216 protein-coding genes and 1 tRNA gene (2 of these 217 cut by a window edge) are annotated in these 228,883 nt (G+C 69.3%); 97 read left to right on the top strand and 120 right to left on the bottom strand.

The window, feature by feature from the left end; all coding sequences use genetic code 11:
* Positions 1-827: the 5' portion of a hypothetical protein gene (locus FKR81_RS06305; protein ID WP_146349969.1), read on the bottom strand. 319 nt of this gene lie to the left of the window's left edge; 827 of the gene's 1,146 nt are visible here — the first part of the coding sequence; it begins with the start codon at positions 825-827; its stop codon lies off the left edge, out of view.
* A gap of 36 nt (positions 828-863) precedes the next feature.
* Here FKR81_RS06305 and FKR81_RS06300 point away from each other — a divergent pair, with 36 nt between their 5' ends.
* The 3 genes from FKR81_RS06300 (at position 864) to FKR81_RS06290 (ending at position 3,007) form a co-directional block, all read left to right on the top strand.
* Positions 864-1,367 (top strand): DUF6584 family protein, encoded by a 504-nt coding sequence (locus FKR81_RS06300; protein WP_146349968.1) that lies wholly within the window; start codon positions 864-866, stop codon positions 1,365-1,367.
* Positions 1,364-2,227 (top strand): serine/threonine dehydratase, encoded by an 864-nt coding sequence (locus tag FKR81_RS06295; protein WP_146349967.1) that lies wholly within the window; start codon positions 1,364-1,366, stop codon positions 2,225-2,227. The genes FKR81_RS06300 and FKR81_RS06295 overlap by 4 nt, the downstream gene beginning before the upstream one ends.
* 75 nt (positions 2,228-2,302) lie before the next feature.
* Entirely contained in the window at positions 2,303-3,007 is a 705-nt protein-coding gene (locus FKR81_RS06290; RefSeq protein ID WP_146349966.1) for a hypothetical protein, read from the top strand.
* On the opposite strand, the gene FKR81_RS06285 is transcribed toward FKR81_RS06290, so the two are convergent.
* From FKR81_RS06285 to FKR81_RS06275, 3 genes are read right to left on the bottom strand one after another with little or no spacing between them, the layout of a single operon-like run.
* Complete coding sequence (locus FKR81_RS06285) at positions 2,994-3,284, bottom strand: hypothetical protein (protein ID WP_146349965.1); 291 nt, start codon at positions 3,282-3,284, stop codon at positions 2,994-2,996. The genes FKR81_RS06290 and FKR81_RS06285 overlap by 14 nt on opposite strands.
* Before the next feature lie 33 nt (positions 3,285-3,317).
* Positions 3,318-4,400, bottom strand: coding sequence for a tRNA 2-thiouridine(34) synthase MnmA (mnmA, locus tag FKR81_RS06280; RefSeq protein WP_146349964.1), 1,083 nt, complete (start codon positions 4,398-4,400; stop codon positions 3,318-3,320).
* Positions 4,397-5,566 carry a cysteine desulfurase family protein gene (locus FKR81_RS06275; RefSeq protein WP_146349963.1) on the bottom strand — a complete coding sequence of 390 codons (1,170 nt, stop codon included), beginning with the start codon at positions 5,564-5,566 and terminating at the stop codon, positions 4,397-4,399. The genes mnmA and FKR81_RS06275 overlap by 4 nt, the downstream gene beginning before the upstream one ends.
* A gap of 86 nt (positions 5,567-5,652) precedes the next feature.
* On the opposite strand from FKR81_RS06275, the gene FKR81_RS06270 reads away from it, so the two are divergent.
* Positions 5,653-6,150 (top strand): hypothetical protein, encoded by a 498-nt coding sequence (locus tag FKR81_RS06270; RefSeq protein ID WP_146349962.1) that lies wholly within the window; start codon positions 5,653-5,655, stop codon positions 6,148-6,150.
* 106 nt (positions 6,151-6,256) lie between these two features.
* Here the strand turns inward: FKR81_RS06270 and FKR81_RS06265 are convergent, their stop codons facing one another.
* From FKR81_RS06265 to FKR81_RS06255, 3 genes are read right to left on the bottom strand one after another with little or no spacing between them, the layout of a single operon-like run.
* Positions 6,257-7,609: an MFS transporter gene (locus FKR81_RS06265; RefSeq protein WP_146349961.1), complete on the bottom strand. Its 1,353-nt coding sequence runs from the start codon at positions 7,607-7,609 to the stop codon at positions 6,257-6,259.
* Positions 7,554-8,441: a lysophospholipid acyltransferase family protein gene (locus FKR81_RS06260; protein ID WP_235921329.1), complete on the bottom strand. Its 888-nt coding sequence runs from the start codon at positions 8,439-8,441 to the stop codon at positions 7,554-7,556. The genes FKR81_RS06265 and FKR81_RS06260 overlap by 56 nt, the downstream gene beginning before the upstream one ends.
* Positions 8,438-9,211, bottom strand: coding sequence for a GNAT family N-acetyltransferase (locus FKR81_RS06255; protein WP_146349960.1), 774 nt, complete (start codon positions 9,209-9,211; stop codon positions 8,438-8,440). Before FKR81_RS06255 ends, FKR81_RS06260 begins: the two co-directional genes overlap by 4 nt.
* A 258-nt stretch (positions 9,212-9,469) precedes the next feature.
* Here FKR81_RS06255 and FKR81_RS06250 point away from each other — a divergent pair, with 258 nt between their 5' ends.
* Positions 9,470-11,308, top strand: a complete 1,839-nt coding sequence (locus tag FKR81_RS06250) for an ABC transporter ATP-binding protein (RefSeq protein WP_235921326.1) — start codon at positions 9,470-9,472, stop codon at positions 11,306-11,308.
* A 63-nt stretch (positions 11,309-11,371) separates the two neighbouring features.
* Here FKR81_RS06250 and FKR81_RS06245 read toward each other — a convergent pair whose 3' ends face one another.
* Positions 11,372-12,325, bottom strand: a complete 954-nt coding sequence (locus tag FKR81_RS06245; protein WP_146349958.1) for an electron transfer flavoprotein subunit alpha/FixB family protein — start codon at positions 12,323-12,325, stop codon at positions 11,372-11,374.
* A 17-nt stretch (positions 12,326-12,342) separates the two neighbouring features.
* Positions 12,343-13,125: an electron transfer flavoprotein subunit beta/FixA family protein gene (locus tag FKR81_RS06240; protein ID WP_146349957.1), complete on the bottom strand. Its 783-nt coding sequence runs from the start codon at positions 13,123-13,125 to the stop codon at positions 12,343-12,345.
* Between the two features lie 217 nt (positions 13,126-13,342).
* Here FKR81_RS06240 and FKR81_RS06235 point away from each other — a divergent pair, with 217 nt between their 5' ends.
* Together FKR81_RS06235 and FKR81_RS43345 are read left to right on the top strand one after the other, a co-directional pair.
* A complete protein-coding gene (locus tag FKR81_RS06235) occupies positions 13,343-14,185 on the top strand; it encodes a DegV family protein (RefSeq protein ID WP_146349956.1) in 843 nt (280 codons plus the stop codon).
* A 69-nt stretch (positions 14,186-14,254) separates the two neighbouring features.
* On the top strand, positions 14,255-14,398 hold the full coding sequence (locus FKR81_RS43345) for a hypothetical protein (protein ID WP_186762800.1): 144 nt from the start codon (positions 14,255-14,257) through the stop codon (positions 14,396-14,398).
* A 1-nt stretch (position 14,399) separates the two neighbouring features.
* On the opposite strand, the gene FKR81_RS06230 is transcribed toward FKR81_RS43345, so the two are convergent.
* The 3 genes from FKR81_RS06230 to FKR81_RS06220 are packed head-to-tail and all read right to left on the bottom strand — an operon-like array spanning position 14,400 to position 16,500.
* On the bottom strand, positions 14,400-14,975 hold the full coding sequence (locus FKR81_RS06230) for a hypothetical protein (protein ID WP_146349955.1): 576 nt from the start codon (positions 14,973-14,975) through the stop codon (positions 14,400-14,402).
* An 8-nt stretch (positions 14,976-14,983) separates the two neighbouring features.
* On the bottom strand, positions 14,984-15,556 hold the full coding sequence (locus tag FKR81_RS06225) for an OmpA family protein (RefSeq protein WP_146349954.1): 573 nt from the start codon (positions 15,554-15,556) through the stop codon (positions 14,984-14,986).
* Complete coding sequence (locus tag FKR81_RS06220) at positions 15,553-16,500, bottom strand: coiled-coil domain-containing protein (protein WP_146349953.1); 948 nt, start codon at positions 16,498-16,500, stop codon at positions 15,553-15,555. Before FKR81_RS06220 ends, FKR81_RS06225 begins: the two co-directional genes overlap by 4 nt.
* A gap of 330 nt (positions 16,501-16,830) precedes the next feature.
* Between FKR81_RS06220 and FKR81_RS06215 the strand changes: the two genes are divergently transcribed.
* Complete coding sequence (locus FKR81_RS06215; protein ID WP_146349952.1) at positions 16,831-17,673, top strand: DegV family protein; 843 nt, start codon at positions 16,831-16,833, stop codon at positions 17,671-17,673.
* Positions 17,674-17,831: 158 nt separating this feature from the next.
* Here the strand turns inward: FKR81_RS06215 and FKR81_RS06210 are convergent, their stop codons facing one another.
* Positions 17,832-18,998, bottom strand: a complete 1,167-nt coding sequence (locus tag FKR81_RS06210) for an alginate lyase family protein (RefSeq protein ID WP_146349951.1) — start codon at positions 18,996-18,998, stop codon at positions 17,832-17,834.
* An 84-nt stretch (positions 18,999-19,082) separates the two neighbouring features.
* On the opposite strand from FKR81_RS06210, the gene FKR81_RS06205 reads away from it, so the two are divergent.
* Together FKR81_RS06205 and FKR81_RS06200 are read left to right on the top strand one after the other, a co-directional pair.
* Entirely contained in the window at positions 19,083-19,841 is a 759-nt protein-coding gene (locus tag FKR81_RS06205; protein ID WP_186762799.1) for a class I SAM-dependent methyltransferase, read from the top strand.
* Positions 19,838-21,298, top strand: a complete 1,461-nt coding sequence (locus FKR81_RS06200; RefSeq protein WP_146349950.1) for a 1,4-alpha-glucan branching protein domain-containing protein — start codon at positions 19,838-19,840, stop codon at positions 21,296-21,298. Before FKR81_RS06205 ends, FKR81_RS06200 begins: the two co-directional genes overlap by 4 nt.
* Here the strand turns inward: FKR81_RS06200 and FKR81_RS45600 are convergent.
* Entirely contained in the window at positions 21,284-21,412 is a 129-nt protein-coding gene (locus FKR81_RS45600) for a hypothetical protein (protein WP_268891531.1), read from the bottom strand. The genes FKR81_RS06200 and FKR81_RS45600 overlap by 15 nt on opposite strands.
* A 50-nt stretch (positions 21,413-21,462) precedes the next feature.
* Here FKR81_RS45600 and FKR81_RS06195 point away from each other — a divergent pair, with 50 nt between their 5' ends.
* The gene (locus FKR81_RS06195) at positions 21,463-22,707 is read left to right on the top strand and encodes a glycosyltransferase family 4 protein (RefSeq protein WP_146349949.1); all 1,245 of its coding nucleotides are present in this window, start codon (positions 21,463-21,465) and stop codon (positions 22,705-22,707) included.
* 48 nt (positions 22,708-22,755) lie between these two features.
* Positions 22,756-23,520, top strand: coding sequence for an SGNH/GDSL hydrolase family protein (locus FKR81_RS06190; RefSeq protein ID WP_146349948.1), 765 nt, complete (start codon positions 22,756-22,758; stop codon positions 23,518-23,520).
* On the opposite strand, the gene FKR81_RS06185 is transcribed toward FKR81_RS06190, so the two are convergent.
* Positions 23,503-24,249, bottom strand: coding sequence for an acyltransferase (locus FKR81_RS06185; RefSeq protein WP_146349947.1), 747 nt, complete (start codon positions 24,247-24,249; stop codon positions 23,503-23,505). The genes FKR81_RS06190 and FKR81_RS06185 overlap by 18 nt on opposite strands.
* A gap of 101 nt (positions 24,250-24,350) precedes the next feature.
* On the opposite strand from FKR81_RS06185, the gene FKR81_RS06180 reads away from it, so the two are divergent.
* From FKR81_RS06180 to FKR81_RS06165, 4 genes are read left to right on the top strand one after another with little or no spacing between them, the layout of a single operon-like run.
* Positions 24,351-24,806, top strand: coding sequence for a hypothetical protein (locus FKR81_RS06180; RefSeq protein ID WP_146349946.1), 456 nt, complete (start codon positions 24,351-24,353; stop codon positions 24,804-24,806).
* A gap of 42 nt (positions 24,807-24,848) precedes the next feature.
* Positions 24,849-25,739 (top strand): nucleoside hydrolase, encoded by an 891-nt coding sequence (locus FKR81_RS06175; protein ID WP_146349945.1) that lies wholly within the window; start codon positions 24,849-24,851, stop codon positions 25,737-25,739.
* Between the two features lie 3 nt (positions 25,740-25,742).
* A complete protein-coding gene (locus FKR81_RS06170; protein WP_146349944.1) occupies positions 25,743-26,042 on the top strand; it encodes a protease inhibitor I42 family protein in 300 nt (99 codons plus the stop codon).
* A gap of 58 nt (positions 26,043-26,100) precedes the next feature.
* The gene (locus FKR81_RS06165; RefSeq protein ID WP_146349943.1) at positions 26,101-29,355 is read left to right on the top strand and encodes a GH92 family glycosyl hydrolase; all 3,255 of its coding nucleotides are present in this window, start codon (positions 26,101-26,103) and stop codon (positions 29,353-29,355) included.
* A 62-nt stretch (positions 29,356-29,417) separates the two neighbouring features.
* Here FKR81_RS06165 and FKR81_RS06160 read toward each other — a convergent pair whose 3' ends face one another.
* From FKR81_RS06160 to FKR81_RS06135, 6 genes are all read right to left on the bottom strand, one after another.
* The gene (locus tag FKR81_RS06160; RefSeq protein ID WP_146349942.1) at positions 29,418-30,944 is read right to left on the bottom strand and encodes a peroxidase family protein; all 1,527 of its coding nucleotides are present in this window, start codon (positions 30,942-30,944) and stop codon (positions 29,418-29,420) included.
* 69 nt (positions 30,945-31,013) lie between these two features.
* The gene (locus FKR81_RS06155) at positions 31,014-31,802 is read right to left on the bottom strand and encodes a LuxR C-terminal-related transcriptional regulator (RefSeq protein WP_186762798.1); all 789 of its coding nucleotides are present in this window, start codon (positions 31,800-31,802) and stop codon (positions 31,014-31,016) included.
* 139 nt (positions 31,803-31,941) lie between these two features.
* The gene (locus FKR81_RS06150; RefSeq protein ID WP_146349940.1) at positions 31,942-33,105 is read right to left on the bottom strand and encodes a THUMP-like domain-containing protein; all 1,164 of its coding nucleotides are present in this window, start codon (positions 33,103-33,105) and stop codon (positions 31,942-31,944) included.
* A gap of 1 nt (position 33,106) precedes the next feature.
* Positions 33,107-34,063 carry a class I SAM-dependent methyltransferase gene (locus FKR81_RS06145; protein ID WP_146349939.1) on the bottom strand — a complete coding sequence of 319 codons (957 nt, stop codon included), beginning with the start codon at positions 34,061-34,063 and terminating at the stop codon, positions 33,107-33,109.
* Positions 34,053-34,832, bottom strand: coding sequence for an enoyl-CoA hydratase/isomerase family protein (locus FKR81_RS06140; RefSeq protein WP_146349938.1), 780 nt, complete (start codon positions 34,830-34,832; stop codon positions 34,053-34,055). The genes FKR81_RS06145 and FKR81_RS06140 overlap by 11 nt, the downstream gene beginning before the upstream one ends.
* 43 nt (positions 34,833-34,875) lie before the next feature.
* Positions 34,876-35,643, bottom strand: a complete 768-nt coding sequence (locus FKR81_RS06135; RefSeq protein WP_146350003.1) for an ABC transporter ATP-binding protein — start codon at positions 35,641-35,643, stop codon at positions 34,876-34,878.
* Positions 35,644-35,769: 126 nt separating this feature from the next.
* Here FKR81_RS06135 and glgX point away from each other — a divergent pair, with 126 nt between their 5' ends.
* The 4 genes from glgX to FKR81_RS06115 all read left to right on the top strand — a co-directional run bounded on the left by glgX (position 35,770) and on the right by FKR81_RS06115 (position 40,805).
* A complete protein-coding gene (gene glgX, locus FKR81_RS06130; protein ID WP_146349937.1) occupies positions 35,770-37,890 on the top strand; it encodes a glycogen debranching protein GlgX in 2,121 nt (706 codons plus the stop codon).
* 798 nt (positions 37,891-38,688) lie between these two features.
* Entirely contained in the window at positions 38,689-39,267 is a 579-nt protein-coding gene (locus tag FKR81_RS06125; RefSeq protein ID WP_146349936.1) for a cysteine dioxygenase, read from the top strand.
* Complete coding sequence (locus tag FKR81_RS06120) at positions 39,264-39,656, top strand: rhodanese-like domain-containing protein (RefSeq protein ID WP_146349935.1); 393 nt, start codon at positions 39,264-39,266, stop codon at positions 39,654-39,656. The genes FKR81_RS06125 and FKR81_RS06120 overlap by 4 nt, the downstream gene beginning before the upstream one ends.
* 33 nt (positions 39,657-39,689) lie before the next feature.
* Positions 39,690-40,805 (top strand): tetratricopeptide repeat protein, encoded by a 1,116-nt coding sequence (locus tag FKR81_RS06115; protein ID WP_146349934.1) that lies wholly within the window; start codon positions 39,690-39,692, stop codon positions 40,803-40,805.
* 215 nt (positions 40,806-41,020) lie between these two features.
* Here the strand turns inward: FKR81_RS06115 and FKR81_RS06110 are convergent, their stop codons facing one another.
* From FKR81_RS06110 to FKR81_RS44295, 3 genes are all read right to left on the bottom strand, one after another.
* On the bottom strand, positions 41,021-41,431 hold the full coding sequence (locus FKR81_RS06110) for a hypothetical protein (RefSeq protein WP_146349933.1): 411 nt from the start codon (positions 41,429-41,431) through the stop codon (positions 41,021-41,023).
* Positions 41,432-41,836: 405 nt separating this feature from the next.
* On the bottom strand, positions 41,837-44,422 hold the full coding sequence (gene glgP, locus FKR81_RS06105) for an alpha-glucan family phosphorylase (RefSeq protein WP_146349932.1): 2,586 nt from the start codon (positions 44,420-44,422) through the stop codon (positions 41,837-41,839).
* 140 nt (positions 44,423-44,562) lie between these two features.
* Complete coding sequence (locus FKR81_RS44295; RefSeq protein ID WP_407936502.1) at positions 44,563-45,891, bottom strand: serine/threonine-protein kinase; 1,329 nt, start codon at positions 45,889-45,891, stop codon at positions 44,563-44,565.
* A gap of 217 nt (positions 45,892-46,108) precedes the next feature.
* Here FKR81_RS44295 and FKR81_RS06095 point away from each other — a divergent pair, with 217 nt between their 5' ends.
* The 6 genes from FKR81_RS06095 to FKR81_RS06070 all read left to right on the top strand — a co-directional run bounded on the left by FKR81_RS06095 (position 46,109) and on the right by FKR81_RS06070 (position 56,008).
* Positions 46,109-48,085, top strand: coding sequence for an alpha-1,4-glucan--maltose-1-phosphate maltosyltransferase (locus FKR81_RS06095; protein ID WP_146349931.1), 1,977 nt, complete (start codon positions 46,109-46,111; stop codon positions 48,083-48,085).
* A gap of 37 nt (positions 48,086-48,122) precedes the next feature.
* On the top strand, positions 48,123-49,943 hold the full coding sequence (gene treS, locus FKR81_RS06090) for a maltose alpha-D-glucosyltransferase (protein WP_146349930.1): 1,821 nt from the start codon (positions 48,123-48,125) through the stop codon (positions 49,941-49,943).
* 5 nt (positions 49,944-49,948) lie between these two features.
* Positions 49,949-51,256 (top strand): maltokinase N-terminal cap-like domain-containing protein, encoded by a 1,308-nt coding sequence (locus FKR81_RS06085; RefSeq protein ID WP_146349929.1) that lies wholly within the window; start codon positions 49,949-49,951, stop codon positions 51,254-51,256.
* A gap of 3 nt (positions 51,257-51,259) precedes the next feature.
* A complete protein-coding gene (gene glgB, locus FKR81_RS06080) occupies positions 51,260-53,407 on the top strand; it encodes a 1,4-alpha-glucan branching protein GlgB (protein ID WP_146349928.1) in 2,148 nt (715 codons plus the stop codon).
* 7 nt (positions 53,408-53,414) lie between these two features.
* Positions 53,415-54,566 carry a hypothetical protein gene (locus tag FKR81_RS06075; RefSeq protein WP_146349927.1) on the top strand — a complete coding sequence of 384 codons (1,152 nt, stop codon included), beginning with the start codon at positions 53,415-53,417 and terminating at the stop codon, positions 54,564-54,566.
* Between the two features lie 71 nt (positions 54,567-54,637).
* Positions 54,638-56,008 (top strand): neutral zinc metallopeptidase, encoded by a 1,371-nt coding sequence (locus FKR81_RS06070; RefSeq protein ID WP_146349926.1) that lies wholly within the window; start codon positions 54,638-54,640, stop codon positions 56,006-56,008.
* A gap of 875 nt (positions 56,009-56,883) precedes the next feature.
* Here FKR81_RS06070 and FKR81_RS06065 read toward each other — a convergent pair.
* From FKR81_RS06065 to FKR81_RS06045, 5 genes are read right to left on the bottom strand one after another with little or no spacing between them, the layout of a single operon-like run.
* A complete protein-coding gene (locus FKR81_RS06065) occupies positions 56,884-58,320 on the bottom strand; it encodes a neutral zinc metallopeptidase (protein WP_146349925.1) in 1,437 nt (478 codons plus the stop codon).
* Between the two features lie 49 nt (positions 58,321-58,369).
* Positions 58,370-59,341 carry a tetratricopeptide repeat protein gene (locus FKR81_RS06060; RefSeq protein WP_407936501.1) on the bottom strand — a complete coding sequence of 324 codons (972 nt, stop codon included), beginning with the start codon at positions 59,339-59,341 and terminating at the stop codon, positions 58,370-58,372.
* Positions 59,338-60,138 carry an SCO6745 family protein gene (locus FKR81_RS06055; RefSeq protein WP_146349923.1) on the bottom strand — a complete coding sequence of 267 codons (801 nt, stop codon included), beginning with the start codon at positions 60,136-60,138 and terminating at the stop codon, positions 59,338-59,340. Before FKR81_RS06055 ends, FKR81_RS06060 begins: the two co-directional genes overlap by 4 nt.
* 27 nt (positions 60,139-60,165) lie before the next feature.
* Positions 60,166-61,968 carry a WD40/YVTN/BNR-like repeat-containing protein gene (locus FKR81_RS06050; protein ID WP_146349922.1) on the bottom strand — a complete coding sequence of 601 codons (1,803 nt, stop codon included), beginning with the start codon at positions 61,966-61,968 and terminating at the stop codon, positions 60,166-60,168.
* 42 nt (positions 61,969-62,010) lie between these two features.
* Positions 62,011-62,313 carry an MTH1187 family thiamine-binding protein gene (locus FKR81_RS06045; protein WP_146349921.1) on the bottom strand — a complete coding sequence of 101 codons (303 nt, stop codon included), beginning with the start codon at positions 62,311-62,313 and terminating at the stop codon, positions 62,011-62,013.
* Between the two features lie 38 nt (positions 62,314-62,351).
* Here FKR81_RS06045 and FKR81_RS06040 point away from each other — a divergent pair, with 38 nt between their 5' ends.
* Together FKR81_RS06040 and FKR81_RS06035 are read left to right on the top strand one after the other, a co-directional pair.
* Entirely contained in the window at positions 62,352-62,855 is a 504-nt protein-coding gene (locus FKR81_RS06040) for a MarR family winged helix-turn-helix transcriptional regulator (RefSeq protein ID WP_146349920.1), read from the top strand.
* 54 nt (positions 62,856-62,909) lie between these two features.
* The gene (locus tag FKR81_RS06035; protein WP_146349919.1) at positions 62,910-63,953 is read left to right on the top strand and encodes a phosphotransferase; all 1,044 of its coding nucleotides are present in this window, start codon (positions 62,910-62,912) and stop codon (positions 63,951-63,953) included.
* On the opposite strand, the gene FKR81_RS06030 is transcribed toward FKR81_RS06035, so the two are convergent.
* The 7 genes from FKR81_RS06030 to FKR81_RS06000 all read right to left on the bottom strand — a co-directional run bounded on the left by FKR81_RS06030 (position 63,924) and on the right by FKR81_RS06000 (position 72,501).
* Positions 63,924-64,229: a DUF3817 domain-containing protein gene (locus FKR81_RS06030; RefSeq protein ID WP_146349918.1), complete on the bottom strand. Its 306-nt coding sequence runs from the start codon at positions 64,227-64,229 to the stop codon at positions 63,924-63,926. The genes FKR81_RS06035 and FKR81_RS06030 overlap by 30 nt on opposite strands.
* A gap of 49 nt (positions 64,230-64,278) precedes the next feature.
* Positions 64,279-65,322, bottom strand: a complete 1,044-nt coding sequence (locus FKR81_RS06025; RefSeq protein WP_146349917.1) for an ABC transporter permease — start codon at positions 65,320-65,322, stop codon at positions 64,279-64,281.
* A gap of 34 nt (positions 65,323-65,356) precedes the next feature.
* Positions 65,357-66,268: an ABC transporter ATP-binding protein gene (locus FKR81_RS06020; protein WP_146349916.1), complete on the bottom strand. Its 912-nt coding sequence runs from the start codon at positions 66,266-66,268 to the stop codon at positions 65,357-65,359.
* An 84-nt stretch (positions 66,269-66,352) separates the two neighbouring features.
* Positions 66,353-67,192, bottom strand: a complete 840-nt coding sequence (locus FKR81_RS06015; RefSeq protein ID WP_146349915.1) for a hypothetical protein — start codon at positions 67,190-67,192, stop codon at positions 66,353-66,355.
* Between the two features lie 81 nt (positions 67,193-67,273).
* On the bottom strand, positions 67,274-69,598 hold the full coding sequence (locus FKR81_RS06010) for an ATP-binding protein (RefSeq protein ID WP_146349914.1): 2,325 nt from the start codon (positions 69,596-69,598) through the stop codon (positions 67,274-67,276).
* 58 nt (positions 69,599-69,656) lie between these two features.
* Entirely contained in the window at positions 69,657-71,870 is a 2,214-nt protein-coding gene (locus tag FKR81_RS06005) for a GH92 family glycosyl hydrolase (protein ID WP_146349913.1), read from the bottom strand.
* Positions 71,871-71,928: 58 nt separating this feature from the next.
* The gene (locus FKR81_RS06000; protein ID WP_146349912.1) at positions 71,929-72,501 is read right to left on the bottom strand and encodes an RICIN domain-containing protein; all 573 of its coding nucleotides are present in this window, start codon (positions 72,499-72,501) and stop codon (positions 71,929-71,931) included.
* 87 nt (positions 72,502-72,588) lie between these two features.
* On the opposite strand from FKR81_RS06000, the gene FKR81_RS05995 reads away from it, so the two are divergent.
* Entirely contained in the window at positions 72,589-73,284 is a 696-nt protein-coding gene (locus FKR81_RS05995; RefSeq protein WP_146349911.1) for an AfsR/SARP family transcriptional regulator, read from the top strand.
* 56 nt (positions 73,285-73,340) lie between these two features.
* Complete coding sequence (locus FKR81_RS05990) at positions 73,341-73,997, top strand: DUF11 domain-containing protein (RefSeq protein ID WP_146349910.1); 657 nt, start codon at positions 73,341-73,343, stop codon at positions 73,995-73,997.
* A gap of 110 nt (positions 73,998-74,107) precedes the next feature.
* On the opposite strand, the gene FKR81_RS05985 is transcribed toward FKR81_RS05990, so the two are convergent.
* A complete protein-coding gene (locus FKR81_RS05985) occupies positions 74,108-75,571 on the bottom strand; it encodes a glycoside hydrolase family 47 protein (RefSeq protein WP_146349909.1) in 1,464 nt (487 codons plus the stop codon).
* 237 nt (positions 75,572-75,808) lie between these two features.
* Between FKR81_RS05985 and FKR81_RS05980 the strand changes: the two genes are divergently transcribed.
* The 6 genes from FKR81_RS05980 to FKR81_RS05955 all read left to right on the top strand — a co-directional run bounded on the left by FKR81_RS05980 (position 75,809) and on the right by FKR81_RS05955 (position 82,342).
* Positions 75,809-76,792 (top strand): LacI family DNA-binding transcriptional regulator, encoded by a 984-nt coding sequence (locus tag FKR81_RS05980; protein WP_146350002.1) that lies wholly within the window; start codon positions 75,809-75,811, stop codon positions 76,790-76,792.
* Positions 76,789-77,823, top strand: coding sequence for a class I mannose-6-phosphate isomerase (locus FKR81_RS05975; protein WP_235921325.1), 1,035 nt, complete (start codon positions 76,789-76,791; stop codon positions 77,821-77,823). Before FKR81_RS05980 ends, FKR81_RS05975 begins: the two co-directional genes overlap by 4 nt.
* On the top strand, positions 77,824-78,588 hold the full coding sequence (locus FKR81_RS05970; protein ID WP_146349908.1) for an ATP-binding cassette domain-containing protein: 765 nt from the start codon (positions 77,824-77,826) through the stop codon (positions 78,586-78,588).
* Positions 78,585-79,637 (top strand): ABC transporter permease, encoded by a 1,053-nt coding sequence (locus tag FKR81_RS05965; RefSeq protein ID WP_146349907.1) that lies wholly within the window; start codon positions 78,585-78,587, stop codon positions 79,635-79,637. Before FKR81_RS05970 ends, FKR81_RS05965 begins: the two co-directional genes overlap by 4 nt.
* 13 nt (positions 79,638-79,650) lie before the next feature.
* Positions 79,651-80,622, top strand: coding sequence for an ABC transporter substrate-binding protein (locus FKR81_RS05960; protein ID WP_146349906.1), 972 nt, complete (start codon positions 79,651-79,653; stop codon positions 80,620-80,622).
* A gap of 184 nt (positions 80,623-80,806) precedes the next feature.
* The gene (locus tag FKR81_RS05955; protein WP_146349905.1) at positions 80,807-82,342 is read left to right on the top strand and encodes an alpha/beta hydrolase; all 1,536 of its coding nucleotides are present in this window, start codon (positions 80,807-80,809) and stop codon (positions 82,340-82,342) included.
* A 1-nt stretch (position 82,343) separates the two neighbouring features.
* Here FKR81_RS05955 and FKR81_RS05950 read toward each other — a convergent pair whose 3' ends face one another.
* Genes FKR81_RS05950 through wecB form a run of 3 tightly spaced genes read right to left on the bottom strand, consistent with a single transcriptional unit; the run spans position 82,344 to position 86,100 of the window.
* On the bottom strand, positions 82,344-83,063 hold the full coding sequence (locus FKR81_RS05950) for a hypothetical protein (RefSeq protein ID WP_146349904.1): 720 nt from the start codon (positions 83,061-83,063) through the stop codon (positions 82,344-82,346).
* 5 nt (positions 83,064-83,068) lie between these two features.
* Complete coding sequence (locus FKR81_RS05945) at positions 83,069-84,865, bottom strand: DUF2334 domain-containing protein (RefSeq protein ID WP_146349903.1); 1,797 nt, start codon at positions 84,863-84,865, stop codon at positions 83,069-83,071.
* Positions 84,862-86,100: a non-hydrolyzing UDP-N-acetylglucosamine 2-epimerase gene (wecB, locus tag FKR81_RS05940; protein ID WP_146349902.1), complete on the bottom strand. Its 1,239-nt coding sequence runs from the start codon at positions 86,098-86,100 to the stop codon at positions 84,862-84,864. Before wecB ends, FKR81_RS05945 begins: the two co-directional genes overlap by 4 nt.
* 383 nt (positions 86,101-86,483) lie before the next feature.
* On the opposite strand from wecB, the gene FKR81_RS05935 reads away from it, so the two are divergent.
* Positions 86,484-87,791 (top strand): glycosyltransferase family 2 protein, encoded by a 1,308-nt coding sequence (locus FKR81_RS05935; protein WP_146349901.1) that lies wholly within the window; start codon positions 86,484-86,486, stop codon positions 87,789-87,791.
* Here FKR81_RS05935 and FKR81_RS05930 read toward each other — a convergent pair.
* From FKR81_RS05930 to FKR81_RS05905, 6 genes are all read right to left on the bottom strand, one after another.
* On the bottom strand, positions 87,788-88,441 hold the full coding sequence (locus tag FKR81_RS05930; RefSeq protein WP_146349900.1) for a response regulator: 654 nt from the start codon (positions 88,439-88,441) through the stop codon (positions 87,788-87,790). The genes FKR81_RS05935 and FKR81_RS05930 overlap by 4 nt on opposite strands.
* On the bottom strand, positions 88,432-89,958 hold the full coding sequence (locus FKR81_RS05925; RefSeq protein ID WP_235921324.1) for a GAF domain-containing sensor histidine kinase: 1,527 nt from the start codon (positions 89,956-89,958) through the stop codon (positions 88,432-88,434). Before FKR81_RS05925 ends, FKR81_RS05930 begins: the two co-directional genes overlap by 10 nt.
* 104 nt (positions 89,959-90,062) lie before the next feature.
* A complete protein-coding gene (locus FKR81_RS05920; RefSeq protein ID WP_146349898.1) occupies positions 90,063-90,413 on the bottom strand; it encodes a pyridoxamine 5'-phosphate oxidase family protein in 351 nt (116 codons plus the stop codon).
* Between the two features lie 50 nt (positions 90,414-90,463).
* On the bottom strand, positions 90,464-91,048 hold the full coding sequence (locus tag FKR81_RS05915) for a hypothetical protein (RefSeq protein WP_146349897.1): 585 nt from the start codon (positions 91,046-91,048) through the stop codon (positions 90,464-90,466).
* Positions 91,045-91,995 (bottom strand): methylmalonyl Co-A mutase-associated GTPase MeaB, encoded by a 951-nt coding sequence (gene meaB, locus FKR81_RS05910; protein WP_146349896.1) that lies wholly within the window; start codon positions 91,993-91,995, stop codon positions 91,045-91,047. Before meaB ends, FKR81_RS05915 begins: the two co-directional genes overlap by 4 nt.
* A gap of 208 nt (positions 91,996-92,203) precedes the next feature.
* A complete protein-coding gene (locus FKR81_RS05905; RefSeq protein ID WP_146349895.1) occupies positions 92,204-93,391 on the bottom strand; it encodes an acetyl-CoA C-acetyltransferase in 1,188 nt (395 codons plus the stop codon).
* Between the two features lie 123 nt (positions 93,392-93,514).
* Between FKR81_RS05905 and mce the strand changes: the two genes are divergently transcribed.
* Positions 93,515-93,964, top strand: a complete 450-nt coding sequence (gene mce / locus FKR81_RS05900) for a methylmalonyl-CoA epimerase (RefSeq protein WP_146349894.1) — start codon at positions 93,515-93,517, stop codon at positions 93,962-93,964.
* Here mce and FKR81_RS05895 read toward each other — a convergent pair.
* Positions 93,927-94,502 carry a TetR/AcrR family transcriptional regulator gene (locus FKR81_RS05895; RefSeq protein ID WP_146349893.1) on the bottom strand — a complete coding sequence of 192 codons (576 nt, stop codon included), beginning with the start codon at positions 94,500-94,502 and terminating at the stop codon, positions 93,927-93,929. The two genes, mce and FKR81_RS05895, sit on opposite strands and share 38 nt — an antisense overlap.
* A gap of 56 nt (positions 94,503-94,558) precedes the next feature.
* The gene (locus FKR81_RS05890; protein WP_146349892.1) at positions 94,559-94,921 is read right to left on the bottom strand and encodes an SPW repeat protein; all 363 of its coding nucleotides are present in this window, start codon (positions 94,919-94,921) and stop codon (positions 94,559-94,561) included.
* Positions 94,922-95,080: 159 nt separating this feature from the next.
* Here FKR81_RS05890 and ccrA point away from each other — a divergent pair, with 159 nt between their 5' ends.
* Together ccrA and FKR81_RS05880 are read left to right on the top strand one after the other, a co-directional pair.
* Entirely contained in the window at positions 95,081-96,394 is a 1,314-nt protein-coding gene (gene ccrA, locus FKR81_RS05885; protein ID WP_146349891.1) for a crotonyl-CoA carboxylase/reductase, read from the top strand.
* A gap of 36 nt (positions 96,395-96,430) precedes the next feature.
* Positions 96,431-97,510, top strand: coding sequence for a coiled-coil domain-containing protein (locus FKR81_RS05880; protein WP_186762794.1), 1,080 nt, complete (start codon positions 96,431-96,433; stop codon positions 97,508-97,510).
* Here FKR81_RS05880 and FKR81_RS05875 read toward each other — a convergent pair.
* Complete coding sequence (locus tag FKR81_RS05875) at positions 97,488-98,171, bottom strand: alpha/beta fold hydrolase (RefSeq protein ID WP_146349890.1); 684 nt, start codon at positions 98,169-98,171, stop codon at positions 97,488-97,490. The two genes, FKR81_RS05880 and FKR81_RS05875, sit on opposite strands and share 23 nt — an antisense overlap.
* 51 nt (positions 98,172-98,222) lie before the next feature.
* On the opposite strand from FKR81_RS05875, the gene FKR81_RS05870 reads away from it, so the two are divergent.
* The gene (locus FKR81_RS05870; protein WP_146349889.1) at positions 98,223-98,738 is read left to right on the top strand and encodes a GNAT family N-acetyltransferase; all 516 of its coding nucleotides are present in this window, start codon (positions 98,223-98,225) and stop codon (positions 98,736-98,738) included.
* On the opposite strand, the gene FKR81_RS05865 is transcribed toward FKR81_RS05870, so the two are convergent.
* Positions 98,728-99,462, bottom strand: coding sequence for an alpha/beta hydrolase (locus tag FKR81_RS05865; protein WP_146349888.1), 735 nt, complete (start codon positions 99,460-99,462; stop codon positions 98,728-98,730). The genes FKR81_RS05870 and FKR81_RS05865 overlap by 11 nt on opposite strands.
* A gap of 1,554 nt (positions 99,463-101,016) precedes the next feature.
* Between FKR81_RS05865 and FKR81_RS05860 the strand changes: the two genes are divergently transcribed.
* Both FKR81_RS05860 and FKR81_RS05855 read left to right on the top strand, forming a co-directional pair.
* The gene (locus FKR81_RS05860) at positions 101,017-101,883 is read left to right on the top strand and encodes an AraC family transcriptional regulator (protein ID WP_146349887.1); all 867 of its coding nucleotides are present in this window, start codon (positions 101,017-101,019) and stop codon (positions 101,881-101,883) included.
* A gap of 17 nt (positions 101,884-101,900) precedes the next feature.
* A complete protein-coding gene (locus FKR81_RS05855) occupies positions 101,901-102,437 on the top strand; it encodes a histidine phosphatase family protein (RefSeq protein WP_146349886.1) in 537 nt (178 codons plus the stop codon).
* On the opposite strand, the gene FKR81_RS05850 is transcribed toward FKR81_RS05855, so the two are convergent.
* Positions 102,418-102,711, bottom strand: a complete 294-nt coding sequence (locus FKR81_RS05850; protein WP_146349885.1) for a hypothetical protein — start codon at positions 102,709-102,711, stop codon at positions 102,418-102,420. The genes FKR81_RS05855 and FKR81_RS05850 overlap by 20 nt on opposite strands.
* A gap of 42 nt (positions 102,712-102,753) precedes the next feature.
* On the opposite strand from FKR81_RS05850, the gene FKR81_RS05845 reads away from it, so the two are divergent.
* Positions 102,754-102,954, top strand: a complete 201-nt coding sequence (locus tag FKR81_RS05845) for an FmdB family zinc ribbon protein (RefSeq protein WP_146349884.1) — start codon at positions 102,754-102,756, stop codon at positions 102,952-102,954.
* On the opposite strand, the gene FKR81_RS05840 is transcribed toward FKR81_RS05845, so the two are convergent.
* The 5 genes from FKR81_RS05840 to dhaK form a co-directional block, all read right to left on the bottom strand.
* Positions 102,951-103,526, bottom strand: coding sequence for a DUF3558 family protein (locus tag FKR81_RS05840; RefSeq protein ID WP_146349883.1), 576 nt, complete (start codon positions 103,524-103,526; stop codon positions 102,951-102,953). The genes FKR81_RS05845 and FKR81_RS05840 overlap by 4 nt on opposite strands.
* A 50-nt stretch (positions 103,527-103,576) precedes the next feature.
* Entirely contained in the window at positions 103,577-105,352 is a 1,776-nt protein-coding gene (locus tag FKR81_RS05835) for a 3-hydroxyacyl-CoA dehydrogenase family protein (RefSeq protein ID WP_146349882.1), read from the bottom strand.
* Between the two features lie 273 nt (positions 105,353-105,625).
* A complete protein-coding gene (gene dhaM, locus FKR81_RS05830; RefSeq protein WP_268891530.1) occupies positions 105,626-106,315 on the bottom strand; it encodes a dihydroxyacetone kinase phosphoryl donor subunit DhaM in 690 nt (229 codons plus the stop codon).
* Between the two features lie 20 nt (positions 106,316-106,335).
* Positions 106,336-106,977 carry a dihydroxyacetone kinase subunit DhaL gene (gene dhaL / locus FKR81_RS05825; protein ID WP_146349881.1) on the bottom strand — a complete coding sequence of 214 codons (642 nt, stop codon included), beginning with the start codon at positions 106,975-106,977 and terminating at the stop codon, positions 106,336-106,338.
* 1 nt (position 106,978) lies between these two features.
* On the bottom strand, positions 106,979-107,980 hold the full coding sequence (gene dhaK / locus FKR81_RS05820; RefSeq protein WP_146349880.1) for a dihydroxyacetone kinase subunit DhaK: 1,002 nt from the start codon (positions 107,978-107,980) through the stop codon (positions 106,979-106,981).
* 141 nt (positions 107,981-108,121) lie between these two features.
* Here dhaK and FKR81_RS05815 point away from each other — a divergent pair, with 141 nt between their 5' ends.
* Positions 108,122-109,123, top strand: coding sequence for an ABC transporter substrate-binding protein (locus FKR81_RS05815; RefSeq protein ID WP_146349879.1), 1,002 nt, complete (start codon positions 108,122-108,124; stop codon positions 109,121-109,123).
* 190 nt (positions 109,124-109,313) lie between these two features.
* Here FKR81_RS05815 and cpt read toward each other — a convergent pair whose 3' ends face one another.
* From cpt to FKR81_RS05790, 5 genes are all read right to left on the bottom strand, one after another.
* Complete coding sequence (cpt, locus tag FKR81_RS05810; protein ID WP_146349999.1) at positions 109,314-109,847, bottom strand: chloramphenicol phosphotransferase CPT; 534 nt, start codon at positions 109,845-109,847, stop codon at positions 109,314-109,316.
* Positions 109,848-110,123: 276 nt separating this feature from the next.
* Complete coding sequence (locus FKR81_RS05805) at positions 110,124-111,635, bottom strand: aldehyde dehydrogenase family protein (protein ID WP_146349878.1); 1,512 nt, start codon at positions 111,633-111,635, stop codon at positions 110,124-110,126.
* Positions 111,636-111,700: 65 nt separating this feature from the next.
* A complete protein-coding gene (locus tag FKR81_RS05800) occupies positions 111,701-112,699 on the bottom strand; it encodes a DUF3558 domain-containing protein (protein WP_146349877.1) in 999 nt (332 codons plus the stop codon).
* A gap of 185 nt (positions 112,700-112,884) precedes the next feature.
* Positions 112,885-113,115 (bottom strand): hypothetical protein, encoded by a 231-nt coding sequence (locus tag FKR81_RS05795; protein WP_146349876.1) that lies wholly within the window; start codon positions 113,113-113,115, stop codon positions 112,885-112,887.
* Positions 113,116-113,126: 11 nt separating this feature from the next.
* On the bottom strand, positions 113,127-114,818 hold the full coding sequence (locus FKR81_RS05790; RefSeq protein ID WP_146349875.1) for a sodium:solute symporter family protein: 1,692 nt from the start codon (positions 114,816-114,818) through the stop codon (positions 113,127-113,129).
* Positions 114,819-114,989: 171 nt separating this feature from the next.
* On the opposite strand from FKR81_RS05790, the gene FKR81_RS05785 reads away from it, so the two are divergent.
* The gene (locus FKR81_RS05785; protein WP_146349874.1) at positions 114,990-115,427 is read left to right on the top strand and encodes a hypothetical protein; all 438 of its coding nucleotides are present in this window, start codon (positions 114,990-114,992) and stop codon (positions 115,425-115,427) included.
* Here the strand turns inward: FKR81_RS05785 and nucS are convergent.
* On the bottom strand, positions 115,424-116,083 hold the full coding sequence (nucS, locus tag FKR81_RS05780; protein ID WP_146349873.1) for an endonuclease NucS: 660 nt from the start codon (positions 116,081-116,083) through the stop codon (positions 115,424-115,426). The genes FKR81_RS05785 and nucS overlap by 4 nt on opposite strands.
* Before the next feature lie 54 nt (positions 116,084-116,137).
* Here nucS and FKR81_RS05775 point away from each other — a divergent pair, with 54 nt between their 5' ends.
* Positions 116,138-116,674, top strand: a complete 537-nt coding sequence (locus tag FKR81_RS05775) for an NUDIX domain-containing protein (RefSeq protein WP_222598182.1) — start codon at positions 116,138-116,140, stop codon at positions 116,672-116,674.
* Between the two features lie 3 nt (positions 116,675-116,677).
* Here FKR81_RS05775 and FKR81_RS05770 read toward each other — a convergent pair whose 3' ends face one another.
* Together FKR81_RS05770 and FKR81_RS05765 are read right to left on the bottom strand one after the other, a co-directional pair.
* Positions 116,678-117,658, bottom strand: coding sequence for a squalene cyclase (locus FKR81_RS05770; protein ID WP_146349872.1), 981 nt, complete (start codon positions 117,656-117,658; stop codon positions 116,678-116,680).
* A 28-nt stretch (positions 117,659-117,686) separates the two neighbouring features.
* Positions 117,687-118,625, bottom strand: coding sequence for a GlxA family transcriptional regulator (locus FKR81_RS05765; protein WP_146349871.1), 939 nt, complete (start codon positions 118,623-118,625; stop codon positions 117,687-117,689).
* Between the two features lie 108 nt (positions 118,626-118,733).
* Between FKR81_RS05765 and FKR81_RS05760 the strand changes: the two genes are divergently transcribed.
* Entirely contained in the window at positions 118,734-119,324 is a 591-nt protein-coding gene (locus tag FKR81_RS05760; RefSeq protein WP_146349870.1) for a DJ-1/PfpI family protein, read from the top strand.
* Positions 119,321-119,719 (top strand): hypothetical protein, encoded by a 399-nt coding sequence (locus tag FKR81_RS05755; protein ID WP_146349869.1) that lies wholly within the window; start codon positions 119,321-119,323, stop codon positions 119,717-119,719. Before FKR81_RS05760 ends, FKR81_RS05755 begins: the two co-directional genes overlap by 4 nt.
* Here FKR81_RS05755 and FKR81_RS05750 read toward each other — a convergent pair.
* Positions 119,716-120,474 carry an enoyl-CoA hydratase-related protein gene (locus FKR81_RS05750; protein ID WP_146349868.1) on the bottom strand — a complete coding sequence of 253 codons (759 nt, stop codon included), beginning with the start codon at positions 120,472-120,474 and terminating at the stop codon, positions 119,716-119,718. The genes FKR81_RS05755 and FKR81_RS05750 overlap by 4 nt on opposite strands.
* The gene (locus tag FKR81_RS05745; RefSeq protein ID WP_146349867.1) at positions 120,467-121,417 is read right to left on the bottom strand and encodes a GlxA family transcriptional regulator; all 951 of its coding nucleotides are present in this window, start codon (positions 121,415-121,417) and stop codon (positions 120,467-120,469) included. The genes FKR81_RS05750 and FKR81_RS05745 overlap by 8 nt, the downstream gene beginning before the upstream one ends.
* Positions 121,418-121,488: 71 nt before the next feature.
* Here FKR81_RS05745 and FKR81_RS05740 point away from each other — a divergent pair, with 71 nt between their 5' ends.
* On the top strand, positions 121,489-122,007 hold the full coding sequence (locus FKR81_RS05740; RefSeq protein WP_146349866.1) for a cysteine hydrolase family protein: 519 nt from the start codon (positions 121,489-121,491) through the stop codon (positions 122,005-122,007).
* A 232-nt stretch (positions 122,008-122,239) separates the two neighbouring features.
* On the opposite strand, the gene FKR81_RS05735 is transcribed toward FKR81_RS05740, so the two are convergent.
* A complete protein-coding gene (locus tag FKR81_RS05735; RefSeq protein WP_146349865.1) occupies positions 122,240-124,234 on the bottom strand; it encodes a protein meaA in 1,995 nt (664 codons plus the stop codon).
* Between the two features lie 101 nt (positions 124,235-124,335).
* On the opposite strand from FKR81_RS05735, the gene FKR81_RS05730 reads away from it, so the two are divergent.
* The gene (locus FKR81_RS05730; protein WP_235921323.1) at positions 124,336-124,629 is read left to right on the top strand and encodes a hypothetical protein; all 294 of its coding nucleotides are present in this window, start codon (positions 124,336-124,338) and stop codon (positions 124,627-124,629) included.
* A gap of 10 nt (positions 124,630-124,639) precedes the next feature.
* Positions 124,640-125,677, top strand: coding sequence for a molybdopterin-dependent oxidoreductase (locus FKR81_RS05725; protein ID WP_146349863.1), 1,038 nt, complete (start codon positions 124,640-124,642; stop codon positions 125,675-125,677).
* Here the strand turns inward: FKR81_RS05725 and murA are convergent.
* Positions 125,667-126,935: a UDP-N-acetylglucosamine 1-carboxyvinyltransferase gene (murA, locus tag FKR81_RS05720; RefSeq protein WP_146349862.1), complete on the bottom strand. Its 1,269-nt coding sequence runs from the start codon at positions 126,933-126,935 to the stop codon at positions 125,667-125,669. The genes FKR81_RS05725 and murA overlap by 11 nt on opposite strands.
* Before the next feature lie 62 nt (positions 126,936-126,997).
* On the opposite strand from murA, the gene FKR81_RS05715 reads away from it, so the two are divergent.
* The gene (locus tag FKR81_RS05715) at positions 126,998-127,576 is read left to right on the top strand and encodes a cob(I)yrinic acid a,c-diamide adenosyltransferase (protein ID WP_146349861.1); all 579 of its coding nucleotides are present in this window, start codon (positions 126,998-127,000) and stop codon (positions 127,574-127,576) included.
* Here FKR81_RS05715 and FKR81_RS05710 read toward each other — a convergent pair.
* The gene (locus FKR81_RS05710) at positions 127,573-128,004 is read right to left on the bottom strand and encodes a DUF2550 domain-containing protein (RefSeq protein ID WP_146349860.1); all 432 of its coding nucleotides are present in this window, start codon (positions 128,002-128,004) and stop codon (positions 127,573-127,575) included. The genes FKR81_RS05715 and FKR81_RS05710 overlap by 4 nt on opposite strands.
* A gap of 22 nt (positions 128,005-128,026) precedes the next feature.
* Positions 128,027-128,392: a F0F1 ATP synthase subunit epsilon gene (locus tag FKR81_RS05705; protein ID WP_146349859.1), complete on the bottom strand. Its 366-nt coding sequence runs from the start codon at positions 128,390-128,392 to the stop codon at positions 128,027-128,029.
* Positions 128,393-128,531: 139 nt separating this feature from the next.
* Here FKR81_RS05705 and FKR81_RS05700 point away from each other — a divergent pair, with 139 nt between their 5' ends.
* The 3 genes from FKR81_RS05700 to FKR81_RS05690 are packed head-to-tail and all read left to right on the top strand — an operon-like array spanning position 128,532 to position 130,890.
* Entirely contained in the window at positions 128,532-129,023 is a 492-nt protein-coding gene (locus FKR81_RS05700; RefSeq protein ID WP_146349858.1) for a SigE family RNA polymerase sigma factor, read from the top strand.
* Positions 129,014-130,237, top strand: a complete 1,224-nt coding sequence (locus tag FKR81_RS05695; RefSeq protein ID WP_146349857.1) for a hypothetical protein — start codon at positions 129,014-129,016, stop codon at positions 130,235-130,237. Before FKR81_RS05700 ends, FKR81_RS05695 begins: the two co-directional genes overlap by 10 nt.
* A 56-nt stretch (positions 130,238-130,293) precedes the next feature.
* The gene (locus FKR81_RS05690; protein WP_146349856.1) at positions 130,294-130,890 is read left to right on the top strand and encodes a PASTA domain-containing protein; all 597 of its coding nucleotides are present in this window, start codon (positions 130,294-130,296) and stop codon (positions 130,888-130,890) included.
* Positions 130,891-130,948: 58 nt separating this feature from the next.
* On the opposite strand, the gene atpD is transcribed toward FKR81_RS05690, so the two are convergent.
* From atpD to FKR81_RS05640, 10 genes are all read right to left on the bottom strand, one after another.
* Positions 130,949-132,385, bottom strand: a complete 1,437-nt coding sequence (gene atpD, locus FKR81_RS05685) for a F0F1 ATP synthase subunit beta (RefSeq protein WP_222598181.1) — start codon at positions 132,383-132,385, stop codon at positions 130,949-130,951.
* On the bottom strand, positions 132,378-133,292 hold the full coding sequence (locus FKR81_RS05680) for a F0F1 ATP synthase subunit gamma (RefSeq protein WP_146349854.1): 915 nt from the start codon (positions 133,290-133,292) through the stop codon (positions 132,378-132,380). Before FKR81_RS05680 ends, atpD begins: the two co-directional genes overlap by 8 nt.
* Before the next feature lie 8 nt (positions 133,293-133,300).
* Complete coding sequence (gene atpA, locus FKR81_RS05675) at positions 133,301-134,947, bottom strand: F0F1 ATP synthase subunit alpha (RefSeq protein ID WP_146349853.1); 1,647 nt, start codon at positions 134,945-134,947, stop codon at positions 133,301-133,303.
* 47 nt (positions 134,948-134,994) lie between these two features.
* Complete coding sequence (locus FKR81_RS05670; protein ID WP_146349852.1) at positions 134,995-135,822, bottom strand: F0F1 ATP synthase subunit delta; 828 nt, start codon at positions 135,820-135,822, stop codon at positions 134,995-134,997.
* A gap of 9 nt (positions 135,823-135,831) precedes the next feature.
* Positions 135,832-136,377 carry a F0F1 ATP synthase subunit B gene (locus tag FKR81_RS05665; protein ID WP_146349997.1) on the bottom strand — a complete coding sequence of 182 codons (546 nt, stop codon included), beginning with the start codon at positions 136,375-136,377 and terminating at the stop codon, positions 135,832-135,834.
* 32 nt (positions 136,378-136,409) lie between these two features.
* Positions 136,410-136,625: an ATP synthase subunit c family protein gene (locus FKR81_RS05660; protein WP_146349996.1), complete on the bottom strand. Its 216-nt coding sequence runs from the start codon at positions 136,623-136,625 to the stop codon at positions 136,410-136,412.
* Positions 136,626-136,728: 103 nt separating this feature from the next.
* The gene (gene atpB, locus FKR81_RS05655) at positions 136,729-137,505 is read right to left on the bottom strand and encodes a F0F1 ATP synthase subunit A (RefSeq protein WP_146349851.1); all 777 of its coding nucleotides are present in this window, start codon (positions 137,503-137,505) and stop codon (positions 136,729-136,731) included.
* 148 nt (positions 137,506-137,653) lie between these two features.
* The gene (locus FKR81_RS05650) at positions 137,654-138,109 is read right to left on the bottom strand and encodes a hypothetical protein (RefSeq protein ID WP_146349850.1); all 456 of its coding nucleotides are present in this window, start codon (positions 138,107-138,109) and stop codon (positions 137,654-137,656) included.
* 17 nt (positions 138,110-138,126) lie between these two features.
* A complete protein-coding gene (locus tag FKR81_RS05645) occupies positions 138,127-139,272 on the bottom strand; it encodes a glycosyltransferase family 4 protein (RefSeq protein WP_146349849.1) in 1,146 nt (381 codons plus the stop codon).
* Between the two features lie 67 nt (positions 139,273-139,339).
* On the bottom strand, positions 139,340-139,990 hold the full coding sequence (locus tag FKR81_RS05640) for an L-threonylcarbamoyladenylate synthase (RefSeq protein ID WP_146349995.1): 651 nt from the start codon (positions 139,988-139,990) through the stop codon (positions 139,340-139,342).
* 273 nt (positions 139,991-140,263) lie between these two features.
* Here FKR81_RS05640 and FKR81_RS45595 point away from each other — a divergent pair, with 273 nt between their 5' ends.
* The 11 genes from FKR81_RS45595 to FKR81_RS43340 all read left to right on the top strand — a co-directional run bounded on the left by FKR81_RS45595 (position 140,264) and on the right by FKR81_RS43340 (position 147,436).
* Complete coding sequence (locus FKR81_RS45595) at positions 140,264-140,392, top strand: hypothetical protein (RefSeq protein ID WP_268891529.1); 129 nt, start codon at positions 140,264-140,266, stop codon at positions 140,390-140,392.
* Positions 140,389-140,883 (top strand): hypothetical protein, encoded by a 495-nt coding sequence (locus FKR81_RS05635; protein WP_146349848.1) that lies wholly within the window; start codon positions 140,389-140,391, stop codon positions 140,881-140,883. The genes FKR81_RS45595 and FKR81_RS05635 overlap by 4 nt, the downstream gene beginning before the upstream one ends.
* Before the next feature lie 54 nt (positions 140,884-140,937).
* Positions 140,938-141,834 (top strand): helix-turn-helix domain-containing protein, encoded by an 897-nt coding sequence (locus FKR81_RS05630; RefSeq protein ID WP_146349847.1) that lies wholly within the window; start codon positions 140,938-140,940, stop codon positions 141,832-141,834.
* Positions 141,785-141,949 (top strand): DUF397 domain-containing protein, encoded by a 165-nt coding sequence (locus FKR81_RS05625; RefSeq protein ID WP_146349846.1) that lies wholly within the window; start codon positions 141,785-141,787, stop codon positions 141,947-141,949. Before FKR81_RS05630 ends, FKR81_RS05625 begins: the two co-directional genes overlap by 50 nt.
* Before the next feature lie 99 nt (positions 141,950-142,048).
* Positions 142,049-142,501: a hypothetical protein gene (locus tag FKR81_RS05620; protein WP_146349845.1), complete on the top strand. Its 453-nt coding sequence runs from the start codon at positions 142,049-142,051 to the stop codon at positions 142,499-142,501.
* Between the two features lie 9 nt (positions 142,502-142,510).
* Positions 142,511-143,047 (top strand): DUF3558 family protein, encoded by a 537-nt coding sequence (locus FKR81_RS05615; protein WP_146349844.1) that lies wholly within the window; start codon positions 142,511-142,513, stop codon positions 143,045-143,047.
* Positions 143,048-143,141: 94 nt separating this feature from the next.
* A complete protein-coding gene (locus tag FKR81_RS05610) occupies positions 143,142-144,308 on the top strand; it encodes a WXG100 family type VII secretion target (protein WP_186762792.1) in 1,167 nt (388 codons plus the stop codon).
* Entirely contained in the window at positions 144,305-145,060 is a 756-nt protein-coding gene (locus tag FKR81_RS05605) for an ESX secretion-associated protein EspG (RefSeq protein WP_146349842.1), read from the top strand. Before FKR81_RS05610 ends, FKR81_RS05605 begins: the two co-directional genes overlap by 4 nt.
* A gap of 65 nt (positions 145,061-145,125) precedes the next feature.
* On the top strand, positions 145,126-146,016 hold the full coding sequence (locus tag FKR81_RS05600; RefSeq protein ID WP_146349841.1) for a bestrophin-like domain: 891 nt from the start codon (positions 145,126-145,128) through the stop codon (positions 146,014-146,016).
* Positions 146,016-147,272, top strand: coding sequence for an urea ABC transporter substrate-binding protein (locus tag FKR81_RS05595; protein WP_146349840.1), 1,257 nt, complete (start codon positions 146,016-146,018; stop codon positions 147,270-147,272). The genes FKR81_RS05600 and FKR81_RS05595 overlap by 1 nt, the downstream gene beginning before the upstream one ends.
* Before the next feature lie 14 nt (positions 147,273-147,286).
* Positions 147,287-147,436 (top strand): hypothetical protein, encoded by a 150-nt coding sequence (locus FKR81_RS43340; protein ID WP_186762791.1) that lies wholly within the window; start codon positions 147,287-147,289, stop codon positions 147,434-147,436.
* Positions 147,437-147,442: 6 nt separating this feature from the next.
* Here the strand turns inward: FKR81_RS43340 and FKR81_RS05590 are convergent, their stop codons facing one another.
* The 8 genes from FKR81_RS05590 to rpmE form a co-directional block, all read right to left on the bottom strand.
* Complete coding sequence (locus FKR81_RS05590; protein ID WP_146349839.1) at positions 147,443-147,814, bottom strand: hypothetical protein; 372 nt, start codon at positions 147,812-147,814, stop codon at positions 147,443-147,445.
* Positions 147,801-148,163, bottom strand: coding sequence for a hypothetical protein (locus tag FKR81_RS05585; RefSeq protein ID WP_146349838.1), 363 nt, complete (start codon positions 148,161-148,163; stop codon positions 147,801-147,803). Before FKR81_RS05585 ends, FKR81_RS05590 begins: the two co-directional genes overlap by 14 nt.
* A gap of 56 nt (positions 148,164-148,219) precedes the next feature.
* Complete coding sequence (locus FKR81_RS05580; RefSeq protein ID WP_186762790.1) at positions 148,220-149,998, bottom strand: peptidase inhibitor family I36 protein; 1,779 nt, start codon at positions 149,996-149,998, stop codon at positions 148,220-148,222.
* 164 nt (positions 149,999-150,162) lie between these two features.
* Positions 150,163-151,026 (bottom strand): peptide chain release factor N(5)-glutamine methyltransferase, encoded by an 864-nt coding sequence (gene prmC, locus FKR81_RS05575; RefSeq protein ID WP_146349836.1) that lies wholly within the window; start codon positions 151,024-151,026, stop codon positions 150,163-150,165.
* A gap of 2 nt (positions 151,027-151,028) precedes the next feature.
* Entirely contained in the window at positions 151,029-152,414 is a 1,386-nt protein-coding gene (gene lpdA / locus FKR81_RS05570) for a dihydrolipoyl dehydrogenase (RefSeq protein WP_146349835.1), read from the bottom strand.
* 11 nt (positions 152,415-152,425) lie between these two features.
* On the bottom strand, positions 152,426-153,631 hold the full coding sequence (locus FKR81_RS05565) for an acyl-CoA thioester hydrolase/BAAT C-terminal domain-containing protein (protein ID WP_146349834.1): 1,206 nt from the start codon (positions 153,629-153,631) through the stop codon (positions 152,426-152,428).
* 17 nt (positions 153,632-153,648) lie between these two features.
* The gene (gene prfA, locus FKR81_RS05560) at positions 153,649-154,713 is read right to left on the bottom strand and encodes a peptide chain release factor 1 (protein WP_186762789.1); all 1,065 of its coding nucleotides are present in this window, start codon (positions 154,711-154,713) and stop codon (positions 153,649-153,651) included.
* Between the two features lie 77 nt (positions 154,714-154,790).
* Positions 154,791-155,006, bottom strand: coding sequence for a 50S ribosomal protein L31 (gene rpmE, locus FKR81_RS05555; protein ID WP_146349832.1), 216 nt, complete (start codon positions 155,004-155,006; stop codon positions 154,791-154,793).
* A 232-nt stretch (positions 155,007-155,238) separates the two neighbouring features.
* Here rpmE and FKR81_RS05550 point away from each other — a divergent pair, with 232 nt between their 5' ends.
* Positions 155,239-155,613 (top strand): hypothetical protein, encoded by a 375-nt coding sequence (locus FKR81_RS05550; protein ID WP_146349831.1) that lies wholly within the window; start codon positions 155,239-155,241, stop codon positions 155,611-155,613.
* Positions 155,614-155,670: 57 nt separating this feature from the next.
* Here the strand turns inward: FKR81_RS05550 and rho are convergent, their stop codons facing one another.
* The 6 genes from rho to argS form a co-directional block, all read right to left on the bottom strand.
* Positions 155,671-157,641, bottom strand: a complete 1,971-nt coding sequence (gene rho / locus FKR81_RS05545; protein WP_146349830.1) for a transcription termination factor Rho — start codon at positions 157,639-157,641, stop codon at positions 155,671-155,673.
* A 319-nt stretch (positions 157,642-157,960) separates the two neighbouring features.
* On the bottom strand, positions 157,961-158,806 hold the full coding sequence (gene thrB / locus FKR81_RS05540; protein ID WP_235921322.1) for a homoserine kinase: 846 nt from the start codon (positions 158,804-158,806) through the stop codon (positions 157,961-157,963).
* Positions 158,803-159,840, bottom strand: coding sequence for a threonine synthase (gene thrC / locus FKR81_RS05535; protein ID WP_146349828.1), 1,038 nt, complete (start codon positions 159,838-159,840; stop codon positions 158,803-158,805). The genes thrB and thrC overlap by 4 nt, the downstream gene beginning before the upstream one ends.
* A complete protein-coding gene (locus tag FKR81_RS05530; RefSeq protein WP_146349827.1) occupies positions 159,837-161,150 on the bottom strand; it encodes a homoserine dehydrogenase in 1,314 nt (437 codons plus the stop codon). The genes thrC and FKR81_RS05530 overlap by 4 nt, the downstream gene beginning before the upstream one ends.
* 1 nt (position 161,151) lies before the next feature.
* Positions 161,152-162,570, bottom strand: coding sequence for a diaminopimelate decarboxylase (gene lysA, locus FKR81_RS05525; protein ID WP_146349826.1), 1,419 nt, complete (start codon positions 162,568-162,570; stop codon positions 161,152-161,154).
* Positions 162,570-164,192, bottom strand: coding sequence for an arginine--tRNA ligase (gene argS, locus FKR81_RS05520; RefSeq protein ID WP_146349825.1), 1,623 nt, complete (start codon positions 164,190-164,192; stop codon positions 162,570-162,572). The genes lysA and argS overlap by 1 nt, the downstream gene beginning before the upstream one ends.
* Before the next feature lie 167 nt (positions 164,193-164,359).
* On the opposite strand from argS, the gene FKR81_RS05515 reads away from it, so the two are divergent.
* From FKR81_RS05515 to FKR81_RS05500, 4 genes are all read left to right on the top strand, one after another.
* Entirely contained in the window at positions 164,360-165,166 is an 807-nt protein-coding gene (locus tag FKR81_RS05515) for a DUF3105 domain-containing protein (protein ID WP_146349824.1), read from the top strand.
* Positions 165,166-165,843, top strand: a complete 678-nt coding sequence (locus FKR81_RS05510; protein WP_146349823.1) for a DUF305 domain-containing protein — start codon at positions 165,166-165,168, stop codon at positions 165,841-165,843. The genes FKR81_RS05515 and FKR81_RS05510 overlap by 1 nt, the downstream gene beginning before the upstream one ends.
* A 114-nt stretch (positions 165,844-165,957) precedes the next feature.
* Positions 165,958-166,356 (top strand): hypothetical protein, encoded by a 399-nt coding sequence (locus tag FKR81_RS05505; protein WP_146349822.1) that lies wholly within the window; start codon positions 165,958-165,960, stop codon positions 166,354-166,356.
* Positions 166,357-166,474: 118 nt separating this feature from the next.
* Positions 166,475-168,346: an acyl-CoA dehydrogenase family protein gene (locus tag FKR81_RS05500; protein WP_146349821.1), complete on the top strand. Its 1,872-nt coding sequence runs from the start codon at positions 166,475-166,477 to the stop codon at positions 168,344-168,346.
* 229 nt (positions 168,347-168,575) lie between these two features.
* Here the strand turns inward: FKR81_RS05500 and FKR81_RS05495 are convergent, their stop codons facing one another.
* Positions 168,576-169,709, bottom strand: coding sequence for an ROK family transcriptional regulator (locus FKR81_RS05495; protein ID WP_146349820.1), 1,134 nt, complete (start codon positions 169,707-169,709; stop codon positions 168,576-168,578).
* Between the two features lie 230 nt (positions 169,710-169,939).
* Here FKR81_RS05495 and FKR81_RS05490 point away from each other — a divergent pair, with 230 nt between their 5' ends.
* The 3 genes from FKR81_RS05490 to FKR81_RS05480 all read left to right on the top strand — a co-directional run bounded on the left by FKR81_RS05490 (position 169,940) and on the right by FKR81_RS05480 (position 177,237).
* Positions 169,940-174,133, top strand: a complete 4,194-nt coding sequence (locus FKR81_RS05490) for a GH92 family glycosyl hydrolase (RefSeq protein ID WP_146349819.1) — start codon at positions 169,940-169,942, stop codon at positions 174,131-174,133.
* Positions 174,134-174,211: 78 nt separating this feature from the next.
* Positions 174,212-176,026: a S8 family serine peptidase gene (locus tag FKR81_RS05485; protein WP_186762787.1), complete on the top strand. Its 1,815-nt coding sequence runs from the start codon at positions 174,212-174,214 to the stop codon at positions 176,024-176,026.
* Positions 175,927-177,237, top strand: coding sequence for a hypothetical protein (locus tag FKR81_RS05480; RefSeq protein ID WP_146349817.1), 1,311 nt, complete (start codon positions 175,927-175,929; stop codon positions 177,235-177,237). Before FKR81_RS05485 ends, FKR81_RS05480 begins: the two co-directional genes overlap by 100 nt.
* A 1-nt stretch (position 177,238) precedes the next feature.
* On the opposite strand, the gene FKR81_RS05475 is transcribed toward FKR81_RS05480, so the two are convergent.
* Together FKR81_RS05475 and FKR81_RS05470 are read right to left on the bottom strand one after the other, a co-directional pair.
* Positions 177,239-178,138 carry a cation diffusion facilitator family transporter gene (locus tag FKR81_RS05475; protein ID WP_146349816.1) on the bottom strand — a complete coding sequence of 300 codons (900 nt, stop codon included), beginning with the start codon at positions 178,136-178,138 and terminating at the stop codon, positions 177,239-177,241.
* Positions 178,139-178,174: 36 nt separating this feature from the next.
* Complete coding sequence (locus FKR81_RS05470; protein ID WP_146349815.1) at positions 178,175-179,743, bottom strand: SDR family oxidoreductase; 1,569 nt, start codon at positions 179,741-179,743, stop codon at positions 178,175-178,177.
* A gap of 63 nt (positions 179,744-179,806) precedes the next feature.
* Between FKR81_RS05470 and FKR81_RS05465 the strand changes: the two genes are divergently transcribed.
* The 4 genes from FKR81_RS05465 to FKR81_RS05450 all read left to right on the top strand — a co-directional run bounded on the left by FKR81_RS05465 (position 179,807) and on the right by FKR81_RS05450 (position 183,631).
* Positions 179,807-179,881 (top strand) — tRNA-Arg (locus FKR81_RS05465).
* A gap of 290 nt (positions 179,882-180,171) precedes the next feature.
* A complete protein-coding gene (locus tag FKR81_RS05460) occupies positions 180,172-180,726 on the top strand; it encodes an RNA polymerase sigma factor (protein ID WP_146349814.1) in 555 nt (184 codons plus the stop codon).
* Between the two features lie 29 nt (positions 180,727-180,755).
* Positions 180,756-181,766, top strand: coding sequence for a hypothetical protein (locus tag FKR81_RS05455; RefSeq protein WP_235921321.1), 1,011 nt, complete (start codon positions 180,756-180,758; stop codon positions 181,764-181,766).
* A 221-nt stretch (positions 181,767-181,987) separates the two neighbouring features.
* Positions 181,988-183,631: an ArnT family glycosyltransferase gene (locus tag FKR81_RS05450; protein WP_235921320.1), complete on the top strand. Its 1,644-nt coding sequence runs from the start codon at positions 181,988-181,990 to the stop codon at positions 183,629-183,631.
* 59 nt (positions 183,632-183,690) lie between these two features.
* Here FKR81_RS05450 and FKR81_RS05445 read toward each other — a convergent pair whose 3' ends face one another.
* The 3 genes from FKR81_RS05445 to FKR81_RS05435 all read right to left on the bottom strand — a co-directional run bounded on the left by FKR81_RS05445 (position 183,691) and on the right by FKR81_RS05435 (position 188,350).
* Positions 183,691-185,346, bottom strand: a complete 1,656-nt coding sequence (locus FKR81_RS05445; protein ID WP_222598180.1) for a methyltransferase — start codon at positions 185,344-185,346, stop codon at positions 183,691-183,693.
* 15 nt (positions 185,347-185,361) lie between these two features.
* The gene (locus FKR81_RS05440) at positions 185,362-186,531 is read right to left on the bottom strand and encodes a 4-hydroxybenzoate 3-monooxygenase (RefSeq protein WP_222598179.1); all 1,170 of its coding nucleotides are present in this window, start codon (positions 186,529-186,531) and stop codon (positions 185,362-185,364) included.
* A 379-nt stretch (positions 186,532-186,910) separates the two neighbouring features.
* Positions 186,911-188,350, bottom strand: a complete 1,440-nt coding sequence (locus FKR81_RS05435) for an alpha/beta hydrolase (protein ID WP_146349813.1) — start codon at positions 188,348-188,350, stop codon at positions 186,911-186,913.
* Positions 188,351-188,476: 126 nt separating this feature from the next.
* On the opposite strand from FKR81_RS05435, the gene FKR81_RS05430 reads away from it, so the two are divergent.
* The gene (locus FKR81_RS05430) at positions 188,477-189,244 is read left to right on the top strand and encodes a GNAT family N-acetyltransferase (RefSeq protein ID WP_146349812.1); all 768 of its coding nucleotides are present in this window, start codon (positions 188,477-188,479) and stop codon (positions 189,242-189,244) included.
* Here the strand turns inward: FKR81_RS05430 and FKR81_RS05425 are convergent.
* The 5 genes from FKR81_RS05425 to FKR81_RS43335 all read right to left on the bottom strand — a co-directional run bounded on the left by FKR81_RS05425 (position 189,241) and on the right by FKR81_RS43335 (position 200,276).
* Positions 189,241-189,723 carry a DUF4262 domain-containing protein gene (locus FKR81_RS05425; RefSeq protein WP_235921319.1) on the bottom strand — a complete coding sequence of 161 codons (483 nt, stop codon included), beginning with the start codon at positions 189,721-189,723 and terminating at the stop codon, positions 189,241-189,243. The genes FKR81_RS05430 and FKR81_RS05425 overlap by 4 nt on opposite strands.
* A gap of 78 nt (positions 189,724-189,801) precedes the next feature.
* Positions 189,802-196,146 carry an SdrD B-like domain-containing protein gene (locus FKR81_RS05420; protein ID WP_146349811.1) on the bottom strand — a complete coding sequence of 2,115 codons (6,345 nt, stop codon included), beginning with the start codon at positions 196,144-196,146 and terminating at the stop codon, positions 189,802-189,804.
* Positions 196,147-196,431: 285 nt separating this feature from the next.
* Positions 196,432-197,505, bottom strand: a complete 1,074-nt coding sequence (locus tag FKR81_RS05415) for a lytic transglycosylase domain-containing protein (protein WP_328593126.1) — start codon at positions 197,503-197,505, stop codon at positions 196,432-196,434.
* A gap of 74 nt (positions 197,506-197,579) precedes the next feature.
* Entirely contained in the window at positions 197,580-197,984 is a 405-nt protein-coding gene (locus tag FKR81_RS05410) for an MmcQ/YjbR family DNA-binding protein (protein ID WP_146349810.1), read from the bottom strand.
* Positions 197,985-198,020: 36 nt separating this feature from the next.
* Positions 198,021-200,276 (bottom strand): choice-of-anchor P family protein, encoded by a 2,256-nt coding sequence (locus FKR81_RS43335; protein ID WP_186762786.1) that lies wholly within the window; start codon positions 200,274-200,276, stop codon positions 198,021-198,023.
* A 570-nt stretch (positions 200,277-200,846) separates the two neighbouring features.
* Between FKR81_RS43335 and FKR81_RS05395 the strand changes: the two genes are divergently transcribed.
* From FKR81_RS05395 to FKR81_RS05385, 3 genes are read left to right on the top strand one after another with little or no spacing between them, the layout of a single operon-like run.
* The gene (locus FKR81_RS05395; RefSeq protein WP_235921318.1) at positions 200,847-201,362 is read left to right on the top strand and encodes an RNA polymerase sigma factor; all 516 of its coding nucleotides are present in this window, start codon (positions 200,847-200,849) and stop codon (positions 201,360-201,362) included.
* Positions 201,359-202,222, top strand: a complete 864-nt coding sequence (locus FKR81_RS05390) for a hypothetical protein (protein WP_146349807.1) — start codon at positions 201,359-201,361, stop codon at positions 202,220-202,222. The genes FKR81_RS05395 and FKR81_RS05390 overlap by 4 nt, the downstream gene beginning before the upstream one ends.
* Before the next feature lie 41 nt (positions 202,223-202,263).
* Complete coding sequence (locus FKR81_RS05385; protein ID WP_146349806.1) at positions 202,264-202,851, top strand: hypothetical protein; 588 nt, start codon at positions 202,264-202,266, stop codon at positions 202,849-202,851.
* On the opposite strand, the gene FKR81_RS05380 is transcribed toward FKR81_RS05385, so the two are convergent.
* Both FKR81_RS05380 and FKR81_RS05375 read right to left on the bottom strand, forming a co-directional pair.
* Positions 202,830-204,032: a cytochrome P450 gene (locus FKR81_RS05380; protein WP_146349805.1), complete on the bottom strand. Its 1,203-nt coding sequence runs from the start codon at positions 204,030-204,032 to the stop codon at positions 202,830-202,832. The two genes, FKR81_RS05385 and FKR81_RS05380, sit on opposite strands and share 22 nt — an antisense overlap.
* Positions 204,033-204,042: 10 nt before the next feature.
* Complete coding sequence (locus tag FKR81_RS05375; RefSeq protein ID WP_146349804.1) at positions 204,043-204,876, bottom strand: SAM-dependent methyltransferase; 834 nt, start codon at positions 204,874-204,876, stop codon at positions 204,043-204,045.
* A 229-nt stretch (positions 204,877-205,105) separates the two neighbouring features.
* Between FKR81_RS05375 and FKR81_RS05370 the strand changes: the two genes are divergently transcribed.
* Together FKR81_RS05370 and FKR81_RS05365 are read left to right on the top strand one after the other, a co-directional pair.
* Positions 205,106-206,014, top strand: coding sequence for an alpha/beta hydrolase (locus FKR81_RS05370; protein ID WP_146349803.1), 909 nt, complete (start codon positions 205,106-205,108; stop codon positions 206,012-206,014).
* Between the two features lie 42 nt (positions 206,015-206,056).
* On the top strand, positions 206,057-208,057 hold the full coding sequence (locus tag FKR81_RS05365; RefSeq protein WP_146349802.1) for a diguanylate cyclase domain-containing protein: 2,001 nt from the start codon (positions 206,057-206,059) through the stop codon (positions 208,055-208,057).
* Here FKR81_RS05365 and FKR81_RS05360 read toward each other — a convergent pair.
* Positions 208,054-209,058, bottom strand: a complete 1,005-nt coding sequence (locus FKR81_RS05360; protein ID WP_146349801.1) for an FAD-binding oxidoreductase — start codon at positions 209,056-209,058, stop codon at positions 208,054-208,056. The two genes, FKR81_RS05365 and FKR81_RS05360, sit on opposite strands and share 4 nt — an antisense overlap.
* A 70-nt stretch (positions 209,059-209,128) precedes the next feature.
* Between FKR81_RS05360 and FKR81_RS05355 the strand changes: the two genes are divergently transcribed.
* Positions 209,129-209,974 (top strand): LysR family transcriptional regulator, encoded by an 846-nt coding sequence (locus tag FKR81_RS05355; protein WP_146349800.1) that lies wholly within the window; start codon positions 209,129-209,131, stop codon positions 209,972-209,974.
* Here the strand turns inward: FKR81_RS05355 and FKR81_RS05350 are convergent.
* Positions 209,955-210,764, bottom strand: a complete 810-nt coding sequence (locus FKR81_RS05350) for a hypothetical protein (RefSeq protein WP_146349799.1) — start codon at positions 210,762-210,764, stop codon at positions 209,955-209,957. The two genes, FKR81_RS05355 and FKR81_RS05350, sit on opposite strands and share 20 nt — an antisense overlap.
* Positions 210,765-211,001: 237 nt before the next feature.
* On the opposite strand from FKR81_RS05350, the gene tuf reads away from it, so the two are divergent.
* Together tuf and FKR81_RS05340 are read left to right on the top strand one after the other, a co-directional pair.
* Complete coding sequence (gene tuf, locus FKR81_RS05345; protein WP_146349798.1) at positions 211,002-212,183, top strand: elongation factor Tu; 1,182 nt, start codon at positions 211,002-211,004, stop codon at positions 212,181-212,183.
* Between the two features lie 52 nt (positions 212,184-212,235).
* Entirely contained in the window at positions 212,236-212,778 is a 543-nt protein-coding gene (locus FKR81_RS05340) for a TetR/AcrR family transcriptional regulator (RefSeq protein WP_146349797.1), read from the top strand.
* Here the strand turns inward: FKR81_RS05340 and FKR81_RS05335 are convergent.
* The 5 genes from FKR81_RS05335 to FKR81_RS05315 all read right to left on the bottom strand — a co-directional run bounded on the left by FKR81_RS05335 (position 212,768) and on the right by FKR81_RS05315 (position 215,739).
* Positions 212,768-213,439, bottom strand: a complete 672-nt coding sequence (locus tag FKR81_RS05335; protein ID WP_146349796.1) for an alpha/beta fold hydrolase — start codon at positions 213,437-213,439, stop codon at positions 212,768-212,770. The two genes, FKR81_RS05340 and FKR81_RS05335, sit on opposite strands and share 11 nt — an antisense overlap.
* Before the next feature lie 84 nt (positions 213,440-213,523).
* Positions 213,524-214,198 carry a DUF6766 family protein gene (locus tag FKR81_RS05330; protein WP_146349795.1) on the bottom strand — a complete coding sequence of 225 codons (675 nt, stop codon included), beginning with the start codon at positions 214,196-214,198 and terminating at the stop codon, positions 213,524-213,526.
* A 10-nt stretch (positions 214,199-214,208) separates the two neighbouring features.
* The gene (locus FKR81_RS05325) at positions 214,209-214,937 is read right to left on the bottom strand and encodes a metallophosphoesterase family protein (protein ID WP_186762785.1); all 729 of its coding nucleotides are present in this window, start codon (positions 214,935-214,937) and stop codon (positions 214,209-214,211) included.
* Complete coding sequence (locus FKR81_RS05320) at positions 214,934-215,182, bottom strand: BON domain-containing protein (RefSeq protein WP_146349794.1); 249 nt, start codon at positions 215,180-215,182, stop codon at positions 214,934-214,936. The genes FKR81_RS05325 and FKR81_RS05320 overlap by 4 nt, the downstream gene beginning before the upstream one ends.
* The gene (locus FKR81_RS05315) at positions 215,179-215,739 is read right to left on the bottom strand and encodes a nucleotidyltransferase family protein (RefSeq protein ID WP_146349793.1); all 561 of its coding nucleotides are present in this window, start codon (positions 215,737-215,739) and stop codon (positions 215,179-215,181) included. The genes FKR81_RS05320 and FKR81_RS05315 overlap by 4 nt, the downstream gene beginning before the upstream one ends.
* Positions 215,740-215,789: 50 nt before the next feature.
* On the opposite strand from FKR81_RS05315, the gene FKR81_RS05310 reads away from it, so the two are divergent.
* A complete protein-coding gene (locus tag FKR81_RS05310; RefSeq protein ID WP_146349792.1) occupies positions 215,790-216,074 on the top strand; it encodes a zinc-ribbon domain-containing protein in 285 nt (94 codons plus the stop codon).
* On the opposite strand, the gene FKR81_RS45590 is transcribed toward FKR81_RS05310, so the two are convergent.
* Positions 216,071-216,202, bottom strand: coding sequence for a hypothetical protein (locus tag FKR81_RS45590; RefSeq protein ID WP_268891525.1), 132 nt, complete (start codon positions 216,200-216,202; stop codon positions 216,071-216,073). The genes FKR81_RS05310 and FKR81_RS45590 overlap by 4 nt on opposite strands.
* Before the next feature lie 28 nt (positions 216,203-216,230).
* Between FKR81_RS45590 and FKR81_RS05305 the strand changes: the two genes are divergently transcribed.
* Positions 216,231-216,638, top strand: a complete 408-nt coding sequence (locus FKR81_RS05305) for an SRPBCC family protein (RefSeq protein ID WP_222598177.1) — start codon at positions 216,231-216,233, stop codon at positions 216,636-216,638.
* On the opposite strand, the gene FKR81_RS05300 is transcribed toward FKR81_RS05305, so the two are convergent.
* Genes FKR81_RS05300 through FKR81_RS05290 form a run of 3 tightly spaced genes read right to left on the bottom strand, consistent with a single transcriptional unit; the run spans position 216,617 to position 218,545 of the window.
* Positions 216,617-217,195 (bottom strand): TetR/AcrR family transcriptional regulator, encoded by a 579-nt coding sequence (locus FKR81_RS05300; protein WP_146349791.1) that lies wholly within the window; start codon positions 217,193-217,195, stop codon positions 216,617-216,619. The genes FKR81_RS05305 and FKR81_RS05300 overlap by 22 nt on opposite strands.
* Complete coding sequence (locus FKR81_RS05295) at positions 217,137-217,955, bottom strand: alpha/beta fold hydrolase (RefSeq protein WP_146349790.1); 819 nt, start codon at positions 217,953-217,955, stop codon at positions 217,137-217,139. The genes FKR81_RS05300 and FKR81_RS05295 overlap by 59 nt, the downstream gene beginning before the upstream one ends.
* A 14-nt stretch (positions 217,956-217,969) precedes the next feature.
* Positions 217,970-218,545: a DUF998 domain-containing protein gene (locus FKR81_RS05290; RefSeq protein WP_146349789.1), complete on the bottom strand. Its 576-nt coding sequence runs from the start codon at positions 218,543-218,545 to the stop codon at positions 217,970-217,972.
* Between the two features lie 134 nt (positions 218,546-218,679).
* Here FKR81_RS05290 and FKR81_RS05285 point away from each other — a divergent pair, with 134 nt between their 5' ends.
* Genes FKR81_RS05285 through FKR81_RS05275 form a run of 3 tightly spaced genes read left to right on the top strand, consistent with a single transcriptional unit; the run spans position 218,680 to position 221,021 of the window.
* Positions 218,680-219,387: an SRPBCC family protein gene (locus FKR81_RS05285; protein WP_146349788.1), complete on the top strand. Its 708-nt coding sequence runs from the start codon at positions 218,680-218,682 to the stop codon at positions 219,385-219,387.
* Positions 219,384-220,181, top strand: coding sequence for an alpha/beta fold hydrolase (locus FKR81_RS05280; RefSeq protein WP_146349787.1), 798 nt, complete (start codon positions 219,384-219,386; stop codon positions 220,179-220,181). Before FKR81_RS05285 ends, FKR81_RS05280 begins: the two co-directional genes overlap by 4 nt.
* A gap of 15 nt (positions 220,182-220,196) precedes the next feature.
* Positions 220,197-221,021 (top strand): alpha/beta fold hydrolase, encoded by an 825-nt coding sequence (locus FKR81_RS05275; RefSeq protein ID WP_146349786.1) that lies wholly within the window; start codon positions 220,197-220,199, stop codon positions 221,019-221,021.
* On the opposite strand, the gene FKR81_RS05270 is transcribed toward FKR81_RS05275, so the two are convergent.
* Positions 220,931-222,148, bottom strand: coding sequence for an MFS transporter (locus tag FKR81_RS05270; RefSeq protein WP_146349785.1), 1,218 nt, complete (start codon positions 222,146-222,148; stop codon positions 220,931-220,933). The genes FKR81_RS05275 and FKR81_RS05270 overlap by 91 nt on opposite strands.
* A gap of 68 nt (positions 222,149-222,216) precedes the next feature.
* Between FKR81_RS05270 and pdxR the strand changes: the two genes are divergently transcribed.
* Positions 222,217-223,563 carry a MocR-like pyridoxine biosynthesis transcription factor PdxR gene (pdxR, locus tag FKR81_RS05265; protein WP_146349784.1) on the top strand — a complete coding sequence of 449 codons (1,347 nt, stop codon included), beginning with the start codon at positions 222,217-222,219 and terminating at the stop codon, positions 223,561-223,563.
* On the opposite strand, the gene FKR81_RS05260 is transcribed toward pdxR, so the two are convergent.
* A complete protein-coding gene (locus FKR81_RS05260; RefSeq protein ID WP_235921311.1) occupies positions 223,538-223,951 on the bottom strand; it encodes a DUF2000 domain-containing protein in 414 nt (137 codons plus the stop codon). The two genes, pdxR and FKR81_RS05260, sit on opposite strands and share 26 nt — an antisense overlap.
* Before the next feature lie 49 nt (positions 223,952-224,000).
* On the opposite strand from FKR81_RS05260, the gene FKR81_RS05255 reads away from it, so the two are divergent.
* The 3 genes from FKR81_RS05255 to FKR81_RS05245 all read left to right on the top strand — a co-directional run.
* Positions 224,001-224,777 carry a helix-turn-helix transcriptional regulator gene (locus tag FKR81_RS05255; protein WP_222598176.1) on the top strand — a complete coding sequence of 259 codons (777 nt, stop codon included), beginning with the start codon at positions 224,001-224,003 and terminating at the stop codon, positions 224,775-224,777.
* A 237-nt stretch (positions 224,778-225,014) separates the two neighbouring features.
* Entirely contained in the window at positions 225,015-227,126 is a 2,112-nt protein-coding gene (locus tag FKR81_RS05250; protein ID WP_146349782.1) for a bifunctional diguanylate cyclase/phosphohydrolase, read from the top strand.
* A 475-nt stretch (positions 227,127-227,601) separates the two neighbouring features.
* A protein-coding gene (locus FKR81_RS05245) for an APC family permease (RefSeq protein WP_146349781.1) crosses the window boundary here: on the top strand, positions 227,602-228,883 show its 5' portion. It continues 701 nt past the right edge of the window; the window shows 1,282 of its 1,983 coding nt (coding positions 1-1,282); the start codon lies at positions 227,602-227,604; its stop codon lies off the right edge, out of view.

Here is a 228,883-nt window from a genome sequence, read left to right as displayed (position 1 = left end):
ATCGCGGGCAACGCCGTGAGCGGGCTCGCCACGAGCTTGCCGAGGTCGCCGTAGTGCGCCAGCGCCCGCCGGGTCAGCTTCGCGAAGTCCGCACCCTCCAGGCGCGGGTCGAGCTTGGGCAGCGCGTCGGCGGCCTGCCGCAGCTCGGCCCGTTCGGCCGCGACCTTCGGGACGGTGAGCCGGTCGACCGCGGATGCCAGCGGGCTCGACAGCACCTGGACACCGATCGCCGCGGCGACCGTGCCGTAGAGCAGCGGTTCCATGCCGGGCTGGAGGAACAACGCGACCTGGCCGCCGAAGAGCGCAGCCGTGAGCGCGGAGACGACGAACGAGCGCACCATGTCCGCCTTGATCGCCTCGCCCTCCTCGACCGCGTCGGTCAGCGCGACCAGCACGCCGAGGATCACCAGGTCGACGCCGATGGTCGGGAGCACCCACTCGGGCGGCAGCAGCCGCAGCAGGAAAGCGCCTGCCCCGAGCGGGACGAGGATCGTGATCAGCGCCAGGAACAGCCGCCGGTACAGCGCGATCCCGAACGCGCCCACCAACGGCACCAGCACGATCCACGGCACGAACAGCGCCGCTACGTACACGGGCACGACCGCGTACGTCCACCACCGGACGTGGCCGGTGAACGTCAGCGTCACACCGGTCCAGGCGAGTGCGGGGATGACGACGAGCGCGGGCACGGGCAGCACGACGGCGACGGCGTACGCGACCAGACCACCGCCGGTCCACCAGAGCAAACGCTTACCGGGGTCACGCGCGAGCACGTACAGGCCGAGCCACCACGCCAGGCCGAACACCAGCACCGATAGGACGAGCACAAGCCGACGGTAGCGCCGTTTGCGACACTGTCCCCCATGCCGGTTGAGCTGACGCTCCACAAGGCCGCCGAAGAACTGCGGCGAGGTGACCTGGCGAACGTCCTGCGCGCCCGCCAGCGACTCGCCGGACTGGTCGGCACCTACCCGCACCGACTGGACCTCCGTTCCCGGCTCGCCGAGGTCTACCGGGTGCTCGGCGACCTCCCGCAAGCCGGCCGGTGGGACTACCTCGGGGAGTCACCCGATCCGGTGGAGATCGTCGCGTTCGAACGCGCCTACCGCACGCCCACGATGCGACTGGAGGCGCTGGGCTGGTCCGGCAACCTCGACGACGCCCCCACCGACACCGCCCGCGCGAAGCTCACCGAACTGCACCGCGAGGCGCGCGTCCAGCTCCAGCGCGAGCTGGACGCGACACCGCGCGAGGAGACGTCGTGGCTCGCCTGCCTGCTGGTCGTGCTCGGCGGGACCGTCGTCGTGGTGTGCTTCCTGCTGGGCCTGGTGACGGTGGCGACGTTCTTGTGGAAGCTGGTGACATGACACCCGCCGCCCGCATCGCCCCGTACGTCCGCCGCACGCCCGTCATGAGAGCCGAGGCCGACGGCCGCCCGCTCGTGTTCAAGCTGGAACACCTCCAGCTGACCGGCTCGTTCAAGGTGCGCGGCGCGGTGAACAAGCTCCTGTCGCTGGACCGGCCGTCCGAGGTCGTCACGGCGTCCGGCGGCAACCACGGGCTCGGAGTGGCCATGGCGGCCCAGCTGCTCGGGGTGCACGCGACGGTGTTCGTGCCGATCACGGCACCGGAGAGCAAGACGCGGCGGATCGAGGAGGCGGGCGCGAAGCTGATCCGCTACGGCGCCACCTACGCGCAGGCCGCGGCCGAGGCGCGCACGTTCGGTGTGACGTACCTGGAGGCGTACAACGACCCGGACGTGATCGCCGGGCAGAGCACGGTGGCGGCGGAGATCGTCGAGGACGCGCCGGACGTCGACTCGATCGTCGTCGCCGTCGGTGGTGGCGGGCTGGTCGCCGGGACGTGCCTGTCGGCCGGCGGACGGCTCGTGGTCGCGGTGGAACCTGATGGCTGCTGTGCCATGCACAACGCTCTGGAGGCCGGCACGCCGGTCGACTCGCCGGTGGACTCCGTCGCCGCTTCCGCCCTCGGTGCCACGCGGGCCGGTGAGGTGCCGCTGGAGATCCTGCAGCGGCACGACGTGCGGTCCGTGCTCGTCTCCGACGCCGAACTGCTGGCCGCTCGGGACCGGTTGTGGGAGGAGTTCCGGTTCGCCGTCGAGCCCGCCTCGGCCGTCGCGTTCGCGGCCTTCCTCAAGGGTGAGGTGCCGGGTGAGCTCCCCTGCGTGCTGCTCTGCGGCGCCAACAGCTCCTGGCTGCCTGAATGACGTACGTCAGGTTGCGTACGCCGGAGCCGTTCCGGCGCTGATGTTCCGGCGCGGCTTTCGGCCAACACTGCTCGCATGAGGAAAGTCGCGTACGGGATCAGCGTGGTGCTCCTGCTGAGCGGACTGTTCCACCTCGTCGTGTTCTTCGTGGACGGCGGGCCGTGGGAGGGCCCGGTGTCCTGGCGCAAGGCGGTCACGTTCGGGGTGTCGTTCGGACTCACCCTGGCGTCGGTGGCATGGGTGACGAAGCTGCTGCGCGTCGGGCCGGTCGTGCTGGGGATCTTCACGTTCGCGTCGGTGATGGAGGTCGGTCTCATCACCCTGCAGGCGTGGCGGAAGGTGCCTTCGCACTTCAACGACGAGACGGCGTTCGACGCGCTCGTGGCCCGCAGTCTCGCCGCGGGTGGTGGCCTGATCATCTTCACGGTGATCTGGCTCGTGGTGGCGGCGTGGAAGGCGCGGCACCTCGCCCCGAGCATGCTGCTCGCCGTGCGGGTCGGGGCGGTGACGTTCCTGTCCGCCATGCTGTTCGGCGCGCTGATGATCGCGCGCGGGGTGGTCCTCACGCTCACCGAGGGGCACCAGGTCGCCTACGCGACCGCGGGCACCTGGAAGCTCGCGCACGGCGTGGCGATGCACGGCGTGCTGCTGTTGCCGTTGCTGGCGTGGCTGCTGACGTTCACGCCGTGGAGCGAGCACCGTCGCACCCGGATCGTGGGGACGGCGTCCGCGCTCTACGTGCTGGCGATCGTCGCGGCCGCGGTGGTCAGCGCGTCTTGACGACGGTCCACACCGGAGTGATCTGGCGGGGGATGTGGATGTCCGGGTCCCTCGCCGGGTCCAGCAGCTCGATGCGCCTGATCAACGACAGCACCTGCTCGTGCGACTCGTCCGCGACACCTCGCGTCAGCCAGTAGAGCGTGCGGACCTCGAGCGTCATCCGCTCGTACTGCTCAGCCGTCAGGCACTGAGCGGACGGGTGGCCCAGCTTGATGGTCAGCGTCCTGACGCGACGTGCGACGACGTCAGCGTGACCTTCGGGGTTGTGATGCGGCACACATGCATCATCGTCTGATGGATCACATTCGTTTCAGCCGGTCTCGCTGATGGTCGCGCTGGCGAGCACGAGATCGCCCGCCGAATCGGGGCGGTAGACCGCCACCGCCTGGCCGGGAGCGACACCGCGGAGCGGCTCACGGAGATGAACGCGCAGCTCACCGTCCACCAGCTCGGCAACGGCAGGCGCGCAGCCGCCGTGCGCCCGCACCTGTGCGACGCACTCGACCGGACCGTCCAAATTCACCCGGCAGACTGGCGACGTCGCGACGATCTCGGTGACCGCCAGCTTCTCCGCCGCGCCGACCCGCACGGTGCCGGAGACGGGCTCCAGCGACAGCACGTAGCGGGGACGGCCGTCCGGCGCGGGTGCGTCGATGCCGAGCCCCTTGCGCTGGCCGACGGTGAACTCGTGCACGCCCGCGTGCCTGCCCAGCACGGCACCGGTCTCGTCGTCGACGAGCAGGCCCGGCTTGGCGTCCAGCTTGTTCGCGAGGAACTTCTGGGTGTCGCCGTCCGGGATGAAGCAGATGTCGTGGCTGTCCGGCTTCTTCGCGACGGACAGGCCGCGCTGGGCGGCCTCGACGCGCACGTCGTCCTTCGTGGTGTCCCCCAACGGGAACATGGCGTGCGACAGCTGCTCGTGCGTGAGCGAGGCGAGCACGTACGACTGGTCCTTGCCGTCGTCCGCGCTGCGGCGCAGCTCCAGCACGCCGTCCACAGTGGCCAGCCGGGCGTAGTGGCCGGTGCAGACCGCGTCGAAGCCGAGCGCGATCGCCTTGTCCAGCAACGCCTCGAACTTGATGCGCTCGTTGCAGCGCAGGCACGGGTTCGGCGTGCGGCCCGCGGCGTACTCGGCGACGAAGTCCTCGACGACGTCCTCGGTGAACCGCTCCGCGAAGTCCCACACGTAGAACGGGATGCCCATGAGGTCGGCCGCGCGGCGCGCGTCGTGCGCGTCCTCGATCGTGCAGCAGCCGCGCGCACCCGTGCGCAACGTGCCGGGCTTGGCCGACAGCGCGAGGTGCACGCCCGTGACGTCGTGCCCCGCGTCGACGGCGCGTGCCGCCGCGACGGCGCTGTCGACGCCGCCGCTCATCGCCGCGAGGACCCTCACGGTGACACCACCTTCCGTGATCGCCGCATCCCGGCGAGACCTGCTGTGCGCGCCCGCTCCACCACCGGCCCGATCGCGTCGGTCAGCTCGCGGACGTCCTGCTGGGTCGACGTGTGCCCGAGCGAGAACCGCAGCGAGCCGCGGGCCAGCGCGGGCTCGACGCCCATCGCGAGCAGCACGTGGCTCGGCTGCGCGACACCGGCCGTGCACGCGGACCCCGTCGAGCACTCGATGCCCTTGGCGTCCAGCAGCATCAGCAGGCTGTCGCCCTCGCAGCCGGGGAACGTCAGGTGCGCGTTGCCGGGCAGCCGGTCGACCGGGTCACCGTTGACGATGACGTCCGGGACCACGGCTCGGACGGACTCGATCAGCTCGTCGCGCAACGCCTTCAGCTCGGCCGCGCGCTGCTCCTGCTCGTCGACCGCGTGCCGGACGGCGGCCGCGAGCCCGACGATCGCCGGGACGTCCAGCGTGCCGGACCGCACGTCGCGCTCCTGGCCACCGCCGTGCAGCAGCGGCGTGCAGCGCACGTCGCGCGCCAGCAGCAGCACGCCGACCCCGTACGGCCCGCCGACCTTGTGCCCGGTCATCGTCAGCGCCGACGCACCGGACGACGCGAAGTCGACCGGCACCGCGCCCACGGCCTGCACCGCGTCCGTGTGGAACGGCACGCCGTGCTCCAGCGCGACCGCGGCCAGGTCGAACACCGGGTTGATCGTGCCGACCTCGTTGTTCGCCCACATCGCCGTGACCAGCGCGACGTCGTCGTCCATCGCGTCGGCGAGCACCTCCGGGTGCACGCGGCCGTACCGGTCGGTTTCCAGCCAGGTGATCTCGGCGCCCTGCGCGCCCAGCCACTCGACGGCGTCCAGCACGGCGTGGTGCTCGACGGCCGAGGCGAGCACGCGCTTGCGGTCGCGCGCCCAGTAGATGCCCTTGACGGCGAGGTTGTCGCTCTCCGTCCCACCCCCGGTGAAGATCACCTCGGACGGCCGCGCACCGAGCGCGTCGGCGATGTCCTCCCGCGCTTCTTCGACCGCGCGGCGCGCCCGCCTGCCTGAGGTGTGCAGCGACGAGGCGTTGCCCGTGGTGGACAACGCCTCGGTCATCGCCGCCACCGCCTGAGGCAGCATCGGCGTCGTTGCAGCGTGGTCGAGATAAGCCATTTGACCTCAGGATATCTGGTTCGCCGATGTGATCGTGCACGCGTGGTTAGAGTGACCGCTCCACGACGTCACCTGGGGGGGACGCCATGTTTCGCGTGCTGCTCGCGGCAGCCGTGCTCGTCGGCCTGGTCAGCGCCTGCGGCCAACCGGCGAAGCCCACCGCCGACCACGTCGCCATTCCCGGCACGAAGGTGTCGCTCCGGCCGCCGGAGGGCATGCAGGTCGATGCCAAGCTGCCGGGGCTGAGACGGCCGGACACCCAGAGCACCGTGACCGTCACCGTCATGCCCGAGTCCGCGCAGACCGCGCAGCAGCGCCTCGACGCGATGGCCGAGGTCCTCACCAGCGAGAAGGTCAACCAGCAGAGCATCAAGATGGCGCCGTTCCAGCGCGTGACGGTGGCGGGCATGTCCGCTATCACCAGCACCGGGACGCACGAGTTCAAGGGAAAGACGTTCGCGAGGGCAGCGGTCGTCATGGCGGGCGACGACGGCGCGGTGATGATGACCGCGGAGCTCGACGAGGACGACCCGCTGTCCGCCGAGGACGCGCTCGCCGTGCTGACCGACGCGAAGTGGAACTAGCCGGATGGCATGCGGGTCAACGCGCTGCCACCATCGCATGATCATCGGCAACTTCAAGCCCGCACCGCACTCCGACCAGCTACCCGCGTTCCGCGCGATGGCGCGCTCACTCGTGATCGACTAGGCACCGGGACCCGGTCAGGATCGCCCCGAGCAGGGCAACCCCGGCCATCAGCACCGCGAGCACGACGACGCCGACGGTGGGTGCGGTGGCCACGACGACCATCCCGCCCACCCCGGCGAACAGGGCCGCACCGAGCTGGTCGCTGATCTGCACGGCCGCCGAGTTGAAGCCGCGGTCGGTGTCGACCGACGACCTGAGCACGAGCACGCTGATGCTCGACATGCCGAGCCCCATCCCGGCACCGGTGACGGCCCAGATCAGCGCGGTCGCCCACGCCGGTCCCCAGGAGGGCGCGATGAGCGTCACGGCGGCCAGGCTCGCCGAGACGAGCAGGAAGCCCCAGCGCACGAGCGTCTGACGCGGGATGTCCGTCCGGCGGCCCTGCCACATGGCCGCGACGGACCAGCCGAGCGCGCCGAGCGTCAGCGGGATGCCCGCCTCGAACGGCGAGTAGCCGTGCACGACGGTCAGGGTCAGCGGGATGAACGCCTCGACGGCGAAGAACGTGCCGCCGAGCAGGCCGCGGGCGAGCACGGTCACCGGCAGGCCGCGGCGGGCGGTCAACGTCCCCTTGGGCAGCAGCACGCGCAGAGCCGCTCCCAGCACGACCACCGCCACGAGGCCCAGCCACCAGATGTGGTGCTGCATGGCCCAGCTGAGCCCGGCGACCCCCGCCGCCGCACCCAGCGCGGCCAGCGGCAGGAAGCGGCGCGCGGGCGGTGTTGCGGTGTGGACGGGCAGTCTGCGCAGCACCGGGACCAGCAGCACGAGGCCGATCACCACGAGCGGCACCAGCGCCAGGAACACCAGTCGCCAGGTGAAGTTCTCGGTCGCCCAGCCCGCGAACGTCGGGCCGACCAGCGACGGCACGACCCACGCCGCCGCCAGCGCGCCGAACGCGGCCGGGTGGTCGGAGTCGGGGTAGACGGCCGCGATCAGGACGTAGACCGCGACGACCTGGGTGCCCCCGCCGAGCCCCTGGAGCACGCGGCCGACCAGCAGCATCGTCATCGAGTCTGCGGTGCCCGCGACCAGCAGGCCGACGAGGAACAGGCCGACGCCGAGCAGCAGCGCGGGCTTCGGGCCGCGCAGGTCGGACAGCCTGCCGGAGAACACGGTCCCGACCAGTGACGACGCCATGAACGCGATGAACGGCCACGCGTACAGCGCCTCGCCGCGCAGTTCCGCGACCATGCGCGGCATCGCCGTGCCCACGCCCATGGCCTCGAAGGCCAGCAGCGTCACGAGCAGGACGAGCCCCGTGGTCGGCCAGCGCCGGTCAGGCGCCCAGAGAGCTGATCCGGGCCGGGACGTGGGTTCCGCGGTGAGTGTCACCAGGACATGGTTCAACCTCTACCTCGGTCGAGGTCAAGCGATTCGCCTGCGCCTCGGCCAGTGCCGCGAGCTCGCGCCGGTTCGCCGCGCGGCCCGGTGCGATCTCGTCCAGCACGTGCACCTCGACGATCAGGCCGCGCAGGCTGAGCACCCGGCGGATCGAGTCGACGAGCGTGTCGCTGCCCACGAACGCGGGGTGCGTGGTGGCGCGGTCGCCGACCCGGTACCGCAGGACGATCGGGCGCACCGGCACGCCCGCGTTCAGCGCGGACTGGAACAGCGCGGGCTTGTAGCGCCCGGACGCCAGTCCGCACCAGGTCGTGCCCTCGGCGTGGATGCCGACAGCGGCACCGTCGCGCAGCGCGGAGGCGAGCTCGTCCACCGCGGCGGGCAGCAGGCTCAGTCGCTCGCGGTCGAGGTACACCGTGCGCGCACCGGTGACGATGCGGCCGAGCACCGGCCAGTCCTTGATGTCGCGCTTGGCGACGAGGCGGATCGGCTGCACGGCGTCGATCGCGAGCTCGTCCAGCCAGGACACGTGGTTGCTCACCACGAGCACGCCGCGGCCGCGCGTCTCCTGGAACCGGCGCGGCCCGATCACCCGCAGCCGCGCGCCGAAACCGCGCAGCACGACGTGGAACCAGCCGCGCACCAACGACTCCCGTGCCGTGCCGCGCAGCACCGCGATGCCGAGCAGCAGCGGGATCCCGAGCAGGATCGCACTGGCGGCGAAGACCGCGCGGAACGCCATCCGCACCCGGCCGATCGTCGGCACCTGCCCGCCGAGGCAGCCGTCACCGCACGGCGAGGTCGGCATCCAGGGGTGGCTCACGGTGTCTCCCCGAGGAAGAACTTCAGGTACCGCTGGTCGATGCGGTCCATGCTGAGCAGGATGAACAGGTCGGCGACGCCGAAGTCGACGTCGAGCGCGGGCCGGCCGCAGACCCACGCGCCGAGCCGCAGGTAGCCCTTCAGCAGGGGCGGCAGCACCGTCTTCTCCGGGCGCTTCACGGTGTCGACGTCCCACGGCTTCAGCGGTCGGACCCGGTACTCCTCGGGCGCGTAGTGCTTGGCGTGGACCTGGTCCCACACGCCCGCCGCGAAGCTGCCGCCGTCGATCAGCGGCACGGACGCGCAGCCGACGAGGTGGTCGTGGCCGGACAACAGCATGTACCGCGCGATACCGGCCCAGACGAGGCTGACGACAGCGCCGTTGCGGTGGTCCGGGTGCACGCACGACCGGCCCGTCTCGACGAGCGCGGGGCGCAGCGCGTTGAGGTTCGTCAGGTCGAACTCGGTGTCGCAGTAGAGCTTCCCGGCCTCCTGCGCCCGCTCGGGCGGCAGCATCCGGTACGTGCCGACGATGTCACCGGTGCGGTCGTCGCGGACGACCAGGTGGTCGCAGTGCTCGTCGAAGGCGTCGACGTCGAGGCCGGGCACGCTCGTGTGCAGCGTCGCGCCCATCTCACCGGCGAACACCTCGTGGCGGAGTCTCTGCGCGGCAACGACCTCCGCGCTGTCACGGGCGACGAGGAGGGAATAGCGGGGTGCGTCGGTCCCCTGCTGGTGCGGGGTGCTGACTAGCAGTTCCGGCTGCGTCATGACTCGAAGATGACTCGAACCCGGCAAAGCCCAGCAGGTCAAACCGATGACACCTCAGTGGCAGTCGGGTTAAGGGCCGGTGCTCCCCTCACCCGATGAGGTGAGGTCGGCGTCCGCCCGGTGAACACGAGCCGCAGCGCACGTGAACAGCCAGAAAGCAGAAGTCCACAGTGGACGAAGCCTCGATATTCAGTCGCAGGTGACGGGCCCGCTGCGGGAGCATGGCCGTTCAACCGGCGCATGGAGAGGGGAACGACCGTGCCCGAATCACCCGGCGAAGCGGACACCGCGAGCCGTGATTCGTCCACCCGGAAGAAATCGGTGCTGCTGGCGCTGCGCTACAACGTCCGCGAGCTGGCGCGCCAGAAGGCGCTGGCGGCGCCTGCGCTGCTGATGCCCGCGCTGGGCAACACCTGCCTGCAGTACCTGGCGCCGCTGGTCGTCGCCTCGCTGATCGGACATCTCGCGGGCGGCGGGGACAGCGGCCTGGGTGCGGTGCTGCCGTACGTGCTCGGCTTCGCGGGGCTGCTGCTGGCCACGGAGATCCTGTGGCGGATCGGCATCCACTGCCTGAACCGCGTCGAGGGGCGCGGCATCGAACGGCTGGCCGTGGTCGGCATGGACGAGCTGCTGGCCAAGGACGCCGCGTTCTTCCACGACAACTTCGCGGGCTCGCTCACCAAACGGGTGCTGAGCTTCGCGTCGCGGTTCGAGGAGTTCGTCGACACGCTCGCGTTCTCGGTGCTGGCCAACCTGGTGCCGCTGGGGTTCGCGTCGGTGATCCTCTGGGGCTACTCGCCGTGGCTCGTGGTCGTGCTGGTGGGGCTCATCGCGGTCACCGGCCTGGTCGTCGCACCGCTGATCCGCCGCCGCCAGGAGCTGGTCGACCAGCGGGAGGCCGCCATCGCCAAGGTGTCCGGCCACGTCGCCGACACGCTGTCGAACATGGACACGGTCCGCGCGTTCGCCGCCGAGGAGCGCGAGGCTGCGGAACACCGGTCGCGCGTCGCCGAGCAGCGGCGGCTCGCGCTGCGGTCGTGGGACTACGCCAACCTGCGCATCGACACCGTGGTCGCACCGCTGTCCGTGCTCACCAACTCGCTCGGCCTGCTGCTGGCCGTGGGTCTCAGCGGTGGCCTGGGCGTCGAGGCGATCATGGTCGCGTTCGCGTACTACTCGAACGCCACCCGGATCATGTTCGAGTTCAACCAGATCTACCGGCGGATGGAGAGCTCGCTGACCGAGGCGGCGCAGTTCACCGAGCTGCTGCTGGACCCGCCGACCGTGGTCGACGCGCCCGCGCCGGAGCCGTTGCGCCCCACCGGCGCCGACGTCCGGTTCGACCGGGTCAGCTTCACCCACAGCGGCGGCAAGGAGCTGTTCGACCGGCTCGACCTGGACATCCCGAGCGGCACGAAGATCGGGCTGGTCGGGCGGTCCGGTGGTGGCAAGACCACGCTCACCAGGCTGCTGCTGCGCCTGATGGACATCAATGGCGGGCAGATCCTGGTCGGCGGGCAGGACATCTCGAAGCTGCGCCAGGCCGACCTGCGCGGGCTGATCGCGTACGTCCCGCAGGAGCCGGCCATGTTCCACCGGACGCTGCGCGACAACATCGCGTTCGCCCGGCCGGGCGCCAGTGACGCGGACGTGCTGAACGCCGCACGGGCAGCACACGTCACGGAGTTCGCCGAGAGCCTGCCGCAGGGCTTCGACACCCTGGTCGGCGAACGCGGCATCAAGCTGTCCGGCGGGCAGCGGCAACGGGTCGCGCTGGCCCGCGCCATCCTGCGGGACGCACCGATCCTGCTGCTGGACGAGGCGACCAGCGCGCTGGACTCGGAGAGCGAGATCCTGGTCCAGGAAGCGTTGTGGCGCCTGATGGACGGCCGCACCGCGATCGTCGTCGCCCACCGGCTCAGCACGGTCGTGCGGATGGACCGGCTGGTCGTGCTCGACCGCGGTGAGATCGTCGAGCAGGGCACGCACGACGAGCTGCTCAAGACCCAGGGCACCTACGCCCGGCTCTGGCACCACCAGTCCGGCGGGTTCCTGGAAGACGCGGACACCACGTCGCCGACCGGCGCCGTCGTCTGAACGCCGTCAGGGCCGCATCTGCAACGTGTGACGTTGCGAATGCGGCCCTGACGACAAACAGGCTCAGCCCTTGCGCTTGCCGACTTCCTCGGTGAGCTGCGGAGCGACGTTGAACAGGTCGCCCACCACACCGAAGTCCGCGATCTCGAAGATCGGCGCCTCGGGGTCCTTGTTGACCGCGACGATCGTCTTCGAGGTCTGCATGCCCGCGCGGTGCTGGATCGCACCGGAGATGCCCAGCGCGATGTACAGCTGCGGCGAGACCGTCTTACCGGTCTGACCCACCTGGAACTGGTGCGGGTAGTAGCCGGAGTCGACGGCGGCGCGCGAGGCACCGACCGCGGCACCCAGCGAGTCCGCCAGCTTCTCGACGACCGCGAACGACTCGGCGGAGCCGACGCCGCGACCACCGGAGACGACGACAGACGCCTCGGTGAGCTCGGGGCGGTCGCCACCGGTGACGGCCTCGCGACCGGTCACGCGGGCGGACTTGGCCGCGTCCACGGAGACGGACACGGACTCGTCGAGCACGGCGTCACCGGGAGCCTCGACGGCCTCGACGCCACCGGGGCGGACCGTGATGACCGGGGTGCCGGTGCCGACCTTCGACTTGACGACGAACGCGCCACCGAAGATGGACTGCACGCCGGTGCCGTCCTCCTCGATGTCCACGACGTCGACGAGCAGACCGGAGCCGATGCGGACGGCGAGCCGTCCGGCGACCTCCTTGCCCTCGACGGTCGCGGAGACGAGCACCGCGGCAGCGCCGGAGGCCAGCGCGGCCAGTGCGTCGACCTTCGGGGTGACGAGGTAGTTCACCGCGTCGTCCGACTCGACCGCGTACACCTTCGCGGCGCCGAAGCGGGCGAGGGATTCCCTCACCTTGGCCGCGGTGCCGGACTGACCGACCACCACCGCGGACGGCTCGCCGAGACGGCGCGCGGCGGATAGAAGCTCATAGGTGACCTTCTTGACGTCACCGTCGACGTGGTCGACGAGGACCAGGACCTCAGACATTTGTTCCCTCCTCGCCTTCAGATGAGCTTCTGGCCGACGAGGTACTCGGCGATCTTCTGACCGCCGTCACCCGCGTCCTCGACCCGCTGACCCGCGCTGCGCGGCGGCTTCGGGGCCGCCTCCAGCACGCTGGACCACGCGCCGGACAGACCGACCTCGCCCGCGTCGACACCGAGGTCGGCGACGGTGAGGGTGGTGACCGGCTTCTTCTTGGCCGCCATGATGCCCTTGAAGGACGGGTAGCGCGGCTCGTTGATCTTCTCGGTGACGCTGACGACCGCGGGGAGCGAGGCCTCGAGGAAGGCAACGCCCTCGTCGGTCTCGCGCTCGCCCTTGATGACGCCGTCGGCGACCTCGACCTTGCGGAGCTGGGTCACCTGCGGGAGACCGAGGAGCTCAGCGATGATCGCCGGGATGGCTCCCGCGCGACCGTCGGTGGCCTCGTTGCCCGCGATGACCAGGTCCACGCCCTCGACGGTGCCGATCGCCTTGGCGAGCACCTTCGCGGTGGACAGCACGTCGGAGCCGTGCAGCGCCTCGTCGTTGACGTGGATCGCCTTGTCGGCGCCCATCGACAGCGCCTTGCGAATGGCGTCGGTGGCGCGGTCCGGGCCCATGGCGATGACGGTTACCTCGCCACCGTGAGCTTCCTGGAGCTGCAGCGCCTCTTCGACAGCGCGCTCGTTGATCTCGTCGAGCACGGCGTCCGCGGACTCGCGGTCAAGGGTGTGGTCGGCGTCGGTGAGCTTGCGCTCGGACCAGGTGTCAGGCACCTGCTTGACCAGGACAACAATGTTCATAGGTCCTCTTCGACCTCCTGCGGACGGGCGGCGATGCGAACAAGAGGACTGTAGGTACCTGCATCGCCGAGTATTCACGACCCTGCCATCACCCGGATGTTACCCGCCAGTAGCACTGCCGCAAACACCAGCAAGCACACAGCTAGCGTGACGGTTCTCACCAAGCGGGCGAAGCCAATTAAGACTTACGCCAATCGGGGGACTACGCTGCGGGTCCATGTACCGGCGAGTAGCTGTGGTGACCGACTCGACTGCATGTCTCCCGGCGCAGCTGATTGATCAACTCGGCATCGAGGTCGTCCAGATCCAGGTGAAGATCGGCGACCACGTCGATGACGAGTCCCGCATCCCGGTCCCCGAGCTCGTCTCGGCCATGCGCGCGAACCTGCCCGTGGCCACGATCCCACCGGACCCCGGTGCGTTCTACTGGACGTACTCGGACCTGGTCGCCCAAGGAGTTCAGGCGATCGTCTCCGTGCACGTGTCCTCACGACTGTCGGAGACCTGCAGCGCGGCGCGCCACGCCGCCGCCCAGGTCGGCGTGCCGGTGCACGTCGTGGACACGCACACCTGCGGGATGAGCATCGGCTACGCGGTGATCGCGGCGGCGAAGGCCGCCGAGGCGGGCTTCGGCGTGGAGAAAGTGCTGGAAGCCGCGCACCACCGGTACGACAGATCCACCGAGCTGATCTACGTCGACACGCTCGAGTACCTGCGACGGGGCGGTCGCATCGGCGCCGCCGCGGCGCTGGTGGGCTCCGCGCTCTCGGTCAAGCCGCTGCTGACCATGGCAGACTCGCAGATCACACCGCTGGACAAGGCGTTCGGCACGGACCGGGCGTTGCGCAAGATGCTGGACATCGCGGTGAAGCGGGCGGGCAACAGCCCGGTCGACATCGCGGTCGAGCACTTCGACGCTTTGGAACCCGCGACGAAGCTGCTGCGCACGTTGCGACGCCAGGTCCCGCACGTCCGCCAGTTCATGTTGACGCAGGTCAGCTCGGCGATCGGCGCGCACGTCGGACCGGGTGCGCTCGGAATCACCGTTTCCCCGGTGTGATCTCGGGGAACTCCAGGTACCCGGCGACTCGTTGAAGAGACGGGACGAACCGGACACCTGGAGGAACCCATGGCCTCGTTGCTCGACAAGCTCAAGAGGTTCCTGCACAGCCCGCAGGGCCACCGCCTCACCCAGCAGGCCAAGCAGATGGCCCGTGACCCGCACAAGCGGGCACAGGCGCAGCAGATGCTGCGCAAGTTCCGCAAGCGCTGACCTAGTTGTTGCTGCCCGCCGCTCGTCGGCGGGCAGCTTCGAACGTTCTCAGATAGCGCTGGCGGAACTCGTCGCGCTCCGGCGGTGTGGCGTTCTCGTGCACCGACGGCTCCGCCTGCGGGGGCAGCACGGCCTCCGGCTGGCGCTGCTCGACCTCCGGCTCGGGCTCACTCACCGGCTCGGCCTCAGCAACCGGCTCAGGTTCCGGCTCACTCACCGGCTCGGCCTCGGCCACCAGCTCGCACTCGGGCTCGGGCTCGGCCTCAGCGACCGGCTCGGGTTCAACTTCAGCAACCGGCTCGAACAACCCCCTCACCGGCTCGGGTTCCTCGACCTCCTCGAACACCGGCGGCATGCCGACGACCGGGTTGCGGTGGATCGGCCGCACGTCGTACGCGGGCTCGTGCCACCGCAGTTCGAGCTGCTCGTCGGGTGGTGCGGGCGCGGCGTCCCCCACCGCCTGCGGCACTTCGGCTCCGTGTTCTTCTCGCCGGCGCACCACCACGTACATCAGGGCGGCTCCGGCGGTGAACGACAGCACGCACAACCCGAAGACGATCCCGACAGCCCCTGCCATTGCGGCTCCTACCTCACGACGACGTCGACCTGCGGTCCGCCGTCGGACGGTGGACCCCACACGGGGTCGACGATCACTCTTGTGCTGATGGCCCCAGCCGGCACGCCCTGGCTGAGCAGGTACTCCTTCACCAGGCCCGCGCGCTGCATCGCGAGCACGTCGCAGCGGTGCGACGCGGTCTCGCCGTTCCACGCGTGCGCGACGAGCGTGACCGCCGCGGTGCGCAGCGGGCGCAGCGCACCACCGACGGCGCGCTGCACGTCCGCGCCGCGCCCGACGAAGTCGGACGTGCCCGGCGCGAACGTGATGCCCTTGACGGCGTGCTCGGCGAAGACGCCGGAGACGTTGCGCTGCACCATTTCCGGGGTGGGCGGTTTGGGCGGCGGCGCCTTTTCCTCCAGCGCCGCCCAGTTGACCGGTTCGCCCGGCACGTCCATCACCGGCTTGGTGATCGTCTGCACGGCCGCGCTCGACGGCAGGCCTTCGGCGAGCTCCTCGCCGTAGACCGTGAAACCGAACGTCGTCAGCACCGCGGGAACCATCACGAACCCCGCGGCGAGCGGAATCCACGAACGCTTCACGACGCGGCGACCTGTTCCGGGATGATCGGCGACACGCGATCCGCCGCCATGGACAACGCGGCCCGCGCGGAAGCGAGCTGCGACTGCACCGTGCGGCGCAGGTCCTTCAGCTCCTCGGATTTCACCTGGATCTCCGCAATGCGCCGCTGCGCCTCGCGGCAGGCGAGCTTCACGACGAACTCGGCGCGCGCCTTCGCGAGCTTTTCCTGTTCCTGCAAGTGCTGCGCGATCTCATTGCGCCTGCGCGTCATCGTCAGCTCGAAGAAGTGTTCTTCCTTGTCGCGCTTCTTCTCGGATTGCGCTTCCAGGCGGTTGCACTGCTCGGCGGTCTCGCGCAACAGACGATCAGCGTCGGCCTGCGCCTGCGCCATCGCGGCTGCGCATTCCTCCTCGACCTGAACCGCGCGCTGGTGGTGCTGCGCCTCGAGGTCGGAACTGCGCCGTTCGAGGTCGACCTCGCGCTGGTCGAGCTGGGCGGCCCGGTTCGCGCAGGCCTTGTGCAGCCGCCGCGACTCGGTCTCCGCCTCTTCCCTGACCTGGTTCGCCTCGCGCAGCGCCAGCTCGCGCATCTCGGCGATCTCGGCCTCGGCGCGCTGCCGCAGGTCCGCGACCTCGCGTTCGGCCTCCAGCCGCAGCTCGGCCGCCTCGTCCTCGGCGAGCGTCAGCATCCGGTGCATGCGCTCGGTCGCACCCGCGTGCGTGACCGGGGAGACCTCGAGGCGCCCGATGCGCTGCCTCGACTCGTCCAGGTCCTGCCGCGTCATCTCGAGCAGCTTGCGCAAGTCCGCGGCCTGCGCGAGCGCCTCGCCGCGGTCCAGGCTCGTGAACCGGAGCTGCTCTTCGAGATTCTCGATGTGTTCGATGACCTGACGTCGGTGAAATCCTCGGTAGACAACGTCGAAACCTGCGTGCAGCGGAACTATCTCCTGCTCTTTTGCACCCATGGCCACCCACTCACTCAGCGCCCAGAAAGAACTTCTAGTTCAAGATTCGCCGAGGATACCGACGTGATCTAGCACCAACCAACGTCCGAATCGTTGCCGGACCAGGGGTGAAACGCCAGAGATGTGCATGCTTTCCTGCGCAAACAGCTGGCCGGAAGATCAACAGATCGCGACAGACGGTCACCCGATTGTGTCAAGCTTCGGATGAATCCCGATCGGCCACTCGGCGCGTTTGCTGTTCACTCATTGCAACCACTCGGCTGAACATCACACGAATTGCCATCCTTCGTTGGTGGCCCTGACGATCACGCGCCGTTAACCTTCTTCCTTGTGCCCTCACGCGTAGCCGTCGTCACCGACTCCACAGCGTCACTTCCGGCCCAGTTGGCCGAACGGTTCGAGATCATCACCGTCCCGATGCAGCTGCAGATCGGCAAGGACCTGATCGACGAGGCCTACGTGCCGACCGAACGGCTGCTCGCGGCGATGCGCGCCGAGGTGCCGATCACGACCCAGCCGCCCGCTCCGGACGCCTTCTTCTGGGCGTACCAGGACGCGTGGGCGAAGGGCGCGGACACGATCGTCTCGGTGCACGTGTCGCCGCGCCTGTCCCCCGCGGCCGACTCGGCGAAGGCCGCCGCGGTCAAGTCGCGCGTGCCGGTGCACATCGTCGACTCGCACTCGTCCGGCATGACGCTCGGCTTCGCCGCGCTCGCCGCGGCGCGCATCGCGCAGACCGGCGGCAACGCCCAGCACGCGCGCGGCGTCGCTGAGCAGCGCGGCCGCAACGCCAAGGTGCTGATCTACGTGGACACGCTCGAGTACCTGCGCCGCGGCGGCCGGATCAGCGGTGCCGCCGCGATGGTCGGCAACGTGCTGTCGGTGAAGCCGCTGCTGACCGTCAACGACGGCCAGGTCGAGCCGTTCGACAAGGTGCTCGGCGCCGACCGCGCGATCGCCAAGCTGATCGACCGGGCCGTCTCCATCGCCGACGGCAAGCAGATCGACATCGCGGTCGAGCACTTCGCGGCCGAGCCCAAGGGCCGCGAGCTGCTGACCGAGCTGCGCAAGCGCATCCCGCACGCCCGCGACTTCGTGCTCACCCAGGTGAGCGCGGCGATCGGGGCGAACGTGGGTCCGGGTGCGCTCGCCGTCACGGTGTCCCCGTTCTAGCGGCGTGGCCCGAAACGTTGGCGGTGAATTCACGCTCAGCAGGACGCCTCGCGGCACCGCCCCCGCGCCCACGGACAACCAGTACGAGGACGCGGGGGCGGTGCCGCGATGCGCCCGTCTGACCGCGAATTCGCACGGCAACGTTTCGGGCCACCCCACTAGACCGGCGAGCCGTAGGGGTTCTCGGCGTGGGTGAGCGTTTCCCAGCCGCGCCAGAAGTCGAACCCGGCCGGGCGCTGCGACTCCATGAGCTCGCGGGTGTTGGGCAGGTGCATCCAGCGCCGGTTGACGTAGTGGTTGTAGCCGACCTCGAGCGTCGCGTTGAGCCCCGGCTTGATCGTGCCGCCGCAGAGCCACTCGGGTGCCGGCGCGCCGAGGTCGAACTGCGCGTGGAACTCGTAGGCCTTGGTGATCCGGGTCCGCATCTCGCGGTAGAGGTCCATGCCCTGGATGCGCGCGGTCTCGGCGATGTGCGTCGCCGCGACGAGACCCCAGCCGGCGTGGCCGAAGTCGCGGCACGTCTCCTGGGTGAGGCCGTCGACGAACGTGGTCTGGCCGTGCCAGTGCTTGATGATCTGCTCGCGGGTCGCGTACGTGCTGCCGGGCGGCGGCTTGGGCAGCGGACCGTCGCTCGTCAGGTAGACGTAGGCGGGCATCCGGCCGCGCCAGATCGCGACGGCCCGGTCGAACAGCGGCCGGTCGTCGAGGAACACCGCGACACCGGACGTCGCGGCCATCATGATCAGTTCCCAGTTGCCGTTGCGCTGCGCGTCGCCGTTGATGAACTCCGGCAGGTAGACGAACCGCAGCATGGTGGTGAAGCGGGCCTGGCGCTCGGCGTCCCAGCCGTCGTGGGTGTACCGGATCAGCTCGCCGGTGCGCGCCCACGAGTTCGCGGCCCAGCTGCTCTGCAGCGGCGCGTTGCTGTTGGTGTGGTCGACGAGCGTGGTGGCGTAGGCGTCCATGATCTCGATCGCCTTGCCCGCGTGCGCGCGGTCGCCGGTGAGGTACCAGAGCAGCGCGTGGGTGTAGGCGGCCATCGCGTCGTCGCGTTCCTCGGTGCAGCCGAGGTTCGGCGTCGAGTACGGCCCGCACTCGACGACCGGTCGCGGCTTCGCCACGTACGCCAGGGACGCGAAGGAGCTGGCCTTCATCGCGGCGAACGCGGACGCCCACGGTTCGGCGTGCAGGGCGAGCTTGCGCTTGACCAGGTTCAGCTGCGGCTTGCTGACGAAGACACCGGGGTGCGCGAAACCGCGCGGCTCGGCATGTGCGACGGGCGTGAACAGGGAGGCGATCATGACGAGCACCAGGCCGATCTTCATGCCCGGATGTAATGGCCCAGGCCGTGACAGGTGCAAGACAGCGCGCTCAGGCTCTTCTTCTACCGAAGGTTACCGACGGGTAGGGTGCACCGGGTGACTCCAGAACGGACCGTCGAGCCGCTCCCGCTCACCGGCGAGCGCACGGTGCCCGGCATCGCCGAGGAGAACTACTGGTTCCGGCGTCACGAGGTGGCGTACCTGGACCTGCTCGGCCACTGCGAGGACGCCGTCGTGCTCGAAGCCGGCTGCGGCGAGGGCTACGGCGCCCAGCTGATCCGGCAACGCGCGCGCCGGGTCGTGGCGCTCGACTACGACGAGTTCACCGCCGCGCACGTCGGCCGCGCCTACCCGGAGCTGGACGTGCTGCGCGGCAACCTCGCGTCGCTGCCGCTGCGCGACGCCGGCGTGGACGTCGTGGCGAACCTCCAGGTCATCGAGCACCTGTGGGACCAGGAGGGCTTCCTCGCCGAGTGCTTCCGCGTGCTGCGGCCCGGCGGCAGGCTGATCGTCACCACGCCGAACCGGCTGACCTTCTCGCCGGGGCTGGACAAGCCGCTGAACCCGTTCCACACGCGCGAGCTGGCACCCTCCGAGCTCGATTCGCTCCTCGTCGAGGCGGGCTTCCGCGTCGAGCTGCTGGCCGGGCTGCGGCACGGGCCGCGGCTGGAGGCGTTGCTGGGCGGGCGGATCATCGAGGCTCAGGTGGAGGTCGCGGTGTCCGGTGCGCCGTGGCCGGACGAACTGCTGGAGGCGGTCGTGTCGGTGACGTGCGCGGACTTCGAGATCACGACGCGCGACCTCGACACGAGCCTCGACCTCGTCTCGGTGGCGGTGCGCCCGTGAAGCGCGAGGGCACGTTCTGCCTCGTCCTGCACAGCCACCTGCCCTGGCTCGCGCACCACGGCGCGTGGCCGGTCGGCGAGGAGTGGCTCTACCAGGCGTGGGCGCACTCGTACCTGCCGGTCGTCGACATGCTGCGGCGGTTCGCCGACGAGGGCCGCACCGACGTGCTGACGCTGGGCGTCACGCCCGTGCTCGCGGCGCAGCTGGACGACCCGTACTGCCTGCGCGGCGCGCACGACTGGCTCGGCAACTGGCACCTGCGCGCCCAGTACGCCGGCCCTCGGCTGCGCGAGCTGTCCGCGTACGAGCACCGCGCGGCCACGTGGTCGCTGGAGCAGTTCGAAACCCATTGGCGCCACGGGTTCTCGCCGCTCTTACGCGCTTTGACGGACTCCTCGACAATCGAGCTGCTCGGCGGGCCGGCGACGCACCCTTTCCAGCCGTTGCTCGACCCGCGGATCCGCGACTTCGCGCTGCGCACCGGGCTCGCCGACACGGCGTTGCGGCTCGGCTCGGCACCGGAGGGCATCTGGGCGCCGGAGTGCGGTTACTCGCCCGGCATGGAGCACGACTACGCCCGCGCGGGCGTGCGGCGCTTCATGGTCGACGGGCCCGCGATGCACGGCGACACGTCCAGTGCGCGCCCCGTCGGTGACTCCGACGTACTGGCGTTCGGGCGCGACCTCGAGGTGTCGTACCGCGTCTGGTCGCCCAAGGTCGGCTACCCCGGCGACCCGGCGTACCGCGACTTCCACACCTACGACCACCCGACGGGCCTCAAGCCCGCGCGGGTGACCGGCAAGAACGTGGCGCCGCACGAGAAGCGGCCCTACGAGCCCGCGCTGGCGTCGGTCGCGCTGGAACGGCACGTCGCGGACTTCGTCGAGACGGTCGTGCGGCGGTTGCGCGCCGTCGACGGCGGGCTCATCGTCGCGGCCTACGACACCGAGCTGTTCGGGCACTGGTGGCACGAGGGCCCGCAGTGGCTCGAAGCCGTGCTGCGCGCGTTGCCCGAAGCGGGCGTGCACGTGACGACGCTGCGCGGCGCCGTTGACGCCGGGCACGTCGGCACGCCGATCGAGCTGCCCGCCTCGTCGTGGGGCACCGGCAAGGACTGGCGCGTCTGGGACGGCGCGCAGGTCTCCGACATCGTGTCGCTCAACACCCAGGTGCAGCGCGAGCTGCTGGAGCTGGACTTCTCCGGCGAGGTGCGCGACCCGGTGCTCGACCAGGCCGTGCGCGAGGCGCTGCTGGCGCTCTCGAGCGACTGGGCGTTCATGGTCACGAAGGACTCGGCCGCCGACTACGCGCGCTACCGGGCGAAGATCCACAGCGACCGGTTCAGCGAGCTGGCGACGTTGTTCCGCTCAGGTCGCGGCCACGCCCGAGCCTCCGAGCTGCGTGCGGCGGACGGCCCGTTCGGGCACCTCGACGCGCGCTCGCTAAGGCCGAACTGACAGGCGCGAGCCCTGCATCGCGTGCTCGGCTGACTCGTCCTTCGGCTTGATGACCAGCGCCCCCAGCAGTACCAGCACCACAGGCAGAACCAAGATGACCAACGTGTAGATCACGACTACCCCTCCCCGTCCCCACGGTAGCGCGATCCAAGAGAGGATGCGGCATGCGCGTGCTGATGCTGTCCTGGGAGTACCCGCCGGTGGTCGTCGGCGGATTGGGCAGGCACGTGCACGCGCTCGCCACGCAGCTCGCGGCGCAGGGGCACGACGTGGTGGTGCTGTGCCGCCAGCCGTCCGGCAGCGACGCGATCACGCACCCGACGTCGGACGTCGTGTCCGAGGGCGTGCGGCTGGTGCGCGTCGCCGAGGACCCCGCGCACCTGGTGTTCGAGAAAGACCTGGTCGCGTGGACGCTGGCGATGGGGCACGCGATGGCCCGCGCTGGCCTCGCGCTGAACTGGAAGCCGGACGTGGTGCACGCGCACGACTGGCTCGTGACGCACCCGGCGGTGGCGCTGGCCGAGGCGTACGGGGTGCCGCTGGTGGCGACCGTGCACGCGACCGAGGCCGGCCGTCACAGCGGCTGGCTGTCGCACCCGCTCAACCAGCAAGTTCACTCGGTCGAGTGGTGGCTGGCGAACCGCGCCGACTCGCTGATCACCTGCTCGTCCGCGATGCGCGCCGAGGTGGCGCACCTGTTCGAGGTGGACACCGCGAGGATCACCGTGCTGCACAACGGGATCGAGCCGCACGGCTGGCGCGTGCGGCCGGCCGACGTGGCGGCGGCGCGGGCCGAGTACAGCCCGCACGGCGACCCGCTGCTGCTGTTCTTCGGCAGGCTGGAGTGGGAGAAGGGCGTGCAGGACCTGATCGCCGCGCTCCCCCGCGTGCGGCGGCACCACCGCGGCACGCGCGTCGTCGTCGCCGGTGGCGGTTCGCAGAAGCAGTGGCTGACCGAGCAGGCGCGCAAGCACAAGGTGCTGCGCGCGGTGCACTTCGCAGGCCACCTGCCGGACCGCTCGCTCGCCGCGCTGCTGTCCGCGGCGGACGCCGTTGTGCTGCCGTCGAAGTACGAGCCGTTCGGCATCGTCGCCCTGGAGGCCGCCGCGGCCGGGACGCCTCTGGTCGCGTCGACCGCGGGCGGGCTCGGCGAGGTCGTGCTCGACGGTGAGACCGGTCTCTCCTTCACCCCCGGCGACATCGACGGACTGGCCCGCGCGGTGCGCGACGTGCTGTCCGACCGCCCGGCTGCGGTACGCCGTGCGAAGGCCGCGAAAGCAAGGCTGGCAACGGACTTCGACTGGGCGAAGATCGCCTCCGACACCGCGGCCGTCTACGCGGCCGCCGTGGTGCGCGAGCACCCGCCGCTGGGTCGTCCCAAGATCGCGACGGGCAACGCGTTCATCTAGACCCGCTACAGTGCCCGGCTACGTGAACGCCGGGTTACTGGGACTTGAATGAGATACGAACGCTTCGTGGCCCTCGGGGACAGCTGCACCGAGGGTCTGGACGACTTGCAGCCTGATGGCGTGTACCGGGGATGGGCCGACTTCACCGCGTCGGTCCTCGCTCAAGGCAACCCCCGGTTCGGCTACGCCAACCTCGGCGTGCGCGGCCGCCGGCTCGACCAGATCACCGTCGAGCAGATCCCGTCGCTGGAGTCGCTGCGGCCTGATCTCGTCGCCTTGTTCGGCGGTGGCAACGACCTGATGTCCGGCGGGTACTCGGCTGCTGTTCTCGCGCGCCGGGTGGACGCCGCCGTGCGCGCGGCCACCTCTGCCGCACCGGTCGTCGCCGTGTTCACCTTGAGCGACATCTCGCGCCGGATGCCGTTCGGCTGGCGCATGGGTCCGCGCATCGAGGCGCTGAACGACGCGGTGCGCACCTCGGCTGCGCGCTACGGCGCCGTGCTGGTCGACGTGTGGGCGGACCAGGCCGTGCACGACTCGCGCTACTTCGGCCCCGACCGGCTGCACCTGTCCACGCTCGGCCACCTGCGTCTCGCGGGCCACCTGCTGTCGGCGCTGGACGAGCCGTTCCCGTCGTCGTGGCTCTCGCCGCTGCCCGGCCAGGCCGCTCCGGCGTCGCTCGCGGACCACGTGTCGTGGCTGCGCACCCAGGTCCTGCCCGTCGCCTACACCCGCGTGCGGAACCGCCTGATCGGCCGCTCCCCCGGCGACGGCTTCACCCCGAAGCGCCCGGAGCTACTGCCGCTCCAGTGAGCGGTTGAGCGCGTCCTCGGCCTTGCGGGCCATGTCCGCGATGTCCGCGCGCTTCTGCGCCTCGGCCTCGTAGTCGGCGCGCCGGTCCCGCACCACGCGGGCGGGCGCGCCCACGGCGATCTTGAAGTCCGGCACGTCGCCCCGGACGACGGCGTGCGCGCCCAGGACACAGCCCTTGCCGACGCGGGTGCCCTTGAGCACCGTGACCTTCGCGCCGAGCCAGCAGTCCGGCCCGATCCGCACCGGCGACTTGACGATGCCCTGGTCCTTGATCGGCAGGTTGATGTCCGCCGTCACGTGGTCGAAGTCGCAGATGTACACCCAGTCCGCGACGAGCGTGGCGCTGCCGATCTCGACGTCGAGGTAGCAGTTGACCGTGTTGTCCTTGCCGAACACGGCCTTGTCGCCGATCCGCATGCTGCCCTCGTGACACCGGAGCGCGTTGCCGTCGCCGATGTGCACCCAGCGGCCGATCTCCATGCGGCCGTAGCCGGGGCGGCACATGATGTCGACGTTCTTGCCGAAGAACACCATGCCCCTCAGCACCACGTGCGGGTTGAGCAGGCGGAACTTGAGCAGGCGGTAGTAGCGGACCAGGTACCACGGCGTGTACGCGCGGTGGCGCAGCATCCAGCGCAGGGAGGCGAGCGTCAGGAAGCGCGCCTGCATCGGGTCGCGGCGGTTCCTCCGCCACCTGGTCCACACCGGTGCACCCCACATGCTGGTCATGGCGGGCACCTTAGCTCCCGACCAGCACCGGACTCGCCGCTAGGGTTGCCAGGTCGGGGGCCTCGCGCCCCGAGACGGTTTCGGGGGAACGGGGGACGCACGTGCCGCAGGAAGAAGCCGAACGCCGAGTGGCCGGCCCCGGCGACGTGGACTGGGGCGGCAGCCGCGGGGGTGAGCCGACACAGGCCGAGCTCGACTTCGCGACGGCGTTGACCGCGCTGGTCCCGAGGCAGAACTGCTGGCTGGACTTCTGGCTGCACGCCGATGGCGACGGCACACCGTGGCTCCTGGTGTCGCACGACGTGATCGAGGACCGCGCGGTGCTCGCCACCCTCCGGCTGGACTTCGACGAGAACGGCATCCGCGGGGGCTGGAGCCCCGCCTGCCTCAACTGGGACGACGGGGTGAGAGCCGAGGCGGCGCAGATCGACGTGTCCGGCCCCGACGGGCTGGACCTGCGAGCGGCCGGACACACCGCTGAGGAGATGGCATTGCGCGCAGCCGAGTGGTTCACGACCCCCAAGAACCGTCGATTCGGGCCACCCTGCCGGACCTGAGCCGCCTGGCCGAACGGACGAGGTGCCAGGCAGGCTGATCGCATGGCGATCCCACTCATCATCGACACCGACCCCGGCGTGGACGACGCGTTCGCGCTGGCACTCGCGGCCCGCAGCCCCGAGGTCGACCTGATCGGCGTCACCACGGTGTTCGGCAACGTCGACCTCGACCACACCACCCGCAACGCCCGGCGCCTGCTGAAGTTCCTCGGCCACGACGCGCCGGTGGCCAGAGGCGAAGCGCATCCCAGGGGTGAGCGGAAGAAGCGCGACGCGGGCGACGTGCACGGGGACGACGGCCTGTCCGGGCTCGCCCACACGCTGCCGGAGCCCACGAGGCCGCTCGACGAACGAGACGCGGTCACGTTCCTCCGCGACACCATCGAGGGAACGGACGCCCGCGTCACGGTCGCGGCCATCGGACCGCTCACCAACATCGCGAAACTGATCGAGGACCACCCGGCGACCGCGAGCAGGATCGGCAGGCTCGTCGTGATGGGCGGCGGGCTCGACGAAGGCAACGTCACCAGCACCGCCGAGTTCAACCTCTGGAGCGATCCCGAAGCGGCGAAGACGGTGCTGGCCAAGGCGAACCCGACGCTCGTCACCATCGACCTGACCCGAAGGTGCGCGGTCTACGCGGACTGGCTCGACCTGGTCGGGGAGTCCGGCCTCGGCAAGATCCTCGTCGGCTTCGCGAAGCAGTACCGCGAGTACTTCAAAGGAAGGACGGGCAAGGACGGCATCGTCGTCCACGACGCGGTCGCGGTGGCCGAGGCGATCGTGCCGGGCATCCTCGAAACCAAGACCTACCACCTCACCACAGACGACGAGGGCGCACTGAAAGAAGGCCCCCACGAGATCGACGTCGCGACCGGCACCGATCTGGACGCGCTGAGGGAGTTCCTGAAGGACCGCCTCATGAGACCGTGAGACATGGCCGTCGAAATCACCGCGAGCGGCACCCGTGTGGAGGCGGCACCGGGTGAAGAGATCGTCATCCGCCTCACCGAGAACACCACGACCGGGTACCAGTGGACGATCATGGACCTGGGCAGGCACGTCGAACTGGTCGACGACGAGCTCACCGAGACGCGGTCGAACGGTGAGCGGGTGATCCGCTTGCGCGCCACCGATCCCGGGCTGTCGAAGGTGCGCCTCGAGCTGAAGCGGCCGTGGGAGCGAACCCAGATCGAACGCTTCGAGGTGCAGGTCGACGTGTCAGCTGTCCGGTAGGCGACAAGAATCGCTCACGGTCTGGGGTTGAAAGACGACTCTAAGTAGGGTCCGCGCCATGCAGCGAAGAAGCGTCCTGATCACATCCGTGACAGCCGCGCTGGCGTTCGGCGCGGCCCCTGCCATGGCGCAACCGCAGGCTCAGGTCGTCCCTGATCCAGCGGCGCACGTCAACCCGTTCATCGGCACGACCAACCTCGGCAACGTCTTCCCCGGCGCGGTGGTGCCGTTCGGCATGTTCTCCTTCAGCCCGGAGGGCTCCCGCGGCAACACCCTGCGTGCGGCGGCGCCCGGCGGCTACCGGTACGACGCCACGCGAGCGCGCGGCTTCAGCCTGACGCACATGTCCGGCACCGGCTGCGCGGGCGGCTCCGGGGACATCCCGATCTTCCCGCACGTCGGCACCGTCACGACGAGCCCGACGACCGACGCGAAGGACGAGGTCTACGCCAGCGACTTCGCCCACGCCGACGAGGTCGCCAAGCCCGGCCGGTACGACGTGAAGCTCAAGTCCGGCGCGCAGGTCGAGCTGTCCGCGACCGAACGCACCGGCGCGGGCCGGTTCACGTTCCCCGCGGACAAGCCGGCCACGATGCTCATCAACACGTCCAAATCGCAGGTCGGCAGCAGCGACGCGCAGACGACGATCGACCAGGCCAACAAGACCGTCACCGGCAGCGTCACCAGTGGCAACTTCTGCGGCTACATCAACCAGGTCGGCAGGCGCAGCTACTACACGCTGCACTTCGTGGCGGAGTTCGACCAGCCGTTCACGTCTGTCGGCACTTACCAGGACAACGTTGTCACCCCCGGCAGCACCGCCTCGCAGGGCGGCACCACGTACGGCACGAACGGCTGGCCGGTGCTGGGCAAGGGTTCTGGCGGCTATCTCGGCTTCGCGCCCGGCTCGACGGTCGGCGTGAAGATCGGCATCTCGTACGTCAGCCTGGAGAACGCGAAGGCGAACCTCAAGGCGGAGAACAAGAACCAGTCCATCGAGGACATGAGGGACAACGCGTACCGCGCGTGGCAGAAGCAGCTCAGGCGCATCGAGGTCGGCGGCGGCTCCGATGACGAGCGCACCAAGTTCTACACCGCGCTGTACCACTCCCTGTTGCACCCCAACCTCTTCAGCGATGTCAACGGCCAGTACGCGGGCTTCGACGGCAAGCCGAAGCAGGTCACCAGGCGGCAGAAGGCCCAGTACGGCACGTTCTCCGGCTGGGACGCCTACCGCTCGCAGGTGCAGCTGGTGACGCTGCTGGAGCCGGAGATCGGCTCGGACATGGCGCAGTCACTGCTGAACCAGGCCGAGCAGAACGGCGGCGTGTGGGACCGCTGGTCGCACAACAACGGCGGCACGCACGTCATGAACGGCGACCCGTCGGCGCAGGCGCTCGCGGGCATCCTGGCGTTCGGCGGTGACCGGTACGACGCGCGCACCGCGCTGAAGTCGTTGGTGCAGGCGGCGAAGGTGCCGACGAAGTTCGACCTGAGCAAGGACGGCTGGGCCGTCATGTCGGTCGGCCAGCGGCCGTCGCTCGACAAGTACCTGAAGCACCAGTACATGCCGTCCATCTCCAACGCGTGGGGCGGTGCGGCCGAGACGCTGGAGATGTCCGGCGCGGACTTCGCGCTCAGCCAGCTCGCCGCGCGCACCGGCGACCGCAGGACCGAGAAGGAGTTCGCCGCCCGGTCGCAGTGGTGGCAGAACAACTTCGACCCGGTCGCGCACGGCACCGGCGGCTACATCCGCAACCGCAACGCGGACGGCTCGTGGGTCCCGAACTTCACGCCGGGCACCGGAAACGGGTTCGTCGAGGGCAGCAGCGCCCAGTACACCTGGATGGTCCCGCACAACGTGGCGGGTCTCGTCGAGTCGCTGGGCGGCGTCGAGCGCACGAACAAGCGGCTCGACGACTTCTTCCACAACGCCGACGGCAGCTGGGCGCTGTCCAAGGCGGGCGACGAGAAGTCCGAGCTGGACAACGAACCGTCGCTGAACGTGCCGTGGATCTACAACTACACCGGCCAGCCGTACAAGGCGCAGGAGACCGTTCGCGAGGTCGTCAACACGCTGTGGACGACGCAGTCCGGCGGCATCCCCGGCAACGACGACCTCGGCGCCATGTCGTCCTGGTACGTGTTCGCCACGATGGGCTTCTACCCGCAGGTTCCGGCCCGCGCCGAGCTCGCCGTCGGCAGCCCGCTGTTCACGTCCGTCAAGATCAACCGCGGGCACGGCAAGGACATCACGATCACCGCGCCGCAGGCGAACGCGAAGACGAAGTTCGTGCAGTCGTTGAAGGTCAACGGTCGCGCCACGACCAAGACCTGGCTGCCGGAGTCCTTCGTGGAGCGCGGCGGGAGGCTCGACTTCACGCTCGGTGCCACGCCGAACAAGGCGTGGGGCTCGGCCGCGTCGGACGCGCCGCCGTCGTTCCGCGAGGGCGAGCAGCCGATCAAGCACGACCAGCCGTACTTCCTGGAGGTCGTGCCGGGCAGCCCGACCGTCACGCCGGGCGGCACGCTGAACGCCAAGGTGACCGCCAAGAAGCTGTACGACGGCGACCCGAAGGTGACGTACACGATCACCGGCCAGGAGGGGCTGACGTTCAGCCCGGCGTCCGGACCGGTGCCCGCGGACTTCACGATCACCGCGGCTCCCGCTGCGGCGCAAGGGTTCTACTCCGCGACGGTCACGGTGAACGTCGAGGGGGCGAAGCCGGTCGTGATCCCGCTGACGGTGAAGGTCGCGCCGGAGGGCAGCCTGCTCGCCGCGGTCAACAACGTCGGCGCGTCCGACGACGAGACCGGCGAGGGTGACTTCGACGGCGGCGGCTACAGCTACTCGCGGCAGGCACTGGCGGCCGCGGGGCTGAAGCCGGGCGGCACGAGCACGGTGGACGGCCTGACGTTCACCTGGCCCAGCTCGCCCCCTGGCAGGCCGGACAACGCCGAGGCCGCCGGTCAGCGGATCGACGTCACCGGCACGAAGCTGGCGTTCGTCGGTTCCGCCACGAACGGCGCGCGGGTGAAGACCGCCACCGTGACGTTCACCGACGGCACCACGGCGACGATCGAGCTCGGGTTCAGCGACTGGACGCTCGGCGGCGGCCAGCAGACCCCGTCGTACGGCAACGTGATCGTCGCGAACACGCCGTACCGCAACCAGTTGGGCGGCGGCAACGAGAAGGTGGCGACGCACATCCTCGCCACCAAGACGTACACCGTCCCCGAGGGCAAGCAGCTCAGGAGCGTCACGCTGCCCACCGACGAGGACCTGCACGTCTTCGCGGTGGCCACCGCGTAGGGAACAGCCGTGAGTGGTTGGGGTTGCCGCAACGACCCCAACCACTCACGACCCCTTTACCCCTACTGGCCGCGGCTCGACGGATCGACCTGTGCGAAGCGCAGCAGGTCGACCATCGCGAAGTCGCCGGCGCGGCGGCTTGGCAGGGTCGGCTTCCAGCCGGGGTTCACCGACAGGTACGAGTCCGGGTCCAGCTGCAGCATGGCGACGAAGACCTCGGCGACCAGCCGGGCGCCCGATCCCGCCAGCGAGATGCCGTCACCGAGGAACTCGGCCTCCTTCAGCGTGTAGTACCAGAGCGGTGTGCTGGCCTCGAGTCCCACGCCGAACTGCCGCAGCTCGGGGAAGACGTCCGCTCCCAGCACGGGAATCCCCATCGCCTTCGCGATCGCCTGACCGGACGGCAGCGACCACGTGAGGTGCCGCAACAGGTTGCGCTGCGGCAGCGACGTCGGCGGGTCGCCGGACGCGATCGCGCCCAGCGGCAACCGGAACAGCGGCGTCGAGATCTTCGTGTCGATCCGCTTGTTCGGCTTCACCTGACCGTCGCCGAAGTCGAAGAACGTCTGCCAGCCGATGAAACGCCTGCGCGCCCGCCGTCCTCCGCGCAGATCCACCGGGTCGGCCTGTCCCTCGCCCGCCGGGTCGAAGATGAAGGCGAAGAACGGTGTGCCGCCGACGTCGCCCTTGAGGTTCGCCCGGTACGACGGGCGGACCATGCTGTGCCCGAACCGGTAGCACGCGCCCTGGAACTCGACGGGCATGAAGTGCTGGCCGGGCCGCGGCCGGAAGTACCGCCTGCCGTGCGTCAGCACGTCCAGCGCGATGCCGTGACCGACGAGCTGCGGCAACAGCTCGTGCACCACGATCCACTGGTAGTGCCAGATGACCAGACGCTGAGCCTCCTCGAACACGCGATCGTTCGGCACGCCCTGCGAGCGCAGCCGGTCGACGACGTTGTTGTGGAACTTGAGGAACGCGGCCTGCAGACCGGAGATGATCAGGTTCTCGTCGTTGCGCGGGTCGGCGATGATCGCCACCCCGTCCGCGCGGCGCGGCACGTCCTCGAAGGCGCCGCCGCTCTCGACGCGCAGCTTGGCGCGGTCGGCCGTTTCGTACAGCTGCGGAGTGGCCGTCGGCCCGCCGCCGTACACGGAGTCCAGTGAGAGCGTGGGGTTCCTCGTGTTCGGCGACTGCTCCGGCACCGCGGGCACCGCCAGCCGCGAACCGAGGTCGAACGTGAAGTCGTGGTCGACGAACTGCCCGAGGAACGTCGTACCCGCGGTGTGGAACGGGTTGTCCCGGTTGTTCGGGCTCAGCTCGGGGTTGGTGATGAGTCGGATCGGTCCCTCGTGCAACGGGTCCTTCGCGTCCAGGATCCCGCCCGGAGCGCCGAACGCCCGCAACGCCTCCTGCACGCGCGGGGTGTTCTCGGCGAACGGGGGAAGCTGGAACATCCGGCCGAAGAACCTCGGCGACGTCGCTGGTGCCGTGACATCGGCGACGGCTGAAGAAGGTCTCATCGCGATGGCGCCTGCGGCGCCCGCGGTGAAGCCTCCCAGGAATCTCCGTCTGGTCAGATTGCCCATGGCTGGAGATTGTCCAGACCAATCGTCCACGTGACACGGACGAACAAACACTAGGAGGACGAGAAACTCCTAGGCCAGCCCGAGCCTCTGCGCCTCCGTCAGCGCCTGCGCGCGGTTGTGCACGCGCAGTTTCACGAACAGTTGATGTTGTTCGGCCTCCACGGTCTTGACGGCGATACCAAGCGCTTGCGCGGTCTGCCGGACGGACTCGCCGCGCGCGATGGACGCGAGGATGTCGTGGTCGCGATGGGTCAGCGCAGGTGCCGCTTCCGGGCGGACGCGCACGCCGGGCACGTGGCCGTTGGGCCGGATCAGGCCCAGCCGGGTCGCCTCGGCCGCGGCCTGCGCCCTGCTCTGCACGCCGAGCTTCCCGAAGATGCGGCGCTTGTGGTTGACCACGGTGTGCGGGCTGAGCCGCAGCTTGTCGCCCAGCTCCGCGGCCGTGAGCCCGATGCAGACCAGCGCGAGCACCTCGAGCTCGCGATCGGTCAGCGCACCCGGCGCGGACGCGGGAGCGCGACCAACCCACGCCCGGTCCAGCGCCGCGCGCAACGAGGCGAGCCCGCCGCGCACGCAGACCACCTGATGCACACCGGATGCCCGCAGCAGCATCTCGTCCTCGTCGCGGAACTCCGGGCAGATCCCGATCACGTGGAGGCCGGGCAGCGTGCGGCTGAGCAGCCGGGGCAGGCCCAGCTCCACCGGTTCGAGCTGGCACACGGCCACATCAGGCGGCCGCAACCGGCACAGCAGAACGAAGTCGTCGACCGCGACAGTCGTGCCCACCACCAACCAGCCGGGCAGTGCGTCCAGCCAGCTGGCGATGGCATCGCCGGTCAACCGGTCCCAACAGTGCACTGCGATCCTCGTTGATCGCATGCATTTCGGCATGGGTGCCTCTTGCTCGCAGCGGGCGGCGGCACTGGGGGCTGCCCTGCACATTACGCCTGGTGTCGCTGCGCATCCACTACGTAATATTCCGTTGGTGGGAGCGCTCTCACGTCCTGGTCGCGCGGCAGAGGACCGCGGTGGGGCGGGAGCCGATGCGGGTGAGCACGACCGTGGCCTCGTCCGGCCCGGCGAGCTTGAGCCGTTTGCGCAACGTGTTCGGGTCCACGTCGAGGCCGCGCACCAGGATCTCCAGCCTGCCGATGCCGTGTGCGCGCAGCGACGTGCGCAGCGCTTTCTCGGTGTAGTGGGCGTGTTCGAGCACCCGGAACGCGCGGATGCCCGGTGGCGGGGTGTCACCGCTGAGGTAGGCGATGCGTTCGTCGAGCTGCCACAACCCGTGGCGCGCGGCGTAGTGCCGCACCAGACCGGCCCGCACGACCGCGCCGTCCGGATCGATGATCCACTCCCCCGGCGCGCGCACCGGGCAGTCGTCCGGCTCGGCGTCGGTGATCGTCCACTCGCCTCGTCCGTGCAGGACGGAGGCTCGGCGCGTGACACCCGGTGTCGCCAAACCCCTTGTCCACAAACATGCTTCGCGCACCTGGCCGTCGAGCGACACGAGCTCGACCTCGTCGGCCCACGGCGCGACGGCGAAGTCGATGCCGGGTGCGCACTTCACGGCGAGGTCGCGGCCGGCGTAGGCGTCCGCCAGTTCGTCCAACGGCGGCACGAAGTCCGACGGGTGCCACTTGCGGCGGCCCGCCGAGTCGCGGCGCGCGGGGTCCGCGGTGACGGCCGTCGCCCTCGACGCGGGCTTCAGCGCGTCGGCTTTCAGGAGGAGCTGATCGGGTCCGCAGTTGTTGCGCGCCATGGCGAGGCGGACCGGGTCGAGGTCGGAACCGATGCACCTCGCGGCGACCTGCGAGAGCGCGACCAGGTCGGCGCCGACCGAGCACGTCACGTCGTGCACGTCGCGTCCGGCGAAGCGCCGCGCGCGGTGCCCGGCGACGGGCGAGGCGGTGGCCTGCTGGAGCGCGTCGTCGGTGAAGAGCCAGCCATCCGCACCGTCCAGTTTGGACTGGGCACGGCGGCGCAGCAGCACGGTCTCGACGAGCGCGGCGAAGCGGTCGGGAGACGTCTTCCGCGCGACACCGATGTCGTGCAGGTGCGACGCCGGGGTCAGCGGCAGCGCCGCGACCTCGGACAACGCGGCGCACCCGGCATCGGAGCGCAGGTACGCCACGTCGTCCAGCGAGAAGGTGTAGCCCACGTCAGAGCGGCTTCTTGCCCGTCACCGAGACGTTGTAGAAGACCTCGCGCGGCAGCACCTTGGCGAACACGTTCTGGTCCACCCAGGACAGGTTCTGCCACGTGCGGTAGGCGAACAGCGCCCAGCTGAAGCCGAGCTTCTCGCGCGGCACCGCGGACTCGAACGTGCGCACCGGCCAGCCGAAGAGCGCGGCGGTCAGCTCGTCCGTCACGGCCTTCACCTCGACCGCGCCCGCGCGCTTCGCCGTCCGCTCCAGGTCGGCGGGGTCGAACGTGTGCAGGTCGACGACGGCTTCCAGCGCGGCGGCGCGGGACGACTCGTCCAACTCCTCCTGCGGACGGCGCCAGTCGTTCAGCGCCGGGATCGCCTTGGTGACGTTGGTGGTCAGCCACCAGGTCGCCTGGCCGAGCTTGCGGGCGTAGAAGTTGCCGATGTTCGTCGGATCGCCCGCGAACACGAACTTGCCACCCGGCTTGAGCACGCGCAGCACCTCGCGCATCGCCGCCTGGACGTCCGGGATGTGGTGCAGCACCGCGTGCCCGACGACGAGGTCGAACGTGTCGTCGTCGTACGGGATCCGCTCGGCGTCCGCGACCCGGCCGTCGACCGGGAGGCCCAGGTGCTCGGCGTTGCGCAGCGCGACCTCGACCATGCCGGGTGAGAGGTCGGTGACCGACCCCTTCTCGATCACGTCGCCCTGCATGAGGTTCAGCAGGAAGAAACCCGTGCCGCAGCCCAGTTCCAGCGCGTGCTCGTACGGGCCGACGTCACCGGCGACGGCCTTGAAGCGGTCCACCGCGTAGGTGATGCAGCGGTCGTCGTACGAGATCGACCACTTCTCGTCGTACGTCCCGGCTTCCCAGTCGTGGTAGAGGACGTTGGCGAGCTTGGGGTCCTGCCACGCGGCCTCGATCTCCTCGGCCGTCGCGTGCGGGTTCGGTGCGGGGTCAGTTGCCACTGAACTTGGCCTTTCCAGGTCCGTTCGCGATGAACGACTCGACGCCGGTCTTCTTGTCCTCGGTGGCGAACAGCATCGCGAAGAGGTGGCTCTCCAGCTTGAGCCCGCTCTCGAGGTCGGTCTCGAGGCCACCGTCGATCGCGGCCTTCGCGGCAGCGAGCGCGAGCACCGGACCGTTGACGAACTGCTTCGCCCAGCGGACCGCGGCCGGGTAGACGTCGTCCGGCGCGACGACCTCGTCGACCATGCCGATCCGCAGTGCTTCCTCGGCCCCGACGAAGCGGCCGGTGTAGATCAGGTCCTTGGCCTTCGCGGGGCCGACCAGGCGGGCGAGCCGCTGCGTGCCGCCGCCGCCGGGGATGAGACCGAGCAGCATCTCGGGCTGGCCGAGCTTCGCGTTGTCACCGGCGATGCGACGGTCGCAGCCGAGCGCGACCTCGAAGCCGCCGCCCAGCGCGTAGCCGGTGATCGCGGCGACCGTCGGCTTCGGGACGCTCGCGAGCGCGCCGAGTCCGTCCGAGAGCGCCTTGGCCCGCAGCGTCATCTCGGCGTGCGAGATGGTGGCGAACTCCTTGACGTCCGCGCCAGCCGCGAAGACCTTCTCGCCGCCGTAGACGATCACGGCGTAGACGTCGGAGCGGTCGGTCGCCTCCTTGGCGGCGGCCGCGAGCTCGGACTGCAACTGCCGGTTCAGGGCGTTCATCGGGGGGCGATCCAGCCGGATCGTGCCGATCCCGTCCTCGACTTCCAGCCTGACGAACTCAGCCACGGTCTCCTCCTTGGTCTCGCCGCGCAGGTTACCTGGCGGTAACTCAAGCCTTCCTGCGGGCGAAGAAACGGTTGCCGGAGCGCGTCAGCTCCAGGTCCTGCGCGAAGGTCTTGGAGAGGTTCTCCTCCGTCAGCACGTCGTCCAGCAGGCCCTGCGCGACGACGCTGCCCTCGCGCAGCAGCAGGCAGTGCGTGAAGCCCGGCGGGATCTCCTCGACGTGGTGCGTCACCAGCACGGTGGCGGGCGCGTCCGGGTCCATCGCCAGCTCGGACAGCTTGGCGACGAGGTCCTCGCGGCCGCCGAGGTCGAGTCCGGCGGCGGGCTCGTCGAGCAGCAGCATCTCCGGGTCCGTCATGAGTGCGCGCGCGATGAGGGTGCGCTTGCGCTCCCCTTCGGACAGCGTGCCGTAGGTGCGGTCCGCGAGGTGCTCGATGCCGAGGGTGCCGAGCAGCTCGCGCGCCCGGCCGGTGTCGAGCTGGTCGTACTCCTCGCGCCAGCGGCCGAGCACGCCGTAGCCGGCGCTGACCACGACGTCGACGACCTTCTCCTCGGCCGGGACGCGGCCGTTCAGCGCAGCCGAGCACAGCCCGATGCGCGGCTTCAGCTCCGAGATGTCGGTCTTGCCGAGCCGCTCGCCGAGCAGGTGCACCTTGCCCTTGGTCGGGTGCACCTCGGCACTGGCCAGCCTGAGCAGCGTGGTCTTGCCCGCGCCGTTCGGCCCGAGCACCACCCACCGCTCGTCCAGCTCAACGGCCCAGTCGATGTTCCCGACCAGGATGTTCTTCCCCCGGCGGACCGACACGCCCGCCATGTGCACGACCAGATCTGTCACGTCGACGTCCGCCACGGGCCCATTGTTTCCGAACGCCCTCAGCCATCCGTCCAAGGGGGTTATGTAGGGCGTTTTTTGTCGGTGGATGATGACAAGATCGGAGGTATGGCCACGCGACCCGACTCAGCCTCCGATGTACTCGCCGGTCGCCCGTTCCCCTTAGGCGCGCACGCCGAGGCGGGAGGGGTGCGGTTCGCCGTGACGTCCGCGGTCGCCGACGCGGTCGAGGTGTGCCTGATCGGCGACGACGGGTCCGAGAAACGCATCGAGCTCACCGAGCGCACGTTCGGCGTGTGGCACGGGCTGGTGCCCGGTGTCACGCCCGGTCAGCGCTACGGCTACCGCGTGCACGGCCCGTACGACCCGCGCCGCGGCCTGCGCTGCAACCCGGCGAAGCTGCTCGTCGACCCGTACGCGCGGCAGATCAGCGGGTCGGTGACGGACGTCGAGGCGACGCTGGGTTACGTGGGCGACCCGATGCACGGGCCAGCGTCGGCTGTGGACTCGCTGGGGAGCGTGCCGCTGTCCGTTGTGTCCTCGCCGGGTGGCGCGGACACCGGGACGAAGCCGGACGTGCCGTTCGAGGAGGCGGTGTTCTACGAGCTGCACGTGCGCGGGTTCACGAAGCGGCACCCGGACGTGCCGGAGCGGTTGCGCGGCACGTACCTCGGGCTCGCGCACCCCGCGGTGATCGAGCACCTGGTGCGGCTGGGCGTGACGTCCGTCGAGCTGCTGCCGGTGCAGACGTTCCAGGACGAGCCGTCGCTGCTGCGCAGGCGCGCGCCGAACTACTGGGGCTACTCCCCGCTCGGCTACTTCGCGCCGCACGCGGCGTACGCGTCCGAGCCGGGCCGCGAGATCCAGGAGTTCCGCACGATGGTCGCGGCCATGCACGCCGCGGGCATCGAAGTGATCATCGACGTGGTCTACAACCACACGTGCGAGGGCGGCCCGGACGGCCCGACCCTGTGCTTCCGCGGCTTCGACGCCCCCGGCTACTACCTGCACGCGGGCGGCGGCTCGACCGTCGACATCACCGGCTGCGGCAACACCCTGGACGCCGGCTCGCCCCAGGTGGTGCGCCTGGTCACCGACTCGCTGCGCTACTGGGCGCTCGAGCTCGGCGTCGACGGTTTCCGCTTCGACCTGGCGTCCACGATGGGCAGGCCGCGCGGCGGCTTCTTCGACCGCGACTCGTCCCTGCTGACGGCCATCACGACAGACCCGGTGCTGTGCCGCTCGAAGCTCATCGCCGAACCGTGGGACGCCACCGGCGACGGCTACCGCGTCGGCGACTTCGGCGTCCAGTGGGCGGAGTGGAACGGCCGCTACCGCGACACCGTCCGCGACTTCTGGCGCGGCCACACCGGCGTCCGCGACCTGGCGTACCGCCTGTCCGGCTCGTCGGACCTCTACGCGGACGACCTCCGCCGCCCGTGGCAGTCGATCAACTTCATCACCGCGCACGACGGCTTCACCCTGCGCGACCTGGTCTCGTACAACACCAAGCACAACCTCGCGAACGGCGAGGACAACCGCGACGGCACGGACGACAACCGCTCGTGGAACTGCGGCGCCGAGGGCGAGACCGCCGACCTGTCCGTACTGACGCTGCGCGCCCGCCAGGCCCGCAACCTGCTGGCGACCCTGCTGCTGTCCACCGGCACCCCGATGATGGTCGCCGGTGACGAGATGTGGCGCACCCAGGGCGGCAACAACAACCCGTACTGCCTCGACAACGAGGTCTCGTGGATCCCGTGGGACTCCACAGCCGACTCCCGCTGGCTGCTCTCGTTCACCCGCCGCCTGATCGACATCCGCGCCACGTCCCCAGCCCTGCGCCAGCCGGAGTTCTTCGAGGGCCGCACCACCCCGTCCGGCAACCCGGACCTGGTGTGGTTCCGCCCGGACGGCGAGGAGATGGCAGAAACCGACTGGTTCGACGAGGGCCGCCGCACCCTGGGCATGTTCATCGACGGCTCGAGCTGCCTGTCCCGCACCCGCGACGGCGAACTGACCTCCGACAACTCGTGGCTCCTGCTCATGCACGCGGGCGACACCCGCGCCCACATCACCCTGCCCGCCGCGCAGTACGGCCCGACCTTCGAGCCTTTCCTGGACACCACGACACTCGACGGCACGCCCGCCGACCGCACACCGCTGGCGCCCGGCGCGAAGCTCACCCTCGAGTCCCGGTCTTTGCTGCTGCTTCGCGCACCCCGCTGACGCTCGCCCGACGTTGGCGCTCTTCGCCGGGCGCGGCCGAGTACGAGGTCGGGCGAGATTCAGGCGTGTCGACGTACCCGCGTTGTCGGGGCTGGGTTTTTGGGGTCTGAGGTGTACGGGACGCGGCGTTTTTTCGGCGTGTCGACGTGCCCGGTAGCTCGCTGCCAGGCCACGCTCACGCAGGCGTCCCCTGGCAGCGAGAACCCCCGAGTCGATGCTCTCAGCCAGCACCGACAATCCCCGGCCCTGCAGGCACGTAAGCCGAGAACGAGCGAGCGAAGCGACGCCAGCACACCCGGCGACCCACCACGATCCGGCAGAACCAAGAGAGCACCGACCAAACCGGCAGATACCAGAGGCGCACCGGCCCAACCGGCAGGCGCCAAAAGAGCCCGGCGAAACCGGCAGATACCAAGAGAGCCCCAGCGAAACCGGCAGGTACCAAAAGAAAAGAGCGCCCGCCGCACTAGCGACCCCCGCACTGCCAACCGGGCGCGGCCTCCGAGCACAAACCGGCAGCCGAATGATCCCAAGCATCCGAACGGCCGGGGGCGGGGAGGCCCACCACCAAAGCCCCGCCTGCAGAACTCCCCCGGACATCGCAACGTTCGTGTCCATTGCCTGGGAGCACTAGCCGAACACGAGGTACCCGTGCCAACATCGCCTCGTGGCTTTCCTGTGGTCCGACCGCACGATCGACCTCGTGCTGGTCGCCTCGTGTGCGTGTAGCTGCCCGCGGCGCTAGATCCGAGCGCCGCGCTGTCGGCATTCCGGAAGCAAGCCATCAGGAGCGCACGCGTGACCACGACCATTTCTGGAGCAGACCTGCACCCCGCGCTGGACGTCCAGTTCCTGCGCGACCTCATCCACCCGGACCGCGACCTGTGGACGCCGCGCGAGCTGCGCGAGCTGACGTCGACGGTCGCGAGTGAACTGACCACGCCTCTGCTCCAGGTGCTGCGGTACGTGCCTGAGCAGCGCTGGTGGACCAGGCTCGGCCTCACCGAGGGCGTCGAGCTGTGGTTGTTGAGCTGGTTGCCCGGCCAGGGCACCGAGCCGCACGACCACGGTGGCGCCGCGGGCAGCTTCACCGTGCTGACCGGCGAGCTGACCGAGGACTACCGGTACCCCTCCGGCCCGATCAGGACCACGGTCCGGCACACCGGCGAGGCCGTCGGGTTCGGGTCGGGGCGGGCGCACCAGGTGCGCAACGCCGGGGAGAAGCCGGCGGCGACGGTGCACGCGTACTCGCCGCCGCTGGTGCCGACGAGGGAGTACCCGAGTCTCGCGGACATCCCCGCCGAGATACCACCGCTGCCGGCGCAACGACTGCCGCTGGCCGAGCTGAAGCTCCGAGCCGACCTGGAGGGTCCGTGAGCGTCGACGCGTTCCTCGAAGACGCGCGCGCCGAGATCACGCGCGTGAGTCCTGAAGAAGCGGACGGTCTGCGGAGGCTGGGCGGGTTGATCGTCGACATCCGGCCGCACCACAACCGGCTCGCCGAGGGTGAGATCGAGGGGTCCGTGGTCGTGGAGCGGATCGTGCTGGAGTGGCGGCTCGACCCGAGCGGCGACTGGCGGTTGCCCGGCTTCACGAAGGACACGCCGGTGATCGTCGTGTGCAACGAGGGGTACTCGTCGAGCCTCGCGGCGCGCGACCTCAAGCGCATCGGGCTGCCCAAGGCGACCGACCTGATCGGCGGCTACCGGGCGTGGCGCGCGGCCGGGCTGCCGATTCGCGAAGGTGGATCGCAGGCGGTCTCCTGAGGAACCCGCGGCGGCCGGTAGCGTCTGCCTCCCGTGAGGTATGTGCGGTGGGGGTCTGCGGCGCTGGTCGTCGCAATCGCGGAACTGTGGGCGCCTGGCTTCGCGAGCCTGGCGGGAACACTGCTGGGGCTGCTGCTGGTGCAGGCGGCGTTCCAGCTCGGGCTGATGCTGGGCGCGGTCCTCTTCGGACTGCGGGTCACCCACGTGATCATCGGCATCGGCGGCGAGCTCCGCGAGTGGACGACGGCCAAGCGCCGCGTGGTGCTGCGCAACATCCCCGTGCTCTTCACGGTCGGCATCGCGGGCGAGCGGACACCGGTGCGCCGCAGGATGGTCGCGGCGGGCGCCGCCTCCGCGGTCACCGCCACCGCGACGGCCGCCGCCACCTGGCTGACCGTCGGCGCGGACCTGGGCAAGGGACTCGCGCTCGCCGCCGCGGCCGCGCTCGTCTACGAGCTCATCCCGGTGCGCAAGCCGGGCGGCACGAGCATCGGCTGGTTCGTGCTCGGACTCCCCCGCCTCGCCGGACGCGAGCTGGCCGAGATGGAGTCGACGCCGCGCATCACGGCGGCGAAGGACGCGTTCAACGTCGGCGATCTCGACACCGCCGAGCGGATCTCGGCCGAGCTCACCGGCGAGCACCCCGAGCTGCTGACGGTCATCGGGCTCCAGATCTCGACGCTCTGCGGCCGCAACCAGTACGGCCAGGCGCTCGGCCTGGTCACCGGGCTCGTCAGCAGGCAGGACCTGTCGCCGCGGGAGATGGCGTACGTGATGGCGACGACGGCCGGGCTCACCGCGCTGGCCGTCGACGCGGGCCAGCTGCCGGGCGAGATCGGGGTCCCGGCGGCCCGCCGCACCCTCGAAGGCGCCATCCAGGTCGGCTACCCCTCGTACCGCGCGACCGGAACGCTGGCGATCATCGCCCTGCTGGAAGGCGACACGAGCAGCGCGATCGACCTGGGCAACCGGGCCGCCGAGTCGAGCGAGCGAGCGGTCGACCGGGCGGACGGCCTGACGACGGTCGCGAAGGCGTACATGGCGGCCGGTGACAACAAGAAGGCCCGCGAGCTCATGGACGTCGCCCACGAGCTCGCGGGCTGGTTCCCGAGGGTCGCGGCGACCCGCGCCCGACTGTCGATCGGTTAGTCCCGCCACCCCGGACGGACATTAGCCCCGGTTCGCGCCGGAACAGGAATCTGTCGCACCATTGTGCGCATTCCCGGAATACCGCTTGACCCGGTTCTGAAGAGTGACCGGGCAGCTCACGGACTCTATTCCACAGCAAGCCGAATAACGCGGTGCGTCACAAGAGAAAGGGGCTGTCACCGGTGAGGGTGACAGCCCCTTTCCCTACCCCGCGGTCAGGTGGGCAGTCCTGGGAGTCCGGGCAGCGTCGGCAGGCCACCCGGAGGTGCGGGCAGGCCGCACTTCTGCAGCGCGTCGGTCAACGTCTTGAGCAGGTCCGTGACCAGCGACAACAACTTCGTCGGGTCCGGCAGACCCGCGCCCGGCAGCACCTTGCCGAGCAGGCCGAACACGTTCGAGAACAGGCTCATGACGACCGGCAGGCACTCCTCGGGGCCCTGCCACTGCAGGTCGACGGGCAGCGCGACGGGCGCGCTCACCGGTGGCGTCGGCAGGCACTTCGCGCCCTGCAACGCGGACAGCACGCCGAGGATGTCGCCGAGCGGGGCGGCGGCGTTGCCCGGATTCGGAGGCAGAGCCGTGAGCGATCCGATCACTTTCTTGAGGGTGTCGACGAGCTGCGTCACGAGCCCAGCGCAGGCGGCGGGTGGATCAGCGCGGTGGTCGGAGGCGGAGGCTGCGGGGACGATCGAGGCGGTAAACACAACTGCGACGAGCGAGATAACGGTAACTGTTTTCTTCACGGCTACCTGCTTTCCTCATGCGCATTTCCAGTAAACCAACCCGAGAATGTCCGTATTTGCGGGCACCGGGTCATTCCATGCGACAGAGCGTATGCCCGCATACCAGGCTCTACCAGCGGAGATGAGGAAATCACCCGAACGAAACGCCCTCATTCCAATGAGGGAAGGGCACAAATGAGCACGCAGGCGCGAAGCAGGTGACCAGCAGTCACCAGAGGGGCGTCAAGATAGACGCATCAGGGCATCCAGTCCGCTTCAAACCCGCGAACCGGATGCCCTGAGTTGATCTCACGAGGCCAGGACGACGCGACCGAGTTCGGCCGGGGAGGCCAGCAGGTTGTGCCGGGGCAGCACGCGGACGGTGTAGCCGAGGGTCCCGGCGTGCGGCAGCGGCACGTCGACCTCGTAGTTGCCGTTGCCCGCGTAGTGCATCGGCGCGCTCACGAGGTCGTACAGCTCGTCGCTGTCGCCGACCTTGCCGAGCACGACCTGGACGTCCACTTCGGACGGCTCCAGCCCGGCCAGCTCGACCCGCGCCCGCACGTGGACCGGCGCACCCAGCACGGGCACGGCCGGACCGCCGATGGACAGGTCGCTGTCGAGCACCCGCACCCGCGTCCACGACGCGCGCAGCCGGTGCCGGTAGGCGGACAGCTCCTTCGCGCCGCGGAAGCCCTCGCCGAGCACGTTGTGCGCGGACGCCGCGGCAGGCGCGTAGTAGGTCTCGACGTACTCGCGGACCATGCGCGACGCCTGCACGACCGGGCCGAGCGACGCGAGCGTGTGCCGCACCATCGACATCCAGCGGGTCGGCACGCCGTCCTCGCCTCGGTCGTAGAACAGCGGCGCGACCTGCGAGCCGAGCAGCTCGTAGAGCGCGTTGGCCTCCAGGTCGTCACGGCGGATCGGGTCCGCGACGCCGTCGGCGGTCGGGATGGCCCAGCCGTTGCTGCCGTCGTAGAGCTCGTCCCACCAGCCGTCGCGAATGGACAGGTTGAGCCCGCCGTTCAGCGCGGCCTTCATGCCGGACGTGCCGCACGCCTCGAGCGGGCGCATCGGGTTGTTCAGCCACACGTCGCAGCCCCAGTACAGGTACCGGGCCATGGACATGTCGTAGTCCGGCAGGAACACGATCCGGTGCCGCACGCCCGCCTCGTCGGCGTAGCGCACGATCTGCTGGATCAGCGCCTTGCCGCCGTCGTCGGCCGGGTGCGACTTGCCCGCGACGACGAGCTGCACGGGACGTTCCGGGTGCAGCAGCAGGTGCCGCAGCCGCTCCGGGTCGCGCAGCATCAGCGTGAGCCGCTTGTAGGTGGGCACGCGCCGGGCGAAGCCGACGGTGAGCACGCTCGGGTCGAACACGGAGTCGGTCCAGCCGAGCTCGAGCGCCGACGCGCCGCGCTGCAGCCACGACTCCCGCAGCCGCCGCCGGACCTCGCCGACGAGCCGCGCGCGCAGCTCGCAGCGCAGCTCCCACAGCAGCCCGTCGGTGACCGGCTCGAACGAGCCGAAGCCAGTGCTGGACGACGCGGTGTCCGCGTCCGAGCCGCCGAGCAGCTTGCTGATCTCGGTCGCCGCCCAGGTCGGGCCGTGCACGCCGTTGGTGACCGAGCCGATCGGCACCTCGGTGACGTCGAAGCCCGGCCACAGGCCGCGGAACATGTCCCGCGAGACCTCACCGTGCAGCTTGGACACGCCGTTCGCGCGCTGCGCGAGGCGCAGTCCCATGTGCGCCATGTTGAACATGCCGGGGTTGTCCTCGGCGCCGAGCGCGAGGATCCGCTGCGTGTTCACGCCGGGCACGAGCTGCTCGTCGCCGAAGTAGTGCTGGACGAGGTCGACCGGGAAGCGGTCGATGCCGGCGGGCACGGGCGTGTGCGTGGTGAAGACGGCACCGGCGCGGGTCGCGGCCAGCGCCTGGTCGAAGTCGAGGCCCTCGTTGGTGATGTACTCGCGGATCCGCTCCAGGCCGAGGAATCCGGCGTGGCCCTCGTTGGTGTGGAACACCTCGGGCTGCGGGTGGCCGGTGAGCTCGCAGAAGGTGCGCACGGCGCGCACGCCGCCGATGCCGGCGAGGATCTCCTGGCGGATGCGGTGCCCCTGGTCGCCGCCGTAGAGGCGGTCGGTGACGCCGCGCAGGTCGTCGTCGTTCTGCTCCACATCGGAGTCGAGCAGCAGCAGCGGGATCCGGCCGACCTGGGCCTTCCACACCTTGGCGCGCAGCACCCTGTTGCCAGGCATGGACACGTGCACGAGCAGCGGCAGCCCGGACGGCTCGGTCAGCAGCTCCAGCGGCAGGCCGCGCGGGTCGAGCACCGGGTAGTGCTCGATCTGCCAGCCGTCCAGCGACAGCGACTGGCGGAAGTACCCGGACCGGTAGAGCAGCCCGACCGCGATCAGCGGCACGCCGAGGTCCGACGCCGCCTTCAGGTGGTCACCGGCGAGGATGCCGAGACCTCCCGAGTAGTTGGGCAGCGCCTCGGTGACACCGAACTCCATCGAGAAGTACGCGACGGACGTGGGCAACGGCTTGTCGTCACCGACGCCGTGCTCTCTCCGCTGCGTGATCTCGTCCTGGCGCTTCTGGTACCACCGCGGACCGGTGACGTACCGGTCGAGGTCGTCGGCCAGTGCGCGGACGCGGAGGAGGAACTGCTCGTCGCGTGCCAGTGTCTCGAGCCGCCCCGCGTCGACAACGGACAGCAGGCGCAGCGGGTCGCCACCCACCTCGGACCAGACGGAGGCGTCGATCGAGGCGAACAGATCCTGCGTCGGCGGATGCCACGTCCAGCGCAGGTTGGTGGCGAGCGTGGCCAGCGCGGACAGAGGCTCCGGCAGGCTGGCTCGGACGGTGAACCGGCGAAGTGCTCGCATGGCGAGCGACCTTATCTCCCGCCCCCGATGCCTCGACAAGATTCCCGGCCAAGCCTGCAACGACTTGCAGAACCGATCAAGACGAACGAGCCCGCGACCTGCGCAAACAGCGCGACAGGAGAGTCAGCCCACAGGCGGGGTCAGTTGCCGGCCTCGATCGCGTGGGTGATGAGCAGCCTGCCGTCCCTGGCCATCACGTCGAGCTGGTGGGACTTGATCGACACGTCGTGCTCGGCGGCGTCCCGCCTGCGCAGCGTCAGGTCGACCTTGACGGCGAACCTCTCGTCCTGCGCGCTGCTGCTGATCACCGGTGCGCCGTAGATCGCCACCACCTCGTACGCGCTCCAGAACTGATCGTCGTTCCACTCGGCGGGCCGGAACTCCGGCGCCCAGTCCTGCCGCGCGCCCGCGGTGTCCTTCGGCAGCTTGGCGAAGTGCTGCTGAACGAAGGCGTCCACCTGCCGCGTGGTGAACGCCGTGTGCTGCGCAGACGCCGACTGGGATGTCGACTGGGACGTCTGCGGCGTCGAACTGCCGACCGACCCCGCGGTCCAGCCGCGGTCGACCAGGAACGACGCGGCCACGACCGTCGCGACGAGCACCACCGCAGCGGCGGCGACGACCACGCCCGTGCGCCGCTTCGGCACGGGCTGGACGGCGGTGGCCGGACCGGTGATGCCCGCCAGCAGCTCGGCGACCTGCGCGGCGGTCGGCCTGGCCGCGGGGTCGATCGCCAGCAGCCGGGAGAGCAGGGGCCCGAGCGCGCCGGACCGCGCGGGTGGCGTGATCTGTCCCATCGAGATCTTGTAGAGCAGGCCGAAGTCGTTGTCGGTGCGCCCGAACGGCGGCTGTCCCTCGGTCAGCGCGTAGAGGGTCGCCCCGAGCGAGAACACGTCCGACGCGGCGTCGGGGTCCGCGCCGCGGGCCAGCTCGGGCGCGAGGTAGGCGAGCGTGCCCGCCAGCATCCCGGTCCGGGTGACCGCCACGTCACCGGCCGCTCGGGAGATCCCGAAGTCCGTGATCTTGACGCTGCCGTTGGATCCGATGAGGACGTTGCCGGGTTTGACATCCCGGTGCACGATCCCCGCCTCGTGCGCGGCGGCGAGCGCCGCAGCGACGTGCACGCCGATCCGCGCGGCCTCGGCAGGCGGCAGCGGACCTCGTTCGGCGAGCACAGCGGACAGGCTGCGGGACGGCAGGTACTCCATGACCAGGCACGGCTTGCCGTCCTCGATCACGACGTCGAAGACCCCGATCGCGTTCGGGTGCTGCAGCCGGGCCGCGATCCGGCCCTCCCGCATCGCCCGTTGACAGGCCTCGTCCACCTGCCGGGGCGCCAGATCGGGCAGCAGCAGCTGCTTGATCGCGACCTCGCGGTGCAGCAGCTCGTCGCGCGCCCGCCACACCACGCCCATCGCACCGCTGCCCAGCTCGTCGAGCAGGAGGTATCGGTCACCAAGCTTGGTCACGGCGGCCGAGAGTACCGACCGACCACCGCCGACGTGCCGATAACAGCGTTATCTACCAGTACTGGCGGCCTCCTCTGGACACGCTCGGGACAAGGGTGTGCGATCGACAAGTACGGGGTACGGACTGGGTGGGACTCCCGCCGTGACCTGCCCGGTGATCGGCGGCTTGATCGAGCAAGGCAGGATTGGCACAAACACGGCGAGAGGGGCGCTGCGCATGAGCGGACGGCTCGGCATCGACGACGTCTCCCCGGCGGTGAGCGCGGGGCGGTACCCCGCGAAAGCCGTTGTGGGAGAACACGTCCCGATCCAGGCGACGGTCTGGCGGGAGGGACACGACGCGCTGGCCGCCACGGTCACGTGGCGCGGGCCGGACGACCGGGTGGCGAGACAGACCCGGATGGTCGAGGTCGGTGTCGGACTGGATCGCTGGGGCGCGGTGATCGTCCCCGACGCGGAAGGCCAGTGGACGTTCCGAGTGGACGCCTGGAGCGACCCGTGGCGGACGTGGCGGCACGCGGTGGAGGTGAAGATCGCCGCCGGGCAGGGTCCCGGTGACCTCGCCAACGACCTCGAGCTCGGCGCGCGGCTGCTCGACCGGGTCAGCCGCAGGCCGGACCGCAGGCGCGAACGCGCGTTGCTCGCGAACGCCGCGACGGCGCTGCGCGACGAGGACCGCCCGCTGAGCGAGCGGGTCGCCCCGTCGCTGGCGGACGAGGTCCACACGATCATGGTCGAGCACCCGGTGCGCGAGCTGATCACCAAGGGCAAGACGCACAAGATCTGGTGCGACCGAAAGCGAGCCGCGTTCGGCTCCTGGTACGAATTCTTCCCGCGCTCGACCGGCGGCGTCGACGAGTCCGGCCAGGCCATCCACGGCACGTTCACCACGGCCGCCAAGGAGCTGGACCGGGTCGCGTCGATGGGCTTCGACGTCGCGTACCTGCCGCCGATCCACCCGGTCGGCCGGGTGAACCGCAAGGGCCCCAACAACACGCTCGTCGCCGCCGAGAGCGACTGCGGCTCGCCGTGGGCGATCGGCGCGGACGAGGGCGGGCACGACGCCGTGCACCCCGACCTCGGCACGATGGACGACTTCGACGCGTTCGTGGCGCGGGCGACCGAGCTCGGCCTCGAGGTCGCGCTCGACTTCGCGCTGCAGTGCGCGCCGGACCACCCGTGGGTGCTCAAGCACCCGGAGTGGTTCACCACGCGCCCCGACGGCACGATCATGTACGCCGAGAACCCGCCGAAGAAGTACCAGGACATCTACCCGGTCAACTTCGACAACGACCCGCAGGGCATCTACAACGAGGTGCTGCGCGTCGTGCTGCACTGGGTCGAGCACGGGGTGCGGATCTTCCGGGTCGACAACCCGCACACCAAGCCGCCGGACTTCTGGCAGTGGCTCATCTGGACGGTCAAGGACGCCTACCCGGACGTGCTCTTCCTGTCCGAGGCGTTCACCCGTCCCGCGCGGCTCTACGGGCTCGCGAAGCTGGGCTTCACCCAGTCGTACACCTACTTCACCTGGCGGACGGCGAAGCACGAGCTGGTCGAGTTCGGCGAGGACATCCGGGACCACTGGAACGAGGGGCGGCCGAACCTCTTCGTCAACACGCCGGACATCCTGCACGAGTCGCTGCAGCACGGCGGGCCCGGCATGTTCGCGATCAGGGCCGCGCTCGCGGCGACGATGGCGCCGACGTGGGGCGTGTACTCGGGCTACGAGCTGTTCGAGCACGAGGCCGTGAAGCCGGGCAGCGAGGAGTACCTCAACTCGGAGAAGTACCAGCTGCGTCCCCGCGATTACGAACGCGCGCTGCACGACGGGCGCTCACTGGAGCCGTGGCTGCGCAAGCTGAACCACGCGCGGCGCGCGCACCCCGCGTTGCAGCAGATGCGCACGCTCCGGTTCCAGTCCATCGAGAACGAGTCGCTGATCGCGTACTCGAAACGCGATCCCGAGACCGGCGACACGGTCGTCGTGGTGGTCACCCTCGATCCGCACGGTCCACAGGAGGGCACCCTGTGGCTCGATCTCCCCGCACTCGGGTTCGACTGGCACGAGCGCCTCATCGCGCACGACGAGGTCACCGGCGAGACGTGGGACTGGGGTCAGGCCAACTTCGTCCGCCTCGAACCATGGCGTGCTGTCGCGCACATCGTCAGCCTGCAGCGCCGATTTTCCTAGGGGTCCCCCGCAACCCCCGATGACGTGGGAGCAGTACATGGTCGAAGAAACACGTCCCGACGCTGCCCTCGGGCTGGAGGGCGTCCCGCACACCGGTGAGGCCATCACCGCGGGTGGCCTGCTGACCGAACCGCAGGCCGAGGACTTCCAGTCCGCGAAGGCCGCGCCGCGCGACCCCGTTTGGTACAAGGGCGCGGTGTTCTACGAGGTGCTGGTGCGCGCGTTCAGCGACTCGAACGGCGACGGCACGGGCGACCTGCGCGGCCTCGCGTCGCGCCTGGACTACCTCGAGTGGCTCGGCGTCGACTGCCTGTGGCTGCCGCCGTTCTACGCCTCGCCGCTGCGCGACGGCGGGTACGACATCAGCGACTTCCGCGCCGTGCTGCCGGAGTTCGGCACCGTCGAGGACTTCGTGTACCTGCTGGAGGAGGCGCACCGGCGCGGGATCCGGGTGATCACCGACCTGGTGCTCAACCACACCTCCGACGCGCACCCCTGGTTCCAGGAGTCGCGGCAGAACCCGGACGGCCCGTACGGCGACTACTACGTGTGGAGCGACGACGACTCGCGCTACTCGGACGCGCGGATCATCTTCGTCGACACGGAGACCTCCAACTGGACCTACGACCCGGTGCGCGGGCAGTTCTTCTGGCACCGCTTCTTCGCGCACCAGCCGGACCTCAACTACGAGAACCCGGACGTGCAGGAAGCGATGCTGGACGTCCTGCGGTTCTGGCTGGACATCGGCATCGACGGCTTCCGGCTCGACGCGGTGCCCTACCTCTTCGAGGAGGAGGGCACGATCTGCGAGAACCTGCCGCGCACGCACGAGTTCCTGCGCCGGTGCCGCAAGGTCGTCGACGACGAGTACCCCGGCCGGGTGCTGCTGGCCGAGGCGAACCAGTGGCCGTCGGACGTCGTGGAGTACTTCGGTGAGGCGGAGGTCGGTGGCGACGAGTGCCACATGGCGTTCCACTTCCCGCTGATGCCGCGGATCTTCATGGCGGTGCGGCGCGAGTCGCGGTTCCCGATCTCGGAGATCCTGGCGCAGACGCCGCAGATCCCGGACGGCTGCCAGTGGGGCATCTTCCTGCGCAACCACGACGAGCTGACGCTCGAGATGGTGACCGACGAAGAGCGCGACTACATGTACGCGGAGTACGCCAAGGACCCGCGGATGAAGGCCAACATCGGCATCCGCCGCAGGCTGGCCCCGTTGCTGGAGAACGACCGCAACCAGCACGAGCTGTTCACCGCGCTGCTGCTGTCACTGCCCGGTTCGCCGGTGCTGTACTACGGCGACGAGATCGGCATGGGCGACAACATCTGGCTCGCGGACCGCGACGCGGTGCGCACGCCGATGCAGTGGACGCCGGACCGCAACGCGGGTTTCTCGAACTGCGACCCCGGCCGGATCTACCTGCCGGTGATCATGGACCCGGTGTACGGCTACCAGGGCCTGAACGTCGAGGCGCAGCTGAACAACACGTCGTCGCTGCTCAACTGGACGCGGCACATGATCGAGGTGCGCAAGCAGCACCACGCGTTCGCGGAGGGCGACTTCACCGAGCTCGGCGGCTCGAACCCGAGCGTGCTGGCGTACAAGCGGCGGTGGCGGCGGCCGGACGGCCACGAGGACATCGTGCTGTGCGTCAACAACCTCTCGCGGTTCCCGCAGCCGGTCGAGCTGGACCTGTCCGACCACCGCGGCAGCACGCCATTGGAGCTGACCGGCGGGGTGCGCTTCCCGATGGTCGGCGAGCTCCCCTACCTGCTCACGCTGCCCGGCCACGGGTTCTACTGGTTCCAGCTGGTCGAGGCAGGCGACGACTCAGTTCCCGGCGGCGAAACGAGGTGAACCGCGTGATCGACCCGCACGAACTCGTCGACAAGCTGGTGTCCGCGCTGCCGGACATGCTGCCGAACCTGCGCTGGTTCGGCGGCAAGGACCGGCCCGTCAGCGGCGTCCGTCCACTTCGGACGACACTGCTGGACGACGACCTGGTGCACGTGATCGTCGCGGTCGACCAGGACGGCCGGTCGAGCCCGTACCAGCTGCTGATCTCCGAACTGGCCGACTCCTACGAGTCGACGGCCGACCCCGAGCTGAACGGCGTGCTCCTCGACCTGATCGCCCGCGGCGAGCGGGTGGACGGCCTGGTGTTCGCGCACGAGCCGGACACCGAGCTGCGCACCGGGCTGCGCGGACGGCCGGTCGGGGTCGAGCAGTCCAACACGTCGCTGATCTACGGACAGCAGTACATCCTGAAGCTGTTCCGCAAGCTGACGCTCGGCGAGAACCCGGACCTGGTGCTGCACCGGGCGCTGCGCGGCGTCGGCTGCCAGCACATCGCGCAGCCGCTCGGGTCGATCACGACGGACCTCGACGGCACGCCGGTGACGCTCGGCATGCTGCAGGAGTTCCTGCCCGACGCGGTCGACGGCTGGGCGATGGCGACGACCAGCGTGCGCGACCTGATGGCCGAGGCGGACCTGCACGCGGACGAGGTCGGCGGCGACTTCGCGGCCGAGGCGCACCGGCTGGGCCACGCGGTGGCGTCCGTGCACGCGGACCTGGCGCGGGCGCTCGGCACGCAGACCGCGGGCGCCACCGAGATCGCGTCGGCGATCGCGTCGATGCAGTCCCGTTTGGACGCCGTGCTGCACGACGTCCCGGAGCTGGGCGAGCACTCGGCGGCGCTGCGGGAGGTGTTCGAGCAGGCGCGCGAGCACCTCGGCGACATCGCGATCCAGCACATCCACGGCGACCTGCACCTCGGTCAGGTGCTGCGGACCGTGCAGGGCTGGCTGCTGATCGACTTCGAAGGTGAGCCCGCCGCACCGATCGCGGAGCGGACGGCGATGCGCTCGCCACTGCGCGACGTGGCCGGAATGCTGCGATCCTTCGACTACGCGGCGCACCAGCTGCTGGTCGGTCAGGACGACGACCAGCTCGCCTACCGAGCGCTGGAGTGGGCGCGGCGCAACCGCGCGGCGTTCTGCGACGGGTACGCGGAGGTCTTGTCGGACCCGCGCGAGCACGCCTTCCTGTTGCAGGCGTTCGAGTTGGACAAGGCGGTCTACGAGGTCGCTTACGAGCACGCGAACCGGCCGGAGTGGTTGACGATCCCCCTGTCGTCGATCGCCCGGATCACCAGCGGAGGAGAGTGAGTCGTGAAAGAGGACCTCGATCGGATCCTGGCGGGCTCGCACCACGACCCGCACTCCGTGCTCGGCGTGCACCACGTCGGTGACGGAGTGGTCGCGCGCGCGTTCCGGCCGGGTGCGTCGTCCGTGGCGGTGCTGGCGGGCGACAAGCGGATCGAGCTGTCCCCGTTGCGCGACGGGCTGTTCACCGGCGAGCTGCCGGAGCATCCAGGCGACTACCGGCTGGAGATCGACTACCACGGCAACGTCGTCGAGGTGGACGACCCGTACCGGTGGCTGCCGACCGTCGGCGAGCTGGACCTGCACCTGATCGGCGAGGGCAGGCACGAGCGGCTGTGGGACGTGCTCGGCGCGCGCCCGCGTTCCTACGAGACCGCCACCGGTGTCGTGTCCGGCGTCTCGTTCTCGGTGTGGGCGCCGAACGCGCGCGGTGTGCGCGTGACCGGTGACTTCGACGGCTGGGACGGGCGGGCGAACCCGTTGCGCTCCATGGGTTCCTCCGGCGTGTGGGAGATCTTCATCCCGAACGTGCCGGTCGGTTCCCGCTACAAGTTCCGGATCCTCGGCGCGGACGGCGCGTGGCACGAGAAGGCCGACCCGATGGCGTTCGCCACCGAGGTCCCCCCGGCGACCGCGTCCGTGGTGACCGATTCGTTTTACGCGTGGGGCGATGCGGGGTGGGAGGCGCAGCGCGAGGCGACCCACTGGGCGAACGCGCCGATGTCGGTGTACGAGGTGCACCTGGCCTCGTGGAAGCAGGGCCTCGGCTACCGCGAGATGGCCGCCGAGCTCGCCGCCTACGTGTCGGACCTGGGTTTCACGCACGTCGAGCTGCTGCCGGTCGCCGAGCACCCGTTCGGCGGCTCGTGGGGCTACCAGGTGACGTCGTACTACGCGCCGACGTCGCGCTTCGGCTCGCCGGACGACTTCCGCTTCTTCGTGGACACGTTGCACCAGGCCGGGATCGGCGTGATCGTCGACTGGGTGCCCGCGCACTTCCCGAAGGACATCTGGGCGCTGGCCAAGTTCGACGGCACCGCGTTGTACGAGCACGCCGACCCCCGGCGCGGCGAGCAGCTGGACTGGGGCACGTACGTCTTCGACTTCGGCCGCAACGAGGTGCGCAACTTCCTCGTGGCCAACGCGCTGTACTGGATCGAGGAGTTCCACCTCGACGGCCTGCGCGTTGACGCCGTCGCCTCGATGCTGTACCTCGACTACTCGCGCCCCGCGGACGGCTGGCTGCCGAACGAGTTCGGCGGCCGCGAGAACCTGGACGCCGTGCGGTTCCTGCAGGAGCTGAACGCGACCGTCTACCGGCGACACCCCGGCGTGGTGATGGTGGCCGAGGAGTCGACGGCGTGGCCCGGCGTCACCCGGCCGACGCACCTGGGCGGCCTCGGGTTCGGCTTCAAGTGGAACATGGGCTGGATGCACGACACGCTGCACTACCTGTCGCGCGAGCCCGTCCACCGCTCCTTCCACCACAACGAGATGACCTTCTCCTTGGTGTACGCGTGGAGCGAGAACTTCTGCCTGCCGCTGTCGCACGACGAGGTGGTGCACGGCAAGGGTTCGCTGTGGGAGCGGATGCCCGGTGACGCGTGGAACAAAGCCGCGGGTCTGCGGTCGCTGCTCGCGTTCATGTGGGCGCACCCCGGCAAGCAGCTGCTGTTCATGGGCGGCGAGTTCGGCCAGGAGCAGGAGTGGTCCGAGTCGCGGTCGCTCGACTGGCACCTGCTCTCGGAGCCGCTGCACGTCGGGATCCAGTCCTTGATGCGCGACCTCAACGCGGTGTACCGGTCTTCGCCCGCGTTGTTCTCGGCGGACGTCACGCCCACCGGGTTCTCGTGGATCGACGCGAACGACTCGGGCGGCAACGTGCTGTCGTTCCTGCGGCACGGTGAGGACGGGTCCGTCGTCGCAGTCGTGGCCAACTTCTCCGGCGGGCCGCACCACGACTACCGGGTCGGGCTGCCCGCTGTCGGCCGGTGGCGCGAGGTCGTGAACACCGACTCGGCCCTGTACGGCGGGTCCGGTGTCGGGAACCTCGGCGGCGTCGTGGCCGAGGAGAAGCCGTGGCACGGCCGGCCGGCGTCCGCCGTGCTGCAGCTGCCGCCGACCGGCGTCCTGTACTTCGTGCTCGACGAGTGACGTTGCCATGAAGAGGGCTTTCCAACCGTTGAGCGTGTGCGTCCCGGCCGGGACGTACGTGCGCCTGGCCGACGGCAGCCAGCGCCCCATCGAGCAGATCCGGCTGCTCGACGAGGTGGTCACCGCCGAAGGGCGTACCGGGCGGGTACTGCACACGATGGTGCGGCGCGCGGACGACGGTCTGGTGGAGGTGACCTTTCGCGGGCACATGCCACTGCACTGCACTCCGAACCACCCGGTGCGCACGACTCGCGGCTACGTCGCCGCGAAGGATCTCCGCAACGGCGACCACGTGTCGATCACCCGCTACCACGCCGCCGGAGACGATCTGATCCACGTGGAGCGCTTGGTCAACGTCAAGGACCTGCGAGGGACCATCGACGGCACGATCAACGTCGGCGGCGTGATCAGCGAGATCGCGCCACTGCCGACGCTGTTGGCCCGCACTCCGTCGCTCGGTCGCTTGCTCGGCCTGTACGCGGCCGAAGGGAACGTCACTCCCAACAAGGTCACCTGGACCTACGGCAGCCACGAACGCGACACCCTGGTCCCGGAAACATGTGCCCTGATCAAGGACGCGTTCGGAGCGACTTCGCGGATTCAGCAGCGCCCGAACGGGGCCATGATCGTCGTGCTGTACGGCAAGACGTGGAAGCGGTTGTTCGAAATCCTGGTGCCCGGTACTGCCAAGCACGGCGACAAGAGGCTGTCCGCGCACGTGACGTACGGCCCGGCCCCGTATCTCGAGGCGTTGCTGGACGGCTGGCTGGCTGGCGACGGCTCTGACCGGCAGGACCGGCAGCTGGTGGTCGGCGTAACGGTGTGCCGCCAGCTCGCGTTGGACATGCTCGCCATCGCCACCACGCTCGGACGGCCAGTCGGTCTGCGTCAGTCCGAGCCCAGCCTCAACCGACACGCCGCGACCCGACAGACCCGGTACGACCTGTCGTTTCCCTACGGCAACGGGACCAACCTGCCCAAGGTCGACGACACCGCTGTGTGGCGGCGGGTGCAGGGCGTCACCTCGCCGAAATTCGACGGCTGGGTCTACAACCTGCAGGTCGAGAGCGACGAGTCCTATGTCGCTGACGGGGTCGGCGTGCACGACTGCATCGGTGCGAGCAGTCCGAACGTCCCACTATCAGCCCAACGCACCTGAACCGGTGCGGGGTGAGGCACGTTGGCCTTGACATGCCCCCCACCACACCGCGCACCCGGCACAATGGGGTGATGCGGCACTCTCGGATCGCGTTCCTGGTCGTCTTGGCACTCGTGGTCACCGGGTGCTCCAACGCAATCCCAGGCCGTCCGGTCGCCGCGAAGGTGGTGAACAACGAGGGCATCGACACGGCCGTGGTCCGCGGCACGGACGGCGGCCGCATCGACCAGCTGGCCGCGACCGCGCTGACGGACATCGAGCAGTTCTGGACCGACGCGTCCCAGCCGACGTTCAACAAGCCGTGGCAGAAGCTCACCGGCGGCTACTACTCCGTCGACACCTCCGACAACACCGCCAAGCCGCCGCCGTGCACCCAGAAGGCCTCGGACGTCGAAGGCAACGCCTTCTACTGCCCCGCCGCCGACGCGATCGCCTGGGACCGGACCGCGTTGCTGCCCGTGCTGGAGGACAAGTTCGGGCAGGCCGCCGTGGTCATCGTGCTGGCGCACGAGATGGGCCACGCCGTGCAGCGCCGCATGGGCATCACCCCGGAGGCCGAACGCCGCGAGCCGGAACGGTTCCCCACGATCCTCACCGAGGCCATGGCCGACTGCTTCGCCGGCTCGTTCATCCGGTGGGTCAACGACGGCAAGTCCGACCACCTCGACATCGGCTCCAACACGCTCGACTCAGCGCTGGGCGCGTTGATCACGTTCCGCGACCCGGTGGGCACGTCGCCCACTGACGAGCAGGCGCACGGCAGCGCGTTCGACCGCGTCGCGGCGTTCCAGGACGGGTACGAGCAGGGCACCAAGTTCTGCGCCGCGATGACCGTGCAGAACCGCGTCTTCACGCAGCGGGCGTTCACCAACGCCGACGACCGCGCCACCGGCGGCAACCTGCCGTTCGCGAAGATGCTCGAGTCGATCACGCCCGACCTGGACGGGTACTACGCGTCCATCGCCCAGCAGCTCGGCAAGACGTGGACTCCGCCCAAGGCCGAGGCCAGCCAGACCGAGCCCGACTGCTCCGGTAACCAAGGGCCGGTTGCGTACTGCCCTTCTGCCAAGTCGATCGCCGTTGACGTCAAGGAGGAGTTGCCCGCTTTGCACGCTGAGCTGGGTGACTACGCGACTGGCGTGTTGCTCGCCTCGCGGTACGGGATGGCTGAGTTGGCTGTTCTCGGGAAGCCCTTGGAGGGTGAGGACGCTAGCCGCAGTGCGTTGTGCTTGGCCGGCGCTTACACCGGGTCTGTGCTTGCTCGTGAGAAGGGGTTCGGGCTTTCGCCCGGCGATATGGACGAGGCCGTCAACGTGTTGCTCGAGTACGACTACGCGGCTCGGGACAGTAAAGGTGGGTCTGCGCTTGAGCCTGGGTTCAAGCGGGTTGCTGTGTTTCGTGAAGGTGTGTTCGAGGGGCCCAAGAAGTGTGGGGTGGGCTGAGATTCCTCTGGGTGGGGAGAGGTTCGCGGATCACCAGAGGTGGCCATATTTTCAGGGCGGGGTCAAGACAAAAAGACGTCTTGACCCCGACCTGAAAATATGGCAAGGCTTCGCCTGATCCGCGAACCTCTCCCCACCCCGCCCTCCGGGAAAGTTTGTTCTGATCATTTGGCTGCCGGTTTGTGTTCGGGGGCCGCGCCCGGTTGGCAGTGCGGGGGTTGCTAGTGCGGCGGGCGCTCTTTTCTTTTGGTATCTGCCGGTTTTGGCGGTGCTCCCTTGGTATCTGCCGGTTTCGCTCGGCTCTTGGTATCTGCCGGTTGAGGGGGTGCTCGCTTGGTTCGCGCCGGTTTCGCCGTGCACTCTTGGTGTCCACCGGTTGGGCTCGCGCTCCCTTGGTGCCCGCCGGTTTGAGCGGTGCTCCCTTAGTACCCGCTGGTTCGGGCCGCGCCCCCTCGGTACCTGCCGGTTTCGGCGATACTCCCTTGGTGCCCGCCAGTTGGGCTCGCGCCCCCTTGGTGCCCGCCGGTTTGAGCGGTGCTCCTTTAGTACCCGCCGGTTTGGGCTGCGCTCCCTCGGTACCTGCCGGATTCAGTGGTTTGCGTGCCTGCGGGCCGGGGATTGTCGGTGCTGGCAGAGACCATGGAATCGGGGGGTTCTCACACGCGGGGGACGCCTGCGTGAGCATGGCCGCGACCCGCGCCCGCCTCGCTCCCAGCCGTGCGCAGCGAGCCCTGCTTTCTCGGTGAATTCACGGTCGGCGTGGCTGCGGGGCCCGGAGTTGTCAGTGCCGGCTGAGAGCATCGATTCGGGGGTTTCTCGCGTGCGAGGACGCCTGCGAAAGCACGCCCGCACCGCACGTCAAGCACTAGCGCGCGTTAGCGGTTGTACTTGCGCACGCAGGTTGAGGAGCCGCCGAAGAAGCCGTCACCGAACGCCTCCACCCGTGCGAACCCGGAAGGCACGGTGGCGCCGTTGACGTCGGCGGCGATCAGGCTGTCGTCGGCCAGCAGTTCGGACACGGCCTCGTCCAGGTCGCCGGGCGAGAGGCGCAGCTCGGCGGTCGGCTTGTTGGCCTCGCCCGCCCAGGCGCCGGTGAGGCAGGCGGTGCGTTGCCCGGCGGCCTCGTCGTCGAGTTTGAACCCGGTGGCCTTCTGGATCGACAGCGAGAACCGCGACGCGATCACCGCGAACGCGGCGAAGTCGCCGATGCCGCCCTTCTGGCCCTTCTTCGGGGGCGTGCCGATCCGCACGAGTCCGGGCAGGTCTAGTCCGACCTGGTTGGTGGCGGGGCAGTAGGTGGCGGGAGTGGTCGGCTCCGCGTCGGAGCACGAGCCCGCGCCATCCCGGTTGATCGCGGGGAACGTGGCGCCGGAGGTCTTGTAGGCGTTGCGCAGGCTGTTCTCCAGTGCGCGCAGGAACTTGTCGTCGTCGACCTTCGCGTTGCCTCGGCCCTGGCCCTTGTCGGTGTCCGCGGGCTCGAACTTGCGCTCGGTGATCCGGGCTTCGATCTCGGCCTCGTCGATGTCGGCGCAGCGGCGGGCGCCGCGGGCGAAGCCGAACTGGAATGCCGAGACGCGGTCGAAGGCGCTGCCGTGGGCGCCCTGCTTCTCGAACGACGTGCCCGCCTGGTCGCGGATGAAGAACATCGTGGTCAGGACCTTGTTCAGGCCTGGGCCGGTGGAGATCTCGAAGTGCTTCGCCTTGCCCTCAGCCATCCAGCGGAAGAACGTGCCCGCGTAGCAGTCGGCCTGCTGTTCCTTCACGATCGACGGGGTCGCCTGGGTGATGCCGGACGCCGGGCCGAGTTTGTACTGCACGGCGTGGCCCATCTCGTGGGCCAGCACGGTGACCACGGCGAGCGGGCCGAACGAGTCGTTCAGCATCGGGAGCAGGTCGCCGCGGTCCCACGTGATGCTGTCGTCCAGCGAGCAGTAGAAGGCGTTGGCGACGCCGGTCGTGTCGGTCTTGCAGACCTCGACGCCCTTGCCCGTCGAGTCGTACGACACCAGGCGCTTCACCGGCTCGAACGTCTTGCCGTCGAACTGGGCGGGCAGCTCAGCGGTCCAGTACTCCTGGACGTCGGCCAGCGTGTTGATCGCCAGGCGGTCCATGTCGCCGCCGTCGGCGTTCTCCACGCGCAGGTCCGCGTCCGGCACGCCCTCGCGGGGGCCGGACGCGCCGTTGGTGATCTCCAGGCCGGCGACCTTCGTCGGGTCCGGGCGCTCGCCTCTCGCGGTGCCCTCGACGACCGAGGTGCACCCGCTGAGCAACGCCAGCGCGGCCACAGCCGCGACGACCCGTGCCTTCCCCATGGGCCCGCACCCTACTTGGCCCGATGATCACCTGCTGCGGAAACCCGCGTTAGTACAGGGCGCTCGCCAGGTTGCGGCGAGCGACGGCCACGCGGGGGTCGTCGGCGGCGAAGAGCTCGAACAGGCCGACCAGGTGCTCGCGCACTCGGTCGCGGTCGTCGCCGTACACGCGGCGCACGGTGTCGACCAGGCGCTTGAACGCCTCCTCGACGCGCTGCTGCACGATTTCGGCGTCCGCAGCCGCGAGCTGGGCGTCGATGTCGTCCGGGGCCGCGTCGGCGCGGGCGATGACGTCCGGGTCGACGGCCTCGGCGCGCGCCGCGAACTTGACCTGCGCCAAGCCCTCCTTGGCGAGCTCGTTGCCCGGCTCGGACGCCAGGATCTGCTCGTAGGCGGCCTGTGCGCCGGCGTAGTCGCCCTGCTCGAAGGCTTCCTCGGCGGCGACGAAGCGCGGGTCCTCGGGCGCCTCCTCGGCGACCGGCACCTCACCGGCGTTGGCCTCGCCCGCGCGGATGCCGGGCAGGCGGTCGCGCAGCGCGTCGAGCAGGCGCGCGATCCACTGCTGCACCTCGGGCTCGCCGAGCGGGCCCGCGAACGCGTCGATGGGCTGGCCCGCGGCGATGGCGACGACGGTCGGCACGGACTGCACGCCGAACGCCTGGCCGATGCGCGGCGACTGCTCGAGGTCGACCCGCGCGAAGATCCACGAGCCGCCGCTGACCTGCGCCAGCTTCTCGAGCGTCGCGCCCAGCTGCTGCGACTCGGGGCTGTACGCGGCACCCAGGTGCACGACCACGGGTACCTGCAAGGACTGCTCCACCACGGCCTGGAACATGGCCTCGGTGACGTCCACGATCCACGGCACCTGCCCGGCGGCGGGGGCGCCGTTCGCGGACGCGGCGGACGGAGCGGCTGGCTGCTGACGGGCCGCGTCGGCACGGGCCTTGAGAGCGCCCAGGTCGACGGCACCGGAGAGCGCGGCGGACAGTGCGGCGGTCTTGCGAGGATCAGGCCTTGTCACGTGTTCCATCCTGGCACGGCCAGTTCGCGGACCGGGTCGAGGGCCATCGGGTTCACTCGCATCGCCTCGTTCTGCCCCGCGATGCGCAACGCCAGCGGCTCCAGCAGCGCCGCCAGCCGCGCCGTCTTCTCCGCGCCGAGCGACAGCCACGGCTCGGCCGCGGCCAGGTCGGTCGCGCGTTCGACCGCCTCCAGGTCGCCGGTGGGAGACGCCGCGTTCCACTCGTCGGGCGTCCAGCCGCGCGCCACCTGCATGTAGGCCGGGTCCAGCCCGTGCGCGGCGGCGTACAGCACCAACGCCTCCAGCGGGCCGACGCCGGCCGACACCAGCGCGGCCACGTGCCCGTCACCGCGCGACTCGCGCAGGATCGTGCACGCCTGCCAGAGCACGAGGTGCGGCTCCGACGGCCACGGCAGCGCCCGGTTCGCGGCGGCGAGCGGCCGTCCGGCGACGGGTGCGCGCAGCGCGGCCTCCTGCGCCAGCAGAGCCACCTCGTCCATCCCGGACACGTCACCGAGCATCCGCCGCAACGCCCGGTCGGCGCCGAGCAGTCGCGTCTCCAGGAACTCAGCGGGAGACGCGACCGCCCACGCGTCAGGAAGAGCCCGGTGCACCATGCGCGGCGCGAAGTTGTAGAACACCGCGGTCACCAGCTCGGGCGAGGCCGCACCGAGCGGTGCGGCCCTCATCCCGAAGTACCCCATCCAGCCGCCCTTGCACCCCAGCGCGTCGGTCGCGGCGCGCGACTCGGGCGTGAAGTACGTGACGTCGTGGTAGGGCTCGTAGCGAAACCACATCTGACGGGGATCCACCCGTCAGATACTTCACCTCAGCGCGCGCCTGTGCACCCCTCCGGCTTGAGTGCCCGCGAACAGCCAGCGGCCGTCCGGTGACACCAGCAGCGAGTCGATGCCCTCGTTCGGGCCGCCGAACGACGACCACGTGCGCCCGCCGTTGACCGACCGCAGCACGCCGGGACCCGAGGTGCCGCGGAACGTGCGCGCCGCCGCGTACAGCACACCGTCCGGTCCGATCGCGACGGAGCTGAGGTTCTCCTCGCTCACCTTCGGCGTCTCGGTGAAGGTCTTGCCGTCGAACGACGTCCACGTCGAGGTGTTGCCGAGCACGACGACGTGCCGGTCGTCGCGCGGGTCGACGAGCACGGCGTTGATGACGCCGTCGAACACCTTGATCATCGTCACGCCGCCGTCGGAGCTGCGGTACAGGCCGCTGACGTCACCGACCCAGACGCCGCCGTCGTCCGCGGCCACCGACTTCACGCCCCTGAGGAAGTTGTGGATCCGCGGCTGCAGGGTCACGCCGCCGTCGTCGCTGACGTAGAAGCAGTTGACGAGGTACGCGCCGACGTAGACGCGCATCGGGTGCACCGGGTCGACCGAGATCGAGCGCGTGTTGCCGGCCTCCTCGGAGATCGTCACCCACGTCTTGCCCGCGTCGACGGACTGTTCGAGGAAGATGCGGTCCATGGAGCCGCGGTAGGCGTTGCGCCCGCGCAGCACGACGCCCGGCCGCAGGACGGCCAGCGCGCCGATCCGGTTGCCGATCGAGGGCGGCGCGGTGCCGTCGAAGCCCCAGTCCTGCTTGTCGCCGGGCAGCGTCGTCTGGTGCGAACCGAGATAGGTGCCCGCGATCAGCGAGTTGCCGGTCGCGGCCAGCGACAGCACGTTGGCGCCCGGCACGCCGATGCGCTGGAAACGCACGGAGTCGCGGGTCGTGTAGACGCCACCTGTCGCGGAGACCACGTGCAGCGACGGGTCGTCCGGGAAGCTGCCGAGGTCGTCGTAGACGTCCATGGCCTCCATCGCGAGCGTGCGCCGCCAGGTGGTGCCGAGGTCGTCGCTGACGAAGTGGCCGTCGAGCGTCTGCACCTGCATCTGCCCGGACGCGGTGATCGCGCCGAAGATCGTCCAGCCGGACCACGGGCCCTTGACGGGCGTCCAGGTGCGGCCGCGGTCCTTGGACAGTTGCACGCCGTCGGTGAAGTCGCGGGTCACCACGACGTTGCCGCGCGAGCTGATCCACTCGGCGTTCGACGTCGCCTTGGACCACTTGCCGCCGCGGAACGCGTACAGGTCGCCCGCGGCCACGAAGAGGTCCGAGCCGACGAGGTGCAGGTCCTCGGCCTTCTTCGGCGAGCCGGGCATCAGCTTCCAGCTCACGCCGTCCGTGCTGCGGTACACGCCCTCCTCAGAGGACGCGTACGAGACGGACCCGACCGCGACGTCCTCCACACCGGACGGAGTGTCCAGTACGGACTTGAACGTGGCGCCGCCGTCGGTGCTGCGCAGCACGGCACCCGCGCCGCCACCACCGACGTACCCGGCCACGTAGACGGTGTCCGGCCTGCGCGGGTCCGCGGTGACCGCGTTGCCGCGCAGGCCGTCACCGGGGAAGTACCCGCCCTGGAACCAGCGCTTGCCTCGGTCGTCGGACCGGAAGACGTGCTGTCCCGCTCCCGGCAGGACGTACACACGGGACTGGCTGAACGCCAGCCGCCCGCCGACGCCGTTCGGCCCGATGTTCTCCCAGTTGGCCTTGGTGGGTGCCGCGTGCACGGGTGGGGCGACCACCAGCAGTGCGAGCAGCAGGGCGACCATGAGTCTCACGAGTCCTCCGCGCATCAGGTGACGGCGGCGGCGTCGTGTGCATCATGGCGTGTCGGCGAGATGCTCCTCAAGACGCTGGACCTTGGCCGTGAGCTGTCCGGTGTAGCCGGGACGGACGTCGGCCTTCAGCACCAGGGACACCCGCGGGGCCCTGGCCTGCACCGCTTCTGTCGCGCGTCGCACGACGTCCATCACCTCGTCCCACTCACCCTCGACCAAGGTGAACATCGCGTTCGTCTCATTCGGCAGTCCGGAGTCGCGCACGACCCGCACCGCCTCGGCGACGGCCTCCGCGACGCCGTCGGAATCCCCGCCGAGCGGGCTCACGCTGAACGCGACGAGCACAACTGCCTCCTTGGTACTGACTGGTAGCTTTGGGCCTCATGACACCGCAGCCGCTGCCGTTCGACCCGATCGCTCGCGCGGCGGAGCTGTGGAACGAGCACGTCGGACCGGCCGGTTCGATGGCCGCGGTGACGAGCGTCATGCGAGTCCAGCAGATCATCCAGTCCGCTGTCGACGCCGCGCTCAAGCCGCACGGCCTCACGTTCGCCCGCTACGAGGCGCTGGTGCTGCTGTACTTCTCGCGCAAGGGCAGCCTGCCGATGCGGGTCATGGGCGAGCGGCTGCAGCTGCACCCGACGAGCGTCACGAACATCGTCGACCGGCTGGAGAGCGACGGCCTCGCCCAGCGCGTCCCGCACCCGACGGACCGCCGCACCACGCTCGTCGAGATCACCGACGCCGGCCGTGCGCGCCGCGAGGCGGCCACCGAGGCCGTCGTCGCGGTGAACCTGGGCCTGCGCGGCCTCACCGACCGGCAGACCGAGCAGCTGACCGACCTGCTCGCGAAGGTCCGCCGCGCGGCGGGCGACTTCGAGGACTGACCACCCAACGGAAATTGCGTTGTGGTCGCCGCCGCCGCATGGCCTGATGACCGGATGCAGGAACGTTCGGTGATCGCGCTCGTCAGCGCACCCAGCGGGTTCGCGGGCGCCGTCGGCCCGTTCCCGGTGGAAACCCCGTGGTGGAACCACGTGGAGCCGGTGAACGCCGCGCTCGAGGAGCTGCTCGGGGTGCGCACGAGCGTCCTGCGCCTGATCAGCACCACGGGACGGCAGGCGCACGGCGGCACCGTGACCTACCACGTCGAGGCGCACGGCGAGCCGGACCGGACCGCGCTGCACCCCGGCGAGCGGCCCTCGTGCGACGCACCGCACCGGATGCAGTGGGCGCGGCTCGGCGGGCCCTGTGAGCTCGTCGAGTGGGCTGAGGGGCACATCACCCGAACCGGACCGGCGGTCCAGGTCCGCACCTGGAACCTGGCCAGCATCCACCGGCTGCCGACCGCGGCTGGCCCGGTGTGGCTCAAGGCGGTGGCCCCGTTCGCGGCGGACGAAGCCGCGGTCATCGGGGTGGTGGCCGCGCACGACCCCGCGCTCGTCCCGGAGGTGCTGGCGTCCGGACCGGGTCGTCTGCTGCTCGCCGACGCGCCGGGTGAGGACTGCTGGGACCCGTCGCCGGAGCTGATCCGGTCCGTGGTGCCGCGACTGGTCGCGGCGCAGGCCGCACTGGCGGACACCAAGCCGGTGCTCGGACGGCGCCCGGTCCCGATGCCGTCGTTCGGGTTGCCGGACACCCTGGTGCACGGTGACTTCCACCCCGGCAACTGGCGGACCAGCGAGGTCGTGCTCGACTGGGCGGACGCGCTGTGGGGTCACCCGTCGATCGACGCGGCCCGGCTCATCGAGTACACCGACGCGCACCTGCACCCGTTGATCGTCGACGTCTGGGCCGGTGCCTGGCGCGAGCACTTCCCGAAGAGCGATCCGGTAGCCGCGCTGAAGGTCGCCCGGCCGGCCGCGCGACTGCTGAACGCGGTGCGGTACCAGGAGTTCCTGGACAACATCGAGGACAGCGAGCGGGTCTACCACGAGGGCGACCCCGCCGAGGAGCTACGCGCCGCGCTGAGCCTGACGGGCTGACACCCAGCGCTCGAAGAACACCGTCGCGAGCGGCGGGATGCTCGCCAGCAGCGCCAGGAACGTCGTGCGCCGGTCCCAGCCCAGCGGCTCGCGCACCATCAGCGTGACGAGCACGTAGCCGACGAAGATCACGCCGTGGATCGGCCCGAAGACCTTCACGCCGATCTCGTTGTGCACGACCACGTACTTGAAGAACATGCCGACCAGCAGGCCTGCCCACGACACCGCCTCGGCGAGCGCGAGCACGCGGAAACGTCCAGCAGCAGTGGAGAACATGGGCCCCATTCTGGACAGTGACCGCGCTCACCGAGGCAGCAGGGTGTTTTCAGTCCTCCCAGCGGAACACGCGGGACGCTATGAAGCCGACCACCAGCGTGAAACCGATCAGCACCGCCGAAGGCAACGCCAACGCCTCGATGCCCTTGCCGCGCACCAGCACGTCGAGCATGCCGTCGTTCATGTGCCGCAACGGAAGCAGGTTCGACACCGTCTGCACCCACTTCGGCGCGGCCTCGACGGGGAAGAACGACCCGGACAGGAACGCCATGGGCAGCACCACGAGGTTCGCCGCGCCGCTGGCCGCTTCCTCGGACTTCGAGAACGCTCCCACGAGCATGCCGACCGAGAAGAACGCCAGCGTTCCCATGACGAGCAACGGGATCGCGAGCCACCACTGCCCGGACAGCTGCAGCCCGAACAGCGGCGTGGAGGCCAGTGCCACGAACAGCACGCCCTGCAGCAGCGCGACGCCGATGCTCACCAGCAGCCGCGACGACAGCACGGTCCCGGCACCGACGGGTGCGAGACGGATGCGCCGCAGCACCTGCTTCTTGCGCCACGACACCAGGGTCAGCGCGGCACCGAACACGGCCGACACCGAAACACCCCACGACAGGATGCCCGGCGTCAGGAACTGGATCGGCTTGAGCGAGGAGTCCTCGACCTTCTCCGTCTTCAGGTTGAACGCGGGCGGCTGACCCGTCGCCACCACGTTCGCCTTGTCCACGAAGCCGTTCACGATGCCGACGACCGTCGCCGCCTGCACCTGGTCGCTCGACGCGAACCTCAGGTCGAGCTCCTGGCCGCGGATGACCAGTGCGGCCGGGATGTCGCCGTCCTTCACCTTCTGCAGTGCGGCCGGCTCGTCGTTGAAGCGCTCCAGCTCGAACACGCCGCTCTGCTCCATCGCGGCGACGATCGGGCTGTCACCGACGATCGCGATCTTCTGCTTGTCCGCACCGGCGTCGCGGAACAGCAGGCCGAAGATCACCAGGAACATCAGCGGGAAGAGGAACGTGAAGAACAACGCGAGGCGGTCGCGGAAGAAGCCCTTGAACATCGCCCCGGAAAGGGACCTGAACGCGGTCATGATGCCGCCTCCGCGTTGAGGATCACGTCGACGGTCATGCCCGGTACTCCCGCCCAGTGAGGTTCAAGAAAACGTCTTCCAGCGTCGCGGTGCGGACCTGAAGCCCGTCCAGCGCACCGCGTTCCGCCAGCGTGGACAGCACTTCGGCGGGGCGGCGCGTCGAGATCGACAGCGACACCTCGTTCTCGTGCGTCTCCTCGACGCCGGGCAGCGCCTCGGCGTCCTCCAGCGACAGGGCGCCCTTCTGCAGCGTCACGTGCGTCGGCGCGTCCAGGCCGCGCACGAGCACCGCGGGCGGGTCCATCGCGAGGATCCTGCCGTTGTCCATGATCGCGACGCGGTCGCACAGGATCTCGGCCTCGTCGAGGTAGTGCGTCGTGTACACGATCGTCTTGCCGCGCTTCTGGATCTCGCGCAGCACGTCCCAGAGGTTGCGGCGCGCCTGCGGGTCCAGCGCGGCCGTCGGCTCGTCGAGGAACACGATGTCCGGGTCGTGCACCAGCGCGCACGCGATCGACAACCGCTGCCGCTGGCCGCCGGAGAGCTTGTTCTCCTGCTCGTTCGCCTTGTCGGTCAACCCGACCAGCTCGAGGTAGCTCGCGGCGGTGGCCGCGCTCACCCCGTACAGCGAGCCGAACGTCTGGAGCTGCTCCTTCGCCGTCAGCTTCTCGAAGAACGACGACGCCTGGAGCTGGACGCCGATGCGCGGCAGCAGCTTGCTGTTGCGCGGCCACGGGTTCTCCCCCAGCAGCCGCACGTCACCCGAGTCCGGCTTGCGCAGACCCTCGATGATCTCCAGCGTGGTGGTCTTGCCCGCGCCGTTGGGGCCGAGGATGCCGAAGAACTCACCCTCGGCGACGGTGAACGACACACCGTCGACCGCGTGCAGATCGCCGTAGCTCTTGCGGATGTCGCTGACCGCGACCGCCGCGCGTTCTTCCGTCATGGGAAAAAGCTAGGTCACGCGCCGCGAAACACGAGGTAGAAACAACCAAAGTCGTTTCCGATCGAGACCTTCGAGTGTATTTGCTCAGTTACCCGCTGCTAACAACGCGGTCGAGGTGCGGAGGTCGTTGAGACGCCGCAACGCGGTCGCATAGCGCTCGTACAGCACGCGCGGCGCGGCGACGCGCACCTGGTCGAGCACCTTCCACAGGTAGCAGTGGTCCCGCGTCTCCAGCCGGGTGCCCTGCGGCACGGCGCCGGGCGCGACGTCTCCGGCGAACCGCAGCGCGACCGTCGCCGCCCGCAGCGTGGACGTCGCGAGCTCGATCTCGTCGACGACCTGCGACTCGGCACCGTCGACCGACGCGCGCAGCACGCCGCCCACCGCGAACCGCACGGCCTGGAGCAGCGCGTAGAACAGCCGGTGCCCGGTCATCCAGCGCTCCTGCGGCAGGTGCTCGGGACCGCGCCGCGCGGGTGTCGTGATCGTCATGCCCGCTGGCGCGCGGCCGAGCACGTGGTCGAACAGCGCCGTGGGCGCCCACATGAGCGTGCGCCAGTCCTCCTCGGGCAGCGTCGTGCCCATCCTGGCGGCGTTCTCCAGCACGTCCAGGTAGGCGATCAGCAGGCCGGAGAGGAACACCGCGCCGCGGTCACCGCCGACGCGCACGACGCCGAAGTGCACGTCGTAGTCCGTCGGCTCGTCCAGGCCGTAGCCGCGCGCGGGCGACCACTCGATGACGTCGCTGCTCGCGAGCACGACGCGGGCGAGCCGCTGGTGCACCGGTGACGCCGAGACGAGCGTGTCGTCGAGGCCCATCTGCACGAGCATCGACGCCGCGTGCGAGAGCACCTCGCGGCGTTGCGGAACGAGGTCGGGATGCAGCAGGCGGAACTGCGCCGCCTGGAACCGGTCCGCCTCCATGTCCCACCTCCCCCCTTTGATACCAACAACAGTGAGCCTTGATGAGCCAGAAGTCATCAGGATGAACCCCAGCGTTACGTCTCAACTGGACTGTTGAGACACCCATGCCGCCAATTGGGCGCGTGAGGATACGTCGAGTGCTGTCTTGATGTTGCGCACGTGGGATTCCACGGTGCGGTGCGAGATGTTGAGACGCGCGGCGATCTGCACGTTGGTCATGCCCTGCGCGATCATGCCCGCGACCACCTGCTGACGTGCGCTGAGCACGGGTTCCGCTTCCGGCCGCCACGAGTCCTCGTCCAGCGCGTAGTCCGCCGCCTGGTACAGGTCCATGCCGCAGCCCGTCACGGACGCCTGCTCGAACACGTTTCGTGACAACAACTCACGTGCGGTGGTGAGCGCCAGATCGTAACGCTCCTGCCACCACGGCTCCCGCGCCCAGTCGAGCACCATGCGGGCCGACTCACCCGCGAAGAGCAGCCGCACACCGCGTTCCAGCTGTCCACTTCGGAGTGCGATCACGCCGCAGCCCTCGATGCAGTCGAGGTACGTGCGCAGCGCGTCCACGCCGACCCGCACGCCTTCCTCGAAACAAGACAACGCCCAGCCGTGGTCGCCCGCCTCCAGCGCGACGCATCCCGTGGTGTGCAGCACGACCGCGACGATGTCCGGACGGGCGTGCGCGCGCATGCTGGGCAACGCGACGTCGACGAGCTCCCGCGCGCCCGCGATGTCGCCCTGGATCAGCAGGATCCACGCCAGGTTCTGCTTGGTGCACGCCACGCTGATCTCGTTGCCGTTGCTCAGCCCGTGCTCGATCGACCGCCGCAGCATCACGATGGTGGCCGCGGTGTCGCCGCGCGCCATGCACACGGAGGCCAGCGTGCGGTACAGGCGGCAGAGAATCCGTTCCTGGCCGGTCGTCGAGGCGGTGTCGATCGCTTCGGTCGCGTACCGGTGACCGTCGTCGAGGTGGCCCTGGTGCAACGCGAACAACGCCGCGTATTCCAGCGCCAGGCAGCGGAACCGCGACGTCGCCGGCGTCGTCGCGAGCACGTCCACCAGCACCGCACCGGCTTCGGTGACGTAGCCCTGGTCGAACCGCACGCGCAGGAGGATCGACGCGAGCATCAGCCTGCGCTCGTCGGTGACGTCGGCCATGCGGCCGAACGCGTACGCCACGTTGTCGTACTCGTCGCGCTGCCGCCTGATCTGCCTCTCGGTCAGGATCGACGACGTGACACCGGGTTCGGCGATCTCGCACAGCCAGGTGAGGATCCGCTCGTTCATCACCTCCTCCTCGCCGTGCTCGCGCAGTCGTTCGAGCGCGTAGAGCCGCACCGACTCCAGCATCCGGAACCGGCCGTTGCCCTCGCGCGACACCAGCGACTTGGCCTCGAGGTTCGTGAGCGTGCCCAGCACGTCGCCGTCGAAGACGACCTGCGCGGTGTCCAGCGCGAAACCGCCCGGCAGCAGGGAAAGCCTGCGGAACAGCGTCTGTTCGGGAGATGTCAGCAGGTCGTAGCTCCACGCGATCGCCGCGCGCAGGCTCTGGTGCCGCGCCTCGGCACCGCGGTGCCCGATGTTCAGCAGGTCCAGCCTGCGGTCGAGGTGGTGACTGATCTCCCTGACGGACAGCGGCCTGACGAGACGTGCCGCGAGTTCGATCGCGAGCGGAATCCCGTCGAGACGCGCGCACACCGCCGCGATCAGGTCGTGGTCGGACTCCGACGGCTGGAACGTGGTTGCGCTCTCACGTGCCCGCTCGACGAAAAGTCGCTCCGCCTCCGACCACGGCCGTCCCTCGACCGACAGACCTTTCAACGGGTAGACAGCTTCACCCACCGCGCGCAACGCTTCGCGACTCGTCGTGAGAACGCGGACACCGGGACAGCGCGCGAGCATCTCGTCGACCAGCTCGCAGCACGCGTCCACCAGGTGCTCGCAGCTGTCCAGCACCAGCGTGATCTTCCGGCCCGCGAGGTCCGCGAGCACCCTGGCGCGCAACGGGGTTCCCGGCAGCTCGGGAACACCGGCGGCCTCGGCGACCGCCTGCACGACCTGTTCCGGCCTCGTCAGGCGGGCGATCTCGACGACGCGCGCCTCGATGTGCCGCGACAGCCGCAACAGCTCCATGACCAGCCGCGTCTTGCCCACACCGCCAGGTCCGAGCAGCGTGAGCAGACGATGCTTGCGCAGCAACGGTCCCAGGTCGGCGATTTCGGATTCCCTGCCGATGAAAACATCCGGGTACTCGGGCAGGTCCGGATCGGACGGAGTGCTGCTCAGCCGCTGCCGGTACGCGCGCTGGCGGCAGGCGTTCGAGCAGTACCTGGACACGCGCGCGTTCGCCTGGCGCGGCGTCATTGCCGTGCCACACGACTCACAGGTGCCCGACTCACTCATCAGGCAGAGGGTACAAGTGATTCCGATGTCTCAATTGGAATCTTTCGTGATGCACAACTCAGTGATCAACTAGATCGACGTCGAACGTCACTCCCGCGCGGAGTCGAGCCAGGTCCACGTGCGATTTGTTGCGGGGCAACCAGCCTCCGCGCACCCGTTGCACATGTTGCAATCGCGAGGTGTCCGCATCCTCGGCTTTGATCACGACGTCGCGCCCGTTCTCCAGATGGATCACCGCGCGGACGAACCGGGGCGCGTGCAGCACGAACTCGCCGGTACCGGGCACGGCCGGGTACAGCCCGAGCGCGCTGAACACGTACCACGCGGACATCGTGCCGAGATCGTCGTTTCCGGTGACACCGTTGGGGGCGTTGACGAAGAGCGTTTGCGCGGCGCGGACCACGACTGAAGTTTTCTCAGGTTTCCCGATGAGCGCGTAAATCCACGGCGCGTGCAAGTCCGGTTCGTTGTTGGGGTTGTATCGGAACTGGTTGTAGTAGTCGTACGGACCCACCACCCATTTCTCGCGCACGGTGCGCGCGGGGTCGGCGAGAAGATCGCTGTACGCGAAGAAGTCGTCGAGCCGCGCCTCCGCGGCGGCGGGTCCGCCGAGCGCCGCGAGCAGGCCGGGCACGTCGTGCTGCGCGAGCCACTGGTACTGCCACGCGGTGCCCTCGTGGAAGCCCTCGGATCCCTGCGGGGTGAAAGGTTTCAGCCAGGAGCCGTCCGCGAGCTTCGGCCGCGGGAAGCCGGTGAAGCCGCGGTCGGTGACGGACGGGTCCCACAGCGCGCGGTGGTTGCGTCCGCGCCGCTCCAGCGCTTCGGCGTCCTCGCGGTGCCCGAGCTCGCGCGCCATGATCGCGAGCGTGCCGTCGGCCAGCGCGTACTCGAGCGTCGCGGACGCGCCGTGGTGCGGGTCGACGTCCTGGCCCTTCTTGCGGAAGGCCTTGTCGTACTGGACGAACCCGCGCTGGAGGTAGCACGGGTTGCCCGCGCGGCCCTGGAACCTCGACGCGGCAGGCGGAACACCGGTGGCGTTCTCCAGCAGTGCCGCGTAAGCCTTGTCCTCCAGGCCTTTCAACGCGCCGAACCGCCAGAGGTCGACCAGGAACGGCGTGACCGGGTCGCCGGTCATGCAGTTCGTCTCCTGGTTCGCGTACGCCCAGCGCGGCAACCAACCGCCCTGCTCGTGGATCGCGAGCACCGACCAGGCGATGTCGCGGGCACGCGTGGTGCGCAGCAACGCGATCAGCTGGTTGTGCGCGCGATAGGTGTCCCAGAGCGAGAAGTACTCGTAGTACGTCCAGCCTTCGGCGGTGTGCACCTGGTTGTCGAAACCTCGATAGCGGCCGTCGAGGTCGTTGCCCGTCAACGGTTGCAGCAGCGCGTGGTACAGCGCGGTGTAGAAGACCGCGCGGTCGTCCCAGTTCTCGGTCTCGATGTCGATGCACGCGAGCTCGGCGCGCCAGGCGTCCTGCGCGAGGACGCGGATCTCGTCGAACGTCTTCCCGGTGGCCTCGGTGAGGTTGAGCGCGGCACCGTCCGCGTCGACGTGCGACAGCGCGGTGATCGCGGTGACCGGGCCGGGCGCGAACGTGACCCACGCGCCGCGCAGCCCGGCGCCACCGGCCGACTCCCTGGTGTTCGGCGCCGAACCGCCGGGCGACCAGGTGCCGAACGCGGTGAACGGCCGGTCGAAGCGCGTCGCGAAGTGCGTGACGTACGGGCGCCCGCCGCAGAACGCCTGCGACTCAACGGTTCCGACGATCGTGTTGTCGCCGACGATCCGTACCGAGCTCGCCGAGACGGGCTCCTTCTCGTTGGCCTGCCCCACGTTCACCAGCAGCGTGCCGTTGCTGCCGCTGGGGAACGTGTACCGCTCGACACCGGTGCGCGTCGTCGCCGTGCACTCGACGGTGATGTCGCGGTCCAGCCGGACCTTGTAGTAGCCGGGTTTGCCGACCTCGCCGTCGTGCGCGTACCGGGCGGCGTAGCGCCGCTGGTCGAACACCCCCGGCAGCGGTCCGTACACCGGCAGGATCGAGACGAGCCCGCCCTGCTCCCAGCACCCGGCGCCGGAGAGGAAGAAGTGCCCGAAGCCGCGGATCACCGGGTCGCCGTAGCGGTAGCCGGCGTAGTGCGCGGTGATCGGGCTCGAATGGGCCTTGCCGAAGGGCATCGACGCCCCTGGGAAGGTGTTGCCCTCGTCCTGCGTGCCGATGAACGTGTTCACCGACTCGATCGCCTCTGGCGGTGGGGGCGCGTCAGCCACGACCTCACCATAGCGGTCGTGGCCACCGGGAGCAGGTGGCCACGACCCGTTCGGATGATCAGTACCAGCGCTGGTTGTTGCCGCCGTGCCAGTCCCACTGCACGACCGCGCCGCCGTTGTTCAGCGACCAGCCGTAGGTCTCGAGCGACTTGCCGCTGAACTTGCTGATGTAGCGCAGGGTGCTGTTGCCGGGGAAGGCCTCCCACCACCGCTGGTTGTCACCCCAGTGGCAGTCCCACTGCACGATCTGCGCGCCGTTGGCGGTCGACCAGCCGTACACGTCGAGGCACTTGTTGCTGTTGACGTTCTGCAGCGAGTAGTAGCCGTCGGCGTGCTGGATGAACCTCCACAGCTGGTTGTTGCCGTAGTGGCAGTCCCACTGCACGGCGAGCCCGCCGTTGGCCTGCGACCAGCCGTAGATCTCCAGGCACTTGTTGCTGTGCCGGTTGCGCAGGTAGTACACGGCGTTGACGTTGATGCCGTTGGTCGCGATGTCCTCGGCCGACAGCACCGGCCGCTGCGAGGCGTCCGCCTTGCCTGCCTCGTCGGCCGCGCTGGCGACACCGGGCACGACGAGCAGCGCCGCTGCGGCGAGCAGACCAATCGCGGCTCTCCACGTATTTCGTCCCATCGACTCCCCCTCTTGGTTGGGTGATGACGGGGGAAAGACTCGGTGAGCGCGCTGAGCGTCCGCTGAGGAAGAGCTGAGGGGGCTCGCATGCTGTTCCGGTTGCTGGGGGAAGTCACCGCCGAACGCGAGGACGGTGGAATCGTGCGGTTGGGAGGACCGCAAAACAGAGCGCTACTCGCAATTCTCTTGTTGTCGGCGGGCAGACCTGTTTCTGTCGACCGGCTCATCGACCTGCTCTGGGACGAACCGCCCGCGACGGCCCGCAATCGCGTGCAGGGCCTGGTGGCCGAACTGCGCCGCGCGGGCGTCGCACTGGCCACCCGCGCACCCGGCTACGCGGTGGCCACCTCGCCGGGTCAGGTGGACCTGTTCCGCTTCCGGGCGTGCGTCGAACGCGCCCGCATCGCGGAGCCGCCGACGGCGGTCGCGCTGCTGATCGAGGCGCTGAACTGGTGGCGCGGACCGGCGCTGGCCTGCGTTGACCTGCCCGTTCTCGCGCAGTCGCTCGAGGAGGAGCGGCTGCACGCGCTGGAGAGCCGGATCGCACTCGAGCTGGGGCTCGGCAGGCACGGCGCGGTGGTGCCCGAGCTGGCCGCGCTGACGTCGGAACACCCGACGCGCGAGTCGCTGCACCAGCTGCTGATGCTGGCCCAGTACCGCTGCGGGCGTTCGGCGGACGCGCTGGAGACCTACCGCAGGCTGAGCCATCGGCTGGCGGCCGAGTACGGCATCAGCAGCGGTCCTGAACTGCGCCGGTTACAGGAATCAATCCTTCGCGGATGAAGACCACCCGTTCACCTCATTGCTTTTGCGGATGAAGATGCACGTGAATGGTCGTCATGCCTTCCCCATTGCGCGTTCTCGTGGCGGTGCTCGCCGCGTTCCTGCTCCTCACACCATCGGCAAACGCTTTTCCGCCGCCTGATTCGGGAATCGCTTCTCAGTGCACGGGTGCCGGTGAGTTACTGGGCGACCCCGTCGGTGCCGACGGCTACTACCGCTGTCTGGGTGCCGGCAAGGCGCGCTACGAGCGCTGCCCCGGCGACCAGGTGTTCTCCGTGGGCGCGGAGGCGTGCGTCTCGCGTGACGTGTTCCCGCCCGAGCTGGGCGACTGGGGCGTCTCCGTCGACGCGCCGCGCGGCACCACCGTGCGGCTCGGCGGCGCGCTGAAGTTCCGCGTCACCGCGCACAACCTCGACGGCGTCGGCGACCTCGGCAGCGTCCGCGTGCGCGTGACGTGGCCGGACGGGCTCTCGTGGGGCAACAGCGCCGACTGCCTGCGCCTGCAGGGGCAGCGCGTCGCGTACTGCTACCTGGGCGTCGCGCACGGCACGTCCGCCGACATCACCCTGACGGCGTCGCCCGACCTGCTCACCATCGGCGCGTTGACCGTGCGCGGCGAGGTCTACGGCAGCAACCCGGTGGACATCAAGGCCTCGAACAACCGCGATTCAGCCACCTGCCACGCCCTGACCGGCATCATCGTCTCCTGCTGACCCGCGGAACTGTCGGTGCCCCGCGATACGCTTGGAGTGGGGAGTTCACGCCCCCTTGGGGGCCTGCGAACCCCCCGAATCCAGGCTAGCGCGGGGCACCGACAGTTTTCTCAGCGCTTGGCGCCGCGGAAGACGTTTCCTTCGGTGGACAGGTAGTTGTCGCGGTAGTCGAACCGCGGCGAGTCGCCGAAGATCAGCCAGTAGTACTTGAGCTGCTCCGACCACCAGTAACCGGGGCAGAAGTCACCCTGCCTCTTCGGCGTGGTCGTGACGTCGGACAGGATCGTGTACCCGAACCGCGTCTTCGAGGTGCGCTTCATCTGCTGGTAGTGCGTGTACGCGCGGTTGCGGTACAGCTCGTCGTTCGTGTGCATCCACAGGAAGAACGCCGCGTCGGCGTACTCGGGCCGCAGCTGGTTGCCGACGGACGTGGCGTTGAGCGACGGGTACGAGATGCCCTCGGGCAGCACGCCGTAGCGGTCCTGCACCTTGGTCCACGAGTCGTGGTACGCACGGCCGCGCGCCACGTCGCCCGCCTGCGCGAACAGGCCGCCCATGAACGACGCCAGCTCGCTCTGCGACCGCGAGACCCGCCGTCCGGTGAACGCGTCCACCTGCGCGAACCAGAGGTTGCCGCCGACGGTCTCCGCCTGGCGCTGGTTGATGCCCGCGATCAACACGTCGTACCAGCGCTTGAGATCCGCGTCGCCGAACAGCTTCCAGCCGTCGAACAGGTACTCGTAGTACGAGTCGGCGGGCGGCCCGACCGTCGCCGTGCGGTTGCGCCACGCACCGGTCTCCGCGTGCACGTCCCACGGCAGCAGGTCCAAAGAGGACCGCCGGTCGAACGTGTACTTGAAGGCCTTCTTGGCCGCGTTGAAGTACTTCCGGTCACCGGTCCAGCGCGACAGCATGCCGAACTCGGTGATGTACGTGCCGGTCTCGGCGAGGTTCGTCTCCGGCTGCGACACCGCGCCGGTGCGCAGGTTCACGTAGCGGTAAGGAATTCCGGTCGGCGACTTGGTGAACGCGACCAGCAGCCGGTCACCGAGGTCGCGGGCGAGCTCGAGCAGCTTGGGGTCGCCGCTGACGTGGTAGGCCGACAGCAGGCCGCCGAGCATGCGGATGTTGGTCTCGAAGACCTGGAACGACGCGTTCACGTCGAAGTCGAGGTTGTCGTGGACCCACTTGAGCCCCTGGGCGAACTCGGCGTCGAGCTCCATGAACCACAACGTGTCCAGCGCCTCGACGACGGTGAGGCCCATCGGGTGGCCGTCGACGAAGAACTCCTCGAAGCCACCGGACACCGGCTTGATCTGATCGTGCCCGAAGGCCTTGTCCACATAGGACCGCCAGGCCCACTGGGTCTCGCGCCGGACGTCCTCGGCGACGGCGCGCCAGCCGCCGGGCGGCGGGGCGAAGGTCTCGGCAGCGACGGAAGGTGCCGACGCGGTCCCGTCGGCGGGAGGAGGTGCGGAGGGCGAGGGAGGTGCTCCCCAGGCGGTCCCGGTGACTCCGGTCAGACCGGCGGCGCCGAGCAGGGCCAGCACGCTTCGCCGAGGCAGGTTACCCATGACTACTCCAGATGCAGGGGTGACAACGCTGTCCGTGCCCGGATCCTTGCGGAGCGTGTGTGGTGCGCGTCAAGGGTTCTGTCCGCTTCCAGACAGTCCACCGGCAAAAGAACCAACGCTGTACCGGTTCCGAACCTGTTGACAAGCCCTGATGAGACAGTGTGTGATTCCGCCACTATGACAACGTTGTCCCCAGGCGGAACCGCCGTCGGCCCGCGCAAGGTCCGCCGCGCGACGATGAACGACGTCGCGCGCCTCGCGGGCGTCAGCATCAAGACCGTGTCACGCGTGGTCAACGACGAACCGGGCGTGCACCCGTCGACGGCCGAACGCGTGCTCGCGGCCATCGACCAGCTGGGCTTCCGGCGCAACCTCAGCGCGCGCAACCTGCGCCGCGGCTCGTCCACCGGCACCATCGGACTCGTGCTCGAGGACGTCGGCAACCCGTTCTACTCCGGTGTGACGCGCGCCGTGGAGGAGATCGCCCGGCTGCGCGGCCGTCAGGTGATCTCCGGATCATCGGACGAGGATCCCGGCCGGGAACGCGAGCTGGCGCTGGAGTTCTGCTCGCGCCGCGTGGACGGCCTGCTGATCGTCCCCGCCGGGCTGCAGCACAGCTACCTGGTGCCGGAGATGCGCGCGGGCACGCCCGTCGTGTTCCTCGACCGGCCCGCGGGGGACGTCGTCGCGGACACCGTGCTGGTCGACAACATCGGCGGCACCATCGAGGCGGTCACGCACCTCGCCGCGCACGGGCACCACCGCATCGCCTTCCTCGGTGACGCACCCGACATCTTCACCGCCAACGAGCGCCTGCGCGGCTACCGCGAGGGCTGCGTGCGCGCGGGCATCGGCTACCACGAGGAGCTCGTGGTGATGGGCCCGCACGACGAGCACACCGTCACGTCCGCCCTGCGCCGCCTGCAGCACGGGCGCGAGCCGGCGACCGCACTGGTGGCCGGCAACAACCGCATCACGGTGCACGTGCTGCGCGCACTGGCCGGAGCGGCGGAACGACCCGCGCTCGTCGGCTTCGACGACTTCGAGCTCGCCGACCTGCTGTCGCCGCCGGTCACGGTCATCGCGCACGACGCGAGCGCACTGGGCAAAGCGGCCACTGATCTGTTGTTCGCCCGACTGGACGGCGACAACTCACCACCGCGCCGCGTCGTGCTGCCGGTGCGTTTGGTGCCAAGAGGATCAGGGGAGGTCCGTGCGTGAGCACTGGTGACGTGCACCAGCCCGTCGAATTACCGGCCAACCAGCCCAAGCAGTTCTACCGGGGTGGCGAGGCCATCGCGGCGCTGCGCGGGGGTGAGTCCGCCGACTTCGGCCCGGAGGACTGGGTCGCGTCGACGACGACGCTGTTCGGCCGCTCCGACGCGGGGCTGTCGACCCTGCCGGACGGGACGTTGTTGCGGGACGCGGTGAAGGCCGACCCGGACGGCTGGCTCGGTGCCGACCACGTGGCGACCTTCGGCGCGGACACGGCGTTGCTGGTCAAGCTGCTCGACGCGGGTCAGCGGCTGCCGGTGCACTGCCACCCGTCGAACGCGTTCGCGTCGAAGCACCTGAACTGCAGGCACGGCAAGACCGAGTCGTGGATCGTCGTCGGCACCTCGGGGCCGAACCCGACCGTCTACATCGGATTCCGCGATAACGTTTCGGCTGACACCGTTGCCAACTGGGTGTCCACTCAGAACACTGCGGCGATGCTCGACGCTCTCAACCCGGTGCGGGTCAAGGCAGGCGACACGGTCTTCGTGCCCGCCGGTCTTCCGCACGCGATCGGCGAGGGCGTGTTCATCGTCGAGCTCCAGCAGCCGACCGACTTCTCGGTGACGCTGGAGTGGCAGGGTTTCCTGGCCAACGCGGACGTCGGCCACCTCGGGCTCGGCTACGACGCGGCCCTGGAGTGCGTCGACCGCACCGGCTGGGGCGCGAACCTCGGTTCGCTGATCAAGGAGACCCAGCACACCGGAGGCCCGTTCCGGGGCTCCGTCAACCTGTTCAGCGCCGACGCCGATCCGTTCTTCCAGGCGGACCGGCTGCACGTCGACGGATCGTTCGGCCTCGAGCCGTCGTTCGCCGTGCTGGTGGTGCTGGAGGGCAGCGGCTCGGTCGGGTCGCTGCCGGTGAGGAAGGGCAGTACGGTCGTCGTGCCGCACGCGGCGGGCGAGACCGGGCTGACCGGAGAACTGGTGGCGATTCGTTGTCGTCCACCACTGCTGTCCAGTGTGGAGGGTTCCTAAGTGAGTGAACCGTTGCTGGAGGCGCGCGAGCTCGTCAAGCACTACGGCAGCGTCGAGGCGCTGCGCGGCGCGTCCTTCACGGCGTATCCCGGAGAGGTCGTGTCGCTGATCGGCGACAACGGCGCCGGCAAGTCGACCCTCGTGAAGTGCCTGTCCGGAGTGGAGCGGCCGACCGGTGGCACGCTGCTGTTCGAGGGCGAGCCGCTCGAGCTGACGTCGCCGACGGACGCGCGGGACCACGGCATCGAGACGGTGTTCCAGGACCTGGCCGTCGCGCCGGACCTCGACCCGGCCGCGAACCTGTACCTCGGCCGCGAGCTGAGGAAGCCGGGCGTGCTCGGCTGGCTGGGCGTGCTGGACAAGCACGAGATGCGCAAGCGGGCCGCCGAGCACTTCTACCGGCTCGGTGTGTCGCTGCAGAGCATCGACGTGCCGATCGCCGCGCTGTCCGGTGGTCAGCGGCAGAGCGTCGCGGTGGCGCGTTCGGTCGCGTGGGCCAGCAAGATCGTGTTCATGGACGAGCCGACCGCCGCTCTCGGTGTGGTGCAACGGGAACGCGTGCTCGACGTGATCAAGCGCGTGCGCGACGAAGGCATCGCCGTGGTGCTGATCAGCCACAACATGCCGGAGGTGCTGTCGGTGTCCGACCGGATCGAGGTGCTGCGCCTCGGCAGGCGCGTCGCCCGGTTCAAGGGCCCGGACACGTCCGTCGAAGAGCTCGTCGGCGCCATGACCGGCGCGCTCACGCAGGAGGACGCGGCATGAGCACCGTCCCGGAGAGCAAGACCAATGGGGAGACAACGTTGTCTTCTGAGGACGAGGGCCACACCAGCTTGGCGAAACGGCTGGCAGGCGCGAACACGCTGTGGATCGGCGTGGTGCTCCTGCTGCTGATCGCGGTGTTCGGCGCGATCCGCCCGGACGCGGTGCTGACGACGTTCACGCTGCAGACCACGCTCGTCGAGACGTCCGTGCTGCTCGTGCTCGCGGTCGGCATGACGTTCGTGATCATCACGTCGGGCATCGACCTGTCCGTCGGCTCGGTGCTGGTGTTCTCCGGCGTCACGTCGGCGATGACGATGAACGCCATGTCCGGCGGTGACGCGACGAAGGCCGGGTGGGGCGTCGTCTGGGTCGGCCTGCTGGTCGCGCTCGTCAGCGGCGCCGCGTGGGGCCTGCTGAACGGCCTCCTGATCGCGAAGTCGAAGATCCCGCCGCTGATCGTGACGCTCGGCTCGTTCGGCGCGGCGCTCGGCGCGGGTCAGCTGATCAGCAACGGCTCCAACGTGGCCGGTGTGCCGGAGGTGCTGGGCAACACGCTCGGCACCGGCACGTACCTCGGCATCCCGAACCTGGTGCTGCTGGCCGCGGTCGTGGCCGCGATCGGCGCGCTGCTGCTCACCACCACCAGGTTCGGCCGCTACACCTACGCGATCGGTTCGAACGAGGAGGCGGCGCGCCGCGTCGGCATCTCGGTCACCGGACACCTCATGAAGATCTACCTCCTCGCGGGTGTGCTGGCCGGTCTGGCCGGGTTCATGGCGATGGCGTACTTCCGGGTCGCCTCGGTCACCGGCCACGACACGGACAACCTGAACGCGATCGCGGGTGTCGTCCTCGGCGGCACGAGTTTGTTCGGCGGCGCGGGCTCGGTCGTCGGCACCGTGCTGGGTGTGTTCATCCCGGCGGTGCTGCGCAAGGGCTTCGTGATCCTCGGAGTGAACGTCTACTGGCAGCCGATCGCCGTGGCGATCGTGCTGGTGGCAGCGGTGTGGTTCGACCAGTCCCGGCGCAGGGCGCGCAATCAACGCTAGGAAGGTCCACGAAATGATTCGGTCTGCAGGCATCGTCGCCGCAGCTGCTCTCGTCCTCACCGCGTGTGGTGGCGGCGGGCAGATCGGCGACTCTGGCAACCAAGCCAGCAGCAACAAGAAGATGGTGCTGCTCCCCGGCGTCGCCGCCGAACCGTTCTACATCTCGATGGAGTGCGGCTTCCGCGACGCGGCCAAGGCAGCGGGCTACGAGGTCGACGTCCAGGCTCCGGCGTCGTTCGACGCACCCCAGCAGATCCCGCTGGTCACCGGTGTCCTGGCGAACAAGCCGGCGGCGGTGCTGATCGCACCGACCGACGACAAGGCACTGGCCGCGCCGATGAAGCAGCTCAAGGACGCGGGCATCAAGGTCGTCGAGGTGGACACCAAGCTCGAGGACACCTCCGTCGCGGTCTCCACGATCTCGTCGAACAACGAGCAGGGCGGCCAGCTCGCCGCGCAGACGCTGAACAAGCTTGCGGCGGGCAAGTCCGGTTCCGTGCTGGTGCTGAACACCAAGGCTGGAACGTCCACAACGGACGCTCGCGCCAAGGGGTTCGAGGACGAGATCAAGAAGTACCCGAACCTGAAGTACATCGGCCAGCAGTACACGGACAACCAGCCCGACCAGGCCGCGTCGAAGGTGACGGCCACGCTGGCCGCCAACCCGGACCTGATCGGCGTGTTCGCGACCAACCTCAACACCGGTGAGGGTGCCGCCACCGGCCTGCGCAACGCGGGCAAGACGGGTGCGGTCAACCTCGTCGGCTTCGACGCATCGCCGAAGCAGGTGCAGGACCTCCAGGGCGGGGTTGTGCAGGCCCTGATCGCGCAGGACCCGGCTGGCATCGGCAAGCAGGGCGTCGAGCAGGCGATCGCCGCCATCGAGGGCAAGGAAGTGAAGCGCGACATCGAGACCAACCTCGTCGCGATCACCAAGGACGACGCTTCGGCCAACGAGAAGTACTTCTACAAGCAGAAGTGCTGACGTAGTCCTTCGTTGAACAGCGAACGCCCCCAGGTACGTAGGAGGTACCTGGGGGCGTTCGCTGTTCTCAGCCGTTCGGGGTAAGCCGAGAGTCGCGGCCGAGTAGAGCCTTTGTGCGGTTGTGACCACCTGATCAGACGGGGTGGAGTGGGTCGGCAACTGAGCATCAGTAAGGGGGAGTTCGATGCGAAGTAAGTTGATCGCCGCCCTGGTGGCCACCCTGACAGCCACCACGATGATCACCCCGGCGGCCGGAGCCGCCCAGCAGGTGCCCGCCAAGTACCTGACCCAGACCGTCGACTGGAAGCCGTGCTTCAACCCCGTACCACCGGGCTTCCCGCCGGGCGCGGAGAAGCTCGAGTGCGGCACCTTCACCACGCCGATGAACTGGAACAGCCCGAACGGCAAGGACATCACCATCGCGGTGAGCAGGCTGAAGACCGCGGCCAACCCGAAGCAGACGATCCTCACCAACCCCGGCGGACCGGGTGGGGCGGGCCGGACGACGCCGCTGATCTTCCTGGACCGCAAGAAGCTCACGGACAACGCCGAGATCATCGGCATCGACCCGCGCGGCACGGGCGCGAGCAGCAACGTCACCTGTGGTGGCGTCGACTTCCTGGGCGCGGTGGACCCGCGGGACCGGGATCCGCGCAACCTGGACCTCCTCAACGACACGATGGAGCTGCAGGCGAAGTTCTGCCAGCTCAAGTCCGGTGAGCTGGGCCCGTTCATCTCGACGGACCAGACGGTCAAGGACCTGGACCTGCTGCGCCAGCTCCTCAAGAGGGACAAGGTCAGCTGGATCGGCTACTCCGGCGGCACCTGGATGGGCGCCTACTACGCGACGTACTTCCCGAAGCAGGTCGACAAGTTCGTGCTCGACTCGAACACGGAGTTCACCAACGACTGGCAGACGATCTTCGGTGCGTTCGGGCCCGCGTTCGAACGCCGGTTCCGCACGGACTTCCTGCCGTGGGTGGCGAAGTACGACAACGTGTTCCACCTCGGCACCACCGCCGAGCAGGTCAGGCAGGTGTACGAGACGACCCGCGCGCGGCTCGCGGCGGAACCGCTCCAGCTGCCGGACGGCACGGTCGTCACGGCCACGTTGCTGGACTTCATCCTCATCCAGGCGCAGTACAGCAAGGCGCGATTCCAGCAGGGCGCGGCGGACCTCGCGTTCATCGCGAACCCCGGACAGTTCACGGCGACCGCGTCGTTCCCGGACGCGCTGATCGGCACGCGGTTCGGGATTCTCTGCAACGACACCCCGTTCCGCGGCGGGCGCGAGTACCTCAACCGGTTCTCCGAGCAGACCGGGCGGAAGAGCCCGCTCATGGGCTACTACATGATCGCCGGGCCCTGCGCGTTCTGGAACCGGCCGAACATCCAGCTCAAGCAGCCCACCGGCATCGGGGTGCCGCCGGTGCTGATGGTGCAGTCGGTCAGGGACCCGGCCACGCCGCTGGAAGGTGCGCGCAAGGCGCACAACAGGTTCGCCGGATCGCGGATGCTCACGGTCAACGACGAGGGCGACCACGGGATCTACGGGTTCGGCAACGCGTGCGTCAACAACGTCGTCGAGAGCTTCATCGTCGACGGGGTCACGCCGCCGCGCGACTCGCAGTGCCCCGGTGTACCGCTGCCCGCACCCGGTAGCGCCGCCAAGAACCCGATCGTCGAGGCCAACCACCTCGCGGAGCTCGCGGGCTGGTAGGTCAGGAGATCTGGAGGACGGCCTGCGCGAAGGTCGTGTACCACGCGCTCTCGGTGAAGCGCGGGCCGTTCTCCTCCCCCAGGTACAGGTCGACGTGCCGCACGCCGCCCAGTCCCGGCGTGAACGCGTCGGAGATCACCCACGTCGACGCCTTGAACTTCTCGCACACCTTCGCGTCCACCGCGCCGCCTTCCGGCAACTGTCCACAAGAGACGAAGCGGATGCGGGAACCCTGCGGCACGCCGTCGGCCGCCGCCGAGACGAAGGGCTGCAACGGCTTGCCGTTCGTGTCACGCGGGGCGGTGTCGAGCCAGTACCCCTTGTCGTGCGACCAGTTCAGGTACTTGCCCGAACGGGTGCGGCCGGTTCCCTCGTCCTCGACGGCCTTGGCGAACGACGCCGGGTACGTGCCCAGGTCGTCGTCACCGTTCTCGCAGTCGATCTTCGGGCAGCCGCGCACCTGCTGGACGGGTCCACTGTGGAACGACTCCACCGCGGTGTAGTAGACGGTCACCTGCCACCCCGTCGACACCTGCTGCGGTGTGGACGAAGGCGGCACCGTGGTCGTAGGCGCGACCGAGGAAGTGGTCGGCGCTGGGACTGAGGTAGTAGTGGTGGTCGTCGTGCTGGCGGAGGGCACGCTGGTCGGCGTGCCCTCCACCGAGGAGCAGGCAGCGAGGAACGCCAGCGACACCAACGGAAGCCGGCGCACCCCGCTCATCGTCCTCAGCCCGCCATCACCGTGGAGACGGGCACGAACTGGTAGCCCGCCGCCTTGATGCCGGAGACGGTCTGCTGCAGGTACGTGACGCCCAGGTACGGGTGGTAGAAGAAGCTCGCCACACCGTCGTTGACGACCTTCATGGCCTTCGCCGTGTCGATCAGGTCCGCGGGCATGCGCGACGGGTGGTTGTTGAACGGCTCGGGCTCGACGTTGCCCAGACCCTCCGGCGCCACGACGGAACCGTAGATGTCGCGCACCAGGTACGGGAAGTACTGGCCGAAGATCCGGTCGTACTGCGGGACACCCGTGCCGCACGCACCACCGGGGCAGTAGCCGCCGAAGTAGAGACCGCGGTCGTAGCGCTTGCCGAAGTTGTTCTGGATCTGCTGGTAGTCGACGGCCGACGCGGCGTAGTGCGGCGGCTCGAAGATCGTCGGCACCGGGAAGCCGGCGAGCATGAACGCGGTGCGCGCCGAGTTGATCCTGCCCTGCATCCACGCCGCCGAGTCACCGGGGACCGGGCCGTCGTAGATCACGCTGTCGTTGGCGTCGACGTGGGCGCGGTAGAACTCGAAGTCGTTGGCGGACATGCCGTCGTACGGGTTCGCTTCCTTGCCGAACTGGTGCGTGTAGCCGTGCATCAGCAGCGTTCCGCCGCGAGTCTGCATGTACCGCAGCGCGGTGACGACCTGCGGCCGCTGCGCGAGGTTGTACGCCTCGGGCACGCCGCCGTTGTCGACGCCCAGCGGGTTCTCGAACCGCGGGTAGACGGCGATGCTGAACGGAACCTGCTGCGAGTACAGGTAGTCCGCGATGGCGCGCAGCTCAGCGGGGTCGGCGTCGGGGCCGACGTCCTCGATGCGCACCAGCGCCCGCTTGCGGTCCAGGCCCGCCGGGTTGGCGATCTGGCCGATCAGGTCCGCCGCCGCGAGGTAGCGGTCGCCGTGGCCGACGTAGCTGAACGGGATCTCACCGATGTAGGTGAGGTTGCCGGACTTCGTGGCCCAGTTGATCGGACCGGCCGCGCTGCCGTTCGCGACGGCCACGGGTGCGGCCTTCGCGCCGTCGGTGATCTGCGTGATCATCAGACCGGACGGCACCGCCAGCTGGTCGCGCTTCAGTGCGACGCCCTCGTAGGACACCGAGGTGGCGGCACCGAAGTCGTACTGCACCCAGTTCCAGCCGTACTGGGCGGCGAAGTTGGCGGACCTGGCGGTGAGCTGCCAGATGTTGTGCGCCATCCACAGCACCGGGCGGCTGCCGGCGAGCACGTCGTCGAGGAACGCGGTCGGCAGCGGCTCGTCGTAGGTCGAGCCGATGTAGACCACGCCGGTGTAGCCGGACATCTCACCGGCGGCGTAGCTGCTCACCGGGTGCATGACGTACGAGCTGCCGTGCGAGACGAGGTTGCTGGCGACGACCGCGTAGGCCTCGCCGAGCCACGCCCACGAGCCGGTGTTGTCGTACAGCACCAGCGTCTTCTGCGACGTGGACGCGCCGGGCGCGGCCTTGCCGTTCGTGGCGGTGGCGGCGGCCGACTGCTGGCCGCCCAGCAGCGGCGACAGCACGGTGCTCAGGATGCCGGGCTTGTCGGTCCGCTTGGGCACGCGCGAGGTCGACGCGGTCGTCGGCTGGGCTGTCGACGGCTTGGGCGGGCCGGGCAGCAGGCGGTCGGTCAGCTCACCGACTGACGACAGCGAGAGGCCGAGCGTGATCGGCGCCGCCTGGGCGCCGGGCGCCGCCGACACCGCCAGCGCGGCGACCACGCCCAGCGCGAGCTTCGAGAGTCTGGAGATCATGCGACGTCTACCTCTCCTGCGCGACACGGCACCGATGCCGAACCGCTGGCCTGGAACCCGTTGTGGGCCTTGAACTCGGTGGGACGCTGGTCCTGCAGTCCGAGCAGCCAGGCGAATGCCTGCTCGGTGCGCACGGACGCGAGACCGTCGCCGAACGGGTTGCCGTCGGCCGTCATCGCCTCCCGTGCGGTGGGGTCGTCGAGCAGCTCGCACGCGAGCGACACGATGCGCTCGCGGTCCGTGCCGACGAGCACGGCGCACCCGGCGTGCACGGCCTCCATCCGCTCGGTGACGTCGCGCAGGACGAGCACCGGGATGCCGAAGCTGGGTGCCTCCTCCTGGATGCCACCCGAGTCGGACAGCACCAGCGTGCACGCCGACAGCAGCCGCGCGAGTTGCGCGTACGGCAGCGGATCGGTGATCGTCACCCGGTCCATGCCGCCGAGCACCTCGGTGACCTGCGCGCGAACCGCGGGGTTCGGGTGCGCGGGCAGCACGACCTCGACGTCCGGCTTCGCGGCGACGAGGTCCGCGACGGCCCGCAGCACGCGGTCGAGCGGCTCGCCCCACGACTCGCGCCGGTGGGTCGTGACGAGCACCAGCCGAGACTGTCCGGTGTGGACTTTCGTCTCGACTTCGTCCAACCGGCTGTCGCCATAAGGTGCACGACGCGCCGCGACGTCCAGCACGGCGTCGACGACGGTGTTGCCGATCGTGAGGACGTTGTTGCCGGCCAGTGACTCCTCTGCGAGGTTGGCGGCCGCCTCGTGCGTCGGCGCGAGGTGCAGCGAGGCGATCTGGCCCACCATGCGCCGGTTGCCCTCTTCGGGGAACGGCGAGGTGAGGTCGTAGGACCGCAGGCCGGCTTCCAGGTGCACGACCGGGATCTGCTGCCAGAACGCGGCGAGCGCACCGGCGAGCGTGGTCGTGGTGTCGCCCTGGACGAGGACCGAGGCGGGGCGGCGCTCCGTGTACAGCCGGTCGAGCTCCTCCAGCAGCTGGCTGGTGAGCTCGGCCTGCGCACCGGTGACCCGTGCGAGCTTGATCGTGACGTCGGCGGTGAAGCCGAACGACTCGAACGCCTGGTCCACCATCTGCGGGTGCTGCCCGCTGTTGACCAGGACCGGACGGATGCGGCCTCCTGCGAACATCGCCGCCGCGACCGGAGCGAGCTTGACCGCTTCCGGACGCGTTCCAGCGATCAAGAACACCTCGGGCACCTCGCCCGATGCCATATCCCTGGGGCCAGGGACAAGGGGGCTAAGTCCCATCTTTCTACCTCTTTTGGACTCTCATGCACGCGCGGCGAAACGTGCGCATCAGGTAACCGAACACCCAGTGCGAATACCAATTCGACCGGGCGGCGTTGGGTACCGCCATTGCGGTGATTAGCTTCGCGAACTTCGTGTGTAACGACTAGTGGATCCGGGCCGATCTGTTTAGTTGACGCTACTGGTACTTGTCCCTACGCTCGGCTCGAACCACAGCTCCTGGGCTTGATGTCTGGTATCTCGCACAACAACCGCACTTCGTTACCGGGAGTTCCCGATGCACCAGAACCCTGCCGGTGCGCACAACTCGTTGTACCCGCAACCTCTTTTCCTGGCTGGACTGTGACATGAACGACACGACCCAATTCGCGACGTTCATGCTCCTACTCCTCGCGTTCTGGCCGAGTTACAACCTGGTTCTCGCACTGTTCGTCTGGTGGAGACCCAAACCCGGCCCGGAGGACCAAGGGAGCAAGCATCCGCTCGAGTACTGGATCATCATTCCGGCGCTCAACGAAGAGCGGGTCGTCGCCAACACGGTGCGTTCCGCACTCGCTCTCGACGGCGCTCGCACGCCCGTCCAGGTCGTCGTGGTCGACGACGGATCGGACGACCGGACGCCGCACGTGCTCGCCCAGATCGAAGACCACCGGCTGCACGTCATCCGGCGCGAACCGCCCAACGCCCGCAAGGGCAAGGGCGAGGCGCTCAACCACGCGTTCCAGTACGTCCGCGACATCGCCGTGAGCGAGGGCAAGACGCATCGCGTCGTCATCGGCGTCATCGACGGCGACGGCCGGGGCGCGCCGGGCATGCTCAGCGAGATCACCCAGTACTTCGCCGAGCGCAGCGTCGGCGCCGTGCAGTGCCGCGTCCGCATCCACAACCGCGGCGACCTGCTGGCGTTCCTCCAGGACCTGGAGTTCAGCTGCGTCGTCGACGCCTCGCAGAGCCTGCGCGACGTCGTCGGCACGGTCGGGCTCGGCGGCAACGGCCAGTTCGTGCGGCTGAGCACGCTGATGCGGCTCGGCGACGCGCCGTGGTCCGCGTGCCTCGTCGAGGACCTGGAACTGGGGCTGCGCATCCACCTGGACGGCCAGCGCATCCGCTACGCGACCCGCGCGACGATCACCCAGCAGGGCCTGGTCGACGTGAAGCGGTTGCTGCGCCAGCGGACCAGGTGGGGGCAGGGCAACCTGCAGTGCCTCAGCTACGTGCCGAAGCTGTTGCGCGCCAGGCACATCACGTCGATCGCGCTGATCGAGTTCCTGCAGTACCTGCTGACGCCGTGGCTCGTCGCGCCGATGACGCTCGTCATCTGCGCGCTGCTCGGGCTGAACGTCTACGGGCAGATCACCCAGGACGACGTGTTCGGGCTCGTGGCCATCGGGCCGGAGGCGTGGACGTCGATGCTGCTGTGGGCGGGCGCGCTCGTGCTGCCCGGCCTGCTGTGGGGGCTCGTGCACCGGCTCAAGCACGGTGACGAACCGCTGTGGCGGGCGCTGCTCGTCGGACTCGCCTACCCCGGATTCCTGATCCTGGGCTCGGTGTCGACGTTGCGCGCGTTGTTCCGGTACTTCACGGGGCGGAACATGTGGGCCAAGACGGAACGGCTGGCCGAGGAGCCGGTTCTCAAGGCTCCCAAGGCGGCCTAGAACTGACCGGGGTGCGAGCGTCTGCGTCTCGCCGCGTAGACGCCCGCCTCGGTCCGCCGGTCGAAGCCGAGCTTGTGCAGCAGCGAGGACACGTAGTTCTTGACGGTCTTCTCCGCCAGGTACAACCGGTTCGCGATCTGCCGGTTGGTCATGCCCTCGGCGATCAGGTCGAGTATCCGGCGTTCCTGCGGGCTGAGCGCCGCGTACCTCGGGTCCTCCTCCGGTCCGCCGCGCAACCGTTGCAGCACGGTCGACGTGACGCCGGCGTGCAGCAGTGAGCCGCCTTCAGCGAGCGTGCGGACGGCGGCGACGAGGTCGTTGCCGGACACCTCTTTGAGCATGTACCCGGACGCACCGGCCATGATCGCGCCGAACAGCGCCTCGTCGTCCGAGTAGGACGTGAGCATCAGGCACGCGGGCGGCGGCTGGAGGATCGACCTGATCTCCCGGCACACCGTGACGCCGTCGCCGTCGGGCAGCCGGACGTCGATGATCGCCACGTCAGGACGCGCCTGCGGGGCGAGGGCGACCGCGGACGCCGCCGTGTCCGCCTCGCCGACCACCACGATGTCGGGTGCCTGCGCGAGCAGTTGCTGCAGTCCCCTCCGCACGATCTCGTGATCGTCGACGAGCATCACCGCTATCGCCATCTCTCGTCCTTCCCGATGGGCACCGACCAGCGGACCTCGACGCCCTCACCGGGCGTGGAGTCGACGGCGCAGGATCCGTCCCAGCGCTCGGCTCGGGCGGCCATGTTGGCCAGCCCGCCCGTGTGCCGCGGCCCGTCCACCGGCAACCCGCAGCCGTCGTCCCGCACGACGAGTGCGACTCGTGTCGCCGCAGGGTCAACGACGACCGACACCTTCACGATGCGGGCGTGCGCGTGCCGGAAGACGTTCGTGAGGGCCTCTCGCAACGTGGCGACGAGATCGGGGCGCACGGGGTCGGGCACGACCGAGTCGAGCGGGCCGTCGAGCGCGACGCCGGGCTCGAACCCGAGCAGCGCGGCCGACTCCCGCACGGTGCGCAGGATCTGCCCGCGCAGGCTGGAAGTCGGCGACAACGGTTCCTGCAACGAGAAGATGGTGCGGCGGATCTCCCTGATGGTCTGGTCGACCTCCTCGACGAACTTCGCGATGCGGTCGCTCACGATCGGCCTGGTGGTGAGCCCGGTGAGGCCCTGCAGCCCGAGCCCCAGCCCGAACAGCCGCTGGATCACCAGGTCGTGCAGGTCGCGTGCGATGCGGTCGCGGTCCTCCAGCACGGCGAGGCGCTGCGCGTTGCCCTGCACGCGGGTGAACTCCAGCACGAGCGCGGCCTGCGCGGCGAACGCCTCGACCAGTTCGACGTCCCCGTCGTCGAACACCGGCTCGCCCGCCCCGCGGGACACCAGCAGCACGCCGAGCATGCGGTCGCCGACGGGCATGGGAACGAGCACGCCCGGCCCGACCGAGTCCGGCTGCTCGACGAGGCAGGCACCCGCCTCGTCCGACCGGCACGCCTCGCCCGAGTCGAACACCTCGTGCGTCGGACTGCCGGCGCGGCGCGGGACGACCTGCCCCTCGGCCACTGCGCCGCGCCCGCCGTCCACGACCTCCAGCACCAGCTCGCCCGCGCTGTTCAACAGGATCAGCGTGGCCACGACACCGCCCGCCGCCGCACGCGCCCGGTTCGCGACGAGGCACAGCGCGTCGCGGCCGGACGTGCCGGTGAGCATCGCCGTGGTGACCTCGGTGGACGCCCGCAGCCACACCTCGCGCTGGCGGGCCCGTTCGAAGAGCCGCGCGTTCTCGATCGCGATGCCCGCCGCCGCGGCGACCGCGCTGACGATCTCGTTGTCCCGTTCGGTGAACTCGGCCTTGCCCGCGAGGTAGAGGCTGCCGAACTCCTCGCCGCGCACCCGGACGGGCACGGCGAGGAAGCCGGGCAGGTCGGCGGTGCGGATCGCGCGCGGGTCCTCGGTCGGGAAGTGGCTCTCGTCGCCGCCCGCGGAGAACTCCAGCAGGCGCCGGTCCGGGCCGACGACGGCCATCGCGCCGTGGCGCGCGCCGACGAGCTCGCACGCGACCTCGACGATGCGGTGCAGCACGTCCCCCAGGCGGACGTCGTCGGCGAGCGACAGCAGCGCGTCCAACATCCGCTGATCGGTGCTCACCGAACTGCCCACGACTTCACCCCTTCGGGTAGAGGCGCGCATCGTCTGAACGACCGAGAGTAACTCCACTGTGTAGTCAAAGGGGAGAGCGTCACCGCAAGTGGTACATCAGAAAACTACTCTGAGTATGTGCACGGCTCGAGAATTCGTCTTCCCGACACCATCTCGACCGGAATCAGGAGCCATCGGCCCGGCTGATCGGGGTCGGGGTGCTCGACCGCGTGCCCCACGACGGTGACCGTCCAGCTGCACGCCACGTCCTGCGACACGTCGTCGGCCTCGAAAGCGACGACCGTGTCGTGCGCGGCGTACACGGGGACGTCGTCCGGCAGCCGCACGATCAGCGCGCCGTCGTCCACGCGGTACGGGACGGGCCGCACGGCGGGCAGCGCGTGCTGGGTGAAGATGATGCGACCCACGCGGACCGAACGGAGCAGTCCGAGGCACTCTTCGCGGGTCAGTGGCATGCGAACGACAGTCGGCCTCGGGGCAAGCGCTTGCCTAGAGTCGTAAGACCTCAGACGAGACCTACCGTGAACCCCTCGTCCTGCACGCCCCGGTACAGCGGTCCCGCGCAGTGCCGCAACGCGTTGTCCAGCACCGGGACCAGGTTCGCCGCGTCACCCAGCGGCAGCCGGTACCCGTTGCGCACGTGGTGGAACTCCCACAGGTGCTCCATGTTCGGGTGCGTCGCCCGGAACCGCTGCGGGTCGCGCGGGAACAGGTCCAGCCGCACCATCGTGCGCCGGGTCAGCGCGTCGGACAGCTGCACGACGCGTTCCTGCGTGCGGGACACCGCCACGGCGCCCAGCTCCTGCCACGGCACCGCCCACGCCGCGCCATGCGGGTCGTCCCAGCGGATGCCGGGCTGCTCGACGATCAGCTTGCGGGGCCGGGAGACCTTCTTCCAGTTGACGATCGCCGCGGCTGCGATGCCGGTGAACGCGAGCCCGATGACGCCCGCGATGCCGCCGCCGACGGGCTCACCGTCCGCGAACGCGCTGACGGCGCCGATCAGGGCCAGCACACCGAGCACACCGGCGACCGAGGCACCGATGAGCACGCGCCGCGTGTCACGGGTGCCGATGTCGATGACGGTCATTTCCCGAGGTTAGCGCTGATCAACTGCTCCGCGGCGCTGAACGGGTCGAGCTCGCCCGCGACCACGCGCTTGGCGAGCTGGTCGGTCTGCCCGAACCGGACGCGCACCCGTTCGACGGCGATGGCCTCGATCTCGGCGGCGGCGCGCCGGATGCGCCGCTCCTCCAGCTCGCCGTGCTCGGCCATCCACCGCTGGTGGCCTTCGATGGCCTCGACGACCTCGTCGAGCCCTTCGTTGCGCGCGGCGACCGTCTTGACGACCGGCGGCCGCCACAGCGGCCCTTCGCGGTCGCGCCTGCCGAGCGAGATCATGTACTTGAGGTCGCGCGCGGTGACGTCCGCACCGTCGCGGTCGGCCTTGTTGATGACGAAGACGTCCGCGATCTCCAGGATGCCCGCCTTGGCGGCCTGGATGCCGTCGCCCATGCCGGGCGCGAGGAGCACGATCGTGGTGTCCGCGAGCGACACGACCTCGACCTCGGACTGCCCGACGCCGACCGTCTCGACGAGCACGACGTCGCACCCGGCCGCGTCCAGCACCCGCAACGCCTGCGGCGTCGCCCACGACAGCCCGCCGAGGTGCCCGCGGGTCGCCATGGACCGGATGAACACACCCGGATCCGTCGCGTGGTCGCCCATCCGGACCCGGTCGCCCAGCAGCGCGCCGCCGGAGAACGGCGACGACGGGTCGACCGCGAGCACACCGACCCGCTTGCCCTGTCTGCGGAAGGCGGCGACGAGCGCGTTGGTCGAGGTCGACTTGCCGACACCGGGCGCACCGGTGAGCCCGATGACCTTGGCGTGCCCGGTGAACGGCGCCAGCGCGGCCGCCACCTCGGGCAGCTGCGGACTGCCGTCCTCGACGAGCGAGATCAGCCTGGCGACCGCGCGCGGCTGTCCCTCACGCGCGCGAGCCACCAGTTCTGCTACGTCAACGGTCCGTGCCACCAACCCGTCCCTTCGGCCCCGAAAATTGTCGGTGCTGGATGAGACGATTGGAGTGGGGAGCTCAGCCCTCCCCCACCCCGCCGCGGGGTCCCCCGGAGGGGACGCCGGCGCCAGCACGCCCCTCACCCTGCATCCAGCCGAGTATGCCGTTAGGGGCACCCCTGCGGCGTCCAGCGCTGCGGGAGTGCCCCTGACGGCAGTTCAAGAATCAGGCCTTCGGCACCCGGACGATCAGCGCGTCGCCCTGGCCGCCACCGCCGCACAGCGCGACCGCCGCGACGCCGCCGCCGCGGCGCTTGAGCTCCAGCGCCGCGTGCAGCGCGATGCGCGCACCGGACATGCCGATCGGGTGGCCGAGCGCGATGGCGCCGCCGTTGACGTTGACCTTGTCCTCGGAGATGCCGAGCTGGCGCGTCGACACGATGCCGACCGCGGCGAACGCCTCGTTGATCTCGACCAGGTCGAGGTCGGCGGGCGAGATGCCCTCCTTGGCGCACGCGGCCTTGATCGCGTTGGCAGGCTGCTCGTGCAGGCTGGCGTCCGGCCCGGCGACGACGCCGTGCGCACCGATCTCGGCCAGCCACTCGAGGCCGAGCTCCTCGGCCTTCGCCTTGCTCATCACGACGACAGCGGCGGCACCGTCGGAGATCTGCGACGCCGAACCGGCGGTGATGGTGCCGTCGGAGGCGAACGCGGGGCGCAGCTTGCCCAGGGTGTCGACCGTGGTGTCGGCGCGCACGCCCTCGTCCGTGCTGAACAGCACCGGGTCGCCCTTGCGCTGCGGGATCGCGACCGGCGCGATCTCCTCGGCGAACACGCCGCTCTCGGCGGCCTTCGCGGCGAGCTGGTGCGAACGCGCGGAGAAGGCGTCCTGCTCCTCGCGGGTCAGGCCGTAGCGGGTGTTGTACTTCTCGGTCGACGAGCCCATCGCGACCTGGTCGAACGCGCAGAACAGGCCGTCGTAGGCCATGTGGTCGACGAGCGAGACGTCGCCGTACTTGAAGCCGCTGCGCGACTTGGGCAGCAGGTGCGGCGCCTGGGTCATCGACTCCTGGCCGCCGGCCACGACGATGTCGAACTCACCGGCGCGGATCAGCTGGTCCGCGAGCGCGATGGCGTCGACACCGGAGAGGCACACCTTGTTGATGGTCAGCGCGGGCACGCTCATCGGGATGCCCGCGGCGACCGCGGCCTGGCGCGCGGGGATCTGGCCGGCGCCGGCCGTGAGGACCTGGCCCATGATCACGTACTGCACCTGCTCGGGCGAGACGCCCGCACGTTCCAGCGCCGCCTTGATCGCGACGCCACCGAGCTGGGCGCCGGAGAAGTCCTTCAGCGAGCCGAGGAGACGGCCCATCGGGGTACGTGCCCCGGCGACGATGACGGAACCGGACACAGCGGCCTCCAGCAGGATTGCGAACGGTCGTTAACAGCGCACGATACCCCCGGTTACTTTCGGGTACGGCTGTGAGACCCCGCACAAGGGCACTGCACCGATCAGGGAACTACGCTGCCCCGCATGGACGCTGAACTCCGCCGGTTCGTGACCGGGATCGACCACGTCGGCATCGCCGTGCCCGACCTGGACGAGGCGATCGCCTTCTACCGCGACAACTTCGGGCTCGAGGTCGCGCACGAGGAGACGAACGAGGAGCAGGGCGTCCGCGAGGCCATGCTGCGCGCACCCGGCTCAGCCCACGGCAGCACGATGATCCAGCTGCTGGCGCCGTTGAACGCCGACTCGACGATCGCGAAGTTCATCAGCCGCTCGGGGCCGGGACTGCAGCAGCTCGCCTACCGCGTGTCCGATGTGGACGCTGCCGCCGACGCGCTGAGGAACAAGGGCCTGCGGCTGCTGTACGACCAGGCCAAGCGAGGCACGTCCAACAGCCGGGTGAACTTCGTGCACCCGAAGGACGCGGGCGGCGTGCTCATCGAACTGGTGGAGCCTGCCGCGGCCGCGCACTGAGCGCGTCCGCGACGAACTCGAGCTCCTGGTCCATCCGGTCGTCGTCCTCGGCGAGCCGGGCGACGGAGTGCCGGTAGCTGACGGCGAGCGCCACGAGCGCGGCCGCGCTGTCGACGTCCTTCGTGGCGACGGCGGCGCCGCCCGCGGCGAGGATGACGTTCCGGATCTGCGCCGCGACCGCGCGGTAGCGGTCGTGCAGCGCGGCTTTGACGGCGCTGTGCGTGTCCGCCTCGCGCCACAGCAGGTGTGAGAGCAGCGGCGAGGCGTTCAGGCGCGCGTCGAGCGCGGCGACCAGCCTGCGCAGGCTCTCCGCGATGTCGCCGACGACCACGACCCGCTTCTGGTCGACGGTGCCGTCCGGCAACCGCTGGACGAGCGCGGCGAGCAGGTCGGGCTTGCGGCGGAAGTAGTAGTGGACGAGCCCCTTCGGCACGCCCGCGCGTTCGGCGATGCGCGAGGTCGGCGTGGCGTCGAACCCGGACTCGGCGAACAGCTCCTCGGCCGCGGTGAGGATCCGCTCCCTGGCCGAATCGTCCACCGGTTCCTCCTAGCCAGGGGTGTGTGGGCCCACACCGCAGTGGGCCCACACAGCATTCAGTGAGATCCGGCCGCCAGCCCTGAATGGGCGGCGTTCGCGGCGGGCATCGCGAGAGCGCCCGCGGCGATGGTGAGGACACCACCGATCCAGCACGCCCACGACGCGGCGGTCATGTCGGAGAAACCCATCACCCACGGTGAGATGAACAGCGCGGCGCCCAGCACCAGCTGGACGTACTCGCCGTACACCATCGCCGGCATGGCCAGCGACAACAGGCCGTCGATGGCGATCAGCGCGCCGAGCACGATCATCGTCCACATCGCCGGGTTCGTCGTGTCCACCACCAGCGGAGCGAGCAGCACCAGCACCCCGAGGCCCACCTCGGCCCAGTCCTGCCACCTGGTCCACGCCTTGGTCATGATCCGTACCTCCGTCCTGCAAATCGGACAATTCGATGGTGCGCTTGATTGGCCGCCCGGTCAAGAAGTGGAATCCCTCACAAGGTGCCCTCTGGATCGTTTACTGGCCGGTAACCTCCGGCAACCTGCGACAATCCCAGCTTGGGAAGGAATGCCGCCGTGCAGAAGATCCTTGACGCGATCCTGGCTGATGAGCTCGACGCGATCGCACACCTGGACGTACCCGAGAGCTATCGGGGCGTGACCGTGCACAAGGACGAGGCCGAGATGTTCGACGGCCTCGCGACCAGGGACAAGGATCCGCGCAAGTCGCTGCACCTCGACGAGGTCGCGACGCCCGAGCTCGGTCCCGGTGAAGCACTCGTCGCCGTGATGGCCAGCGCCATCAACTACAACACCGTCTGGACCTCGATCTTCGAGCCGCTCTCGACGTTCAGCTTCCTCAAGCGCCTCGGCGGCAAGCACGACCTGCCGTACCACGTCGTCGGCTCCGACCTGGCGGGCGTCGTGCTGCGCACCGGTCCGGGCGTGACCGCGTGGAAGCCCGGCGACCGGGTCGTCGCGCACTGCCTGGACGTGCCGCTGGAGGCCCCGGACGGCCACAACGACACGATGCTCGACCCGTCGCAGCGGATCTGGGGCTTCGAGACGAACTTCGGCGGCCTCGCCGAGGTCGCGCTGGTCAAGTCGAACCAGCTGATGCCGATGCCCGAGCACCTCACGTGGGAGGAAGCGGCGTCGCCCGGCCTGGTGAACTCCACCGCCTACCGGCAGCTCGTCTCGACCAACGGCGCCAACATGAAGCAGGGCGACACGGTCCTGATCTGGGGCGCGTCCGGCGGACTCGGTTCGTACGCAACGCAGTTCGCGCTGAACGGCGGCGCGACGCCGGTGTGCGTCGTGTCCTCGCCGGAGAAGGCGGAGATCGTCCGCAGCATGGGCGCGGAGCTGATCATCGACCGTTCGGCCGAGGGGTACAAGTTCTGGAAGGACGAGAACAACCAGGACCCCAAGGAGTGGAAGCGGTTCGGCGCCAAGATCCGCGAGCTGACCGGCGGTGAGGACCCGGACATCGTGTTCGAGCACCCCGGCCGGGAGACGTTCGGCGCCAGCGTGTTCGTCGCGCGCAAGGGCGGCAAGATCGTCACGTGCGCCTCGACGTCGGGGTACATGCACCAGTACGACAACCGCTACCTGTGGATGAACCTCAAGAGCATCATCAGCTCGCACTTCGCGAACTACCGCGAGGCGTGGGAGGCGAACCGCTTGATCGCCAAGGGAAAGATCCACCCCACAGTGTCCAAGGTGTACTCAATGGACGAAACCGGGCAGGCCGCGCACGACGTGCACCGCAACGCGCACCAGGGCAAGGTCGGCGTGCTCACCCTTGCGCCGCAGGAGGGTCTCGGCGTGCGGAACCACGAGCTGCGCGCGACGCATCTCACTGCTATCAACCGTTTCCGGGGTGTGTGACGTTCCCTTCCTCCCGGAACGGGTAGCGTGAGGGTCATGGGCCTCGCCGACGACCGTGACCTCGTCCCACTGGGATCCGGCTTCGACATCGTCAAGCGCGGTTACGACCGCGCCCAGGTCGAGGATCACCTCGAACGCCTCGACTCCGACCTGCGGCTCCTCGCCGCGGATCGCGATGCCGCGGTGTCCCAGACCAACGACCTCACCAGGCAGCTGGAGGCCGCGCGCTCGGACATGTCCGAGATGCGCGGCCAGGTCGAGCGGCTCTCGTTGCCGCCGACGACGCTGGAGGGGCTCTCCGAGCGCCTCCAGCGCATGCTGCGCCTCGCGCAGGACGAGGCGAACGAGATCAAGGCGCGCGCCGAGGCCGAGGGCGGGCACATCCGCGCCAAGGCCGAGGCGGACGCGAGCGTGCTGCGGCAGCGCTACGAGAAGCTGATCGCCGAGCTCGACGAGCGCCGCACCGCCATGGAGGCGGAGCACCGCAACGTGCTGGAGACGGCGCGCACCGAGGCGGAGAAGATCACCGGCGACGCCGAGTCGGGCGCGCGCAAGATCGCCGAGGAGTCCGAGCAGCGGCGGATCACCGTCGAGGAGGACTTCGAGATCGCGATGGCGGCCCGTCGCGCCGAGGCGATGAGCACGCTGGCGTCGCAGGAGGCCTCGTCCAAGGCCGATGGTGAGCGCAGGCTGCGCGAGGCGACCGAGGAGGCCGCGCGCATCCGTGCCGCCGTCACCCAGGAGCAGGCCACGTCGAAGGCCGAGGCCGAGCAGCGCGTCCGCGAGGCGACCGAAGAGGCCAACAAGCGCAGGCACGACTCGATCACCGAGGCGACCGCGCGCGTCCAGGAGGCGACGGACACGGCGAACCGCCTCGTCCGCGAGGCCACCGACGAGGCGAACCGGCGCACCACGCAGGCGACGCAGCGGGTCGACCAGCTGCGCAACCTGCGCAACCGGCTGTCGCACCAGCTGCACGGCGTGCGGAGCGCGTTGCAGGACGTCGTGCCGCTGCTCGACCCGCTGGACGCGGAGAAGGAGTCGGCTCACCCCGGTTCCGTCGAAGGCCCCACGGACAAGGTCGCGAAGCCGGTCACTCAGAACACCACTGCCTGACGGCGCTCGCGAACGTCCGGGGAGCTTCCACCGGCACGAGGTGCCCGGCGCCGGGGATCTCGACGTACGTGCTGTTCGGCAGCAGGTCAGCCATCTCGGCGGCCAGTGACGGCGGCGTGAGCTGGTCGCGCTCCCCCACGATCACCAGCGCGGGGATCGTGGTCCTCGCGAGCAGCTCGGACGAGTCCGGGCGGCTGGCCATCGCGCGCTGAGCCCACGCGACCTCGTGCGCGGGCTGTTCCACGATCATCCGCGTGACCAGCTCCCCGGCCCCGTTCGACGCGTCCGGGCCGAGCAGGTTCGGCAGCAGCGCGTCGGGCAGCCACGCGGTGCCTTCTTCTTCGACCCTCTTCGCCATGGTCAGGCGGTTGGCCCTGGCCTCGTCGGTGTCCGCGGTCGCCTTCGTGTCGACGAGCACGAGGCGTGCGACGCGTTCGGGCGCGATGCGCAGGACCGCCATGGCGACGTAGCCGCCCATCGAGCACCCGCCGAGCGCGAACCGCTCGATCCCGCGCGCGTCGAGATCGGCCAGCACGTCTCGCGCGATGAGCTCGAGGTCGGGTTCGCGATCTCGTCCGCGCTGGTCAGGGGTGATGGCGCCGAGCTCGGCAGGCCACATCCGGGAGTCGACGGGAAACGCGTGGAGCAGAACCAGGTCCATGCCGGTGAATACTGCCGCGAAATTGTCAGACCCACGTCGTACCGTGACCCCATGACCACAACCCGCACCGAAAGGTTGCTGCTCAGACCGGTTTCGACCACCGATCTGGATGCCGTCATCCGGATCATGGCCGACCCCGAGACGAACCGCTTCAACCCGGCGGGTACCCCGAACGCGGCGACGGTCGCCGGTTATCTCGAGACATGGATCAGGAGCTGGCAGACGGACGGCGTCAGCTACTGGGCGATCGAGCTGGCCGAGACCGGCGAGGTGATCGGGTTCGGTGGTCTGCGCATCCACGAGCTGATGGGCGAGGAGACGCTCAACCTGTTCTACCGGTTCTCCCCCGCCGCCTGGGGCAGGGGCTACGCACCGGAGATGGGCCGGGCGGCTCTCGAGCGGGCTTCGCGCGATCACCCTGACCGGCCGGTGGTGATCGTGACGCAGCCGCTCAACAAGCCTGCTCAGCGCGTGGCTGAGAAGCTGGGTTTCGTGCGCACCGGTGCGCACGAAACCGAGTTGGGCACGGACACCGTGTACCGCCGCCAGGAGGCGTTCAGCCGCTGAGCTGATCACTCCTGCACCGGCGCGGAAGCGGCGTCGGCACCTCCGGCACCACCGTGGTGACGATCGCGTCGAGCACTTCGTCGGCCCGTCCGACGAAGAGGTGCTTGGCGCCGGGGAAGTCGATCACCACGGCGTGCGGGATGTCCTCCCCGAGGCGTTCCCGCACCTCGTGGGGCCGGAGGTAGTCGTCGAGCTCGGGTACCAGGCAGACCACGGGCTTGTCCGTGCCCGCCCACGCGCGCCGCTGCTCAGGCGTGCTCCACTTCAAGGGAGGTGAGATCAACACAGCCCCGCGCACCGCGGGCTCACACCCGTGCATCAGCGCGAGGTCGGTGCCGAACGACCACCCGACGAGCCACACGCCGGGCAACCCGCGCCGCACCGCGAACTGAACGGCCGCCGCCACGTCGTGCCGCTCGCCCACGGCATGCCCGAACGCGCCCTCACTGCACCCGGCAGCACTGCCCGTGCCGCGCGTGTTGAACCGCAACACCGCGACCCCGGCCAACGCGGGCAACCGCCACGCCGCCTTCCGCTGCAGGTGCGAGTCCATCATGCCGCCGTACGTGGGCAACGGGTGCAAACAGATCAACGTAGCCCGCGGTTCCCGCCCCACGGGCAACGCAAGCTCACCCACCAACCGCAACCCATCGGCCGTGGTGAGCGTGACCGCCTCCCGCAACGCAGGCAGCACAGTGCTGGCGCCGATCTCAACCGTGCTCACCGCGCCATGCTAAGCACCCCGGACACCACCCAACCCGCCCACGCCCAGCCACACCACACGCCAAGCACCACACCCGCAGCGCCACATCCGCCGCCACGCGCACGAACACGCCAGCCGCGAGGCCTGTTGGCCACCGCCACGGCCATATCCGCGGCCACCGCACCATGCGCGCCGACGCAGCAGCCACGGCACCTGTCGGCCACCGCGCCACACGTGCGCTCACGCAGCCCCCACAGCACCGGCCGACGACCGCGCCACGCGCGCGAACAGGGCGACCACGGCACTGTCGGCCACCGCTACGGCCACCGTCACAGCCACATCCGCGGCCACCGCACCATGCGCGCCGACGCAGCAGCCACGGCACCTGTCGGCCACCGCGCCACACGTGCGCTCACGCAGCACCGGCCGACGACCGCGCCATGCGCGCGAACGGGCGGCCATGGCTCCTGTCGGCCACTGCGGGCCACCGACATCGAGGTACCCCGCGTATGCCGATCAAGCGCCGCGCCCACCGACCGCCGCACATATCGGCGCCAAGCCACACCACCCAGGCCGGCTAGGTGCCACATCTCAACGCCTGAGCCAACGGGTCAGCGCCTGCACCAAGCACCACCCGCGCGCGAGCGGCGCGCCGGACACCCAGCGCCGACTCCCCGGCCACCAGCGACCAAACGAACGCGCCGACGCTGCGCACCACGCAGGAGCTGCACCCGCGCACGAACGCGGCACCCGCCAGCCACGGCGCACTACCGGCACCAAGGCCCCAGCGCTCAGCCTCAGCCTCAGCCTCAGCCTCAGCCCCGAGCGAACGCGTCAGCCCCTGCGCCAAGCACCACCCGCGCGCGCGAATGCGGCGCGCGCCGGACACCACCCATCAGCGGAACCAGAGCCCCATCACCCAGCGCGTCAGCCACCGCACCAGCCACCGACGACATGGTGCCCACCACGCGCGCAAGCGCGCTGTCCCCTGCGTGCCAAGGTGGGCACCACTCGCACAAACGCGGTGCCCGCCCTGCGCACTCGCCACAGCCGCCACGCAGCCCGCCGCGGCTCGGCCCCGAGGCACCCGCTCCCCGCCAACCGAGCACCCTTCGGACCGTCAGCTCCCAGCCGCTGCAACACACTCACGACCGCCAAGGAGCTGACAACTGCCTCTGATCGCAGGGTCACGGGCATCGCCCGACACGACGTATACCTTCAGCCTGCGTCGCACTGAGCAATGTGCTCCGGACGGCAGGCTCCCCGCCCCCGACGTCAACCGGCGGCCGCCAACACCGCGAAGCCGGGGGTGCGCGGTCGGCGTTGACAGGCCACGTAGTTGCCCCTCAGCAAGCCTGATCGTCGGTTGGGCCACGGGACCAACCCCCGCAACCACCCCCGGACAAAACCAGGGAGGCCGGCGTACTTCAGTGCTGGTTTCCTCCATGCCGACCGCGCCCCTCGACCATAACGACGACCCCCGACAAAAACGGACCCGACAGCGACGGGCACAGGATGTCGGGCCGACAAACCTACGAACTCCTAGCGTGGTGATCAGGAAGGAAGGGGGCTGAAGTGCTGGATCGCCTGAACCAGGCCATGGACCACATCGAGCAACACCTCGACCACCACATCGAGGTGGCCGAGCTGGCACGGATAGCGATGACGTCGGAGTACCACTTCCGACGGATGTTCTCCGCGCTGGCGGGCATCCCGCTGTCGGAGTACATCCGCCGCAGACGACTGACGGTCGCCGGCGCGGAGGTGCTCGCCAACGAGCAAACGCTGCTCGACATCGCAACCCGCTACGGCTACGGCTCGGGCGAGGCGTTCGCGCGGGCGTTCAAAGCGGTGCACGGCGTGGGCCCTGGCGAAGCGCGGCAGACAGGTGCGGCACTGCGTTCCCAGCCCCGGATGTCCTTCCGTCTCATCGTCGAAGGGAGCAACAGCATGCGATACCGGATCGTGGAGAAGGACAGCTTCAACCTCGTGGGGCTGAAGAAGCGAGTGCCGTTGGTGCACGAGGGCATGAACCCGGCGATCGTCGAGTTCGTGCGCGCCATCGAGCCGGAAACGTTGCGGCGCTTGGAAGAACTGTCCGACCAGGAGCCGAGGGGCATCGTCCAGGTGAGCGACAACCTGGCGGAGAGCAGGGCGGAGGGCACCGAGCTCGACTACTTCCACGGCGTCGTCACGAACAGCACGAACGAGCAGGTGCCGGACCTGGACGTGGTGGAGGTCCCGGCGGGCTCGTGGGCGGTGTTCGAGAGCTCCGGTGAGTTCCCGTTGGCGCTGCAGTACATGTGGCGGGACGTGTTCACGCAGTGGTTCCCGTCGAACCCGTACCGGAGCGCGCCCGGCCCGGAGATCCTGCGCACGCGGCTGTCTCCGGATGGCAAGCAGGCGGACGCGGAGCTCTGGATCCGCGTCGAACGCACCTGATCTGGTAGTCAGGACGGGTGTCGGCCGCACTCGTCCTGATTCGCCACGCTCAGTCGGTCCCGCCTCGCTCCGGTGTGCCCGACGACCCGGACCGCCCGCTCACGTCAGCGGGTGAGGCTGCCGCACGAGCGCTGGTCCCGGAGCTGGCGGCACTGAATCCGGCCGCCGTGCTGTCCAGTCCGCTCCGGCGCGCGATCCAGACCGTCCAGCCCACCGCAGACCACCTGGGCCTCCCGGTGATCACGCGGCACGAGCTGCGCGAGTGGGACTCCGGCCTGGTCCCGAGCGACGACTACGCGGACGACTACGCCCGTGCCTGGGCGGACCCGGCCGGCCGCGCGGGCGGCGGGGAGAGTCTCGACGAGCTCAGCGCTCGAGCGCTGGCCGCGCTGCGCCGCATCGAACGCGAGCACCCCGGCCGCACGGTGCTGATCGGCAGTCACGGCACCTTTGTGTCCCGTGCGCTGGCCGCTCTCGGACACGACGTCGACTGGCCGTTCTCCCGCGCCATGCCGATGCCCGCGATCTACCGGGTCACCATCGGCGTGCAGTAGGACCTCGCCGCCCTCGCGATCCCCAGCAGCCCTGGTGCCAGTGCCTGCGTTCGTCGACGGTGCCGTAGTCGTTGGCCGGCCAGGCGACCACGTGCGGGGTGCCGGGCCTGATCTCGTGGTCGCAGCCGGGGCAGCGGTACGTCTTGGTGGTCTGGTCGCCGGGGACGTTGCGCACGAGCCACTCGCCGTCAGGCGCGTTCTCGGCGCGCGCCCAGCCGGTGCCGCCGCCGAGGGCACGTGGTTGGTCGCGTTTGGGCTGGTTCCGGCGAGGCACGGTGTACCACGGTAACAACGCCCGGTCAGGCACAATGTGGCCGTGCCGATGTACGAGTTCCGCTGCCGGTCCTGCGAGTCCACCTTCGAGGTCAACCGGCCGATGAGCGCGTCGTCCGAGCCCGCGCCGTGTCCGGCGGGTCACGACGACACGGTGAAGCTGCTGTCCATGGCCGGTATCGGGGGCACGGCAGCGGCGCCGTCAGGCGGCGGCGGTTGCTGCGGTGGCGGCTGCTGCGGCTAGTTCGCCGGTTCCTTGTTCATCATGACCTCGGCGACGTGCTTGCCCTGGTCGCAGATGGAGCCGAACTTGTCGGAGCCGTCGATGACGATGATCCCGAGCCCGCCACCCGCGTAGTCCATGACGAGCACGCACGACGGTTGCACGTCCGGATCGTCGGTGCGGTCGAAGTAGGTGACCGTCCGGCCCTTCACGTCGAACGTGCCGGACGTCTTCTCCAGCGTGATCGACTTGGCCTCGCGGAAGCGCAGCGAGACACCGACCTCGGTCGTGCCGGTCTTGGTCTGCCACTTGCACGACTCGTCGAACGTGCTGTCGTAGTTGATCTGCGTGGCGGGGCCTGCCGGATCCGTGTTCGGGTACGGCAGGTCCTTCCACGTCAGCACGGAGCACACCCGGCCCGCCTCACCGTCGATCGGCGCCGAGGGGTCCTCGGAGCCGGACGGCGGCGTCGGTCGCTCGCTCGAGAACGGCGGCTCGACGTCGAGCACGCCGGGGGTCACCGGCTGGCCCTGCACCGCGTACGAGCAGCCCGAAACGAGCAACAACAGCACTGCCGAGAGGACTAGCCGCATAGGACCACTCTGCCAAACGAGACCCCGGCCGCGCAGGCCGGGTGCGGACGTCACGAGTAGTCGCGGAAACCCTTGCCGGTCTTCCTGCCGAGGCGGCCCGCCGTCACGAGGTGCTCCAGCAGCGGCGCCGGCGAGAAGCCGGGCTCGCGGAACTCCAGGTACAGCGTCCGCTCGATCGCCAGCGACACGTCCAGGCCCACGACGTCCAGCAGCTCGAACGGGCCCATCGGCAGGCCGCAGCCGACCTTCATGGCGTTGTCGATGTCGTCGGCCTCGGCGTAGTGCGCCTCCAGCATCTTCACCGCGTCGTTGAGGTACGGGAAGAGCAGCGCGTTCACGATGAACCCGGCGACGTCGCCGCAGTGCACCGGCACCTTGCCGAGGTCGAGGCAGATCTTGCGGGCGGTCGCGACGACGTCGGCGCCGGTGGAGATGGTCTCGACGATCTCGACGAGCTTCATCACCTGCGCCGGGTTGAAGAAGTGCAGGCCGACCACGTCACCGGGGCGCGACGTCGCAGCGGCGCACTCGATGACCGGCAGCGAGGACGTCGTCGTCGCGAGCACGGCACCGGGCTTGCACACCTCGTCGAGCGCCGCGAAGACCTCCTTCTTGATCGCCAGCTCCTCGGCGACGGCCTCGACGACGAGGTCGCAGTCGGCGAGCTCGACGAACTCGACGGCCGGGCTGATGCGCGCCAGCGTCGCGTCGCGGTCGGCCTCGGAGAGCTTGCCCTTCGACACCGCGCGGTCCAGCGACTTGCGGACCTTCGCCAGCGCGCCCTCGGCCTTCTCCAGGCTGCGGGCGCGCAGGACGACGTCGTAGCCCCGCTTCGCGAACACCTCGACGATGCCGGTCGCCATGGTGCCGGTGCCGATCACGCCGACCCGCTGCACGTCGCGGGCCTGCACACCCTCCTCGGACGAGACCGGGGTCTGGGTGTCCGCGACGACGTTCGGCGAGTCCGGGCCGTCGTAGGTGTAGAAGCCGCGGCCGGTCTTCCTGCCGAGCAGACCGGCGGTGATCATCTGCTTGAGCAGCGGCGCCGGAGCGTGCAGGCGGTTGCGGGACTGGTGGTACATCGTGTCGAGGATCTCGTACGCGGTGTCCAGCCCGATCAGGTCGAGCAGCGCGAGCGGGCCCATCGGGTAGCCGCAGCCGTAGCGCATGGCGGCGTCCAGGTCCTCGCGCGTGGCGTAGCGCGCCTCGAGCATCTTCACCGCGTGGTTGAGATACGGGAAGAGCAGGGCGTTCGCGATGAAGCCCGCGCGGTCGCCGATCACGACGGGCGACTTGCCGAGCCGCTCGACGAACGCCACGACGTCGGTGATCACGTCCGGCTCGGTGACGACCGTGCGGACGACCTCGACGAGCTTGAGCACCTGCGTCGGGTTGAAGAAGTGCAGGCCGACGACCTTGCCGGGGCGTCCGGTGTGGACGCCGATCTCGGTGATCGACAGCGACGACGTGTTCGATGCGAGGATCGCGTCCGGGCCGAGGATCTTGTCGATCTCGGCGAACAGGCGCGACTTGAGCTCGACGTGCTCGGGAATGGCCTCGATGACGAGGTCGCAGTCGGCGAGGTCGGCGATTGACGTGCTGGTGCTGATCCGGCCCAGCAGCTCGGCCTTCGCGGCGGCGTCGAGCTTGCCGCGGGCGACGGCGCGCTCCGTCGAGTGCTGGAGGTGCCCGAGACCGCGGGCGAGACCCGCGTCGTCGATGTCGACCACCTTCACGGTCAGCCCGGTGCGCGCGAGTACCTCGGCGATGCCCGCACCCATCGTCCCGAGACCAACCACCCCGACGGTGTTGAATTCGCGCGCCACTGCCTACCTCCACGGGTTAAGCGTGAGCTACCTATCGGTAACTTGCGGGCGACTATGCCACGCTCACGTGCGGAAACGTCCGTGAGCTTCGCCATCCGGATCGAGCAAGTGACCGGTTCAGTGTCCACCACTCGCACCTATGCGAGGTCGCGTCGGCCATCCGAGTCCGCTTTTCGACGCCGGAGCTTGCGGAGGCGGCGAAAACCGGGCTCGGATGGCCGACTTCCGGGCGACCTCGCCGCCGTCTCCGGAGGAGCGGCATCAGACACGGTACTAGTCGTCGAACCCCCTTTCAGCTAGTTCCTCGATGCGCCGAACGGCCTCGCGCGCGTCCTTGCCGGTCGCGATGACCTCGACCGACCCGCCGCCGGGCGCGCCGAGTCCCATGAGCGCCAGCACGCTCGCCGCGCTCGCCTCCGACTCCCCGTACCGGACAACGACATCCGCGTCGAGCTCGGCGACGGTGCGGGCCAGCAGCGCGGCGGGACGCGCGTGCAGGCCCACGTCGTTGTTCAGCTCGATCTCGACGCTCACCGGGTCCGTGACGAGGTGCAGCGACCGGCGCGCAGGTGCGGCGGACGCGCGCACCGGCGCCTCACCGGACGCCCCTTCCGCCGCCGCGGCCACGTCGCGGAGTCGCGCCCCGCCCTGTGCGGCGACGGCGGCGGCCACGGCGCCCTCGACGAGCGGGGCGTCGACGACGGCGTAGCGCGCGGCGTCGTCCGCGGACTCGACCGCCATCTCGGCGGTCATCTTGGCGCTGCCCAGGTCGTAGAGGACGACGACGCCCGCGCCCGAGTCCGCGCCGACCAGTGCTCCGCACACCGACTCGTAGTCGGTCCCGAGCCCGCCGTCGGGCGTCCCGCCGACGGGCAGCACGGCGACGTGCGGCGCCATCTGCGCGGCCAGCTCGGCGATGCCGCTCGCGAGCATCTCGCTGTGCGACACGACGACCAGGCCCACTTTGGGCTCGTCGACCGGCCTCACCGCTGGGCCCGCTCGTCGGACTGGGCCGCGTCGGCGAACGCCCGCAGCAGCAACGCGGTCGAGCGCGCACCGGGGTCGAGGTGGTCGGCGCTGCGCTCGCCGAGGTAGGACGCGCGTCCCTTGCGCGCGACGAGCGGCACCGTCGACTCGGCACCGGCGTCGGCCGCGTCCGCGGCGGCCACGAGCACGGCGACCATGTCGTCGCCCGCCGCTTCCGCGGCCGCCACCGCCGGCGTCAGCGCGTCGACCATCGTCTTGTCGCCGACCTCGGCCTTGCCGCGCGCCACCACGCCGTCGAGCGCGCCGCGCAGCGCCTTGGCGACCGCGGGGCCGTCCAGCGCCGTCGCGTCGCCGACCGCGCTGGCCGCGCGCAGGAAAGCCGTGCCGTACAAGGGACCTGCCGCGCCGCCGACGGTCGAGATCAGCGTGGTCGCGACGAGCTTGAGCGCGCTGCCCGGTGTCGCGGGCGGCTCACTGTCCAACCTGGACAGCAGTGCGGTGAACCCGCGGCGCATGTTCTCGCCGTGATCGCCGTCGCCGATCTCCCGGTCCAGCCGGACCAGCTCGTCGCGGTGGGCGATGACGACCGCGACCGCGGCTCGCAGCGCCGAGACGACGCCTTCAGCAGTGCACGTCACCTCAGACTCCCCAGCGCAGCGCGGCCGTGTTCACGGGTGCGTCCCACAGCTCGACCAGTTCGTCGTCGAGCTTGAGCAACGTGAGGCTCATGCCCTGCATCTCCAGACTCGTGACGTAGGGCCCGACCAGCCGTCGTTCCACCGTGATACCCCGATCCGCGAGCAGGTTCTCCGCGATTCCGTGCGCCAAGTACATCTCGATCAGCGGCGATCCGCCCATCGAGTTCGTGAACAGCAGCACCCGGTCGCCGCTCTCGAACGGCAGGTCCTCGACGATCGGGTCGAGCAGCTGCCGGACCATCTCGTCGGCGGTGCCCGCCTTCACCCGGTGCCGCCCAGGCTCGCCGTGGATGCCGATGCCGATCTCCATCTCGTCGTCGGCGAGCGTGAAGCTGGGTTCGCCCGCGTGCGGAACGGTGCACGCCGTCAGCGCGAGGCCCATCGACCGCACCTGGCCGATCACCTTGCGCGCCAACGCCTCGCAGCCGTCGAGGTCGATCCCTCGCTCGGCCGCCGCGCCGACGATCTTCTCCAGCAACACGGTGCCGCCGACCCCGCGGCGACCAGCCGTGTACAGCGAGTCCTTGACCGCCACGTCGTCGTCGATGACGACGCTGCGCACCTCGACGCCCTCGGCGGCGGCGAGCTCGGCGCCGGTCTCGAAGTTGAGCACGTCGCCGGTGTAGTTCTTGACGATCAGCAGCGCACCCCCGCCGCCGTCGGTCTTCGCCACCGCGGACGCGATCTGGTCCGGCGTCGGCGACGTGAACACCGCGCCGGGGCACGCGGCGTCGAGCATGCCACGCCCGACGAACCCGCCGTGCATGGGCTCGTGCCCGGAGCCGCCACCGGAGATCACCGCGACCTTGCGCGCGACCGGGGCGTCCGCACGGACCACCACCGGCGGGTCGGTGTGGACGGTCAGCAGGTCGGCGTGCGCCGCCTGCATGCCCCGCAAGGCATCGAGCACCACGGTCTCCGGATCGTTGATGATCTTCTTCATCATGTCCTCCGATCGACGCTGATCGCGTGTTCCTTACTACTCCTGCGGTCTGGCATGCGGAACCGGCGAAAGGCCTCAGCTACAGTTAGGCCGCCCTAATAAGTCCAGGTAGATCACCTTGAGTTGTGGAGGACGCACGTCGTGTCGAAGAGAGCAACGGCGCTCGCGGTGCTGACCGCGTTCGCGCTGACCGCCTGCACCCAGAGCGCACCGGCGGACAAACCAGCTGTGGCGCAGGGCGGTTCGGACTTCGGCAAGGCGGGCGAGCTGAGCGAAGGCTTCGGCACGAACGCCAAGCCCGGTGAGTTCCCGCGCACGATCAAGCACGCGCTGGGCGAGACGAAGCTCGAGAAGAAGCCCGAGCGGGTGATCGTCCTCGACACCGGTGAGCTGGACAACGTGGTGGCGCTGGGCGTGAAGCCGGTCGGCATCGCGTACACCGACGGTTCGCCGACGATGCCCGCGTACGTCGGTGACAAGGCCGGTCAGCCGGAGAACGTCGGCAGCATCAACAGCCTCAACCTCGAGACGATCACCAAGCTGAAGCCGGACCTGATCCTGGGTTCGAAGCTGCGCGCCGAGGCCCAGTACCCGAAGCTGTCGGCGATCGCGCCGACAGTGTTCTCCGTGCGTCCGGGTTACACCTGGAAGGAGAACTTCCTGCTGAACGCCGCCGCGCTCGACCAGCAGGCCGACGCGGCGAAGATGCTCGACGAGTACACGAAGCGCGCCGAGTCCGTGGGCAACGCCATCGAGAAGAAGACGGGCACCCGCCCGACCGTCACGATGCTGCGCTTCATGCCGGACAAGATCCGCCTGTACGCGAGGAAGTCGTTCGTCGGCACGATCCTGATCGACGCGAAGATCCCGCAGCCGCAGGCGTCCCAGGTGGACGACCTCGCGGTCCAGGTCAGCGCCGAGGAGATCGGCAAGGCCTCCGCCGACTTCGTGCTGTACGGCACCTACGGCGACGCGACCAAGACCGCGCAGAACAGCGTGCTCGCCGGCGAGTTGTGGGCGGGGCTCCCGCCGGTGAAGGCCGGGCACGCGAAGCCCGTGCTCGACGAGACCTGGTTCCTCGGGCTCGGCGTGCTGGCGGCGAACGAGGTGCTGACCGACCTGGAGAAGCAGCTCATCTCCTGAGCACGCTGCTCACGTCGACGCTCGAGTGCACCGCTTGAGTTCACCGCTTGAGTTCACCGCTTGACGGGCGTCCCCCTGCCGGGGGGACCCCCTGATTTCAACTCTGCCACGAGGCACCGACAGTTTCGGTGCCGCAGGAGGCGTGGACGGCCAATTCGCGCTGCGAACGGGCCGTTCACGCCACCGCCGTTCACGCCACGGCCGCTCCGACGCGCGCCGCGATCGTCCGCGCGCACTCGATCGCCTCGGTGCGGGTCGTGTCGACCTCGACGTCGTAGCGGACACCCCGATGCACCAGCTCGGCCTGCGCGACGGCCATCCCGCCCACCCGGTCACCGCGCGCCGTCTCCCGGCCCTCGGCCACCTCGGCGGCGCACCGGACACCCACCCACAGCACCGGCAGGTCGCCGAGCGCGTCCAGCCACCGCCGCTGCGACTCCGCACCACCGAGGAAGACCTCGTCGACGATCATCCGCGCCCCGGCGCGAACCATGGCGACGATGCCCGTGATCCACGCGTCTTCGAGCGTCCGGAAGTCCTGGCCGATCGCCACCGCGCCATCCGCTGCGAACTCGATGCCGTCCGGCGAGCTCCGAAGGCGCGCGGGCATCGCCTCGATCAGCGTGTCGACGCCGACCGTCAGCCACGGGTCCGGCAGCACCGCCTGCAGGCAGCGCGCGATGCCCGACTTGCCCGAGCTGGAACCACCGTTGAGCACGATCATCTGCGTCACGAGCGCCACGGTAAGCAGGCGCCCGCGGCCACGCGAACCGAATTTCGCCCTTTGGCGCACTCGCACCCGCTGAACTGTCAGACCCCGCCGCTAGCCTGGAATTCGGGGGGTCTCAAGATCCCCCAAGGGGGCGCGAGGTCCCCACGCCAAGCGTATCGCGGAGCACCGACAGTTCTTGGCGCTCAGCAACTGACGCTCGGCACCTTGGCGCGAAGTTCTCGCCGCTGACAGGCCCTCGACGCTGGCAAGCCTCCCGGCGCTGACCGCTCAGCGGCCGTACAGCACGCGCACCAGCCGCAGCACGTGCTTCACGGTGCGCGAACTGCGGTCGTAGGTCATCGGGTTGAGCAGCGCGGAGAACCGCTTGCGCGTCAAGGACTGCGGCGTCGCGAACTCGCGCAGCCCGTCCTCCCCGTGGATCCGCCCGAACCCGGAGTCACCGACACCGCCGAACGGCAAAGCCGGTACCGCGGCGAACGCCAGCACGGCGTTGACCGACACCATGCCGCACCGCATCTGACGGGCCAGCTCGTCGCCGCGCGAGCGGGAGAACACGGCGCCACCGAGGCCGTAGCGGCCTGCGTTGGCGCGGCGCACACCCTCGACGGCGTCCGGTACGCGGTTGATCACCAGGGTGGGGCCGAAGGTCTCCTCGGTGACCGCCAGCGAGTCCTCCGGCACGTCGATCAGCACGACCGGCTCGACGAACGGCGGGCGGATCGACTCGGCGCCGCCGACGACGGCATTGCCGCCGCGCTCCAGCGCGTCCGCCACGTGCGAGCGGATCACGTCGACCTGCTTGGGCATCGTGATGGGGCCCAGGTCCGCACCCGGCTCGCCGCCCGGCTTCAGCTTCTTGACGCGCTTGGTCACCAGCGACACGAACTCGTCGAAGACGTCCTCGGCCACGTACACGCGCTCGACGCCCGCGCACGTCTGGCCCGCGTTGAACACGCCGCCCCACACGGCGGCGTCGGCCGCGGCGGACAGATCGGCGTCGGAGTCGACGATCAGCGCGTCCTTGCCGCCGCACTCGACCAGCACGGGGGTCAGCGTCTCGGCGCACGCGGCCATGACGCGCTTGCCGGTCGCGGTCGAGCCGGTGAACGCCAGCTTGTCGACGCCCGCGCGGCACAGCGCCGCACCGGTCTCGCCGAAGCCGGTCACCACCTGGAACACCGGGTGCTCCGGCACGACCTCGGCGAACGTCGACGCGAGGAACGTGCCGACGCCCGGTGTGTACTCGGAAGGCTTGAACACCACGGCATTGCCGGCGGCGAGCGCGTACGCGACGGAACCCATCGGCGTGAACGCCGGGTAGTTCCACGGCCCGATCACGCCGATCACGCCGAGCGGGCGGTACTCGATGGACGCCGCGTGGTTGTACATGAGCAAGCCCGGCGACACGCGCCTGCGACCCAGCACGCGGCCCGCCTGCCTGGCCGCCCAGTGCAGGTGGTCGATCACCAGCGCCAGCTCGGTGCGGGCGTCGTCGGCGGGCTTGCCGGTCTCGGCGCTGATCAGCGCGCCGAACTCGTCCAGCTTGCCCACCAGCACCTTGCGCCACGCGTCGAGGCGTGACTTGCGACCTTCGAAGCCGAGGCCCGCCCACCACTCCGCCGCCGGACGTGCCGACGCGACCGCGTCCTGCACCTCGGCCTCGGTGTGCACGGGGTGCTGCGCCACGACCTCACCCGTCCGCGGGTCGGTGGAGGCGAACAGCCGCCCAGCATCCGACGTGCCAGTGGACAACGTGGCATCGGGAGCGGTCTGCGTCATCGGCCCTCCAGGTACTCGCGAGTAACCTGACAGTAACGCCTCGCGGCGCCGGGCGTCAGCCCCCGTCAGGCCTTGGGCAGCTTGGGCAGAACGGCCTTCGCGAACGCCTGGGCCTTCGCACACCGGTCGAACTGCGCGTCCTTCGAACCCGAGGCCTCCATCACGGCGAGCTCGGCGTTGTTGTTGCCGTCCTTGGTGAGCGGCACCATGACGGAGCACGTGGGGTACACGCCCTCGTTGAGCACCTGGTAGCCCTTGACGCCCGAACCGAGGTCGACCTCGGTCTGCTTGTCGTCGAACTTGTTGCCGTCAGGGACGTACTGCAGCCGGAAGTCGAGCGTGATGTTGATGGTGCGCGAGTTCCAGCCGCAGGTGTGCATGCCGTACGACAGCTCCTTGCCACCGTCGCCGGCCGCTTCCTTGATCGCGGCGGCGTCCGGCACCTTGCACGGGTCGAGCTCGATCGGCGAGCCCTTCTTCACGCTGTACTTCGCCGGGTCCTTCTTGAGCTTCTTGATCAGCGACTCGAGCAGCTTGCGGCCGGGCTCGCACGGCTCGCCCGTCTTGTAGCCGACCTGCATGCGCACGCCGACGGGAGGGTCCTCCTGCGTGAGCGCCGAGATGAAGCAGGCGTCCGAATCCAGCTTCTGCTCGTAGCTCTTCAGCCCGGCGAGCTGCTTGTTCGCCTTGCTCGCCTCGAACGACATCGTGTAGCCGACCTCGATGCTGAAGTTGAGGTCCTTGCCGCTGGTGTCCTTCATGTAGTTGGAGCACCGCGTGTAGCTGCCGCTGCTGTACCGGGTGTCGGGCTTGCCGAACGGCTCCAGCAGGTCCTTGCTCATCAGCTTGCACGGGTCGACCAGCCGCATCTTCTCGACCGCGAACGCGGGGTCGGCGGGCTTGCCGCTCGTCCCGGACGTGCCCGTCGGGTCGGCCGCGTTCTGCGCGTTCGCCGGGATGGTGCGGCGGACGGAAACCTTCCTGTCCAGACCAGGTCCTGAGGCGCAGCCCACGAGGGTCAGCAGGGCGGCGGCGACCGCTAGAGCGGCACGGATGCGGGGCACGACGTGCACGGTAGCGACCTTTCCCCCGACCCGTGGCCGGAACCCCGTGTTCGACGTCACCCAGCGCTTCGGGAACGATTCAGAACATCAACTCGATGTACCTGATGAGACCAGAGAGGAGTCGAACATGCGCAAGCGAATCCGTCGCGCCGTCAGATGGCTCGACGCCTGGACGATCGAAGCTTTCAATCCCGTTCACCCGCGTCGGTAGGCACGGCCAGCGGCCGCAGCAACGCCCACGCGGCGAACGCGACCGAGAGCACGACCATGCCCAGCCCCGCCCACAGGTTGATGTTGACGCCGGCCGCCTTGTCGACGTCCTCGGTCGAGGTGAACGCGAACCCGGTCACGGTGAGCACGACGCCGTAGACGCCGAACAGGAACGCGATGATCAACCGCAGGTCGAACAGCCTCATGACGGCCTCCCTCAGCCGAAGACGATGTACAGGACGGTCGTCAGCACGAGCACTCCGCCGCCGAGCAGCGCGGGCGAGCGGTACCAGCCAGCGTCCTCGCCGGTGGCGGAGTGCGTGCGGTCCTTCTTGGGCGTCAGGCTGTAGACCAGCCCGACCAGCTCGCTGTCCGGCTTGGGCGTGGTGACGAGGCTGACCGCGACGCTCACGACGACGTCGACGAGGAACGCGAGCCCGGCGCCGAGGAAGCTCGCGCCCTGGCCCGGCAGCTCCAGCCACTGGATGCCGAACGACGGCTCCGAGATCAGGTAGATGAACATCGCGGTGAACGTGCCCGCGAGCAGACCGATCCAGCCCGCGGTCGGTGTCATCCGCTTCCAGAACATGCCGACGATGAACGTCGCGAAGAGCGGCGCGTTGAAGAACGAGAACAGCGCCTGGATGTAGTCCATGATGTTGGACCCGCCGAGCGAGGCCGCGATGAACGCGGTGCCGATGGCGAGCACGCAGGCGCCGACCGTCGCGAGGCGGCCGATCCGCAGGTAGTACTCGTCGGGCCGGTCCTTCTTGACGTAGTCCTGCCACAGGTCGTAGGTGAAGACCGTGTTGAACGAGCTGACATTGGCCGCAACACCCGCCATGAACGACGCGAGCAGGCCGGTGATCGCGATGCCGAGGATGCCGTTGGGCAGCAGGTCGCGCATGAGCAGCGGCAGCACGTCGTTGTACTTCACGCCGGAGCTGGTGTCGCCCGCCTTCAGCGCGGCCAGCTCGGGGATGATCACCGCGGCGATGATGCCGGGGATGATGATGATCGCCGGGATCAGCGCCTTCGGGTACGAGCCGATGATCGGCGTGCGCCGCGCCGCGGACATCGACTTCGCCGACATCGCGCGCTGCACCTCGGCGAAGTTCGTCGTCCAGTAACCGAACGACAGCACGAAGCCCAGACCGAACACCAGTCCGATGACGCTGAGCGTCGCGTCGGTGATGCCGGTGAGCCCGGTCGCGGGCCACGCCGACAGCTGCTCCTGATCGGTCACCTTCGCGACGAGCCCCTGCCAGCCGCCGACCTTGATCAGGCCGACGATCGTCAGCGGCGCCAGCGCAGCGACGATCACGAAGAACTGCAGCACCTCGTTGTAGATCGCGGCACTCAGACCGCCGAGCGTGGTGTACGCGAGCACGACGACCGCGGCGATCACGATCGACAGCGGCAACGGCCAGCCGAGCAGCGCGTTGATGATCACCGCGAGCGCGAACAGGTTGATGCCCGCGATCAGCACCTGCGCGACCGCGAAGCTGATCGCGTTGACGAGGTGAGCGGGCTTTCCGAAGCGCCGCAACATGAACTCGGGGACGCTGCGCACCCCGGAGCCGTAGTAGAACGGCATCATCACCAGGCCGAGGAACACCATGGCCGGGATCGCGCCGATCCAGTAGTAGTGCACGGTCGCCATGCCGTACTGCGCGCCGTTCGCCGTCATGCCCATCAGCTCGAGCGCACCGAGGTTCGCCGAGATGAACGCGAGGCCCGTCACCCAGGCGGGCAGCGACCGGCCGGACAACAGGAAGTCGAGGCTGGAGGAGACCGACCTCCTGGCCATGACGCCGATGCCCAGCACCACGACGAAGTAGATCACCAGCAACGCGTAGTCAAGCGGTCCCGCGTCGAGCCGCAGATCCGCTTCGGCCAGCACCGACACCCAGCCCACCTCCCCGACCGAACAGACTTCAACATCAACGACCAGGAGGGGACATTACTCCAGGTGTGCCTGCTGATACCCCTTGCCGATGATCACAAAACCACGACCTGAGACGGGGCGCTCACCGGAATTGGGGTGCGGCGAGGTGAGCGGGCAGCCGAGACTTGCGAGATGACCGAACCCGAGCTCCCCGTGTGGATGAGAGCCGGCCTCCCGTGCCCCGTCTGCGGCGCCGATCCGGCAACCGTTCGGGACACCTATCCGCACCTGCACTGCCTCGGCTGCCAAGCGACCCCGGCACAGCGGCGCGGCGACGATTCGCCTTCACTCTGCGACAACTGCGCACCGTTCTGGCGGCAGTGGTCCTGTCCTGAATGCGACGCCGGGATGGGCGGCTTCGAGCCCGTCGAAGTCAGGATCTGCATGGCGTGTGAGGGCGAGGAGGACTTCGAGCGACTGCCTCGGTCCGTGCGCGACGACGTCAGAGCGGTGGCCGCCGCGAAGAGCTCGGTGATGGCGTTTCACCGGCTGCGCGAGCTGGTCGGCTCCGAGTACACCACCGGCCAGTGCATGCGCATGGCCTCCTGCGCGGGGCGGACGAGAAGCTAGAACAGGCGGAACTCGTCCGACTCGATGCCGCGCAACGCGTCGTAGTCCAGCACCACGCACCGGATCCCGCGGTCCTCGGCCAGCACGCGGGCCTGCGGCTTGATCTGCTGCGCCGCGAACACGCCCTGCACGGGTGCGAGCAACGGATCCCGGTTGAGCAACTCCAGGTACCGGGTGAGCTGCTCGACGCCGTCGATCTCGCCGCGCCGCTTGATCTCCACGGCGACGGACACGCCGCCCGCGTCGCGGCACATCAGGTCGACGGGGCCGATCGGGGTCGGGAACTCGCGCCGCACCAGCGTCCAGCCGTCGCCCAGCGTGGTGACGTGCTCGGCGAGCAGCTTCTGCAGGTCGGCTTCGACGCCGTCCTTCTGCAGGCCGGGCTCTGGGCCGAGCTCGTGCTTGGAGTCGTGCAGAACCTCTTCGAGGGTGATGATCAGCTTCTCCCCCGCCTTGTTCTGCACCGTCCAGATGTCCGGGTCCTCGATGAGCCAGCACGGCGGACTCATCCAGTTCAGCGGCTTGAACGCGCGGTCGTCGGAGTGGATCGACACCGAGCCGTCGGCCTTGATCAGCAGGAGTCGCTGAGCCATCGGCAGATGGGCGGTGAGACGTCCGACGTAGTCGACCTGGCAGCGAGCAATGACTAGACGCACCGCGACAGGCTACGGGGTGCGTCCACCGGAGCACCGGCAGGTACGGTCCGTGGCGTGGAAACGCTCGGCTCCCGCGAGGTGTACGCGAACCCGTGGATGACGGTCCGCGAGGACCCGATCCGCAGGGCCGACGGCACCACCGGCATCTACGGCGTGGTGGACAAACCCAACTACGCGCTGGTCATCCCGCTCGACCGCGAACGACTGCGGCTCGTCGAGCAGTACCGCTACCCGCTCGGCATGCGGCGGTGGGAGTTCCCGCAGGGCACCGCGCCGGACCGCGCGTCGGCCGATCCGCTGGAGCTCGCCAGGCGCGAGCTGCGGGAGGAGACCGGGCTGCGCGCCGGTTCGATGGTCGAGCTCGGCCTGCTGGACGTGGCGCCCGGCATGTCGTCGCAGCGCGGGTGGGTGTACCTGGCGACGGACCTGACCGAGGGCTTCCACGAGCGGGAGCACGAGGAGCAGGACATGCGCTCCGCGTGGTTCCCGCGCGCCGAGTTCGAGGCGATGATCTCGCGCGGGGAGATCACCGACGCGCAGTCGATCGCCGCGTACACGTTGCTGCTGCTGCACGAGCGCGGCCGGCCGTAGCCGTCAGGCCTGCTGGCCGTCCCACCAGTCGAGCACCCGCGTCCCGGACAGGGTCAGCCACTTCGACGGCTCGCCCTCCGGCACGTCGACCTCGAACCACACCCGCCCCTGGTGCCGGTGGCCCTGGCGCCAGCTGCCGTCCGGCTGCCTGGCGGCGCGGATGAGCTCGATCGCGTCAGCCATCCGCGGGTCCGGTGGCGCGCCGTCCAGCAGTGCGACCTGGCGGAAGTACTCGGCCGCGTTGAGCACGCTGCAGGACCAGCGGAACGGGTAGGCGAAGCGGTCTGCCCACGGCGCCACCTGTTCGCCCGTCGAGAGACGGCGGAAGAGGCCGCGCCGCAGGAGGTACTCCTCGCCGGAGCGCCGGGCGGCGCGCGTCGCGTCCGTGCCTCCGGTCACGACCTCGTGGGCGAGCAGTCCCTTGAGCGAGTTGAGTGTCGAGTGGAACGAGGACCGGGTCGAGCCATCGACCCACTGGCAGTTCCAGCCGCCGTCGGGCAGCCGGTGCTCGAGGAACCAGTCGACGTTGCCGGTGACGTCGACACCGAGCCACAGACCGTTCGCGACCGTCCACGAGTTGATGCAGCAGTCGACCTCGCCACCCCAGTACGGCAGGTCGCCGTACTCCCAGCGGCAGTTCTCGGCGAGCAGCTCGGCCGTGCGGCGCTCGCGCAGTACCGCGGGATCGAGGCCCCACTCCCGCAACGAGTTGAGCGACCACGTCGTCGCCGTCCACGGCTGCCCGGCGCCTTCCGCCGCCTCAGGACCGTGGAAGTCGAAGTCCGCGGGGAAGAACGCGCCGCCCGCCCACCGGCCGTCCGGATCCTGGAGCGCGAGCAGGCGCGCACCGAAGCCCTCGGTCGCGACACTCGCCCGCGTCGCCTCCCAGACCTCGGGCGGATCACCCACGAGGTCGCGCTCGACCTGCCAGCGCAGTGCCGGATCAGCGTCCAGGAGCCACGTGAGCAGGGCGCTGGTCGCCATGGCCGCGACTCTAGCCGGGCGATTTCGGCTACCGGAACGCCGAGCGGTAGGCGTGCGGGCTGGTGCCGACGACACGCTTGAAGCGGTCGCGGAACGCCGTCGGCGAGCCGAAACCGACCTGGCTCGCGATGCGGTCGACCGGGTGGGTGGTCGCTTCGAGCAGGTGCTGCGCACGCCGGATCCGCGCGCGGTGCAGCCACTGCAGCGGCGTGGTTCCGGTCTGCTCGCGGAAGCGGCGGTTGAGCGTGCGGGTCGACATGCCCGCGTGCGCGGCGATGTCCTCGAGCGAGAGGTCGTCGGCGGCGTTCGCCTCCATCCACGTCAGCACCGGTTCCAGCGCCGAACCCTGTGGCGTCGGCGGCAGCTCCGGCACGATGAACTGGGACTGGCCGCCTTCCCGTTCGAGCGGCATCACGGCGAACCGCGCGGCGTCGGCCGCGATCGCCGAGCCGTGGTCGCGGCGGATCAGGTGCAGGCACAGGTCGAGTCCGGCGGCCGCACCCGCCGAGGTGAGGAACTGGCCGTTGTCGACGTAGAGCACGTTCGGGTCGACTTCGATCTCCGGATGCCGCGCCGCGAGATCCCGTGCCGCGAGCCAGTGCGTGGTGGCGCGCAGGCCGTCGAGCAGGCCGGTCGCCGCGAGCACGAACGCTCCCGTGCAGATCGAGGCGATCCTGGTGCCGCGGGCGGCGGCGCGGCGAAGAGCGTCCGTCACCTCGGCGGGCACGGGAACAGCCGGATCCGCGCACCCCGGCAGGATGATCGTGTCCGCTGTGGACAGTGCTTCGAGCCCGTGGTGCGCGTGGATGGTGAACGTCTCCGTGCGCACGGCAGGCGCCGGCGCGCACACGAGCACCCGGTACGCGGCGCTGCCGTCGGGCTGCCGGACGCGCGAGAAGCCCTCGATGGGCGTGGACAGGTCGAACGGGATCACGCCGTCCAGCGCCAGTACCGCGACCGTGTGCATGCCGCCACGGTAGCTGGCGAGAATCCGTTGCAACATGGCAATCCAGCCAATTCTCCTCGCGCCCGGCGACTCCTAGCGTCGTGATCACCGACATCGAGGGAGGAACGGATGCTTGCTCAGGTGGTGTTGTTCGACGGGTTCGACCCGCTGGACGTGATCGCGCCGTACGAGGTGCTCGCCGCCGCTGGGATCGAGTCCGAGCTCGTCTCGGCCGAGGGTGTGCGGGAGGTGCCGAGCGGGCTGAACCTGTTGTCGCTGCGGGCGGTGGCCGCGCTCGACCCGCGGCGCGCCGACCTGGTGCTCGTGCCGGGCGTCGCGGGTTCCGTCGACGAGGTCCCGGCGATGCTCGCGCAGGTCGCGACCGGGCTGGCCCCGGTGTTGAAGGAGGCGCTCGAGCTGCCGGACACCACCGTCGCGACGGTGTGCGGCGGCTCGCTGGTGCTCGCCGTGGCCGGGTTGATCCCCGGTCGCCGGGCCACGTCGCACCACCTGGGCCTCGGTTTGCTGGCCGAGTCCGGCGTGGAGGCGATCGACGCGCGGGTCGTCGACGACGGCGACCTGGTGTCCGCGGCCGGCATCACGTCCGGCCTCGACCTGGCGCTGCACCTGGTGGAACGCGAGCTCGGAGCGCCGAAAGCGCACGAGGTGGAGCGGTTCTTCGCCCACGAGCGGCGCGGCGTCGTGTGGCGGGCGGCGTGACCAAGCTGCTGCTGTCGCTGCACGTGCTGGCCGCGATCGTGGCCATCGGGCCGGTGACGGTCGCGGCGAGCATGTTCCCCCGTGCCACCGAGAACCGGCCCGTGCTGCACCGGATCTGCCGCGTCTACGCGGCGGTCGGCATCGCGGTGCCGGTGTTCGGGTTCGCCACCGCGGGCGTGATGGGCGTGACCGGTGAGCCGTGGGTGATCGTGTCGATCGCGCTGACCGCGGTCGCGACGTTCGTGCTGGCGCTGCTGGTCCTCCCCGGCCAGGCCCGTGCGCTCGCCGGCGAGGCGACGAAGCGGCTGGCGATGCACACGGGCCTGTTCAACGTGCTGTGGGCGACCGTCACGGTGTTGATGATCATCCGGCCCGGCTCGACCACCGGGGCCTAGTCGGTCCAGACGGGCTTGCGCTTGTCCAGGAACGACGCCATCCACTCCTTGCCGGCCGTGGTCTGCGACGCCGACGCCATGACCTCGAGCGCGATCTCGTAGGCGTCGGCCTCCGGCCGGTCGAGCTGGGCGTAGACGGTGCGCTTGCCGAGCGCCTTCGACGCGCGGCTGCCGCGGGTCGCCCGCATCAGCAGGTCGTCCACCGCGGCGTCGAGGTCGTCCAGCGGCACGGCCCGGTTGATCAGCCCCCACTCGACGGCCGTGTGCGCGTCGACGACGTCGCCGGTCAGGACCATCTCCATCAGCCGCTTGCGGCCGACGTTGCGGGCGACCGGCACGGCGGGCGTGTGGCAGAACCAGCCGCCCTTGCCGCCGGGCAGCGCGAAACCGGCCGAGTCGGCCGCGATCGCGAGGTCGCACGACGCGACCAGCTGACAGCCCGCGGCCGTCGCCAGTGCGTGCACGCGGGCGATGACGACCTGCGGCACCTCCTGGATGGTGCGCATCAGGGTGGTGCAGAGCTCCAGCATCTCGCGCACACCGTGGAGGTCACGTCCGGCGACGTCGCCGAAGTCGTGGCCCGCCGAGAAGACCGGCCCCTCGGCGCCGAACACGATGCCGCTCGCGTCGGACTCGCCCGCCTCGCGGAACGCCGTCAGCAGCTCGCCGAGGTGCTCGGCGGACAGTGCGTTGCGCTTCGCCGCGCGGTTCATGGTGATCCGGACGGTGTCGCCGTCCCGCTGTACGTCAACCATGGTTGGAAGGTACGCGGAAAGTGCGCCGGTAGCCGTCGGGCGAGACCCCGAGCTCCGCGCGCAGACGGCGCCGCAGGTTCGCCGACGTGCCGAGGCCGGACCGTTCCGCGACGCGTTCGACCGGCAGGTCCGTGGTCTCGAGCAGGCGCTGCGCCAGGCGGACCCGTTGCGACTGGAGCCAGCGGCCCGGTGTGCTGCCGGTGGCGGCGAGGAACGTGCGGTGGAACGTCCGCTCGCTCAGCCCGGAGTGCTCGGCGAGGTCGTTGACGCCGATCGGCTCGGCCAGCCGCGCGACCGCCCAGTCCACTGTGGACGAAACGCCGGACTTCTTCCTGCTCGGCATCGGGGGTTCGACGTACTGCCGCTGCCCGCCTTCGCGCGCGGGCGACATGACCATTCTCCTGGCGATGGCGGCGGCGACCTCCGCGCCGTGCGCCTGCCGGACGAGGTGCAGGCACAGGTCCGCGCCGCCGAGCACGCCCGCCGACGTGAGCACCGGCCCGTCGTGCGTGAACAGCACGTCTCTACGCACCTTCGCTCTTGGCGCCACCTGCTGCAGGTCGTCGAGCAGCCGCCAGTGCGTCGTTGCTTCCCGGCCGTCGAGCAGGCCCGCCGCGGCGAGCGTGAACGTGCCCGAGCAGAGGCCGGCGACGGTGGCGGTCGTGCTGCGGAGCGCGCGGATCACCTGGGGCGACACCGCCGCGTGCGGTGTGCCGTTGCCGGGCACGATGACCAGGTCGCAGCCGGCGAGGCCCTGCAGTCCGTGCGTGGCCGGCATCAGGCCGATGGGCGTGAGCGGCTGGGTGACCTTCGCCGGCGAGCAGATCCGGAGCTCGAACCGGGGCACGCCCGAGTCCGAGCGGTCGATGCCCCACACCTCGCTCGCCACCGAGATGTCGAACACGCGACTGCCCGGCAGGACCAGGATCCCCACTGTGCGCATGGCAGGAAAGTACCGGATCGCGCAGCTCTTGCCACTGTTTGTGTTTCTTCGGTTGGATCAGAGTTGTCCGCATGACAGCTCTCATCGTGATCGACGTGCAGCGCGGCTTCGACGACGCTTACTGGGGCAGGCGCAACAACCCCGGCGCCGAGGCCAACATCGCGGCGCTGCTGGACGCGTGGACCGGGCCGGTCGTGCTGGTGCGGCACGACTCGGTCCACCCGGACTCGCCGCTGCGGCCTGGGCAGTCCGGCAACCGGTTCAAGCCCGAGCTCGCTGTTGCCTCGCCGGATCTGGTGTTCGCGAAGAAGGTGAACTCCGCTTTCCACGGGGAGGTGGACCTCGACCGGTGGCTGCGGGCGCGGGGGATCGAGGACATCGTGCTCGCCGGGATTCAGACCAACATGTGCGTCGAGACCACCGCTCGGGTCGGCGGCAACCTCGGGTACCGGGTCAAGGTCGCCATCGACGCGACGTTCACGTTCGACCTCGAGGACCTGACCGCCGAGCAGCTGACCGCGGCCACGGTGGCGAACCTGCGGGGTGGCGGGTTCGCGGAGATCGTGAACACCAAGGAACTGCTGGGGTGAACGGGCCGTTGACGCCGCGACCTGTGGACAACTGACCCTCCGCGCCCCGGAATTGTCAGACCTCTGCGGGAGAATGAAAACAAGGGGACCCCCTTCGCGGGGGACCCCTTGTTCGGCTGAGCTGAGTTCGCGCGGCTGAGTTCGGCTGAGCAGAGTGCGCGCGCCTGCGACGGCCTAGTTGATGAGGCTGAGCGCGCGGCTGAGCTGAGGTTGCGCGCCTGGCCCGCAGGCGTCAGCTGAGCTCGTGCACCTCGCGGATCACGGTGACGATCTCGTCCATGATCTGCGTGAGCTCGTAGTCCTTGGGCGTGAACACCCGAGCCACCCCGCGCTCCCGCAGCTTGGCGGCGTCGTCAGGCGGAATGATCCCGCCCACGATCACGGGGATGTCGCCGGCACCGGCGGCACGCAGCCCGTCCACGACGGCGGGCACGACCTCCAGGTGCGACCCGGACAGGATCGACAGCCCGACGACGTGCACGTCCTCCTGCACGGCGGCGGCGACGATCTGCGCCGGCGTGAGCCGGATCCCCTGGTACACCACCTCGAAACCGACGTCGCGCGCCCGGACGGCGACCTGCTCGGCGCCGTTGGAGTGGCCGTCGAGACCGGGCTTGCCGACGAGCATCCGCAGCCGCTCGCCGATCTCCTCGCCCGTCGACCGCACCCGATCGCGCACCCGAGCGATCTCCGTACCCGCCTCGCCCGAGGCGGAAGCGGCCGAGACACCGGTGGGCGCGCGGTATTCACCGAACGTCTCGCGCAGGGCGGAAGCCCACTCGCCGGTCGTCACGCCGGCGCGTGCACAGGCCAGGGTCACGTCGACCAGGTTCGCATCGGTCTTCGCGGCGGCGCGCAAGGAGTCCAGCGCGACCTCGACCGCTGAGGAGTCACGCGTGGCACGCCACTGCTGGATGGCCTCGACGGCGTGCAGCTCGACGATCGGGTCGATGGTCTCGATCGCGCTCGCGCCCTCGGCCTGCAGCGGCGACGGCTCGGTCGTGTCGAACTTGTTGACGCCGACGATGATGTCCTCGCCGGACTCGACGCGACGACGACGGTCCGCCAACGACGACACCAGCGCGGACTTCATGTAGCCGGACTCGACGGCCGCGACCGCGCCGCCCATCGCCTGCACGCGGTCGATCTCCTCGCGCGCGCCGCGGATGATGTCGTCCACTTTGGACTCGATGACGACGGAGCCCGCGAAGATGTCCTCGTACTCCAGCAGGTCCGTCTCGTAGGCGAGCACCTGCTGCATGCGCAGCGCCCACTGCTGGTCCCACGGGCGCGGCAGGCCGAGCGCCTCGTTCCACGCGGGCAACTGGATCGCGCGGGCACGGGCGTCGCGCGAGAGCGACACCGCGAGCATCTCCAGCACGATGCGCTGGACGTTGTTCTCCGGCTGCGCCTCGGTCAGGCCGAGCGAGTTGACCTGCACGCCGTAGCGGAAGCGCCGCTGCTTGACGTCCTGGATGCCGTAGCGCTCCAGGGTGATCTCGTCCCAGAGGCGCGTGAACGCGCGCATCTTGCACATCTCCTCGACGAACCGCACGCCCGCGTTCACGAAGAAGGAGATGCGCTGGACGACCTCGCCGAAGCGGTCCTGCGGCACCTGGCCGGAGTCGCGGACCGAGTCGAGCACCGCGATCGCCGTGCACATCGCGTACGCGATCTCCTGCGCCGGGGTCGCGCCGACCTCCTGCAGGTGGTAGCTGCAGATGTTGATCGGGTTCCACTTCGGCACGTTCGACACGGTCCACGCGACCATGTCCGTGATCAGCCGCAGCGACGGTCCCGGCGGGAACACGTAGGTGCCGCGGGACAGGTACTCCTTGATGATGTCGTTCTGCGTCGTGCCCGCCAGAGCGGAGACGTCCGCGCCCTGCTCCTCGGCCACCGACACGTACAGCGCCAGCAGCCACATGGCCGTCGCGTTGATCGTCATCGACGTGTTCGCGTCGTCCAGCGGGATCTGGTCGAACAGCTGGCGCATGTCACCGATGTGGCTGATCGGCACACCGACCTTGCCGACCTCGCCCTTGGCGAGCTCGTCGTCCGGGTCGTATCCGGTCTGCGTCGGCAGGTCGAACGCGACCGACAGGCCCGTCTGCCCCTTGGCGAGGTTCCGCCGGTACAGCGCGTTGGACGCCGTCGCCGAAGAGTGACCCGCGTAAGTGCGCATCACCCAGGGGCGGTCGCGCTCTCGGTCAGCCGGGTAGGGCACGGCAACCTCCACAAATCGGTTCCTCGAAGCGTACTGGCCGGTAACCAATGCGGCGCGTGCTGTTCCTCACTGAATCGAAGCAACGGAGCATGATTGGAGGGGTGACGGCGATCTACCAGTTCCTGATCCTGTCCATCGTCATCGGCGGCCTGGTGCTGATGCTGAAGTTCGTCTTCGGCAACGACCGCAGACCGGTGCCGGACCTGGACGGAACCGACTTCGGACTGCTCAGCGAGGTCGCCGTCGTACCGACCGAAGAGGCGGCGAACGTGCTCGTGCGCAAGCTGAAGGAGAACGGCGTGCGGGCGACAAGATCGCGGAACCTGCCTTACCGCGTCATGGTTTTCCCCACTGACGTGGCTAACGCGAGGTTGGTGCTCCGCGACCCCACCTAGTGGAGGCGCCATGACCGCACGCATCGCGGACCTCGGCGAGGGCATCACCCTCGACGAACTGAGGCTCGCCACCCGCAACCACGGCATGCCGCTGGAGGCGTTGCGCTACGACGTCACCCCGGCCGGGCTGCACTACCTGCTGACCCACTACGACATCCCGTTCGCCGAGCCCGAGACGTGGCGGCTCGAACTGCCGGACCAGATCATCAGCCTCGCCCAGCTGCGCGAGCTGCCGCAGGTCAGCCACACCGTCACGCTCGAGTGCGCGGGTAACGGCCGCGCGCGCCTGGCACCGCGGCCGATCAGCCAGCCGTGGCTCGACGAGGCCGTCGGGTGCGCGACCTGGACCGGCACGCCGCTGGCACCGCTGCTGGGCGACGTCCCCGGCGACGCGGTCGACGTCGTGTTCACCGGCGCCGACCACGGACTCGACCGCGGCGTCGAGCAGGACTACCAACGCGCGCTGTCCGTCGCCGAGGCGTCGCGCCGCGACGTGCTGCTGGCGTACGAGATGAACGGCCAGCCGCTGCTCCCCCAGCACGGCGCGCCGGTGCGGCTGATCGTGCCCGGCTGGTACGGCATGACGCACGTGAAGTGGCTGCGCCGCGTGGAGTTCTCGACCGAACTGTTCCGCGGCTTCCAGCAGGCCGTCGCGTACCGGATCAACGGCGAGCCGGTGACGCGGATCCAGCCGCGGGCGCTGATGATCCCGCCCGGTTTCCCGGACTTCATGACGCGGCACCGGACCGTCGAGGCCGGGCACACCACGCTGTCCGGCCGCACGTGGTCCGGGCTGGCACCGATCATCCGGGTCGAGGTGTCCACGGACGACGGGCTGTCGTGGCACGACGCGAAGGTCGGCCCGCCGCCCGAGCGCTACGCGTGGCAGCACTGGGAGTACGAGTGGGTGGCCAAGCCCGGCGACTACGTGCTGTCCGTCAGGGCCACGGACGCCGACGGGCATCAGCAGCCCGTCGACCAGCCGTGGAACTCGCAGGGCATGGCGAACAACACGGCCCAGCGCGTGCCGGTGACCGTCAGGAGCTGACGCGTTCCACGTTCGCACCGAGCTTGCGCAGGTTCTCCACGAAGCCGGGGTAGCCGCGCTCGATGTGGAAGATCTCGTAGACCTCGGTCTCGCCGTCCGCGACGAGGCCCGCGAGCACGAGGCCGGCGCCCGCGCGGATGTCCGACGCCCACACCGGCGCGCTGGACAGCCTCTCGACGCCGCGCACGACGGCGTGGTGGCCGTCGGTGCGCGCGTCAGCGGCCATCCGGATCATCTCCTCGATGAACCGGAACCTCGACTCGAAGAGGTTCTCGGTGATCATCGACGTGCCCTCGGAGATCGCGGACAACGTGATGGCGAACGGCTGGTTGTCCGTCGCGAAGCCGGGGTACGGCAGCGTCACGAAGTCGACGGCCTTCGGACGGCCGTTCATGACCACGCGGAAGCCCTCGTCCGGCCCGCCCTCGAACAGGGTGACCTCGGCGCCCGCCATGCGGAGCTTCTCCAGCACCAGGTCGACGTGGTGCGGGTTGACGCCGCGCACCCGGATGTCGCCGCGGGTGATCGCGGCGGCGAAGCCCCAGGTGGCGCCGACGATGCGGTCGCCGATGACGCGGTGCTCGGTGGGGTGCAGCGAGTCGACGCCGTGCACGGTCAGCGTGGACGTGCCCGCGCCTTCGATCTGGGCGCCCATCTGCTGCAGCATCACGCAGATGTCGACGATCTCCGGCTCGCGCGCGGCGTTGTCGATGATCGTGGTGCCCTTGGCGAGCACCGCGGCCATCAGGATGTTCTCGGTGGCGCCGACGCTCGGGAAGTCGAGCCAGATCTGCGCGCCGTGCAGGCCCTCGGCCTCGGCGACGACGCAGCCGTGCTCGATCTCGGACGTGGCGCCGAGCTTGCGCAGGCCGTTCTGGTGCATGTCCAGCGGACGCGAGCCGATCGCGTCACCGCCGGGCAGTGCGACGACCGCGCGCTTGCAGCGGCCGACCAGCGGGCCGAGCACGCAGACGGACGCGCGGAGCTTGCCCATGGCCTCCGAGTTCGCCATGTGGTTGAGCTCGGCGGGCGTGGTGATCCTCGCCACGTCGCCCTCGAGCGTCACCTCGCAGCCGAGGCTGCGCAGCACGTCCGCCATCAGCGGGACGTCGAGGATCTCCGGGCAGTTCGTGATCGTCGTGGTGCCCTCGGCCAGCAGCGCCGCGGCCATCAGCTTCAACACGCTGTTCTTGGCGCCGACGACGTCGACCTCGCCGACCAGTCGTGCGCCGCCGTGTACCCGGAAGTGCTCGCTCACCGAAGAACTCCTAGCTGTTGCCCCTGCCGGGCAATCGTACGGATGCCGCTTAGAGTGCGGTCATGGCGGTTCACCTGACCAAGATCTACACGCGAGTCGGCGACGACGGCACCACCGGACTCGGCGACTTCTCGCGCGTGCCCAAGACCGACCCGCGCATCGAGGCCTACGCCGACGTCGACGAGACCAACGCCGCGCTCGGCGTCGCACTCGCGCTCGGCGCACTGACTTCCGACGTGCACGACGTCGTCCGCAAGGTGCAGAACGACCTGTTCGACGTCGGGGCCGACCTGTGCACGCCCATCGTGCCCGACCCCAAGTATCCGCCGCTGCGCGTCACCCAGGCCTACGTGGACCGCCTCGAGTCCTGGTGCGACGAGTTCAACGAGCGACTGGGCAAGCTGGAGTCGTTCATCCTCAACGGCGGGACTCCCGGCGCCGCACTGCTGCACCAGGCGCGGACGATCTCGCGTCGCGCGGAGCGCCGGACGTGGGCGCTCATCGAGGACGACCCCGAGCACACGAACGTGCTGACGGCCAAGTACCTCAACCGGCTGTCGGACCTGCTGTTCATCCTCGCCCGCGTGGCCAACCCCGACGGCGACGTGCTGTGGCAGCCGGGGGCGCACGCCCAGGACTAGCTGGCCCAGGGAATGGAACGGCCCGGAGGCGCTGACTCCAACCAGGAGAGAAATCCTGTGAGCGCATCCGGGCCCATCGCGATCTCGACCTCACCGCCGGTGCTGCGGCACCGGAGCACCGTCGCCCCGGCGGGCATGGCGTAGGCCTCCGGCCCGGTCGGCTCGCGCCGCGTGTCGATCTCGAGGCCGTCTCTCGACAGCATCTCGTCGGGGCCGGTACCGAGGCTGAGCACGCGGAACCACGCGAACTCGTCGCCCCGGTAGTGGCCGACACCGAGATGCCAGCCTCTGCCTCTGTCGTCGAACCGCTTGCGCAGGGCGACGTGCACGCCGCCCTCGCGGAGCAGCCGGATGCGGCGCCAGGCGAAGTACGTGATGACGAGTGCCACACCGAGCAGGATCAGCCCGGCTATCTCGGTGATCCCCACGGCTGCTCGCCCGCGTCCGTGCTCAGGCCGACTGTTCGACGGCGCGTACCTGCGCGGCCGCTCGGGCCCGCTCCGCCTCGTCGGCGTCCTGGAGCTTCTGGCGCGCCTGCTCGATGTCGATCTCACCGGCCAGCTCGGCGTCCTCAGCGAGGACGCTCACGCCGTCACCGGTGACGGAGAGGAAACCGCCGTGCACCGCTGCGGTCACCAGCTCGCCGTCGGTGGTGCGGATGCGGACGACGCCACCCTCGACCAGCTGGCCGAGCACGGGCTCGTGGCCGGGCAGGATGCCGATCTCGCCCTCGGTCGTCTGCGCCACAACGGAGGTGGCCGTGCCGGACCACAGGCGTCGTTCCACGGCGACCAGCTGCACGGTCATCTCGGCCACGCGATTCTCCCTCGTCGTCTGGACTCGAACGCAGTCTAAACGGTCACTCAACGCAGTCGCGCATGAACCGCCTTTCGGACGGGCGACGACAACCTTTCGCACCAAGGTGGTGTCCTTAGAGTGACGGGCAGGGGGGAACGTGCAGGACTTCGAGGACTTCGTCGCACTGCGGTCGCAGGCGCTGCTGCGCACCGCGTACCTGTTGTGCGGCGGCGACCAGGGTGCGGCCGAGGACCTGCTCCAGGACGTGCTCGAACGCATGTACAGCCGATGGCGGCGCATCAACGGCGGCCACGAGGCGTACGTGCGGGCCGCGCTCGCCAACGCGGCGGCCAACCGCTGGCGGTGGCGGTCGCGCAGGCCGGCCGAGGCGCCGTTGGAGTACGCGGCTGACCCGGTTGCCCGCGGTCACGAACAACGGGTCGTCGACCAGGACAGCGTGGTACGCGCACTCGCGCAGCTGCCGAACAGGATGCGAGCGGTGTTGGTGCTCAGGTACTTCGACGACCTGACCGAGGCGGAGACGGCCGCGGCGCTGGGCTGCGGCATCGGAACTGTGAAGAGCCAGACCTCACGCGGGCTCGCGCGCATGCGGGAGCTCATGGGTGAGGAGGTGCTGACGTGCAGCTGAAAGATGCTTTCGAGGCCGTGACGGAGAACGTCGACGTGCGGCCGGGGTTCCTGGGGGATGTCATGACCGGTGCGCGCCGACGTCGCACCCGCAAGCTGGTGATCACCACCGCCGTGGTCGCGCTGATCGCGGGCGGTGTCGCGGGTGTGGTGCTGACCCGCGCGGGCACGTCCGAGGTCAGCACGACCGACGAGCGGTTCGCACTGCCGACGCGCGGCGAGCTCGCGAGCGACCAGCAGTTCCTCGACGGCGCCAGGGCGTCGTGGCGCACGCAGACGCCATCCGCCATGTCTCAGCGCGTGGACTCGCCGGAGGACGCCCCGACGCACGTCCTGTGGGCCGGCAACACCCCCGCGGGCAAGACGGCGGTCGTGCTGCAGGCCCAGCACGCCGACAAGAGCTGGGCGACGTCCGTCGGGCTCGTGGTGAACGACCAGCTCATCAGCTTCGAGTCGCAGACCGCGGAGAACCCGCAGCACGGCGTGTTCCAGTTCGGGCCGAAGGACTCCGTGTTCCTCGTGCTGGAGCGCAGCGTGCCGGTCCAGCACTCGATGCGGGCGACGCGCGGCCAGGACGGCGCGCTGTCACGGGAGTGGCGCCCGCTGACCATGACGGACGGGGTCGCCGTCGTCACCGCCGAGCAGGGCGACAAGCCGTTGTTCGTGCTGGCCCAGACCCCTCCACCGCCGGACGACTTCAACCTCGACCAGCAGCTGCTGTACCCGCGGACGCCCATCACGCCGCAGCGCGCGTACATCCCCTACACCGGACTCGGGTGGAACGACCGCAGGTTCGCGACCGCCGAGCCCGAGTACCTGCCCAGCGGCACCGTCATCCACGACCTCTACGAGACGCTGCACCGGGCGCGGCTCGTCGACTACCGGATCGGCTCCATCACCTCCGGGCAGTGGCACGTCATCGCGGCACTCCCCGGCGACCGCACCGCGCTCGTCACCGAGTTCGAGAACCAGCTGTACGCCGTCATCTACGGGTCGGACGGCTCGCTCCAGCGCACCATCGTCGGTCCCCCCGTCCTGGCGGGCGGCCCGTTGCCGGTGCGGTTCCACCTGCCCGACGGGCTGGGCATCGTGCTCGCCGACTACGGCTCGGGCATCGGCCCCGACGGGAAGTCCGACGCGTGGCTCGCTCCGGCCAACACCGGCGAGGTGCAGGTCATGACCGCCGGGTCGACGACGGTCGTCCCGTTGAACTGATCGGGGCGTCAGCTCCGTTGCAGCCCCGTTGCAGGGTGCGGTGCCACCGTGACGTGGTGAGCGAATCCCGCTCGACCAGTCCGTCACAAGGGGGCTTTTCCGTGCTGCTCAAGAGATTCGGGGTGATCTGCGCCGCGCTGGCGCTGGCGGCGGCCAGCCTGCTGGGAATCGCCACCGTGGCCAGTGCCGCGATCACGACGGTGTTCGACCTCAACGGCGCCTACTCGGTCGGCGTGCCAGGGCGCCCGGTGATCTCGAACAACAACGACCAGCTGACGATCGACATGTCGCAGTTCCGGCGCCCCACCGCCCGCGGCCTGGTGCTCAGCAGCAACACCATCGTGGTCTCCTTCCCCGACGCGGCCACGTTCACCGCCACGCTCTTCGCGCCCAACCTGATCCAGTGGTCCAACAACACGGGCTGGCGCAAGGCCATCGTGGTGCCGGACCTGGAAGGCCAGCGCGAGGGAGAGGCCAGAAACACCCTTACCGGAGCGGGCTTGGTCCTCGGTTCAGTGAGACACCGCCTTGACGACCTCAATTGCAACCACATCGACAAGGTCATGAGCCAGATCCCCGCAGCAGGCACACCTGCTGAACCTGGCACCGCCGTGAACATCACGATCGGCGACAGACCGCCGATCTGCGGGTGACATGACTGAGGCCACCCCGGCAGCTGCCGGGGTGGCCTCAGTTCACGCTGCGGCTAGATCAGTTGCCCGCGAGCTTCTTCGCGTTGGCCTCGACGTCGTCGAGCCCGCCGCAGGAGAAGAACGCCTGCTCCGGGAAGTGGTCGAACTCGCCCTTGCAGACGCGGTCGAACGCCTCGATCGTGTCCTTGATCGGCACGAAGGAGCCCGGCTGGCCGGTGAACTTCTCGGCGACGATGAAGTTCTGGCCGAGGAAGCGCTCGAGACGACGCGCGCGACCGACGAGGACCTTGTCCTCCTCGGAGAGCTCGTCCATACCGAGGATGGCGATGATGTCCTGCAGCTCCTTGTACTTCTGCAGGATTCGCTTCACCTCCTGGGCGACCCGGTAGTGCTCCTCGCCGACGATCGACGGCTCGAGGATTCGAGACGACGACGACAGCGGGTCGACGGCCGGGTAGATGCCCTTCTGGGAGATCGGACGGGAGAGCTCCGTCGTCGCGTCCAGGTGGGCGAAGGTCGTCGCCGGGGCGGGGTCGGTGTAGTCGTCAGCGGGCACGTAGATGGCCTGCAGCGACGTGATCGACTTACCGCGCGTCGAGGTGATGCGCTCCTGGAGCTCACCCATCTCGTCGGCCAGCGTCGGCTGGTAACCCACGGCCGAAGGCATGCGGCCCAGCAGGGTCGACACCTCGGAACCGGCCTGGGTGAACCGGAAGATGTTGTCGATGAAGAGCAGCACGTCCTGGTTCTGCACGTCGCGGAAGTACTCCGCCATCGTGAGAGCGGACAGCGCGACGCGCATGCGCGTGCCGGGCGGCTCGTCCATCTGACCGAAGACCAGCGCGGTGTCGCCGAGAACGCCCATCTCCTCCATCTCGAGGAGGAGGTCGGTGCCCTCACGGGTGCGCTCACCGACGCCGGCGAACACCGACGTACCGGAGAACTCACGCGCGATACGCGTGATCATCTCCTGGATGAGCACGGTCTTGCCGACACCCGCGCCACCGAACAGGCCGATCTTGCCACCCTTGACGTACGGGGTGAGCAGGTCGATGACCTTGATGCCGGTCTCGAGGATCTCGGTCTTGCCCTCGAGCTGGTCGAAGGCGGGCGCCTTGCGGTGGATGCCCCACTGCTCGCCGTCGCGGCCGAGGCCGGGCGAGTCGAGGCAGTCACCGAGGGCGTTGAAGACGTGACCCTTGACGACGTCGCCGACGGGCACCGAGATCGCCTTGCCGGTGTCGGTCACCGTGGCGCCGCGGATCAGACCATCGGTCGGCTGCATCGAGATGGTGCGGACCAGGTTGTCGCCGAGGTGCTGCGCGACCTCGAGGGTCAGCGTCTTGGCGACCGCCTCGAAGGCGATCTCCGTGTGCAGCGCGTTGAACAGCTCGGGCACGTTGTCACGCGGGAACTCCACGTCGACGACCGCGCCGATCACCCGAACCACACGGCCGGTGCGGGTGGTGGTGGCAGTAGCACTCATGTCACTCATCACTTCCTGCGCCACCGGTAAGCGCGGAGGCGCCACCGACGATCTCGCTGATCTCCTGGGTGATCTGGGCCTGACGGGCCGAGTTCGCCTGCCTGCTGAGGTTGCGCACGAGCTCCGTCGCGTTGTCCGTCGCGGCCTTCATGGCCGTGCGGCGGGCCGCCGACTCCGAAGCCGCCGCCTCCAGCATCGCGGAGAACAGGCGCGTCTTCACGTACTTCGGCAGCATCGCGCTGAGCAGCGCCTCGGCGCTGGGCTCGAAGTCGTACACCGCGCGCGGCCCGGTGGGACGCTCGCCGGTGTACTCGACCTCCATCGGCGCGATCCGCTTGGCGGTCGGCGTCTGGCTCAGCATGGACTGGAACTCGGTGTAGACGACGTGGATCTCGTCCACGCCCGCGCCACCGTTCTCCGTGCCTTCCAGGAACGCCTCCACCAACGCGTCACCCGCCTCGACGGCGTTGACGTAGTGCGGCAGCTGGGAGAAGCCGGTCCACGAACCGACGACCTCACGGCGCCGGAACGAGTAGTAACCGACACCCTTGCGGCCGAGCACGTACAGCACCGGCTCCTTGCCCTCGGACCGGAGCAGCTGCAGCAGCTGCTCGGCGGCCTTGAGGACGTTGGCGTTGTACCCGCCGCACATGCCCTTGTCGCTGGTCACGACCAGGACAGCGGCACGCGTGGGGCTCTTGCGCTCGGTCAGCAGGGGGTGGTCGAGGTTCGCCGAGGCCTCGGCCAACGCGGAGAGCACGTTAGTGATCTCGTCCGCGTAGGGACGCGAGGCCGCGACCCTGGTCTGCGCCTTCGCGAGGCGAGACGTGGCGATGAGCTCGTACGCCTTGGTGATCTTCTTGGTCGAGTTGACCGTTCGGATCCGTTGGCGAAGCTCGCGAATCTGTGCGCCCATGGCTCAGATCACTTCTTGGTGGGCTCGGGCTTGTGGACCTTGACCGACTCGTGTCCGACCTTGTCCGCGTCCATCGCCTTGGCCGGCGCCTCGTTCACGATCGTGGTGCCGTCCGAAGCGGTGAACTGCTTCTTGAAGTCGCTGACGGCATCGACAATGCGCTTCTTGGCGTCGTCGGACAACTTCTTCGTCTCGACGATGCCGCCGAGCACGTCCGCGTGGTTGCGGCGGAGCGAGTCCTTGAAGTCGGCGACGAAGCGGCGGATGTCCGCGACGGGCACGTCGTCGAGGTGGCCCTTGGTCGCGAGGAAGATCTCGACGACCTGCTCCTCGACGGGGACCGGCGAGTACTGGCCCTGCTTGAGCAGCTCGACCAGGCGGGCACCGCGGTCCAGCTGGGCGCGCGACGCGGCGTCGAGGTCCGAGGCGAAGGCGGAGAACGCCTCCAGCTCGCGGAACTGCGACAGGTCGAGGCGCAGCGAGCCTGCGACGTCCTTCATGGCCTTGATCTGCGCGGCACCACCGACCCGGGAAACCGAGATACCCACGTTGACGGCCGGGCGGACACCGGCGTTGAAGAGGTCGGACTCGAGGAAGCACTGACCGTCGGTGATCGAGATGACGTTGGTCGGGATGTACGCCGACACGTCGTTCGCCTTGGTCTCGATGATCGGGAGACCCGTCATCGAGCCCGCGCCCAGCTCGTCCGACAGCTTCGCGCAACGCTCGAGGAGACGCGAGTGCAAGTAGAAGACGTCGCCGGGGTACGCCTCGCGGCCCGGCGGGCGGCGCAGCAGCAGCGAGATGGCGCGGTACGCCTCGGCCTGCTTGGTCAGGTCGTCGAAGATGATCAGGACGTGCTTGCCCTGGTACATCCAGTGCTGACCGATCGCGGAACCGGCGTACGGCGCGAGCCACTTGAAGCCGGCGGAGTCAGACGCCGGGGCGGCCACGATCGTCGTGTACTCGAGCGCGCCCGCCTCCTCCAGCGCGGTCTTGACGCCCGCGATGGTGGAGCCCTTCTGGCCGATGGCGACGTAGACGCAGCGGACCTGCTGCTTCGGGTCGCCCGACTCCCAGGCCTTCTTCTGGTTGATGATCGTGTCGATGCAGACCGCGGTCTTGCCGGTCTTGCGGTCACCGATGATCAGCTGGCGCTGGCCGCGACCGATCGGGGTCATCGCGTCGATCGCCTTGATGCCGGTCTGCATCGGCTCGGACACCGGCTGGCGCTCCAGCACGGACGCCGCCTGCAGCTCCAGGGCGCGGTTGTCGTCGGCCACGATGTCGCCGAGGCCGTCGATCGGGGTGCCGAGAGGGTTCACGACGCGGCCGAGGAAGCCGTCGCCGACCGGCACGGACAGGACCTTGCCCGTCCGGCGGACCTCCTGGCCCTCCTCGATCTTGTCGAAGTCACCGAGGATGACCGCGCCGATCTCGCGAACTTCCAGGTTCAGCGCGACGCCGAGCACACCGCCCGGGAACTCGAGGAGCTCGTTGGTCATCGTGCCAGGGAGGCCTTCGACGATGGCGATGCCGTCGTAGGTCTCGGCAACGACACCAACCTCTTCCCGGCTGACCTCCGGGGAGTAGCTCGAGACGTACTTCTCGATCGCACTGCGGATCTCGTCCGACGAGATCGTCAGCTCCGCCATGTCGTTCCTGCTCTCACTTCTTCGTTCTAGGAAAAGGGGCTCGGGGCCTAGCTGGCGAGATTGCGGCGCAGCGCCGCCAACCGGCCTGCCACGCTTCCGTCGATGACTTCGTCGCCGATCTTGATCTGCAGTCCGCCCTGAAGCCTGGGGTCGACCTCGACGTGCAGCGCGATCGGACGGGAGTAGATCGTGGTCAGCGTGGTCGTCAGGCGGTCGACCTGCTCCGCGGTGAGCTCCACTGCGGACCGGACGTGCGCGACCGACCGCTGGCGGCGCTTCGCGGCGAGGTCGGCGAGCTCGCTGAGCCCGTCGACGACGCGCTGGCCGCGCGGGTGCCGGACGAGCTGGTCGACCAGGGTCTTGGTGACCTCGTCGACCTTGCCGACGACCAGGCCGTCGATGAGCTCGACCTTGCCCGCGGTGTCGGCCGCGTGGTCGGCGAGCAGCAGCTCCAGCTCGTGCGAGCCGGCGACGATGCGGCCGAGCCGGAACAGCTCGTCCTCGACGTCGTCCAGCTTGCCGTCGCGTTCGGCACGCACCAGCAGCGCGGTGCGTGCGAGCGACTCGATGCCGTCGACCAGCTCACGCGGGCTCGACCAGCGAGCGGTGACCACCACGACCAGCACCTGCAGCGTCGCGCCGGTGACCTTGCCGTCGAACAGGCCCCGCACGAGCTGTTCGCGACCGGCCGGGTCCGACGACGCGTCGGCGAACGCCCGCCGCAGCTGCGGCTGCCCGACGAGCACACCGAGCACGGCGAACAGCTCCTCGCCGAGCTTCGAGAGCTCGGCGGGCGCCTTGGTGGCGTCGGCCAGCTCCAGCAGCCGCAGTTCAGCGGCTGCCAGAGCTTCACGACTTGCGGCATGCAGCGTCATGGGCGTCCTCTACTTGCTCGCCGGCGCCGCGACGGCGTCCAGCTCGTTGAGGAAGCGGTCCACGGTGCCGCGGCGGCGCGCCTCGTCCTCGAGGGACTCACCGACCACCTTGCTGGCCAGCTCGACGGCCGTGCGACCGAGGTCGGCGCGGAGCTCCGCGACGATCTGGGCGCGCTGCGCGTCCAGCTGGTGCTGGCCCTGGGCGACGATCCGGGAAGACTCGGCCTGCGCCTGCTCGCGCAGCTCCTCGATGATCTGCAGGCCTTCGGCCCGCGCGTCGTCGCGGATGCGTGCCGCCTCGGCGCGAGCCTCGGCCAGCTGCTCCTTGTACTGCCCGAGCAGCTTCTGAGCCTCGGCCTGAGCCTGCTCCGCCTTCTCGATGCCACCCTCGATCTTCGCCGCCCGCTCCGCGTACAAAGCCTCGAACTTCGGGGTGACGAACTTCGAGATCACGAAAAGCAGGACCAGGAACGAGATCAGGCCGAGGATGATCTCCGACGTGTGCGGGATGACCGGGTTGATCCCGCCTTCCGCACCCAAGTAGAGGGTATTCACCACGACGTCTCCTTACGCGATGGAGTGCTTGATCAGCCGCCGGTCGCGATGAAGTACACGACGAAGCCGAGCAGCGCGAGCACCTCGACGATGGCGAAGGTGGTCCAGGCGAGACCGAGCAGGACGCCACGGGCCTCCGGCTGACGGGCGGTGCCGTTGATGACCGACGAGAAGATCAGACCGACGCCGATGCCGGGGCCGATCGCCGCGAGGCCGTAGCCGATGGCCGCGAGACCCTTGTTGCTCATGACGTCCGCGCCCTGGGCAAGAACAATTGCAGCGCTCACTTGTGCTGTTCCCTTTCCAACTCGGTCCGCGAACTCTCGCGGATCGGAGGCTTTGTTGTTTCTCTCAGTGCTCTTCAGCCAGCGCCATGCCGATGTAGCTGGCCGACAGCAGAGCGAAGATGTAGGCCTGCAGCACCATGATCAGCGCTTCGAGGAAGGTCAGCGCGATGGCGAAGGCGAACGCGACCGGGGCAACAACGATCATTACCCCGCCGTTGAGCAGCAGGAACTCGCCTGCCAACGTGAACACCAGAAGCAGCAGGTGACCCGCGAACATGGCGGCGAAAACTCGGATCGCCAGGGTGAGCGGGTTCATGATGAACTTCTGGAAGAACTCGATCGGAATCATCAGCGGCAGCACGAACCACGGGGTGCCCGGCGGAATCGTCTGGTGCTTCAGGTAACCGAAGAAACCGTGACGCTTGAACCCGACGAAGTGGTAGACCGGGTAGACCACCAGCAGTGAGACCGCCAGCGGGAACCCGATGTGCGCCATCGTGGGGAACTGCACGAACGGGATGAGACCGAAGATGTTGTTCACCAGGATGAAGGTGAACATCGTGATAACAAGTGGGACGAAGGGCTTGAAGTCCTTCGCACCGATCTGCTCACGCGCGATGCCGTTGCGGCCGACGTCGTAGAGCGACTCGGCGGCGAACTGGAACTTGCCGGGGACCAGCTTGAGATTGCGCGATGCGGCGATCCAGAAAGCGGCGATCAGCAGCACCGAGAGCACGAGCAGGACCATCGGCTTCGTGACCGTGCCGAAGATCGCCGGTGGGAAGAAGTCCTGCACACCGGGTGGGGTGAACTCTTCGGCGGCCAGCACCAACTTGGTCACTGTGTTCCTTCCGGTTCTCCCGGCCGGCGTTCACTCCGCCGGGGGAATCGTCACGATCTGGACTTAACGTACCTTACGGTTCGCAAGCGACTGCCAGAGGCACCCCTGAGGCGGTGTCCCTGGTATGGGCGGACCTTATCAGCGGGGGTCAGGTGCCATCCGAGGCGGGCACGACCATCTGGCTCCGTGACCGCTTCGAGGCTCTGGCCTCCATGTATGCCGTCACCACGACGGTCGCCGCCATCGTGAGGCCGAGTGCCGTCGGATGCAGCCAATCCTGGCCGCGCAACAACAACAGCGCCACGAACAGCACGATCAGCTTCCCCATGAACCCGGCCAGCGCCGCACCCATGACGATCATCGGATCGAGGTCCGCGGTCTTGCGCATCAGGAACAGGGTCGCGAGTGCGGACGCGCAGGCGATGCCGCCACCGACGAGCGCTCCGAACAGGCCGGTCGTCCCCCAGATCAGGGCCGACACGACGACGCCCACCACGACGGTGCCGAGCGCGACCCACACGGCGGACTTGAACATCTCGTCCGCCAGCCGTTGCACGACCTGCGCGTGCGTCACGTCATCGCTGCTCATGGCCCCGTCGCTCATGGGCTCAGTGTAGGAAGTCAGGACTTCCGCGCTTCACGCAGCCTCGGAACCGCCGAGACGAAGACCGCGACGATCAGCCCGATGACGAGGAACGTCACCACGATGGCGGGGTCGAACAGCGTGAGCGCGACGGCGCCGAACGCGAGCACTCCGGCCCACAAGTAGATGAGCAGCACCGCACGCCGTTGCGAGTGGCCGATCTCCAGCAACCGGTGGTGCAGGTGCATCTTGTCCGCGGAGAACGGGCTTTCGCCGCGCGCGGTGCGCCGGATGACCGCCATCAGCAGGTCCAGCAGCGGCACGAACAGCACGGCGGCGACGACGATCAGCGGGGAGAGCAGACCGAGCAGGTCGCTCGCGTCGCGGCTGCCGACGTTCATCTTGCCGCTGGCGCTCGTGGTCGCGGCGGCGAGCATCAGCCCGATGAGCATGGAGCCCGAGTCGCCCATGAAGATGCGCGCCGGGTTGAAGTTGTGCGGCAGGAAGCCGAGGCACGCACCGGCGAGCGCGGCCGCGATCAGCGCGGGCGGGTAGGCGTCGACGGAGCCTTCGGCCTGCACCAGCAGCCCGATGGAGAACGCGCAGGTGGCGGTGGCCGCGATGAGCCCGATGCCGGCGGCGAGCCCGTCGAGCCCGTCGACGAAGTTCATCGCGTTGATCATGGTGACGGCGAGCAGCACGGTGAGCAGCGCGCCCTGGTTCTGGTCGAGGCTCAGCGTGGCACCGCCGCCCCAGGGCACCCAGGCGATCATCCACTGCAGGCCGAACAGCACGAGGATGCCCGCGGCCGTGACCTGACCGGCGAGCTTGGTGAGCGAGTCCAGCTCGAACCGGTCGTCGATGACGCCGACCAGCACGATGACGCCGCCGGCGATGATCACGCCGATGGGGTCGTTGGAGAAGTCGAACGCGGCCCGCAGCACGGGCAGCTGGTGCGCGAGGAGCATCCCGCCGAGCACGCCGCCGTAGATCGCGAGCCCGCCCATGCGCGGCATGGGTTTGACGTGCACGTCGCGCTGCCGCGGGTACGCGACCGCACCGATGCGGAACGCGAGGAGGCGGACCAGGCCGGTGAGCAGGAACGTCACGACGGCGGCCGTGAGTCCGACCAGCACGTACTCACGTACCGGCAGGACGAAACTTGATGCAGGCAGCTGGCCCACGGCGGGAAGGCTTACCAATCTATCGGCGAGGTGTTGGGTGCCACGCTACCGCGTGGTTCATGATCCACTATTGGGCGACTTCGACTTCGATGCCCAGCACCTCGTTGACGTCCTTCGCGGACACCGCTCCCTCGCGGAGGATGAGCGCGTCCGGCCCGGTGAGGTCGACGATCGTGGAGGCGATGTTCTCCATGCTCGGACCGCCTTCGAGGTACACCGGCACCGAGTCACCGAGCTGCTCGCGCGCTTCCTGCGCACTGGACGCGGGCGCGAACCCGGTCTTGTTCGCGCTGGACACGGCCATGGGCCCGACGTCCCTGAGCAGCTCGAGCGCCACCGGGTGCAACGGCATCCGCAGCATCACCGTGCCGCGCGTCTGCCCCAGGTCCCACGCCAGGCTGGGCGCGTGCGGCAGCACGAGGCTCAATCCGCCGGGCCAGAACGCCTCGATCAGCGCGCGGGCCTGCCGCGGCACGCTGAGCACCAGCCCGTCGATCGTCGTCCAGCTGCCGACCAGCACGGGAACGGGCATGTCCGGCCCGCGCCCCTTGGCCTCGAGAAGACTTCGGACCGCCTCGGCGTCGAACGCGTCGCAGCCGATGCCGTAGACCGTGTCGGTCGGCATGACGACCAACCGCCCGCTGCGCACCGCCCCGGCAGCTGCGGCGAGGCCTGCCGCGCGGTTGCTCGGTTCGCTGCAGTCGTAGACCGTGCTCACCTGCGTGAGCTTAGCCACGCTCCTCCTTCGGGCTTTGCCAGGGATGCAACTGGTTCCGCTTCGTCTCTCCGGTGGCTTGTCTTGGTCGCATGGTCGTCCTCTGTCCACACCCCGTGTCCGCCGTGTTCGGCACGTTCTCACCCCCTGACCGGTTGGACGTCATCTGCCGACTGTGCTGCACGGCGTTCGACGTGGACTCGATGCCCATGGACCTGTTGGAGCGCTTGGTTTCCCACATCTGCGCGGGGAACTTCCGTCGCATTGGAGTGCTACATGCCCGATGAGGAACTGATCAAGATCGGCCAGGACATCGTGGAGTTGTCCTCGGCTTTCCCCGGCTGCGGCCTGGACGAGGTGGGCGAGTTCGCCGCCGAGCTCGGCAGGATGCTGGACGACCGGTGATCCGCCTGTTCGCACTCCTGGCCGTGCTGGTCACCGCCTGCGGACCGGTCACGTCGTTCCAGGCGCCGAGTCACGTCCCGTCCGCGCCGACCTCGGCCCCGATCCTCGTCAGGCAGGTGCCGGGCGACGGTGCGCCCGCGAGGTACGGCTCGACGGCGACCTACGACGCGTGTTCGCAGCTCTCCGTCGACGGGCGACGTACCGGCCGGGAGCACCGCCACCTCTACGCGAGCTTCTCCATGTGGGACAAGGAAGAGGCCGCCACAGGCGGCAACGCGTACTCGTGCGACCCCGCGGACGACCATCAGTTCGCGCCACCGGTCGCGGTCTCGCCGTCCATCGGCACCGGCAACACGTGCATGAGCAGTCTCAACAACAACTGGGCGCTCACGTTCCAGCACAACAAGGTCAACGTGAGCCCGCGGCACAAGCTGTCGCGGCCGCTCTCGCCCGGTGAATCCGATCGGGTTTTCCTTGTGGGAAAGGTGTAGTGCCATCGAGTGCTGGCAATCGTTTCCGTCGGTACGACCGGCCACGATGGACCGATGAACCTCACCGTGCGCGCCGAAGAACTCGGAGACGATCTGCGCCGCCTGCGCGAGCAGACCGGACTCTCGCTCGAGCGCGCCGGTGAGCTCATCGACGCTTCCGCCACCAAGATGAGCCGCATCGAGAACGGTCTCCGCGAAGGCTCGCCGGAGGACGTCGCTGCCCTGCTCGCCATCTACCGCTGCGTGGGCCCGCGCCGCGCCGAGTTGCTGGCACTCGCCCACGAGTTCGAGCGGCGCGGCTGGTGGCAGCGCAACAAGCCGGACTTCGCCGAGCGCGTCCGCACCCTGATCAACCTGGAGAACAAGGCCGATCTGATCGTCAACTTCGAGGGCATGAACATCCCGGGCCTGCTGCAGACCGGCGAGTACACCCGCGCGCTGCTGCGGGAGAGCGGCTTGGTTCCCGACTCCGAGGTCGAGCATCGAATGGTGATCCGCATGCAACGGCATGCGCTGCTGCTGAAGCCCAAGCCACCGAAGCTCCTCGCGATCATCGACGAACTCGCCCTGCACCGGATGGTCGGCGGCGACGACGTCATGCGCCGCCAGCTCGACTACCTTGACGATGCCGCCAAGCAATCGAACATCGACCTGCGGATTGTCCCCAACTCCGGCGGCCACGCCGGAGCCAACGGTGCCTTCGCCCTGTTCAGGCGCGCGAACGGCCACAAGGCGGTGTACCTGGAGAACCTGACGTCCGTCCTGATCCTCGAAGAGGACCACGAGATCACCCGGTACGAGCAAGCCATTCGGCTCCTGGTGAGACGCGCTCTACCTGCGCAAGAATCGATCCTGCTGATCAACAAGCTGGCGCGCAGGCTGGACCCGGAGGCGACACAGGGTGAACTGGCGGAAGAGCAGCTACAGCGGCACGGAGGCGAACTGCGTTGAGGTGGCGTTGACCACCTCCGCAGCCGGAGTCAGAGACTCCAAGCACACCGCCGGACCTGCACTTATCTTCTCACTGAGCGCGTTCAGAGCCTTCCTGACCAGGGCAACGTCCTAACCCAAACGGTTGTAAGTAGTTCAACTGATCCCCCAACCGGGTGCATCGCTGTATGGTCAACTGCCGAACACAGAGTGCAATCGGGGAGGGTTAAGCCCTGTGACGGCCCAGAGCAGTCCTCAGGAGAGCGCGCAGACCTACGCGTTCGAGCAGTACAACGAGCAGTCCGGCGGCAGCTTCATGGGCTTCATGACCGGTGGCATCAGCACGATCACCGCCGCGGTGAAGTCGATCGCCGCCGCGAACGAGGCCGGAGCTCTGGCTGCCGACCCGCACGCCATCGACTCCGCGATCAAGAAGCTTGACGACTTCCAGGTCGTCCTTCAGAAGATCGCGACCAGGGCTCGCGTGCTGGGCACCAAGACACCGCTGGGTGGCGGCTACGCCGAACAGGTCAGCAAGGTCAACGAAGAGGTCGGCCTGCTAGCGCAGAACGCGGTCATTCCGGACTTGGTCAAGGCGATCGAAGCGCTCAAAGTTGAGATCGAAAAGAGCCGCAAGTCCTACCAGGCCGTCGAAGAGGGCCAGTCGACCACCTTCAACAAACTCTGACAGGAAGTCATGAACCACATTCGTATCGCGATTGTCGGGCTCACCCTGCTGGCCACCGCATGCACCAGTGGGAACACCAATGGCACCGCGACACCCGGAACCAGCACGACAGCATCTACTCCCACGAGCAGCAGCAGTGCTGGGGAGGACAAGCTGGCAAGCGTCAAGCCGTGTGAGCTCGTCAGCACTGGTGAGGCTTCTCAGCTTGGCCTCAACGCCAAGCCTGAGGCACGCAAGCTCGCTGGTGAAGAGACCTGTGAGTGGATCGACAAGAACGGTGGACTGCTGATCTCGGTCAACACCAAGCAGGGCAGTAAGGACTACAACTACACGGGCGACACCAAGACCCCGGCCAAATTCGGGAAGTACGAGGGCTACAAGGTCGCCGGAGCAAAGAGCCCGAACTTCTGCGACGTGGTGCTCGCCGTCACCGACTCGTCCAGTGTGCAGATCGTCATGAACGCCGGTGTGACGTCCACCGACACCGCGAAGGCGTGTGACGTCGCCACCAAGTCCGCAGAGTTGGTCGCCGCCAAGCTGCCCTGATCCAGCCAATCCCGAGGGGGGATGATCGATGGCTCACAACACACCGCGGGTTCCGCCGCCCACCGCGCACTATCCAGGGCAGAGCCATGCGGCGATGAACCAGCAGGTCCGGGAGAACAACAATCCGGGTGCCGCAGGTGAGATCGCAGCGGAGTGGAAGTCGATTGCGGACGAGCTCACCGAAGTCGCGGTCGGCCTCAACACCGTCGTCAACGGACTGAGCGGGGGTTGGTCCGGTACGGCAGGCACGGCAGCCCGACAGGCGTTGACCAAGGTCGGCAACTTCACGGACAAGATGTCGGAGACGTTCACCAGCACCGGCAACTCGATCCAGACGCAGACCGATGCGGCGGAGAAGGCACAGAACAGCTTTCCCAAGGAAGTGCCGTACGACCCCAAGAAGATGTTCATCGATGCCCAGACCAACTGGAATCCGATCGACAACTTCACGTTGCCGTTCGACATGATGGAGCAGCGGGAGAAGTCCCAGCAGGCCAAGCAAGAGGCCGAGCGCGTCATGACCGAGCGCGACAACTCGATGGCGACGGCCGCGGCGCAGATGCCCACGTTCGAAGACACCCCGCAGGTGACGCACGAGCAGGGCACGACGCAGACGAGCAGCACCACGTACAGCAAGAACACCAACTCGGTGAACCCGAACCAGCAGTTCGGCCAGCCGAACATGCAGGGCGTCAACAACACCGGCACCACCAACACGTCGTGGACGGCGCCGCCCACCACGCCGCCGGTGATGCCTCCCCCCAACACGACCCTGCCGCCCGGCACCAAGCCTCCGGGCATGCCGCCGCTCACGCCGCCCCCCGGCCTGTTCCCGCCCGGCGGGAAGCCGAACCCGAACGACCCGCGCAACAACCCACGCGGTGGCCCCAATGGTCGCGGCGGCGGCCCCGCCGGTCGTGGCGGCGGTCCTGGTGGCGGTGGCCCCGGCGGTCGCGGCGCGGGTGGTTTCGGGCCCGGTGGTGCGGGTGGCCGCGGTGCGGGCAGCTTCGGGCCTGCCAGTCCCGGTGGCAGTTCGGGTGTCATGAACAACGCGCACGGTCCTGAAGGGACGGCCGGACGTGGTGGTGCCGCAGGAGGTGCGGCCGGTCGCGCGGGTGCGGCCGGTGCCGGCGGCATGGGCGGCGGCGCGGGTGCCGGGCAGGGCGCGGAGGACAAGGAGCACAAGTCCACCTACCTGCAGCCCACTGACGAGTACTTCGACGACGACCGCATGGTCGCTCCCCCGGTGATCGGCGGATGAAGAACATAGCGACGCTCTCCCTGCCCGCGTTCGAGGTCCTCTGGGAGGACCTGCGGGCGGGGAGCATTCCCCACCCCTTCGACGTCCAGTCACACGGCGAGACGATCGAAGAGCGCAATCGGATCAAGGCCGCCGTCCACACCGACCTGGAACGCCGCAACCTCGCGAGGCGCGGGCGTCCGGAGCCGGAGCTGGAGGACGCGCTGATGTTGTTGGCGCGCCCCGAGTTGCGCATCGTCGCGCTGGGCATGCCGGACAAGAAGACGGAGACGTTGCTGCGCGCGTCCGTGGTGGCGCGCGGGAGTTACGCCGTGCTGGTGCAGCAGGACGAGAAGTCGGTGAGCCTGAACCTGGTGCAGGACAACGCACTCGTCCCCGCGCTGGTCGGGCTGCTGCCGCAGATGCGGCCCGGTCCCGGCAAGCTGGTGACGCTGAACGTCGCGGCGCTCAAACAGCAACCCGAGCAGCAGCAAGGATTCCGGCAGACGGTCCGCATGACGCCGAACGAAGACGTCCGGCTGTTCCAGCAGATGATGTCCAACCCGCCGATCGGCACCGGGCACTTCACGGTCACGCTCGAACAGGGCCGCACCAAGAAGAACTTCCCGCCGGTCACCTGGGTCGACACGGAGGCCGGCCGCTACGTGAACACGCCGGGCCGCACGCCCGACTGGATCACCGTCGCGCCCGCCGACAACAACGGCGTGGCCCGCCAGCTGGCACAGGTGCTGTCCTTGACCAGTCAACGATGATCCACTGAACTTGATCCACTCGAGGGCGATCTGGATACTGTGCGCCAGTCTCGAGTAGGAGTCCCATGCCCACGCGCAAGTCCGGGCCGAGTCCGACGGCGCCAGGGCATTCGTGGCGCACCCGCACGTGGTACGCCGAGGTCGCACTCGGGCTGACCGCGATCGCGCTGCTCTGGCGGTACTGGGCGGAACTGCCGACGTGGCTGGCCGGAGCACTCATCGTCATCGCCATGGCGACGCTCGCGGACTCAGCGCTGCCGGTGGGGGCGCTGCTGCTGCCACCGCGGATCGCCAATCGATACGCGGGACTGCTGGCCGCGGCGTTCGGCACGGTGGGCACGGTCTACGCCGTGGTCGCCGGGTTCGCGGTCAGCTCGGTGTGGGACACCCTGCAGGAGACGCAGCGGGTCATCTCGCACGAGGCCAACGCGCTGGCCGACCTCGAGCGCATGTCGAAGGGGTTCCCCGTCGAGGTGCGCAGGCAGGTCGTCGAGGCCGAGCGGACGTACGGGCGGCTCGTCGTCGGCGAGGAGTGGCAGCTGATGGCGCGCAACAAGTCCAGCACGCGCGCCAACGCCGCGTTCGTCGAGGTGTGGAGCGTGTACACGGACATGGGGCCGGAGTTGCGCGCGAGTCCGTTGTACGACAAGTCGATGGACCGGTTGAACGAGCTGGGCAACGCGCGACGGCAGCGGTTGCTGGCCGCGGGCGAGGAGGTGCCCTCGCTGATGTGGGTGCTGCTGGTGATCGGGTCGATGGCGATGCTGCTGCTGTCGTACTGCTTCGGCGTCTGGAAGTCCTGGCAAATCCGGCTGATCGTGCTGTCGATGTCCGCGATGATCGCGTTCACCATGTTCCTCGTCGCCGCGCTGGAAGGGCCGTTCGACGGCAAGGTCTCGCTGCAGCCCGACGCGATCACGTTGGTGCTGAGCGGAATGCAGCAGCTGGAACAGTGATGCGACGAGCTCTGACCGCCCTCGCGACGGGCGTGGCCGTGGTGGCCGCGCTGACGTACGCCGCGCACACCACCGACGTGCACGCCGAGTCCCCGATCAAGGTCGGGGTGCTGCACTCCGGCACCGGCTCGGTCGCCGCGTCGGAACAGCCCATCACCGACGCCACGATCCTCGCCATCGAGGAGATCAACGCGACCGGCGGCCTGCTCGGCAGACAGGTCGAACCCGTTGTGGTGGACGGGAAGTCGGACTGGCCGACGCACCGCGACGAGGCCGAGCGCCTCATCACGCGGGAACACGTCAGCGCGATCTTCGGCGGGTACACCTCGGCGAGCCGCCGGATCATGGTGCCGATCGTCGAGAAGCATCGGAACCTGTTGCTGTACCCCACCTTCTACGAGGGCATGGAGAGCTCGCCGCACGTCGTCTACACCGGCGCCGCGCCGAACCAGTTCATCACCCCGGCCATCCGGTGGTTCCTCGACAACCGCGGCAAGTCGTTCTTCATCGCCGGCTCCGACTACATCTTCCCGCGAGCGGCCGGCGAGGTGATCAAGAACCAGCTCGGCTACCTCGGCGGCAAGGTCGTCGGCGAGGCGTACGTGCCACTCGGGGCGTCCGATGTGGACCCGATCGTCGAGCAGATCACCAGGGCCAAGCCGGACGTCATCGTCAACATCCTCGTCGGTGAGATCAACCAGCCGTTCTACCAACGGTTGCGCGACGCGGGCATCAACCCGAAGCAGACCCCGACGCTGGCGCTCGTCATCGGCGAGGCGGAGCTGCGGACGATGCCGACCGACCAGATGGCGGGCGACTACGTCGCGATGAACTACTTCCAGAGCATCGAGACCCCCGAGAACAAGCGGTTCGTCGAGTCGTTCCGCAAGCGCTTCGGACCGGACCGGGTGGTGTCCGACCCGATGGAGGCCGCGTACGTGAGCGTCCAGCTGTGGGCGCAGGCCGTGCGGAAGGCCGACACCGCCGACCCGGTCGCCGTCAGGGACGCCGTGAAGGGACAACGGCTCGCCGCGCCGCAGGGCGAGGTGTTCGTCGACGAGGAGAACCTGCACCTGTGGAAGGCCGCCCGGATCGGCCGGATCAGGCGGGACGGCCAGATCGAGATCATCTGGACCACGGAGACGCTGGTGCACCCGGTGCCGTACAGCATCTACCGCACGAAACGGGAGTGGGACGACCTGCTCACCGCGCTGTACGACGGCTGGGGCGGCAGTTGGGCCGCCCCGAGCCCCTGACGACGGAGCCCACCTTGGACATCGCGGACCAGTACGCGGCGCAGGCCGCGGACGCGCTCAACGGCGAGTACGACCGGCACGACGACGAAGCGATCCTGCTGCACGGGATCCTGTCCGCGCTGCTGGCGATCTACCACCGCATGGAACCCGCGAAGCCCGAGTGACGGCTGCTAGCCGATGGGGCACCATTCCGCCCCCACGTCCTTCTGCGCCAACAGCTTGCCCGCGGGGTCGTGCACCCGGACCACGATCTGCTTGCTGTCGTCTCCCCGCACCATCGCGAAGATCGCGACCGAGTTGCACTTGAGGTCGGCGCGAGCGGGGTTGCCCCCGTACTCCAGCCGATACGACAGGACGCCACCGGAACGATCGACGGTCAGCTCGCGAACCCCCTCCTCCTGCCCGCGCTCGCCCAGCGGCTGTTCCTCCGCCCACTGCCGGAACTCCCGCGTCAGATCCGAGTCCGGCCAGCACAACCACCACGCGGAGACCACGACTCCCACGGCGACGGCCACGTGCACACCGCGGCTAACAGGTGGCACCGGACTCCTTGCGCTTCGACACCTCTCCCGACGAGCCGACCACCTCGATCACCACCGGAGCGGGATCCTCGTTGTCGGCCTTGAGGAAGTACCAGACCGCCTCGCACGCCGCGGCCGGCACCACCTGACCGGACAGCCGCAGGCGGTAGGTGTCGCTACCCGAACGGTCGACGGTCAGTTCGGCCGCAGAGGGACCGACGGAGCGATAGCCCTCGCTCTTGGGCTCCGCGGCCGACCAGCTGCGGAACTCACTGGTCAAGTCCGAGTCCGGCCACAGGAACCACCACGCGGCCACCAGCACCAGCACCGCGACCGCGGCCCGCACTCCGTACCTCGGCTGCAGAATCACTATCCGTCCTGTCCCGCGAAAACGGGGTGACCGCACAGGCCACCCCGTTTCACGCGCTATCGGTTGTCGCGGTCGTCCATCACCCGCAGCCCGGCCGTGTTCCCGGACTTGCGCTCGGCCTGGTTGAGCAGACCTTGCAACGGGGTGTAGTCGCTTTCCTCATTGCCGACCTGGCACGGTCCCGGCTTCCCCGGAATCGAACCCTTCAGGATTCCGTACGCCTTCCGGTTGACCTGGCTGAACAGCGGTCCGCCGCTGTCACCCTCCCGGCTGCAAATGTCGGTCAGCAGGTAGAAGGACAGCACGCCGAAGAACTGCCCGCACCGCGTGCCCGCTTCGTAGCCGTTGTTGTGGTCGGTGTTGGTCGTCTCCACGTTCGCGGATCCGGTCGCGCAGACGACCTCGCCGCGCTTCATGTCGAGAACCGGCATCATTCCCGCCATGTAAGTGAACTCGGGATTGCACGGCCTCGTGCCCGCCTGGCACCGGACGAAGACGCCGTTCTTCTTGGCGCGCTTGTTGATCCAGTGATCCGCCCAGTTCGTGTCACCGGTCTGCTGATAAGGCAGCAGTGCGTAGTCCGCGGGCAGGATGCCGTCGTCCGGGTACTGCGCGATCGAACCCCGTTCGGTGTTCACCGGAATGCCGTTGTGGTACGTGCGGTCTTCCTTCTGGTGATTCGGCGTCAGCACGCAGTGCCCGGCGGTCAGGGTGTAGACCTGACCGTTCTTGTCGCCCTTCACGTTGAAGCCCGCGCTGCACCCACCCCACGTGCCCGCGGTGTCCCGCGTGACGTCGAGGCGGTAGCCGCCCATCATCGGCGGCCAGCAGCTGGCGACCGGGCACGGCTGCTCGTAGGACTGGGCCGCGCTCGGTCGAGGTGCCTGAACGTCGTCCCGCACGGCACGTGAGGAGATGTCCTGGCGCACGACCTTGTCCCCGTACGCCGCGAGCACCTGGGCCGCCCGCGTGGCCGCCTCCTGGTTCACCTTGGCCGGATCGGCCAGTGCGAGCACCTGGTTGCGCGACTCGTCCACCTCCGCGACGTACGGGGCACCCAGCTTCGCGGCCACCTCGTCCGCCGTGCTCCGCAGGTCGCGCATCGACCAGCGGACCTGGTTGGTGCGGATGTGCGCGATGTCCTTCTCACCGGCGAGCGTCGTCGTCAGCGCGTCCGGCGCGGTCGCGCTGATCACCAGCACGCCACCGCCCTGCTGGTCGAGCTGAATGCCCGCGTAGTTGTCCGGGTGCGCGGCCAGCAGCCGTTTCTGGAGCTCCGGAATCGTGCGCTGCAGCTCGAGCCTGCGCAGCGCCTCGTCCCGTCCCACCCGGTAGGTCCGGGTCAGGTACTCCACACTTTCCTGGACGTCGTGAGCGGGCGTCGGTTCCATCGCGGTGCTGGTGCCGCGGCACGAACGCGCGTTCAGCCACAGGTTGGAACTGACGACGTTCCCCCAGCTCTTGGTGTAGAAAACCCCGTTCGCCCAGGTGCCATTGGTGTCCAGTGGCAGATCGGCCATGGAGTCCCCGTTGCACACGACGGTGAACCCACCGCGGTGCTGTACGTCCCTCGCGAGAATCACGTCGGGACTCGGGTCGTTCAGGAACCCGTTGTTGAAGATCGACTGAGCGTTGTCGTGCATGAAGGCGAATTGAGCCGGCCATGCCGCCCAGCTCAACTCGGTGGCGTAAACCGCGACACCCCGGCCCGCGTAGTTCAGTTCGGTCCACACGCACACGTATCCGGCCAGGCAGTTGACCTTGCCCGCCGCGATCTCGATGAGTCTCGGTGCCAGCGGTTTCGCTGAAGCGACCGGCGTCACCGAAAAGATCAATAAGGAAAAGCTCAGGGCAAAGAGCATGAGTTTTCGCATGTGCTAACCCCCAACACCACTTCACTCCCCAATTTGAAAAGTGGTGATCCCGGAGGCTAGCGAGGCCCATGGGAGCGCCATACCGCCGATCGGCGCTACGCGAGAATTACCGCCGAAATGGAATCTCAGGCCCGGCGGGCGGTGGCGAAACGCGGGCGGCCGGCCAAATCCTTGTGCCCCAGCACATCCGTCAGCACCCGTCGAGCCGCCAGCAGCTCGGGCACCGAGGTGCCGTGCGTGTCGTCGTGTTCGATCCCCACGAACCCGCCCGGACGAAGCCACCGCGCAGCCGCCGACACGACGCACCGGATCACGTCCAGGCCGTCCGCGCCGGAGAACACCGCGTCGTGCGGGTCGTGGTCGGACACCTCGGGATGGACGGACGTTCCCTCTGGCACGTAAGGGGGATTGCACACGACGAGATCGACGGAACCATCCACATCGGACAGCAACGTCGGGTCGCAGGCGTCACCGGAGAGCAGCCGGATCGGCGTGTCCCCCGCCGCCACGCGGGCATCGGAGTTGCGGCGCGCCCAGGACAACGCCGCGGGTGACTTCTCCACCGCGTACACCACGGCGTCCGGACGTGCCTGCGCCAGCGACAGTGCGAGCACGCCGGAACCCGTGCAGAGATCGATGATCACGGGCGACGGAACGTCCACAAGGGACTTCAGCGCCCACTCCATCAGCAGTTCCGTCTCGGGCCGGGGGACGAACACCCCCGGCCCGACGGAGACCGAGATGGCGCCCATGGCGGACCAGCCGGTGATGTGCTGCAGCGGTTCGCGCTGAGCACGGCGTTGCACGAGCTTGTGCAGCGCGTCGATCACCGACGCGTCCACCAGCGGGATCAGCGGCAGCCGGCCGCGGTCGACGCCGAGCACGTGTGCGGCCAGCAGTTCGGCGTCGACTCGCGGGGAGTCGACGCCTGCCGCGGACAGCATGCGTTCGGCTTCGAGAATGGCGAGGCGGATCGGCTGTCGCGTCATCATCAGAAGTTGATCATATGCCCGGCCAGGCCGTGCACCGCTTCCTTCACCGCTTCGCCGAGGGTCGGGTGCGCGTGGACGTTGCGGGCGACCTCGTGGACGGTCAGGTCCCACTGCTGCGCCAGGGTCAGCTCCGGCAGCAGCTCAGTCGCCTCGGGGCCGATGATGTGGCCACCGAGGAGCTCGCCGTACTTCGCGTCGCTGATGAGCTTCACGAAGCCGCCGAAGTCGCCGAGGCCGTGGGCCTTTCCGTTGGCGGTGAAGGGGAACTTCGCGACCTGGACGTCGTAGCCCTTCTCACGGGCCTGCGCCTCGGTGTAGCCGAACGACGCGATCTGCGGCTGGCAGTACGTCGCGCGCGGGATCATCACGTAGTCGAGCTCCATGGTCTCGGCGCCCGCGATGGTCTCGGCGGCGATGATGCCCATGGACTCGGCGGCGTGCGCGAGCATCAGCTTCGCGGTCACGTCACCGATGGCGAAGATGTGCGGCACCGAGGTGCGGCAGACGCCGTCGATGTCGATGGCGCCGCGGTCGGTCAGCTTCACGCCGGTGTTCTCCAGGCCGTAGCCCTCGACGCGCGGCGCGAAACCGATGGCCTGCAGCACCTTGTCGGTCTCGATGACCTCCTCCGCGCCGTCCTTCGACACCGTCACGCGGACGCGCGGGCCGGACTCGTCGATCGACTCGACGCGGGTGCCGACGCGGACGTCGATGCCCAGCTTCTTGTAGCGCTTGAGCAGCTCGGTGGACACCTCGACGTCCTCGAGCGGCACCATCCGGTCGAGGAACTCGACGATGGTGACCTTCACGCCGTAGTTGTGCATGACGTAGGCGAACTCGACGCCGATCGCGCCCGCACCGGCGATGACGATCGAGGACGGCAGGTCCTCGGTGAGGATCTGCTCCTCGTAGGTCACCACGCGGTCCGACTTGGACGTGCCGGGCAGCATGCGGGTCGTCGCGCCGACCGCGATGATCGCGTTGGCGAACGTGATGGTCTCGCCGCCGACGGTCAGGGTGTTGTCGTCGACGAACTGCGCCCAGCCGTTGTACTCCTGGATGCCGTTCTTCTTCATCAGGAAGTGCACGCCCTTGACGCGGCCGTCCGCGACCTTCCGGCTGCGGCGGTACGCCTCGCCGTAGTCGAAGCTCACGGTGCCGTCGACCTTGATGCCGTACGTCTTCGCCTCGTGGGTGAAGATGTGCGCCAGCTCCGCGTTGCGCAACAGCGCCTTGGAGGGGATGCAGCCGACGTTCAGGCAGACGCCGCCCCAGTACTTCTCCTCCACGATGGCGGTCTTCAGCCCGAGCTGGGCCGCACGGATCGCCGCGACGTACCCGCCGGGCCCCGCACCCACGACGACGACATCAAAGTGTGCGCTCATGAGCACACACCCTAGGTGGAGAGCTGCTCGGTGAAGAACTCAACCGTCCGTTTCCACGCGTCGGCCTGGGCGGCCGCATTGGCCTCGGGCGTACCGCCGTACGCGAACGTCACGCCGGGTCCCGGACCGAACAGGTCGGTGGCCGGGCGGTGCGGCGGGCCCGCGATCAGGTGTCCTGCCTCGGTGTACACGACGTGCTGGTACGGGAACGGGTGCCCGTGCGCCGCGAGCCGGGTCTCGGCGACCTCGCTGAGCTCCTCGCACGGCCAGCCCTCGTCCAGTCCGGACGAGATGAGCAACACACCGCCGACGATGTTCTCGACCGGGATCTCGCAGTCCGCGGGGATGCCGTCGGACGTGTCGAACGCCAGGCGCAACGGCACGGGCTCGTCGTTCACGACGAGCGACCGCAGCTCGTCCGACACGTAGTAGGGCAGGTACGGCAGCGGCTCGCCCTGCCACGTCCACGACGCCGCCTCGTGGTCGAGCTTCTGCAGCAGGTTCGCTCCCGGCCCGATCCCCTGCGTCACGACACCGCTGCCCACGACGCTCACGACCGCGCGCACCTCGGGGTAGTGCGCGCCGACGAGCAACGCCAGCTCACCGCCCCGCGACGCCCCGACCAGGCCGATCTCACCCGCGCGCTCGCGCAGCCACTCGATCGCGGTGCCGAAGTACTCCAGCGGGATGTCCACGAGGTGCTTGGACACACCCGGCACGCCGAAGTGAGCGAGCGTGAGGGCCGCGAACCCGTGCCGCGCGAGCAGCGCCGCGTCCAGCTCGTGCAGGCCGCCCTCGGAGCCGCTCAGCACGATCACGCCGGGGTAGGTGGAGTCGTCGTCCGGCTCGAACAGCACGCCGACCAGGCCGCGTTCACGCACCTCGGTGCGCCGCACGCCGTCCGGCACGCGCTGGCGGTCCAGCTCGACCTCGCCGATGTCGTCGACGGACAGGACGACCGGCCCCGGCTTGCCGCCGGTGTGCTCCAGCGACCAGAACAACCCCATCGGGTCAACGCCTCGGTAGCTGCCTTCGACGGGCGCGTGCCTGGTCAGGTCGACGCAGCCGCGTTCATCGGCCAGGAAGACGGCGTGCGCGTCGCGGTCGCCGGTGTTCAGCCGGACGGTGACCTTCTCGTCCGGAGGCAGCCCCACCACGACTACGTCGACGGGACTGTCGAGGGGCGCTGACTGCGGATTCACCAGGATCTCGGCCATCACGCGCCCCTCTCACGTCACCCGCCTGCGAGCCGCTCCGCTCGGTCGGCGGCGGCCAGCGCGTCCAACACCGCGTCCAGGTCGCCGTCGAGCACCTGGTCAAGGTTATGTGCTTTGTACCCGACGCGGTGATCAGAAATTCGCGACTCGGGGAAGTTGTAGGTCCGCACCCGCTCGGAGCGGTCGACCGTGCGGATCTGCGTGCGCCGCGCGTCCGACTGCTCCTGCGCCTTCTGCTCCTCGGCCAGCGCGGCCAGGCGCGACTGGAGGACCTGCATGGCGCGGGCCTTGTTCTGCAGCTGCGAGCGCTCGTTCTGGCAGGACACGACGATGCCGGTCGGCAGGTGCGTGATGCGCACGGCCGAGTCCGTGGTGTTGACCGACTGGCCGCCCTTGCCGGACGACCGGTAGACGTCGATGCGCAGGTCCTTCTCGTCGATCTCGACCTCGCCGACCTCTTCGGCCTCGGGGAAGACGAGCACGCCCGCCGCGGACGTGTGGATGCGGCCCTGCGACTCGGTGACCGGCACGCGCTGCACGCGGTGCACGCCGCCCTCGTACTTCAGCCGGCTCCAGACACCGTCCGGGCTCGCGGTCTTGGCCTTGATGGCGAGCGTGACGTCCTTGAACCCGCCCAGGTCGGAGTCCGTGCCGTCGAGGATGTCGGCCTTCCAGCCGTGCCGCTCGGCGTACCGCATGTACATGCGCGCCAGGTCGCCCGCGAACAGCGCGGACTCCTCGCCGCCCTCGCCGGACTTGATCTCCAGCACCACGTCGTCGCCGTCGTGCGGGTCGCGCGGGAGCAGCAGCTCGGTGAGCTTCTCCTCCAGCTGCGGGATCCGCTTCTCGAGCTCGTCGGCTTCCTCGGCGAACGCGGCGTCCTCGCCTGCCAGCTCCTTCGCCGCCTCGAGGTCGTTGCGGACCTGCTCGATCTCGCGCGCGGTCTTCACGATCGGGCCCAGCGCGGCGTACCGCTTGCCGAGCTTGCGCGCTCCCGCCTGGTCGGCGTGCACCGACGGGTCGGCGAGCTTCTGCTCGAGCTCGGTGTACTCGGCGAGCAAGCTGTCCAACGACTGAGCCACGACGTCACTCCTGGTGTTGAGGGTGGAGACGACAACGGCGTCCACCCGGACACGCCGGGTGGACGCCGTTTACGCAGCTACTTGCCCTTGCGCTTCCCGTAGCGCGCCTCGAACCGCGCCACGCGACCGCCGGTGTCCAGGATCTTCTGCTTGCCCGTGTAGAACGGGTGGCAGTTCGAGCAGACCTCGACGTGCACGGAGCCGGAGGTCTTGGTGCTCCGGGTGGTGAAGGTGTTGCCGCAGCCGCAGGTGACCTCGGTGGTCACGTACTCCGGGTGAATACCAGACTTCAACGTCTCGCCCTTTCGGATGTGGCCGCCGGGTCCCTAGCTGTTGCACAGGGTGAACCGGAGCCGGACTCGACCAGTTAGTTTGCCAGACCGTTCAACACGTGCAAAAACGGGATTGTTCCCGTGGCCGACGTCACAGCCGCTCGTCGTCCGCTATCGGCCGTTTGGCGCAAGCAGTAACCGTTCGACCACATACGGCTGGGTCTGGTGAAAGGGAGTCAGCACACTGTGTGTCGTGTTCTGCGCACCCGAACGCCCGCTGAGCCTGCCGAAGTGGCTGGCCGTGCCGTTCCTCTTCTCCGCAGCCGTGTACGGGCTGATCGGAGTCGCCGGAGTGGTGACGGGAACGTTCTCAGCCGTGCCGCTGTCCGTGCTGGTCAGCGGCGCTTCCGTCGCTGTCGCCGTGGCCACGAGCAGCACCGTGCGGTGGCACTCGAACCGGCAGCGCACGTGGCTGCGGTGGCCCTACCTGACGGCCGTGCTCGCCGGTGGCGTGCTGGTCAGCGGGGTTGAGGTGCCCGCCGTGGCGTGCGCGCTCGTGGGTCTGCCCACGCTCCTGGTGCTGGTCGCGCAGTGCCTGCGGAGCTCATCGGACGTCGTCACCCGATAAGACCAACAACGAGGCCCCCTCCGCCCGAAGGTGGAGGGGGCCTCGTCGTTTCGAACGTCAGTCTTGCTCTGCGCCCGGGGTCGTCTTCGCGACCTGCATCAGGAACTCGATGTTGGTACGCGACTTCCGCAGCCGGTCGAGCAGCAGGTCGATGGCCTGCTGGCCGTCCAGAGCGTGCAGGACGCGGCGCAGCTTGTGCGTCACGGCCATCTCGTCCGGCGGCAGGAGCAGCTCTTCCTTGCGGGTACCGGACGAGTCGACGTCCACCGCGGGGAAGGTGCGCTTGTCGGCGATCTTCCGGTCGAGCTTCAGCTCGGCGTTGCCCGTGCCCTTGAACTCCTCGAAGATGACCGAGTCACCGGCGGAGCCGGTCTCGACCAGCGCCGTCGCGATGACGGTCAGCGAGCCGCCGCCCTCGATGTTGCGGGCGGCGCCGAGGAAGCGCTTCGGCGGGTAGAGCGCCGTCGAGTCGACACCACCGGACAGGATGCGACCGGACGCCGGGGCGGCCAGGTTGTACGCACGGCCAAGACGGGTGATCGAGTCCAGCAGCACGACCACGTCGTGACCCATCTCGACCAGGCGCTTCGCCCGCTCGATGGCCAGCTCCGAGATCGTGGTGTGGTCCGACGGCGGCCGGTCGAAGGTCGAGGCGATGACCTCGCCCTTCACCGAGCGCTGCATGTCCGTGACCTCTTCCGGACGCTCGTCCACCAGGACGACCATCAGGTGGCACTCGGGGTTGTTCGTCGTGATCGCGTTCGCGATCGACTGGAGCACCGAGGTCTTACCGGCCTTCGGCGGCGACACGATCAGGGCGCGCTGGCCCTTGCCGATCGGCATCACCAGGTCGATGACACGGGTGGTGAGGATGTGCGGCTCGGTCTCGAGGCGCAGTCGCTCGTTCGGGTACAGCGGCGTCAGCTTGGTGAAGTCGGGGCGGTTGCGCGCCTCCTCCGGGTCCAAGCCGTTGATCTTGTCGACGCGCACCAGCGGGTTGAACTTCTGCCGCTGCTGCTCGCCGTCGCGCGGCTGGCGGACGGCGCCGGTGAGCGCGTCACCGCGGCGCAGGCCGTACTTGCGCACGAGGGAGAGCGAGACGTAGACGTCGTTCGAGCCGGCCAGGTAGCCGGACGTGCGGACGAACGCGTAGTTCTCCAGCACGTCCAGTATTCCGGCGACCGGCAGCAGGACGTCGTCGTCGCGCACCTCGGTGTCGCGGGCGTCGCCGCCACCACGACCTTCGCCCTCGCCACGGCCACCGCGACGGCGGCGGTCCCGGAAGCGACGACCACGGCGGTCGCCGTCCTCGTCGTCCGGACCCTGGCCCTGACCGCCGCCCTGGCGGTCACGATCGCGGTCGCCACCGCCCTGACGGTTGCGGTCGCGGCCCCGGTCACCCCGGTCGCCGCGGTCCTGGCGCTCGCCACCGCGGTCACCGCGCTCGGAGCGCTCCTGGCGCTCGCCCCGGTCACCCCGGTCCTGGCGCTCGCCACGCTCCTGGCGGTCACCTCGGTCCTGGCGGTCACCGCGCTCGGGGCGCTCGGCCCGCTCCTGGCGCTGCTCACCCTGCTGGGCGTCACCGCCCTCAGAGCTGCCGCCACGGCCGGAACGACGGCGCCGGTTGTTGCGGCGGCCGCCTTCCTCGCCGTCGCCGGAGGGCCGCTCAGCGACCTCCAGCTGCTGCTGAACAGGCTTTTCAGCGGGTGCCTCTGCGGCAACCGGCTTCTCGACGGTCTTCTCGACCACCTTCGCCGGCTTGTCTGCGGCGGGCGTCGCGGCACGACCGGAGGCGCCGCCGCCCTGCTTCTCCTTGATCGCCGCGATGAGGTCGCCCTTGCGCAGACCAGCGGTTCCGGTGATACCCAGCTCGGTGGCCAGCTCGCGCAGTTCGGCGAGCACCATGCCGGACAGACCCGCGCGGCGGCGCGGCGTCGTGCCGTTCGTTGGGGTGGACAGAGCGTTCTCCTCGGCTCCAGAACCAGAAGCAGCTGCGACTTCGCTGCTCAGCAAATCGGTGTTGCTCACACAAGTCCTTCCTGACCAGGCCCCGCCTCCTACGCGGCCCAGCGGACCCGCTGTCCGACGGAACGCGGAACAGCGGTTCGTCCGATGAAGACGGAGCGAATTGAAGAGGGCTCCGCCCAGCACGGGACTTTCACGGTCACACGGCGATCGGGTGCCTCCCCGCGTCCGCCCCGCCCGCACGGCACAGAGCCGGAACGCAAAAGGATTGCGACCCGGAACGAGTGTCCGGGCGCGACACCGGCGCCCGTGCGCGCGGTGACTGATCGCCCCCGAGGGTAGACGCCGGTCTCATCGCATGCAACAACCGGGGTCCCGCGTGTCAGTCCAACGGACGAACCCGAACGCCGGATGTGTCGACTTCGAGTCGTCGCACGTCGAAGCCCTGCACGTCCACCTCGGGCGGCACGGAACCGAGCACGAGTGCGGTCGGTCCCGCGCCTGAGACGGCCGCGGGGACACCGAGCTTGCGAAGATCGTTGATCACCCGAACGGTGTCGGGCCACGCGGGCTCGCGGTACTGCTGGTGCAACCGATCCTCTGTCGCTGCAAGGAGAAGCGACGGATCGGTGGTCAGCGCGTGCACCGCGAGTGCGGCCCGCCCGGCGGCGAAGGCCGCGTCCGCGTGCGGCACCTCGGCCGGCAGGAGACCGCGCGTCGTCTTGGTCGATGACTCCTGCGCTGGAATCAGCACCGTCGGCCGGACGTCCGGGTGGGGGTCCTTCCGAACAGCGCGGAAGCGCTCTCCCTCGCTCCACGCGATGACGACACCGCCGAACAGGCTGGCGGCCGCGTTGTCCGCGTGGCCCTCGAACTGGGCGGCGATTTGCAACGCGTCCGTGTCCAACTCGCGACCGAGCAAGGCGTAGCCGGCGGCCACCCCGGCCACGATCGCCGCGGCCGACGACCCGAGCCCGCGCGCGTGCGGGATCGAGTTGCGGCACGTCAGGCCGAGTCCACCCGTGTACCCGGCCGCGCGAACGGCCCGCACGACCAGGTGCGACTCGTCGCGCGGCACGGCGTCCGCGCCGGCACCGCTGACGTCGATGCTCAGCCCGTCAGCGGCCCGGACCTCGACCTCGTCGTAGAGGCCCAGCGCCATGCCCAGCGCGTCGAATCCCGAACCGAGGTTCGCGGTCGACGCCGGAACCGTGATCAGGAAGCTCACACGAGCTCCAGCGCGTGCGCGACGGCACCGGGGTCGACCGGCACCGGCTCGACCTCGGTGAGGCCGAGCAGCGCCGTGTCCGGGTCCTTCAAGCCGTGCCCGGTCACCGTGCACGCCACGAGCGAGCCAGCGGGCAGCCTGCCGTCCGCTGCGACCTTGAGCACACCGGCGACGGACGCGGCGGACGCGGGCTCGACGAACACGCCCTCGCGCAGCGCCAGCAGCCGGTAGGCGGCCAGGATCTCCTCGTCGGTCACCGCGTCGATGAGGCCACCGGACTCGTCGCGGGCGGTGATGGCACCGGTCCACGAGGCGGGCGAGCCGACGCGGATCGCGGTCGCGATGGTCTCCGGGTTCAGCACCGGCTCACCGATGACCAGCGGCGCGGCACCCGCGGCCTGGAAGCCGAACATCTTCGGCAGGCCCTGGTCGTACTCCGAGTAGCCCCGCCAGTAGGCGGTGATGTTGCCCGCGTTGCCGACCGGCAGGCAGTGGAAGTCCGGCGCGCGGCCGAGCACGTCGCAGATCTCCCACGCGGCGGTCTTCTGACCGATCAGACGCACCGGGTTGACCGAGTTCACCAGCGTCACCGGGTACTCGGCGGCCGTCTTCGACGCCAGCTCGAGGCAGTCGTCGAAGTTGCCGTCGATCTGCAGGATCTTCGCGCCGTGCGCGACGGCCTGCGCCAGCTTGCCGAGCGCGATCTTGCCGCTGGGCACCAGGACGGCTGCCATCAGGCCCGCCTTGGCCGCGTAGGCGGCGGCGGAGGCCGAGGTGTTGCCGGTGGACGCGCAGATCACGGCCTTGATGCCGGAAGCGAGCGCGTACGTCATGGCCACGGTCATGCCGCGGTCCTTGAACGAGCCGGTCGGGTTCATGCCCTCGACCTTGAGGTAGACCGACGAGCCGGTCAGCTGCGACAGGTGCTTCGCCTCGACGAGTGGCGTGCCGCCCTCGTGCAGCGTGACGACCTCAGCGCCCTCGGGCAACGGGATCCGATCGGCGTATGCGCGAATGATGCCTGGCCAGGTCATTCCGCACCCTCCACTCTCATCACGCTGACGACCTCCCGCACCACGGGGAGCCCGCCAATCTTGTCCACAGTGGACCGGAGTGCGGCGTCGGACGCCGCGTGGGTCACGATCACGAGGCTCGCGTCCTCGGTGCGGCCTTCCTGGCGCACCGCCGCGATGCTCACGTCGTGCTCGGCGAACACGGCAGCCACCTGGGAGAGCACACCCGGCTTGTCCGCGACGTCGAGGCTGATGTGGTAGCGCGTCGGCGTGTTGCCCATCGGCTGCACGGGCAGCGCCGCGTACGCCGACTCGCGCGGACCGCGTCCGCTCACGACCTTGTTGCGCGCCACGGCGACCAGGTCGCCGAGCACCGCGCTCGCGGTCGGCGCGCCACCGGCGCCGCGGCCGTAGAACATCATCTCGCCCGCCGCGTCCGCCTCGACGAACACGGCGTTGAACGCGCCGTTGACGCTCGCCAGCGGGTGCGACCTCGGGATCATCGCCGGGTGCACGCGCACCGCAACGGACTCGGTGCCGTCGGAGACGACGCGCTCGCAGATCGCGAGCAGCTTCACCGTGCGCCCCAGGCCCTTCGCGGCCGCGATGTCCGCCGCCGACACCTGAGCGATGCCCTCGCGGTGCACGTCCGCCGCCGTCACGCGGGTGTGGAACGCAAGGGACGCAAGGATCGCGGCCTTCGACGCGGCGTCGAAGCCGTCCACGTCCGCGGTCGGGTCCGCCTCCGCGTAGCCCAGCCGCGACGCCTCCTCCAGCGTCTCGCCGTAGCCGGCGCCGGTGGCGTCCATCGCGGAGAGGATGAAGTTCGTCGTGCCGTTCACGATGCCCATGACGCGCGTGATCCGGTCTCCCGCAAGGGATTCGCGCAACGGGCGCAGCAGCGGGATGGCACCGGCGACGGCCGCCTCGAAGTACAGGTCGGCGCCGGACGCGTCGGCGGCCTCGAACAGGTCGGCCGCGTGCTCGGCGAGCAGCGCCTTGTTCGCCGTGACGACGGACTTGCCGGAGCGCAGTGCGTCCAGCAGCCACGTGCGCGTGGGCTCGATGCCGCCGATGACCTCGACGACCACGTCCACGTCGTCCGACGTCACCAGTCCGGCGGCGTCCGTGGTGAGCAGCTCCTTCGGGACGTCACGCTCCTTGTTGAGCCTGCGCACGGCGATGCCCGCGAGCTCGACGGGCGCGCCGATGCGCTGCGTCAGCTCGCCGGCCTGGTCGGTGAGCAGCCGGACGACCTCGGTGCCCACCGTGCCGCAGCCCAGCAGTGCAACCCTGATCGGTTTTGCTGCGCCCGATTTTTCGGCTGGCACTTCATACCTCCAGACGGAACAAGTCGTCCTCGGTCTCGCGGCGCAGCAAGAGCCGCGCCACCCCCTCTTGCACCGCGGCCAGAGCCGGCCGCGGAAGTCGGTTGTAGCTGCTCGCCATCGAGTAGCAGTAGGCACCGGTCGCGGCGACGGCGAGCAGGTCGCCGGGCGCCAGGTCGTCCGGCAGCCAGCAGTCGCGCACGACGATGTCGCCGGACTCGCAGTGCTTGCCGACGACGCGGCACAGCACGGCCCGCGACTCCGGCTCGGACGCGCGGGAGACCAGCTTGCAGTCGTACACCGCGTCGTACAGCGCGGTGCGGATGTTGTCGCTCATGCCGCCGTCGACGCTGACGTACCGGCGCCGCGCGCCACCGTCCAGCTCGACGTCCTTGATGGTGCCGACCTCGTACAGCGTCACCGTGCCGGGACCGACGATCGCCCGGCCCGGCTCGACGGCGATGCGCGGCATCGGCAGGCCCTCGTGCTCGCACTCCTTCTGCACGATGTTGTGCAGCTGGCGGGCCAGTTCGGCGGGCGGCGGCGGGTCGTCGTCCGCGGTGTAGGCGATGCCGAGACCGCCACCGAGGTCGACGACGGACAACGACTCGATGTCGCCGTGCTCCTCGCGCAGCTGGGCCAGCAGCCCGACGACGCGGCGGGCCGCGACCTCGAAGCCGCTGGCGTCGAAGATCTGCGAGCCGATGTGGCTGTGCAGGCCGATCAGCTGCAGCCCGGTCGCCTTGAGCACCCGGCGCACGGCCTCCAGCGCGTCGCCGGACGTCAGCGAGAAGCCGAACTTCTGGTCCTCGTGCGCGGTCGCGATGAACTCGTGGGTGTGCGCCTCGACGCCGACCGTGACGCGGACCAGCACCGGCTGCACGACACCGCGTTCACGCGCGATGTGGTCCAGCCGGGCGATCTCGTGGTACGAGTCGACGACGACGCCACCGACACCGGCCTCGACGGCCGCGGTCAGCTCGGCGACGCTCTTGTTGTTGCCGTGCAACGCGATCCGCTCGGGCGGGAACTCGGCCCGCAGCGCGATCGCGAGCTCGCCGCCGCTGCAGACGTCGATGCTGAGGCCCTCCTCGGCGACCCAGCGGGCCACCTGGACGCTCAGGAACGCCTTGGACGCGTAGTGCACGAGCGTCGGGTCGCCGAACGCCGCCGCGTGCTCGCGGCAGCGGGCGCGGAAGTCCTGCTCGTCCATGACGAACAGCGGCGTGCCGTACTGCTCGGCGAGCGCGCGCACGTCGACGCCCGCGAGCTCGACGACGCCGCTCTCGGTGCGCTGCGCGTTGCGCGGCCACACCTGCGGGTGCAGCTGGTCGATCTGGTCGTGGCCGGACGGGCGGTCACCGGCGGTGCTGCCGGGGACCATCACGTCGGCGTGCCTTGGCCCTGCGGGGTGCGCGCGCATCACATGCGCTCCGGCGCGGTGACGCCGAGCAGGGCGAGGCCCGCGGCGAACACCCGCTTCGTGGCGGTGCAGAGCTGCAACCGTGCCTGGTGCAACGGAGTGGTCTCCTCGTCGCCGCGCGGGAGCACGCGGCACGCTTCGTAGAACCGGTGGTAGGTGCCCGCGAGTTCTTCGAGGTACCTCGCCACCCGGTGGGGCTCGCGCAGCTCGGCGGCGGTGGCCACCACGCGCGGGAACTCACCGATGGTGCGGATCAGGTCGCCCTCGCGTTCGTGCGTGAGCAGACCGAAGTCGTCGCCCGGCGTGACGCCGAGGTCGGCGCCGTTGCGCAGGACGGCCGAGATGCGGGCGTGTGCGTACTGCACGTAGTAGACCGGGTTGTCGTTGCTGTGCTTGCGCAGCAGGTCCAGGTCGATGTCCAGCGACGAGTCGACCGACGAGCGCGTCATCGCGTACCTGGCCGCGTCCACACCGACGGCCTCGACCAAGTCGTCCATGGTGATCACGGTGCCCGCGCGCTTGCTCATCCGCACCGGCTGGCCGTCGCTGACGAGGTTCACCAGCTGCCCGATGAGCACCTCGACGCTGTCCGGGTCGTCGCCGAGCGCGGCCGCGGCGGCCTTGAGGCGCGCGATGTAGCCGTGGTGGTCCGCGCCGAGCATGTAGATGCACAGGTCGAAGCCGCGCGCCCGCTTGTCGACGAGGTAGGCGATGTCACCCGCGATGTAGGCGGGGTTGCCGTCGCTCTTGATGACGACGCGGTCCTTGTCGTCGCCGAAGTCCGTGGACCGCAGCCACCAGGCACCGTCCTTCTCGTACAGCGACCCGTTCGCCTTGAGCTTCTCGACGGCCTGCTCGACGCGGCCCTCGGCGTGCAGCGAGTCCTCGTGGAAGAAGACGTCGAAGTCGGTGCCGAACTCGTGCAGCGACCGCTTGATCTCGGAGAACATCAGCCCGACGCCGACCTCGCGGAACTGATCGAAGTCCGCGCTCGGCTCGCGGCGCAGCACCTCGGCGGCGATGTCGCTGACGTACGTGCCCGCGTAGCCGTCCTCAGGCGTCGGCTCGCCCTTCGACGCGGCGACGAGGGACCGGACGAACCGGTCGATCTGCGCGCCCGCGTCGTTGAAGTAGTACTCGCGGGTGACCTCGGCGCCGCGGGCGGTCAGGACACGTCCGAGCGCGTCGCCGACGGCGGCCCAGCGCGCGCCGCCCAGGTGGATCGGCCCGGTGGGGTTCGCGCTGACGAACTCCAGGTTGATCTTCTTGCCGCCCAGCTCAGCACCAGTTCCGTAGCCGGGTTCGAGCGCGTCGCGGACGATCGCGCCCTGCGCCTCGGTGGCGATGCGGAGGTTCAGGAAGCCCGGTCCGGCGATCTCGGCGCCGGCGATGGCGGGCTGCTGCTCGAGCGCCTCGGCGAGCCACGTGGCCAGGTCGCGGGGCGCGACGCCGACCTTCTTGGCGGTCTGCAGCGCGAGGTTCGTCGCGTAGTCCCCGTGCTCGGGATTGCGGGGTCGCTCGACGGTGACCACGGCCGGGACGGCGGTGGTGTCGAGGCCGCGGCCGGACAGCACGTCCACGGCCGTGGCGCGGACCAGTTCGGCGAGTGCAGCGGGGGTCACCTCGGAGAGTCTAGGGAAGCGTTCCCGCTGGTCTCGATGGGGTTACCCGGTCCCGGAGGGTGAGACGGCAAGTGTTAACGCCGACCCCATATCACGGTGCGTTGACAGTGATCAGACACCGTGTCCCTAGACTGGCGCCGGTTGACCGGACGAGATCTGAGGCGGACATGACCAGCGGCAAGAAGACGAAGGCCACACGCAACAGCGTGGCGGCCGCGCGCTCCCAGGTGGTGGCTGCGAAGCCCAAGCCGTGGGGCACCATCATCGCGGTGATCGCAGTGCTGGCGCTGGCCGGCGGCGTGTTCGGCTACGCGTACTCGCAGATCTCGGCGAACAACGCGAAGGAAGCCGCGCTGGCCAAGTGGAAGCCGTCGGAGGACAACAAGGACCCGTCCGACAAGATCACCGGCGTCGTCAAGCGCGAGTACAAGCCGGGCAAGCACATCGACGCCCCCAAGCGCGTCGCGTACGACTTCTCCCCGCCGTTCGGCGGCCCGCACGACGTCCAGTGGGCGGACTGCAACGGTGTCGTCTACGAGAAGGCCACCCGCACCGAGAACATGGTCCACGCGATGGAGCACGGCTCGGTCTGGCTCGCGTACAACCCGGACCAGATCAAGGACGAGGCTCTCAACAAGCTGAAGGCCAAGATCGAGGGTCAGCCGTTCTCGATCATGTCGCCGTACCCCGGCCTCGACAAGCCGATCTCCGTGCAGACGTGGGGCCACCAGCTGAAGCTGGAGAGCGCGGACGACGAGCGCATCGACCAGTTCATCTCGTCGCTGCGTCGCAACCAGTACACGTACCCCGAGGTCGGCTCGCCGTGCGACAACGCGCAGTTCGTCGACGCCCCGGCCCCGTTCGTGGCCGACGCGCCCGGTGCCGACGCCGAGCCGATGGGTGACGAGGCCGAGGCCAAGCGCGGCCAGGCCAGCACCGCGCCCAGCTCGACGGCGCCGTCCTCCGGCAACTGATGACCGAACCGACGCCGACCACGTCCGGGCGGGGCAACCTCGCCCGGACGCTGGTCGCCAGCGCCGCCGTGCTGGCCGTGCTGCTGCTCGGCGCGGCCGTCGGCCTGTTGATCAAGCTCCCGAACTCCGACCGCGCGACCACTCCTGCCGCGGACTCGGTGGACGTCGGTTTCTGCCAGGACATGGCCCAGCACCACCTCCAGGGCGTGCAGATGGCCAACATCGCGCGCGACCGGTCGACGGACCCCGAGGTCCGCAACGTCGCGTTCGACATCGCCAGCACGCAGACCGAGCAGATCGGCCGCATGAAGGGCTGGCTGATGCTGTGGAGCCAGCCGGAGCAGGTCACCGACCACATGAAGTGGATGGCGGACAGCGGCGGCCACGCGCACGGCACCGCCGCCTCGTCCGGTGACGGCATCGCGGTCATGCCCGGCATGGCGACCACGGCCGACCTGGCCAAGCTGAGGTCGTTGTCCGGCAAGGAGTTCGACGTCTACTTCCTCCAGCTGATGCTGCGCCACCACCAGGGCGGGGCACCGATGGCCGAGTACGCGGCCAAGCGGGCGGGGCAGCACGTCGTGCAGGTGCTCGCGGACAACATGCTCAGGTCGCAGACGCACGAGTCGGACATCATGAAGACGATGCTGACCGAGCGCGGAGCGCAGCCGCTCTGAGCGTCTGAATTGGTGAACTATCTTTCCCAATTCTGCGGACCGCCGATGGTTTGATCACTAACCTTCTCGCCAGAGGACGGCACTGGGGGCCGTTCGCTAACTGGGGAGTTCGGCATGCTCAAACGATTTGCCCTGCCCGTCGCCGCCCTGCTGGCGGCACTGGGCATGGTCACCGTCTTCGCGCCCGCGGCGATGGCGAGCAACGGCGGCTCGAACGGTTGCACGTACATCCACGTCGAGTACGAAGGCGGCGGCGGCAACCAGCGCTTCGTCAAGTGGGTCGAGGTCAGCAACATCGCGAGCCGGTGCAACTACTACGGCCACCACGACATCCGCGACGACTGGAACGGCGCGACCTGGTCGGGCCCGACCGGCGGTGGCCCGCCCACCTTCCGCGTCGCGATCAACGCGTGGAAGTCGATCAACGTGCAGAAGTACTGCGGCCGCGGCTGGCAGAACAACGGCGGCGGCAACTACACCCTCCGCGGCGCGCCGTGCGCGACCGTGGTCTGAACGACCGCTTGACTGAGTTCTGACGAACGCCCGCGGCGCATTGCGCCGCGGGCGTTCACTCTGTTGGGGGCTACCAGCCGGTAGTAACGTGGGTCACACGGCTACTGGGAGGTAACCCATGACTGTCGACGAACGCGCGGCCAGGCAGGTCGCCGAACAGGCCCGTGAGACCAAGTGGAAGAACCCCAGCTTCGGCAAGGAACTCTTCCTGGGTCACTTTCGCCTGGACCTCATCCACCCGCACCCGACAGGCGACGAGGCCACCAGGGCGACCGGAGAGGCCTACCTGGAGAAGATCCGCAAGTTCGCGGAGTCGGAGATCGACGGCGCCAAGATCGAGAAGGACGCCCTGATCCCGGACGAGACCCTGCAGGGCCTCAAGCGCCTCGGCGCGTTCGGCATGAAGATCAAGACCGAGTACGGCGGAGTGGGCCTGAGCCAGGTCTACTACAACAAGGCCCTGATGATCATCGGGACGGCCAGCCCCGCCATCGGCGCCATGCTGAGCGCTCACCAGTCCATCGGCGTCCCGCAGCCGATCGCGATGTTCGGCACGCCGGAGCAGAAGCAGGAGTTCCTCCCGCGCTGCGCGGCGGGCGAGATCACCGCGTTCCTCCTGACCGAGCCGGACGTCGGCAGCGACCCGGCCAGGCTCGGCACCACCGCGGTCGAGGACGGCGACGACTACGTCCTCAACGGCGTGAAGCTGTGGACCACGAACGGGGTGGTGGCCGACCTCCTGGTGGTCATGGCCCAGGTTCCCGGCAAGGGCATCAGCGCGTTCGTGGTCGAGGGCGACGCCGAGGGCATCACGGTCGAGAACCGCAACGCGTTCATGGGCCTGCGGGGCATCGAGAACGGCGTCACGAGGTTCCACGAGGTCCGCGTCCCCAAGAAGAACCTGATCGGCCGCGAGGGCCAGGGCCTCAAGATCGCGCTGAGCACCCTCAACACCGGCCGCCTGAGCCTCCCGGCGCTGTGCGCGGGCAGCGCGAAGTGGTGCCTGAAGATCGCGCGCGAGTGGTCGAACGCGCGCGTGCAGTGGGGTCTGCCGGTCGGCAAGCACGAGGCGGTCGGCGGCAAGATCGCGTTCATCGCGTCGACGGCGTTCGCGCTGGAGGCGGTGCTGGACCTGTCCAGCGAGCTCGCTGACGCGGGCAGCCACGACATCCGCATCGAGGCCGCGCTGGCGAAGCTCTACTCCAGCGAGATGGCCTGGCTCGTCGCGGACGAGCTGGTGCAGATCCGGGGTGGCCGCGGCTTCGAGACCGCGGAGAGCCAGGCCGCGCGCGGCGAACGGGGTGTGCCCGCCGAGCAGGTGCTGCGCGACCTGCGGATCAACCGGATCTTCGAGGGCTCGACCGAGATCATGCACCTGCTGATCGCGCGCGAGGCCGTCGACGCGCACCTCGCGGTGGCCGGCGACATCATCGATCCGGAGAAGGACCGCAACGCCAAGGCGAAGGCGTTCGCGAAGGCAGGCGGCTTCTACGCGAAGTGGTTCCCGACGCTGGTGGTCGGCAAGGGCCAGGTGCCCAAGGCCTACAGCGAGTTCGGCCAGCTCGCGACGCACCTGCGCTACGTCGAACGGGCCAGCCGCAAGCTGGCGCGCAACACCTTCTACGCCATGTCGCGCTGGCAGGGGAAGATGGAGCGCAAGCAGCGGTTCCTGGCGCGGATCGTCGACATCGGCGCCGAGCTGTTCGCGATGAGCGCCTCGTGCGTGCGGGCCGCGCGCATGGACGACAGCGCCAGGGAGCTGGCCGACCACTTCTGCGCGCAGGCGCGCGTGCGGGTGGACGAGCTGTTCGAGCGGCTGTGGACCAACACCGACGACTCCGACGTCACGCTGGCCAAGCGCGTGCTCGAGGGTCACTACGAGTGGCTGGAGGAGGGCGTCGTCGACGTCTCGACTCCGGGCGAGTGGATCGCGGACTCGACGCATCGAGCGACGGCGATGGAGAACGTGCACCGGCCGACACCCAAATAGGAACTGGTACGGCCAGGTGTTGCACGGGGCAGGTTGTTGCGGGCGCGGCGCCTGCCCCGTGCGACGGTCGAGAGGGGGCTACGTCCCCCGCATCCCCCTCCCGACTCCCCTTTGCAACGGAAGGACACAACACCCTCCAGGTGGAGGTGTCGGTAACGCTAAGCTAGAGACGCCTGTTCACAGTTACGACAATTGAGTGAATTACCAGGTCAGTGGCACTCGACTACTCTCAGAGAGTAACCGCGCCTCGCCTATGGAAAACGAGCTCGCGCGCCGACTCGAGGCCCACCGCGACCGCACCCGCCAGCACCGCGCCGTCACCCAGCTCCCCCGCCACGATCCGGGGCACCAACGGGGTCGTGCGGCGCAGCACCTCCTCCATCGGACCGCACAGCAGGTCGAGGTTGCCGCCGATGCCACCGCCGAGCACGACCAGCTCCGGGTCGACGACGGCCGTCACCGCAGCCACCAGGAACGCGAGCCGCGCACCCTCCTCGCGCACCACGTCCAGCGCCCGCGTGTCGCCTGCCCGCGCGAGGTCGAACACCTCCCGTGCCGAGCGCGCGGAAAGTCCTTGCCGCGCAGCCATGTCGAGCACCGAGGCGGCTGCCGCCGCGTCCTCGAACTGTCCCCTCTGGACGTCCCTGGTGGACTGTCCGAACGGGAGGTAACCGATCTCGCCCGCCGCGCCGTGCGCGCCGCGGAACAGCTCACCGTCCACGACGACACCCATGCCGATCCCGGTGCCGACCATGATGCAGGCGAACACGCCGACGGATCGCGCGGCACCCGAGGCGTACTCACCTATCGCCGCCAGGTTCGCGTCGTTCTCCACGACGAGCTCGGTGCCCAGCGCGGACTCCAGCTCGTCGAGCAGACCGGCCCGCTCCCAGCCCGGCAGGTTCGGCGCGTGGTGCACGCTGCGACCGGTCGGCACGCCCGGCGTTCCGATGACTTTGACGACCACGTCCGACAACGTGAGCCCCGCGTCGGACACCGTCTGCGTGGCCAACTCCGACACCGTCCGCACGAGTGCTCCGGCGGTGCGGCAGCGGTTGCGTTCGTCGACCCGCGCGACGACCGAGCCGGCAAGATCAGCCACGGCCGCCCGGATGCGCTGTCTGCCGATGTCGACACCGAGTACGTAACCCGCCGACGGATCGGGCTCGTACACCACCGCGGAACGGCCTGGACCTGCGGAAGTGCGGCCGATGGGCCGCACGAGGCCGTGCAGCTCGAGGTCGACGAGAGCCTGCCCGACAGTGGGCTTCGACAGCCCCGTGTCCTTGGCGATCTGCGGCCGCGTGGCGGCACCGAGCATGCGCAAGCGGTCCAGCACTGCACGCTGGTTGAGTGCTCTCATCCCTGCTGGTGTGCCTACCTCTGGCGGCTTGCGGTCGGTCACCAGATGAGTCTAGATCGGGAGAACTCGAACTCGGCTCGGAGCAGGGAAGAGACAGGTTCGGAGACAAACTGGTCCCGAAATCTTGACAACGATGTCAGGTCCCGATTTCCTGGCGCGCGATTGGGGACCGGGTCGGCGGCGGCGGAAGGCGTGCAATGGGGCACAGGCAGAAGAGACGAACAGCGCTGATGAGCGCTGCGATCACTGCGACACTGGTGTGTGGTCTGACCAACCAAGGCCTCGCGGCCGCCGCACCCGAGGAGTCCGCAGTGAGTTTTTCGTCGTCCTTTGAGGAGGGTCAACCACAGCCCAACTGGGCGAACACCGTGGAGACCGACGCGGCGGGCAACCGGAAGACGGCCGGTGTCACGGGTGCGGACTCGTCCGGCATCCCCGGCAACGTCACCGACAAGGTCGTCGCGGTCGAGGCCAACGACGAGAACGATGAGGCGGGCGAGGTCAAGGAGAACCTCGTCGACGGCAACATCAACTCGAAGTGGCTCACGTTCACCTCGACGGGCTGGGCCAGCTTCAAGCTCGGCGAACCGGTGAAGGTCGTGAAGTACGCGCTGGGCTCGGCGAACGACGCCCCCGAACGCGACCCGAAGGACTGGACGCTCCAGGGCTCCGCGGACGGCACGAACTGGACCACGGTCGACACGCGCCAGAACGAGGCCTTCGACGCGCGGTTCCAGACCAAGATCTACGACGTCGCCTCACCCGCGTCGTACGTGTACTACAAGCTCGACATCACGGCGAACCAGGGCGGCGTGAAGCTGCTCCAGCTCGCCGAGGTCCAGCTGTCCGACGGCTCCACCACGCAGCCGCCGCCGAACATGCGCAGCGTCGTGGGCTCCGGCCCGAGCGGTGGCTACACGGCGAAGTCCCGCGCGGGCTTCACCGGCCTCAAGTCGTTCCGCTACCAGGGCACGCACACGGTCGCGGGCCGCGGCTACTCGTACAACAAGGTCTTCGAGACCGACATCGCGGTGAAGCCGACGACCGAGCTGTCGTACCTGATCTTCCCGGACCACGTCCAGGACAACCTGAACTACCCGAGCACGTACTCGTCGATCGACCTGGCGTTCTCGGACGGCACGTACCTGAGCGACCTCAAGGCGGTCGACCAGCACGGCGCCGTGCTGTCGCCGCAGGGCCAGGGCGCGGGCAAGTTCCTGTACACCGACCAGTGGAACAAGATCAAGTCCACGATCGGCGCGGTCGCCGCGGGTAAGACGATCAAGCGCGTCCTCGTCGCCTACGACGGCCCCAAGGGCCCGACGGCGTTCGGCGGCTGGGTCGACGACGTGAGCATCACCGACAGCCCGGTGCGCAAGCCGTACGCGAAGCCGTCCGACTACGTGCTCACCACGCGCGGCACGAACTCGAACGGTTCCTTCTCGCGCGGCAACAACTTCCCGGCGACGGCGGTGCCGCACGGCTTCAACTTCTGGGCCCCGATGACGAACGCGGGCTCGATCAGCTGGCTGTACGAGTACCACCAGCGCAACAACTCGCAGAACCTGCCGACGCTGCAGGCGTTCACCGCCTCGCACGAGCCGAGCCCGTGGATGGGTGACCGGCAGACGTTCCAGGTGATGCCGACGAACGCGGCGCCCACGGCCGACCGCGCGTTGCGGGCCCTGCCGTTCAAGCACGACAACGAGACCGCGCAGGCGCACTACTACGGCGTGCAGTTCGAGAACGGCATGCGCACCGAGATCGCGCCGTCCGACCACGCGGCGATCATGCGGTTCACGTTCACCGGCGACCAGCAGAACCTGGTGTTCGACAACGTGAACAACAGCGGCGGCCTCACGCTCGACGCGGCGAACGGCGTCGTGACGGGCTTCTCGGACGTCAAGAGCGGCCTGTCGACCGGTGCCACCCGCCTGTTCGTGTACGGCGTGGTGGACAAGGCGGTGACCGGCAGCGGCAGGCTGACCGGCGCCGGCCGCGACAACGTGACGGGCTACTTCTCGTTCGCGGACAAGACGGTCCAGCTGCGCATCGCGACGTCGCTGATCAGCGTCGACCAGGCGAAGTCGAACCTGGAGCAGGAGATCCCGGCGTCCGCGTCGTTCGACTCGGTGAAGAACGCGGCGCAGCAGGCGTGGGACAAGGTCCTGGGCATCATCGAGGTCGAGGGTGCCACCGAGGACCAGCTGATCACGCTGTACTCCAACATGTACCGGCTCTACCTCTACCCGAACTCGGGCTACGAGAAGGTCGGCGGCAAGCTGCAGTACGCCTCGCCGGTGTCCCCGGCCGTCGGGGAGAACACGCCGACGAAGACCGGCGCGAAGATCGTCGACGGCAAGATCTACGTCAACAACGGGTTCTGGGACACCTACCGCACGACGTGGCCCGCCTACAGCCTCTTCACGCCGTCCAAGGCGGGCGAGATGGCCGACGGGTTCGTCCAGCAGTACAAGGACGGCGGCTGGATCTCCCGGTGGTCGTCGCCCGGCTACGCGAACCTGATGACCGGCACCAGCTCGGACGTGGCGTTCGCGGACGCGTACCTCAAGGGCGTCACCAACTTCGACGCCAAGGCCGCGTACGACGCCGCGGTCCGCAACGCGTCGGTGACGCCGCCGAACGCGCAGGTCGGCCGCAAGGGACTCGACACGTCGATCTTCAAGGGCTACACCCCCACCACCACCGGTGAGGGCATGTCGTGGGCGATCGACGGCTACGTCAACGACTTCGGCATCGCGAACATGGCGAAGGCGTTGTACGACAAGACCGGCGAGAAGCGGTACCTGGAGGAGCACGAGTACTTCCTGAACCGCGCGCAGAACTACGTGAACATGTTCGACTCGCGGGTCGGCTTCTTCCAGGGCCGCAACCCGGACGGCACGTGGCGCGTGGAGCCGGACAAGTACAACCCGTTCGACTGGGGCCGCGACTACACCGAGACGAACGCGTGGAACATGGCGTTCACCGTGCCGCACGACGGCAACGGTCTCGCGAACCTCTACGGCGGCCGGGACAAGATGGCCAAGAAGCTCGACGAGTTCTGGGCCACGCCGGAGACCGCGAACTTCCCCGGCGGGTACGGCGGCACGATCCACGAGATGCTCGAGGCGCGCGACGTGCGGATGGGCCAGTACGGCCACAGCAACCAGCCGTCGCACCACATCGCGTACATGTACAACTACGTCGGCCAACCGGCCAAGACGCAGGAGAAGGTGCGCGAGGTCCTGTCGCGGCTGTACGTGGGCAGCGACATCGGCCAGGGCTACGCCGGTGACGAGGACAACGGCGAGATGTCCGCGTGGTACCTGTTCAGCGCGCTCGGGTTCTACCCGCTGCAGATGGGCAAGCCCGCCTACGCCATCGGCTCGCCGCTGTTCACCAAGGCGACGGTGAAGCTCGAGAACGGCAAGAAGCTGGTCATCAACGCGCCCAAGAACAGCAGGCAGAACATCTACGTGCAGGGCGTGAAGGTCAACGGCAAGGCCCACGACAAGACGTGGTTCTCGCACGACCAGCTCGCCGCGGGCGGCACGATCGACTTCGACATGGGCTCGAAGCCCTCCGCGTGGGGCACGGCCGCCTCCGCGGCGCCGGAGTCGATCACGACCGGTTCCGACGTGGCGAAGCCGCTGCGGGACGTTTCGACCGGCGTCACCCCGGCCGCCATCTCGGACAACAACTCCGGCACGTCCGCGGTCGTCCGCACGGTGAACTTCAAGCCGGCCGACGCCAAGGAGATGGCGACGTTCTACACGCTGACCTCCGCCAAGACCGGTACCTCGCCGACGTCGTGGACGCTGAAGGGCTCCTACGACAACAAGACGTGGACCACTGTGGACAGTCGGCCGAGCGAACAGTTCGCCTGGGCGCAGTACACCCGGTCGTTCAAGATCGCGAACCCCGGCCGGTACGGGTACTACCGGCTGGAGTTCTCCGGTGACGTCGCACTGGCCGAGCTGGAGTTGCTGTCCAAGCCTGCGCCGACGTGCACGACCACGATCACCGAGTCGAGTGGTGCGCTCACCGTGTCGTCCGGCGTGACGTGCGTCGAAGGCGTGACGATCAACGGCCCGGTGACCGTGCAGAAGGGCGCGACGCTGCTGTTCTTCGGCGGCGAGATCAAGGGCCCGCTGTCGGCGTCCGACGCCGCTTCGGTGGTGCTCGTCGGCACTCGCGTCGGCGGTCCGGTCGCGATCAACGGTGCGGCCACCGAGGTCGCGCTGGAGAACACGACGGTCGGCGGTCCGGTCAGCCTGACCAACAACCGCACCCGCACGGTCGTCGCGGGCACCTCGGTCGGCGGGCCGCTCTCCTGCACGGGCAACAACCCGGCGCCGGTGAACAACGGCTTCGCCAACGACGTGAAGGGCCCCAAGGCGGGCCAGTGCACGGGTCTGTAGTCAGGTAACGGTTTCTTCGTCAGGGCCACATTCGCCGCGTTGCGAATGTGGCCCTGACGGCATCCAGAGGGGTTGCGCGTGCGATATCTGGTGTTGTCGCTGTTACTCGTGTTCACGATCGTCACGCCGGCTCGGGCGGAAGCTCCGGCCGGCGCTCCGGCGGGCGGGGAGACGCTCACGCTGGTGACCGGAGACGTGCTGACCGTGCGGCGCGATCAGGAGGGAAAGCTCGCCGGGCTGGTCGGGCCGCCCGAGGAGGGCTGGCTGCAGGAGACCGTCGGCGACCAGGTGTACCTGGTGCCGCGCAAGGCGACCGAGCTCGTGGCCGCCGGTCGCGTCGACCGGGAGCTGTTCAACATCACCAGGCTGGTCGCGGAGGGACACCTCTCGTCGGTGCCGGTGATCGTGACCGGTGGTGTGGGTGCGCTGTCCGCGCGGAGGCAGCTGCCGAGCATCGGCGCGGCCGTCGTGGACGTCACGCAGCACGCGTCGTTCTGGAACGGCGTCGGGGCGTTCGACAAGATCTGGCTCAACGGACTCGCGACGCCGTCGCTGGACCGCAGCGTCGCGCAGATCGGCGGGCCCGTGCCCGGCTACTCCGGCGCGGGCGCGACGGTCGCCGTGCTGGACACCGGCATCAAGGCCGACCACCCCGACCTGGCCGGGAAAGTGGTGGAGGCGGCGGACTTCACCGGCACCGGTGTCTCCGACGAGCACGGTCACGGCACGCACGTCGCCGGGATCATCGCGAGCAACGGCCCGGTCTACCGGGGCGTGGCACCGGACGTCCGGTTGCTGAGCGGCAAGGTGTGCAAGCCGGCCGGGTGCCCGTTCGACGCGATCATCGCGGGCATGGAGTGGGCGGCGACGCGAGCGCGCGTCGTGAACATGTCGCTGGGCAGCGACGTCCCGAGCAACGGCACGGACGTGCTGAGCCTCGCGGTGAACCGGCTCAGCGCGCAGACCGGCGCGTTGTTCGTGGTGGCTTCGGGGAACAGCGGTCCCGGCAAGCTCGGCTCTCCCGCGGCCGCTGACGCCGCTCTGACGGTCGGTGCGGTGGACCGGTCCGACGTGCTGGCGACGTTCTCCAGCACCGGGCCGCGGCTCGGTGACAGCGCCGTGAAGCCCGACCTCGTGGCGCCCGGTGTGGGCATCGTGTCCGCGGGGCTGTCCGGCGATCACGTGGCCAAGTCCGGCACCTCGATGGCCACGCCGCACGTCGCGGGCGCCGCGGCGCTGCTGGCGGCCGCGCACCCGTCGTGGAGCGGTGCGGAGCTGAAGGACGCGTTGACGAGCGCGACCGCTGTGGTCGCCGGTGATCCCTACTCGCGCGGCACCGGACGTCTCGACCTGCGCAAGGCTGTCGGCTCGGCGGTGCGGGCGCCCGGTGTGGTGAACCTCGGGTACTTCGCGGGACCGTACGGGTCGGTGCCTCCGGTCAGCCGGAAAGTGGTGTACCGCAACTCGTCCGATGCTCCGCTGCGGCTCGACCTGGCGTGGCGCGGTCCGGCCTCGGTCAGCGTCTCCCCCAGCTCGCTGGACGTTCCGGCCGGTGGTTCGGCCGAGGCGACCGTGACGCTCGACGTGAACGCGGGCTCGCTCGGGCTCTACTCGGGCGAGCTGGTCGCGGGTGACGTGCGGACCGTCGTCGGGTTCCACAAGGACCGCACGTACGCGGTCAACGTCCGCGCCATCGGCCGGGACGGCAAGCCCGCCCGCGCGAACGTCGTGCTGGTCAACAACGAGACCGGTGTCGGCTCCCTGCTGAGCTTCACCGGCACCGGCAGACGCGGGTGCGGCAGCTGGGCGACCACGTGCTCGCCGGGTTCGTGTCCACAATGGATGCCGCTGGTGCGGAGATCGAGCAGACCGCGGTTCCGCTGCCCTCGTTGAAGATCAGCGACGACACCGAGGTCGTGCTGGACGCGCGGCTGGCCAAGCCGATCACCTTCAACGTGCGGCACACCGTCACGCCGGTGGCGCAGCAGTTCGGCGTGCACCGCGGCAAGGTGAACGTGCTCAGCGGTGCGCCCCGGACGGCCAAGCTGTCCGCCGTGCCCGTCGAGGGCCCTGCCGACTTCGAGTTCACCACGCGGGTGTGGCTGACCGGTGAGAACGTCGACTACCACCTGGTGGTGCCCGAGCAGGGACGCGTGCCGTCCCGGCTCGACTACCGGCCCACCCGGCTGGCGGAGATCAGGACGCAGTTCCACGCTCTGCGCCCCGGCCAGACCGGGGCGTACGCGCTGACGGCGTCCCGGCCGTACGACAGCTCGGTGCCGATCCCGCGCGTGGACGTGCCGTTCCCGCACCGCACGACGCGCTACGTGCTGGGCGGCGACACGAAGTACGGGATGTTCACCTGGGGCCGTTTCCCGTTCGAGCCGACGGTGATCCGCTCGCGGACGTACCAGCCCGGCGAGTGCGCGTCGGACGACTCGTTCCGCGCCCCGATCGCGCCAGGTATGACCGAGGCGCACTTCCCGATGTACCGGGAGAAGGACCAGTTCCTGCTGAACTTCTCGGAGTTCACCGACTCGAACCACACGCACGCGATGGAGGCGACGGCCGCCGACAAGGTCGTGCGCATCTACCGCGACGACGTGCTGCTGTGGCAGGGCACGAACGCGCGCGGGTTCTTCAACGGCGTCGCCGGGGCGGATCCGGCGAAGTATCGGGTGGAAATGGATGTCCGCCAAGGGGCTCCGGACTGGAACGTCGCTACGGAGAGTCGTTCCGTGTGGACGTTCCAGTCCCAGCGATCACCTGAACGGGCCTTTCTGCCCGTGGTCAACAACCGGTGGGATTTGGCTCTGGACGGGAACAACACCGCTCGGGGTGGCCTGCCGTTCACGCTGAAGCTGTGGCCCGCGACGCAGTACGGCGCACCGCGGGTGCCGATCGAGGAGGTCAGGGTGAACGTGTCGTTCGACAGGGGCCGGACGTGGCGGAGCGTGCCGCACCCGCGGCCGGCGGGCGACGGCTCGTACCGAGGCCTGGTGTTCCACCCGCGCACCGGTTCCGTGGCGTTGCACGTGCAGGTGCGCGACATCCAGGGCAACACGCTGGACCAGACCCTGTACGACGCCTACCGGTTGCGTTAGATCACCAGGAGAGCTCTCGGCACCGTTGCGCCGAGTTCTCGATCTGCAGCGTGGCGTGCTCGATGCCGTACTTCGTCTTCAGGACGTTCTGCGCGGCATCGAGCACGGCCGCGTGCACGGCCTTCTCGTGGGTGGTGAGGTGCGCGGTGGCGACCTCCATGCCGCTCGTGAGGGTCCAGACGTGGACGTCGTGCACCTCGACGACACCGACCAGCCCGGTGAGCGCGGCCTCGACCTCGTGCACGTCGATGCGCTCCGGCGCGTGCTGGAACAGGATGTGCAGCGCGTTCTTCGCGAGTTTCCACGTGCGCGGCAACACCCACAGCCCGATCAGCACACCGACGACGGGGTCCGCGTACCGCCAGCCGAACGCGAGCGTCAGCACGCCGCTGATGAGGACGCCGACACTGCCGATCAGGTCGGCGAGCACCTCGAGGTACGCACCCCGGACGTTGATGCTCTCCTCGGCGCCGTCCTTGAGGACCAGGAACGCCACGATGTTGGCCACCAGGCCCAAGGCCGCCGCGACGAGCACCGGCAGGCCCGGCACGACAGGCGGGTTCGCGAACCGCCCGATCGCCTCGTACACAACGTATCCGGCGACGCCGAACAGCAGGATCGCGTTCGCGAGCGCCGCGAGCACCTCCGCGCGGTAGAGCCCGAACGTCCTGTTGCGACCGGCCGTGGCTCTCCTCGCGACCATGATCGCCGCGAGCGCCATGCCGACCCCGAGCACGTCGGTGAGCATGTGCGCGGCGTCCGAGATCAGGGCGAGCGAGGACGTGGCGAACCCGACGGCGAACTCGACGACCATGAAGACCGCGCCGATGCCGAACGCCACCCACAGCTTGTTGACGTGCTGCCCCGCACCAGAGACACCATGTCCGTGCCCGTGACCCATGGCTCACAACATATAGCGACATGCGCATGAATGCAATTAGCTCTGCCAGATCCTGTCGGCGACCTTCGCCACAACCCGCACCAGTCCGGGCGACACCCGGTTCAGCGCTCGCACGACGTGCGACTCCAGCATGACGGGCGCGACTCTCCGGTTGTTCTCCACCGCTCTGAGCACCGCTTTCGCGACCTTGTCCGGCCCGTAACCCCGGCGCTCGTACAACCTGGTGACAGCATCCCTCTTCCGCTCCTGGTCCTTTTCACACACTCCGGCGAACGTCGCTTCTCTGGTGATGTCCGTGTTCACCGGGCCGGGACAGATGGCCGTGACCCCGATGCTGTGCTGCTTCAGTTCCGCGTTCAGGCACTCAGCGAGCATCAGCACCGCCGCCTTGGTCGTCGAGTACGCGGGCAACGCCGTCGTCGGGAAGTAGCCGGCCATCGAGGCCGTGATGACGATGTGCCCGCCTTCGTTGCGGTCGACCATGTCCTGCGCGAAGGCCCTCGTCGTGTGGACGACACCCCACAGGTTGACATCGACCACCCGGCGCCAGTCCTCTTCGGACGTTCGGAGGAACGAGCCCGAGACGGCGATCCCCGCGTTGGCCATGACGATGTCCGGCACACCGTGCTCGTCGATGACTCGCCGCCGGAGCTCCCGCGTGGCCTGCGCGTCGCCGACGTCCAGCTGGTACGCGTAGCGGCTGGTCGCCTTGGCCTTGGCCTCGTCGATGTCGACCGCGATCACCTTGGCGCCTTGGCGTTGGAACGCCTCCGCGGTCGCCTTGCCGATCCCGCTGCCGGCGCCGGTGATCAGCACGAGCTGCTGTTGCTGCTTTTGATCGACGAAGTCCGCGATGTACCGGGCCACCTGCTCCGGATGCGTGCGCGGCGCCCAGTGCCCGCTGACCAGCTTTCTCCTGGTGAGGTTCTCGGCGAACGGCCTGGCGGCGTCCAGGTGGTGCTCGGTGACGTACGGGTCCTTCGTGAGGTGGATCTGCAGGGTCGGCACGCTCGTCTGCTTTGGCCCCTGCCCTTTGAAGATGTTGGCGCGGTACAGCTCCAGCCCGTTCTTCGCGTCCCGCCACTCGGCGTGCAAACGCTTGCGTGCGAACCACATCCCGATCTCCGCGACCTTGGGGATCAGGAACAGCCCGATGTACCAGGAGTGCAGCGCGTTGGGGATCGCCCTGACCGGATGCCGCTTCATCCAGTGCTCGACGTGCGCCAGCGCGGGTCCGGAGATGGTCGTGAAGCTGGCGAAGGCGTCCGGGTACTCGGTCGTCGCGTGCCAGCTCTGGATCGACCCCCAGTCGTGCCCGACCAGGTGCACCTTCGTTGTCGAGGTCGCTTTCGCGACTTCGGCGATGTCTTTCGCCAGATCGTCGAGGTGGTAGCTGCGCGGCGTGCCCGACCGGCCGTGACCCCGCACGTCGAACCGCACCACGTGGAACCTCTTCGCCAGCCGCGGGGCCACGCCGTCCCAGATGCTGGAGTTGTCCGGGTACCCGTGCACGAGCAGGACCGTCGGGTTGGCCGGATCGCCCTCCTCCCGGACGTGAAGTCGCAGGTCACCGACGTCTACGGAACGCTCGCGTACCGGATCCATGCTTCGGAGGGTAGGTGGTGAAATGGGGTTCCGACAGTGCGCTAGGATCTACAACGTCACTGAGCCCCCGTAGCTCAGGGGATAGAGCACCGCCCTCCGGAGGCGGGTGCGCAGGTTCGAATCCTGCCGGGGGCACCAAAGTCGAAGGCGATCTGTGTTCGCGGAATGCGCGAACCTGGTCGCCTTTGGGCGTTTCTGGGGGCCGAGCCCCCAGAACCCCAGCCGGGGGCAAGCCCCCGGACCCCCATCGTTGGACTGAAGTTCCCCCAGCGCGCCGTGTCGCCGCGAGCATGCCTCGTCGGCTGAGTGCCGCCTGTGCTGCTGGCCGTTGACCTGCGGTGTTCATCTGATCTCGGGGCAACCTGAACGCTTTCGGCCCGCGTTGGCAAAGACGGGGTGAAAGGGCGAAGCGAAACCCGAGGAGCTTCATGTCGTCAGACGCGGAACTGATCGGCAGATCGCTGCGCGGAGACACCAATGCCTTCGTGGAGATGATCAGCCGCCACGAAACCGCGATCGGAAACTATCTAGCGCGCCGAGTGGGGCGGCAGACCGCCGAGGACGTCCTCGGCGACGTGTGGGTGGCGGCGTACGCCTCCCGTGCGACCTATGACCGTTCGTACCCCGAGGCCCGGCCTTGGCTGTACGGCGTCGCTCTCAACAGGTTGCGCAAGCACTGGCGGTCCGAGCCGGCGGAAGAGCCTGCGCCGGACATGACGCGCATGGCGAGCGATTGGGATCCCTGGCCTGCGGTGGACGCCCGCGTGGACGCGCAGGCACTGCTGCGCACGGCACTGGCACGGCTCAAAGCGGAAGAGCGCGAAGTGCTGGGGCTGGTCGCCTGGGAGGACCTGACCGTCGCCGAAGCCGGGCGGGTGCTCGACATTCCCGCCGGCACGGCTCGCCGTCTGCTGCACCAGGCGCGCAAAGCACTGCGCGAGGCACCCGAAGTGGCCGCGCTGCTGCAGGTACCGACAACGTGAAAGAACAACCCATGGATGAGATGGAACTGATGAAGAAGCTGAGTGACGTGCCGTCCCCCCGCCCCGCGGCTTACGACAACGCCCGCGCGGCGTTGCACACGGCGATGGTGGAGCCCGTGAACACGGTCGTGCGCCCGAAGCGCTGGCTCTCCTGGCCCAAGGTCAGCGTCGCCGCCGTCGGCGCGGCAGCCGTCGCGGCGGCCGTGGTGATGGGTACGGCGAGCACCAGCACCCCGGTCAGCAACCCGATCGCGGCACCGCAGGTGGTCGACTCCCCGCTGGTGAAACTGGCCTCCGACGTCAAGGCGGCCGGCACGCTGTCCGGTGACTCGTCACTGGTCATCACCACGAAGACCGCGCCGGACGGTTCGCCGTACCTCGTCTACACCGTCTACACCGACAAGGGCCAGGTCTTCACCGGCGACTCGGCGAAGACCCTCCAGGACGCGGCGGCCAAGGGCGACGACGGCGCCAGCCCCTTCGACGCGCACGTGATGGAGGCGGCCGAACTGGCCGCGACCGGCGACGTGGAGAAGGCCAAGATCGCGATGGTCAACGCCTCGCCCAACGGCTGGGGCCTCGGCCTGAGCCCCGCCGAGCAGGAGAAGGCGTGGGCGCACAACCAGGAGGAGATCGCCAAGATGCTCCGCGAGATGGGCAAGGAGGTGCCCGCCCCCAAGCCGCGCCCGACGGGCAAGGACCTGGAGAACGGCATCAACAACACGCTGTGGAGCAACACCACGTACGCCCTGTTCATCGGCGCCGCCAACGCCGACATCCGCGCGGGCGTGCTGAAGCTGGTCGCGACCATCCAGGACGTGACCGTCGGCAACGCGCAGGTCGACGGCCAGTCCGCGCTGACGCTCACCGCGGGCCCCGCCCTGCAGTACGGCGAAAGCACGCACGTGGTGACCATCAACGCCGACAACGGCCTGCCCATCCGTTCCGAGGTCACCCAGGTCAAGGACGGCAAGCGCTCGGCGGCGAACTACAAGTCGTCCCGCGTGAACCTCGCCGACGTGGTGGCGGGCAAGATCTGATCCTCGTTTCGAAGTCCTGGGAGGACCGAGCAGGCTTCGGTCCTCCCAGGGCGGTTTCTGGGCCGGAGTGAGTCCGCGGTCGAGGCTTGACAACCAAATCACCAGGCGTGGCGTTCCCGTAGTGGTGGGATTGTTCCCTTGGTGGAAGGACTTCCGGGTTGTCGCTCTCCCTGAGCCACTTACCGAACACGGCCGTGGTGTCCCCGGATGACCTGCCGCCATTGGCAGACGGACGCCCGTCGGACCGGTTCGATTGGCGGCGGCTCCGTCGGTGGACGTTCGCGCTCGTCGTGGTCGTGCTCCTCGCCGAGATGGCGATCGCGATGGTCACGGCGGCCGTGGAGCAGACTCCGACGATCGACGAGCCGGTCTACGTGGGCGCGGTCGTTGTCTACCTGGAGCAGCACAGCCTGCGGTACAACCCGGAGCATCCTCCGCTCGGCAAGCTGATCATCGCGACCGGGCTGGCCTTCGCCGACGCGCGCCTCGACTCCGCTTTCGTCGGCGACCAGACGCAGCTCGGCCGGCACGTGCTGTACGAGTCGGGCAACGATCCGGGACGGCTGATGTTGTTGGCTCGGCTGCCGATGATCGTGCTCACGCTGCTGTTCGGGCTCGTCGTCCTCAAGTTCGCCGGTGATCTGGTCGGCCGTGTCGGCGGATTGGCCGCACTCGCCCTGTACGCGTTCTCACCCGACGTCATCGCGCACGGGTCGTTGGCCGCGCTCGACGTGCCCGCGGCCGGTTTCCTGCTGACGTCGACCTGGCTGCTGTGGCGGGCCCGGCGCCGCCCCGTCCTCTACCTCCCCCTCGCGGGACTTGCCCTGGGCGCGTCCCTCGCCACGAAGATGAGCGCCCTCGCCGCGGTTCCGGCGCTGCTGTTCCTGGTCGCACTGTCCATCCGGCACGCGCGCCGCCTCGCCCCGGACAGGACGGCCCGGCTGCTCGGGCTCGTCACAGCGGCGGCCGCATCGGTGATGCTGATCGCGGTCGCGGTGGTGTGGGCCTCCTATCTGGCCGTGGATCCGCAGCTGCGCTGGGAAACACCAGCGGATCTGCCTGCGGTTCACGGCCTGCGCGCGCTCGTCGACTGGCTGCCGCTCCCCGAGCCGTACCGGGACGGGATGCGCGTCCAGTTCGGCTTCGAGGACCGCGTGTGGGGCGGCTTCCTGTTCGGCAGGCACTACCTCGGTTCGCTGTGGCACTACCTGCCGGCCGCGCTGCTGGTGAAGACACCGCTGGGCGCGCTCGCGCTCTGGCTGGCCGGAGCCGCCGTGATGGTCTCGGTGCACCGGCTGCGCCCGGCGGCACCCTACGTACTCGTTCCCACGGCCGTGCTGCTCGCCGCGGCCATGAGCGGCAACCGCGACCTCGGCGTCCGGTACGCGATCTTCGTGCCGATGTTCCTGGCGGTCGCGGCGGCCGGCGTGGTCGCCGTGCGCCGGCGGTGGGCACACGTCGCGGTGGCAGCACTCGTCATCTTCGCCGCGGTCAGCTCGCTGCGGACGTTCCCCTACTACCTGCCGTACTCCAACGAGGCGTTCGGCGGGCCGGCGAAAACCCATCAGAGCCTGCACGACTCGAACGTCGACTGGGGCCAGGACCTGGGCCGGCTGGCGGAGCACCTGAGGCAGCGTTACCCAGGCGAACGGATGTGGCTCGTCTACAAGGGCAGCGGGCTGCCGTCCTACTACGGCATCGACGCCGCCAACCCGCTCACCGTGTCCCCGGACCAGGTGCACGGCCTGCTCGTCGTGTCGGATTCCTCCATCGCCAAGGCCGACGACCGCCTGGCCGCGCTGATCGCCGGCAGCACGCCGATCGACGAGGTCGGCCACTCCATCACGATCTACCGCCGGCCGTAGAGCGAACAGCACGGGGTCCTCTCCGCGGGCGAAGAGGCCCCGGTCACGTCCTGCTGCGACTAGCCGCGGCGACGGGCGCGCACGAGGTGTGCGTCCAGCGGCAGCGCGTGGGTCTCGACCACGTCGAAGCCCGCGTCGGCGAGCAGCGCCCGGTAGTGGGACTCGGTGCGCTCGCGGCCGCCGGTGTTGCACAGCATGTGGATGTCCCACGGAATGGCCAGCGAGTCGGCACCTCCCGACTCCGGGAGCAGGCGTTCGATCACCAGCAGTTCCGCGTGTGCGGGCATGTTCCGCGCGCACGTGGCCAGGATGGTGCTGCACTGCTCGTCGTCCCAGTCGTGCAGCACGCGGGACAGCAGGTAGACGTCACCGGTGCCGGGAACGGACTCGGTGAAGTCGCCGGGGACCAGCGTGACGCGGTCGGCGACGTCGGCCAGTCGTGCCTGCGCCGCGGCCAGTGCGTGCGGGCGATCCATCAGGACGCCGTGCAGCGCCGGGTTGGCGCGCAGGACGCGGGACAGCAGTTCGCCGTTGCCGCCCGCCACGTCGACGACCGTGCGCGTGGCGGAGAAGTCGAAGACTCTGGTGACGCCCGCGAACATGGCGTTGCTGGCGGCCATCGACTGGTGGAACAGCTCGGCCAGGTCCGGGTCTGCGGCCATGTGCTCGAAGTGGTGGGTGCCGAAGACCTTCGCGTAGGACTCCCCGCCGCTGCGGACGGCTTCGGTGAACGCCGCGAACGACTGGTAGAACGGGCCGCCGTACATCAGCGCGAGTGGGCGCATCGAGCCTGCCAGGTCGGAGCGCAGCAGTGCGCCGAGCTCGGTGAGGCTGTGGCGCGTTCCCGACGTGTGCACGACGCCGAGCGCCGTCAGGTAGCGCAACAGCCTGAGCAGGCTGTGCTGGTCGGTCCCGGTGGCGGCGGCGAGGTCCGGCAGATCCCCGATCGTCTCGAGGTGGTCGAGCAGCCGCAGTTCGGCGGCGGTCGCGATGGCCTGCGTCGCCCAGGCGCCGGTCAGCAGGCGCAGCAGTTCGGTGCCCGCGCACGACTCGCGCTGGTGGGTGGCGAGCAGCTGCGTGAACCGGCCCGCGCAGATCAGCTCCAGCCTGCGGAACGCCGGGTCGGTGCCGTGCGCGTCGCGGAAGTAGAGGATGGTGGAGTTCTCGTAACCGTTGTAGCCACCGCCGTCCGGACGCATCGCGGTGGCGATGGTCGCGCGAAGTCCGCGCAGCAGAGTCGGATCGGGTCGCCGGACGGACAGCGCGAAGTGGTTCTCCCTGCCGTGCCTGCGTTCGTCCTCGGCGATGTGCGCCAGCTCCGGTGGCGTCACCATCGCGAAGATCTCCACCTCTCGCGGCATACCGTTGCGGTCGGTGACTGGGGTGCGCAGGATGCCGACCGTCAGTTCGTGCAGCGGTACGCCGTACCGGCTGCTCAGCCGTTCGCGGACGACCACGCTGGGCGTCATCCCGCTCACCTGGATGCCTTGTGCGGCCAGGTCTTCGGCCAGCCCGTCGAGGGTCTCCGGGAAGATCAGCAGTGCGACGTGGTCCATGACGACGTGCTTCGCCACGGCGGCGCGGTGGTCCTCGTCCAGCGAGGGCACGGCGGCGGCGAGCACCGTCGCGGTGTCGTTGCCGCCGAGCAGGGCGATCGCCGCGGTGACGCGGGCGAGATCAACTGCGGCGAGTACTGGGGTTGCGGTCGAGATCACGGTGCTTTCCGTTGGTCAGATGCCGACGTAGTGCTCGGCGAAGAAGTTCTGGTGGGTGTGGGAGTCGCGCAGGCTGTCGAGCCGGGCGTGACGCAGTGCGCGCTGGAAGTCCCCGTCGGCGGTGGCGTCCGCAGGGCCGTGCAGGAGTTCGATCATCCAGCGGGAGAACTCCTGCGCCCGCCAGATGCGCGGCAGGCAGGTGCGCGAGTACGCGTCGAGTGCGCTGTGGTCGTCACGGGTGAGCGCGTCGACGAGTGCGCGGGCCAGCAGCTCGGCCTCCATGATCGCCAAGTTGGCGCCCTTGGCCGCCGACGGGCTGATCAAGCTGGCCGCGTCGCCGACGAGGAACAGCCGGTCGTGCTGGATGGGATCGACGACCTCGGAACGCAGGTGCACGATCCGCCGTTCGATGATCCTGCCCTGGCGCAACGGACCGAACTCGGCGGTCCGCATGCGGATGTCCAGCGCAGCCCAGATCCGTTCGTCCGTCCAGGCTTCCGAATCGTCGTCGGGCGAAACCTGGAGGTAGTAGCGCGTCACATCGGGGCTGCGCGCCATGTGGCCCGCGAACCCGTCGTCGTGGATGGCGTAGGTGACCGCCGCCATGCTCTGCGGGGCCTCAGCGAGCACCGCCAGCCAGGCCACCCCGTGGTCCTGGCGGTGCCGGGTCACCGCCTCCGGCATGGCCAGCCGGGTCACGCCGTTGCTGCCGTCGCAACCGGCGAGGAACCGGCCCGTTGCCCGGCCCGTGCCGTTCGCGTCGCGGTAGCCGATCGTGGCCGTCCGCGCGTCGACGTCGGTGACGGTGACGCCGAACCGCAGTTCGCCGCCCCTGTTGAGATACTCCGCGATCAGGTCGGTGACCAGATCCTGCTGCGGGTAGACCGTGTGCACCTCGCCCTGGCCCAGCCGGGCGTAGTCCAGCTCGAACTCACCGCTCTCGCCGCGGAACGCGCACACGCCGTGCGATCGTCCTTTGTGGAGCATTCCGGTGCCGAGTCCGTTCTCGGCCAGCACCTTCGCGCTGTGGGGTCCGAGGAATCCCGCCCTCGCCCTGGTCTGCACCTGTTCCCGGTCGGCCCGCTCCACGACGAGGGTCTCGATCCCCGCCGCTTGCAACAAATTCCCTAACACCAGCCCTGCCGGCCCCGCACCCACGATGAGCACGGTTCTGCGGTCGACCACGCCTTCCGATCCCTTCTCCGCTCCCGCACGCCACTGCGGCGGGTCCTTGTGCGGCAGCACAAGATCTCACCGGCAGGGGCCGCTGCCAGCGGCTCGCCGACGCGGAGAAGATGATCACTCCATCGTGTTGATCATGTCAGTCCGAATAAGACAGTGGGCGGGAGTCCAGGTGGTCGGCGACGCACGCCAGGTAGAGCTTGAGGACGAACCGCGCGTCGCGCGTGCTGCCGCCGGTGCTCAACGCCTTCCGGTTCCGCTGACCGGGCCTGTCGGCACCGTCCGCCGCCCAGCCAACGGCGCGACGTGGACAGGACACCGCGCCGGTCAGGGGTCGTGAGTGGTCGAGGTCGGTAGGGCGACCTCAACCACTCACGACGAGCTAGCAGTGCAGATCGTGCGCCGGCCGGGCGCCGCCGAGGAGGTACTTCGTCACGGTGGTGTCGCCGCAGGCGTTGCCGGTGGCGAGGTAGCTGCCGTGACCGCCCGCGTCGACGGTGACCATGACAGCGCGCCTGCCGAACGCCTCGCGCAGCTTCCACGCGCCGCTGAGCGGGGTCGCGACGTCGCGGCGGTTCTGCACGAGCAGCACGTTCGCGGGGCCGTGCGAGGTGACCTCGACGGGACGTTCCGCAGGCTGGTGCGGCCAGGACGAGCAGATCCCGGCGTTCGCCGGCATGCCCGCGGTCAGCGGGTACCGCGCGCGGTTGCGTTGCACGTCACGCGCGATCCGGTCGATGTCGCGGGGCCACGTGACGTCCTGGCAGATCGTCGCGGCCGCGACCGCACTGATGTTCTGCAGCACCGCGTCCGGCGGCAGGACCGGCACGGGCGCGGGTGAACCGTCGCGAGCCGCGGCCATCGTCCGCGCCAGCAACGGGAATCCCGCGTCGGTGGAGAGGCCGCGCAGCAACGTCTCGCGCAGCGCATTGCCGTTGAGCTTCGGCGGAACGGCGCCGGGCCAGTCCTGCGGCGCGCGGTCCAGCTTCGCGGCGAGGTCGAGGAACAGCGGGCGCACGGCGTCCGGGGAGTCCGCCAGCCGCAACGGGTTCGCCGGGTCCGCCGCCCAGCGCGCGAAGTCGGGGAACCGGTCCTCGAAGCCGACCGCGTAGTTCGCCAGCCACCCGCGGGCCACGCGGCGCGGGTCGGGGTCGTCGCTGCTGTCCAGCACGACGCGATCCGTGCGCTGCGGGAAGAGCGTGGCGTAGGTGGCACCGACGTAGGTTCCGTACGACAGGCCCCAGTACGAGATCTTGCTTCGCCCGAGCGCCTTGCGAATCTCGTCGATGTCGCGGGCCTCGTTGCGCGTGCTGATGTGGCGCAGCACGTCACCGCCGTTGCGCGCACACGCCTCACTCATGCGCTTCGCAGTGGCGATGTTCTCGCTGATGTCGCCGTCGGGTCCGGGCCACGGCGTCAGCCTGCGAGCGTCGGCGGCGGCCATCCCGCAGCTGACCGGGGAGCTCTGGCCGACGCCACGCGGGTCGAAGCCGATGAGGTCGAACGACTCCCTGATCTCGGCCGGGAAGTTCACCGTGGACGGACGGTTCAGCCCCGAGTTGCCAGGACCTCCCGGAATGATCACCAGCGCACCCCGGCTGGTGCCCTTCGCCGGGATCCGGGAGATCCGGAGGTCGATCTTGCGGCCGTGCGGGTCGCGGTGGTCCAGCGGCACTGTCAGGGTGGCGCATTCCTGCCGTTCCGCGCTCCCGGCGACCGGGCACGGCTCCCAGCGCGTGGCGGGTGCTGCGCTCGCGGGTAGGGCAACGACCAGCAGTGACAGGGCTGAGAGGGCAGCCGTCCAGCGGCGTAGGACCTTCATGGAACCAAGCCTTCCGAAGGCGGCTGGATCAGCCCATGCGGTCAGCCCGAGGTTCGTGGTGGGGTTGTCCCCACCACAGCTGAAATTCACGCGCGGACCAGCACGCTGCGATCTAGCGTCACCCAGATGCTCACCTCTCTCCTCGATCTCTACGACGACCAGCTGCGCATGGCCGAGGTCACGAACCTCCCGCCCGGCGCGCACGCCGAGCACGACGGGCCGATCGTGCGCGTCGTCGGGCAGCATCGGCGCGGGTTCGTCACCGGGCCGCGGGATCTCGGCGTCGCAGGCGCGGAGCTGGACGCGTTGATCGTGCGGCAGCGGGACTTCTTCGCCGCGCGCGGCGAAGAAGTCGAGTGGAAGACGCGTGGCCACGACCTGCCGGCGGACCTGCCCGAGCGGCTGGTGGCCGCCGGGTTCGTCGCCGAGGAGCAGGAGACGGTGCTCATCGGCGAGACGGCGAAGCTGGCGGAGATGAAGTCGGACCAGAGCACAGCCGTTCGCGAGGTCACCGAGGACGCCGACATGCATCGGATCGCCGAGATGGCCTCCGAGGTGTGGGGTGACGACCGGAGCTGGCTCGCGCAGGAGCTGATCAACCGGACGCCGGACACCGTGGTGGTCGTGGCGGAAGCGGATGGGCGGGTCGTGTCCTCCTCTCGGCTGGTGTTCGAACCCGGCACGGACTTCGCCGGGCTGTGGGGCGGTTCCACCCTGGAGCAGTGGCGTGGCCGGGGCCTCTATCGCGCGCTCGTCGCGCACCGCGCGCGGATCGCCGCCGCACGCGGTGTGCGCTACCTCCAGGTCGACGCGACCGAGGACAGCAGGCCGATCCTGCAGCGGCTCGGGTTCGTCGCCGTCACCACCACGACGCCGTTCGTCTGGCAGCCCTAGGAAGGGCCGCGCGGCCCGAGCACGCGTTGGTTGCCGCGATAGCCTCGGTCCCACGGCCACCCGCCGCGCTCGTCGGCGTGCACGAGCTGCTGGGCGCGGATGAACGGGCCGCACAGCTCGACGGCGAAGATGAGGTGCACGGCCGGCTGGGCCACCGCCACCACTTCGAGCAGAGGCCCAGCCTCCAGCTGAAGCTGTTCACCCACCTCGAAACCGGATGAGTGGAGCAGGTGACAGGCCATGTCGTTCAGCAGAGCACCCGCCTCGCGTGGCTCCATGCCGCTCACCACGAGCTCCGGCGCATCGTGCTCGGTCAGCCCGATGGTGTACGCCCACGGCGGGTGCAGTCCTTCTCCCTCAACGGTTTGCACGGCCCACCCGTACTGACGGATGAGGCCGCGCAGGTGGTCGAAGTACTCGGAATCGGGACGGTCGGGGTTGTCACAGGCCCAGCACACGGTTTCCTCCTCAGTGGACACTCAGGAGACCGTCCCATCCGGTACCGACAAAAAAGTGGCCCCGGCGCAGGACGCCGGGGCCGCTTTCACTCAATCAGGTCAGGCGGCTTCCTTCCTGCGACGGCCGGTGAAGGCCAGCGTCGCGCCGCCGAGCAGCAGGAGCAGACCCGCTGCCAGGTATCCGAGCACCGATGCACCCGTCGTCGCGAGTGACGGCTGCTTCGGGTGAGGCAGCAGACCTGCGTCGAGCGCGTAGTCGTACCGGTGGTTCGGGCCGAGCTTGACGACCGGCGTGCACCCGGTGGCCGGATCGGCCTTCGAGTTCTTCGCACCGTCACCGACGTTCGGCTTCGTGAGCTGCCTGCCCGCGACCAGACCCGTCTGCGGATCGGCGTTGAAGCAGACCTTGTACTCCTTGCCCTCGAGGTCGGTGAACAGGTACTTGCCGTCCTTGTCGGTCTTCGTGGACGCCACCGGCTTGCCGTTGGGGTCCTGGAGGTAGACCGGCAGGTTCGGCACACCGGGCTCGCCCGGATCCTGGACGCCGTTCGAGTTGTCGTCGTACCAGACGAGGTCGCCGAGGCGGTACGTCGGGGAGACGATGCCCAGGTCGAGCGTCGGGTTGTTCCGCTTGCCGACTCCCACCGTCACCGGCGGCGTGCACCCGGTGGCCGGGTCCACGTCGGAGTCGAGCGCGTCGTCGCCCGCGTTCGGCTTGGTCGCCGGGTAACCGGCGTACTCGCTCGGCAGAGCACCCATCTCGAAGCACACCTTGTAGGTGCCGTCCGGGATGTTCGGGAACTCGTACTTGCCGTCCGGACCGGTCTTCACCGGGTCACCGACCGGCTTGCCGGAGCCGTCGACCAGCTTGACCGGCACGTTCGGCACACCCGGCTCGCCCGGATCCTGCAGACCGTTGCGGTTGGTGTCGAGCCACACCAGGTCACCGATGCGGTTCGGCGGAGCCACCAGGCCCGCGTCGAGCGTCAGGTCCTGGCGCTTGCCGACACCGAGCACGGTCGGCGCGGTGCACCCGGTCGCCGGGTCGGCGTCCGAGTCCTTGGCGTCGTCACCGGCGTTGGGCTTCGTCAGGGTGTAGTCGGCAACGGCTGCCGGCAGCGCCTTGACGTCGAAGCACACCTTGTAGGTGCCGTCGGCCAGGTCGGAGAACAAGTAGAGACCCTTGTCGTCCGTCTTGGTCGTGGCGAGCTCCTTGCCCGTGCCGTCCTGCAGCTTCGCGGTCACGCCCGCCACCGGGGTCTCACCGGCGTCCTGCAGACCGTTCTTGTTGGCGTCGATCCACACGAAGTCGCCGAGCCTGTTGACCGGCGCGGAGATGCCGGCGTCGAGGGTCAGGTTCTCGCGCTTGCCGGTGCCCAGCTCGACCACCGGGGTGCAGCCGGTCGCCACGTCGGCGTCCGAGTCCACCGCGTCGTCACCCTTGTCGGGTGCCGTGAACTGGTAGTCGGCGAAGTCCGCCGGCATCGGGCCGAAGCAGACCTTGTACTTGCCGTCCGGCAGGTTCGGGAACAGGTACTTGCCGTCCGGACCGGTGTTCACCGGCTGGCCGACGGGAGTCCCGTCCTCCTTCTGCAGCACGACCTTCATGCCCGGAACAGCAGGCTCGCCCGCGTCCTGAACGCCGTTCTTGTTCAGGTCGACCCAGACGTAGTCACCGAGCTTGTTCGGCGGTGCGACCAGACCCATGTCGAGCGTCAGGTCCTCGCGCTTGCCCGGCCCCAGCGTCGTGGTGGCCGTGCAGCCGTCAGCCGGATCCGCGTCGGAGTCCGTCGCGTCCGCACCGGTGTCCTTCGACGTCACGACGTAGTCCGCCACCGCGGCCGGGAGGGCCTTGGTGTCGAAGCAGACCTTGTACGTGCCGTCAGCCAGGTTGTCGAACAGGTACTTGCCCTGCGCGTCCGTCTTGGTGGTGCCGAGCTCCTTGCCCGCACCGTCGACGAGCTTCGCGGTCACGCCCTCGACCGGGGTCTCACCGGCGTCCTGCTGACCGTTCTTGTTCGCGTCGACCCAGACGAAGTCACCGAGGCGGTTCACCGGCGAGATCAGACCCATGTCGAGCGTCGGGTCCTCCGGCTTGTCGACGTTCAGCGTCGTCGTCGGCGTGCAGCCCGTTGCCGGGTCCGCGTCCGAGTCCTTGCCGTCGTCGCCCGCGTTCGGCTTGGTCACCTGGAAGTCGGTGACCGGGGCAGGCATGTTCGCGATGTCGAAGCACACCTTGTAAGTGCCGTCCGGCAGGTTCGGGAACTCGTACTTGCCGTTCGGATCCGTCGTCACCGGAGTGCCGACCGGGGTGCCGTCCTCCTTCTGGAGCGTCACCTTGATTCCGGGCACGCCAGGCTCCGTCGGATCCTGGATGCCGTCCTTGTTGGTGTCGTTCCAGACCACGTCGCCGAGCTTGTTCGGCGGACGGATACCGGCGTCCAGCGTGAGGTCCTCACGCTTGCCGGCACCGAGCGACGTGGGCGGCGTGCAGCCGGTCGCCGGGTCGGCGTCCGAGTCCTTGCCGTCGTCGCCACCCGTGTCCTTGCGGGTCGGCAGGTAGCCGGTGAACCCGGCGGGCATGTTCGCGAAGTCGAAGCACACCTGGTACGTGCCGTCCGGCAGGTTGTCGAACAGGTACTTGCCCTGCGGGTCGGTCTTGACCGGCTGGCCGACCGGGTTGCCCGAGCCGTCCTCGAGGGTCACGGTCATGTTCGGAACGGGGGCTTCGCCCTCGTCCTGGACACCGTTGCGGTTCGCGTCGACCCAGACGAAGTCACCGAGCTTGTTCGGCGGTGAGACGAGACCCATGTCGAGGGTCAGGTCCTCGCGCTTCCCAGCGCCCAGCGTCGTCGTGGCCGTGCAGCCCTGCGCGTCGGCGTCCGAGTCCTTCGCGTCGTCGCTCGGGACGTTGGCCGTGGTGACCTTGTAGTCCTTCACCGCCGCCGGGAGGTTCGCGACGTCGAAGCAGACCTTGTAGGTGCCGTCGGCCAGGTTGTCGAACAGGTACTTGCCCTGCGCGTCGGTCTTGGTCGTCGCGAGCTCCTTGCCCGTGCCGTCCTGGAGCTTCGCCGTGACACCCTCGACCGGGATGTCCGACGCGTCCTGCAGACCGTCCTTGTTGACGTCGACCCACACGTAGTCGCCGAGGCGGTTCACCGGGGAGACGAGACCCATGTCGATGGTCAAGTCCTCCGGCTTGTCGATGCCGAGCGTGACCTTCGGCGCGCACCCCGTGGCGGGGTCGGCGTCGGAGTCGGTCGCGTCGTCACCGGCATTCGGCTTCGTCACCTGGTAGTCCGCCACCGGGGCGGGCATGTTGGCGATGTCGAAGCAGACCTCGTACTCACCGTCCGGCAGCTTGTCGAACAGGTACTTGCCGTTCGCGTCCGTCGTGGTGGTCTTGTCACCCAGCTTCACGGTCAGGTTCGGCACCGGCGGCTCGCCGGCGTCCTGCAGACCGTTCTTGTTGGTGTCGATCCACACGTAGTCGCCGAGCTTGTTCGGCGGACGGATACCGGCGTCGAGCGTGAGGTCCTCGCGCTTGTCCGGTCCCAGCGTGGTGGTGTGCGTGCACTTCGACGTCGGGTCGACGTCGGAGTCCTTCGCGTCGTCACCGGCGTTCGGCTTCGTCAGCAGGTAACCCTGGAACTCGGCCGGTGCGGTGGTGATGTCGAAGCACACCTGGTAGGTGCCGTCGGGCAGGTTGTCGAACAGGTACTTGCCCTGCGGATCGGTCGTCTTCGGCTGGCCGACCGGTGCACCCGTGCCGTCCTTCAGCGTGACGGTGACACCCGGAACCGGGGGCTCGTCAGCGTCCTGCAGGCCGTTGCGGTTGTTGTCCGCCCACACGAAGTCGCCGACCTTGTTGTTCGGCGGCGCGATGCCCGCGTCGAGCGTCAGGTCCTCGCGCTTGGCCGCGCCGAGCGTCGTCGTCGGGGTGCACCCGGTCGCCGGATCGGCGTCGGAGTCCTTCGCGTCGTCGCTCGGGGCGTCCTTGGTCGTGAACAGGTAGCCCTTGTACTGCGCGGGAAGCGTCGACAGGTCGAAGCACACCTGGTAGGTGCCGTCCTCGAGCAGGTCGAACAGGTACTTGCCCTGCGCGTCGGTCGTCTTCGGCTGGCCGATCGGGTTGCCGCTGCCGTCCTTCAGCACGACGGTGACGCCCGGAACGGGGGCCTCGCCCGCGTCCTGGATGCCGTTGCGGTTCGCGTCGACCCAGACGAAGTCACCGAGCTTGTTGGTGACCTTGGCGATCAGACCGGCGTCGATCGTGTGGTCCGCGGTGCCCGACGGTCCGGTGGTCACCGAGGTCTTGCCCGCGGTGTCCACGTTGGAGTCGATCACACGGTCCGGTCCGGCTTCCTTGACCGTCCACTTGAGATCGGCAATCGGCGGAGCGCCCGGCAGGGTCGCCGTGTTCACCCCGCTGTAGTCGAACGTCAGGTTGTAACAGGTGTCCGGCTTGAGACCGTCCGCGAGGCCGAAGTAGTACTCGCCCTTGGCGGTCGTGGTCTTCACCGGGAGCGCGGCACCACCGGCGGCACACGGCGTCGCCGTGACCTTGACGCCCGCGACGGCGGGCTCGTTGCCGTCCTGGACGCCGTCTCCGTCGGTGTCGAACCAGACGCGGTTGCCGATCTGGACGGGTGCCAGGTCGCACAGCGCCTCGAGGTCACCGAGGCCGTTCGCCTTGCCCCAGCCCTCCGGGTCCGACTCGAGGTCGGAGATGCGGTAGGCGTTGGTGTGCTGGGCGTTCTGCATCGAACCGTTGGTGCGGTCGAACCAGCCGGTACCACCGGAGCGCTCGTCGAGCGGGTCCATCACGGTCGCCGGCATGCGGGTCTCGCCGTACAGCATCGCGAGCGCGCCCTGCGCGGTCTCCATGTGCTGGCAGGTACCGCCCGCGTTGCAGAAGAACTCACCGGGGTAGTACTCGATCTGGTTGCCCGGCTGGTCGCCGCCGTTGCTGCCGTTGTGGTTGTTCGGGCAGCCGCCGGTGCCCTCCCAGTTGTAGGTGGCGCCGGACTTGCAGGCGCGGTTGAGGTCACCGCCCGACATGGCTTCCCACTCGCCGCCGTCACCGTTCGGCGCGGGGATCTTGTAACCACCCTGGTCACCGAAGCGGTCGCGGAAGTTGAGCACCAGGTCGCCGTTGTTCTCGACACCGATGTCGGTCATCAACGGCTGCGGGTACGCGTTGTGGGCGAGACCGAAGTCCTCGCTGGAGTCCCAGTCGTCGCTCCACGCGTACCACTTGTTGGAGTTCGGCCGGTTCTCCTTCGCCATGCCGCGGACGAAGTCCATGGCCTTGGTCAGCACCGGCGCGCTGAACGCGCCCGCCTTGAAGGTGTAGACGACCGACTTGACGTTGGCGCGGTTCTGCGATGCCTCACCGGAGCAGACACCACCGACGTAGAGCACGCCGTCGCGCACACCGAGTGCACCCGGACGCCAGTCGCTCGCGGCCGCACAGGCCGCCGCGGGGATGTCGTACGAGCCCTTGGGAGCGCCCGCGGTGGCCGCGGTGGCGTCGTAGACGTAGAGCTTGCGGTCGTTGAGGTTGACGACGTAGAGCTCGCTGCCGTCCTCGGAGATGTCGACGTCACCGAGGCTCTGCTTGCCCGCGACCGCGAAGAAGCCGCCGTCGAAGTTCGACTGCATGTTGTGCGTCGCGGCGCCCGCGGTCGGGACGGTCGTGAAGAGCGTCGTCGCACCGCCCGGCGCGGTCACGTAGACCGCACCCGCGCCGCTGGGCCCGTAGGCCGCGAGACGCTTGGCGAACGCGCCGGAGAAGACGCGCTTGTCCTGCTTGCGGTAGGCGAGGCCGTAGACCGTGCCGACCGAGCCCTGGTCCTCGAACAACGTCGGCGGCGTGGTGCCGCGCTGGGTGTTCGGGTAGCTCACGATCGCACGCGAGCCGGGGACGATGTTGCTGCTGCCGTCGCGCTTGCGCGCACCGCGCTGACACGCCGTGACCAGGGTCGGGTTGACCTGGCAGTAGTCAGCGGGGTTCCACAGACCGGTGGTGACGGCGACGTTCTTGCCGCCCGAGACGTCCACGAACATCGTGTTGCTCTCGAGCGGGATGCCCGTGGTGCCGGCGGGAGCCGGCTTCAGGACGCTGCCCGCGGGCGGGTTCACCTGCACGCGGTACTTGCCGCCGGTGACACCGGCGAGGCCGACGGCCGCGTTGCCCGCGGCGTCGGTCGTCGCGGTCGCGGTGCCGCCGGTGGGGTCGGTGACGGTGACGGACGCGCCTGCGACACCGAGCTCGAGCGGGGCCTCGTAGGTGCCGTTGCCGTTGACGTCGCGAACGACCTTGACGGTCAGCGTGCCGTCGCCGGGGCCCGCCACGGCCTGGTTGACGGGAGCCACAGCCATCGCCGCTGTGGTCGAGGCGGCCACCAGCGCTGCCAGCGCGGCGGCGAGCGGTCGTTTCACGAAATCGCTCCTATGTGCAGCAGGACGGGGACTTACTGCGGAAATCGCAAAATGACACCTTATTTGCGGTGCCACCTCTTAGCGATCACTTACTGATAACGCACCATCGCACAGTCGGGTGAATTTGGAGTATTCACGCAACCGTATCGTCGCAACGACATGTCACGAATTGTCGAGAGACAATTCCGAGTCGGGTGAACCGCATTCACGAACGTGAGCGGAGGTTTAGCCCGAACTACCACTGTGCGCGACTGTCCACAGCGGACTGCCACTCGATCGGGGCACTCAACCCCGTTCCGCCGGTGGTTCCGCACTCGACGGCGCCGCGCTCGAGGAGGCCGGGCTCGACGAGGGCACAGGCTTGCGCCCAGGCAGCGGCGGCATGGTCCAGCGCGGCCGTTCCGACGACGGAGCGGAGGCCGACGACGGGGTGGGCGCGACCGACGAGGTGACGGAGGGTGCGCTCGAAGGCGCTGGTTTCACACTGTCCGTAGTGGACGGTGTGGGGGCGGATGAGCTGGGAGGAGCCGGGTTCGGCTCGGTCTGCACGCCGTCGCGGTAGGCCTTGGCGATGGAGAGCACCGCGTTCACGTACTCGTCGGAGTGGTTGTAGCTGTGGATGGCCTCGTTGAGCCTCGCGGGATCGCGCGTGTCCCGCCCGCCCGCGCACAGGTACCGCGCGGCCGCGAGCGCGGCGTCGAAGATGTTGTCCGGATCGGTTGCGCCGTCACCGTTGCCGTCGCCGCCCCACCGGCGCCACGTGCCGGGGATGAACTGCATCGGCCCGACCGCGCGGTCGAACACCGGGTCGCCGTCGAGCGTGCCGCCGTCGGTGTCGCGAATCGTTGCCACACCAGGACGTCCGTCGAGCTGGATGCCGCGGATGACCGGCCGCGTGCTGCCGTCGGTGTGCAGCTTGGCGCCGCCGAACCGGCCGTGGTTGGACTCGACGCGCCCGATGGCGGCGGGCACGGACCAGTGCAGCCCGCAGCTCGCGTTCACCTTGCTCGCCGCGCTCTCGTACGCCTGCAACGCCGTCTTCGGGATCGGACCGACCATCGCGAGCGACACGGGCCCCTTCGGCGCCTTCGCGCCACCGGCCTGCGCCAGCGGCGTCGAGCCCGCCGCGAGCGGGACCTCGGGCACCAGGCTGCGCCACGGCGCCTGGTCCACCACGACCGGTTGCTCCACAATGGATTTCTGCTGCGCGACGGGGACTCTGCCCGGATCCGCGGGGTGCGGAACCGGGGAAGGACCAGCGGCGACCAGCAGACCCGCGAGTGCGAGAGCGGCACCACCCATCGCGCGGAGTTCGGTGATGCTGAAGAGGTGTTCGTTCTCCGGCGAGACGCTTTTCATGATCACGCCATTCGTCTACCAGAGAAAGGCGCGGCGATCGCCCGGCGACGTGTCACCGAAAGGATGATAATGCGTCAGCCCGGACGTTCCACCTGGTCGGTGAGCTTCTTCGGGGCGAGGAGGCAGTAGCTCTCGGTCAGCAGCTCGTCGACCTCGTCCCAGTCCGTCGCGGCGTCCAGCGCCATGCCGACGATGTCCGGGAACCACGGCGGTTTGAAGAACGGTGGACCCGAGTTGGCCAGCGCGTCGAGCTCGTCGGCGGACGAGCGGAAGGTGAGCACGGTCAACGGCCCGTCGTGCGAGGCGGCGCGCGCGTAGGCGGGCGGATGGCCGTCGGCGATGGTCACCACGTGCGCGAACGTCTTCCCGCGCACACACCACCTGGTGCCCACCCAGGCCTGTTCCTCGTACGCGGCGGGGAGGCTCAGGCACGACGACCTGAGCCGGGTGACGAACTCGAGCGGGACGTCCGCTGCCACCTGAGCCTCCCTTGCCGAAGCTCCTTCGAGGCTACGTCAGCAGTTGTGGATGTCGCTCGTCGCCGACGACACCACGACGTCCACACCGGGCAGGACCACGTGCGCACCGTTGACGGTCAGGCCACCGGGGACCGGCACCTGCTCGTTGAGCACGATCCGCCCACCGGGCAGCGAAATCGTGGTGTTCGGCGCGGTGGTGACGGTGATCGGCACCCCCGCGACGGTCAGCGCACCGATGGTGACACCACCCGTGGAACCACCACACGTGGTGCGCGAGGTGGCCACCACGTCCCGCAACGCGACCACACCGACACTGAGCTGCGCCACAGCCGCGTTGGCGGTAGACGTCCCCGGCGCCAGCGTCGTGACGACCGACGCACACACCCCACGCGCGGTGATCAGCCCGTTGATCGCCGCCACGCACGGCGGCGCGTTCGTGGTGGCACGGGCGACCCGCACCGCCCCGGTATCCGGCGTGGGCGGCACGGCAACCCCAGCACCGAGCACCTGCACCGACCCGGTGAGCCCGAAGCCACGCCCCGTCATGAACCGCAGCCCCACGTCAACTGCCACCTGACTGGGCTCGTAGTAGTCGTCACCGACAAAGCTCGCCGTGACGACAACCGTGCCCGCAGCGTTCAACGGCTGGTCGACAGACGCGATCACACACGACGCGACACCCTGGTCATCCGTGGTGTCCGCACACGACTGCGTGCCACCGAGCTTCAACGTGACACTCCTCCCGCTGACCGGAGTGCCGTCGTCCTCGGTCAGCTTCGCAGCCACCGTGGCAGGTTCGGCGTTGGCGACCTTCACATCTCCGGTGTACGCGAGACTCGTCTCCTCCTTGGTCACCACGAAGTCGACAGCCGCACCAGACGGCAGAAGCGCTTTGCTACCGGCAAAAGCAGCGGTCAACGGATACGTCCCCGCCTTCTCCTGCGGCGTGATCACACACGACGCAACACCGTTGGCATCGGTGTCCGCGGTACACGTCTCAGCACTGTTCAACGCGAACACGACCGGCTGCCCCACAACCGCAGCACCACTGGACGTGATCGTCAGCCGCGCGGCCACCGTCGCCGGGTCGTGGAAGTCACCGGTCACCGCCCCCGTGTAGGTGAGCGTGGTGGGCTTCCTGGTGACCTCGAAGGCCGTCTGCGCACTCGACGGGTGGTGGACCACATCCCCCGGATAACTCACCACCAGCGGATAGGTCCCCGCGACCTCCTGCGGCGTGATGACGCAGAACGCCTCACCACTGGCGTTGGTGTTGGCCGTACAGGTCTCGGCCCCGTTGAGCCGGAACGTCAACGGAGCGTTCGCCACCGGCGCACCGGTGGTCGAAGCGGTCAACCGCGCGGACACAGTGGCCGGGTCACCGGTGAACCCGGCAGACGGCCCGGTGTAGGTGATCGTGGTCGACTCGACGAGATAACTGATCGTCACCGACGAAGGTTCATCGGTCTCCTCCACAGTCGCCGCACCACGCGACGACCCGTTGCCACCAGCACCACCGTCGACAGCGACGATCAACGGCGTAGGCGCCTGGAACCCGGACGGCCCACCACCACCGCCGAACCACCCGCCGCCTCCACCACCGCCACCGCCACCACCGGCCGTACCGGGGTTGCCAGGCCCACCGAGCCCACCACGACCGAAGAACCCCGGCGCACCGGGCAACCCACCGGGCCCAGGGATACCGGGCGACCCGCCAGATGTACTGCCACCGTCACCCCCTTCCGGTGACGAAAGGCAGCCGATGGCGAAGCACCGCCCACCTCCACCACCACCGCCAGGCGCGACAACCAGACGCGTGGCGAGACTGTCACACGGCGCGGCGGCCGAACACGTGCGGACGTCACTGGCCCCACCACCCGCACCACCGGCGAACGGCGTACCGAGCCCACCGGCCGCGCCACCACCGAAGCCGGGCTGGCCACCGTTGACCCCACTGCCGTTGCCACCGTCCTGCCCGACGGACACCACGAGTTTCGTCACTCCACTGGGGATGATGAGGTCCGCAGTGACCTTCTGGCCACGTCTACCGCTGGGCGCGGATCCGTCACCACCATCAGCACCCGCACCACCACGGGCACCGACGGCGACGACGCGCAACTTGGTCACACCGGCCGGGATGGAGTAGGTCTGTTCACCACCCGTGGGACCGAACGTGGTGGACACGAAGCTGTCGGCGAGCGCAGGTGGCGCGAAGACCACACCGATGCCGAGCAGGCTGAGAGACAGCGCAGCCGCGAGCTTCGCTCGCATTCGGGACTGTGCCTTGAGCATCGCGGAACCTCTCTGGAGAGCAGGCCCCGACCCAGCGCCAGGATCCAACAAGCCTTTTAGGACCACAGCACCCTTCACCCGATTGCCGAAGAACGTTGCTCCTTCGGCGCAACGTCCTCATCGGACAGTCATCACCCGCTGATACAGCCCCCTCACGAAGCCGAAGGCGAGCACCCCAAAGCCCGCGAAGCCGAAGGCGAGCCGACCAATGAAACCAGCGGGTGGTGGGGTCTCCGTACGGCGCGGGCGAAGCCCTGCCGCATTTCGAGGGTGGGGTCAAGACGTCTTTTTGTCTTGACCCCACCCTCGAAATGCGGCTGCCTCAGGTGCGTCGTACGGAGACCCCACCACCAAAGCAACCATCTACGAAAAGCAAGCACAGGCCTCCGGTGGTGCCGGGGTCCGGGGCGGAGCCCCGGCGGGGGCAAGGGGCAGCGCCCCAACCACTGACCCCAACCACAGCACACCCCCCGCACCCACAGTGGCAACACGACCAGCACGACAGGACACAACCAGAACATGACGACCGATCCAGACGACCGCGAGCTGTGGTCACAGACCGGGTTCGGCGTGCTGTTCGACCGGCACGCCAGAGCGGTCTACAACCACTGCTTCCGCCTGACCGCGTCATGGGCAGCAGCGGAGGACCACGTGCAAACGACGTTCCTCACAGCGTGGCGCAAACGCGACCAGGTCAGGATCGAACAAGACTCAGCACTCCCCTGGCTACTGGCGGTAGCAACGAACGTGGTCCGCAACGACCGCCGCAGCGTCCTGCGCAAACTGCGCCTGTTCCGCCGAGTGGCCACAGAAACCACCGTCCCCGACCACGCAGACGACGTAGCCGGCCGAGTAGACGACCAACGCCAGATGTCGATCGTGCTAGCGGCGGTGAACCGCCTACCACGCAACCAACGCGAAGCTCTAGCGCTCTGCGTCTGGTCAGGCATCTCGTACCCAGAGGCAGCCGCGGCACTGGGCATCACAGAGGGCAGCGTCCGGGCACGCGTCAGCAAGGCGAAGTCCCGCCTGACGGAGCTACTCGCCACCGAACAGCAGGTCGTCACCGTTGTGGAGGGCCGATGAACACCACGATCCCAACGCCCCGCGACCTCCCACCGGGCCGCCACACCGAAATCAGGGCAGAACTACTACGCGCCACAACCCGCAAACGCTTCCGCTTCGCCCCCGCACTGACCGCCGCAACCGCACTAGCGGTGATCGCACTGATCGCGTACTTCGTACCGTGGCGCCCACAAGCGGCCCCACCCGCCGAGCACACCACCATCCCCACCACCATCCCCACCACGACAAGGCCTGCCGAACCGGTGATCCCCGGCCTGCCCCCCGAACAGCACCGCGCCATCGCACAGGGCTGCCTGGACTCGGCAGGAGTGACCGGCTCACCACGCCTCTACAACTACGTCACCACGGACGACACCAAGCACGGCCTGGTGTTCGGCGGGGACTCAGCACACATCTGCACCGTCGACGGCCCGATGTACGACTTCAACGCGGACCTGCACTCGGGCCTGGACCTGAAGTTCATCGCGGGTTCGTTCGCGCTGGACTCGACGAGCGGCAGCGCCGGCGGCGACGCGAGCTACGCCAACCCCGCGCGCAAGGGCAAGCGGGGCTCGATCGTGACGGCCGGGCGGATCACCGCCGAGGTGGCTCGGGTGACCATGACCGTCGACGGCACGACGGTCGACGCGGTGCTGGCCAACGACACCTTCCTCGCCCGCGTCCTCTACCCGTCGACGTGGACGATCCCCGAGAACATGCCGGCGGCGGTCGTGCGGGCCTACGACGCGGGCGGCACGCTCCTCGGCTCCAGCGACACACCGGACACCCGGTGCTACACGACCCCGGACGGCGCGATCATGACCCATCACCAGAACCAGCCCGACCCGGCGACCTGCCTGCCGGCCAAGCTGTGGCGCTGAACCGCCCACACGACGCCACGGCACGTGCCACGGTCTGAACCATGCTCAGACCTGTTGCTCTCCTGCTCGTGACGCTGGTGCTGGCCGGGTGCGCCCGGCACGGCACCGCGTCCGACGGGGTCGCGGACAGCGCGGTGATCACCACCGCGATCACCACCACCACGCCCGCACCGGTCAGCGTCCCGCCGGAGGGGGCGTGCCGGCGGGAAGTGCACGTGCAGACCCCGGCTCCACCGCCGCCTCCGGGTGCCGCGACCGGCGGCGCGACGCCGGTCGCGGCGCACAACGCCGAGAACAACGGCTGGAAGGTGCGCAAGCAGCTGCCCGCCGAGGACCGCGAAGCGGGCGTCGCCGCCGTCGGGAAGATCGAGAATCCGCTGCAGGCGTTGTGCGACAAGGGTTTCTTCTCGTTCGACGCGACGCGGGACGTACTGCGCGGCGCGGGGTTCGACGACGTCTTCATCGTCGAGCTGCGTGCCTCCCCCGGCGAGGCGGCCCCGCCCGGCAACGCCTTCTACTTCCAGGTCAAGCGCGCGTGCGTGTTCGGCGAGGTGAAGCCGGGCGCGGTGCGCCTCGACGTGGACGGCACGACCGGCGAGGGCTCCTGCTACGAGCCGCCGTCGCACTGAACGGGAACCACGGGCAGGGCGTTGGGGCGAAGGAAGGCCCGCGCCACCTCGCGTACCTCGTGACCGGGCGCGAGCTCCAGCTGCCACCGCGCGGAGATCTCGGTGATGGCGATGGTCATCTCGGACCACGCGAACCCCTCGCCGATGCATTTGTGTCCGCCCGCACCGAAGGGCAGGAACTGCGGCGGTTCGGCCTCGGCCCAGCGGCCGGGGTCGAACCGCATCGGATCGGGGAACAGGACCGGGTCGCGGTGCAGGGCGGGCAGGCTGACCAGCACCTCCGCCCCTGCGGGCAGCTCGGTGTCGCCCAGCTGGACGGGCCGGGTGGCGCGGCGCGTCAACAGCCAGATCGGCGTGTGCAGCCGCAGGGTCTCGCGCAGCACGTGGTCGACGTCGAACGGTCCGCGGTACCGGCCCAGCTCGTAGAACGCCCACGACAGCGTGGTCGCGGTGGTCTCGGTGCCCGCCATCAGGATGTTGATGACCTGGGTGCGCACCTCGCCGGCGCTCATCGGGCTCGACACGAGCATCGACAGCAGGTCCCCGTGGTCGGTGCCGGACGCGCGGTACGCCGCGACCACGTCGTCGACGACGGAGGTCAGGCGGTGCAGCGCCTGGTCGAAGCGCGGTGACGGGAGTCGTCCGTAACCGGGGAGAAGGGCGCGCCTGGCGATGCTGTTCAGCACCGGGCCGAGCGAGCGCTGCACCTCCGCGACGGCCCGCTCCCCCAGCGCCGTGCGGAACAGCGCCTTCGCGGTGACGGTGAGCGTCAGCCGTTGCAGCGCCCGGTCGAGCGCGATCCGTTCGCCGGGCACCAGCGCCGAGGCGAAGGCGACGACCTCCGACCGCATCACCTCCTCGCAGGCGGTGACGCGGTCGCGGTGGAACGCGGGCTGCATGACGCGGCGCTGTCGCATGTGGACCGGTTCGTCGGACGTCGCGAGGCCGTCGCCGAGCACCCGCCGCGCCTGGGCGAACACCTCGCCGCGCTCGAAGTCGTGCGCACCGGTCACCAGGACCTGCCTGATGAGCTCGGGCGAGTTGACCACGTGGACGCGCCGCGGTCCGAGGTGGACCACCACCACGTCACCGTGCGCGCGCAGCTCCTGGAGGAACCCGATGGGGTTCCTGCCGAACCGGAGCACGTGCCCCAGCAGCGGCAGCCGTCCGGGAGCGGTCACCCCCTGATTGTCAGGGCTTGCGGGCCACCGCCGCCAGCAGGGACGCGTGCGCGGGCAGGTCCGTCACGAGCTTGAGCTCGTTGTCCGGGCGCCACTGCGAGGTGTAGACGAGACCGGGCGGCTGGACCTCGAGACCGTCGAACAGGCCCTCGATCCATTCGCGGGACCGCGCGACACCCGCGGCCGAGGTGGACTTCGACAGCTCGACGAGCCCCTTGACCTCGTCCGATCCCTCGCCCTGGTTGTCGGTGATGTGCGAGAGCACCAGGTAGCTGCCCGGTGCGGCGGCGTCGAGGTAGCCGCGCACGGTCCGGGCGGCGTCCTCCGCGTCGAGCACGTAGTGCAGCGACGACGCCATGATCACCACGACGGGCTCGGACAGGTCGACCAGCTCGGTGGTCACCGGGTGGCGCAGCACGCCGCCGACGTCGGCCATGTCCGCCTCGATGATGCCCGTGCCTGCGACTCCCGCCAGGATCAGCTCGCTGTGCGCGACGGCGACCGGCTCGCGTTCGACGTAGACGACGCGGGACTCCGCCGCGATCTCCTGCACCATCTCGTGCACGCTCTGCGCGGTCGGCATGCCCGAGCCGAGGTCGATGTACTGCCGCAGGCCCTGGTGCGCGCAGAACCTGATGGCCCTGCCGAGGAACTGCCGGTTGTACCTCGCGAGATCGCGCACCCACGGCATCGCCCGAACCGCCTGGTCCGCGACAATTCGATCGGCGGCGAAATTCCATCCTCCTCCGAGGAGGTAGTCGTACACGCGAGCTGGACTAGCTCGCTGGAGATCGATGCCGGACGGAATCCAGCTGACCTGACTGCTCACTGCGGCACGTCCCATCGACGGCGGGAAAATGCGTGGAAAACGCTAGTTCTCAATCCAGCCGAACGGGTAGCAAGTTGACCCGATCGGCCCAATGAATCGGCTGTAGCATGCACGCCTGTCAATCCGGAGAGGATGCATCGTGCGACCCGTCGCCGCCTCATTGATCGCCGTTCTCATCAGCACATTCCTGACCTTTCCCACCGCTTCCGCGGCCACGGTGAGCTGCACCGATACGAATGTCTCAGTGCTGCTCGCGATCGTTCCGCAAACCGCGCACGGCAGGCTGTGCCGCCCGATGGGCAGCACGCCCGACACCGTCCAGCTGCTCGTGCACGGCGGCACGTACAACGGCCAGTACTGGGACCTCCCGCTCTCGGCGGGAAAGTACTCGTACCAGCGCGACATGGCAGCGCGTGGCCACGCCACGTTCGCCGTCGACCTGCCGGGAACAGGCGCGAGCTCGCAGCCGCTGAGCGCCCTGATCACCGGCACCGGGATGGCGTCCGTCGTGCACCAGATCATCGGCAAGCTCCGCAACGGCCAGGTGCTCGGCACCGCATTCCCGCAGGTAGTCCTGGTCGGCCACTCGATGGGCTCCGGCATCGTCGTGCTGGAGGCCGCGACGTACCGCGACGTCGACGGCGTGATCCTGACCGGGATGACGCACTCGATGGACCTCGTCCAGCTGGCCGCGATCTTCGTCGACGGCGTGCGCCCGGCGCTCCTGGACCCGGTGCTCGCGGGCCGCGGCAGCGACCCCGGCTACGTCACGACGATGCCCGGCACGCGCCAGGTCTTCCACCAGCCGGGCGCGTTCGAGCCCGGTGTCCTCAGCGCCGACGAGGCGACCAAGGACCAGGTGCCCGCGACGGTCGTGCCCGACCTCGTGGCGCTCGCGTTCACCGGCCCGCTGTCACGCGGAATCAACGTCCCGGTGCTGCTCGCGAACGGGGATCGCGACACGCTGTTCTGCGCATTCCATTGTTCGACCGAGTCCACTTTGCTGACCGCGGAGGCGCCGTACTTCAGCCCGGCGGCGCAGCTCGACGTGTTCCTCCTGCCGGGCGCCGGTCATTCGCTCGCGCTGGCACTGGCGGCACCGACCTACCGTTCCGCTGTCGATGAATGGCTGCACACGCATTTCGCAGAGTGAGGTACTGGCTCATGACCGCACACCCGAGTAATTTCTTCGCCCATGATTGCGCCACTGCCTGACCGGCCGCTTCTCGGCGCGGCCGCAGGCGAGCGTTCAGGCGAACGCTCGAAGCTCGCCCGCAAATGGGCGACGCTGACCACCGCAACGACGTACGTCCCGCTCCAGCCCGCCGAGTTCCGCGGCAGGCTGGAGCACGTCATCGACGAGCTGGTCGACGCGGTCTTCGGCGAGCCCGCCGCCGCGGCCGAGTGCGGCGCGCACCTGGTGGAGCTGCACTGCAGTGGTCCCGCGGTGCTCACGCCGAGCCTGGCGCTGCTCGGCAGCGGCCTGCTCGCGCTGCCGGAGCTGGCAGGCGTGCCGCGGCTGGCCGAGAAGGTCGTGCAGACCATGGGCGCGTTCGCCGGCGGCTGCACCGAGGCCGTCCGCACGTCGACGCTGGACCAGCAGGATGCGATGAACCGCGCGCTGATCAAGGCGCTGGACGACGCGCAGCAGACCGCGGGGCTGGCCAAGACGCAGCTCGAGCTGGTGCTCGCCAGCTCGGCGAGCGGCATCGCGCTCACCGATCGGCAGGGCCGGTTCCGGTGGTGCAGCGACCGGCTCGGCGAGATCCTCGGCTACGAGGAGCCGGAGTTCGCCGAGCTCACGCTGTTCGACGTCGTGCACCCGGACGAGACCTCCGAGCTGCACGAGGCGTTCGACGACCTGGAGGGCCGCACGCGACTGGTCCGCGCCGAGCACCGGATGCGGCGCGCGGACGACGAGACCGCGTGGGTGTCGGTGTCGCTGTCGCGGTCCGAGGAGCACTTCGTCGTGGTGATCGAGGACCACACCGAGCTGAACCTGTTGCACGGCAGGCTGAACCACCAGGCGCTGCACGACGTCCTGACCGGGCTGCCGAACCGGCAGTACTTCACGACCAGGCTGGAACGCGTGCTGCGCCACGCGGACCCGGCGACCGGCGTGACGGTCTACCAGCTCGACCTCGACGCGTTCTCGACGATCACGCTCGGCCTCGGCAGGCGGACGGGCGACCAGCTGCTGCAGTCCGTCGCCCAGCGCCTGGCCCACGTCTTCGCGGACGAACGCGCCATGGTGGCGCGGTTCGCCGCCGACGAGTTCGCCGTGCTCGTCGAGAACTCGGAGAGCACACCGGATCCGGTGACGACGATCCGGCGGATCAACGACGAGCTGGCCGCGCCGGTCGACGTGGACGGGCACGGGGTCGCCGCGTCGGCGAGCATCGGCGTCGTCGACCGGCCGCCGCCGGCCATGCGCGCGACCGAGCTGATGGAGACCGCGGACCTGACGCTCGCGCGGGCCAGGCGCAACGGGCGCACCCAGTGGGCGTTGTTCGACCCGGCTCAGGACTCCTTCGACCGCAGGGACCTCGGGCTCGCCGCGTCGCTGCCGGGCGCGTGGGAACGGGGCGAGCTCGGCGTGACGTACCGGCAGGTCGTGGGTCTGGGCTCCGAGGAGGTCATCGGGCTGGACGCGGTGCTGTCGTGGGGGCACTCGGATCCGGAGACGCTGGCCGAGATGGCCGAGCGGACGGGCATGATCATGCGGCTCGGGCGGTGGCTGCTGCGGACCGCGTGCTCCCACGCGGTGACCGCGGACCTGCCCCTGCACGTCGGGCTCAGCGCGAACCAGGCGACCGATCCCGACCTCGTCGGCGAGGTGCTCGCCGCGGTGAAGGACAGCGGGCTGGCCGCGGACCGCCTGTGGCTCGCGATGCCGGGCGGCTCGCTGCGCGGTGACGACGCCGCGGAGAACCTGCGCCTGCTGGCGGACACCGGGGTCCGCACCGCGATCCGCGGCACGACGTCCGACGACGTCGCCCTGCTCGAACGACTACCGGTGCGGTCCGTGCGGATCTCGCAGCCTGCGGGCGAACCCGGTCTCGTCACGCGGATGCTGGCCGAGCTGGTGACCACCGCGCACCTGGGCGGTGCGACGGTGATCGTGGACGGGGTCGCGACGAGCACGCAGATGACGTGGTGGCGCAGCATCGGTGCCGACGCCACCGTTCGCCACTAGTGCGGGCCGTACACCAGGCTTTCCTCGCAGCCGACGGTCCACGGGCGCGCGACGGCGAAGATCCTGTCGTGTGCTGCCCGCACGGAGTCCTTGTCCCCCAACGGTGAGATGAGCCGCAGCAGGTAGCGCGGCTCGCCGAGCGCGCCGCCCATGTGCCGGATGTCGACGATGATGAACACGTCGGACGGCGCGCGCACCGCGGCCAGCACCTCCGGCGTGAGGTCGCTCAGCAGGACGTTGTCGCCGTAGTAGCCGTGCGGGGTCGTGGGATCGCGGTAGATGTCACCGGACTCGGTGTACGGCATCCAGCCGACGGTGTCCTCGCGCGCCGCGATCCCGCACCACACGGCCATGTCCAGTTCGACGGTGCTGGCGAAGCGCACGTGCACGGCGTCGCCGACGATGCCGATCGAGGTGGTGACGGTGTCCGGCGCGTGCGCCGTCCACGAGCGGAAGGTGTCGAAGACCTCGTCAGCGGCGTCGAAGATCAGGTGACCGCCGAAGATCCGCGCGACGGGGAACAGGGCGATCTCCAGCGCGGTCACCACGCCGTCGACGGACTCGACGTCGCGGACGTGGTCGCGGGCGTAGCCGAACTCCCTCGCCAGCAAGCCGATCCCGCCGCGCAACGAGTAGCCGACGACGCCGACGTCCGGTGCCGAGCCGCTCAGCGGGACGAGGCCGTGCGGGGCGGCGGCGGTGATCACGTGGTGCCACAACGCTCCCGCCTCGACGCGGGCGGTGCGCCGGCCGGGGTCCACGCGCACGCCGGTCATCCTGCCGGTGGTGATCAGGACGCCGCCGTCGCGCGTGTGCTGCGTGCCGTGTCCCGTGTTCTGGACGGTGAGGTCGAGGTCGTGGTCGGCGGCGTAGCGGACGGCCTTGCGCACGTCGTCGGCGTCCTCGACCGCGAAGATCACCGCTGGGCGGTGCTGAAACGCGGTCTGGAAGCCGCCGCGCTGCTCGTCGTAGCCGTGGTCGCTCGGGAAGTACGTCTCCATGGCTCCACCCTGCGGGCCGCGCGTCCATAAGTCCAAGACATAGAACAGCTAGCCAGCATAAGCTGACGTTATGGAGCTCCGGCAGTTCGAGTACCTCGTGGCCGTCGCCGAGGAGGCGAGCTTCACCCGTGCCGCGGAACGGGTGCACGTCGCGCAACCGGCGGTCAGCGCCCAGATCCGGCGGCTGGAGCGGGAGTTCGGGCAGGACCTGTTCGACCGGTCCGGGCGGACCGTGCGGCTCACCGAGGTCGGCGAGACCGTGCTGCCGTTCGCACGGGCCGCGCTCGCCGCCGTGTCGGACGCGCGGCTGGCCGTCGACGAGCTGGCCGGGCTGGTGCGCGGGCACGTGGCGGTCGGGATGATCACGTCGTGCGGGTCGCTGGACCTGCCCGCGATGCTCGCGGAGTTCCACGCGCGGTATCCCGGCGTGGAGATCACGCTGACCGAGGCCAACTCGGACCAGCTGGTGCGGTCGCTGCTGTCCGGTGACCTGGACCTGGCGCTGATCGGGTTCGCCGGTGACGCGCCCGAGGGCGTCGAGGTGCACGTGGTCGTCGACGAGGAGCTGGTCGTCGCGGTGCCGCACGGCACGCCGTTCGCCGGGTTGCGCGAGCACGGGCTGGTCAGCCTGCCGCCGGGCACCGGATTGCGAGCGGCGCTCGACAACGCTTGCGCCGCAGCGGGTTTCCGGCCGCGCATCGCGTTCGAGGCGAGTGATCCGACGATGCTCGCCGAGATCGCGTGCCGGGGACTCGGGCCCGCGATCCTGCCCGCGTCGCTGGCCGCGGCGTACGCGGACCGGTTGACCGGCGTCGAGGTCGGGCTGCGCAGCTACCTCGGGTGGGCGTGGCGCGCGGAAGGACCGGCGAGCCCGGCCGCGCGGGCGCTCCAGGCGTTCAACTCAGCCAGGTGCTGATGATGTCGCCGTTCAGCAGGGAGTCGTTGGGCAGCTTGGCGTTCGCCAGCGCGGTGGTGAGCTTCGCGCGCACCTCGGCGGCCCACGCCTCCGCGTCGTCGCGCAGCATCAGGTCCTCGACGCGCGCGATCGCGAACCGGCCGGACGGGAACTTGCGCGCGAAGACCGTGAGGGTCACCTTCGCGGCGACCGGACTGATGGCCTGAGGCGCGACGCACACGTCGGTGACGGTGGCCTTGTCCAGCTGGAGCTCCGTGCCGGGCTTGAAGGTCAGCCGCTGCTCGAACCTCGGCCGCTGCTTGCCCGGCCGTTCCCACAGCTGGCCGCGCACGAACTGCCAGCCCAGCGCGCCGGTCGCCTGGATCAGCGTGTGGTGCACGGGCAACGCCTCGACGTCGAGCGTCACCTCACCGCCGAGCGGCAACGGGTTCAGCCGCAGCTGCGGCCTGGTCAGCTTGATGTCGCCGATCGCGGACGGCGGCGCCCAGATCGGCAGCGGCACCCTGATCGGGACGGTCATCGTCTCGCCGGTGAAGTCGATGCCCTGGAGCACCTTCTCCTCGAACCACTTGAGCGTGGTCGCCGAGTCCGCGGCGGGCAGGCCGTCGCCGCCGTGGGAGCTCGTGTCCTCTTCCTTGCGGCCGTTCGAGGTGATCTCGGCCCACGCGAGCCCGACGCGGGTGCCCTCCCTGATCCGGGACGCGGTCAGCGTGGCCTCGATCGCGTAACCGGGCTTGACCGCGCCGGACTGCGCCAACTGCCAGCGGGTCTTGCGCTTGAACGGCCACATAGGACGGAGATTACGCCTCGCCGGCCGAAAAACCAGTGGACTCGGCTGACACCATGGGAAGCATGTTCTTCACGGCAGCGACCTCGAAGCTCGCGGGCACCAGCCCGCAGAGCTCGGTCGCTGCCGTCTTCGCCGGCGCCCGAGGCTGACCCTCTTCCACTCCTTCCTCGCAGAACGGTGGAGGAGGGTGGTCGTTCTCGCGGTTCTGCACCCGTTACGTCATCAGGGAAAACTCCCATGAGCAAGCAGCAGTTCGTGCGCACCAAGCCGCACCTCAACATCGGCACCCTCGGGCACGTCGACCACGGCAAGACCACGCTGACGGCGGCGATCACCAAGGTCCTCGCCGAGCGGAACCTCGCCTCCTTCACCGCGTTCGACCGCATCGACCGCGCGCCGGAGGAGATCGCCCGCGGCATCACCATCAACATCGCGCACGTCGAGTACGAGACGGACACGCGGCACTACGCGCACGTCGACATGCCCGGCCACGCCGACTACGTGAAGAACATGATCACGGGTGCGGCGCAGCTGGACGGCGCGATCCTCGTGGTGTCCGCCGAGGACGGCGCGATGCCGCAGACGCGCGAGCACGTGGTGCTGGCGCGGCGGATCGGCGTGCCGCACATCGTGGTGGCGCTGAACAAGGCCGACACGGCGCAGGACCCCGAGCTGCTCGACCTGGTCGAGCTGGAGATCAGGGAGCTGTTGTCCCAGTACGGCTTCGACGGTGACGCCGTGCCGGTGGTCCGGGTGTCCGGGCTGAAGGCGCTGCAGGGCGACCCGCGGTGGAGTCAGTCCGTCGTCGACCTGCTCGACGCGGTCGACGAGCACGTGCCGGAACCGGTGCGCGTGCTCGACCGGCCGTTCCTGATGCCGATCGAGAACGTGCTGACGATCACCGGTCGCGGCACCGTCGTGACCGGCGCGATCGAGCGGGGCGTGCTGCGGCTCGGCGAGCAGGTCGAGGTGGTCGGGCTCGGGGAGACCCGGTCCAGCGTGGTCACCGGGCTGGAGACGTTCGGCAAGCCGCTGGACGTCGCGCAGGCGGGCGACAACGCGGCGGTGCTGCTGCGCGGTGTCCGCCGCGAGGAGGTGCAGCGCGGCCAGGTGCTGGTCGCGCCCGGCAGCGTGCGGCCGCACACGCGGTTCCGCGCGTCGGTGTACCTGCTCGGCAAGGACGAGGGCGGCAGGCACACGCCGGTCGCCAGCAACTACCGGCCGCAGTTCCACTTCCGCACCAGTGACGTGGTCGGCGTGGTGGAGCTGGACGGCCGGCCGATGGCGCTGCCCGGTGACACGGTCGACATGACCGTCGAGCTGGGCAAGCCGATCGCGATGGACGCCGGTCTCGGCTTCGCCATCCGCGAGGGCGGCCGCACCGTCGGCGCCGGCACCGTCGGCACCCTGCTCGACTGAACGACCCGCCGGGGGCGCGGTGACGCGTCCCCGGCGGCACTAACCTGAGGCCATGACGAGCCCGCGTGAGCGTCTGGTGGAGACCGCGTCCCGGCTGTTCTACGCCGAGGGCATCCACGCCGTCGGGGTCGACCGGCTGGTCACCGAGGCCGGCGTCACGCGGGCCACGTTCTACCGCCACTTCCCCGCCAAGGACGACCTGGTGGTGGAGTACCTGCGCGCCGAGCACCAGAAGGTCCGGTCCGGTGTGGACGGTGCGAAGCTCGGTCGTTCCGCGAAGGACGCGCTCATCGCCATCGTCGACTTCGTCGCGGATTCCACGTGCGGAGAAGGGTTTCGCGGCTGCCCGTTCATCAACGCCGCCGCCGAGTACCCCGACCCGGACCACGCGGTGCGCCGGATGATCGACGAGCACCGCCGGTGGTTCCGCCAGGAACTCCGCAAGCTGGCCGAGGAGTTCGGTCACCCGGACCCGGACTACGCGGCGGGTGTGCTGGTGCTGCTGCGCGACGGCGCGCTGCAGAGCGGCGAGCTCGACGACCCCGAGGTCGTCCGCCGGACCCTGCAGCGCGCCATCCGCGACGTCATGCGGTAGCGGCCGCCACGATCAGGTCGAACACGGCCTGCGGCTGGGACACGGACACGGCGTGCGACGCGGCCACCTCGACCGCGTGCGACTGGGCGCGTGCGGACATGAACCGCTGCGCCTCGGCGGGAATCGCGTTGTCGTCGGACGCGATCAGCGCCCACGAGGGCTTGGTGCGCCACGCGGGCTCACCGGGGAACTCGTCGCCCAGCGCGCCGCCGAACACGGGCCGCTGCGTCGCGGCCAGCACCGCGGCGTGGGGCACGTCCGCCGCGAAGACCTCGGCGAAGCTCTCCTGCTTGATGTAGAGGTCGCCGCCGATCTGGTTGAGCGTGTCCGGCCCGAGCTTGCCGCCGGGGAACTTCCCGGACAGCGCCAGCGCGTTCTCCCCGGTGTCCGGCTGGAAGGCCGCGACGTAGACGAGCGCCTTGACGTTGTCCCGCGCGGCGGCGGTGATCAGCACGCCGCCGTAGGAGTGGCCGACCAGCACGACCGGTCCGGGCACGCTCTCGACCACCTCGGCCACGGCCGCCGCGTCCGACTCGAGACCGCGCAACGGGTTCGCGACCGCGATCACCGGATATCCCGCTCCCCGCAACCGTTCCACGACGCCGCTCCAGCTCGACGAGTCGGCGAACGCGCCGTGCACCAGGACCACCGTGGGGTTCATCGTCTGCTCCCTCAAGTTAGTGGAAAGAACGTTCGTTCTTCCTCAACCTGGCACAGGACGATCCCATTCCGGATGTGACCCGGTTCACCCGGAGCGGTCGCTGACCGAGTGGGACGCCCCCACCGGTTTCGACTCGGGCGAGCCGCGTTGGCGCAGGTAGACGCTGAGAATCGCCATCGACGCGATCGCCAGGAACTCGGACTGCCAGTTCTGCAGCGACCGGTTCCAGAAGTCCGGCGCGCCGAGGTAGTCCAGCAACGACACGGACGGTTGCGCGTTCCGCAGCTGTTCGCCGTTGTAGGCCCACCACCCCGCGAACGCCTGCGCCACCCACGAGCACAGGAACAGCACGAGCATCGCGAGCCCGAGCGAGTTCGAGTACAGCTTCGTCCGCCACCCGCCCGCTCGCGCCCACCGTGGCGACGAGTCGCTGACGTGTCTCCCGAGCTGCTGCTTCTCGTCGGTCTGCGCGCCCGCCTCGCCGACCGGCTTCGACTCGGGCGAGCCGCGTTGCACGAGCCACACCGTCGCCGTGACGTACAGGAAGAACTGCAGGTACTCGGACTGCCAGTTCTCCACCACGTCGACGAGGAAGTCGGCGGAGAACAGGTAGTGGCCGAGGCCGATCTCGGGGTGCCCGTCCGCGGACAGGCGCTCGTTGAAGTCGGCGTGCCCGGCGAAGAACTGGCCGACGAGCGCCACGAGGAACAACAGCCCGAAGACGACCGTCAGGCTGTGCTCCCGCAGGAACTTCCTCATGACCCGGCCGTCACGACTCGACCACCTGCGGCTCGAGGCAGTAGACCGTGTAGGCGCTGCGGATGATCGGCTGCGCCACGTTGCGCACCCGCACGCCGCCCGGCGTGAGCCCGTGCTCGGTGCCGAAGTGCGCGTGCCCGTGGATCGCGAGGTCCGTCCCTGTCGCGTCGACGGCCTCGCCGAGCAGGTACGAACCGAGGAACGGGTAGATCTCCGGCGGCTCGCCGCGCAGCGTGTCCGGCACCGGCGAGTAGTGCATGAGCGCGACCTTCACGTCCGTGTCGAGCGCCTCGAGCGCGTTCTGCAGCATGCCCGCGATCTCGACGGTGTGGCCGATGAACGACTTCATCTCGCGCTCGCCGAACATGCTGCCGCACTTGCCCGCGAACCCGCCGCCGAAGCCCTTCACACCCGCCACGCCGAGACTGCGCCCGTTGATCTTGAACCGGACGGCGGTGCCTTCGAGCACGTGCAGCCCGTGGTCGGTCAGCACGTCCGACACCTCGTTCGCGCGGTCGTCGTGGTGGTCGTGGTTGCCCAGCACGGCGACGACCGGCACGGGCAGATCGGCGAACTCGTCCGCGACGACGTGCGCCTCCTCGACGGTGCCGTGGCGGGTGAGGTCCCCGGCGAGGAGCAGGACGTCCGCGTGCTCGCCGACGCGTTCCAGCGCGGGCCTGAGCAGTCCGCGCGCGTCCTCGCCGAGGTGCACGTCGCCGACGGCGGCGATGCGGATCATCGGAGCTCCTCCTCGCCCATCGGCTCGCCCGCGGGGACGACCCGGACGTCGTTCATCACGTGCAGCTCCGGCGCGACCTCCCCCAGCACCTCCTCGAGCGCGGCACGCCGCTGCTCGCACGCGACGTCGCCGGAGAGCAGCACGTGGTCGCCGCGCACCGTGACCCGCACGCCGAGCTCGGCTGTTCTCGGGTCCTCGGCAACGGCCCTGCGCAGGTGGGCTGCGAGGTACTGCTCGGACGTCATCGCGTGCTCCAATCCAGGATGTCGAGCCGTTCGACGAGCACCAGGAACGCCTCCGCGTACGGCGAGTGCTTCGTCTCCGCGCGCACGTGCTCCCAGTCGATCTGCTCGCGCAGCGCGCGGGCGAACGGCAGCAGCTCGCTGAAGTCGCACCGGTGCCCGTCGAGCACGAGCAACTTGCTCTCCAGCACGAACGTCGCGGACATGACCGGCAGCACGACGCTGCCGACCGGCAGCTCCTCGGCCATCGCGAGCATCTCGTCGGTGACCGGCCGCTCGTTGGGCCGGTGCAGCAGGTCGACGAGGTGGTCCCCGTCGTAGACCTTCAACAGCCAGTCCTCGGGTGCCTCCGCCGCCCGCATGCCCTTCGCGACCAGCACGGACACCGCCTGCGGCGCGTCCTCCTCGCGCACGAGCAGGTCGACGTCGTGCTCGGTGGCCGGTCCGCCGCGCGCGTAGCCCGCGCAGCCGCCGGTGAGCGCGAACGGGATGCTCGCTCCCCTCAGCGCTCCCGCCACCTTGGTCAACGTCCGGAGCAGGTCGTTCTGGAGGCCGCTCATTTCTCCCGGTTACCCACCTGACCGGCGCGTCATTCAGGCAGAATTCACCCATGGTCATCTGGGGTTGGCGCACGTACGTGCAGCAGTTGGTGATGTTGACGCTGGTCTGCCAGCAGTGTCAGAACCCGGCCGCGCACAACCTGCACAAGCGCATCACGAAGTTCACGCTCTTCTTCATCCCGCTGTTCCCGCTGAGCCGGAAGTTCGGCCTGCAGTGCACGTTCTGCGGTGTCGCCTACGACATCGACAAGACGCACGCGGAGCAGCTGCTGGCTTCAGCTCAGCAGCAGCCGCAGACCTACCCGCAGCAGACGCACCAGCCGCACCAGCACTAGTCAGGTCGCTCGCCGCTGTCCTCGCGGCACGCCTCGCAGGCGGGCGCGTTCTCGTCGGAGAGCACGCGCCCGCACTCCGGGCAGACCTCGCCGAGCATGCAGGCAGGCTCGCCGATTTCCTCAACCATGCTCGAAGTCTTCCTCACGGCGCCGCGGGTGGATACGTTTGCCGACGGGGTCATCGCGGATCAGCACAAGGAGGTGCTGTACGTGCGCACCTACGAGGAAACCATCGACGTGGCCGTCCCGGTGACGATCGCGTACCACAACTGGACGGGCTTCGAGGCGTTCCCGTGGTTCGCGGCCGGCGTCGAGGTGGTGGAGCGCAAGCCGGGCGAGCTCATCGCGTGGCGGTCGACCGCGGGGCCGGACCAGTCGGGGCTGGCCAGGTTCGAGCGGGTCGACGACAGCTCCACGCGCATCCACCTCGAGCTGCACACCGAGCCCGAGGGCGTGATCGAACAGGCGGCCGCGGCCACCGGGCTGGTGGCCGCGCACATCCGCGGTGAGCTGGAGCGGTTCAAGGAGCTCGTGGAGCACGGTCACATCGCGCTGAACCCCTGAAGCATCGCGTTCAGCCCGAGCTCGAAGTGCGCGTCCACGGGCGCACCGTCCGCGCTCGCCGCCAGCAGGTCGTAGCCGGGTGAACCGCGACGTGGTTTCCTGCTGCGCCGAGAAGGCGGCGGCACCACCGAGAGCGCGTGCCCGATCGTGTACTCGCGCAGGCACCTGGTCATCTGCAGCGCCACCGGCGGGTCGAACCCGGCGTCCCGCAGCACGCCGATCATCCGGTTGCCGCAGGCGATCGCCTCAGGTGACCGCACCGGCCTGGTCGCGAACACGGTCACCGCGCGCGGGTGCGCGAGGAGCACGTCGAGCAGCCGCCTGCAGTACGTGAACAGCATCGGCCGCCACTCGTCCCACCGCAACGAGTCCACGTCGGCCGCGGCGAACAGCGCCTCGGCGACCCCGTCGAACAGGTCCTCCTGGTCGGCGTAGTGCCGGTACACCGCCATCGGGTCGACGCCGAGCGACGCGCCGAGCTTGCGCATCGAGAACGGCTCACCGCTGTCGATCAGCGTCAGCGCCGCGCGTGCTATCCCGTCGCGATCCAGTGCCAAGACAATCCTCCAGTCGCGCGGCGAACTCCACGGGAACCTGCTGGTAGGCGGTGTGTCCGCCGGGGAACTCCCGGCACTGGACGCCCAGCCTCGGGGCCAGCAGCCTCGCGGGGCGACTGTAGAACCGGCCCTCGCTCGCCTCACCGACGGCGAAGCACCACGGCACCGTCACCCTGCTCAACGCTTCCAGATCAGGCTCGTAGTCGAGGAACGCGGGCATCTCGCGCCGGATCAGGTGCTCAGCGTTGCCGACCAGTCTCCTCATGCCCTGCGGCGCGAACCGCAGCATCAGTGCGCCCAGCCGAGCGGGCACCTTCGTCGGGCGGTCCATGGTCGAGGCCCCGAAGCGCCAGAATGCGACCAGGTGGTTCTTCTCGGCCATCACGCCGTCGAAGAACGCGCGCTGCTCGGCGGCGTCCGGCAGCACGGTGAGGAGCGGCGGCTCGTGCACCACCGCGCCGAGCAGCCGCTCCTCGTGTTCCACCAGCAGTTCCAGCGCGATCAGCGCGCCTCCGCTGTTGCCGAACACGTACGCCTCGCCGATCTCGTGCTCGTCGAGGATCGTCACGACATCCTCTGCCTGCGCGGCGATCGACACGTCGCCGGCCGGGCCGCTGCGAGAGTTCCCGCGCCGGTCGTAAGTGATCACCGTGAACCGCGGCGCCAGTTCCCCGGCCAGCGCCGCGTACATGCCCGCATCCCCACCGCCGCCGGGAACCAACACCAGCGGCGGCCCGTCTCCCCTGATCTCCACATGCATGTCTACATCGTAGACTACACCGTAGACAAGCGCACGGAGACCGCCGAAGTCCACAGCCACCCGACCGTCGCCACGACGTACAGCAGCACCGTGCCTGCCGGGTCGCCGAGGAACGCCATGGGCACGAACAGCAGCACGCCGGTCACCGCGGACAGCACGCCCCAAAGTCCGCCGAGCCTGCGCGCGAACACGAAGCACGAGCCGATCCAGCCGATCATCGCGATGCCGAAGGCCGCCGCGTGCAGCGCGCCGTGCCAGCTGAACGTCGTCGGCACGGCGTCCGGTGTGCCGAGCGGAAACCCGAGTCCGGGATCGGCCGTGAACACCCCGCCGAGAACCATCCCCACCCCCATCACGCCGATCAGGCGCGCGCCCCACTTCGACACCGAGCTCATCCCGGTCGCGGCCACCACGAACAACAGGCCGCTGACCACGAAGTTCGCGATCTGGATCCAGCCGAGCGAGCCCAGCGACAGCATGCTGAACGGGTGCTTCGCCAGGTCGAAGCCCTCGCGGGTGAAGGCCTGGACGTAGCCGACGGCCAGGTAGAGCGGACCGGCGACGACACCGCAGAGCAGTCGAGCGTTCATGGGAAGCCTCCTCAGAAGTTGTTGGCGACCACGGTCCTACCGACAAACAAAGTTGTCAAGACATCCAGCGCTGTCTTGACAAGAAAAGTGTTCGGCAGCAGAGTTAGGGTCGTGCGTCACCGGGAGGAGGCCTGATGGGCCACGCGTTCGAAGGGCACAGCGAGGCCGAGGTGCCCGCTTCCGTCGAGGAGGTCTGGGAGGCGATCGCCACCGGGCCCGGCATCGACTCGTGGTTCATGGGTCGCAACGAGGTCGAGAACGGCCAGGTGCGGATGGCGTTCGGCGAGTACCAGCCGACGTCGGCCGTGACGGCGTGGGAGCCGCCGCACCACTTCAAGCACGACAGCGGCCTCGCGCCGGACGGCCGGTTCGTCGCCTACGAGTTCATGATCGAGGGCCGCGACCGCGGCGCCACCGTGCTGCGCGTCGTCACCAGCGGCTTCCTGCCCGGCGACGACTGGGCGGACGAGTTCGAGGCCATGACGCTGGGCAACGCGCTGTTCTTCGGCACGCTGGTCACGTACCTGCGCCACTTCGCCGGGCGCACCGCGCGGCCGATCACCGCGTTCGGCCCGGTCCCCGGCGACTGGGACACCGCGTGGGCCAAGATCCGCGCCGCGATCGGCGGGGGCGACGAAGGCGATCGCGTCACGGTCAACGGCGCCGACGGCGTCGTCTACTTCAGCAACCCGCACACGCTCGGCATCCGCACGGACCACGCGATGTACCGCTTCATGCGGGGCTTCTTCGGTCCGATGATCGCGTCACACCACGTGTTCGACGGCAACGACACCGAAGAGTCCTGGCAGCAGTGGCTCACGCAGACCCTGGAGGCGAAATGAGCACCGTGGTTTCCCCAGACGGCACCGCCGTCGCCTACTCGAAGGTCGGCTCGGGCCCCGCGCTCGTCCTGGTCGACGGCGCGCTCTGCTACCGCGCTTTCGGCCCGATGAAGAACCTCGCGACCGCGCTGGCCCCGAACTTCACCGTCTACTACTACGACCGCCGCGGACGTGGTGAGACCGGCGGGAACGAGAACTGGACGCTCGAGCGCGAGATCGACGACATCGGGGTGCTGCTGAAGGAGGCGGGCGGCGAGGCGTTCCTGTTCGGCGCGTCGTCGGGCGCGGTGGTGGCGCTGGAGGCGGCGGCGAGACTGAGCGGTGTCAAGAAGATCGCGGTGTACGAGCCGCCGTTCATCGTCGACGACACGCATCCCGCCCGGCCGGACGACTACATCGAGAACATGGACGCGATGATCGCCGCCGGGAAGCCGGGCGACGCGCTGCAGACGTTCATGAAGACGGTCGGCACGCCGGGGTTCGCCATCACGATCATGAAGCTGACCCCGGTGTGGAAGAAGCTCAAGGCGGTCGCCCACACGCTGCCGAACGACCTGCGCGCACTGGGCGACACCGGAGCGGGAAAACCTCTGCCCGTTGACCGGTGGACAAGCGCTACGATGCCCGCGCTCGCGATCGACGGCGGCAAGAGCCCGGTGTACATGCGCAACGGTGTGCGGTCGCTGTCGGAGATCCTGCCGGACGCCGAGTACCGCACTCTCGAAGGCCAGACCCACATGGTCAAGGCCGCGGTGGTGGCGCCCGTGCTGGTGGAGTTCTTCACTCGCGGCTAGGAGCGAAAGGGCGACATGGGCAAAGTGCTTTCGGCGGACGGCACGAAGATCGCGTACAGCGTCGTGGGCGACGGCCCACCGTTGATCATGGTTGACGGTGCGCTCAGCCACCGGGGCTTCGGCCCGTCACAACCGCTGGGCAAGCTGCTTGCGCCCCACTTCACGTTCTACAGCTACGACCGGCGCGGCCGCGGCGAGACCGGTGACGGCGAGACGCCGTGGTCGATCGAGCGCGAGATCGAGGACATCGACGCGCTGCTCCAGCTGGCAGGCGGCAGCGCGTACCTCTACGGCATCTCGTGCGGCGCGGCGCTCGCGCTGGAGGCCGCCGAGCGGCTCGAGGGCTTCACCAGGCTCGCGCTGTACGAAGCGCCGTTCCTGGTGGAGGCGGACTCGCACCCCGGTCGCCCGGACGACCTGATCGAGCAGATCGACGCCATGGTCGCGGCAGGCCACCCCGGTGAGGCGCTGAAGACGTTCCTGCGCGTCATCGGGTGGCCCGGCTTCCTGGTCACGATGATGGTGTTCACGCCGGCGTGGAAGAAGGTCGTCGCGATCGCGCCGACGCTGCCGAACGATCTGCGGATCGTCGGCGACAACGCGTCCGGCAAGCCGCTGCCGACCACCCGGTGGATGAACGTGAAGATGCCGTCGCTGGTGATGAACGGCGGGAAGAGCCCCGGCTACCTGCACACCGGGATGCGCTCGCTGGCCGGCCTGCTGGGCTCGGAGTACGTCTCGATCCCCGGTCAGACGCACATCATCAAGCCGGACGCGCTCGCGCCGGTGCTGATCGACTTCTTCTCCCGCGCCCAGCGCACCGCCGGTCCCATCGCGTAGCCGGCGCCGAGGAACAGCACGCCGACGAGCAGCCAGCCGACCGCTCCCCACCCGAGCACGACAGTGGTGAGCAACACCGGGCCGATCATCCTGGCGACGGCCACACCGGCGCCGAAGAAGCCCTGGTACTGGCCCTGCTTGTCGGCGGGCGCGAGGCTGAAGCTGATCTCCCACGCGCCGGACGCGAGCTTCATCTCGCCGAACACCTGGAGCCCCGCGGCGGCCAGCAGCGCCGCCGCGCCCGTCCACGCGCCGGTCACGATCCCGGAGAGAGCGAACAGGCCGCAGGACAACAGCATCAGCGCGCCGGAGTGCTGGACGAGCTTCGACGCGGCACCCAGACCCGTTGCGCCGCGGGCGATGCGGACCTGGAACAGCACGACGCTCACGGTGTTGAGCACCAGCAGCGACGAGGCGAACCAGGTCGGCGCGTCGGTGCGCTGCACGATCCACAGTGGAATGATCAGGCTCAGCAGCGGCATGTTCAGCAGCATCACCGCGTGCAGCAACGAGATCAGCGCGTACGGCCGGTCGCGCAGCACCGCGATCGCCGGTTCACCCTGCTGCTTCGGCATTCCGACGACGTGCGGCAGCCGGGACAGGATGACCGCGGCGACCACGAAGCTCGCCGCGTCGAGCGCGAACACCGCGAGGTAGGCCTCGGTGGTGCCGAAGTGCAGTGCCAGTCCACCGAACGCGGCACCGATCGCGATGCCGGCGTTGCTCGTGGACTGCAGCCTGGCGCGCGCCTTCGTGCGCTCGTCCGGTGCGACGAGCGCCGCGAGCAGCGCCTGCCGCGCGGCGGCGAGTCCGGACTGGACGCTCGCGTAGACGCACACGGCGAGCACGAACAGCGGGAACGACCGGACGAACAGCAGCGAGCCGATCGCGACCGCCGTGGCGAGCGCGAGCACGACGGCGGTGCCGCGCGGGCCGTGCCGGTCGGCGACGTGGCCGAGCGCGACGCCCGCTACGGACCCGACGCCCCACGCGAGGGTGAGCCCGAGACCGACCTGCGCCGGTGACAACCCGATGACCAGGGTGAAGTAGAGCGCTGAGCACACGTAGTACCCACCGTCGCCGACGGAGTTCGTCAGCTGCGCGAATGCGAGAAGTCGGCTGGACACAGCTCAACGCTATGACCATGATTGGATCCTCAGAAGGTCCAAGTTCGTGCGATCTGATTGGGCCAATCATGGAATTGATGCTGGCCGGGAGCGGCGACTTGGTCACCCAGATCTACCGGCAGCTGCACGACGCGATGCTGGACGGCAGGCTGCGGCCCGGCGAGAGGCTGCCGCCGACCCGCGAGCTCGCGCGCAGCCTCCAGGTGTCCCGCAACACCGTCGCCACCGCGTACGAGCGGCTCACCGCCGAGGGTTTCCTGGTCGGCAGGGTCGGCGCGGGCACGTTCGTCAGCACGGTGCGCCCCGGCCGCGCGCGGTCGGCTCCGCGAGGCGCTGACCTGCGGCCGCGCGAGGTGTGGCGGGACCTGCGGTCCGAGTCCCGACCGGCGGCCGAGATCGACTTCAGCGTCGGCTTCCCGGACGCGCGGCTGTTCCCGCTGCAGACGTGGCGGCGGCTCGTGACGCAGTCGCTGACCGGCCGGATCCTCGGTCAGTACGCGCCGCCTGAGGGCCACGACGCGCTGCGCGAGGCGATCGCCCGGCACATCGGCATCGCGCGGTCGGTGCGGGCGAGCGCGGACGACGTGCTCGTCACGAACGGCGCGCAGCAGGCGCTCGACCTGATCGGGCGGGTGCTGGTGGCGCCGGGGACGACCGTGGCGGTCGAGGAACCCGGCTATCCCCCGGCCCGGCTGCTGTTCGAGACGTTGGGCGCGCGCGTGGTCGGTGTGCCCGTCGACCGTGAAGGCATCGTCGTGGACGCGCTGCCCAAGGCGCGGCTGGTGTACGTGACGCCGTCGCACCAGTTCCCGCTGGGCACACCGATGTCGCTCGCGCGGAGAACCGCGTTGCTCGACTGGGCGCAGCGGCACGACGCGGTGGTCGTCGAGGACGACTACGACAGCGAGTTCCGGTTCTCCGACCGGCCGCTCGAACCGCTGCAGAGCCTCGACCGCACCGGCCGCGTCGTGTACGTCGGGTCGTTCTCCAAGACGCTGGTTCCCGCGCTGCGCCTGGGTTTCCTGGTCGCACCCGCGTCGTTGCGGGAGGCGTTGCGGCAGGCCAAGAAGGTGTCCGACTGGCACACCGGCCTGCCCGACCAGATCGCGCTCGCCCGGTTCATCGACGAGGGACAGCTGGCGCGGCACGTCCGCAAGGCCACCAAGGTGTACGCCGCGCGGCACGAACGCGTGGTCGCCGCGGTGGAACGCCTGCCGTGGCTGCGACTCGTGCCGTCCGCGGCGGGGTTGCACGTGTGCGCGCTCGCCGATTCCCCTGTGGTGTCAAGGGATCCGGCGGTCGTGGTCGAGCCGCTGAGCCGGTACCGCGGCGGGAACGGCGTGGTGATCGGGTTCGGCGCCGTCGGTCTCGACCGGATCGACGAGGGCCTCAGTCGTGCATTCGGGCACCTTTGAGGACCTTGTCGACGGCGTTGCGCTGGCCGTGCACCGCGATGCCGACCAGGTCGAGCTGGTCGCGCGGCACGGCCCGGACGGCGGCGCGGTTGTCGTCGTCGTTGCCGGTGGAGAACAGGTCCGAGGTGAACACGGCCAGCCTCATGTTGCGGCCCAGCGCTTTCGCGTGCGCGGCGGTCACCACCTCCTTGGAGCCGGCGAACACCAGCACGGGCTGGCGGAACATCGGCAAGTAGAGCGTGTTGTCGGCGTCCTCGTAGGGTTCACCCATCAGGTCCGGGTTGCCCGCGGCGATGCCGCTGACGAGGAACGCGGTCACGTTGAGCCGCTGCCAGCCGACGAGGTCGTCCCTGAGCAGCACGGCGATCTTGGTGTCGAACTTCTGCACGGGTTCAGCGTGAGCGACGGGCACGGCGCCGGTCTTGTACGTTCTTGACGTGAGCTCCGACGTCACGGCCTGGCGGCCGTCGGTGCACGGCATCAGGGAGGTCTTCCACGCCTCCTTCACCGACCACGCCTACCCGGCGCACACGCACGACGCGTGGACGTTGCTGATCGTCGACTCCGGCGCCGTGCGGTACGAGCTCGACCACCACGAGCACGGCGCCGTGCGGTCGCAGGTCACCTTGCTGCCACCGCACGTGCCGCACGACGGCCGGTCCGCACTGCCGACGGGGTTCCGCAAACGCGTGCTGTACCTGGAGAGCGAAGTGCTCGGCACCGGCCTGATCGGCGCGACCGTGGACACGCCCGCGCTCGCGGATCCGTTGCTGCGCCAACGAGTGCACCAGCTGCACGAGGCGCTGCTGCCGCGCACCGAGGACCTGGAGGCGGAGAGCAGGCTCGCGCTGATCACCGAACGCCTGCGCCACCACTTCTCCGGCGGCGACACGCCGACGTGGCGGGACCCGCGCCTCGCCGACCGCTTCCGCCAGCTGCTCGACACGCGCGTGCCGTCGAACATCACCCTCGACGAGGCCGCCCAGCTGCTGCACGTGGCGCCGACGCACCTGGTGCGCGCGTTCAGCCAGGAGTACGGCATGCCGCCGCACCGCTACCTGACCGGCAGACGTGTCGACCTGGCGCGCCGGTACCTGCTCGCCGGGCACCCGCCGGCGCAGGTCGCGACCATGGCCGGCTTCTACGACCAGTCGCACCTCACCCGCCACTTCAGCCGGATGCTGGGCGTCAGCCCCGGCCGCTACGCCCGCTGACGTGGTCAAGATCACCATCGCGAACTCGCTGCCACAGCTGAGATCGCACGCGTGACAAGAAGATGCGGGTGACCAGGAAAACTGTCAACGCTAATGCGAGAACTGAATTTGCGGTAACGTCGGTTCGCGTATTATTTCGTCACCTCATTGGAGTAACCACGGTGTCATCGACATGGCCGGTCGGGCATCATCAAGCCGCTTGACCAGGACAACGCAGATGAGGGGTCACGTGGTCGCATGACCATCTTCCGTGCCGGCTCGAACGTGGCGTGGTTGTCCTACCTGCTGGCAGGACATGTGCTGCTGGGGGTCTACTACCTGGTTCCGCTCACACCGGCAGGCATGCCGATTCGGGTGGTTCTCTACTGCACGATCAGCATGTCCGCCGCGATTGCGGTATTCACAGGTGTATCGCGCAACAAGCCGCAATGGCGCAGGGCGTGGGTGCTGCTGGGTCTCAGCCAGGTCGTTTACGCACTGGCGGACCTGACGTTCTACGTCTCGCACTACGTCTTCCACTTCACCGATTACCCGTCGTTCGCGGATGTGCTCTACCTGAGCCACTACCCGCTGATGGTCGCGGGCGTGATCCTGCTGATCCGCCGCCGCACACCGGGCCTCGACCTGCCGTCCCTGCTGGACGCGGCCGTGCTCGCCGTCGTCGCGGGCATGGCGTCGTGGCTGTACCTGATCGGCCCGCAGGCCCGCCTGACGTCGCCCGCACTGGTGAAGTTCGCGACGCTGCTCTACCCGATGATGGACCTGGCCCTCTTCGTGGTCGCCCTGCGCCTGATCTTCGGCGCAGGCCCGCGCCCGCGCGCGTTCGTGCTGCTGACCGGCAACCTGCTGATGATCCTGACCGCGGACACCCTGTACGTGCTCCAGCGCCTGGACGGCAGCTACCAGGCCGGCAACTTCCTGGACGCGATCTGGCTGTCCGGCAACCTGCTGATGGGCGCCGCGGCCCTGCACCCGACGATGGCCCGCCTGGTGGACCGCGCGGTGGTGAAGGACGCGGGACTGAGCCGCGGCCGCATCGTCGCACTGTCCTCGGCGGCACTGGCCGCGCCGGTGCTGATGCTGGTGCACGACGTCAGCGACTCGCAGCAGGACATCCTGGTCATCGCGACCGGCTCCGCACTGCTGTCGTTGCTCATCATCGCCAGGCTGGCAGGCCTGGTGGCCGACCAGCGCCGTCTGGCCATCACCGACGGCCTGACCGGCCTGCACACCCGCCGCTTCTTCGAGGCCCAGCTGCCACTCGAGGTGGCACGCGCTCGCCGCGCCGACGGGTCCGTAGCCGTGTTCATCATCGACGTGGACCGCTTCAAGTCCATCAACGACAACTACGGCCACCCCGCGGGCGACCAGGTGCTGGTGGAAGTCGCGTCCCGCCTCCGCTCCGCGTCCCGCGCCGGCGAGGTGCTGGCCCGCTACGGCGGCGAGGAGTTCGCTCTGCTCGTACCCGACGCCGCTCCCGCACGTCTGTCCACCATCGCGAACCGCCTGCGCGAACGCGTTGCCGCGTCACCGATCGGACTGTCCGGCGACATCCACCTGTCCGTGACGGTGTCCGTGGGCTCCGCGAGCTTCCCCATCCACGGGGACGGCCCGGACGAACTGGTGGTCATCGCGGACCGCGCTCTGTACACAGCCAAGGCCGCCGGCCGGAACCGCATCGCGGTAGGCCCCGAGCCGCTACCCGCCGTGGACCCCGACACCGACGGCGCGATGGCCGAGTTCCTGTGCCAGGTCGCCGACCGCGTGGACGGCTGGCTGCACCGGTACGACCACAGCCGTTCGGTGAGCCGATGGGCAGGCGTGGCCGCCGCCGAGTTCGGCTTGGACTCGTCGACCATCCGGATCGCTCAGCTGGCGGGCCGGCTGCACGACATCGGAAAGGTCATCATTCCCGAGGTGGTGCTCACCAAGCCCGGCGCACTGTCCGACGAGGAGTGGCGCCTGCTGCGCCAGCACCCGGACTTCGGCTACCGCCTGGCGCGCATGGTGCCGGGGTTCGCCGGTGTCGCGCACGTCATCCGGCAGCAGCACGAACGGTATGACGGCACCGGCTATCCGGACGGCCTGGTGGGCACCGACATCCGGGCGGAGGCAAGGATTCTGGCCGTGTGCGTGGCTTGGGCGGCGATGCGGTCGCATCGTCCACACCAGACCGCCATGGACGAGAACCGGGCCAGGCGCGAACTGTGGAACGGCCGGGGCAAGCAGTTCGACCCCGACGTCGTGGACCTGTTCCTCGACCTGCACGCGCAGAGCACGATCGGCAACCTCCGGCCGGCCGGTTTGTCCGTTCAGGAGGCCGTGTTTCCCAGCGACTGGCGCGCTTAGCGCTTGGTCTGGGCGCTCGGTCGCCTGCTGTCGGGGGCCGCGCTCGTGCAGGCGTCCCCCGCGCGGAGACCCCCGAATCGATGGTCTCAGCCAGCACCGACAATCCCCGGCCCGCAGGTACGGCAGCTCCAGAACTCGCGGCGAAGCGATGCCAGTTCACCCGGCGACCCACACGATGCGGCAGAAGCCAAGGGAGCACACACACCCACCGGCGCGAACGGAGCCCGACGAAACCCGCAGGTACCAAGGGAGCACAGCGAAAACCGGCAGGTACCAAAAGAAAAGAGCGCCCGCCGCACTCCCAACCCCCGCACTGCCCAACGGGCGCGGCCCCCGAGCACAAACCGGCAGCCGAATGATCCCAAGCATCCGAAGGACCTCCCCACCCCACCACCAAAAACCCAAAACCGACCGAATCGGACACCCCGCACCACTAGCCCAGCCATGATCCACAGAGGCTGGCATTGTGTGCCCCATGAGCACGACACCGAAGTACGCGGTGCCAGCACGGGTGGCCAGCCCTGAGCGTCAGAGCAGCCCGAAGTCGCCCCTGGCAAGGTGGATGCTGGCCCAGCGCGTGCAGCCGGTCGGCCCGGAGAGCTCCGAGTCGCACGCGAAGCCGCAGTCGTGGTGGAAGGTCATGTGCCTGACGGGCGTCGACTACTTCTCCACCCTCTCGTACCTGCCCGGCATCGCTCTGCTGGCGGCGGGCGCGCTCTCGCCGCTGGCGACGATCCTGATCGTCGCGCTGACCCTGCTGGGCATGCTCCCGATGTACCGCAGGGTGGCCGAGGAGAGCCCGCACGGCCAGGGGTCGGTGGCGATGCTGGAGGACCTGCTGCCGTTCTGGCGGGGCAAGATCTTCGTGCTGGTGCTGCTGGGTTTCGTGGCGACGAGCTGGATCATCACGATCACGCTCTCGGCGGCGGACGCGTCGGTGCACGCGCTGGAGAACCCGTACGCACCGGAGGCGCTGCACGGCGCCGAGATGATCGTGACGATCGTGTTGCTGCTGATCCTCGGCGGAGTGTTCCTGCTGGGCTTCAGCGAGGCCGTCGGCGTGGCGATCCCGCTGGTGGGCGTGTTCCTCCTGCTCAACGCGGTGGTCGCGGTCGCAGGGATCGTCAAGCTCATGGGAGAACCGGTCGCCGTCGACAACTGGCTCCAGGCGCTCACCGCGGGAGGTGGCGGGTTCGCCGGGGTCATCGGGCCCGCGATCCTCGCGTTCCCCGCGCTCGTGCTGGGGCTGTCCGGGTTCGAGACCGGGGTCAGCATGATGCCGCTCGTCGCGGCCGACGGTGAGACGCCCGAGGAGAAGCTCAAGAGCCGCATCCGCAACACCCGCAAGCTGCTCACGGCCGCCGCGCTGATCATGTCGGTGTACCTGATCGTGACGAGCTTCATCACCACGGTGCTGGTGCCGCCGGACAAGGTCGCGCCGGGCGGCGAGGCCAGTGGCCGGGCGCTCGCGTACCTCGCGCACGAGCTGCTCGGCGAGGTGTTCGGGTCGGTCTACGACGTCAGCAGCATCCTGATCCTGTGGTTCGCCGGCGCGTCCGCGATGGCCGGGCTCATCAACATCGTGCCGCGCTACCTGCCGTCGTACGGCATGGCGCCGGAGTGGGGGCGCGCGGTGCGGCCCGTCGTGCTCGTCTACACGGCCATCTGCATCCTGATCACGATCATCTTCAAGGCGGACGTCAACGCTCAGGCCGGCGCGTACGCGACCGGGATCCTGGCGATGATGGTGTCCGGCA

Origin of the sequence: Lentzea tibetensis (assembly GCF_007845675.1) — a bacterium.
Lineage (GTDB): Bacteria > Actinomycetota > Actinomycetes > Mycobacteriales > Pseudonocardiaceae > Lentzea > Lentzea tibetensis.
The sequence above is the reverse complement of the archived record's forward strand: the minus strand, read 5'-3'. Positions and strand labels throughout refer to the sequence as shown.

Excerpts from the sequence above, each read along its gene's own strand:
- FKR81_RS06300 (WP_146349968.1), top strand. The coding sequence starts at position 864 with ATGCCGGTTGAGCTGACGCTCCACAAGGCCGCCGAAGAACTGCGGCGA.
- FKR81_RS06295 (WP_146349967.1), top strand. The coding sequence starts at position 1,364 with ATGACACCCGCCGCCCGCATCGCCCCGTACGTCCGCCGCACGCCCGTC.
- FKR81_RS06290 (WP_146349966.1), top strand. The coding sequence starts at position 2,303 with ATGAGGAAAGTCGCGTACGGGATCAGCGTGGTGCTCCTGCTGAGCGGA.
- FKR81_RS06275 (WP_146349963.1), bottom strand. The coding sequence starts at position 5,566 with ATGGCTTATCTCGACCACGCTGCAACGACGCCGATGCTGCCTCAGGCG.
- FKR81_RS06270 (WP_146349962.1), top strand. The coding sequence starts at position 5,653 with ATGTTTCGCGTGCTGCTCGCGGCAGCCGTGCTCGTCGGCCTGGTCAGC.
- FKR81_RS06255 (WP_146349960.1), bottom strand. The coding sequence starts at position 9,211 with ATGACGCAGCCGGAACTGCTAGTCAGCACCCCGCACCAGCAGGGGACC.
- FKR81_RS06245 (WP_146349958.1), bottom strand. The coding sequence starts at position 12,325 with ATGTCTGAGGTCCTGGTCCTCGTCGACCACGTCGACGGTGACGTCAAG.
- FKR81_RS06240 (WP_146349957.1), bottom strand. The coding sequence starts at position 13,125 with ATGAACATTGTTGTCCTGGTCAAGCAGGTGCCTGACACCTGGTCCGAG.
- FKR81_RS06235 (WP_146349956.1), top strand. The coding sequence starts at position 13,343 with ATGTACCGGCGAGTAGCTGTGGTGACCGACTCGACTGCATGTCTCCCG.
- FKR81_RS43345 (WP_186762800.1), top strand. The coding sequence starts at position 14,255 with ATGGCCTCGTTGCTCGACAAGCTCAAGAGGTTCCTGCACAGCCCGCAG.
- FKR81_RS06230 (WP_146349955.1), bottom strand. The coding sequence starts at position 14,975 with ATGGCAGGGGCTGTCGGGATCGTCTTCGGGTTGTGCGTGCTGTCGTTC.
- FKR81_RS06220 (WP_146349953.1), bottom strand. The coding sequence starts at position 16,500 with ATGGGTGCAAAAGAGCAGGAGATAGTTCCGCTGCACGCAGGTTTCGAC.
- FKR81_RS06210 (WP_146349951.1), bottom strand. The coding sequence starts at position 18,998 with ATGAAGATCGGCCTGGTGCTCGTCATGATCGCCTCCCTGTTCACGCCC.
- FKR81_RS06195 (WP_146349949.1), top strand. The coding sequence starts at position 21,463 with ATGCGCGTGCTGATGCTGTCCTGGGAGTACCCGCCGGTGGTCGTCGGC.
- FKR81_RS06190 (WP_146349948.1), top strand. The coding sequence starts at position 22,756 with ATGAGATACGAACGCTTCGTGGCCCTCGGGGACAGCTGCACCGAGGGT.
- FKR81_RS06185 (WP_146349947.1), bottom strand. The coding sequence starts at position 24,249 with ATGACCAGCATGTGGGGTGCACCGGTGTGGACCAGGTGGCGGAGGAAC.
- FKR81_RS06175 (WP_146349945.1), top strand. The coding sequence starts at position 24,849 with ATGGCGATCCCACTCATCATCGACACCGACCCCGGCGTGGACGACGCG.
- FKR81_RS06170 (WP_146349944.1), top strand. The coding sequence starts at position 25,743 with ATGGCCGTCGAAATCACCGCGAGCGGCACCCGTGTGGAGGCGGCACCG.
- FKR81_RS06165 (WP_146349943.1), top strand. The coding sequence starts at position 26,101 with ATGCAGCGAAGAAGCGTCCTGATCACATCCGTGACAGCCGCGCTGGCG.
- FKR81_RS06160 (WP_146349942.1), bottom strand. The coding sequence starts at position 30,944 with ATGGGCAATCTGACCAGACGGAGATTCCTGGGAGGCTTCACCGCGGGC.
- FKR81_RS06135 (WP_146350003.1), bottom strand. The coding sequence starts at position 35,643 with ATGGCGGGCGTGTCGGTCCGCCGGGGGAAGAACATCCTGGTCGGGAAC.
- glgX (WP_146349937.1), top strand. The coding sequence starts at position 35,770 with ATGGCCACGCGACCCGACTCAGCCTCCGATGTACTCGCCGGTCGCCCG.
- glgP (WP_146349932.1), bottom strand. The coding sequence starts at position 44,422 with ATGCGAGCACTTCGCCGGTTCACCGTCCGAGCCAGCCTGCCGGAGCCT.
- FKR81_RS06095 (WP_146349931.1), top strand. The coding sequence starts at position 46,109 with ATGAGCGGACGGCTCGGCATCGACGACGTCTCCCCGGCGGTGAGCGCG.
- treS (WP_146349930.1), top strand. The coding sequence starts at position 48,123 with ATGGTCGAAGAAACACGTCCCGACGCTGCCCTCGGGCTGGAGGGCGTC.
- FKR81_RS06075 (WP_146349927.1), top strand. The coding sequence starts at position 53,415 with ATGAAGAGGGCTTTCCAACCGTTGAGCGTGTGCGTCCCGGCCGGGACG.
- FKR81_RS06070 (WP_146349926.1), top strand. The coding sequence starts at position 54,638 with ATGCGGCACTCTCGGATCGCGTTCCTGGTCGTCTTGGCACTCGTGGTC.
- FKR81_RS06065 (WP_146349925.1), bottom strand. The coding sequence starts at position 58,320 with ATGGGGAAGGCACGGGTCGTCGCGGCTGTGGCCGCGCTGGCGTTGCTC.
- FKR81_RS06055 (WP_146349923.1), bottom strand. The coding sequence starts at position 60,138 with ATGTGGTTTCGCTACGAGCCCTACCACGACGTCACGTACTTCACGCCC.
- FKR81_RS06040 (WP_146349920.1), top strand. The coding sequence starts at position 62,352 with ATGACACCGCAGCCGCTGCCGTTCGACCCGATCGCTCGCGCGGCGGAG.
- FKR81_RS06035 (WP_146349919.1), top strand. The coding sequence starts at position 62,910 with ATGCAGGAACGTTCGGTGATCGCGCTCGTCAGCGCACCCAGCGGGTTC.
- FKR81_RS06030 (WP_146349918.1), bottom strand. The coding sequence starts at position 64,229 with ATGTTCTCCACTGCTGCTGGACGTTTCCGCGTGCTCGCGCTCGCCGAG.
- FKR81_RS06025 (WP_146349917.1), bottom strand. The coding sequence starts at position 65,322 with ATGACCGCGTTCAGGTCCCTTTCCGGGGCGATGTTCAAGGGCTTCTTC.
- FKR81_RS06020 (WP_146349916.1), bottom strand. The coding sequence starts at position 66,268 with ATGACGGAAGAACGCGCGGCGGTCGCGGTCAGCGACATCCGCAAGAGC.
- FKR81_RS06015 (WP_146349915.1), bottom strand. The coding sequence starts at position 67,192 with ATGGAGGCGGACCGGTTCCAGGCGGCGCAGTTCCGCCTGCTGCATCCC.
- FKR81_RS06010 (WP_146349914.1), bottom strand. The coding sequence starts at position 69,598 with ATGAGTGAGTCGGGCACCTGTGAGTCGTGTGGCACGGCAATGACGCCG.
- FKR81_RS06000 (WP_146349912.1), bottom strand. The coding sequence starts at position 72,501 with ATGGGACGAAATACGTGGAGAGCCGCGATTGGTCTGCTCGCCGCAGCG.
- FKR81_RS05995 (WP_146349911.1), top strand. The coding sequence starts at position 72,589 with ATGCTGTTCCGGTTGCTGGGGGAAGTCACCGCCGAACGCGAGGACGGT.
- FKR81_RS05990 (WP_146349910.1), top strand. The coding sequence starts at position 73,341 with ATGCCTTCCCCATTGCGCGTTCTCGTGGCGGTGCTCGCCGCGTTCCTG.
- FKR81_RS05985 (WP_146349909.1), bottom strand. The coding sequence starts at position 75,571 with ATGGGTAACCTGCCTCGGCGAAGCGTGCTGGCCCTGCTCGGCGCCGCC.
- FKR81_RS05980 (WP_146350002.1), top strand. The coding sequence starts at position 75,809 with ATGAACGACGTCGCGCGCCTCGCGGGCGTCAGCATCAAGACCGTGTCA.
- FKR81_RS05965 (WP_146349907.1), top strand. The coding sequence starts at position 78,585 with ATGAGCACCGTCCCGGAGAGCAAGACCAATGGGGAGACAACGTTGTCT.
- FKR81_RS05960 (WP_146349906.1), top strand. The coding sequence starts at position 79,651 with ATGATTCGGTCTGCAGGCATCGTCGCCGCAGCTGCTCTCGTCCTCACC.
- FKR81_RS05955 (WP_146349905.1), top strand. The coding sequence starts at position 80,807 with ATGCGAAGTAAGTTGATCGCCGCCCTGGTGGCCACCCTGACAGCCACC.
- FKR81_RS05950 (WP_146349904.1), bottom strand. The coding sequence starts at position 83,063 with ATGAGCGGGGTGCGCCGGCTTCCGTTGGTGTCGCTGGCGTTCCTCGCT.
- FKR81_RS05945 (WP_146349903.1), bottom strand. The coding sequence starts at position 84,865 with ATGATCTCCAGACTCTCGAAGCTCGCGCTGGGCGTGGTCGCCGCGCTG.
- wecB (WP_146349902.1), bottom strand. The coding sequence starts at position 86,100 with ATGGCATCGGGCGAGGTGCCCGAGGTGTTCTTGATCGCTGGAACGCGT.
- FKR81_RS05935 (WP_146349901.1), top strand. The coding sequence starts at position 86,484 with ATGAACGACACGACCCAATTCGCGACGTTCATGCTCCTACTCCTCGCG.
- FKR81_RS05930 (WP_146349900.1), bottom strand. The coding sequence starts at position 88,441 with ATGGCGATAGCGGTGATGCTCGTCGACGATCACGAGATCGTGCGGAGG.
- FKR81_RS05920 (WP_146349898.1), bottom strand. The coding sequence starts at position 90,413 with ATGCCACTGACCCGCGAAGAGTGCCTCGGACTGCTCCGTTCGGTCCGC.
- FKR81_RS05915 (WP_146349897.1), bottom strand. The coding sequence starts at position 91,048 with ATGACCGTCATCGACATCGGCACCCGTGACACGCGGCGCGTGCTCATC.
- mce (WP_146349894.1), top strand. The coding sequence starts at position 93,515 with ATGGACGCTGAACTCCGCCGGTTCGTGACCGGGATCGACCACGTCGGC.
- FKR81_RS05890 (WP_146349892.1), bottom strand. The coding sequence starts at position 94,921 with ATGACCAAGGCGTGGACCAGGTGGCAGGACTGGGCCGAGGTGGGCCTC.
- FKR81_RS05880 (WP_186762794.1), top strand. The coding sequence starts at position 96,431 with ATGGGCCTCGCCGACGACCGTGACCTCGTCCCACTGGGATCCGGCTTC.
- FKR81_RS05875 (WP_146349890.1), bottom strand. The coding sequence starts at position 98,171 with ATGGACCTGGTTCTGCTCCACGCGTTTCCCGTCGACTCCCGGATGTGG.
- FKR81_RS05870 (WP_146349889.1), top strand. The coding sequence starts at position 98,223 with ATGACCACAACCCGCACCGAAAGGTTGCTGCTCAGACCGGTTTCGACC.
- FKR81_RS05840 (WP_146349883.1), bottom strand. The coding sequence starts at position 103,526 with ATGCGGCTAGTCCTCTCGGCAGTGCTGTTGTTGCTCGTTTCGGGCTGC.
- dhaK (WP_146349880.1), bottom strand. The coding sequence starts at position 107,980 with ATGAAGAAGATCATCAACGATCCGGAGACCGTGGTGCTCGATGCCTTG.
- cpt (WP_146349999.1), bottom strand. The coding sequence starts at position 109,847 with ATGATCGTGCTCAACGGTGGTTCCAGCTCGGGCAAGTCGGGCATCGCG.
- FKR81_RS05805 (WP_146349878.1), bottom strand. The coding sequence starts at position 111,635 with ATGACGCAGACCGCTCCCGATGCCACGTTGTCCACTGGCACGTCGGAT.
- FKR81_RS05795 (WP_146349876.1), bottom strand. The coding sequence starts at position 113,115 with ATGAGGCTGTTCGACCTGCGGTTGATCATCGCGTTCCTGTTCGGCGTC.
- FKR81_RS05785 (WP_146349874.1), top strand. The coding sequence starts at position 114,990 with ATGACCGAACCCGAGCTCCCCGTGTGGATGAGAGCCGGCCTCCCGTGC.
- FKR81_RS05770 (WP_146349872.1), bottom strand. The coding sequence starts at position 117,658 with ATGGCGACCAGCGCCCTGCTCACGTGGCTCCTGGACGCTGATCCGGCA.
- FKR81_RS05765 (WP_146349871.1), bottom strand. The coding sequence starts at position 118,625 with ATGCACACGGTCGCGGTACTGGCGCTGGACGGCGTGATCCCGTTCGAC.
- FKR81_RS05760 (WP_146349870.1), top strand. The coding sequence starts at position 118,734 with ATGCTTGCTCAGGTGGTGTTGTTCGACGGGTTCGACCCGCTGGACGTG.
- FKR81_RS05750 (WP_146349868.1), bottom strand. The coding sequence starts at position 120,474 with ATGGTTGACGTACAGCGGGACGGCGACACCGTCCGGATCACCATGAAC.
- FKR81_RS05745 (WP_146349867.1), bottom strand. The coding sequence starts at position 121,417 with ATGCGCACAGTGGGGATCCTGGTCCTGCCGGGCAGTCGCGTGTTCGAC.
- FKR81_RS05740 (WP_146349866.1), top strand. The coding sequence starts at position 121,489 with ATGACAGCTCTCATCGTGATCGACGTGCAGCGCGGCTTCGACGACGCT.
- FKR81_RS05725 (WP_146349863.1), top strand. The coding sequence starts at position 124,640 with ATGACCGCACGCATCGCGGACCTCGGCGAGGGCATCACCCTCGACGAA.
- FKR81_RS05715 (WP_146349861.1), top strand. The coding sequence starts at position 126,998 with ATGGCGGTTCACCTGACCAAGATCTACACGCGAGTCGGCGACGACGGC.
- atpD (WP_222598181.1), bottom strand. The coding sequence starts at position 132,385 with ATGAGTGACATGAGTGCTACTGCCACCACCACCCGCACCGGCCGTGTG.
- FKR81_RS05680 (WP_146349854.1), bottom strand. The coding sequence starts at position 133,292 with ATGGGCGCACAGATTCGCGAGCTTCGCCAACGGATCCGAACGGTCAAC.
- atpA (WP_146349853.1), bottom strand. The coding sequence starts at position 134,947 with ATGGCGGAGCTGACGATCTCGTCGGACGAGATCCGCAGTGCGATCGAG.
- FKR81_RS05670 (WP_146349852.1), bottom strand. The coding sequence starts at position 135,822 with ATGACGCTGCATGCCGCAAGTCGTGAAGCTCTGGCAGCCGCTGAACTG.
- FKR81_RS05660 (WP_146349996.1), bottom strand. The coding sequence starts at position 136,625 with ATGAGCAACAAGGGTCTCGCGGCCATCGGCTACGGCCTCGCGGCGATC.
- FKR81_RS05650 (WP_146349850.1), bottom strand. The coding sequence starts at position 138,109 with ATGAGCGACGGGGCCATGAGCAGCGATGACGTGACGCACGCGCAGGTC.
- FKR81_RS45595 (WP_268891529.1), top strand. The coding sequence starts at position 140,264 with ATGCCCGATGAGGAACTGATCAAGATCGGCCAGGACATCGTGGAGTTG.
- FKR81_RS05630 (WP_146349847.1), top strand. The coding sequence starts at position 140,938 with ATGAACCTCACCGTGCGCGCCGAAGAACTCGGAGACGATCTGCGCCGC.
- FKR81_RS05615 (WP_146349844.1), top strand. The coding sequence starts at position 142,511 with ATGAACCACATTCGTATCGCGATTGTCGGGCTCACCCTGCTGGCCACC.
- FKR81_RS05610 (WP_186762792.1), top strand. The coding sequence starts at position 143,142 with ATGAACCAGCAGGTCCGGGAGAACAACAATCCGGGTGCCGCAGGTGAG.
- FKR81_RS05605 (WP_146349842.1), top strand. The coding sequence starts at position 144,305 with ATGAAGAACATAGCGACGCTCTCCCTGCCCGCGTTCGAGGTCCTCTGG.
- FKR81_RS05600 (WP_146349841.1), top strand. The coding sequence starts at position 145,126 with ATGCCCACGCGCAAGTCCGGGCCGAGTCCGACGGCGCCAGGGCATTCG.
- FKR81_RS05595 (WP_146349840.1), top strand. The coding sequence starts at position 146,016 with ATGCGACGAGCTCTGACCGCCCTCGCGACGGGCGTGGCCGTGGTGGCC.
- prmC (WP_146349836.1), bottom strand. The coding sequence starts at position 151,026 with ATGACGCGACAGCCGATCCGCCTCGCCATTCTCGAAGCCGAACGCATG.
- lpdA (WP_146349835.1), bottom strand. The coding sequence starts at position 152,414 with ATGAGCGCACACTTTGATGTCGTCGTCGTGGGTGCGGGGCCCGGCGGG.
- FKR81_RS05565 (WP_146349834.1), bottom strand. The coding sequence starts at position 153,631 with ATGGCCGAGATCCTGGTGAATCCGCAGTCAGCGCCCCTCGACAGTCCC.
- thrC (WP_146349828.1), bottom strand. The coding sequence starts at position 159,840 with ATGACCTGGCCAGGCATCATTCGCGCATACGCCGATCGGATCCCGTTG.
- lysA (WP_146349826.1), bottom strand. The coding sequence starts at position 162,570 with ATGCGCGCGCACCCCGCAGGGCCAAGGCACGCCGACGTGATGGTCCCC.
- FKR81_RS05515 (WP_146349824.1), top strand. The coding sequence starts at position 164,360 with ATGACCAGCGGCAAGAAGACGAAGGCCACACGCAACAGCGTGGCGGCC.
- FKR81_RS05510 (WP_146349823.1), top strand. The coding sequence starts at position 165,166 with ATGACCGAACCGACGCCGACCACGTCCGGGCGGGGCAACCTCGCCCGG.
- FKR81_RS05505 (WP_146349822.1), top strand. The coding sequence starts at position 165,958 with ATGCTCAAACGATTTGCCCTGCCCGTCGCCGCCCTGCTGGCGGCACTG.
- FKR81_RS05500 (WP_146349821.1), top strand. The coding sequence starts at position 166,475 with ATGACTGTCGACGAACGCGCGGCCAGGCAGGTCGCCGAACAGGCCCGT.
- FKR81_RS05495 (WP_146349820.1), bottom strand. The coding sequence starts at position 169,709 with ATGAGAGCACTCAACCAGCGTGCAGTGCTGGACCGCTTGCGCATGCTC.
- FKR81_RS05490 (WP_146349819.1), top strand. The coding sequence starts at position 169,940 with ATGAGCGCTGCGATCACTGCGACACTGGTGTGTGGTCTGACCAACCAA.
- FKR81_RS05475 (WP_146349816.1), bottom strand. The coding sequence starts at position 178,138 with ATGGGTCACGGGCACGGACATGGTGTCTCTGGTGCGGGGCAGCACGTC.
- FKR81_RS05470 (WP_146349815.1), bottom strand. The coding sequence starts at position 179,743 with ATGGATCCGGTACGCGAGCGTTCCGTAGACGTCGGTGACCTGCGACTT.
- FKR81_RS05460 (WP_146349814.1), top strand. The coding sequence starts at position 180,172 with ATGTCGTCAGACGCGGAACTGATCGGCAGATCGCTGCGCGGAGACACC.
- FKR81_RS05455 (WP_235921321.1), top strand. The coding sequence starts at position 180,756 with ATGAAGAAGCTGAGTGACGTGCCGTCCCCCCGCCCCGCGGCTTACGAC.
- FKR81_RS05435 (WP_146349813.1), bottom strand. The coding sequence starts at position 188,350 with ATGAAGGTCCTACGCCGCTGGACGGCTGCCCTCTCAGCCCTGTCACTG.
- FKR81_RS05430 (WP_146349812.1), top strand. The coding sequence starts at position 188,477 with ATGCTCACCTCTCTCCTCGATCTCTACGACGACCAGCTGCGCATGGCC.
- FKR81_RS05415 (WP_328593126.1), bottom strand. The coding sequence starts at position 197,505 with ATGAAAAGCGTCTCGCCGGAGAACGAACACCTCTTCAGCATCACCGAA.
- FKR81_RS43335 (WP_186762786.1), bottom strand. The coding sequence starts at position 200,276 with ATGCTCAAGGCACAGTCCCGAATGCGAGCGAAGCTCGCGGCTGCGCTG.
- FKR81_RS05390 (WP_146349807.1), top strand. The coding sequence starts at position 201,359 with ATGAACACCACGATCCCAACGCCCCGCGACCTCCCACCGGGCCGCCAC.
- FKR81_RS05385 (WP_146349806.1), top strand. The coding sequence starts at position 202,264 with ATGCTCAGACCTGTTGCTCTCCTGCTCGTGACGCTGGTGCTGGCCGGG.
- FKR81_RS05375 (WP_146349804.1), bottom strand. The coding sequence starts at position 204,876 with ATGGGACGTGCCGCAGTGAGCAGTCAGGTCAGCTGGATTCCGTCCGGC.
- FKR81_RS05365 (WP_146349802.1), top strand. The coding sequence starts at position 206,057 with ATGATTGCGCCACTGCCTGACCGGCCGCTTCTCGGCGCGGCCGCAGGC.
- FKR81_RS05360 (WP_146349801.1), bottom strand. The coding sequence starts at position 209,058 with ATGGAGACGTACTTCCCGAGCGACCACGGCTACGACGAGCAGCGCGGC.
- FKR81_RS05355 (WP_146349800.1), top strand. The coding sequence starts at position 209,129 with ATGGAGCTCCGGCAGTTCGAGTACCTCGTGGCCGTCGCCGAGGAGGCG.
- FKR81_RS05350 (WP_146349799.1), bottom strand. The coding sequence starts at position 210,764 with ATGTGGCCGTTCAAGCGCAAGACCCGCTGGCAGTTGGCGCAGTCCGGC.
- tuf (WP_146349798.1), top strand. The coding sequence starts at position 211,002 with ATGAGCAAGCAGCAGTTCGTGCGCACCAAGCCGCACCTCAACATCGGC.
- FKR81_RS05340 (WP_146349797.1), top strand. The coding sequence starts at position 212,236 with ATGACGAGCCCGCGTGAGCGTCTGGTGGAGACCGCGTCCCGGCTGTTC.
- FKR81_RS05335 (WP_146349796.1), bottom strand. The coding sequence starts at position 213,439 with ATGAACCCCACGGTGGTCCTGGTGCACGGCGCGTTCGCCGACTCGTCG.
- FKR81_RS05330 (WP_146349795.1), bottom strand. The coding sequence starts at position 214,198 with ATGAGGAAGTTCCTGCGGGAGCACAGCCTGACGGTCGTCTTCGGGCTG.
- FKR81_RS05325 (WP_186762785.1), bottom strand. The coding sequence starts at position 214,937 with ATGATCCGCATCGCCGCCGTCGGCGACGTGCACCTCGGCGAGGACGCG.
- FKR81_RS05320 (WP_146349794.1), bottom strand. The coding sequence starts at position 215,182 with ATGACGTCCGAGCAGTACCTCGCAGCCCACCTGCGCAGGGCCGTTGCC.
- FKR81_RS05315 (WP_146349793.1), bottom strand. The coding sequence starts at position 215,739 with ATGAGCGGCCTCCAGAACGACCTGCTCCGGACGTTGACCAAGGTGGCG.
- FKR81_RS05310 (WP_146349792.1), top strand. The coding sequence starts at position 215,790 with ATGGTCATCTGGGGTTGGCGCACGTACGTGCAGCAGTTGGTGATGTTG.
- FKR81_RS45590 (WP_268891525.1), bottom strand. The coding sequence starts at position 216,202 with ATGGTTGAGGAAATCGGCGAGCCTGCCTGCATGCTCGGCGAGGTCTGC.
- FKR81_RS05295 (WP_146349790.1), bottom strand. The coding sequence starts at position 217,955 with ATGCATGTGGAGATCAGGGGAGACGGGCCGCCGCTGGTGTTGGTTCCC.
- FKR81_RS05290 (WP_146349789.1), bottom strand. The coding sequence starts at position 218,545 with ATGAACGCTCGACTGCTCTGCGGTGTCGTCGCCGGTCCGCTCTACCTG.
- FKR81_RS05285 (WP_146349788.1), top strand. The coding sequence starts at position 218,680 with ATGGGCCACGCGTTCGAAGGGCACAGCGAGGCCGAGGTGCCCGCTTCC.
- FKR81_RS05280 (WP_146349787.1), top strand. The coding sequence starts at position 219,384 with ATGAGCACCGTGGTTTCCCCAGACGGCACCGCCGTCGCCTACTCGAAG.
- FKR81_RS05275 (WP_146349786.1), top strand. The coding sequence starts at position 220,197 with ATGGGCAAAGTGCTTTCGGCGGACGGCACGAAGATCGCGTACAGCGTC.
- pdxR (WP_146349784.1), top strand. The coding sequence starts at position 222,217 with ATGGAATTGATGCTGGCCGGGAGCGGCGACTTGGTCACCCAGATCTAC.
- FKR81_RS05250 (WP_146349782.1), top strand. The coding sequence starts at position 225,015 with ATGACCATCTTCCGTGCCGGCTCGAACGTGGCGTGGTTGTCCTACCTG.